The organism is Acuticoccus sp. I52.16.1 (genome assembly GCF_022865125.1).
GTDB lineage: Bacteria > Pseudomonadota > Alphaproteobacteria > Rhizobiales > Amorphaceae > Acuticoccus.
Genome location: NZ_CP094828.1, coordinates 1,426,441 through 1,652,899, shown reverse-complemented (window position 1 = coordinate 1,652,899; position 226,459 = coordinate 1,426,441). Strand labels below are relative to the sequence as shown.

The window sequence follows — 226,459 nt, the reverse complement described above, 5'->3', positions numbered from 1 at the left end:
GAATAGTCGGTGCACAAAAGCTCGCCGATCGCCTTCTGCGCGCCGTACGAGGTCTGCGGGTTGAGGCCGGTCCAATCCTCGATCGTCTCCGGGATCTCGCCGCCGTAGACCGCGCACGAGGACGAGAACACCACCACCGGCTTGGTGCCGAGCGCCCGCGCCGCCTCGAAGACGTTGATCGTCCCGTTGAGATTGACGCGCATGCCGGTGTCGAACTCCGCCTCGGCCTGACCCGAGACGATGGCGGCGAGGTGGAAGACGACGTCCGGCTGGCACTGGAAGAGCGCGTCGCACTTGGCCTTGTCCGACACGTCGACCGCGTGGTGCGACACGCCGAAAGGAGCGTCGACAGTGGGCGGGACGGTGATGTCGGCCAGCTCGAGGTGGGTGATCGCCTCGCCGCGCAGCGTGCCGGACATGGCCAGCGCCTTGGCGATCTTCTGGCCGATGAAGCCGCCGCCGCCGATGATGAGAACGCGCATGGTTCCTCCCCTTCTCGTGTCGATTGGATGCGCCGTCAAAGAAGCGCGTCGGCCAGCAACTTGACGCCGACGAGCAACAGAAGCCAGTGGATGATGACGTAGAACCGCTCCACCTCGATCCGCCGGGCGATCTTGGAGCCGACCCACGTCATGAAGAGGGCCCAGGGGGCGGCCACCAGCGCGATCATCAGATTGTGCTGTGTGAGCTGGCCGAGCGCGATGAAGCCGGGCAGCTTCATCAGGTTGATCGCCCAGAAGAAGATGACCGTGGTGCCGATGAAGACGTCACGCGGTAGCCGCTGCGGCAGCATGTAGATCTGAAACGGCGGGCCGCCCTGGTGCAGGATGGTCGACGTGAAGCCCGACACCGCGCCGAGGAAGACGCCGATCGCCGGATGCGGCACGCGCGCCGGCGCCTTGCCCGCCAGCAGCCCCCGCAGCGCGAACGCGAACGTCACCGCGCCGAGCACGAAGAGGAGCACCCGCTCCGGCATCACCGCGAACGAGACGAGGCCGATGGCGATGCCGACGATGGCGCCGGGGATCAGGATCTTGAGGTTCCACACGTCCCATTTGCCGCGATAGATCCAGATCGTCAGCGCGTCCTGGGTCATCAGGATCGGCAGCATCAGCCCGGCGGCGACGGGCGGCGGCATGACGAGGAGGAGGAGCGGCATCGCCATCATCCCCATTCCGGCAAGACCCCCTTTGGAGAGGCCCAAGAGCGCGACGGCGAAGGCGAAGACGGCGATGGAAGGGAGGTCGAGGGTCAAAGGAAATCCGAGGGGGAGGGGCCGGTCGCGGCGAGACCCCGCGGCGGGCGGACGATAGCGCGAAGCTATGCGCGCTGGAATGCCGTAGCGTCTCGTTTTTGCAGCGGCGGGCGGGGGGCGTCAGGTCTTCGGCGGGTCGCGCTTGACCACGACCGGGCTGCCGGCGAGTGCCGCGGGCAGGCCCGTGTCGGTCTCGATCTTGGCGTAGACGCGGCCGGGGGCGCGCAACTCGTTCCGCGGCAGGCCGATGAAGGCGTCCGGATCGCGCGGCTCACCCACCTCGGCGACGGTGCCGCTCACGTGTTCGCCCGAATAGGGCAGGTCGATCTCGACGCGGTCGCCGGGCCGCGGTGCCTCTTCGGAGGCGAACATCGCCTGCACGTGCCCCTCGACGCCGAGCGCGTAGAGGAGGGCGATGGTGGTGCCGTCCTCCACTCGTTCGCCTTGGCGGGCGATGATGCGGGCCAGCACGCAGTCGCAGGGGCTGACGATGACGCGCGCCTCGGCCTCGTCGGTCTCCTTGGCGAGGGTGACGAGCGCTTCGCCCGCGGCGAAGGGCTGCCCCGGCTCTCCCTCCCACGCCACGAGCAGACCGGACTGATCCGCCACCAGCGCGATCCGCTCGACGGCGACGGCGGCGATCTGTGCCTGGACCGGCGGTGGGGCGTCCTCGGAGCGCTCCAGGAAGGCCGGCTTGGGCCCGTCCATCGCCAGGATCGCGACGCCGGAGACGAGGGCGATCACCGCGGCATTAAAGGGGAGCGACATCACCGCCCCGATGGGGCTGAAGAACGGCCGGCGCGGCTCGCGCGGCGGCCGCGTCCGTGTCTTGGCGCCGGGGGGCGGGGCGCTGGCCTCCTGCGGGCGGGGGGCGGCGAACGGCCGGCCAGTGAGCACGGCGTGCGAGAGGGAACGCAACACCTGGCGCTGGGCCTCGCTGGCGTCGCGGAAGCGCCAGCCGGTGCGCTGCGAGTTGCGGTTCATCACCTCGCCCACGATGTCGAGGTTCACCGCGTAATCGCCGAGGTCGATCTCCAGCTCCAGCGGGGCGACATCGCCGACTTTGTAGAGTTGCTGGTCGGAGCGGACGGAGATGCCGAGGACGGACCAGTCGACGAGGTCGAACAGCTCGCCGGCGATGACGACGCTGCCGCCCCCTTCGATCCGCTGTGCGCGGCGATTGTGCTCGCCGCTGTCGATGGCGGGGGCGGGTGGGGCGATCATCCCGGCGCTGGCGATGCGCGAGCGCCGGCTGGGTCGCGGCGAGGGTCGTCCGCGCCGGCCGGTCCTCGCGCCGTCGTCGGCGTCCTGGGTGTCGACCGGCGGGGGAGGCGGTGGGGGCGCGTAGGACGGAGGCGGCGGCGGCAGGAGGCTCGGCGCCTCGATCGGCGGCAGCCGGTGCTCCGGCGGTGCGGCATCGGCCGGCCCGTCCGCGAGAATGGCATCCGCAGCGCGCGCTCCCCCCGCCGGCGCCTCCGCCACGCCGTCGGCCGGCTCGGAGCCCGGCTGCGGCTCCGTCGTCGGCTGCGGCTCGGTCGTCGCCGAGCCGGCGGCCGCTGGGGCGTCGAGGCCGGGGGGCTCCGCCTGCGCGTCGGATGCGAGGGCCGGCTCTTCGGAGGCCGTCTGCGGCTCCGTCGTCGCCGCGTCGGTGGTGGCTGAGGCGTCGAGGCCGGGGGGCTCAGTCTGCGCGTCGGATGCGGCGCTTGATGCTTGCTCCGCCGGCGCCGTGGTGGATTCGGGGGCCGGGTCTTCGGAGGCCGTCTGCGGCTCCGTCGCCGGCTGCGCCTCCGTCGTCGCCGCGTCGGCGGTGGCTGAGGCGTCGAGGTCGGAGGGCTGCGCCTGCGCGGCGAACTCGGCGCTCGAGGCCTCATCCGTCGTCGCGACGGGGGCGGCCGGCGCGGGGTTCTCGGGGGGCGTCGCCGAAACGGGGTGCGGCACGGCATCCGCCGCGTCGGCGGTGTCGGGGCTGTTGGTGTCGGTGGGCTGCGCCGGCGCCTCGTCTTGGGCGGTTGCGGTTTGCGTCGCCGTCGCATCTGTGGCGGGGGTCGGCACCTCGGATGCCGGCCGCGTCGCCGACGACGTCTGCGCCTCGGTATCGGTCGCCGCGCCGTGGGCGCCGGCCGCGTCGGCGGGCGCCGTGCCGGCCGGGGCCTCGGGGCTTTGCGGGCTCGGCGCGGTGTCGGCGGCGGCTTGCGCGGTGGACGGGGCGTCGTTCGCCGGGGCGGGCGCGCTGTCGGGCGCGGGCACCCACTCGGTGGGCTCGGCGGCGGGGCGCGTGGCGTACCGGGCGGTGATCGGCGCACGGGGCGCTCGCTCGGGGAAGACGTCCGTCGTCACGGGGTCGAACGTGCCGTCGGTCTCGCGCGGCGGCGCGGCGCTGGCCTGCGGCGGCGCATCCTCGTCCGCCGCGACGGTCGCCGCCTGCGGCGTATCGGCGAGGCGCGAGGTCAGCGGCGGGTCGAAGTGGGCGGTCGGCATCGCCGGCTCACCGTCCGAACCGTCGACATGGATCGTCCAGCCGGCATAGCCGAACTCCTCCTTCGCCGCCGGGGCGGGTTGTGCGTCGGGCGGCCGGCGGCGACGCCGGAGACGGCTGGCGATAGAGCGTCTGAGTGGCTCGTCCTCGTCAGCGCTCATGTTGCGCCCTCGCTCGGCCCCCGGCAAACGACCTGCACCTCAAACTTCTACTCACCGTTGCGTCTATTAGCTCAACACCGTTCACGCGTCATCTTTCGCACCTTCGGCCGCGCGGCGGTGTCCGCTCGCAGCCCCGGTCCCGCGCCGCTGTAGAACAACGCTCGAACCCTGTGTACCGGCAAGCCGGTTCTTCGCGAAATCCTGCGCGGCGTGCCCCGCGGCAAAACGGCACCCAAGGTTAACCGCACGATCGATCCGGCGACCGTCTCACGCGGTCCCGGATGTCTCCCGGCCACCGCCATCGGCGGCGACCCTCCTCCGGATATAGCGGCTCCTGCAATATTCGCCAGATTCGTCGGCGACATGCTGGTCGGCAACGATGCGAAAACCATGTTCTTCTGCAAGGCCGCGGCGGCGTCGCCCGCGCTTGTCTTTTCCGTCCGCGCGAAGCACTCATGCTATATGACGCTTCTGCGCACCGACCGGCGACCGATCCGCGAAAGGCTCACCCTTCCGTGACCGAGCAGACCCCCCGACGCCCGCGCGTGACCTACGTGACGATGGCCGCCCCCCGCCCGGCGCGCAACGGTTATTGCGTGCGCATCCAGACGATCGGCCAGGCGATGGCCCAGCACGCCGACGTGCGCTTCCTCGTCCTGTCACGCGACGCGGACCCGGCCGGCGAGGTGGCGACGCGCGAGCGGTTCGCGGCCGATTTCGTCAGCGCGCCGGACCGCTCCAAGTTGCAGAAGGGGGCGGTGCACCTGCGCGCCGCACTCGCCAATCGCAACCGCTGGATGGAGAAATACCAGCGTGGCCCGCTGCTCGACGCCGCGCGCGCCGCGCTCGACGCCCACCGGCCGGACATCGTCGTCCTCGGCAGCCTGTCGCTCTACGTCCTGCGGGCATCGTTCGGCCTCGACGATGCGCAGATCGTGCTCGACCACCACAATGTCGAGACGGTCAACTACGACCGCATGGCCCGCGTCCGCCGCTGGCCCGGCAAACTCTTCCCCCTGGTGGACGCCCGCGCCTTCGCGCGGCTGGAGCGCGAGGCCGCGGCGGTCGACGAGCACTGGGCCGTGTCCGACGACGACCGCGACATCCTGGCGCGCAATATCGGCCGGCCGGTGGTGACGGTGCCCAACGTGGCGCAGGACTGGGCCTTCGCGGTCGACCCCAAGGGGACCCGGCCGGACGCCGCACCGGTGATCGGCTTCATGGCGGACTACGGCTATTATCCCAATGTCGGCGCCGCGTTCGACCTCTTCCGTGTGGTCGCCCACCTCAAGGCGCAGGGCGTCGCCTGCGAGGCGGTGGCGATGGGCCGCCATCCGACCGAGGCGATGGCCGAGGAGGCCGCCCGCGTCGGCGTGGCGCTGCCCGGCTTCGTCGACGATCCGGTGGCGCTGCTGGAGCGCTTCACGGTGCTCGTGGCGCCGATCCGCAGTGGCGGCGGCACCAAGCTGAAGATCATCGAGGCGCTCGCCATGGGCATCCCCGTGGTGACGACGCCGATCGGCAGCGAGGGCATCCCGGTCCTGGCCGAAGACCTGGGCCTCGTGGCCGAGAGCAATGAGGATCTCGCCGCGGCTGTGCGCACCCTCCTCGCCGACCGGGAGCGGCTCGCGGCGATGAGCCGGCGCGCCAAGGCGTGGGCCGAGCGCTCGGTCTCGACGGGCGTGCTGGTGCCGCTGCTGGGCGAGCGGATCGCCGCCTGCATGCGCCGCATCGCGGCCACTTGAGGGGCGCCGCACCGGCGCTTCGGGGACGACGGACGGGCGCGGGCTTGCGTGGGCCGGCGCCGGGGCGGCTATCGTGAGGCGCGCACAGGGGGCAAGACGGGGCAGACCATGAGCTATGCGATCATCTCACCGTGCCGCAACGAGGCCGAGTACATGCGCCGTACGCTGGACACGGTGGTGGCGCAGACCGTGCGACCCGACACGTGGATCATCGTCGACGACGGGTCCACCGACGCGACGCCCGAGATCCTCGCCGAATACACCCGCGAGCACCCGTGGATCAGGGTCGTGCCGAAGCCGGACCGCGGCTTCCGCGCCGTCGGCGGCGGCGTCGTCGAGGCGTTCAATGCCGGTCTCGCCCACCTCGATCTCGACGCCTTCACCTACGTCACCAAGATGGACCTCGATCTGGAGCTGCCGCCCCGCTACTTCGAGGAGCTGATCCGGCGGATGGAGGCCGAGCCACGCCTCGGCAGCTGTAGCGGCAAGCCCTACAACCGCCGCGCGGACGGCACCCTGGTCAGCGAGCGGCGGGGCGACGAGATGTCCGTCGGGATGACGAAGTTCTACCGCACGTCCTGCTTCCGGGAGATCGGCGGCTTCGTGCCGATGGTGATGTGGGACGCGATCGACGCCCACCGCTCGCGTCAGCTCGGCTGGATCTCGCGCAGCTGGGACGACCCGGAGCTGCGCTTCGTCCACCTGCGGCCGATGGGGTCGAGCCAGACCAGCGTGCACGTCGGCCGCCGTCGGCACGGGATGGGGCAATACGTGATGGGCAGCGACCTGCTCTACTTCGCCGCCACCTGCGCCTTCCGGGCGCTGGAGCCGCCTTATGTGATCGGCGGCGTCAACATGTTCCTCGGCTATCTCGACGCGTGGCGCAAAGGCGTGCCGCAGGTGGACGATCCGGAGCTGCGCCGGTTCGTGCGCGCCTACCAGCGGCGGGCGCTCGTCGTCGGCCGGCGGCGCGCGGTGGAGGAGATCGAGGCGCGAACCGGCGAGATCTGGCGCCGCAACCACGCGGCCGCATAGGGCGGCCGCGCCGCGTTACTGGCCGGGGATCACCGTGTACTGGATGTTCTGGTTGAACGGGATCACGCCCTCGATGTACTGCGCGACGAACTGATTGACCTTGGCGATCGGGCTCTTCGGCACGAAGATGATGTCGAACGGCTGGAGCAGCGTGTTCTCGGTCGGCGTCCCGTCGTTGGCGAAGCTCTTCAGGTCGAGGAAGCGCATCATCGGCAGGTCGTTCGGACCGCGCCGGATGAGGACGACGCTCTTCATGTACGCCGTATCCTCGAACCCGCCGGCGGCGAAGACCGCCTCCAGCACCCCCGTCGGCCCGCGCAACGGCAGCGCGCCCGGGTTGCCGACCTCGCCGCCGACGAACACCTCGCGGTTGGACAGGTTGACGGGGATGACGCCGACGTCCGGGAAGCGCAGATATTTCGCGTAGCGACGCTCGAGGTCGCGCGTCAGCTCCGGCGCCGCGCGGCCCGCCGCCGGGACCCCGCCGAGGAGGCCGATGTAGACCTTGCCGTCCGGCGCGACGGTCGTCGTGACGTCCTCGTCGTCGTAGAACGGGAGGGTGATGCGCAGCTCGTCGCCGACGACGAAGCGCATGTCGCCCTCGAACCCCTCCGCCCAAGGCTGGAAACCGCGCGGTACGGGGTAGAAGTCGGCCACCGGCTGGGGCGCCGGGCCGCCGCCGCAGCGCCCGCAGGCCGGCGCCAGCGCGGCTTCCTCCGGCGTTTTGTAGACGGGGCAGGGCGCGGCCGCGGTGCCGGGCGGGCACGGCTCGCCCCGGTCGGCGGCACAGGCCGAGAGCAGCGAGAGAACGGCGAAGGCGGCGACGCGGCGCATGACTAGCCCCAAGGAGACAGGGCCTGACGGTCGCGCTTTATGGTTAGCAACGGGTAAACCGGCGGCGGCGGCGACGCCTCGTCCACCGCTTTGCCGCGCAGCGGGGCGTCCGCCCCGCGTCGTCAGTAGGCGTTCTTGGAGCGGACGATCAGCGCCAGCGGCGTGATCATGAGGATGTAGAGATCGAGCCAGAAGCTCCAGTTCTCGATATACTCGATGTCGTAACGCACGCGGCCGAGGAGTTTCTGGCTGGTGTCCGTCTCACCGCGCCAGCCGTTGATCTGCGCCCAGCCGGTGATCCCCGGCTTGACCCGGTAGCGGACCATGTAATGCTGCACCGCCTCTTCGAAGGGTTTGCCCTCGGTCGTGGTGCCGAGCGCGTGCGGGCGCGGGCCGACGAGGCTCATGTCGCCGTTCAGCACGTTGAGGAGCTGGGGCAGCTCGTCGAGCGAGGTGCGTCGCAGGATTCGCCCGACGCGGGTCACGCGCGGGTCGTTGCGGGTCGCCTGCGTGGCACCGGCGAGGTCCTCGTTGTCGACCTTCATCGTGCGGAACTTGTAGATGGTGAAGAGTGAACCGTTCCAGCCGCGCCGGGGCTGGCGGAACAGGATCGGCTTGCCCGTCTCGACCCAGATCGCCAGCGAGATGACGGCGAACACCGGCAGCAGCATGATGATCAGCACCAGCGCGATCAGCCGGTCCTCGACGAACTTGGCGATCGCGGCCCACCCCTGGATCGGCGAGGCGAGGGCGCGCAGCATCGGCGCGCCGCCGATATGGTCGAACGGCCGGTCGAAGAACTGCCACAACACCGGGTCCGGCGCGAAATGCACCGTCACGGAGGAGCCGGCCAGGCGGTTGAGGATGCCGGTCAGCCGGTCGAGCGGGGAGAGCGGCAGCGCCAGCACGACCTCGTCGATCTCGCCGGCCTCCGCGGCGGCGATCAGCTCGTCCACGCCGCCCAGCCGCGGGATGCCGTCGATCTCGTCCGGCACGCGGTTGGCGCGATCGTCGTAGAAGCCGGTGATCGTGTAGTGCTGGTCCTCGGTCGACAGGAGGTGCGTGATGATGCTCGCGCCCTTCTCCTCGCCGCCGTAGACCGCGATCCGGCGTTGCAACCGCCCGTGCACCATGGCGATGCGCAGCGAGATCGTCACCATCAGGCGGTAGACGAAGATGCACGCCTCGGACGCGGCGAACCACCACAGGATCCACTGGCGCGTATAGCCCGGCACGTCGAGCAGGAAGGCGATCGCGGTCACCACGACGAAGGTGAAGACCAGCGTCTGCAGCAGCTGCATCACCAGGCGGATGCTGAAGACGTGTGCCTGCGTCATGTATACGGCGCGGCGCGCCAAGAGTTGCGCGAAGAGCACCGACGTCGCGAAGCAGATCACCACGTTCTGGATGATCTTCTGCTCGCCCATCAGCACCCACGAGACGAGGATGCCGACCACGAGCGGAATCGCGAAATCGCCGAAGCGCAAAAATCGGTCGACCAGACGCAACGAAATGATTCGCGGCTTCTGCGGCGGGCGACGCGGGATGGAATAGGGCGCGGGAGGCGCGCCGGCCACGGCCGCATCGTCGCCGTCCGACGCGGCGGACACAGGATCAGACGCTCGAGCCGCCGCAGGATCGGCGGGGTTTTCAGCGTGTTGGTCGCTATGTCTTCCGTCAGCCATCATCAACAACTCGTTCGGCTGAGATGAGCACGCCGCCCATTCATAGGTTGTTCAAGCCAGTCGTCCACCAACAACTTCGAAAAGTGGCTTACACCTAATGTGTTAACCGGTGCTAGCCCGCGGGAGCGATTGCGACGGGGCGCGGTGGCGCCGGCGAGGGGGGCGGCGTGCGGCCAGGAGCGACCGGCGGCGGTCGATCGCGAATGATCCACAGGGATTGTCCGCCCCATGACGCGCTCTCCTGTGGGACTTTGGCCCGGCGACCCCCTCGCTCCGAGCGGGCAGCGTGCCAGAATTGGCGTTTTCGTTCTATAGTGAGTCGCCTAGCCTATTCAGCGGGTATATCGCATGCGTGAGCAGCAGACCTGAACGAGCCGTCTCAACACTTCGATCCGGTCGGGAGACACGTGGTCTTCACTCCTGTTCGCCTTGGCCCCTCGCCGCATGAGCGCGAGGCGCGCCGCCGTCGCCCGCTGCGGCACGGTGCGGCGCGCGCGGACGTGCGCGGCGAGGATGCCGCACGGCCATGACCACGATCGACAGCGCCGGCGAGACGTCCGAGCCCGCGCCCCCCAACCCGCTCGAGCCGATCCTGTGGCTGATCGACGTCGCCTGGCAGTACAAGTGGCTGTTGGTGACGATCGTCGTCGCCGGGGTGCTCGCCGCCGCGATCGTCGCCGGGCGGCTGCCCAACACCTATACCGCCGGCGGTCTCGTCGCGTTCGACGCCGGGCGGGAGGAGATCTTCCCCACCCGGCAGGCCGACCGCGGCTACGTCCCGCCCGAGACCGTGACCGAGACCGAGGTTCAGGTCATCCAGTCCTACACCGTGCTGGAGCGGGTGGTGGACGAGCTGGGGCTCGAATTCTCGGCCGTGAACCCCGCCTTGGAGCTGGAAGAGCCGGGCGGCATGGATCGCGGCATGGCGCGGGCGCAGATCGTCTCGGCGCTGCGGCAGAATCTCACCGTCGCGCCGACGGGGCGCTCGTTCGTCGTCTCCGTGCGTTACGAGGCGCGGGACCCGCGGTTCGCCGCCGCGGTGGTCAACGAGGTGATGCGCCAATACCTCGACCTCGACATTTCCGCCCAGCGCGATCTGGCGACCGACGCGATCGCGCAGATCTCCATCCGCTTGCGCGATCTGCGGCGCGACCTCGACGAGCGGGAGAGGGCGCTGCAGGATTTCCGCGCCCAGAGCCGCATCGCGGAAGGGGCGGGGACGACCATCCTCACCGAGCAGCTCGGCCGGATGAACGAGGAGCTGATCCGCGCGCAGGCGGCGCTGGCGCAGGCCGACGCGGCGAACGACCTGCGCGGGGGCGAGGACGGCGCGCTGCCGCAGGTCGTCGCCTCGCCGCTGATCCAGCAGCTGCGCACCCAGGTGGCGACGCAGGAACGCGTGGTGTCGGAGCTCGATGCGCTCTACCAGCCCTCGCACCCCCGCCTCATCCAGGCGCGCGAGGCGCTCGCCGCGCTGCGGCAGACGATCGCCACCGAGACGCAGAAGATCGTCAGCTCGCTGGGTAGCTCCGCCGACGCGGAGGCCGAGCGCGTCGCGGCGCTGCGGCGGCAGGTGGACATCCTGCGCGACCAGCTCGTCGAGCAGCGCGAGGCCGAGATCGAGCTGCGCCGGCTGGAGCGCGAGGTCGAGGCGGCGCGGCGCGTCTACGAGGCGTTGCTCAACCGCTACAACGAGGCGCAAGGCACCGCCGGCCTGGAGCGCGCGGGCGGGCGGATCGTCGCCCCCGCCGTGGCGCCGACGCAGCCCTCGGGGCCCAAGCGGATGCTGGTGGTGGCGGGCGGCGGTATCCTGTCGGGCGGCGCGGCGTTCGCGCTGATCATCGGCCTGGCGCTGTTGGACCAGCGCATCCGGACCCGCGCGGACGTGCGCCGCACGGTGGGGATCGCGCCGGTCGCGCTGGTGCCGCCGGTGCCGCCGGCCCGGCCGACGATCACCTCGCTCGGAAGCTGGCGGCGGCGCAATGCGGCCTTCGCGGAGGCGATCACCCACCTTCGCGCGGCGCTCGTGCTGGGCTCGGGGGGGCGCGACACCACGATCGTCGCCATCACCGGCGCGGACGAGCGTGTCGGCCACGGCGCGCTGGTGACGGCGCTGGCGCAGGCCTGCGCGGTGGCCGGCGAGGAGGCGGTCCTCGTTGACACCGACTTCACCCGGCCGACGATCCACCTCAGGCTCGGCGGGGTGAACGAGTTCGGCGTCTCGGATCTGGTGGCCGAAGGCGGGGAGATCGACGCGGCGTTGCAGATCGACCCGTCGACGCCGCTGAAATACCTCGCCGCCGGCCGCCGTAGCGATCCCGCCCTCTACCGGGCCGCCGGCATGGGCGCGCTGATCGATGCGCTGGTTCGCCGGTTCGACGTGGTGCTGATCAACCTGCCGACCATCGTCGATCACCCCGATGCGCAGGCGCTCGCCGCGGAGGCGGACGTGGTGGCGGTCGCCGTGAAGACGGGCCTCACCTCGAAGACGGCGTTGCTGGAGACGGTGCAGACGATGCGTTTCGTCGGCCCCGGCCTGCCGCTCGCCACGGTGCTGATCCGCGGCTGAGCGGCGCGGGTCGGCTCAGCGGCCCCAGGTGAGGGCGACGGGGTTCAGCTCGCGCGCCAGCTCCAGCAGGCCGGCGCGGGTCGCCGGGTGCAGCTGCGGCATCGGGTGGCGCACCACGTCCGAGCCGATCACCCCGCCTTCCATCATCACGGTCTTGCACGCACGCAGCCCGCACTGGCGGTTCTCGTAATTGATGAGCGGCAGGATCCTGGCGTAACCCGCAGCGGCGCCGGCACGGTCGCCGGCGGCATGCGCGGTGATGACGGGTTTGACGAGGTCCGGCAGCGTCGCCGACGTCATCGAGCCGGTGGCGCCGGCGTCGAGGTCGGCCATCAGCGTGATACCCTCCTCGCCGTCGAACGGGCCGACGATCGCCGCGCCGCCGGCCTCGATGAGCCCGCGCAGCTTGGCGGCAGCCTGCGGCGTCTCGATCTTGAAGTATTGGACCGCGTCGATCTCCTCGGCGAGGCGCACCAGGAAGGGCACCGTCAGCTCCACGCCCGACAGCGGCGCGTCCTGGATCATGATGGGAAGGCCGATCTCGCCGACACGGGCGAACTGCTCGTAGGTCTGCGCCTCGGTCCCCTTGAGAAGGGCGCCGTGATAAGGCGGCATCAGCATCACCATGGCCGCGCCCTGCGCCTTCGCGCTCCTCACGCGGTCGACGACGATGTCCGTCGAGTAGTGCGAGCAGGTGACGATGACCGGTATGCGGCCGTCCATGTGCTCCAGCGAGACGCGCATCACGTCGGCCCGTTCCGCGTCGGTCAGCAGGAACTGCTCGGAGAAGTTGGCGAGGATGCAGACCCCGTCGGCGCCCTGGTCGACGATGCAGTCGATCACGCGGCGCATGCCGTCGAGGTCGAGGGTGCCGTCGGCGTGGAAGGGGGTGGGGGCGACGGGCCAGACGCCGGTAAAGGGCTGAGCCATGGACAAGTCCTCCAGAGTGTCGTCGCGACGTTTATTGGGTCGCGAAACTGGGGCGTCCGGCGGTATGGCGCAACGAGAAAAACCGCCCGGAGGCGGCTTTTCGATCGCGTGGGTCCGAGCGGCGGCTCGAACCGAGAAGGTTCACCCGGGCGGCTTAGAGCGCGCGCAGGTTGACCGCGGAGGACTTGTTGCGGCGGCGGTCGACTTCGATTTCGTACGAAACCTTCTGTCCTTCCGCGAGATCCCGCATACCGGCCCGCTCGACGGCGCTGATGTGGACGAAGACGTCCTGGCCGCCTTCGTCAGGGGCGATGAAGCCGTAGCCTTTGGTGCTGTTGAACCATTTGACCGAACCAGTGGCCATGGTTGTCTCCTAGATCGTCTGTTGCGGCGCTGCGGATGAGCCTGACCGCGAAGTTGAAACTGCCGCCCGGCGGCCGCCGGAGCGGGACCGATCGGCCGGAGCCGATCGGCGGTGTTGCGTGTTCGACGGGGTGTCCGGCTTGCGCCGGCGCGGGCGAGAGCGCTTGGCGGCCGGGGCCGCGGCGGTCTCGGCAGTCGAAGAGGGGGCGTTCTCGGCCGCGAGGCGGCGGCCGATGAGGCGCTCGATATCACGCAGGAGCTTCAGCTCGTCCGGTGCGCAGAGCGACACGGCGATGCCGGAGCGGCCCGCGCGCGCCGTGCGGCCGATGCGGTGGACATAGGCCTCGGGCACGTTCGGCAGCTCGTAGTTCACGACGTGGCTAATGCCGGAAACGTCGATGCCGCGCGCTGCGATATCGGTCGCCACCAGCACCTTGACGCTCCCGTCACGGAAAGCGTCGAGAGCGCGCTGGCGCTGGTTCTGGCTCTTGTTGCCGTGGATCGCGACGGCGTTGCAGCCGGCGATCTCCAGGTTACGGCTCACCTTGTCCGCCCCGCGCTTGGTGCGGGTGAAGACGATGGCGCGCTCGACTTCGGTCGCGGCCATGAGGGTGTTCAGCGCCTCGCGCTTGGCGCCGGTGTCCATGTGGCGCACCGACTGGTCGATCGCCTCGATCGGCCGCGAGACGGGCGCGACCGCGATCTCCTTCGGCGCGTTGAGGAAGTCGGCCGCCAGCTTGCGGATCTCCGACGGCATGGTGGCCGACAGGAGCGCCGTCTGCCGCTCGCGCGGCATCGCCTTGAAGAGGCGGCGGATGGCGGGGATGAAGCCGAGGTCCAGCATCTGGTCGGCCTCGTCGAGCACGGCGACCTGCACGGCGTCGAGCGTGACGACGCGGTTGCGCATGTGGTCTTCGAGGCGGCCGGGGGTGGCGATCAGAATGTCGACACCGCGGGCGAGCTTGCGCTCCTGCGGGCCGGGCTTCACGCCGCCGACGACGACGAGGCTGGACAGCTTGGTGTTGGCGGCGTACGCGCGCACGTTCTCTTCGATCTGCGCGGCCAGCTCACGCGTCGGCGCGAGGATCAGGGCACGGCAGGTGCGCGGCTCGGGGCGGCCCCGACCGTTGAGCCGATGGATGATCGGCAAGGTGAATGCGGCAGTTTTGCCAGTACCGGTCTGTGCGGTACCGAGGACATCGTCACCCGCCAGCATGGCAGGGATGACCTTCGCTTGGATGGGAGTGGGGTTGGTATAGCCTTGCGCCGTCGTGGCGCGAAGGATGGGCTCGGCGAGGCCGAGGTCCGAAAATGTCGTCAAACGTTACTTCCGTGCGCCGGGGCACGTGCCGGGCGCGTTCTTGCGGTAAAACCGGTGTGTCAGGGGCGGCGACCGGCGCGCGGTCGCTGGGGCGCCGGTCCTCGGCGCGTGTCATGCAGTGCAAGTCGGCACTGCGTGGCCGCTCCTTCCCGACCACGGCCCCTTACGTAGCAGTTCTTATGCCGACTCACAAGGGCGTGCCCCAGAGTCTTTTGCATACCCCTATAGCCTCAGCGCATACCAGACGCCTAACGCCGCTCCTCGTTCGGCGCCAGCGCCGCAACCACGTCCGACGCGCTGATCGTGCCCAAAATCCTTCCCCCTTCGACCACCCGGACCGTCTCGTCGGACCCCAGCATCCCCATCACCTCCTGCATCCGCATGTCCGCGGACACGGAGGGGGCACTGTCGCCGGCCACGCCGGTCGACATGATGTCGCCTGCCGTCAGGACGCCGAGCGGGTTCATGTTGGCCACGAAATCAGCCACATAGGCATTTGCCGGGGCGCGCATGATGTCCGCGGGCGTGCCGCATTGGACGATCCGCCCGCCCTCCATGATGGCGATCCGATCGCCGATCTTGAAGGCCTCGTCGAGGTCATGACTGACGAAGATGATGGTGCGCTTGAGGTTGCGCTGCAAATCCAGCAACTCGTCCTGCAAACGGGTGCGGATCAGCGGGTCCAGCGCCGAAAACGGCTCGTCCATCAAAAGGATCGGCGCTTCGGTGGCGAACGCGCGGGCGAGCCCCACGCGCTGCTGCATCCCGCCCGACAGCTCGCCGACGCGCCTCTCCGCCCAGTCGGACAGGCCGACGAGCTCCAGCTGCGCCCGCGCCTTCGCCTCGCGCTCGGCCTTGCCGAGTCCCGACAGCTCCAGCCCGAAGGCCACGTTGTCCGCGACGTCGCGCCACGGCAGCAGTCCGAACTGCTGGAACACCATGGCGATACGCGCGCGCCGCAAATGACGTAAGGTTTTCTTATCGGCGGCCGTCACGTCGGTCATCTCGGCCCCGTCGTGGACCAGCACGCGGCCCCGCGCGATCGGGTTCAGCCGGTTCACCGCCCGCAGCAAGGTCGACTTGCCGGAGCCCGACAGGCCCATCAGGACGAGGATCTCACCCTCCGCCACCTCCAGCGAGCAGGCGTGGACGCCGAGCACCTGACCCGTCTCCGCCTGGATTTCCGCCCGGCTTTTGCCGGCGTCCATCAGCGGCAACGCGCGCTGCGGGTCGTCGCCGAAGACGATGTTCACATCCTCGAAAATGACGGCGGTGCTCATGTACGTGGCCTCGAGATGCGCAGGACCCGGTCGAGAATGATCGCAACGACGACGATGATGAAGCCCGATTCGAAGCCCAGCGACGTGTTCACCTGGTTGAGCGCGCGCACCACCGGCACGCCGAGCCCGTCCGCCCCCACGAGCGCTGCGATCACCACCATCGAAAGCGACAGCATGATCGTCTGGTTCAGTCCGGCCATGATCTGCGGCAGCGCGTAAGGCAGCTCCACCTTGACGAGCTTCTGCCAGGCCGTGGCGCCGAACGCGTCGGCCGCCTCGAGGAGCGGCTTGGGCGTCGCCGCGATGCCGAGCTGGGTCAGCCGGATCGGCGCCGGCAACACGAAGATCACCGTCGCGATCAGCCCCGGCACCATGCCGATGCCGAAGAAGACGATCGCCGGGATCAGGTAGACGAAGGTCGGTAGGGTCTGCATCAGATCGAGGATCGGTTGCAGCACATGGTAGAGCCGCGGCCGGTGCGCCGCGACGATGCCGATCGGCACCCCCACCGCCATGCACACGATGCACGCCGACATGACGAGGGTGAGGCTCTCGGTCATCTCCTCCCAGTAGCCCTGGTTGAGGATGAACAGGAAGCCGAGGACCACGAAGAGCGCGATCTTCCAGTTGCGCTGGATGGCGTAGGCGACGAGGCCGGCCAGTGCGACCAGGACGAGCGCAGGCGGCGATTGCAGGCACCACAGCAGCCAGTCGATCAGCCACTCCAGGCCTTCGGCGAGGCCGTCGAAAAACCAGCCGCCGTGCGACTGCAACCAGTCGAACACCGCCTCGGCCCCGTCGCCGACGGGGATTTTGTAGTCCTCGATGAAATCCAAGAGGCCCTCCGGTTCGAGTCTTTGGGCAACGTCGCGGCGCGCGGGACCACCCGCCGCGGGGCAAGCGCCATGCCGCATCGGCGGCGGAGAGGGGAGCGGCCGGGGCTGCCGGCCGCTCCGCCGTCGTTACTCGTCGAGTGCGGCCTTCACAGCGGCGAGGCCGGGCTCGCCGTCGAGCGTCGTCACCCCGTCGAGCCAGCCGGTCAGCACGTCCTGGTTCTTGGCGAGGTAGGAGCCGGCCGCATCGTCGGCGTCCTCGCCCTCGTCGAGGATCAGCGCCATCACCTCGTTCTCCATCGCCAGCGAGAACTCGAGGTTTTCGAGGAGCTTGGCGACGTTCGGGCACGCGTCCATGAACCCGGCGCGCACGTTGGTGTAGACCGTCGCTCCGCCGAGGTCGGGGCCGAAGAAGTCGTCGCCGCCTTCGAGGTAGGTCAGCTCGAAGTTGGCGTTCATCGGGTGCGGCTCCCACCCCAGGAAGACGATCGGCTCGTCCCGCTTGGAGGCGCGCGCCACCTGCGCCAGCATGCCCTGCTCGGAGGACTCGCGCACCTCGAAATCCTTCAGGCCGAAGGCGTCCTGGTCGATCATGTCGAGGATCAGGCGGTTGCCGTCGTTGCCGGGCTCGATGCCGTAGATCTCGCCGTCGAGTTCATCGGCATGCGCGGCGATGTCGGCGAAGGTCGCGATGCCGAGCGCGGCGCCCGCGGCGTTGGTCGCCAGCGTGTACTTGGCGCCCTCCAGATTGGCGCGCACGGTCTCGACCGTGCCCTTCTCGCGGTAGGGCGCGATGTCGCCCTCCATCGTCGGCATCCAGTTGCCGAGGAAGACGTCGACGTCGCCGTTCTCCAGCGACGCGTAGGTCACCGGGACCGACAGCACCTTCACGTCGACGTCGTAGCCGAGCGCATCCAGCACCGTCTTGGTGAGCGCCGTGGTGGCGGTGATGTCGGTCCAGCCGACGTCGGAGAAGGTGAGCTCCTCGCAGTCGGCGGCGTGGGCGGGAGCGGCCATCGCCGTGCCGGCCAGAAGCGCCAGCGCCGGAAGAAGGGCGGGGAGGGCAGTGCGTCGCATGAGGCATGTCTCCTTTCGCGGGGGATGTTGATTGACCAGTCAAATAAAAACCAGTAGCCCGGAGATGTAAACAGTGACCCTCTCGGAGGCCAAGGCAACCCATGCCGAAAGTCGGAATGGAGCCCGTGCGCCGCGATGCGCTCATCCGCGCCGCCATCGTCGAGGTCGGCGCCATGGGCTCGCTCGATGTCACCGTCAGCCGCATCGCCCGCCGCGCCGGCGTCTCGCCCGCCCTCGCGCACCACTATTTCGGCTCCAAGGAACAGATCCTGCTGGCCGCCATGCGCCGCATCCTGTCCGACTTCGGCGCTTCGGTGCGGGCGCGCACGCGCGCCGCGACGGCACCCCGCGCCCGCCTCGCCGCCATCTTCGAGGCGTGCTTCACGCCGGAGCAGTTCGAGCCGTCGGTGATCGTCGCGTGGCTGAACTTCTACGTCCACGCCCACCGCTCGCCCGACGCCTCGCGTCTGTTGGCGATCTACGCCCGCCGGCTCGATTCCAACATGGTCCACGCGCTGCGCCGGATCGTCGCCGAGGACGAGGCGCGGCGGATCGCCCAAGGCCTCGCCTCGATGATCGACGGGCTCTACATCCGCGCCGCGCTCCAGGACCGCGCCCCCGACCGTGCCGACGCCATCGCCATGGTGTCGGACTATCTCGACCTCTGCCTGAACAGGACCAACCATGAGCGATAAGCCCAACGTCCTGATCTTCATGGCCGATCAGCTGAACGGGACGCTGTTTCCCGACGGCCCGGCCGACTTCCTGAAGACGCCGAACCTCGCCCGGCTCGCCGCCCGCTCGACCCGGTTCGCCAACGCCTACACCGGCTCGCCGCTGTGCGCCCCCGGCCGCGCCGCCTTCATGGCCGGCCAGCTGCCGCACCGCACCCGCGTCTACGACAATGCCGCCGAGTTCGCCTCCGACACGCCCACCTACGCGCACCATCTGCGCCGCGCCGGCTACGCCACGACGCTGGCGGGCAAGATGCACTTCGTCGGCCCCGACCAGCTCCACGGCTTCGAGGAGCGGCTGACGACCGACATCTACCCCGCCGACTTCGGCTGGACGCCGGATTATCGCCGGCCCGGCGAGCGCATCAACTGGTGGTACCACAACCTCGGCTCGGTCACCGGGGCGGGGGTCGGCGAGATCTCCAACCAGCTCGAATACGACGACGAGGTCGCCTACGAGGCGACGCGCAAGGTCTACGATCTCGGCCGCCGTAACGACGACCGGCCCTGGATGCTGACCGTATCCTTCACGCACCCGCACGACCCCTACGTCGCGCGCACCAAGCACTGGGACCTCTACGCGGACTGCGCGCACCTCGCGCCGACGATCCCCGCCCTCGACTACGCCGAGCACGACCGCCACTCGCAGCGCATCTTCGACGCCAACGACTGGCGCAACTACGCCATCACCGCCGACGACATCCGCCGCTCGCGCCGCGCCTACTTCGCCAACGTCTCCTACATCGACGAAAAGATCGGCGAGGTGATGGCCGCGCTGGAGGCGACCGACCAGGCGGACGACACCATCGTCCTCTTCCTCTCCGACCATGGCGACATGCTTGGAGAGCGCGGGCTGTGGTTCAAGATGAGCTTCTTCGAGGGGTCGGCCCGCGTGCCGCTGATGATCGCCGCCCCCGGCATGCCCGCCGGCCGCGTCGCGACGCCCGTCTCCACCATCGACGTCACCGCCACCCTCGCCGACCTCGTCGGCATCGACCTCGCCGAAGTGGCGCCGTGGACCGACGGGGTCAGCCTCGTGCCGGTCGCGAACGGGGCGCCGCGCGGGGCCGTGCCGATGGAGTACGCGGCCGAAGCGTCCGAGGCGCCGCTCGTCGGCCTCGTCGACCGGCGGTTCAAGTACATTCACTGCGAGCTCGACCCGCCGCAGCTCTACGATCTCGCCGAGGATCCGCACGAGCAGGTGAACCTCGCCGACGACCCCGCCTACGCCGAGATCGCCGCCACGATGCGCGCCGAGATCGACGCCCGCTGGAACATGGCCGCGTTCGATGCCGATGTGCGCTTCTCGCAGGCCCGCCGCCTCGTCGTCTACGAGGCGCTGCGCGTCGGCGCCGAGTACCCGTGGGACTTCCAGCCGTTGAAGAAGGCGTCCGAGCGCTACATGCGCAACAAGCACGACCTGAACGACCTCGAAGACCGCCAGCGCTACCCGAGGGGAGAATGATGCGCGCCCAGCCCACCGCCAGCCACTTCGTCGACGGCGCCTACCTCGAGGACGACGCCGGCGCGCCGATCGACGACGTCTATGCCTTCACCGGCGAGGTGATCGCCCGCGTCCACGCCGCCACGCCCGCCGTGATCGAGAAGGCGATGGCCGCCGCGGTCCGCGCGCAGAAGGAATGGGCCGCCACCGCACCGGCCGAGCGGGGCCGCGTCCTGCGCCGCGCCGCCGAGCTGATCCGGGATCGCAACGAGGAACTGTCGGCGCTCGAAACGCTGGACACCGCCAAACCCATCCAGGAGACGCTGGTGGCCGATGCGACGTCCGGCGCCGACGCGCTGGAGTGGTTCGGCACGCTTGCGCCCGGCATCCAGGGCGAGGCGATCCCGCTCGGTGGCGACTTCGCCTACACCGTGCGCGAGCCGCTGGGGGTGTGCGTCGGCATCGGCGCCTGGAACTACCCGACGCAGATCGCCTGCTGGAAGGCCGCCCCTGCGCTCGCCTGCGGCAACGCGATGGTCTTCAAACCGTCCGAGCTGACGCCACTGTGCGCGCTGAAGATCGCCGAGATCCTGATGGAGGCGGGGGCGCCGGCCGGGCTCTTCAACGTGGTGCAGGGGATGGGCGAGGTCGGCGCTGCGCTCTCGACCCATCCGGCGACGGCCAAGGTCTCGCTGACCGGCTCGGTGCCGACCGGCGCCAAGGTCTATGCCGCGGCGGCCGAAGGCGTGCGCCACGTGACGATGGAATTGGGCGGCAAGTCGCCCCTCCTGGTGTTCGACGATGCCGATATCGAGGACGCCGTTGGCGGGGCGATGCTGGGCAACTTCTATTCGGCCGGGCAGATCTGCTCCAACTGCACCCGCGTCTTCGTGCAGGACGGCATCAAAGACCGCTTCCTCCAGCGCCTCGTGGAGCGCACCGGCGCCATCCGCCTCGGTGACCCGGCCGATCCCGAGACCCATATGGGGCCGCTCATCTCCTACGCTCAGCGCGACAAGGTGATGAACTATATCGCCATCGGCCGCCGCGAGGGGGCCCGCATCGCCATCGGCGGCCGCGCGCCCCAGGGCCAAGCGTTCGAGAAGGGCGCCTTCGTCGAGCCGACCGTCTTCGACGGCGTGACCGACGAGATGACCATCGCCCGCGAAGAGATCTTCGGTCCCGTCCTCTCGCTCCTCACGTTCGCCACCGAGGACGAGGCGGTGGCGCGGGCGAATGCGACGCCGTTCGGGCTGGCCGCCGGGGTGTTCACCCGTGATCTCGCGCGCGGGCACCGCGTCGCCGCGGCGCTGCAGGCCGGGATGACCTGGATCAACACCTATAACCTGACGCCGGTCGAGGAGCCGTTCGGCGGTGTGAAGGCGTCCGGCGTCGGGCGGGAGAACGGGCATGCGGCGATCGAATTCTATTCCCAGCGCAAGACCGTGCACGTCGGTCTGGGGCGGGTGGAGAGCCCGTATTGAGGCGCCTCGTGCCGCCGGCGGCCCGCTGCCGCGGTGAGCCTCGGTAGCGAGGGCGTTCCTCCCTCGCGCTCCCCCCATCTCGCCGATGGGCAGGCGTTCAGGTCGGACGGCCGCTGAAGAAGCGGCCCCCCGATCTGAACACCTGGACAAGCCTGCGCCGGGGTCCGGGCGCGTCAAGGGTTCGCTTCGCCGCTTCGCGCCCTTGACCCGCCCGCACCCCGGCACGCCGTGCCAGCCGGCAGCCAGAGTCTCGGAGGTCTTGCATGGAAGCCGATTTCGTCATCGTGGGGTCCGGGTCCGCCGGCGCCGCGCTCGCCTCGCGCCTGTCCGAGGACGGCCGCCACCGCGTCGTCGTCGTCGAGTACGGCGGCACCGATATCGGGCCGTTCATCCAGATGCCGGCCGCGCTGTCCTACCCCATGAACATGGCCCGCTACGACTGGGGGTTCGTCTCCGAGCCGGAGCCGCACCTCGGCGGGCGCCGCCTGGTCACGCCTCGCGGCAAGGTGATCGGCGGGTCGTCGTCGGTGAACGGCATGGTTTACGTCCGCGGCCACGCCAAGGATTACGATCACTGGCAGGATGAGGGCGCCACCGGCTGGGGCTATGCCGACGTGCTGCCGTACTTCAAGCGCATGGAGAATTGGCACGACGGCGGCCATGGCGGCGATCCGGCCTGGCGCGGCACCGACGGGCCGCTCCACGTCACCCGCGGCCCGCGCCGGAACCCGCTGTTCGCGGCGTTCGTCGAGGCCGGCAAGCAGGCCGGCTTCGAGCTCACGCCCGACTATAACGGCGAAAAGCAGGAGGGCTTCGGGCCGATGGAGCAGACGGTCTGGAACGGCCGCCGCTGGTCCACCGCCAATGCCTACCTCAAGCCTGCCCTGAAGCGTGACAACCTGACCCTGGAGCGCGGCCTCGCGCGCCGCGTGGTGTTCGAGGACGGGCGCGCCGTCGGCGTCGAGATCGCCCGCGGGGACTGGGCGGTCGAGGTGATCCGCGCGCGGCGCGAGGTGATCCTCGCCGCCTCGTCGATCAACTCGCCCAAGCTCCTCATGCTCTCCGGCATCGGGCCGGCCGCTCACCTCGCCGAGCACGGCATCGCGGTGCGCGCCGACCGGCCCGGCGTCGGCGCCAACCTTCAGGATCATCTGGAGGTCTATATTCAGCAGGCGGCCACGCAGCCGATCACGCTGTACAAGCACTGGAACCTTCTCGGAAAGGCGCTGGCCGGGGCCGAGTGGCTGTTCTTCAAGACCGGGCTCGGCGCCTCCAACCAGTTCGAGAGCGCGGCCTTCCTGCGCTCGGCGCCCGGCGTCGAGTATCCGGACATCCAGTACCATTTCCTGCCCATCGCCGTGCGCTACGACGGCAAGGCCGCGGCCGAGGGGCACGGCTTCCAGGCCCACGTCGGGCCGATGCGCTCGCCCTCGCGCGGGTCGGTCACCTTGAAGAGCGCCGATCCCGAGGAGGCCCCGCGCATCCTCTTCAACTACATGTCCACCGAGGCGGACTGGCGGGACTTCCGTCACTGCGTGCGCCTCACGCGCGAGATCTTCGCTCAGGCGGCGTTCGATCCCTACCGGGGCAAGGAGATCCAGCCCGGCGCCGCGCTGCGGAGCGACGACGAGATCGACGGGTTCATCCGCGAGCATGCCGAGAGCGCCTACCACCCCTGCGGCACCTGCCGCATGGGCCGCGCCGACGACCCGGCCGCGGTCGTCGACCCCGAGTGCCGGGTGATCGGCGTGGAGGGGCTGCGCGTGGTGGATTCCTCGATCTTCCCGCGCATCACCAACGGCAACCTCAACGGCCCGTCGATCATGGTGGGCGAGAAGGCGGCGGACCTGATTCTCGGCCGCCCGCCGCTCGCGGCCGAGAATGCCGCGCCCTGGATCAACCCGCGCTGGGAGACGTCGGATCGGTGACCGGCGGCGCGGGGCCTGCGAGGGCGTCCGGGTCGTCGTCCAGCACCGACAGGCTGTCCCACACCGCATAGACCCGCGCCCCCGCCGACGCGAAGCACACGAGCGCGAAGAGGAAGGCGATCCACACGAAGAACGAGGGGACGAGCACCATCAGGACGAAGACCGCGATCGTCTCCGCCCCCTCGGCGAGCCCGGCGAAGTAGTAGATGGTCTTCTTGCCCTGATCGTCGGTCGTGAGGTCCAATTCGGCCGCCACCGCGGCGAAGCCGAGGAATGTGGCGCCGTTGGCGTAGAAGCTCGCCAGGAGCACCGCCGCGGCGAGCGCGTTGCGCTCCGGGTCGTACAGCGCGAAGGCCAGCGGGATCGCCCCGTAGAAGAAGAAGTCGAACACGATGTCGAGGAAGCCGCCGAGCTTGGTCGCGCCCTGCTGGCGCGCCAGCGCACCGTCCAGCCCGTCGGCCAGGCGATTGGCCACGATGGCGACCAGCGCCAGGCCGAACCCCCCGAAAAAAATGGCGAGCGCCGCACAGAATCCGAACACCGCGCCGACAACGGTAACTTGGTTCGCTGTCAGCGGAAGCGGACGAAGACGACGCGCCGCCCAGTTCAACGGCGGATCAATGATCGTCCGAAGCTGGGAGTCATACATCGTATCTGTCTTTTCTGGCGTCGAGGACAGTGTCGCGACCGACGATGATGATAGGGATTGTCACGTGCCATGAGCAATACACGGAAAGGTTTCTTTCCATGTGTGGCATGACTCATATTTACCTAACCGCGAAACCGATCGACACCCCTCGTGAGCATTCCGCCGCCTGGCCCGACGCTATCCCTCGAATATGTACAAAGCCACGACGCAATCCATCGAAGTCGAAGTCGAGCCGACGTACCTGTCGGAGCACTCGGCGCCCGAGTTGCGCCGCTACGTTTGGGCCTATTCGGTGACCATCACCAATCTCGGCGGCGAGACCGTGCGGCTGCGGCGTCGCCACTGGACGATCACCGATTCCAACGGGGACGTGCAGGAGGTGGACGGGGCCGGCGTCGTCGGCGAGCAGCCGCAACTGGAGCCGGGCGAGAGCTTTTCCTACACCTCAGGTTGTCCGCTGACGACGCCGTCGGGCTTCATGGTCGGCCGATACGAGATGGAGCGCGCCGACGGGTCGAGTTTTCTGGTGGATGTCCCCGCTTTTTCGCTCGACCTTCCGAACACCCGCTCGTCGGTCAACTGAGCGGCGCGGCGAGGGCCGGCGCGTGGGGTCGGGGCCCGTGAGGCCCCGCCGGGATCAGCTGGCCTGGATGGTGCGGTGGCGGGCGCGGGCGCCCCGCTCGAGCGCGGCGACGATCAGCTTCTCGAGGCCGAGGCGGTCGCGCAGCATGGCGAGGAAACGCAGCTCCTCCTGCTGGATGCGCAGGTCCGCCGCCGCGACCTCGACCGCCAGCGCATAGGCGGTTTCGTGCAGGTACTTGGGCACGCAGGTCGCGATCAGGTCCAGCACCGTGTCCAGGCCGTCGTCCTCCTGCAGGATCTCGCCGCAGGTCTCGGCCAGGTGCACCAGGCGCTCGGAATCGAAGTCGCGGAACACCGGCACCGTCTCGACGATCTCACCGATCCGTTTCAGCTCCGAATCGGTCATCGTACGGTCGACGGCGGACATCGTGACCATGGCGAAGACCAGGGCCTCGTGATGGGAAATCGGCTGATCCATGTTCCGTCCGGTTTATTTCGAGTATTGGTTGCCCCTTAGCATCTTGATGAAGCGCACGCTACATGTGCCGTGTCGTGCCACCGGCCCGTGGCACCGGCCGCGGCCCGGCGGGCCGACACGGGCCGGCACCGTGACGTGCGAGCGGAAAAATTGCGCCGGCGCGACACGGCATTTGCACCGCCGCGGGTTGAGTATTGGCCCAAGTGACGGCAACAGAGAGGGACGCGCCGCGCCCGTCGCCGCGGTCGTCCGGCTCGTCGGCCGGGGACACCGCAGCACTTCCGATGCGCCGGTCGCGATCCTCAATTCTTATCGGACGATGCCATGATCACGCGGACCAACACCCGGAGCCCTGACGAGCCGATCCTCCACGGTTCGAAAAAAGCCGAACGCGTGTCGGTCCGTCCGCTGGCGCCGCGAGCGCCTGTGATCCTGGTTCCCTCGGCGGCGACGTCCGCCCATCACGGAGGCCCGCAATGAGCGCCGCCGCACAGAACGCCCGCGCCTGGCCCTTCGAGGAGGCGAAGAAGGTCGTCCAGCGTCTCGGCGGCGAGGACCGCCCCGCGATCTTCGAGACCGGGTACGGCCCGTCCGGCCTGCCGCACATCGGCACCTTCGGCGAGGTGGCCCGCACCACGATGGTGCGGCGCGCCTACGAAGCGCTGACCGACGGTGCGCCGACGCGCCTGATCGCCTTCTCGGACGACATGGACGGGATGCGCAAGATTCCGCCGACGCTGCCCAACCAGGAGATGCTGCAGCCGTTCCTCGGCCAGCCGCTGACCGACGTACCCGACCCGTTCGGCACGCACCAGAGCTTCGCGCACCACAACAACGCCCGTCTTCGCGCCTTCCTGGACGATTTCGGCTTCGAGTACGAGTTCGTCTCGTCCACCGAGATGTATCGCTCCGGCGCCTTCGACGCGGCGTTGCTGGCGATGCTCGCCGCCTACGACAAGGTGATGGAGATCATGCTCCCGACCCTCGGCCCGGAGCGGCGCGCCACCTACTCGCCCTTCCTGCCGATCCACCCCGAGACCCGCGTCGTCGAGCAGGTGCCGCTGATCGCGCGCGACGTCGACGCCGGGACGATCACCTGGACGGACGCGAACGGCAAGACGTTCGAGACCCCGGTCACGGGCGGCCACGCGAAGTTGCAGTGGAAGGCCGACTGGGCGATGCGGTGGTACGCGCTCGAGGTCGACTACGAGATGGCCGGCAAGGACCTGATCGACTCGGTGACGCAGTCGTCCAAGATCTGCCGCGCGATGGGGGGCACCCCGCCGGCCGGCTTCAACTACGAACTCTTCCTCGACGAGAAGGGCGAGAAGATCTCCAAGACCAAGGGCAACGGCCTCGCGGTGGAGGAGTGGCTGACGTACGCCTCGCCGGAGAGCCTCAGCCTCTTCATGTTCCAGAAGCCGAAGACCGCCAAGCGGCTCTACTTCGACATCATCCCCAAGGCGGTGGACGAGTACTTCACCTTCGCGGCGAAGTATGCGGACGAGGACGAGGCGAAGCGGCTGGAGAATCCGGTCTGGCATATCAAGGGCGCGCCGGAGACCGCGCGCGGCACGCCGATCTCGTTCGCGATGCTGCTCAACCTCGTCTCGGCTTCCAACTCGCAGAGCCGGGACGTGCTTTGGGGTTTCATCTCGCGCTACGCGCCGGGGGCGACGCCGCAGACCGAGCCGGAGCTCGACCAGCTCGTCGGCTACGCGATCCGCTACTTCGCGGACTTCGTGGCGCCGGCGAAGACCTTCCGCGCGCCGACGCCGGTGGAGCGGCAGGCGATGGAGGAGCTGTCGGCGCGTCTGGACGGGATGGAGGGCGCCTCCGCCGAGGACATCCAGAACGAGGTCTACGAGGTCGGCAAGGCCCACTTCGAGCAGCTTCGCGAGTGGTTCGGCGCGCTCTACCAGGTGCTGCTCGGCCAAGAGCAGGGCCCGCGCTTCGGCTCGTTCGTCGCCCTCTACGGCGTGCCGGAGACGCGCGCGATGATCGACACCGCGCTGCGTCGCGACGCCGCCGAGTAGACGGGCGCCGGCCCGCGTGGGCGGCGCCCGGCTCCTTCACGCGGCTACCTGGCGAGCGCGTTGCGGATGCGCTCGTCCTCGCCGGCCGGCGTGTCGGCCATGTCGACCGGGGTGCCGAGGCTGGCGAGGTATTCCGCCAGCGCGTCCTGCTCGGTGCCGACGTTGGTGAACTGCGCCGCACCGTCGGCGATCACGTCCTTCTTCATCAGGTCGACCGGGTCGGCGAACGCGGCGTCCGCCTCGACGAAGGACGGGTAGGGGTAGCCGTCGCCGCCCGCCAGCAGGAAGCTCAGCGTCACGACGCGGATGCCGTCGGCGAACGCCTCGGCGTCGTCGGTGTAGGTACCGTCGGCGTAGATCGTCATGTCGGCCCCGTCGGGACCGGCGCCGGGGAGCGTCACCTCGGTGATGCGGCTCCCCCCGGGGGCGGCCGGGTCGAACGCGAAGGAGACGCCGGCGACCTGCGGGAAGCGGCCCTCGGCGTTGGTGGGCGTGCCGTCCTCGGCGTATGTGCTCGCCGAAATGCCGTACTCCAGGATGGCGACGAGCTGCTCGGGCGTCAGCGTCACCAGCGACAGCGCGTTGTTGAAAGCCAGCACCTGCTGGATCTCCAGCTCCGAGATCTTCTCGTCGTCGAGCGGGATCGAGGCGCGGATGCCACCGCCGTTCTTCAGCGAGACGAGCACCGTTTCGTTCGTCAGCGCCTTGGCGGCGGCGAGGTTGGCGTCGGCCGTCAGATTGCCGAGGTTGGTCTCCTCGGTGCGCACGCCCGGTGCGCGGTCGCCGTTCAGCGGCACCGCGAGGTCGGCGTAGAAGGTCGCGCCCGAGGTGGTCAGCACCGCGTCCGCCAGCGCCGTCACCAACCCCTCGACCGCGCTGCCGGCGGTGGAACCGGCGATCGCGCTGTCGAGGTCGGGTGCGCCGGTCACGGCGAGCACGCCCGCCTCGTCCGTGGCGTAGGCACCGGAGACGGCGGGGTCGATCGTGCCGGGTAGAAGGCGGCCCTCCTCGTCGAAGCCGACCACCAGGCGGCCGACGTAAGAGTATTGCCCGTCGGTCGAGACGATGGCGACGTCGTTACCGGCGGCGTCCTTGGTGAGGATCGGGTAGGGGCCTTGCGCCTCGTGGCGCTCGCGCAGCGTGTCGGTCGCGTCGGCGAGGCGCGTGTCGGAGCCGCCGGCGATGAAGATGTCCACCCCGGTCACCATGCCCGCCAGCTGCTCCTCCAGCGCGATCTGCTGCAGGTGCGAGGTGACGATGATCCGGGTGACGCCCTTCTCGGCCAGCTCGTCGACCACCGGCTGCAGCACGGCGGCGAGCGCCTCCATGTTGTTCCAGGTCGGCTCGGTGGTGACGTCGTCCTCGATCGTGTTGGGGTCGCCGCCGGGGGAGGAGATGGTCGACAGGAGCGGCGTGGTGAGGCCGATGACGCCGTACTGCGCACCGCCCGCCTCCAGGATCGCGTAGGGCGCGATGGTCCCGGCGCCGCTTTCGCCGACCCCGAGGCCGAGGTCCTGGTGCACCGGCGCCAGCGCGCTGTCCCGCCCGACGACCAGGTTGGCCGAAAGGAGGGGGAACAGCGCCCCGGTCCACGTGTCGCGCTCGGCGATGATGTCGACCAGCGGCACCTGGCCGAAATCGAACTCGTGATTGCCGAGCGCCGAGGCGTCGAAGCCGATGACGTTCATGATCGCGACGTCGAACCGGCCGATCGCCGTCTCGAGGCCGGACGCGTCGATCCCGGCGGCGGCCATCGCCTCGTCGAGCGCGGAATCGAGCGCCATCTTCACGCGCGGATTGGGCGCGCCGGCCGCGTTCGAGAAGGGGCTCGGGATGAAGTTGTCGCCGGCCGAGATGACCAGGGTCGCCTCGTTCGCCGAGCGCAGCGCGTCGACGATGGTCGCGAAGTTGGGCGCATTCTCGACCGCCCCGGCGTTACCTTCGAGATCCGAGGCGTGCAGCAGCTGGAGCGTCACCTGCGGCGCGGCCCCCTGGCCGAGCGCGGGACCGAGAGAGCCGAGCGTCGCGCACAACGTCGCCCCGAGTGTCGTGCCGATCGCGGACAGTTTCGCGGACATGGGAGCCTTTCCGTTGCACCTCGACGAGTGTCGCGCTCCGTGCCGCCGCTGTCCACATGAAGACGAAAATTCGCACCCGGCGATTGGACACGAAAAAAGGGGGCCGGAGCCCCCTCTTCGGTGCTGCGCCGTGCGCCTCGCTCAGGCGGCGAGGTCGATGTCCATCGCGCCCGGCACCGCCAGGTTGACGATGCGCGTGTCGAGGTCGGCCGACGTATCGACGATGGCGACGTCGTTGGTGGGGTCGGCATCGACGCCGTGGTTGGCGATGAGGTACTCGGCGAGCGCGTCCTGCTCGGTGCCGACGTTGGTGAACTGCGCCTCGCCGTCGGCGATCACCTGGTCGTCGAAGAGGTCGACCCGGTTCGCGTTCGCGAGGTCGGCGAAGGGGTAGCCGTCGCCGCCGCCGGCGAGGAAGTTCAGCGTCACGGTGCGGATCGAGCCGAGGCTCTCGCCCGCCGCCGTCAGCACGCCGTCGTCGAGGATCTGCACGTCCTCGCCGTTCGCACCCGCTCCCTCGACGATCACGTCGACGATGCGCGCGCCCTCAGGCTGCGCCGGGTCGAACGAGAAGCGCACGCCGGCGACCTGCGGGAAGCGGCCCTGCGCGTTGGTCGGCTCGCCGTTTGCGTCGTACTCGCTGCCTGAGACGCCGTGCTCGAGCGCGGCCACCAGCTCCTCGGGCGTGAGGGAGATGAGCGACAGCGTGTTGTTGAACGCCAGCACCTGCTGCACTTCCAGCTCGGAGATGACGCCGTCGCCGAGCGGGATCGACGCGCGGATGCCGCCGCCGTTCTTGATCGACACCAGCACGTCCTCGCCGGTCATGGCGTCGGCGTAGGCGAGGTTGGCGTCGGCGGTGAGGTTGCCGAGGTTGGTCTCCTCGGTGCGAACGCCCGGCTCGCGCTCGCCGTTGAGGTCGACCGCCTGGTCGGCGAAGAAGTTCTGCCCGGAGGTGACGAGGACCGCGCCGTCGATGGTCTGCGTCAGCGCCTGCACGGCGGAACCCGCCTCGGACGCGGCGATCGCCTCCTCCAGCGTCTCGGCGCCGGTCACGTCGAGCACGCCCTGCGCATCGGTGATGTAGGCGCCGGAGACGGCCGCGTCGATCGACGAGGCGATGAGGTTGCCGCCCGCGTCGAAGTCCACCACCAGGCGGCCCACGTAGGAGTATTGTCCGTCGGTCGACAGGATGGCGACGTCGTTGCCGCCGGCGTCCTTGGCGATGACGGGATAGTCGGCGGCCGCCTCGTCGTCCTCGCCCAGGCGGTCGGTCGCATCGGCGACGATCGTGTCGGACCCGCCGGCGAGGTAGATGTCGACGCCGTCGAGGAGGGTGGCGAGTTCGTTCTCCAGCGCGAACTGCTGCAGATGCGAGGCGAGGATGATCTTGTTGACGCCCTGCGCCTCCAGCGCGTCGACGATCGGCTGGATCACCGCCGCGAGCGCGGCCATGTCGTCCGCCCCCGGCGCGGCGTTGACGTCGTCGTTCGGGTTGTTCGGATCGCCGAAGGTGGACGAGACCTGCTCCAGGAGCTGCGTCGTCGCGCCGATGACGCCGAACGTCTCGCCGTTCTGCTCCAGGATGGCGTACGGCGCGATCACGCCGTCGCCGCTCTCGTCGGCCGCGACGCCGTCCACGTCGAGCAGCGGCGACAGGACGCTCTCGCTCTCGAACTCGAGGTTGGCCGAAAGGTAGGGGAAGAGCGCGCCGGTCCACGTGTCGTCCGCGGTGGTCGCGGTGCCGTTGGTCTCGGCGCCGACGATGCGGGCGAGCTGCGCCTGGCCGAAGTCGAACTCGTGGTTGCCGAGGGCCGAGGCGTCGAAGCCGATCGCGTTCATGATGGCGACGTCGAAGCGGCCCTTGTCGGTCTCGAGCGCGGCATAGGTGTCGCCGGTGGCGCCCGACAGCACGTCGTTCAGGACCGCGTTGAGCTGGGCCTGGACCGCCGGATCCGCCGCGCCGGCCGCGTTGGAGAACGGGCTCGGGATGAAGTTGTCGCCCGAGGAGAGGACGAGCGTGGTCTCGTACTCGCCGCGCAGCGCGTCGACGATGGTGGCGAAGTTCGGCGCCGCGTCGACGGCATCCGCGTTGCCTTCGAGGTCGGAGGCGTGGAGGAGTTGCAGCGTCGTCGTCGCGCCCGCGTCCTCGCCGGAGACGGTGTTGCCGGCCGCGTCCTCGATCGTCTCGACACCTTGGACGAGGTGACGCGCGCTGCCGTCCTTGGCGACGAGGATCGTCAGGCCGTCCCGCGTCGCGAACGAGTAGTCCGAGAGGAGGCCGTCGACGACGAGCTTGTCCTCGCCTGATCCGCCGTTGACGAAGTTGCGCCCGGTGCCGACGGTGACGAGGTCGTCGCCCGCGCCGCCGCGCAGCCGGTCGGTGCCGGCCTCGCCGCTGATCGTGTCGTCACCGTCGCCGCCCAGCACGAGGTCGTTGCCGTTGCCGCCGGAGACGATATCGTCGCCGATGTGACCGCGCACGGTGTCGTTGCCGTTGCCGCCGAGGACCACGTCGTCGCCGGCGCGGCCGTTGACGAGGTCGGCACGAGGGCCGCCGGCGAGCGCGTCGTCGGCCGTGTTGCCGAGGATCGTGTCGGCGCCGTTGCTACCATAGTAGTAGCCGGCCTGGGCGATGGGCGAGTCCGCCACCGGGGCGGCGACGGTGTAGCTGTCGCGCCCGTAGGAGCCGAGCACGAGGTCCGGCAGCTCCATCTGGAGCGCCTCGACGATCTGCAATAGCCGACCAATGTCGGAGTATTGGCTTTCCTGGAACTGTTCCACCGCGCGCTCCCGCAAACAAAGGGTCCGAGGCGCTGGCCGTAGCTGCGGGATTTGACACGGGGACTACGGTTGAATGACAGGTTGATGAATTAGCGGGCACTTCAACCAAAGCTGTGCCGGGCAAAATGGCGACATCTGGTCGGCATGTGAGGATCGTATGGGCAGGTGGATCGACAAGTTAGACCCTGGTGGTCGATAAACCGAATCATGCTGGCCGAAAGGAGCACTGTCTTATGACCGTCCGCAGTCCCGCCATCGTCGTTCTGATCCTCGTTACGATCGTGAGTCTCGGTGCTGGCATCTACTATTGGAGCCAATCCCAGGAGCTTCAGGCGGCTCTGAGCGCCGCCCGCACGAACGCAGGAACCGAACAGACCCGGCTGACCTCCGAACTGGAGGCCCTGCGCTCCGAGAATGGCGCACTGAGCGATGTGAAGTCCGCCATCGAGGCCGCCAACGGCGAGCGCGACACGCTGACGGAGGCCGTCGCTGCCTTGACCGAAGAGCAGTCGACGTTGACCGAAGGCATCGCCGAGGCCGAGGGCACCCTCGAGGCGCGCCGTGCCACGCAGGACGAGCTGTCGGCCGCGATCGACAAGCTCACCGCCGCGCTGGAGCGCGCCGAGGCCGCCACCACCGAAGCCGAGGGCGACCTCGAGACGGTGACCGCCGATGTCGCCACGACGCGCGACAGCCTGACTGCGCTGACGGCCGAGACCGCCGCCGCGACCGACGAGCGCGACGGGCTGCTGGCCGACATCGCGACCGCGAAGGAGACCCTCGCCAAGCTCGAGGCCGACACCGCGACCGCGAGCGACACGCGCGACGAGCTCATGGCCGCGATCGACACCGCGGCCGGCGACCTCGCCGACATCGAGGCCGAGACCAAGGAGGCCGCCGCGACCCGCAAGGCCACCGCGAGCGAATTGGACGAGACGGCGGCCGAGCTGGAGACGGTGAAGGCCGACCTTGCCACCGCGACGCGCGCGCGGGACGAGGCGAGCGCGGCGGTGCAGGCGGCCCAGGCCGAGCTTGCCTCGGTGCAGGCCGAGGCCGACGCGGCGGCGGCCGCGCGCGACGAGGCGGCCGACGCGCTGGCCGCGGCCGAGCGTGACGCCGAGGCGGTGCGCGCCGAGATCGCCACCCTGACCGGTGAGCGCGACACGATGCAGGCCGCGGTGGCGGACGCCGAGGCGGCCCTGACGGCGGCGGAGGAGAAGGTCGCGGCGGCGCAAGAAGAGCTCGGTGTGATCGACAGCCAGGTCGCCGATGCGGAGGACGCACACGAGGCGCTCCAGGGCGAGATCGCCACGCTGACGAGCGCGCGCGAGGAGGCGACCACCGCCCGCGAGGCGGCCGTGGCGGCGCAGGAGACGGCGCAGTCCACGCTCGCCGACCTCGAGGCGTCGCAGACCGAGCTGCAGTCGCAGCTCGACGCCCTGCGCAGCGACGTCGCGACGCTGACGGCCGAGCGCGACGGCGCGTCCGCCGACGCCGAGGCGTTGCAGGCCCGCCTGTCCGACCTAACGTCCGAGGTGGCGGAGCTGTCCACCGAGCGCGCGACGATGGAGAAGGTCGTCGACGAGCTGACCGAGGCGCGCACTTCGCTGGACGACACGGTGTCCTCGCTGAAGACGGACCGCGCGTCGCAACAGGAGAGCCTCGACGCGCTCGGCTCCCAGCGCGAGGAGCTGCAAAGCGCGATCGCCCGGCTGGAAGAGAACCGCACCGCGCTGCAGGAGCAGATCGCTTCCGGCATGGCCGACCTGGAGGCGCTGCGCGCCCAGATCACCGCGCGCCAGAGCGAAGCCGCCGACGCGCCGGCCCAAGCGCCGGCCCAAGCGTCGCCCCCGGCGACGACCGAGCCGGCGACGGCGCAGTAAGACGAGGCGGGTGGGGCCGCCTCAGGCCTCGCCCGCCCGCCGGACCCGAGCCGTCAGCGCTCTGCCTGCGGGCCGACGCCGGCGGCGCTGGCGGCGAAGACGAGTCCCAGTTCGTGCGCACCGAGTGCGATGGCGGCGTCCGCGGCGTAGGCTCGCGGGTCCGCCACCGCGGCCGGCGGGGCCTTCGCGAAGGCGGATGCCAACGCCTGCGAGGGGAGTGGGGCGGCATAGGCCGCCACTTGCGCCACGACCGCCATCAGGCTGATGGCCATGGCGATGATTGCGGCGATGAGGGTCTTCATCTGATGTATCCTCCGGTCGATGACCGGAAGATGCGCCGGGCCTGCCGGGGGCGCTGTGACCGCCGTCACAGCGCCGGCGCCCTCCGCGCGAATCGTGCGCTACGACACGAACCGCCCGGTTGTCAGCACTCTGGCCCGCGCCGTGCCCGCAGCGGTCCGGCGCGCGCCCTCGCCGGAGTCAGAGGGTGAAGCCGCCCCGGTCCAGCGGGCGGATGAAGCTCTCGCGGGTGCGGTCCAGCACCTGTTGCAGATGATTGAAGATGTGATCGATCTCCTCCTCCGTATAGGCATAGGAGTTGGGGTTCGACAGGTTCCGCACGCGGCGCAGGGTCGTCTCGACGTTCCGAACGCGGCGTACGGCAGCGTCGCGAAACTTGTCGTGCCGCTCAATTTTTTCCGTCAGCATCAGACTTCCGCCTTTGTTGAACATGTCGTGCTACCGTAAATTACAAAAATACGCGCCCAACGTCAATCATAGATTGCATTTCGAGGCAGTTTGATTGACCCCCGTCAGATTTCGATGCTGCCCACCGCGCCGCCGTCTACGCGCCAGTTCGCCCCGGTCACGAAGCTCGCCAGCTCCGAACAAAGCAGCGCGATCACCGGGGCGACCTCGTCCGGCTTGCCGCGCCGTTTCAATCCCAGGTAGGGCCGCTGCTCGGCGAGGAAGGCCTCGATCGCCTCCTCCTTGCCGACACCGCGTTTCGCGGCCTCCTTCTCCATCATGCCGTCCGTCATCGGCGTCTCGATGAAGGCGGGGGCGACGCAGTTGGCAAGGAGCCCTTTGCCCGAATGTGCCATGGAGACCGACTTGGCGAAGCTCGCCAGTCCCACCTTGGCGACGTTGTAGACCGTCTCGTCCGGGTAGGGTTGCGCCGCGTTTTCCGAGGTGATGAACACCATTCGCCCCCAGCCGCGCGCGATCATCGCCGGTCCGTAGAGCCGGGCGACGCGTACGCCGGACATGAAGTCGGTCTGATGCGCCTCGTCCCAGTCGGCGTCCGTCATCGCCAGCGGGTCGCCCTTGGACCCGGTGACGCCGGCGGCATGGACCAGGATGTCGACGTCGCCGGTGGCACGGTAGAGCGCCTCGGCGCCGGGGGTGGAGGCAAGGTCCGCCGGCGCGGCGCGTGCGCCCAGCGCCTCGGCGGTCGCGGCGAGCTCGGCTTCGTCGATGTCGCTGAGCCAGACGGTGACACCGGCCTCCACCAGGCGCCGGGCGGCCGCCGCGCCCAGGCCCCCGCTGCCGCCCGTCACCAGCGCCGTCTTTCCGTCGATCCCGAGGTCCATGATCGCACTCCGTGGCCTTGTTTCGCGTTGCGGTGAAATTGCGGATCAGCGGTGATCGTTCCGTGCCGGGCGCATCCGGCGATTGCGGCGCAGGCAGCGGGACGCCAGATTGGGGCCATGAGTGAGCCTGCAGATCCGACCCGCCCGGCCGCCCCGCCCTCCGAGCCGGGCACCGCGCCCCCCAAGGCCTCGATCGACCGTGTGGCCGCCGACGCGCGCCGCCTCGGCCTCGCCATCGAGATCCGCCGCATGGACGCCTCCACCCGCACCGCTGCCGAGGCGGCGACCGCCTGCGGCTGCGACGTCGCGCAGATCGTCAAGTCGCTGGTCTTCGGCAGTGGCGAGGGATTGCTGCTGCTGCTGGTGTCGGGCGCCCACAATGCGGACCTCGCCGCGGTCGCGGCCCGCATCGGGCGGCCGCTGGAGCGCTGCGACGCACGCCGCGTGCGCGAGGTGACGGGCTTCGCCATCGGCGGCGTCGCCCCCATCGGCCACCTGACGCACCTGCCCGTCGTCATGGACGAGGCGCTGCTGGCGCACTCGGTGGTGTGGTGCGCCGCGGGCCGGCCGGACAGCGTCTTCTCCGTCGCGCCCGAGGCTTTGCGCGACGCGCTCGGCGCCGAGGTCGTCTCGGTGGTGGCGGGTTGATGGGCGACGACGCGGACCTCACCTCGGAGGCGTTCGCCGACGCGGTCGTCGCGGTCGACCTTCCGACGCGAGCGCGCGAGACGCACTCCAGCGCCGAGCGCCGCGCCGCCGGCATCGAGGAGGTGCGCTTCCGCCGCACGCGGATCGAGAAGACCGGGTTCGATCTCATCGCCGAGACGGTCAAGCGGCTCCCCAATGCGCCCGGCGTCTATCGCATGCTCGACGATGCCGGCGACGTCCTCTACGTGGGCAAGGCGCGCAGCCTGAAGAAGCGCGTCGTCAGCTATTCGCGGCCGACGGGGCTCTCCTCGCGCCTCATGTCGATGGTCAACCGTACCGTCGCGATGGAGTTCGTCACCACGCAGACCGAGACCGAGGCGCTGCTCCTCGAAGCGAACCTCATCAAGCGCTTCCGGCCGCGCTACAACGTGCTGCTGCGGGACGACAAGTCGTTCCCCTACATCCTGCTGACCGGCGACCACGAGGCGCCGCAGATCATCAAGCACCGCGGCGCCCACTCGCGAAAGGGCGACTATTACGGCCCGTTCGCCTCCGCCGGCGCGGTGGATCGGACGATCAACGCGCTGCAGAAGGCGTTCCTCATCCGCTCCTGCACCGACGCCGTCTACGAGCAGCGCACCCGGCCGTGCCTGCTCTACCAGATCAAACGCTGCTCGGGCCCCTGCACCAAGGAGATCGCCATCGACGACTATGCCGGGCTGGTCGGCGAGGCGAAGGCGTTCCTGACCGGCAAGTCGAAAGCGATCCGCAAGCGCCTCGGCGCCGAGATGGAGGAAGCCGCCGAGGCGCTGGAGTTCGAGCGTGCGGCCCGCATCCGCGACCGCCTCGCCGCGCTCTCCCACGTCGACAGTCACCAGGGGATCAACACCCAGGGGATCGAGGAGGCCGACGTCTTCGCCGTGCACCAGGAGGGCGGGGAGACGTGCGTGCAGGTGTTCTTCTTCCGCACCGGGCAGAACTGGGGCAACCGCGCCTACTACCCGCGCGACGAGGGGCTGGAGGCGGACGCCGTGCTCGAAGCCTTCCTCGCCCAGTTCTACGACGACAAGCCCGTGCCGCGGATGATCCTCCTGTCGCACGAGGTGCCGGACCGCGACCTCCTGGCGCTCGCCTTCTCCGAGAAGGCGGCGCGCAAGGTCGAGGTCGCGGTGCCGCAGCGGGGTGCCAAGAAGGAGCTGGTCGACCACGCGGCCGCCAACGCGCGCGAGGCGCTGGGGCGACGTCTCGCCGAGAAGTCGAGCCAGGGCAAGCTGCTGGCGGGCCTCGGCGAGACGTTCGGTCTGGAGCGCACGCCGCGCCGGATCGAGGTCTACGACAACTCCCACATCATGGGCACCAACGCGGTCGGCGGGATGATCGTCGCCGGGCCGGAGGGGTTCTCCAAGCCGCACTACCGCAAGTTCAACATCAAGTCCGAGGACCTGACCCCGGGCGACGACTTCGGCATGATGAAGGAGGTGCTGACGCGCCGCTTCTCACGCCTCCTCAAGGAAGCGCCGCGCGAGGCGCCGGACGGTGAGGCCGTCACCGACGACGACGGGGCCGACGAAGGGACGCTCGGCCCCTGGCCCGACCTGGTGCTGATCGACGGTGGCGCCGGCCAGCTCACCGCCGCGCACGCAGTGCTCGACGCGCTGGGCATCACCGACGTGCCGCTGGTGGGTGTCGCCAAGGGCGTCGACCGCGACGCGGGGCGCGAGGAGTTCCACCGCCGCGGCCACCAACCGTTCCGCCTGCCGCCGCGCGACCCGGTGCTCTACTTCATCCAGCGCCTGCGCGACGAGGCGCACCGCTTCGCCATCGGCGCCCACCGTGCCAAGCGCAAGAAGGCGCTGACGGCCAACCCGCTGGACGACATCGCCGGCATCGGCGCCGCCCGCAAGCGCGCGCTGCTGAAACATTTCGGCACGGCCAAGGCGGTGGCCAAGGCGGGGATCGACGATCTGGTCGCCGTCGACGGGATTTCCGAAAGCGTCGCCAAGCGGGTCTACGACCACTTCCACGCCGAGCACGCGCCCGCCTCACGTTGAGCTATCGCGGGACCTTCGTCACCGTCGTGACCGGGCCGACGATCTGATCCAGCGCGATGAAGCCGGGTCCCGTTTCCATCACGCGGCTGTCGATCCCGTTGTCGCGATTGTCGGCGAGGCCGAAGACGTGACCCGCGGGGACGGTGCGCTCGGGCATGAAGTCGAGCATGCCGTCGACCAGCACGTCGAGCACCTCGTAGCGCGCACCATTGGGCAGCGTCTCGGCGAGGCGGGGGACGCGGCAGGCGTCGCCTCGCGGCTCGGGGCAGCGCGTCGCCGGCACCGCGTCCGCCGTGTCGAGCGGGGCCAGCCTCTCGGTCGCGATCGGCGTCCCGTCGATCGAGACGCGCCCGCCGTGGAGGCTGATCGTCTGCCCGCCGGTGGCGACGATGCGGGTGAGGTAGATGGTGCCGTCCTGATCGTCCCGGCGGTAGGCGACGACGTCGCCCGGCTTCACCGCCGCGCGTGCCGCCGCGCCGCGGTCCACCACCAGACACGCGCGCGGTGCGATGTTGGGCATCATCGAGGCGCCGGACGAGCGGAACGCCTCGCTGTCGCCCAGGAAGCAGGTGAGGCACATGCAGGGCTGGGCGACGGCCGCCGGTGTGCCGAGGGCCGTCGACGTGGCGAGGGCCGCCAGCGCGGTGAGGTGGCGGGCTCGCCCGAGCCGCCTCACTGGGCGATTTCGGAGGCGAGGCGTGCGATGGTCTGCTTGTAGACGTCGGCCCGGTTCCACTTGCCGATCACGTTGTAGTTCGCGGTCCCCGGCCCCCACGGCTGTCCGCGCTGCCAGCCGTTCCTGGAGAACCAGTTGGCGGTCGAGGCCAGCACGTCAGGCACCGAGCGCATGAGGTCGCGCTTGCCGTTGCCGTCGTAGTCGACCGCGTAGTTCAGGTAGCGCTCGGCGAGGAACTGCGTCTGCCCGATCTCGCCGGCCCAGGCGCCGACCATCTCGTTCGCCCGCATGTCGCCCCGGTCGATGATCTTGAGCGCCGCCATCAGCTCGGCGGTGAAGAACTCGGACCGGCGGCAGTCGTAGGAGAGCGTCGCCAGCGAGCGGATGATGGGGAGGTTGCCGTTGTTGCTGCCGAAGCCGGTCTCCAGCGCCCACACCGCGACCACCAGCGCCGAAGGCACGCCGTAGCGCTGCTCGATGGAACTCATCATCACCCGATTGTCGCGGATGAAGGAGCGCCCCCTCTGGATCATCGCGTTGTTCACGCGGCGGGCCCAGAACTGGTCGAACGAGAGCTTGAACGATTTCTGGTTGCGGTCGTAGCCGATGACGCGCTTCGAGTAGGTGACGCCCGCCAGCGCCTGGTCCACCGTCCGCTGGCGGATCCCCGCCGCGACGGCTTCGCGCTTGAACTGCCCCACCCAGGTGTTGAAGCCGCCCGGTCCGTTGCCACACTGGGCGGCCACGGCACCGCCGGCGACGCCCAGGCCGAGCGCGAGGCCCAGGCCGATGGCCAGGGAAGGAGCGAGGATGGTCCGGATCATCGGGTCTCTCCGCGAAGGTGATGCTAAAGGGATAACGAACTGACGCAGGACATGCGCATGCGACCGTACGACATTCTCGACGTGTTCACCGCGACGCCGCTCGCCGGCAATCCGCTCGCCGTGGTCCATCAGGCGGACGGATTGTCCACCGAACGGATGCAGGCGATCGCGGCCGAATTCAACCTGTCGGAAACGATCTTCCTGAGCGAGCCGGCCGGCGGCGTCGTTCCGGCCCGCATCTTCACCCCTCGCGAGGAGTTCGCCTTCGCCGGACATCCCACGGTCGGCGGGTCGATCGCGCTGGCGCTGCGCAACGGGACGCGCGAGGTCGTGTTGCAGGTGCCCGCGGGCCGCGTCGAAGTGTCCATCACCGGCGACGCCGTACGCCGCGCCACGTTGGCCGCGCCCCTCCCGGCGGCCGAGTTCGTCGACCTCCCGGTCGAGGCTCTCGCCCGCCTCGTCGACCTCGCGCCCGACGATATCGTGACCGAGGTCTACCGCCCCGCGCTGCTGCGCGGCGGACCGGGGTTCGTCGCCGTCCCGCTGCGCAGCCCGAAGGTGTTGGCGGCGGCGCGGTACGTCGAGGCCCACGCCGGCGTGCTGGAGGGGCTGCCCAAGCAGGTCTATCTCGTCGCCAAGGGGCCGGACGGGTTCCGCACGCGCATGTTCGCACCGGCGGCCGGCGTGGCGGAGGACCCCGCGACCGGCGCGGCGGCGGTATGCCTCGCCGCTCTCATCAATCTCGCCGAGGGGCCCGGCGACGGCACCCACGCCGTCGACATCGTCCAAGGCGTCGAGATGGGGCGCCCGTCCCGGATCGGCATCGTGGCGGAGGTGGCCGGCGGCGCGTTGCAGCGCGTGACGCTTTCCGGAGAGGCGGTGTTGGTGGCGCAGGGGTCGCTGCTCGTCTGACCGCGGACCGCCGGCGATGCGCCGACAGAGAGACCACGCCAGGGCGCCGTGAGGGCCGCTACCGTGCACGCGGTGGCGCCTGGCGGCGGGGAGTGAGCGGCGGCGCGAGCGCGGGGGCCGACGCGAAAGAGCCGGGCTCGGGGCCCGGCTCTTCTGGTGGCGTCGTGGCTGGGGGGCGCTCAGTAGCGGATGATGGCGCCGCCGATCGGCCGGTGGTTGCCCTCCGCCAGGGCGATCAAGCCGGCGCGGGTGTCGCGGGTGGAGCCCGCCTTGTCGAGCGCGCGGAAGATCTTCTCGGCCGCCGCGTAGTTGCCCGCGTCGCGGTAGGCGAAGCCCTGGAGCAGCATCAGGTCCTTTTGCAGCGGGGCGATGCGGTTGCGCTGGTCGAGGAAGTAGAGCGCCTCGACGTAGCGGCCGTCCCGGTTGGCGGCCAGGGCGCGCTGCGTCAGGATCGCGGTCTGCAACTCGGTGCGGCGCGGGCGTGACAGGGGCGCCTGCGTCGCCGCGACCGCGGCCTCCTTCGTCATGTTGCTGGCGATATAGGCCAGCGTGGAGCCGTACACGGCGTCCGCCTTGGTGCTGCTGCCGACCCGCGAACTCATCTTGGCGAGTTGGAAGGCCTGGGCCGCCTCCACCGGGCGCTTCAGCTGCAACAGGCAGAAGCCGCGGGCCGAGGCGTCCTGGGCCGACAGGCGGCCGCCGCGGATACCGTCGTCGGTGATCGCGACGCAGCGCCCGTATTGCCGCGCGGTCAGCGCCCGTTGCGCCGCGGTACCGCCGCCGCCGCCACCTCCGCCGCCGGTGGTCCGGACCACCGTGCGCGGGCGATTGACGATGTCGAACACCTTGCTGTCGGTCGCGCGTGTCGCGGTGACGCCGCCGCGCACCCGGCGGGTGACGGTGTCGCCGGTCGAGGTCAGGGCGGTGGAGGGCGTCGCCCGGCGCACCACCGGCTGCGTCGTGCCGGGCGCGACGCCACGCACCACCGGCGCGGGGCGGACAGGGGCGACCGTCACCGGAGCCGTGGTGCCGAGCGGTGGGGCGACGGTCGTCGGCGCCGGCTGCAGCGGCTCGGGCCGGACCTGCTGCTGCGACGGCGTCGGCAGCGGCAACTGCAGCTGCACCTGGCGCAGGATCGACTTGGCGGGCCGGCGGCTCGGGTCGATCACCACGGAGCGCCGCGGGATGTCGGGGCGGGCGCTGCCCTGGGGGCGGGCGGCCATGGGGCGCACCTGCGCCGCGGTGAGGGAGCCGGCCTGCGTGAAGGACACCGGGTCCTGGCTCCGCGTCTGCTGCTCGACGATCAGCTCGCGCAGGCGGCGACGCTCCTCGGGATCGCAGATCAGCGAGTCGACGCCGACCTCGTCGGTGGGATCGTCGGTGGCGCCGCTGACCGGGTCGATCGGCTCGTCGCGGCCGAGGCCGGTCGCCAGATGCTGCACCGATTCGTAGAGCGGGCCCCACTCGTCGACGACTTCCTCGAAGCCGATCTGGTCGCCCAGCCGCAGCCGCGACAGCGCCAGGCCGAACATCGCCGCCTCGGTCGGCACCCAGTTGGCCGACGAGATGAACCACTCCTCGGCGATGATGAACTGGCAGGTGTTGAAGGCGTACCAGCCCAGTGCCTGCGCACCGTTGGCGTCCCGCTGCTCGATCACCACCGGGGCGAACCGGTCCACCGCGGTCTGCTCGACGTCCTCGATCGAGGTCTCGCCGTATTCGTCCGCCGTCAGGATCGTGGCGACGGCGTCGAGGTAGGCTTCCATCAGTTCGGGCGTCTGCTCGCGCCACTGGTAGGCGACCTCGCGAGCGAGGAAGGAATCCTCGCGATCCCCCGTCGCGCGGAGGGCGACGATGTACCCCTCCGCCGCGTCCGAGCCGAGGCCATTATCGAGCGCGAAGCGGAACCACTGCGCCGCGTCGGCGGGGCTCCCCTGGCGATAGAGGTAGTAGCCCACCAGCATCGCGTCATCGAGGTTGGCGCCGGTCCGGGCGAAGTCGGCCAGCGTCTCGATCCATTCGGGGGGGACGAGCAGGCCCTGCGCGTTTTCCTGCCCGGCTTGGGCGACGAGGCCGCGGATGATGTCGAGCTGCGCGTCGGCCATCGGCGACGGCTCGCCGTCCTGCCCCGTCGGCACGTATTCGAAGAGGCGCGAGACGTAAGAGGTGTCCAGTTCCTCGGAGGCCTTTTGCAGCGTGGCGGCGCGGGTGCCGGCGTCGTCGCACGTTTCGATGACGTAGACGTAGGCGTCGTAGGCGCGCTGCGGGCGGCCGGTCTCGGCGAACGCCTCGGCGACGCGCCAGATGGAATCGGGGTCTTCGCAGGTGAGGATCTGCTCGTTGTCCTCGGCGATCTGCAGCACCTGGGCGTAGTTGCTCGCCTCGGACGCGGTGCGCAGGTTCTCGCGCGCCTCGGCCAGCACCAGCAGCGCGGCGAGGCGGGCCGGGGTCTGGAAGGTCGGATCGCGGCGCTGGCGCTCGGCGAGAAGGCGGCGCGCTTCGTCGAAGTTCTGCTCGCCGACGAGGTCGTAGATGCGTTGCAGCTCGGTGTCTTCGCCCTGCGGATCGAGGAGATCGCGCGGCGGCGTCCAACCGGGATAGAGCGCGCGCAGACGGCGCAGCTCGGCCTCCAGCCGCTCGGTGGCGCCTTCGCGGGCGAAGTAGCGCAGCGCCGCCCGGTCGGCCTCGGAGGGCTCGGCGAAGGCGTTCGCCGTCGGCAGCTGCGGGGCTTCCTGCGCGCCGGCGGAGTTGTTCAGCCGCCCGGTGATCGCCTCCCAGGGGCCGACGTCGAAGATGAAGCCGAAGGCGATGGCCGCGGCGGTGCCGACCGCGATCGGCTTGAAGGCGGGGGCCGTCGCCCATGGCGCATCGGCGCTTTTGCGTCGAAACGCAGATCTCAATCTGTTCGTCGTGCCCGAAATCGGTTCGGGCTGCGGCGGACGCAAAGCAAACGGAGGCTCGATGTCCCTGTTGTTCGTCGCGTGCTTAACCATACGCCCTCGCGAAGCTTCCGCCATTCGTCCGACTGCCCGGGCAGGCCCGATTCGATTCGTGCCTGCGTCTTCATTTGCGCGCAAGCCTGAACGAATACGGTTAACGAACGGTTGTGGGACTGGTCGGCATCGGCCCGGATCCCCCGCCGCCGTCCGGCTGGGACGGGTGCAATCCTCGGCCGGATGCAGAGCCTTGAGTCTGCTGGGAGATCTATTTGCCGGGGGTGCAGCCGACGTTGCGGCACCGGCATGCTGCCGCCCCGGAGGCCGGCACGGCCCGCACCCCGGTGCGGACCGCGCAGAAAATTAATTCTTGCGGCCCATCGGGCGGACCAGGATCCAGGTGACGAATCCCAGCAGGAAGGCCGCCACCACCAGCGCGATGGCGTAGACGCCGTTGTTGATCGAGAACCAGTTGGCCGCGATCAGCCGCATGTTGCCGAACGAGGGCGGCAGCGTCGCGATGTAGCTGACCCGCGTCGCGCGCACGGTGTCGACCTCGTTGTTCTCCAGCGTGTAGGCGGCGGCGCGTCCGCTGATCCGGTCCCACACCTCGGGGGTGGAGAGCGCGGCCAGCGAGGTCGACAGGAGGCCCGGCGTCGGCGCCGTGACCAGGGTCCAGGCGGCGGTCGAGTTGTCGGGCGAGTTGTTCTGCACCATCAGCAAAGACGCGCCGGCCGGGATGGAGCCCGGCGTCAACTCGTCCTGCGCGTCGCTGAGGAAGGAGAAGTCCAGGTCGAAGTTGAGGTTGAACGCATTGCGCACCGGACGCAGCAGGTCGCCGATCGCGCCGGCGATGCCGCCGTCGCCGCTGAGATCCTCGAACCAGTTCTGATTGTCGCCGCGGCCGGCCGACGCGGCGGGGGCGGCCGGATCGCTGAGGTTGGCGGCGCGGTTGAGCTGCGCGTCCTCCTGGCGAAGCTGGCGGCGAAGGCGGCGCAGCACCTCGTCGTACTGCTCCAGACCCTGCGGTTCCTCGGCGCCCAGGCCGCCGCCGATCGGCGAATCCCACGCCGACGGGATGACGTTCTCGGCCCCGGTCGCCTCCAGCACCGTGGTCGGAATGTCCGGCAGCGCGCCGATGACGATGAGGCCCTGGTCACGATAGGGGTCGACCTGATCGACGACGTTGAGCGTCAGCGGGGCACCGCGGCCGATGGCGATGCGGCTCATCAGCGTGCCGGCGGCGCCGATGGTGTCGAGCGCGTCGCCGCCGACCAGGACGCGCACCGGCCGGTCGTCGATCTGGTAGGGGAAGCCGTTGGCGGCGAACGAGGCGAGGTTCGGCAACTGGCCGATCCGCGCGAAGTCCGGGAAGTTCAGCCGCGTGGAGGACATGATGGCGAACCGGTCCTGCGAGGGCGCGGTCGCCCCCGGCAGGCAGGCGGTATCGTCGTCGGAGCGCAGCTCGGCGACCATCTCGATCCGGTTCACGCCCGGCTTGAACGCCTGCATGCCCAGCGAGACGGGGTAGTCGCGGAAGACGCGCCGGTCGGCCGAGGCGAAGGTCACCGAGGTCGACGAGACGCCGTTCACGTAGATGACGAGCTGGCTGTTGGGGTCGATCGAGGCCGAGTAGGCCGCGTCGAGCAGCATCTCGGCCTCGCCGTAGGCCGCGGCGTAGAAGTCCGGCGGCAGCGTCACGTTGAAGCCGGCCCGGAAGCGGCGACCGGAGAAGTCGATCGTGTCGAACCCGAGGTCGGCGAGGGTGAGGGAGGTCGACCCGTTGACCAGCGGGCCGTTCAGCTCACGGTCCCAGTTGCGCCCGGAATCGGCGGCGGACACGAACTCGGCGAGCGCGGTGTCGACGTCGCGCGCGGTCGGGCCGGTGATGACGATGGTCGGGCCGATATCGTCGTTGACGAGCTCGACGGTGGGCACCGCGTTGGCCGTCGACGGGAGGTTGCCGACGATGTCGTCGACCACGGCGGCCGGGCCCATGACGATGTTCAGCGTGCCGACGACGGGCTCCAGCTCGGTCCCCGGGGGCACCACCTCCACCAGCGGCTGGCCGAAGCGGCCGCGCAGGGCGACGGCCTGCACCACCTTCAGCATCCGGTCGACCTGCGTCGGGTTCGACGGCTGGTCCATCACCACCCGCAGCCGGGTGGCGCCGTTGGTGCCCACGCCGATGGCCGGAATATCCGGCAGGCCGGAGACGGCGTTGCCGATGCCCTGGGCGGAAAACCCGGTGAGGCGGGTGTCGATCCGCGTCCACAGCTCGTAGGTGGCGTTGACCGAACAGTCGATCCGGTGGCGCATCTCCGATTCGATGCGGAAGTTGTTCTCGCCGGCGCGCAGGAGGCCCGGCGTCACCGGCAGGGTGACGACCTTGGTGCGATCGGGCGAATCGATCGCCGTCTCCATGATCTCGCGGCCGTTGAGGTAGAGGTGCAGGCGCGAGCCTTCCGGCAGCACCAGGACGGAGTTGCTGAAGGCGAGCGACAGGGTACCGCCGCGCGCCGCCTCGGCCGCCGTGAGGTAGACGTTCCAGGAGCGCGAATCGAGTTCGCCTTCCAGGCGCAGCGTGCGTTCCGGCACGATCGGGCGGTCGACCAGCGCCTCGACATAGTCGGCGTCGCTGTCCAGCACGACGCGCAGCTCGCGCACCTCGTTGGTGGATTCGTGCAGCAGCGAGACGAGGTCGTCGCGCTGCTCCTGGCTGATCGCGTCGAGCGGCAATGCGGTGGCGCGCTGGCCGGGTGCGAGCGGCGAGATGGTGGTCGACGGCTGGATCAGCGCGGCGGGCGTGTCGTCGGGCAGGTCCGCGCTGGGTGTGCGGCCGTCGTTGTTGACGTCGAACGGGGAGGGGCGGGTGCGGGTCGCGACCGGACCGCCCCGTGCCGCGCCGGTGTTGGGGTTCTCCGGCGACAGGGTCGCCGCGGCGCCGGCCGCGCGGTTCTGCTGCTGGGTCGGCGAGGTGGTGCTCGGCAGGTCCGAGGCCTGGTTGCCGCGCAGGCTGAAGGCCGGGGCCTGGGCGTCCGCGGTGGCGACGCCCGCGACGAGTGCGACGGCGGTGGCGGTGAGGAGCAGCGAGTGGCGCATCGGCATGGACCTCAACGATCGGGAGTCGGGTTGGCCGACCGGGTGATCGGCGCACCGTGGAGGGCGGCCGTGGCACCGGCGCCGGCGACCACGGCGTTGGGATCCGCGCCGGCGAAGGTGGGCGCCGCGTTCGAATCGCTGTCGCTGGCGGCCTTGCGACGACCGGCGGTCGGCGCGGAGCGCGTCAGGTAGGAGAGGCCGCGCACGGTCTGGAACACGGCGACGCGGATGAACTCGATGACGCCGCGCGTGACGCCGATGTTCTTACGCCGCGAGGCCTGGAAGCGGCTCCATTCGTCGGAGTTCGCGAAGATGAGGTCGGCCACCATCTTGTACTGGCGCACGTCGTCCACCGAGAACTCCGACCCCAGGGCCATGCCGCCCTCGTCGCGCACGACGGAGCGGACGGTGAGCGGCAGCTCGTTGGACGGCAGCGGCGCCAGTGGCTGGAAGCGCATGATGATGCGCTCGCCCGCCTGGATGGAGCGCAACGCGTTGGCCGGCACCATGATGCGCGCGCCGTTGACCGACACGTCGTCGATGCGGGCGGGGATGACGCGGTCGCCGTAGATGATCTCGGCCGGCCGGTCGATCGCGACGCGCTGGGAGGAGCGCAGCTGCCGCCGCTCGGCCACCACGCCCAGCGCGGCGCCCATCAGCAGCATGTTGAAGAGGTTCCAGCCGCCCACCACCAGCGACACGCCCGATTCGGACGGGATCGCGACGATGCGCCAGACCATCGCCACCAGGCCGGCCGCGAGGATGAAGAAAATGATGTAGAACGGGCCGCCCAGCTCGGAAATTCGGCTGAACCGGGTCGTCTCGCCCTTCGACGTCACGCGGAAGCTCGGCGCCGTCGGGTTGATGAGCACGGCGAACAGCGCGCGCCCGAGATAGACCGACTGGATCGTCTCGTAGAGCTCGGAGATGAACGGCCACCGCACCCGGCTCCAGTTGTAGTTTTGGAGGAGGATGTTCACCAGAATGTAGGTGGTGGTGTAGGCGGCGAACTCGGAGCCCGACGCGTCGAAGATCGACAGGCCGAAGAAGAGGTAGGCGAGCGGGGCGAACAGGAAGGTCAGCCGCGCCAGCGGGAACAGCCAATAGAGGATCGAGGACAGGTAGGACAGGCGCTGCGGGATCGTCAGACCCGGCTTGAACAGCGGGTTGTTGAGCAGGAGGATCTGCAGCATCCCCTGACACCAGCGCGAGCGCTGACCGATGAAGTTGGCGAACGTCTCCGGCTGCAACCCGGCGATCATCGGCCGGTCGACATAGGCCGAGTTCCACCCGCGGGCGTGCAGCGCCAGCGCCGTCTCGGCGTCCTCGGTCACGGACATGCCGGAGAAGCCGCCGACCTCTTCCAGCGCCTCGCGGCGCAGGACCGCCGCCGAGCCGCAGAAGAACGAGGCGTTCCACTTGTCGAGACCCTTCTGGATGACGCCGTAGAACATCTCGTTCTCGGACGGCATGCGGTTCCAGGTTTCGAGGTTGTGCTCGAGCGGGTCCGGATTGATGAAGAAGTGCGGCGTCTGCACCAGGAAGAGCCGCGGATCGGTCGCGAAATAGCCGATCGTCTCGTTGAGGAAGTCGCGCGCCGGGGCGTGATCGGCGTCCAGCACCGCCACGAACTCCGAGGTGGAGTGGGCGAGGCCGTTGTTGAGGTTGCCGGCCTTGGCGTTGAGGTTCTGCGCGCGCGTCAGGTAGTTGACGCCGAGGTCGCGGCAGAGCTGCTGCAACGTGCGGCGACGCTCGGCCGCCTCCTGGGCCAGCTGCGGGTCGGCCGATTCAATGCGCTGGTCGGTGCCGCCGTCGTCCAGCAGATAGACGTTGAAGCGGTCCTGCGGATAGTCGATCTGCTTGGCGGCCGAGACGGTGATCGCCAGCAGCTCCGGCGACTCGTTATAGCTGGGGATAAAGATGTCGACCGTGGGGCGGACCGAATCGCGTGCCAGCGTGCGCCGCGGGCGGTTCAGCGGATCGGCGATCGTGAACAGCGACAGGAACAGCATGAACACCGAGTACATCTCGGCGAGATAGAGCGCGAAGCCCGGGATGAAGTTGGCCAGCTCGTCGACCGGGGGGATCGTCGACGTCGTGCGCCAGTAGACGTATCGCAGCACGACCGCGGTGCCGAGGGCGAGGACCACGGCGCGCAGCGTGCCGCGGCGGTCGAACATCTTGAGGATGGCGATGAGGATGATGATCACCATCGCCGTGACGAAGTGGGTCGTCAGGCTGACCGGCTGCGTTGCCAGGAAGACGATGATGGCCACCATCGCCAGCCAGAGCAGTAGTGTGAGAAATCTCATCGTCCGATCCCCTCGTCCCCGCGGCCGACCCACCCGTGACGGCCCGCGACCCGCCGACGCTTTTGCGATGCGCCCGATCGACGCAAGATGATTGCGGCGAGCGTGTCCATCTCTTTACCCCAAGGGTAGATAACGTGCAGTTCAATGGCGGCCGCACTGGCGGTCGGAGCCGAGGTGCGCTGGTCACCCAGGCCTTTGTGCGGCGCCATGTCCCCAGAGTCGCCCACTATTTAGCCGAAATCCGGACTGCGTATACCATAGTCACCGCCCACGTCTCTATAAGTGATTGAGCGCGTTCAGCCACCATGGTTAACCCTGGTGGGCATCGAGCGTGCCCATCGCGAATTAACGTTAACCCGCATCAAGGTTAACACACGCTCAACAACTTTTCTGCAGCCTCACGGTCAGAAGCCGGTTCGACGCGAATCGGTCCCCGCTGCGCCGTGCCCGTCCTCACCGGCGCGCGGGCAACGATAATGAGGCTGGATGCAATGTTCGTGACGTCGCGAAAGATGCATCAGGCGATCGCCGTCCTCGCGGCTGCGCTCGTCGGCGGATGCTCTTACAATCCCACTGGCGGCGTGGTGCGCAGCGCCTCGCTCAATCGTCAGATCGATATCAGCGAGGCGTTTATCACCCCGCCGCCCGGCGGACCCGCCGTGATCGCTGTTTTGGAAAACAGGTATGTCAACGGCCTAGCCCAGGACATCCTCCTAGAGGATGACAGCGGGGTCGCCGGGCAGAACGTCATCATCGTGCGCGCCTACGGTCCGATGGGGGCCGAGGCGGGTCGCGAGACCTTATCCACCGATATCATCGACCTCCATGATATCCGCAAGGAGATGCAGAGCCAGTTCCCGGGCGTGCACATGGAGGTCTCCGGCCTCTATGCGCAGAACCGCTACGGGCCGTTCTCCTACGCCACCGGGCGCGCCCGCACCGGCGCCAACTGCGTCTACGCCTGGCAGCGCATCGCCGCGGAGGCGCGGGTCTTCTCCGCCCAGCGCGGCGCCATCACCTGGCGCATGCGCGTGTGCGACAGGGGAACCGATACCCGCACGCTGCTGCTGCTCGCCTACGGGTTGACCATCAACGGCTACTTCCTGTCGCAGCGGTGGAATCCCTACGGCGATCCGCCGGAGCCCGACCCGCGCATCGGCCGGCCGGGCGAGACCATTCTGCCGCAGGTCGCGGTGGACCCGACGGTCGTCGCGCCGACGTCCTTCGGCCCGCGCCGGGAGACCACCATCGCCCGTCCGCGCAGACGCGCCGTCACGGTGACGGCGGTCGAGCCCGCCATCGCGCAGCCGACGGTGCTGAACCAGCCGATCGAGGGCGCCGCGATCGTCCCCCGGCCGGAGAACACCGACTTGTCCGAGCCGCGTGTCGAGAGTTCGAACCTGCCGGCCACGGGGCTGAGCACGCGCGGCGGATCGGTCGTCGTGCCGTCGGCCGGCGGTCGGGCCGGTCTCTCCAACACGCCGACCTCTCGGGTGCGGGTGATCCGCCCGACGAACTGAGGTTCGCCGCGCCGGCTCCGGCCGGCCGGCAACACCGGCCCTTTCGGGCCGCACCACCGACGGTCGCGGGGCGCCCCGCACGGGACCCCCGCGACCGGCATCCAACTGCCTCAACTTGCCCCGGCACCCTTCGCGGGTGGCGGGGCCTTTCTACGTCGTGGGGCGGGTCAGGCGGCGACGGGCAGTCCCAGCAGCGCTCGTGCCTCGCGCCAGGAGGCGACCGGCCGCTCGTACCGCTCGGCCAGCTCGACCGCCCGCTTCACCAGCGCCGCGTTCGACGGGGCGAGGGTGGCGCGGTCGAGGCGGATGTTGTCCTCCATGCCGGTGCGCGCGTGCCCGCCCGAGGCGATCGCCCACTCGTTGAGGACGATCTGGTTCGCGCCGATGCCGGCCGCGCACCAGGGCGCGTCCTCGCCGAAGAAGCGATGCACGGTGGCGATGTAGAAGTCGAACACCTCGCGGTCGACCGGCATGGCGTTCTTCACCCCCATGACGAACTGGACGTAGGGCGTGCCGGCGAGCTGCCCTTTGTCCTTCATCTCCTTGGCCTTGAAGATGTGGCTGAGATCGAAGGCCTCGATCTCGGGCTTGATGCCGTATTCGAGCATCTCGGCGGCCAGCCAGTCGACGAGGTCGGGCGGGTTCTCGTAGACGCGGGTGGGGAAGTTGTTGGAGCCGACCGAAAGCGAGGCCATGTCCGGTTTCAGCGGCAGCATACCGCCGCGCGTCTTCCCCGCGCCGGACCGGCCCCCGGTGGAAAACTGCACGATCATGCCGGGGCAGTGGGTCTCCAGGCCTTCTTTCAACCGGGCGAAGCGCTCCGGATCGGAGGTCGGGCTCTCGTCGTCGTTGCGCACGTGGGCGTGGACGATGGTGGCGCCGGCCTCGAAGGCCTCGTGGGTCGACTCGATCTGCTCGGCGACGCTGATCGGCACGGCGGGATTGTCGACCTTCTTGGGCAGGCTTCCGGTGATCGCCACGCAGATCATCACGGGCTTGGCCATGGTCTCTCCTCTCGGATTTGTCGTTCTTGCCTCGCTCTTACTTTGCCGGGACCGGGAGCCGAAGGGGGCGGCGGCGAAAAATCCGCCACGCGACCCAAAAGCCCGCGCGGTCCCGGCGACGGCAGCCGCCTTACCTGTGTGACGGGTGCCGTGATCCTGGGCACGCCGGCCGAGGCGGCGCCGGTGCGGCTGCCGCTAAGCGTCAGAAAGTTCACAAGAAAACATGATTCAAAACATTTATATTAAAGTCATACGCTTCCAATACTGGAGTGTAAATTCGGCGCAAGGCTTCGTCTGATTAGGCGTGATATGACGACCGTCCGTCGTCTATTTCCCCTGTCCTCGTGGGCGGGGTTTATTGACAAACGGTAATATGAAGTCTGAAAAATCTTGGCCATGACGGCGAGCAGTAGTTGTCAGCGGTCCATTGCCGCATTACTCTTCAGATGATGACAGACCTTGCGACCGACCAGACAGTGACGTCGAGCGACGGGGCGAGCCTCACACTCGCAGCCCGCGCGAAGGCCGTTCGCAAGGCCAAGGGGCTGACGATTCAACGCGTTGCCGAGCGGTCCGGCCTCGCGATCTCGACGATCTCGAAGATCGAGCGGAACCGCATGACCCCCACCTACGACTGCTTCCGCAAGCTCGCCCGCGGCCTCGAGGTCGACGTGACCGACCTGATCGAGACCAACGAATCGCGCCTGCGGGACGGGGCGGTCGCTGTCAGCCGCCGCGGTGAGGCCGAAATCACGATGCTGTCCGACGCGCTGCACGAAAAACTCTTCGCCCATGTGCCGGACAAGCGGATGACCCCCACCTTCGCCACGCTGAAGCCGCCCCGCAAAGGCGAATATCGCCGGCTGGAGGGCCACGGCGGGGAAGAGTTCGTCCTCGTCCTCAAGGGGACCGTCCGCGTCGACCTCGAGGATGCCGACCCGATCACCCTCGAAACCGGCGACAGCGTCTATCTCGACAGCCGCCGCGCCCACCACTACGAGGCGGCGGCCGGCCGCTCGGCGCGCATCCTGTGCGTCACATCCGGCACCGACGACGGCGACTTCGGCACCGACGCGGAAGGCTGACCCGCCACCCGCTCACCTCCGGCGAGCGGGAACACCGGCACCGCGAACGCGCCATCGCCGGCGACCAGACGGGCGGAAGCGTCCGTCCCGGCCAATGTCGTGCGCCGAGACCGACGACGGCCGCACCGGAACACAACGGCGCAAATCGAAGCCATTCGGCACCCACCGAAGCCATGCGGCGTCCAGCGGGGCCATGCGGCGTCCAGTGAGGCCATGCGGCGTCCAGCGGGGCCATTCGGCGTCCACCGGGGCCGTGCGGCGTCCAGCGAGGCCATGCGGCGCCCGCCGGTGCCAGGCGTCCAGCGAGGCCGGTCGCCCTTCACCGGAGGTCACCGGCGCCGGGTCCCTATGGGCGCGTGGCTGCTTGCAGTGCGGCGGCCAGGGCGGGGCGGGTGCGAGCGAAGACGGCGAGCGGCGTGCCGGACATCGCCGCCTCCCACGCCTCGCGCAGGGCGGCGACGCCGGCTCCCGGCCCGTCCGGGTGCGTCATGATCCCGCCGCCGGCCGCATAGATCAGGTCCGTGTTCTGCAACGACGCCCAGGTCGCCGGCACCTGCCGTGCCGTCTGCCCCGCCGACAGGACCGGCATCACCGCCATCGGCTTCTGCGCGAACAACGGTGCCTGGCAGGCGCGGGCGGACTGCACCACGCTGGCGTCGGGCTCGCACAGCGCGTTGCCGAACCCGTTGAGGTGCATCTGGTCGCAGCCCAGCAGACGCCAGAAGACCTGCCACGCCGGAAAGGCGATGCCGAGCATGGGGTGGCGGTCGTAGAGGCCCCAGCCGGCCCGGTCGCCGTGAATCGGCAGCTGGCTGTGCCGGCGCAACGCCTCCAGTCCGGCGAGGCCGACGGCGTTCAGGCTCACCATCAGGCAAGTCCCGCCGAGCTCCAGCACCAGGTCGTGCCGGGCCCGCATCTCGTCCACCGAGCCGGTGAGGTTGAAGGCGACCATCACGCGCCGACCGGTGCGCTGCGCGTGCTCGTCGACCACGTCCAGCACCGCCCGCACCCGCTCCTCGAACGGGCAGGACGGGCCATCCGCCTGCAGCGCGTCGTCCTTGATGAAGTCGACCCCGGCGCCGCACAAGAGGTGCGTCAGCGTCGCCGTCTGCGCCGGCGTATAGCCGACGGACGGCTTCACGATCGCCCCGATCAGCGGCCGGCCCTCCACCCCCGCCAGGCGCCGCGTTCCGGTGATGCCGAACGCGGGCCCCGGATAGGCGGCGGCGAACGCGCGCGGCAGGCGCAGCGCGGTCAGCTTGAGCCCGGCCGCCTCGGGCCGCTCGAAGAGGTTGCCGGCCACCGTCGTCATCAGGTTCGGCACCGACGCGCCGAGCGTCTCCAGCGGCCACGACAGCGTGAGGGCGGCGCGGCGGTGCGGCTCGCTCCGGCGGCCGGCGTGGGGCAGCGCCGGCGCCGCGACCGGCCCCAGATCCTCCAGCGCCTCGACCCGCGCCGCGGCGCGCGCCTCCCTGGCGGCCGCGTCGCCCAGCCCGGCAGCCGCGGCGAACGCGCCGCACGACTGCTCACGGGCCAGCGCGGCGGCGGCCTCCTGCAGCGGGTAGGCGGTGTCGAGGAGATAGTCCGCTTCGATGCGCGCCGTCATCATCCGTCCCAGATCGCGCGCCGGTCCGCCGGGTCGGCCCGCGCCCAATAGAATAGAGGGTCGTTCGGCTGGCGAACGGCCGGCGGACGCGGCGAACGCTCGCCGCACGTCGAGGCGCCGTAGCGACGCCGGACCGCTCCATCGCCGAAAACCGGCCCGCCGTCGAGTGCCGCGGCGCGATCCCGCCCGCTGTGGCTCGCCGGCGGCGACCCAGGCGGGCGGCGCGGGGTCAGTCCAACTCGGCCATCAGCCCGGCCATCAGGCGGGCGCGGCGGGCGAGGCTCTCCACCTCGATATATTCGTGCAGCGTGTGCACCATCTCGCCGTCGAGCCCGAGCCCGTCCAGCGTCGCCATCCCCAGCGCCCCGGTGAAGTTGGCGTCCGAGCCGCCGCCGGCACTGTCATGCGTCAGCTCGATACCCATCGTCGCCGCGATCCGCTTCGCCCGTTCGAAGAGCGCCAGCGTTCCCGCGCCCGGCTCCCACACCGGACGCACCACGCTGAGCGCGACCTCGAAGCCGCTGCCGTCCTCGTTGCGGTGGCTCATCCCCAGCATCCGCTCGATCCCGCGATCGAGATCGGCCTGGCGCTTGGCCATCGACAGCGCCTCGCCCCGGCACACGGTCGACACGCAGTTCACCCACTGGCCGCCGTGCACCACGCCGACCGAGTAGGTGCAGTCCGCGTCCGTCATCGCCTCGATCTGCGGGATGCGCTCGGCCATCTCCCGGATCGCCGAGCGCCCCTTCGACAGGCGGATCCCCGCGTGGCTCGCCACCCCGTGCGCGGCGAGGTGGTAGCGGGCGATCGCGTAGCGGCCGGTGCAGACCGCGGACGGCCCCATCAGCCCCGGCTCCGGCACCAGGACATATTTGTGCTTCGCCGCCTCCGCCTCGATCAGCGCGCGCGTGCCGGGAGTGCCGATCTCCTCGTCCGACGTCAGCAGCACGTGGATCGGCAGCGGCGTCTCGTGGCCGACCTCGGCGAGGGCGCGCGCCGCCTCGAGCGCGGCATAGGTGCCGCCCTTCATGTCGCACAGGCCCGGTCCGGTCGCGATGTCTCCCTCGCGGCGGAAGGGGAGCCGCTCCAGCGTCCCGTGCGGATGCACCGTGTCGAGGTGGGCCATCACCAGGACGCCGGGCGTGTCCGGCCGCGGGTGGGGGAAGACGGCGCGGGCGCAGTCGCCGAGGCCGGGCGGGCCGGGGATGTGTTCCACCCGCGCGCCCAGCTCGCGCAGCCGATCGCAGGCGATGCCCACCATGCGCGTCACCGCCGCCGGGTCGTAGGTCGGGCTCTCGCACTCGATCCAGGGGCGCAGGCCCTCCAGCATCGCGTCCGAAGAGAGGGGGAGGGTGTTGACGTCCATGGGCCGGTCCGCTCGCAGATCGAGGATCGGCGAAGCTGACACCATCGCGTCCGGCGTGTCGACGACGAAGGGCAAAGATGTCGCGCCGGGTGTGCGGCGGGGTTCCGGCGCGCGGAAGACGATGGGGGTGGACTACGCCGGCCCCCGTTCGCATCGTCACCGAAATAACGTCATGCGATTGGACACAGGTGGCATCATGGTCGACAAATGGAGCAGAATGTACGCGTACCGGTCGATCGCCGACTGGGCGCTCGACGGGTCGCCGGTGCCCCCGCCGCAGACGGTCAAGGTGCTGTGGCTGGATCGGATGCGTCAGGCCGCCGGCTCGACCGCCTTCGTCGAAACCGGGACGCTCGCCGGCACCACATCGGCGATGATGAGTTTTTGCGACGGTCTCGCGGTCCACACGATCGAGATCGACGAGCGCCAGTTCGTCCGCGCCAAGGAGAAGCTGGCGGAGCGGCCCAACGTGACCCAGCATCTCGGCAACTCGGCGGTGATTCTGCCCGAGCTGGTCCCCACTCTGCCGGACCGCACGCTCTTCTGGCTCGACGCGCACTGCTCGGGCGACCACACCGGCCAGGCGGAAACCAAGTCGGTGCTGACGCAGGAGGTGGCGCTGCTGACCACGGACCTCACGCGCGAGTTCGTCCTGGTGCTGGACGATGCGCGCTCCTTCAACGGCCGCGCCGGATACCCGCATTTGGACGACCTGTTGGCGAGCCTGCGCGGCCTGAGCGACACCTACGACGCGCGCACCGGCCACGACGCGGTCACCTATGCGCCGAAATCGGTCTGGGCCGCGTTCGACGCGGCGCAATACTCGGTGAACTCCGCGCCCTTCCTGGCGTGAGCGGGCCGCAGACCTAGCGGTAGGGCTCCACGGTGACGTCCTCGAGGCGGTAGCCGACGTCGGCGAGGATGGTCGCGACGGGGGTGGCACGCAGGGTGCCGGTCACCCACACCGGGTCGCCGACCTCCGGCGCGAGCTGCTGGTAGTCGACGTAGATGACCTGGTTGGGCGGCGGCGGCGGGACGTGCACGCAGGCGCCCAGCTCGGGCACCAGCAGGAACTGCCGCTCGTCCAGCTCGAAGCCGACCGGGCTCGCGTAGCCGGCGAGCCGCACGCGCTTGCCGTCGAGTTCGTCGCGCACGCGGCCGACGCGCGGCTGCATCTCGCGCATGTCGGACATGTCGAGGAAGAAGTTGGCGATGTCTTCGTCCGTCATGCCGTCCTCGAAGGTGTCTTTCGTGGGGGTGCCGAGGCGCGCCTCGGGCGGCACGTCGAGCTTGAAGTCGCCCGGAGCCCACAGGTCCGGGAAGGTGATCGCCTCCACGCCCTCGGCCAGCGGCGGCGTCACGGTCGCCTCCGGCAGGTCGTAACGCACCAGTTCGTGCGGGGCGCTGCCGTCGAAGAAGCCGGGAACCTCGGTAAAGCCGGTGGTGTCCTCGATGACGTTGCCGTCGGCGTCGACCAGCGGGGGCGGCGCTTCGTTCTGATCGTGGACGTAGATGGTGGCGCCGACTACGACGACGGCGATCAGCGCCACGACGAGGCCTCTCACAGCGATTGCGACCATATGCACCTCCGTCCCGTTCAGATGGGGGCGCGACGGGCGCGATGCACCGGCCGGCGACACGACGCGCCGTTCCGGTGCGACGCAGGCCGCTTCAGCCACGCACCAGCCGCACCTGATACCTCATTGTGTGGGTCACGCCAGTAGGTGGCCCGCGAGACGCGAACACGGTGCGCCCGCCCGCGAGGGCATGATGGCGGTGTACCGGTTGGTGTCGGATTGTGTTCCGCGGCTGTCGGCCGCGACTGGTATAGGGCAGCGTATCATGTCCGAAGATGTCCGTCTTCGTTTGCCACTCGGCGTTCCGAGCGGCCGGCGCGACGTGGATGCCTGCCTCCCCGAATGGAGGGCGGGATGACCACGCAGGGCCTGCACTCCTACTTGCGATCGGGCGGCCAGGGATCGGCGGCCGGCGTCGCCAAGCCGAGCGAGAACCGCGAGGCGTCGACTCCGCTCGCCTACGATGCGCCGCGGCCCGCGCCCTCCCTGCGCGGCCGGCCACAACCGGGCGCGTTCGAAATCGGCGCCGAGATCCTCAACAAACTCGACATCGCGGTCATCATGCTGACCGACGACGAGCATATCGCCTATGCCAACGAATGGGCCTGCAAGGCGGTGGGGCGGGACCTCGTCGACCGGCCGTTCGCCGAGCTCTGGGCCGAGGACGCCGACGACGTGCGCCTGACGCTGGCGGCCATCGCCGCGGCCGACGATTGGCGCAGCTTCTCCTTGACCCCGCGGCAGGCCGAGGGGGAAGGCTCCAACCTCGCATTGCGCGCCCGGCCGCTGGTGGTGCATCGCCCGCCGGTGCTGCCGCAGAGACACATCCTCGTCACCAGCGACGCGTTCGCCACCGCGCCGGCGCTGGCGTTGCCCGAGCCGCACCCGGACCTCGCCGCCGGTGACGAGCCGGATGCGCAGCGCGAGCTGATCCACCGGGTGAAGAACAACCTCGCCTTGCTGATGTCCCTGGTGCGAACCGCCCGGCGCAACGTGCAGGACGAGGAGGCGGACCAGGAGATCTCGGCCTTCGAGCGGCGCCTGATGTCGATCGCCGCGATGCACGACGTGCTCGACGCCCACCGCGAGACCACCTCGCTGCGGGCCGACGACCTGCTGTCGCGCGTTTGCGAGGGTCTGGAGGACGCGCTGGCGCCGGACGGGGTCGTGATCACCGCCGAGCTGGAGCCGCTCGAGGTGCCGGTGGCGCTCGGCTCGCCGATCGCGCTGATCGTCAACGAGCTCATTACCAACGCGCTCAAGCACGGCTTCCCGGCGGGGCGGCGGGGCGCGGTGCACGTGGTGCTGCGCCTGGCGTCGGACGAACGGCACGAGATCACCGTGTCGGACGACGGCGTCGGTGCGGCGGCGGCGGCCGGGGAGGAGCGGCGCGGCAGCCACGGGTCGGGCAGCAACATCGTCCGCGCGCTGGTGATGCAGCTGGGCGGCACGCTGCTGCCGCTGGAGCAGGCTGTCGGCACCGGCTGGGCGCTCCGCTTCACCGTGTGACACGCCGGAGCGGACGGCGCGCCCGAGCGGGCGGCATACCAAGCTCGCCGTGCACGGCAGTGGTTCACCTGGGGGCGAACCTTGCTTGCGCGGCGTCTGTCGAGGATGATGGGGCCGGTCGCGCAGCGACGCATCCGCCTCCTCCTCCACCGTCCGGCCCCGGCTTGGAAGTCCCATGCGCTCTTTCTACGCGGCCGAGACCGCGCATCACAGCCCGAAGTCCTTCATCCTGCGCGGCCGCATCGCGCAGAACGAGGAGCGGCCCGAACGGGCGGAACGCCTGCTGGCCGGTCTCTCCCGGCTGAACCTCACGGCCGAGGAGCCGCCCGTCGCCTCGCCGCTGACGCGCGCCGCCGTCCACTCGCCCCGCTACCTCGACTTTCTGGAGGGCGCGCACGCCGCCTGGCAGGCGCTCCCGAACGCCGGCGAAGAGGTGCTCGCCAACGCCCAGCCGCGCCTCGCCCATGCCTCGTATCCGACCGGGATCGTCGGCCGCGCCGGCTGGCATATGGGCGACGGGGCCGTCCCCATCGGCCCCGTCACCTGGGCGGCCGCCTGCCGTGCGGCCGACGGTGCGGTCGCGGCCGCGCAGGAGGTCGCCGCCACCGGCCGGCCCGCCTATGCGCTCGCCCGCCCGCCCGGCCATCACGCCGCGCGCGAGGTCGCCGGCGGGCATTGCTTCCTCAACAACGCCGCGATCGCCGCCGAGGCGCTGATCGCCGAGGGAGGCCGCCCCGCCATCCTCGACATCGACGTCCACCACGGCAACGGCACGCAGGCGATCACCTACGCCCGCGGCGACATCCTCTTCGTGTCGATCCACGCCGACCCGGCCTTCTTCTATCCCTGGTTCTGGGGCTACGCGCACGAGGCGGGCGTCGGCGACGGGGAGGGGGCGAACGTCAACCTGCCTCTCCCCATCGGTGCCGAGGATGCCGCCTGGCTGGACGCGATCGGCGTCGCGCTCGGGCGCATCGCCCGGTTCGGCGCCGACAACCTCGTCCTGTCGCTGGGGCTGGACATTCATGCCAGCGACCCGCTAGGCGGCATGAGCGTCACCACCGAGGGGATCGGCCGCGCGGGCGAGATGCTGGGGGCGGCACGGCTGCCGACCGCCATCATCCAGGAAGGCGGCTACCTTTCGGAGCCGCTGACCGACAACATCGCCGCCTTCCTCTCGGGCTTTCTCGGAGCCTCCGCATGAGCGCCGCGTCGACCGATATCGGCCCCGAAACGCGGGTCGCCCCTGCCGGCGCGCCGGTCTTCGCCGGCGATGCCCCCGTGCGCACCATCGCCGAGGACCGCGCCGTCACGACGATGACGTTCGACGCCCCGGCCGCCTTCGCCGGCGCGCGCGCGGGGCAGTTCCTGCTGGTCAGCTCCAACCGGGAGGGGGCGCCGCTGCTGGCACGGCCGATGAGCATCATCGCCACCGACCCGCTGACGATCTCCTTCGGCTACCAGGGCGAGGGGACGCGCCTGATCGCCGCCGCCGAGCCGGGCGAGGCGCTCCACCTCTTCGGCCCGCTCGGCCACCCGTTCGAGCCGCTCGGGCCGGACGCGCTGATCGTTGTCGAGGGGGCGCACTTCGGCACCATGCTGGCGCTCTGCCACGAGCGCAGAGCCGCCGGGGAGCGCACGCGCGTCGTCTTCGTCACCCGCCCGCCCGACGCGCCCGCCGGCCCCGTCACCGCCGGCGAGCAGGACGCGGCGCTGATCGCCATGTTCGAGCCGGTCGCAGAGGTGACGCGCCTCGCCGGAAGCGAGGTTGTCGCAGCGCTCGCCGCGGCGCGCCCCGCCGCCGTCGCCGCCGGGGCGTTCGACCATGTGATGGGCGAGGTCCAGGCGTGGTGCGAGCGCGAGGGCGTCCCCGGGTTCGCCGCGCTACAGGTGGCGATGCCGTGCGGGATCGGCGCCTGCAAGTCCTGCATCCGCAAGTTCCGCGACGAGCGCTACCACCTCGTCTGCGAAGGGCCGATCTTCCCGATCGCGGAGGTGGCGTTCCGATGAGTGCCTCGATGCCCGACCTCACGGTCCCCATCGGCGCGGTCACCTTGAAGAACCCGGTGATCCCCGCATCCGGCACCTTCGCCGCCTCCTACGGGCGGGTGTTCGACCTCGGCCGTCTCGGCGCGCTCGTCCCCAAGACGCTGATGCCCGGCTACCGCCCCGGCCACCCGCCCAACCGCCTGACCGAGACCGGCGGCGGGCTCCTCAATGCGGTCGGCATCCCGTCCGACGGGGTCGAGGCGTTCCTGACGAAGACGCTGCCGGCCTACCTGGGGTGGGGGACGCCGGTCATCGTCTCGATCTCGGCCGACACGGCGGCGGGCTTCGCCGAGCTGATCGCAGCGCTCGAGGGGACCGGGATCGACGCCATCGAGCTGAACCTTTCCTGCCCCAACCTCGAGGAAGGCGGCCGCTCCTTCGCGCTCGACCCCGCCGCGTCTGCCGAGGTGGTCGCCGCCTGCCGCGCGACGGCGCTCCCCCTGTGGGCCAAGCTCTCGCCCAACGCCGAGGACATCGCCGCGGTCGCCGCCGCCAGCGTCGAGGCCGGGGCCGACGCGCTGATCGTCGCCAACACGCTGACCGGGATCGCCTTCCGGCGTGACGGGCGGCCGGCGCTCGCCAACGTCACCGGTGGGCTCTCGGGCATGCCGGTGAAGCCGGTCAACCTGCGCTGCACCTACCAGGTGGCGCAGAAGCTGCCCGGCGTTCCGATCGTCGGCTGCGGCGGCATCGCCACGTTGCAGGACGCGCTCGACTACATGGCCGCCGGCGCCTCGGCGGTCGCGGTCGGATCGGCGACGTTCTCGCGCCCGCTCGCCATGCCGAACCTCATCGACGCGCTCGCCACCCATTGCACCGCCCGGGGGATCGCCGCGCGCGACCTCCCGCGCCGCGCCTGACCCTGCCGGACCATGACAGACACCCTCACCATCCGCCGCCCCGACGACTTCCACCTGCACCTGCGCGACGGGGCAATCCTCGACGCGGTCGCCACCGGCTCGCTCGACTTCGCCCGCGCGATCATCATGCCCAACCTGGTGCCGCCGGTGGTCAACGCCGCGATGGTGAGTGCCTACCGCGACCGCATCCTGGCCGCCGTCACCGCCGGCGCGCCGGACGCGCTGTTCGAGCCGCTGATGACGCTCTACCTCACCGACGAGACGACGCCCGAGACGATCGACGAGGTCGCCGGCGTCTGCACCGCGGCCAAGCTCTACCCCGCGCACGCCACCACCAACTCCGCGTCCGGCGTCAACGACGTCGCGGCGCTGACGCCGGTGCTGGAGCGGATGGCCGAGCGCGGCCTCGTCCTGTGCATCCACGGCGAGGTGACCGACCACGAGGTGGACATCTTCGACCGCGAGGCGGTGTTCCTGGAGCGCGTCCTCGCCCCGCTGCGCGCCCGCGTGCCGGACTTGAAGATCGTGCTGGAGCACCTGTCGACCCGCGCCGCGATCGACTTCGTGCGCGGCACCGAGGGCATGGCGGGCACCATCACCGCACACCACCTCGTGATCGACCGCAACGACCTGCTGGCCGGCGGGATCCGCCCGCACAACTACTGCCTCCCCATTGTCAAGCGCCGCGAGGACCGCGAGGCGCTTGTCGCCGCGGCCACGGGGGACGATCCGTCGTTCTTCTTCGGCTCGGATTCGGCGCCGCACACGGACCCCAGGAAGCTCGGCCCCTGCGGTGCGGCAGGGTGCTTCACGGCGCCGGTCGCCCTCGCCATCCTGGCGCACCTCTTCGAGGCGGTCGGCGCGCTCGACAAGCTGGAGGCGTTCGTGTCCGACCAGGGCGCAGCCTTCTACGGGCTGGCACCCAACCCCGACACCGTGACACTCACCCGCGGCGCACCGGTTCCGCTCGACCCGATCGTGACCGCCGACGGGCCGGTGACGCTCTTCAACCCCGGATTCGACATCACCTGGCGGGTCGAGGGTTCGCCCGCACTGCCCGGCCGCTGATTCCACCCGCCCGCTGACAACGAGAGAGACCGACAATGACCGCCGCCACCATCCTGCCCCGCGAGGACGTCGCGCGAATTACCGCCCGCGCGCTGCTCGAGGTGCAGGCCGTGCATCTGCGTCCCGAAGAGCCGTTCACCTACACCTCGGGCCTGAAGTCGCCGGTCTATGTCGACTGCCGCAAGCTGATCGCCTACCCGCGTTTGCGCGCCACCTTGATGCAGCTCGCCGTCGGATCGCTGGCGCGCGACGTCGGGCTGGAGCGGTTCGACGCGGTGGCCGGCGGCGAGACGGCCGGCATCCCCTTCGCGGCCTGGATCGCCGACCTGATGGCGCTGCCGATGCAATATGTGCGCAAGGCCCCCAAGGGGTTCGGCCGCAACGCGCAGATCGAGGGAGCCTTCCGGGAGGGCCAGCGCACGCTCCTCGTGGAGGATCTCGCCACGGACGGCGGCAGCAAGGTCCGCTTCGCCGAGGCATTGCGCGGGGCGGGCGCGGAGGTGGCGCACTGCTTCGTCGTCTTCCATCACGACATCTTCCCCGGCTCCAGCGACGCCCTCGGCCGCCACGGCATGACGCTGCACGCACTCGCCCGGTGGAGCGACGTGATGCGCGTCGCCGCCGACGACCGGTCGCTCGACCGCGGCGCCCTTGCCGAGGTGGAGAAGTTCCTGCGCTCCCCGCTCGCCTGGAGCGCGGCGCACGGCGGGGTCGACCGGCTCGACGTCTGACTGCGCCGGGACCGCCGCGGCCGCTCGGGCTCCACGAGGAACCAGGCTGGCCGTGCCCTGGTCGCGGGGCGGGGGAGCCCGTGCCGTGCGGGATGGGGTGGCGTCAGGAGCCCTCTGGGCGGGAGAGGGCGGCGTTGGCGAGGTCGCGCCGGCCGGTGTCGCGGCGCTCCTCGATGATGCTGTGCGCGGCGTCGCGCGGGAAGCCGATCGCCACCAGCGTCTCCTCGCCCATCTGCAACGACGCCTCGAACGCCTCCAGCACCACCTCGTCGGCGCCCAGCGCGTAGAGCTCGGAGGCGTTGGACGTGTCGCGCGCGCGCACGATGACCGGCACCGTCAGCCCGGCCTGGCGCAGGTGGCGCACGGCGTCGGCGTTGGCGGCGGGACTGTCCATGGTGAGGATGATCGCCCGCGCGGTGGAGACGTGCGCGTTCTGCAGCACGTCGAGCCGGCGCACGTCGCCGAAATAGACCGGCAGGTCCTTAGAACGGGCCTGCGTCACCGCGCGCGAGTTCATCTCCAGCGCCAGATAGGGGATGCGGTGTGCGTCGAGCAGGGCGCCGATGGAGCGGCCGATGCGCCCGAACCCGGCGATGATGACGTGGTCGTCCGGCGCGCCGGTGCCCAGGCTCGCCGCGCTCGGCACCGCCTCCCGATTGGTGCTGACGAGTCGCTCGGTGAGGCGGTGGATGAGGCCGGAGGACGCCGTCGTCAGCGCCATCGCCACGCCCGCCGACACCACCAGCAGCTTGGCCACGTCCGACGGGACGACGCCGAGCGTGTAGGCGAGCGACAGCCCCACCAGCGAGAACTCGCCGATCTGCGCCAGCATCAGCCCGCTCTCCACCGCGACGGCCAGCGGCTGGCGGAAGGCCAGTGCCAGGACGGTGATGATGACGGCCTTGATCAGCGAGACCACGGTGATGATCGCCAGTAAGGTCAGCGGCTGCTCGAGGACGACGCCGGGGTCGATCGTCATGCCGACCGACAGGAAGAAGAGGCCCAGCAGCAAGCCCTTGAACGGCGCGATCTCGACCTCGAGCTGGTGCGAGAACTCGGTGTCGGCGAACACCAGGCCGGCGAGGAAAGCCCCCAGCGCCATCGACAGGCCGGCCATCGAGGTCAGCTCCGCCGTCGCCAGGATGACGAGGAGCGCGGCGGCGGTGAACATGTCCCGATCCTGCCGCGCCCCGGTGAAGCGCAGCACCGGGGCGAGGACGCGCCGGCCCGCCAGCAGGATCGCGGTGATCATCGCCGCCGCCAGCGCCAGGCTCTTGGCGAGGTGCATGAGGACGGAGGTGTCGCCCGCCCCGGCCATCGAGCCGATGACGAGGAGCACCGGCACCACGGCGATATCCTGCATCAGAAGGATCGAGAACATCACCTGGCCGGAGGGCGAGGCGAGCCGGCCGGCGCCGATGAGAAGCTGCACCACGATCGCGGTGGAGGACAGCGCCAGCGCCGCGCCGACCGCGACCGCCGGTTCCAGCTGCAACCCCGCGGCGAGGCCCGCTCCCGTCAGCGCCACCGCGGTGACGACGACCTGCAACCCGCCGAGCCCGAACACCAGCCGCCGCATCGCCCACAACCGCGGCGCCGACAGCTCCAGCCCGATCAGGAAGAGCAGGAAGACCACGCCCAGCTCGGCGATTTGCCGCACACCCTCGGTGTCGGTGATGGTGAACAGGGCCAACGGCACGCCGAAGATATCGTCCGTCAGGTGGATGATGCCGTAGGGGCCCACCGCGATGCCGGCGATCAGGTAGCCGAGGATGGTGTTGATGCCGAACCGCTGAAGGATCGGAACGACGATCCCCGCCGAAACCAGGAAGATCGTGGCTTCCTTGATGTACGGCACGGTGTGAGACGCTTCGCCTTCCATCCGCAATCCTGGTCTCGATCCGATGTCATTGGTATCTTTACGTCATCGATGCCGCGTTTGTCCCACTTTGTCGGGCGGATGGCGTGAAACGTTGATGTGACCTCTCGGTCACGGCGGGCGGCCGAATGGGCGCGCGGCGGCCGGCGCCGCTTTATCCGCCCGGTCCCTTGGTCTATCGCGACGAACCCGATCCACCGCGATCCGAAGAGAGGCAGAGGCCGCATGTGGCGCAGCTGAGCGGACGGAACGAACGGCACGAACGGCGATACCACCATATCCCCCGCGGGCTTCTGCACCTGCGCCCCGCTCTCTACATCGCGAGCTACTTCGGCATCGTGCTTTCGCTCGCGATGGTGGTGCCCGCGCTCGTCGACCTCGCCGACGGGGAGGCGAGCTGGAGCGTCTTCGCCGTGTCGGCATGCGGTGTGTTCTGCGTCTCGGTGCTGGGGGTCGTGTCCCTGCGCGAGAACGTGCCGAGCTTCACCCCGCGCTTCGGCTTCCTGCTGACCAGTGTGATCTGGGTGACGTCGACCGTGATCGCGGCGATCCCCTTCTGGCTGTCCTCGCTGCCGATCACCCCGGCGGCCGGCTTCTTCGAGGCGGCGAGCGGGCTGACGACGACCGGCGCGACGGTGCTCTCCGAACTCGACGCGATGCAGCGCTCCTTCCTGCTGTGGCGGGCGATGTTGCAGTGGCTGGGCGGCATCGGCATCGTCGCCATCGGGCTCTTCCTGTTCCCGTTCCTGCGGATCGGCGGCATGCAGGTCTTCCGCACCGAGAACTCCGACCGGTCGGACAAGGCGTTGCCCCGGCTGGTCTCGGTGACGCGTGCACTGTGCTTCATCTACGTGTTCATCTCGGTCGCCTGCGCGATCGTCTATGCCGCGCTCGGCATGAGCGTGTTCGACGCGATCTGCCACGCGATGACGACCATTTCGACGGGCGGCTTCTCCAACCACGACCGCTCTTTCGGCTTCTTCGAGGATTCGCGGCTCCTGTGGGCGGCGGTGTTCTTCATGATCGTCGGCGCGCTGCCCTTCGTGGTCTACGTCGAGGCGCTGGTGCGCGGGCGGCTCAACCTGTGGCACGACTGGCAGGTGCGCACCTTCATTATCGGCGTCTTCGCCGTGACGGTCTGCCTGACGATCTGGCTCGACCAGACCCGCAACATCGACGTCGCCGACGCGTTCACGCAGGCCGCCTTCAACGTCGTCTCCATCGTCACGACCACGGGCTTCGCCTCCGACGACTATGCGGTGTGGGGCCCGTTCGCGTTCGGCGTCTTCTATATTCTGACGTTCATCGGCGGCTGCTCGGGGTCGACGACCGGCGGTATCAAGGTTTACCGCTTCATCATCGTGTTTCAGGCGCTGCGGCGCGCGTTCACGCGGCTGGTCTATCCGCATGCGATGCAGCCGCTACGCTTCGGCGACCGGATCATCGAACAGGATGTGTTCGACTCCGTCGTCATCTACTTCATCGCATTCTTTTTGGTGTACGGACTGACCATCCTCGCCCTCTCCCTCGCGGGCCAGGACTTCATCACGGCGTTGACCGGCGCCCAGACAGCGCTCACAAACGTGGGACCGGGTCTCGGCGAGACGATCGGACCGGCCGGCAATTTCTCGCCGCTGGGCGAGTTCGAGCTGTGGCTCCTGTCGTTCGTCATGCTACTCGGCCGGCTCGAGATCATGACCGTGCTGATTTTGTTTACGCCGGTGTTTTGGAGGGACTGATGTCTGACGAATGGGCTCTGGCCACCCGCCTGGTGCACGAAGGCGGCATGCGCTCCCAGTTCGGCGAGACCTCCGAGGCGATGTTCCTGACCCAGGGGTTCGTCTACGACAGCGCCGAGGAGGCCGCCGCCCGCTTTGCCGGCGAGGCGGAGGGCTACGTCTATTCGCGCTACGGCAACCCGACCGTCACGATGTTCGAGCGCCGCATGGCCGCGCTGGAGGGGGCCGAGGCCTGCCGCGGCACCACGTCCGGGATGGCGGCCGTCACCGCCGCGCTGACGGCCGCGTTGAAGGCGGGCGATCACATCGTCGCCGCCGGCGCGCTGTTCGGCGGCTGTCGCTACATCGTCGAGACCTACCTGCCGCGCTTCGGCGTGGAGTCGACGCTGGTCGACGGGGAGGACCTGTCCGCCTGGGAGGCGGCGGTGAAGCCCAATACCAAGGCCTTCTTCATGGAGAGCCCCACCAACCCGACGCTCGCGCTGGTGGACATCGCCGGGGTCGCCGCGATCCGCGACGCCAAGGCGCCCGAGGCCAAGGTCGTCGTCGACAACGTGTTCGCGACGCCGCTGTGGCAGAGCCCGCTGAAGCTGGGGGCCGACATCGTCGTCTACTCGGCCACCAAGCACATCGACGGGCAGGGACGCTGCCTGGGCGGCGCGATCCTCGGCCGGGACGCGTGGATCAAGGACAACCTCGACATCATCCTGCGCCAGACCGGGCCGTCGCTGAGCCCGTTCAACGCCTGGGTGCTGCTGAAGTCGCTCGAGACGCTGCCGCTGCGGATCCGCACCCAGACCGCGACCGCGGGGGTGCTGGCCGACGCGCTGGCGACCCACAAGATGGTCAAGCGCGTGATCTATCCGGGGCGGGACGACCACCCGCAGGCCGAGCTCGCCAAGCGGCAGATGGCGGCAGGGTCGACCCTGCTCGCCTTCTCGGTCGACGGCGGCCGCGAGGAGGCGTTCCGTGTCGCCAACGCGCTCGAGCTGGTGAAGCTGTCCAACAACCTCGGTGACGCCAAGAGCCTTTTGACCCACCCGGCGACCACCACGCACAAGAACCTCGCGCCCGAAGCGCGGGCGGCGCTGGGGATCGACGACGGCCTGCTGCGCCTGTCGGTGGGGCTGGAAGATCCGGGTGACCTCGTCGCCGACCTCACCCGGGCGCTCGATCAAGCGGCGGGCCGCACGCCGATGCGCCAGGCCGGCGAGTAGAGACGGGCGCGCGGCGCCGGAAGGCGCGGCGGATGGCCTCAGGGGTGCGGCGTCGTCCCTTCGGCGGCGTGCCGCCCTCCCGCGCCGGCCGGCGGCAGGCGGCCGAACGCCGCTTTCGCCCTCGTTTCAAGCCTTTCGCGATGCCTGCGCGGGGCGGTCGGCACGCTGTCGCGGGCCTGGCTCGAAGATGGCGCCGCCTTCACAATGGCGAATCGGAACTCTATCTGAACGAGGTGCCGGCCCCACCGGGGGCGGTTCGACAACGTCCGACGGAGGGACGGAACTCGCCGCCGGCGCGTCGGGCCGGCAAGGAGAGCGCGGTCACGCGCTCGCGTAGGATACCTTGATGACCGCGACTGTGCGCTACTTCGGCTGGCCCCTCGGGCTGACTATCCTCGGGCTCATCCTCGCCTTCGCGGTCGGGTACGCCACCAAGGGGACGTTCGCCGGGGGCCTGTCGTTCCTCGCCGTCGGCATCGTGCTCGCCGCTCTCGAAATCTCCCTCTCCTTCGACAACGCCATCGTCAACGCCAACAAGCTGAAGACGATGGACCCCAAGTGGCAACACCGCTTCCTCACCTGGGGCATCGTCATCGCCGTCTTCGGCATGCGCATCATCTTCCCGCTGGCGGTCGTCGCCATCGCCGCGCACATCGGCCCGATCCAGGCCATCGTCCTCGCCGCATCGCAGCCCGAGGAATATGCCGCGATCATGAACGACGCGCATCTCGCCATCGCGGCCTTCGGCGGCACCTTCCTGATGATGGTGGCGCTCACCTACTTCATCGACGAGGAGAAAGAGGTCGACTGGGTGCATGCGGTCGAGCACCGGCTGCGCCGCTGTGCCTCCGTGCGCGGGCTGGAGATGGCTTTCGTCCTCCTCCTCGCGCTCCTGATCTCCGAAGCGCAGCCCGAAGCCGAAGAGATGACCTTCCTCTTCAGCGCCGTGTGCGGCCTCGTCACCTTCTCCGCGGTCGACATTCTGGGCCGCCTGCTGGACCAGAGCAACGAGGTCGCCGGTGTGGCGGCCAAGGGCGGCTTCGGTGCCTTCCTCTACCTCGAGGTGCTCGACGCCTCCTTCTCGTTCGACGGCGTGGTCGGTGCCTTCGCGCTGACGCAGAACCTCTTCCTCATCGCCATCGGCCTCGGTATCGGCGCGCTCTACGTCCGCTCGATGACGATCATGCTGGTGGAGCGCGGCACCCTCGCCCAGTTCCGCTATCTGGAGCACGGCGCATTCTACTCGATCCTGGTGCTGTCGGTGATCATGTACGCGCAGTCGATGGTGCATGTGCCGGAGCTGGTGACGGGGCTCCTCGGCGCCTCGCTGATCATCCTGGCGCTCTGGTCCTCCGTCCAGTACAACAAGCGCGCCCAGATCCAGGACAGCAGCCACGCTTAACAGCTTCTGCTGACCCCCGCGGCCCGCGGCCCGCGCCGGGCGTCCTCGCCCGGGCGGACGGTGTCCGTGGTCGTGCCCGCCTTCCAGCCGCGCCGGAGCCAACTTCGCACGTGCTCATGACCGACGATCCCTACGCCAAGCACCTCGCTTTCCTGGACTATCAACGCGCTCGCCCCGAGCCCGTGCGCGCGCCGGTCATCGAGATCGTGCCGGACGCGACGGTGACGGGGGTCGGCGACGTTGTGAAGAGCCCGCAGGGTGTGTCGATCCAGGACAGCGGCGTGTACCATGCCGACGATGCCCTGTGCGGCCTCTCCCTGCACCGCGCCAGCAATATCCCGGAAGACAACATCGCCCCCGATCCGCTCCCGTCGGAGCGGCGCGCCCGTGGCGATGTCGTTCCAGGCCGGCATCTGTTCGGCGGCATCATCGGCCCGCACTTCGGCCACTACCTGGTCGAGAGCCTGGGCCGGCTGTGGGCGGTCGACCATCTGAAGGGCGAGTTCGACTCGCTGGTCTTCATCCGCACCCACGGCCCCAAGCGTACCCCGTTCGCCGATTTCGGCCAGGACGTGCTCGCCGCGCTCGGGCTGGACCTGCCGGTGCACACCGTCGTCCGTCCCACCCGGTTCGCCGAGCTGGTGGTGCCGAGCCAGCTCTTCGGGTTTCATCTGCGCGCCGGGCACCCACTCTTCCATGCCTTCGTCCACCGCCGGCTGCGCGCGATCTCCGGTGCCGGGGAGGGGGCGCGCCGCCTCTACGTCTCACGCCGGCAGTATGGCGACACGCCCGGCGAGGAGGCACTCGAAACCCTGCTCGCGGGGCACGGCTACCGCATCATCCAGCCCGAGTCGCTGTCCTTCGCCGAGCAGATCGCCGCCTACAACGCGGCCGATACGGTGCTGCTGGCGGAGGGGTCGGCCGTGCATGTGCTGGCCATGGTGGCACGGGCGGACCAGCGGGTCGGCGTCGTACAGCGGCGGCCGGGTGTGTTCGCCGGCGGGATGGACCACCTGCGCGGCTTCTCCGGGCGCGCCGGCGTGCTGATCGCCAGCCAGCCGGTGGAGAGCGTGGCCGACCGCCTGGCCCAGAACGGGTTCCTCGCCAACTAGCGGCGGGCCGTGGGCCTTGCTGTCGGGCCGTGGCGCGATAGTTTGGCAAGGGCCGCACCGGCAACCGGCGGCCAGCGAGGACCGATGAGCTTTTCCGCGACTGCCTGGGCCCGCAACGAGGTGGCCTACGAGACCATCCGCACGATGCCCTTCAACGCCGAGCTGGCCGAGGGGACGCTGCCACGCTCGACGTTCGAGCATTATATCGTCCAGGACGCGCACTATCTGATCGGCTTCGGCCGCGCGCTGGCGATCGCCGCCGCCAAGGCCCCGCACCCGGACCGCATCGTCCAGTTCACCGACGCCGCCAAGGAGGCGATCGTCGTCGAGCGGGCGCTTCACGGCGCATTTCTCGAGGAGTGGGGCATCGACGCCGCCACCTTCGCCGACATGCACGTCTCCCCCGCGTGCCACCATTACGTCTCGTATCTGATCGCCACCGCTTTCGCCGAGCCGTACGAGATCCTGCTCGCCGCGCTGCTGCCCTGCTTCTGGATCTATGCCGAGGTCGGGCGGGACATCCATGCCCGCGCCGCGCCGGACAATGCCTACCGCAAGTGGATCGACACCTACGCCGACGAGGCGTTCCACCAGGCGGTGATCGGCATGCGCACCGCCGCCGACGAAGCGGCCGAGGGGGCCACCAGCGGCACGCGTGACGCGATGCTGTCGGCCTACAACGCGGCGATGCAGCTCGAGTACATCTTCTGGGACTCGGCCTACCACCGGCGGGACTGGCCGCTGTGACGGCCGGCCGGACCGCGCCATGACGCTGACGACCGGCCGTCTCATCCTCTGCGGCGTGGTGCTGATCGGCGTCGCCTGTGCGGCGGTGCCGGTCTTCACTGGGTGGTGGCCGGGCGGGTTCGCCGGCTATGTCCTCGTCCTGGCGCTGTACTGGGCGCTTTTCTGCATCCCCGTCGGCGTCCTCTCCGGGGCATACCGGCTCGGCATCTCGTGGCGGGTGCGCGGCGCGGTATGGGTGCCGGTCCTCATTCTGGTGCAGGCGCTGAGCTACGCCGTCTACGGGCTGGTCCAGGGGCTCGCCTCGCTGCCGGTCGAGGCGCTGGCGCTGGGGGCGCTGGCGGCCCTCGTCAACGCCCCGCTGGAGGAGTTCGCCTGGCGCGGCGCCTACCTGTCGGTCGCGCGGCGCAATCCGTTGGTCCAGGCCGTCGGTGTCTGGATCTTCACGCTGTGGCACGTGCCGTTGATGTTCGCGAGCGGCGTCGACTTCGGCGAGAACACGCTCGTGGTGCTCATGGGCGTGTTCGCGCTCGGCTCGGTGTGGGCGATCGGCTCGTTCTGGACCGGGGCCCTCGGCTGGGCGATCGTCGGGCACGTCATCGTCAATATGGTAGCCTTCCCCGCCCTCCTCGCCGCCAACATGTAGGCGCCTCGCAGCCCGCGCTGCGCGGGACCATCGCGCGGAGCTACCGAAGCAGCACCGTGACCGGCGGGCCGGGGCCGTGGACGCTGTCGACCGCGTGGACCTCGACGGTCGTCACGTCGGGGGGGATGCCGACGCCCGTCAGCGACCGCGTGAAGGGCTGTTCGTCGACGTGGGGGTGGTGGAGGACCCGCGTGCCGAGCGTCCGTCCGTCCGCCGTCGTCACCACGAAGGCGTCGGCATAGTGGTCCCACCCCGCGTCGGCGTGGCGCACGGTGACGTCGAAGCGCCACGTGTCGCCGGTGCGCACCGCGTTCACGGCCGTGACCGTGGGTGTATCGGCGCGGCTCGGGGCCGAGGCGGTGACGGCCAGTGCCGCGAGGGCGATCAGGAGGCGGCGGCGTCGGTCCATGGCGTCACCCGTCTGAGGGTCAGGTTGATGCGGCCGCCACCCTCGATCAGGCGGGACGAACCGCTGAGCACGCGATCGATTCCATGGTACATCAACCGCGACGGGCCGCCGAACACGACCACGTCACCGGAGGACAGGCGCACCGAGCGCGTCGGCCCGCGGCGCGTCGTCCCACCCATGCGGAAGACCGCCGTGTCGCCCAGCGAGACCGACACCACCGGCGCGTCGAAGGTGGCCTCGTCGCTGTCCTGGTGCATGCCCAGCCTGGCGCCCTCGTCGTAGATGTTGACGAGGCAGGCTTCGGGCGTGGCCGGGGCGCCGAGGCGGGTCCACAGCGCGGTGAGCTGGTCCGGAATCGGCGGCCAGGGCTTGCCCGTCTCCGGGTGGCGCGGCTGGTAGCGGTAGCCGGCCTTGTCGGCCACCCAGCCGAGGGTGCCGCAGTTCGTCATCATCACGGAGAAGGGCTTGCCGGTGCGCGGCATCGTCGGCCGGTAGAGCGGCGAGCGCTTCATGACCATCTGGATCTGCGCCAGCAGGCTGCGCTGCTCGGCCGGCGAGAGCATGCCAGGATGGATCGCGAGACCGGTGGCTTCGATCGTATCGGCCATAGGCGCCCACTTGTTGACCCGAGGGGGTGCAGCTGTCGGGCCGGACCTCTGCATCATCCTGCCGGGGAACGCAAACTTTGTCGGCGGCCGAGCGCCCCGGTGCGGGCGATCGTTACCTCGGTGCGACGCCGGTCACCTTTCAGTGCCCTCTTCATCCTCGCAAATCACCGACTAGGTGAGGCGCGGTCGGACGCGGCCTCCCGCGTCGCGACCCGCCTTGTCCCCCATGACGCATGTTGCGTCAGAGACTTATGGAGACACTTCATGCGCCTTATGCTCGCCGCCGCGACGACGCTCGCCCTCATGCTCCCGGCCTCGGCCGAGTCCCTCGACATTCCGTCGGGCACCTACAAGAACGACCCCACCCACTCCTCGATCGTGTGGAAGGTGTCGCACATCGGCTTCTCCACCTACACCGGCATGTTCGCCCGTGAGGCGATCGACGCGACCATCGAGCTCGACGCCGACGACGTGGCCAACTCCAAGCTGAGCGTGACGCTCGCCGGCCGGGAAGTGCGCACGCTTCACCCCGGCGACACCGACTTCAACGCCGAGATCGCTTCGGCGATGTTCATGAACACCGCCGAGTTTCCCGAGGTGACCTTCACCGCCACCGAGATCGACGTGACCGGCGAGAACACCGCCGACATCACCGGCGAACTGACCATCGCCGGGCAGACGCATCCGCTGACGCTGAAGACCACGCTGAACCAGGCCGCGAACCACCCGATGGCCGGCACCCCCGCGCTCGGCATCACCGCGACCGGCTCGCTGATGCGCTCGCAGTATGGCAACGAGGGGCTGCTCGGTCCGATCTCCGACGAGGTGACGATCGAGATCCAAGCCGAGTTCATGAAGCAGGATTGAGCCCGCGACGGGGGCGGGCCGCCGTGCCGGCCCCCGCAGGCGTCCGGCCGGGGGGACGGACCGTGCCGGCGTTGAGCGTCCTGCAACATTGTGTGCTGCAGGATGGCCGAATGGCGCCGCGGGGATGACCCCCTTAGGCTGGATGCTATATCGAGCCGTTCGCGGCTGATGTCGGAGAGGGAGCCCGTGCCGACCACCACCGAACCCCCGTTTCGCGCCTCGCGCTACACCACCGGCGCCATCGTCCTGCACTGGACCATCGCGATCCTGGTGATCCTGCAGATCGCCGGCGGGTTCACGATGGAGGCGCTCGCCGAGCGGGGCTCGGCGCTGCAATATACCCTCTTCCAGCTGCACAAGAGCATGGGGGCGACGGTCCTCGTTCTCACCGTGGCGCGCATCCTGTGGCGGGCGTTCAACCCGCCGCCGGCCGAGCCGGCCAGCGTCTCGCGCATGGAGCGCGTCGTCGCCGGCATCGTGCACAAGGTCTTCTACTTGCTGCTCCTGGTAATTCCGCTGGCGGGCTGGGTGGTGATCACCGTGTCGCCGATCCAGATCGAGACGGTGCTCTACTTCCAGAGCTGGCTGCCGTGGCCGCATCTGCCGGGCTTCGGCGGCCTCGGCGCCGACGCGCGCGCCAATGTCGAAGACATCGCGGGCGACGTCCACGTGATCCTGGCCTATGCGATGGGCGTGCTCGTTCTGCTGCACATCGCCGGGGCGGTGAAGCACCAGATGGAGAACGGGCGCTACCTTCGCCGGATGACCGGCTTTTCCGGCGGTGACGGCCCGCGCAACGCCTATGGTCAAGCGACAACGGTGGTCGCGACGCTGGTGTTCGGCGGGGCGATCATCGGCTCGGCCGGCATCGCCCGTCACGAGGCGGCCCTGGCGCGCGCTCCCGCCGCCGTCTCTCCCGACGAGGCCGAGGTGCTGGGCTCCGCTGCCGCGCAGCCGCCCGCCCCCGAGCCTGCCCCGGCCGGTCCCACGCCCGAGCCGGAAACCGCGACGACCGAAACCGAAGCCGCCGACACGCTCCAGTCCGCCGCCGCGCCCGAAGAGCCGGCCGGCGCGGTGAGCGGTGCGCCGGTGGACGTCGCGGCGGTGCAGGCTCCGGAGGCCGATGCTCCCGAGGCCGACACACCGGTGGCCGACGCTCCCGAGGCCGCAGCGGAGCACCCCGCCCCGGAGCCCGCGGCGGTGCCGCAGTGGACCGTGCGGCCCGGCGAGAGCGCTCTGACAATCCGCTTCGGCTACCAGTCCGGCGAGGTGGTCGCCCGGTTCGAGTCCTTCGACGCGGACATCGCCTTCGATCCCGCCGATCTCGACGCCTCGTCGATCCGCGTCGCCGTGGACCTCACCAGCGTCACCATCGACAGCGGCGGTGTGCCGATGGCGCAGCTTCGCGGACCGGACGGCCTCGCCGTCGACGCGGCGGCCACGGCGACCTTCACGTCGCGCCGGATCCGCCAATCCGGTGATGGCAGCTATGTCGCCGACGGAGAGCTCGACCTGCGGGGGACCGTGCGGCCCATCGCGCTCGCCTTCGACCTCGCCATCGACGGGGACGTGGCGCGCGCCGACGCCGGAGCCACGCTGGAGCGGCTCGACTATACGATCGGCGCCCGCAGCGATCCGACCGGCGGAACCGTCGCGCTCGAGGTCACCGTGGCTGTGGATGTGGTGGCCGATCGTCGTTGACCGGGGCGTGATCGGCGCGCTCTGCGACTTGTGCGCCACATCACTGGTCTTATATCTGGCAGTTGTAAGGGGGCACTTCGCGCCCCCCGTTGTCTGTCACGCGAACCGGGGACCGGTCTCGTGAGCTTTGGGACGCCATAACGGGTCCCACCGGTCCGCCACGAAGGAGAGAACATGAGCAAAGTCATCGGCATTGACCTCGGGACGACCAATTCGTGCGTCGCCGTCATGGACGGCAAGAACGCCAAGGTCATCGAGAACGCCGAGGGCATGCGCACCACGCCGTCGATGGTCGCCTTCACCGAAGACGGTGAGCGCCTCGTCGGCCAGCCCGCGAAACGTCAGGCCGTCACCAATCCCGAGAACACCCTTTTCGCCGTCAAGCGTCTGATCGGCCGCCGTTTTGCCGATCCGACCGTCGACAAGGACAAGGGTCTCGTCCCGTTCGACATCGTGAAGGCGGACAACGGCGACGCCTGGGTCAAGGCGCGCGACAAGGACTACAGCCCCTCGCAGATTTCCGCCTTCATCCTGCAGAAGATGAAGGAGACCGCCGAGTCCTACCTCGGCGAGACGGTCGACAAGGCGGTCATCACGGTCCCCGCATACTTCAACGACAGCCAGCGTCAGGCCACCAAGGACGCCGGCAAGATCGCCGGTCTCGAGGTGCTGCGCATCATCAACGAGCCGACGGCGGCCGCGCTCGCCTACGGTCTCGACAAGAAGGACGGCAAGACCATCGCCGTCTACGACCTCGGCGGCGGCACGTTCGACGTCTCGATCCTGGAGATCGGCGACGGCGTGTTCGAGGTGAAGTCGACGAACGGTGACACGTTCCTCGGCGGCGAGGACTTCGACATCCGGATCCTCGATTACCTCGCGGACGAGTTCAAGAAGGAGCAGGGCATCGACCTGCGCAAGGACAAGCTCGCCCTCCAGCGCCTGAAAGAGGCGGCGGAGAAGGCCAAGATCGAGCTGTCCTCCTCGACGCAGACCGAGGTGAACCTGCCGTTCATCACGGCCGACCAGTCGGGCCCGAAGCACCTGACCATGAAGCTGTCGCGCTCCAAGCTCGAGAGCCTGGTCGAGGATCTCGTCGAGCGTACGATGGGCCCGTGCCGCGCCGCGCTGAAGGACGCCGAGCTGAACGCCTCGCAGATCGACGAGGTCGTGCTCGTCGGCGGCATGACGCGTATGCCGAAGGTCCAGGAGGCCGTGAAGGGCTTCTTCGGCAAGGAGCCGCACAAGGGCGTGAACCCGGACGAGGTCGTCGCCATCGGCGCCGCGATCCAGGGCGGTGTGCTGCAGGGTGACGTGAAGGACGTCCTGCTCCTCGACGTGACCCCGCTGTCGCTCGGCATCGAGACGCTGGGCGGCGTCTTCACCCGCCTGATCGACCGGAACACCACGATCCCGACCAAGAAGTCCCAGGTCTTCTCGACCGCCGAGGACTCCCAGTCGGCCGTGACGATCCGCGTCTTCCAGGGCGAGCGCGAGATGGCGGCCGACAACAAGATGCTCGGCCAGTTCGATCTCGTCGGCATTCCGCCGGCGCCCCGCGGCGTGCCGCAGATCGAGGTCACGTTCGACATCGACGCCAACGGCATCGTCAACGTGTCGGCCAAGGACAAGGGCACCGGCAAGGAGCAGGTGATCCGCATCCAGGCCTCGGGTGGCCTGTCCGACACCGACATCGAGCAGATGGTCAAGGACGCCGAGAGCCACGCCGAGGACGACAAGAAGCGGCGCGCCCTCGTCGAGGCCAAGAACCAGGGCGAGGCCCTGATCCACTCGACCGAGAAGATGCTGTCGGAGAACGGCGACAAGATCGCCGAGTCCGACAAGTCGACCGTCGAGGCGGCCGTCGCGGACCTGAAGACCGCGCTGGAAGGCGAGGATCCGGCGGCCATCGAGCAGCGCACGCAGGCGCTAGCGCAGGCCTCCATGAAGCTGGGCGAGGCGATGTACGCCGCGCAGCAGGGCGGTGACGACGGCGACGCCGGCGCCGATCCCGACGCCGCGGCCGAGAAGGACGACGTCGTCGACGCCGACTTCGAGGAAGTGTCGGACGACGACCGCAAGCGTTCCGCCTGACGCTGCGGGCGGCGGTGACGCTCTCCAGACACCACTGTAGTGCCGCGGCCCTTCCGGGGGCCGTCGCCACACGGAGCGCGTCCACCGTCGGTGCGGCGCGCTCCGTCACGTCAGACGCCGCGCGATATCTTTCCGCAAACGGTATTAAAGCTCATCGATTGGCCGTGACGCGCCCGCCGGGCTCCGGCTCGACACGGCGCGCCGCAGCGGCGACCTCATGCTCGCTGCGCCTCCTCCGAACGGCGGTTCACCCGATCGATCGGCATCCGTTGATGAAAACGCATGAGTTAATCTAAGAAGAGCGATGGCGACGACTCAAAAGCGCGACTACTACGAGCTTCTCGAGGTTTCTCGGACTGTGGACGAGAAGGGCCTCAAGAGTGCCTATCGCAAACTCGCCATGAAGTATCACCCGGATCGCAACCCGGGCGATACCGATGCCGAGCTGATGTTCAAGGAGGTCTCCGAAGCCTACGAGGTGCTGCGCGACCCACAAAAGCGCGCCGCCTACGACCGCTTCGGCCACGCCGCGTTCGAAGGCGGCATGCGCGGTGGCGCCGGCGGCCCCGGCTTCGGCAACGACTTCGCCTCCGCCATGAGCGACATTTTCGACGAGTTCTTCGGCGGCGCGCGAGGCGGCGGTGGCGGCGGGGCGGGCCGTGGTGGCCGGCACCGTGGCTCGGACCTGCGCTACAACCTCGAGATCGACCTGGAAGACTCGTTCCGCGGCAAGCGGGTGACGATCAACGTACCGTCGAGCAGCACCTGCGACGTGTGCAGCGGCTCCGGCGCGCGCCCCGGTACCGAGCCGGTCAGCTGCCCGACCTGCCACGGCGCGGGCCGCGTGCGGGTGAGCCAGGGCTTCTTCACGCTGGAGCGCACCTGCGTCACCTGTTCGGGCCGTGGCTCGGTGGTGCGCGATCCGTGCACCAACTGCGGCGGCTCGGGGCGCGTGTCGAAGGAGCGCGAGCTGTCGGTCGATATTCCGGCCGGGATCGAGGACGGCACCCGCATTCGCCTGGCCGGCGACGGTGAGGCCGGCGTGATGGGCGGGCCTCCGGGCGATCTCTACATCTTCCTCTCGATCCGCCCGCACGACTTCTTCCAGCGCGAAGGGGCCGACCTTTATTGCCGGGTCCCGATCTCCATGGCGCGGGCCGCGCTCGGCGGCTCCATCGAGGTCCCTTCGATCGACGGCGAGAAGGCCAAGGTGAAGATTCCCGAGGCGACGCAGACCGGCCGGCAGTTCCGGCTCCGCGGCAAGGGCATGCCGGTCCTGCGGTCCAGCCAGACCGGCGATATGTATATTCAGGTGGTCGTCGAGACGCCGCAGAAGTTGACCCGCCGGCAACGAGAGCTATTGACGGAGTTCGAGGAACTGTCGTCGAACGAGAACCATCCTGAGAGTCATGGGTTCTTTTCCCGTGCCCGTGAGTTTTTCGAGAATCTCTCCCAATAACGTCAGTCGCGATTGAGCGTCCCTGCGGAGCCCCGAATGATCGATCAAGCCCGTCAACGCGCGAGAGAGATGCAACTGCGTCTGACGCAGGAAATGCAGACTCTCAAGCAGAAGCGTAGCCGCGGGGTCACCGCCCGCCGCGACATCCGGATCCTGGAAGAATTGCGCATGCTGGCCCGCCGCACCGAGGCGGACCTGCGCCCATCGCAGACCACTAGGGACCGCCTGCGGCGCATCCAGGAGCGTGTCGTCGACGAGGTGCGCTTTCTGCGCCAGTGGGCCGAGAGCCCGCTGAAGACCGGCGCGGTCGCACCCTCTGGGCAGGAGCTGTCGCGGCTGATGGCGGGTTACGTCGAACTCGACCGGCCGGGCGTCATCGTCGAGCTGGGACCGGGCACCGGCGCGGTCACGCAGGCGCTCGTCGACCGCGGCGTGCCGCAGGAACGGCTGCTCCTGATCGAGTATTCGCCCGAGTTCTGCACGCTGCTGCGCGAGCGCTTCCCCGGCGCGACCGTGATGCAGGGGAACGCCTACGCCCTCGGCGAAGTGCTGGCGGAAGTGGGCCAGCCGCCGGTCGCCTCGGTGGTGTCGGGCCTGCCGTTGTTCACGCGGCCGCTGCCGGAACGCCAGGCGCTCCTGTCGGCGGCGATGGCGGCGATGGCGCCGGGTGCGCCGTTCATTCAGTTCTCCTACGCGCTGGTGCCCGCCGTTCAGGGCCTGGTCGGCATCACCTGGTCGACCTCGCGCTGGGTCCTCGCCAACCTGCCGCCGGCGCGCGTGTGGGCCTACCGCTCAGAGGCCGAGCGCGCCGCCATCGCGGCCTAGGTCCCGAGCCGGGACCGGCCGAGGGCCGTCCCGGCTCCGGCATCAGCTGCATTTTCGTGCGGTGACGGCGGTCCCATCCGGCAGGCGGTTGCCGGTGGCGGCGCATTTTCGTGCGGCGTCGCACCGCTGCCGGGCGCCGAGCGTTGTGGGCCGCGCGCTCGCTGCCCATATGCGCAACGCAAGACAATGGTAACCAGTAGCATGACTGAGACTTCCAAGGCCCCTTGGCACGGCACGACCATCGTCACCGTGCGCAAGGGCGACAAGGTCGTCGTCGCCGGCGACGGTCAGGTGACGATGGGCCACACCGTGGTCAAAGGCACCGCACGCAAGGTCCGGCCGATCGGCAAGGGCACGGTGATCGCCGGGTTCGCAGGCGCCACGGCCGACGCCTTCACCCTTCTGGAGCGCCTTGAGGCCAAGCTCGAGCAATACCCCGACCAGCTGATGCGCGCCGCCGTCGAGCTGGCGAAGGATTGGCGCACCGACCGCTACCTGCGTCATCTCGAGGCGATGATGATCGTCGCCGACAAGACCGAGACGCTGGTGATCACGGGCAACGGCGACGTGCTGCAGCCCGAGGAGGGCATCGCCGGCATCGGTTCGGGCGGCACCTACGCGCTCGCGGCCGCCCGCGCGCTCGCCGCGGAGACGGACCTTTCGGCGGAGGAGATCGCCCGCCGCGCCATGAAGATCGCCGCGGACATCTGCGTCTACACCAACGACAGCGTCATCGTCGAAAGTCTCGACGCGGTATGATCTCAGGCTCAGACGCCCGGGTTGCGGGCGGCCTCCATGGCCCGACCGTCGGCCGTCGGCGCGTCGGGCACGACGCTGAGCGCGCCGTTGGTCTCGAGGACGATGGCGTGCACATCGGTGAGATCGGCGCGGCCGGCCGAGCGGACGGCGGCGAGCACGGCGGCTTCGGACAAGCGTGCGTCGCGCATCGCCTTGTGCAGAAGCCGGCCCTCGTGGACGACGAGCGCCGGCTCGGATTTGACCGCGCGGCGAACCGCGTCGGAGCGCGATGCGAGCAGCGCGACGACCCCTTGGCAGATGATCAGGACCGCCAGCGCGGTGAGCCCGTCCACCAGAGCGACGCTGGGCGACAGGATCGTCGTCGCCAGGATCGAGCCGAGTGCGACCGTCACGACGAAGTCGAAAGCGTTGAGATCGGTCAGCGTGCGTTTGCCGCTGACCCGGAGCAGGACCACCAGCGCGGCGTAGGCGACGAGGGCGAGAACCGCCACTTGCACAGCGCGCGGCGCGTCAGAATATAATTCTACCATGTAGTGCGAACGCAGCCGGCTCTTCGAGGTTTCGTCGCACGCATAAGACCGCGCCTTTGGGGCGGTGCCCGGCGGGATCGAGGATCCGCCGGTGGAAAGGAACACCATGACCGACTTCTCACCCCGCGAGATCGTCTCCGAGCTGGACCGCTACATCATCGGCCAGAAGGAGGCCAAACGCGCCGTCGCGATCGCGCTGCGCAACCGTTGGCGCCGCCAGCAGCTCACCGACGAGCTGCGCGAGGAGGTGATGCCCAAGAACATCCTGATGATCGGCCCGACCGGCGTCGGCAAGACGGAGATCTCGCGCCGTCTCGCCAAGCTCGCCAACGCGCCGTTCATCAAGGTCGAGGCGACGAAGTTCACCGAGGTCGGCTATGTCGGCCGCGATGTGGAGCAGATCGTGCGCGACCTGGTGGAGATCGGCCTCGGCCAGGTCCGCGAGCGGCGCCGCAAGGAGGTCCGCGCCACGGCCCATGCCGCCGCTGAAGCGCGCGTCCTGGAGGCGGTGGTCGGCAAGAACGCCTCGCCCGCGACCAAGGACAGCTTCTCCAAGCGCCTTCGCAACGGCGAGCTGGACGACCGCGAGATCGAGGTCGAGATCTCGGCCGCGCCGCAGATGCCGAACTTCGAGCTGCCCGGCATGCCCGGCGCCAACATCGGCGTGATGAACCTCTCCGACATGTTCGGCAAGGCATTCGGCCAGCAGAAGAAGTCCCACCGCACCACCGTGCGCGACTCCTACGAGCTCCTCATCGCCGAGGAGTCCGACAAGCTGCTCGACGACGAGAAGCTCACCAAGGAGGCGTTGCGACAGGTGGAGAACAACGGCATCGTCTTCCTCGACGAGATCGACAAGATCACCGTGCGGTCCGACCGTGTCGGCGGAGACGTCTCGCGCGAGGGCGTGCAGCGCGACCTGCTGCCGCTCGTCGAGGGGACGACGGTCACTACCAAGTACGGCCAGGTGAAGACCGACCACATCCTCTTCATCGCGTCGGGGGCATTCCACGTCTCCAAGCCGTCGGACCTCTTGCCGGAGTTGCAGGGGCGCCTGCCGATCCGCGTCGAGCTGCAACCGCTCACGAAGGAGGACTTCCGGTCGATCCTGACCGAGACGGAAGCCTCGCTCATCAAGCAGTCCTCCGCGCTGATGGCGACGGAGGGCGTGACGCTGGAGTTCACCGACGACGGGATCGACGCGATCGCCGAGGTGGCCGTGGACATCAACGCCACGGTCGAGAACATCGGTGCGCGACGGTTGCAGACGGTGATCGAACGCGTCCTCGACGACATCTCCTTCACCGCCACCGACCGCGCGGGCGACACGTTGACGATCGACGGCGAGTATGTGCGCTCCGGCGTGGCGGAGATCGCCAAGAACGCGGACTTGTCGCGCTTCATCCTGTGACGACGGCGGGCCGGGCGCGCTGCGAGGCGTGCGCGGCCTGTCGGCGGTGCAGTGATCTGGGGACGAGGGCGCGGCGGGGCTGGGCACGGAGTGCCGACCCTTTGCGGCGGCCCGAGTAATCCGCGACGATAGCACCGATCCGGGTGCATCCCGCCGGGGCGGCGGGTCGACCGTCGGCCGCCGGCCCGAGGGGCACGGGCCTGTCCATGGGTGCTGCGAAAGGCTGCATGTGAGCAACGAGGACGATCAGACCCCCGCACGGCGCCGCCGCGAGCGTGGCGAAGGCGGCGGCCGGGGCGGCCAGCGACGCGCCGGGCGCAAGGCCCGCGCGGCCGCGGGCGAGCGCACCGCGGCCACGCCGTCGCCGTCTGGCGAGGTGACGGCGGCCGAGCCGTCCGCCACGCCGGAGCGGGATGCCAAGCGGGCCGCGGCCCGCGCCGCCCGCCAGGAACGCCGGGCGCAGAAGGTGGCCCGCAAGGCCGCCCCGCGCGAGGTGGCCGGCGACGGCGCGCCGCGCCCCAGCGCCAACCCCTATATCCGCTACGCCGCGGCGACCGAGCCGACCTTCGCGGTCTCCGAGGCGCTGTCCGAGCGCCTGCTCGCCGCCGCGATCGACGTGGCGGACGCGCATTTCCGCCAGCACGTCGCCGCCACCGGCAGCGTGACGGACGAGTACCGCGCCGCGATCGCCAAGACCCTCGCCTTCACGCGCGAGAACGCCGCCGGCAAGACCTTCCGCGAGGACGAGTTCGTGGCGATGGCGGTGCTGGTCTCGCTGCTGGAGCCGCAGCTGATCGCCGTCGCCGGCGCCAATGCGGATGCCGTCGCCGCAGCCTACGCCACCTCGAAGGCGAAAGTCGTCGCGGTGGCGAAGAAGGCCGACAAGCTCGCCCGCGCCATCGCCCGCGACACGTTCGTCCACGCCGACTTCGGCGCGCACGACTTCGGCGACCTGCCGGAGGGGGCGCTCGCCCATCTCGGCGATGCCGTGCCCACCGCGCGGCGCCTGCTGGAGGCGGAGGCGAAGGGCTTCGACGCGGCGGTGGTGACCAATTCTCCCGGCATGTCGGGGATCGTGCGCCGGGGTGTCTCGGCGCTGCCGACGCTGCCGATGATCCTGCAGGCGGACCGCTTCCAGGTGGGCGACACGCTGACCTGGTCGAACCGCCGCCGCCGCTTCGAGGCGACGATCACCGCGGAGATGCTGGACGAGATGCGCCGCGCACGGGCCGTGATCGACCGGGTGGTGCCCTTCCCGGTGCTGGAGGACCAGATCGCCCTGCCGTTGAAGGACAAGGCGATGGCGCCGCCGGTGCTGGTCCTCTTCAGCTGACCGGCGCGAGGCCGCGCGGGGCGGCGGCGCCGGCGGCTCGCACTCAGCGCGAGACGGTGATGCCCGACCCGTCGGCCGTGGAGCCGGAGAAGCTCTGCGCCGAGGTGGCGCGCAGCGTCGCCACCGTGGACGAGCCGTCTCCGCCCTTCAGCGTAACCTGACTGCCGTTGAGGTCCCACGCCGCGATGCCGGCGAGCGAGGGGGCCGAGCAGCCGCGCGTGGAGGCGCGATAGCCGCCGGTCCACGTCGTCAACGACATGAAGAGCTGGCAGTTGTCGCCGCCGCTGGCGATGCTCCAGCCGCCGAGCAGATCCGTCCGGCCGACGTTCACGCCCGACGGGGCGGGGGAGGCGGCGGCGACGTCGGTCCCCGGCGCGCCGGGCATCGACCCGTCCGGCAGGGGCTGGCCGGCGATCGGCGCCTCGGGAACTTGGGGCTCCTGCGGCTGCTGGGTGATCGGCGGCGGGGCGAGCGGCGCCTGACTGACGGGCCGCGACGGCGCGGGCTGGACGGAGGCCACGGTCTGCGTGCGCTGCGTCATGCAACCGCCGAGCGCGACCGTCAGGATGCCGACCATGGCAAGGCCCAGGGTGCGCGGCGCGCACGCTCCTGACGTGGAGGTGCGCGACATGGAACGGTACTCGATCATCACTTCTGCCCCTTCAGGCGTTCCTGGCATTCTCTTCGCCGGCACCCCACGCACCGGCCCGGTCCGGTGGGAGGCGACCGCGTCACCGCCGATCCCCATACCCGTGTTTGCCCGGATCCGTCGATATACCGTTAACTCGCCTCCGGGTCGAAGGGGGGGCAGGGTCCCGAAGCCTCGGGCGGGGGACCCTCAGGCCGAGAGAGGGCGGTGCACCGGCGGCTGCGACAGCACCAGGTCCGGCGGGCGATGCCCATCCATGAAGACGCGGATGTTGATGACCACCTTGTCGCCCATGTCGATCCTGCCCTCGCGGGTGGAGGAGCCCATGTGCGGGAGCAGGAGCGCCTTGCCGGCCTTCGCCAACTTGATCAGCCTGGGGTTGATCGCCGGCTCGTTGGTGAACACGTCGAGGCCCGCGCCGGCGAGTTTTCCCTCCTCGATCAGCTTGATGAGGGCGTCTTCGTCGACGATGTCGCCGCGGGCGAGATTGATGACCATGGCCTCCGGCTTCATCAGCGCCAGGCGGCGGCCGGAGAGGAGATGGAAGGTCGCCGGCGTCTGCGGGCAATGGATGGAGACGAAGTCCATGCGAGCGAGCATCTGGTCGAGGCTTGCCCAATAGGTGGCACCGAGCGGCTCGGCGATGGCGGGGGCGGCCGGACGGCGGTTGTGATAGTGGACCGACATGCCGAACGCCTTGGCCCGCTTGGCGACGGCTGCGCCAATACGTCCCATGCCGACGATGCCGATCCGTTTGCCCCAGACGCGGTTGCCCATCATCCACGTCGGCGCCCACCCGCCGAAGCCGCCCTCCTCGATGATCTTGGTACCCTCGACGATGCGGCGGGGCAGGGCGAGGATCATCGCCATCGTCATGTCGGCGGTGTCCTCAGTCAGGACGCCGGGGGTGTTGGTGACGAGGATCTTGCGCGCCGCCGCGGCATCGACGTCGATATTGTCGGTGCCGTTGCCGTAGTTGGCGATGAGGCCGAGGTTGGGGCCCGCCTGCTGCAACACCGCAGCGTCGATCCGGTCGGTGATGGTGGGGACGAGGACGCGGGCGTGGCGCACGGCTTCGACCAGCTCGGCCTGCGTCATCGGCCGGTCGTCGGCGTTGAGCTTCACGTCGAACAGCTGGCGCATGCGCTCTTCGACCTGTTCGGGCAATTTGCGCGTGACGATGACGCTTGTCGACATGACGCTCCTCTTCAAGCCGGCGGGTGTTGATAACCCGAACGCAACCGGATGCATGCCACCTTAGCGTTCCCCGCCAAAGAGGGAACGATGAAGCCGATCCGATTTACGATTGCCTCCCTGGCACTGATCCTGGCCGTTGTCGCCGGTGCCGCGCCGCCGGCCCATGCCGCCGGGCCGACCGAGATGGGGCCGAGCGGCCTGCCGCTGCCACGATTCGTGAGCCTTTCCGCCAACAAGGTGAACGTGCGCGTGGGCCCGTCGCGGTCATATAAGATCAAGTGGACCTTCAACAAACGCGGACTGCCGGTGGAGATCGTGCGCGAGTACGGCAACTGGCGACGCGTGCGCGACGTCGACGGCGAGGACGGGTGGATCCACCGCTCGCTGCTCTCCGGCAAGCGCACCGCGCTCGTCGCGCCGTGGTCCGAGACCGAGACGATCCCGCTGCTGGAGACGGCGAGCGCGGCCTCTTCGCCGGTGGCCTACCTGGAACCCTTCGTGCTGGCGGACGTCGAGCGGTGCGACGGGTCGTGGTGCTCGATCTCGGGTCAGAACTGGCATGGCCTGGTGCCGCAACGCACCCTGTGGGGCGTCTATCCCACCGAGAAGGTCGACTGAGGCGAGACCGAGGCCGCCGCCGGGCGGAGCCGCGGCGTCAGCCGAACGGGCGCCGCTGGTGGATGGCGGCGGCGAGGGTGCCCTCGTCGAGATAGTCCAGCTCGCCGCCGATCGGGACGCCGGAAGCCAGCCGTGAGATCGTCACGTCGAGCGGTTCGAGGCGCTCGGTGATGTAGTGGGCGGTGGTCTGCCCCTCGACGGTGGCGTTGAGGGCGAGCAGCACCTCGCGGACCTCGCCGCCCGCGACGCGCTCTATCAGACGCGCGATGCCGATATCGTCCGGCCCGAACCCGTCGAGCGCCGAGATCGTGCCGCCGAGGACGTGGTAGCGGGCGCGCAGCGCGCTGGCGCGTTCCAGGGCCCACAGGTCGGCGACGTCTTCCACGACGATGAGCGTCGCCGCATCGCGCGAGACGTCGGCGCAGACGGTGCAGGGGTCGGACGTGTCGACGTTGCCGCACTCGCTGCACACGGTGACGCGCTCGCCCACCTCGGCCAGCGCCGCGGCGAGCGGGTGCAGCAGCGCCTCGCGCTTCTTCACCATGTGGAGGGCGGCGCGGCGGGCCGAGCGGGGGCCGAGACCGGGCAGCTTGGCCAGCAGCGCGATCAGCCGCTCGATTTCGGGACCCGCGACCGCCACAGGCGCGTCAGCCGCCGAAGGGCAGCTTCATGCCGGCGGGGAGGCCGAGGTCGCCCATCAGGCTCTGCGTGCGCTCCTGGACGAGGACCTGGACCTTGGCCTGCGCGTCGGCGACGGCGGCCATCACCAGATCCTCGACGATCTCCTTGTCCTCCGGTTTCATCAGTTCGGGGTCGATCGCGAGGGCGGTCAGCACCATGGCGCCGTTCATCGTCGCCTTGACCGAGCCGGCGCCGGACTCGCCGCTCGCCTCGATCTCCTTCAGCTCGTCCTGGAGGTCGCCCATGCGGCTCTGCAGCTCGCGGGCCTTCCCCATCATCTTGAACAAATCCATCGGTCTCTTCCTCTCAACCCTTGCGGTCGCGCGCCTGTTCGGCCGGCCCGTCCGCCTCGTGCGGTGTTTCTCTCACTTCGACGATCTGCGCATCGGCGAACCGCGCCATGATCGCTTTCACCAGCGGGTCTTCCCCGGCTTCCGCCTTCAGGCGGAGCTGCTCGGCGGTCTTCACCTCGTGGATCGTCGGCGTCGTGGCGCCCTCGCTGACGGTGACGATCCAGCGCGAGCCGGTGACCTCGGTCAGCTTCTGCCCCAGCTGGCCGGCGGCGTTCGCATTGGCGCCCTCGGTCAGCGTCACCTCGATGCGGCCGGGCGCGAAGGCCTTCAGGCGCATGTCCTGCTCCACCGCCTGCTTGAGCAGCAGCGAGTGCGAGCCCATCAGCGCGGCGATATCCTCGAAGCTCTGCGGCTGCGGGCGCTCGGCGCGGGCGCTGGCGCGAGCCTGTGCGGGGGCCACGGCGCGGGCGGCCGGGCCGTTGCCGGGGCCGCGCGGCGGGCGGGCCGGGCCACCGCCGCCCGGCGCCTGCGGCGCGTCGGTCATCGGCAGACGGTCGGGGTCGGGCAGGCTCGCCATGTAGGTGAGCCGGATGAGGACCATCTCGGCCGCCATCATCGGCTTGGGCGCGGACTGCACCTCCTGGATCCCGGCGAGCAACGCCTGCCACATGCGCGACAGCGCCGCCATGCCGAGCCCGGCGGCGAAGGCGACGGCGCTCTCGCGCACCTCCTGCGGGTCGCCGGGGTCGGGCGAGCCGTTGGTCACCTTGAGGCGCGTCACCTGATGGGTGAACGAGGCGAGGTCGGTGAGGATGACGGCCGGGTCGGCACCCACCTCGTACTGCGCGCCGAGTTCGGCCAGCGCCCCGGCGGCGTCGCCCTTCATGACGCGCTCGAACAGGTCGACGATGCGGGTGCGGTCGGCGAGGCCGAGCATGTCGCGCAGGCTCTCGGCGGAGATCACGCCGCCGCCGTGGCTGATCGCCTGGTCCATCAGCGACAGCGAGTCGCGCACCGAGCCCTCGGCGGCGCGGGCGATCAGGCGCAGTGCCTCCTCGTCGGCGGTGATGCCTTCGTTGGTGGCGACCTTGGCGAGGTGCGCGCTCAGCTCGTCCGCCTCGATCCGGCGCAGGTCGAACCGCTGGCAGCGGGACAGCACCGTCACCGGGACCTTGCGGATCTCGGTCGTGGCGAAGATGAACTTCACGTGCTCGGGCGGCTCTTCCAGCGTCTTCAGGAGACCGTTGAAGGCCGCCGTCGACAGCATGTGCACCTCGTCGATGATGTACACCTTGTAGAGCGCGGAGACGGGCTTGTAGCGCGCCGCGTCGGTGATCTCGCGGATGTCGTTGATCGAGGTGTGGGACGCGGCGTCCATCTCGATCACGTCGACGTGCCGGCCTTCCATGATGGCTTTGCAGTGGTCGCCGAACTCGGTGAACTCCACCGTGGGGTGGCGGGCGCCGTCCTTCTCGTAGTTGAGGGCGCGAGCGAGGATGCGGGCGGTGGTCGTCTTGCCGACACCGCGCACGCCGGTCAGCATCCACGCCTGCGGGATGCGGTCGTGAGCGAAGGCGTTCTTCAGCGTACGCACCATCGGCGCCTGGCCGATCAGCTCGCCGAAGTGGTGCGGGCGGTATTTGCGGGCCAGGACCGTGTACGGTGTCGCGGACGGTGCTGTGCTGTCGGACAAGGTGGTCTCCGGCCGCGAAATCGTGGTGTGTGCCGCTGGTTGCGCGCGGGCTCAACCATGCACACGATGCCCGGTAGGCGCCAGCCCTGCGGCGCCCGGATTTCGCGCTTGCCCACGTGGTGGGCGCGGCATCGTCGCCGCCGAGGTCGCCGGCTTGGAAGAAGGAGGCCGGCGAATGACCCGGACCGGATTCGTTAGGGCTGCTTCGTTCCCGACCTGACCCGGTTGGCGAGTGGCCCGTCCACCGCCGACCTCCCACCGCCCTATATCAGGATCATCACCCTGCTTGGCAAGACCGGATCTCGATGATCTGGCCCCCCGCCGCCTCCGCGTCCGCCGGGTCGTGGCTGACCATGACGACGGGCAGCCCGTCCTGCCGCGCCAGGTCGAAGACGAACGCCCGCACCTGGGCCCGGAGCGCCGGGTCCAGCGCCGAGAACGGCTCGTCCAGCAGCAGCGTTCGCGGCGCCGAGGCGAGCGTGCGCGCCAGTGCCACACGGCTCGTCTGGCCGCCCGAGAGCGTGTCCGGGTCGCGTGCGGCGGCGTGCCCCATCTCGACACGGGCGAGGTTGGCTTCGGCACGGGCGCGGCGCTCGGCCCGCGTCAGGCGCCGCCCGGCCTCCCGCCGCGGCACCGCGAAGAGGACGTTCTGCACCACCGACATGTGCGGGTAGAGGAGCGCGTCCTGGAACATCAGCCCCATGCGGCGGCGCTCGGGCGGCAGCGGAGTGAGGTCTGTGCCGTCGCGTGTCACGGTGCCGGTGACGGTGAAGGGCGCGTCCAGCAGTCCGGCGACGGCCAGGAGCAGCGAGGTCTTGCCGCCGCCCGACGGGCCGATCACCGAGAGCACGGCTCCCGGCTCGACGGTCGCCTTCAGCGTGGCCATGGTGCGCCCGCGCAGCGCGACGGCGAGGTCGATCTCCAGGCTCATGCGCGGCCCTGCATGGCGCGGCGGTGGCGGAAGGCGAGCGCCGGCCCGCCCCGCGCCAGCGCAAAGGCGACGAAGGGGAGCGCCAGCTGCATGAGGGCGAGCATGGCGACCAGCCGCCGGTCGCCGCCGGTGGCCGCCGCGACCGCTTCGGTGGTGATGGTGGCGACGCGCCCGCCGCCGACGATGCGCGTCGGCACGTAGAGCGCGACGCTGACCGCGACGCCGAGCGCCGCCGCGACCGCCAGCGGCCGCGTCAGCAGCGCCAGCCGGACCATGACGAAGCGGCGCCACCACGGCAGGCCGAAGCTGCGCGCCGCCATCTCGTAGCGCGGGTCGAGTGCGGCCCAGGGGCCGGACAGCGCGATGAGGGCATAAGGCAGCGTGAAGAGGACGTGCGTGAGGGTGACGAGGACCGGCCCGGCCGTCACCCCCATGGCGATGACGAGCGTCGCCAGACCGAACAGGAAAGCGACTTGCGGCACGATCAGCGGCAGGTAGATCAGCCCGCCCACGCGCACGCCGCTCGCCAGCAGCGCCACCGCCAGCGGCAGCGACAGCGCCGTCGCGCCGATGGCGATGCCGAGCGTGGTCGCCAGCGTGTCGAGCACGCCCGGCAGGCGCTCGACCCAGGACGCGGCGCTGACGTTGGCGGGCAGCACCTGCGGAAACGGCCAGTAGCCGGCGACCGACTGCACGCACAGGCCGACCACCGCGAGCGCCATCGTGCCGGTCAATGCCGCGGCGAAGGCCATGGCGGCGATACGGGCCAGCCGGTCGCGCCGGGCGCGCCAGCCGCCGTCGCGCAGCCGGGCCAGCGCCCACCCCGCGGCGCGCTCCAGCGCGAGCCAGGCGAGGACCAGGGCGCCCATCAGCCCCAGCAGCAGCACCGCGCCGGCACTGCCGACGAGCCAGGCGTCGATGTCGGCCGCGTGGAGCTCGGTGAGGAGGCGCACGGCGAGGGGGGGCGGGCGCGTCGGCCCCAGGATCATCGCCACGTCGACCACCGAGACGCAGAAGGCGAGCACGGCCAGCACCGGCAGCTTGATCTGCCGGTAGACCAGCGGCCACACCCCGTGCAGGAACGCCGCCATCCGCCCGTAGCCGAGCGCCCGCGCCATGGCGACGCGGGGCCGCGCTTCGATCTGTCCCAGCGCGGCGAGGGCCATCAGCACCAGAAAGGGCGTCTCCTTCATGACGAGGGCCACGGTGAGGGCGATCCCCCACGGGTCTTGCACCAGCGCGATATCGGGCGGGACCCGCAGCCCGGTGGCCCACGGCGACAGGAGCCGCAGGACCAGGCCGGAGGGCGCGAACAGCAGCACGAACCCGAGCGCCGCGGCCGCATGCGGCACCGACAAGAGCGGCGCCAGCAGCCGATCCGTGACCGCCATCGCCCGCGTGCCGAACGTCGCCGCCAGGATCGACGCCGTGGCCGCCAGCGAGACGAGGGTCGCCGCCAGTGCCGTCCCGACCGACAGCGCCGCCGAATGGGCGAGGCCGGGGCGGGCGGCGAGGGCGGCGAACGCGGCGAGCCCAGGCTGGTCGGCGCCGATGGGCGGCAGGTAGCCGAATGCCGGCAGAAGCACGCCGACGAGCCCGGCGCCCACCGGCACGGCGATGACGAGCTTGACGGCGACGCCCGCCGCGGCCGCCGGCCCCCCGCCGCCGGCCGGCCGGGGGCGCCGCGGCGCCGCGTCCCGCCCGTCATAGTCGCGGCGCCTCATTCCATCCCACCTGGCCATGATCTGCACGCGGCGCACGCCGCGTCGGCGAGCCTAGTTCGGGTGCCGCGGCGGAAAAATCAACCGATCGCGACCGCGCACCGCCGCTGGGCGAGGCTTGCCGGCCGCGCGTCGCGGCGCGACGGGGGCATCGTCGCGCCGGCCGGCGGGCGCTATAGTGGGCGCATGTCCATCGCCGAGGCAGAACCCTTCCACGCGGTCCTCTTCCCGCACCGGTCGCTCACCCGCCGCGGCTATCTCGTTCTGATGGCGGTGGTCGCGGGCGCAATGGGGTTCGCGGCGCTGCGCACCTGGGCGATCGGCGCGTGGCCGGTCTCCCTCTTCGCCGTGGCGGACATCCTCCTCGTCTGGGGCGCCTTCAAGCTCTCCTACCGCTCCGGCCGCCAGTTCGAGGAGATCACCGTCACCCCGAGCGAGGTGCTGATCCGCAAGGTCTCCCCCGCCGGCCGCGTCCGTGAGCACCGCTTCCAGACCGCATGGGCCCGCCTCGCCGTCGTCCGGCGCGACGAGGACGTCGTCAACCTCGAGATCGGCTCGCACGGTCGCGCCGTCGTCATCGGCGCCTTCCTCAATCCGGCGGACCGGGCCAGCTTCGCCAGCGCGCTGTCCGATGCGATCAGCCGCAGCCGCGGCCGAGGCTGAGGCACGCCCGGACCGGCAGGACCGCCCGGCCGGACGGTCCGCGACGCAACCGCCGAAGCGTACACCGCGTTGGGCTTGGACCGAGGCGCGGAACTGTCCTAGAAAAACCTATGAATTTACCAACGCTCCTGACCTGGTTCCGCTGCATCGCCGTCCTGGCGGTCGCGGTGACGCTGGCCTGGCCCTTCGGTCCTCACCGGGGCCTGGCGCTGACGCTCTTCGTCCTCGCCGCGGCGACCGACTGGCTCGACGGCTACCTCGCCCGCACGCTGAATCAGACCACCGCCTTCGGCCGGATGCTCGATTCCATCGCCGACAAGATGCTCGTCAGCGTGACGTTGCTGATGCTCTGCGCGGAGGGATCGATCCACGGCGTCCATGCGCTGGCCGCCGCGTTGATCCTCACGCGCGAGACCGCGATCGCCGGACTGCGCGAGCATCTGGCCAGCAAGGAGGTGGTCGTCCCGGCCTCGATGCTGGCCAAATGGAAGACCACGGTGCAGCTCGTCGCCCTCGCCGTCCTCATCGCCGCGCCGCTGGTTCCCTTTCCGGTTATTGCGAACTGGGCCGGACTCGCCATCTTGTGGGTCGCGACCGTCATGACGGTGGTCAGCGGCGCCCAGTACGTCTGGGGCACGCGCCACAACTGGGGGAGTCATGAAGCTTAAGTACTTCGCATGGGTGCGCGAGCGGATCGGCGTGCCGGAAGAGGACATCGTGGTGCCGCAGGAGGTGGCCACCGCCGGCGACCTGATCCTGTGGCTGAAGAGCCGGGGCGAGGGCTACGCGCACGCGCTCGAGCAGGATCGCTTCATCCGCGTTGCCGTCGACCAGCGGCACGTCACGCACGATACGCCCGTCGCGGGGGCGCGCGAGGTGGCGCTGTTTCCGCCGATGACCGGCGGCTGAGCCGATGCGCGCGCACGTCACCATCCTCGACGATCCGCTCGACCCGAAGGCCTGGTTCGCCGAGCTCGCGCCGTGCGACGATACCGGCGCGATGGCCGCTTTCGTCGGCAAATGCCGCGGCGAGAAGGGCCGGCTCGTGGCGTTGGAGCTGGAACATTATCCCGGCATGGCGGAGGCCGAGATCGGCCGCATCATGGACGAGGCGCACGCGCGCTGGGAGCTGTTCGACCTCCTGGTGGTGCATCGCACCGGCATGGTGAAGGTGGGCGAGCCGATCGTGCTCGTCGCCGCGGGGTCGGTCCATCGTGACGCCGCGTTCGACGCCGTCCGCTTCGTGATGGACTTCCTGAAGACCGACGCGCCGTTCTGGAAGCGCGAGCACCTCCTCGACGGGACGGTCGGCGCATGGATCGAGGCCAAGGAGGCCGACGATGCCGCGCGCGACCGGTGGGCGAGGCCGACGGTCACCGCCTGAGGCCCTGCGCGGCGAGGCGGCCGTAGGTAGACGCTAGCGGAACGCGAGCGCGCACGGAGCCCCTGCTCAGTCCGGATCCTCCAGCCCCAGGCGGGGCGGGGCCGGCGTGTGCGGATCGCTGGCGACGCGGGTCACCCTGAGCCCCGCCTCGCGCAGGAGGGCGACGAGACCGTCCTCCCCCGGCAGGTGCAGCGCGCCGACGGCGACGACCTTGCCGCCTTCACGCAGGCCCGGCAGCATCCGTTGCAGCATCGTGCGGTTGCGCCGCGCCACCATCGCCTCCCAGAAGACGTCGCCGATCCTCTCCGCCTCGTCCTCGCCGACGAGGGCGGCCATCTCCCGCAGACCCATCGTCCAGATCGCACCGATATGCCGGGTACGGTAGAGGGCGATGTTGGTGAACCACATCGCCCTGTCGTCCGCACCCAGCGACAGCGTCATGCGCAGGATCTGGTCCATGACCTCCGGCTGACCCTCCAGCGCGTCGATCTGCTCGGCCACCGTCTCCAGCCCCGAGACCTCGACGTCGGCCTCCACGGCGATGCGCTCCAGTTCCTCGTCGAGCCCGGGCGCGTCGGCCTCGGCGAGGGCGCAGGGCGGGAGGCTGAGCAGGCCGACGAGGATCAGCGGGCGCATCTGCTCGGCGACGACGAGCGGCATCCCGTACCCGGCGAGCACCTCCTCCGCGTGCTCGCGTTCGGCGGGGCTCATGGCGTCGGTGAAACTGCTGTCACCGCTGCGGAAGATGTTCTTGGGGTTGGCACTCCACCGTGCCAGCTCTTCGGTCATGGTGGAGCTTTCGAGCTCCAGGTAGAGGCCCGAGGCGCGGGTCACGAGCGCGGTGAGCGTCTCGCCCGGCTGAGCGATGCCGCCGGCTGCGAGGTGGAAGGTGCCGACCAGGTAGGATGGCGGCTCGGTCTCGACGCGCCACAGCCGGCCCTCCGCGTTGGGCATGCCGGCACGCGCCTCGGCGATGGCCGCGGCGGCGGTCGGCTCGGCGATCAGCATGGCGTCGGGGCCGGGAGACGGACCGCAGTCGGCCGTCGCCCCGGTTGCCGCCGTCCCGAGCGTCGCCACCACGGAGGCGGCGACGAACCAACGCGCTACGATCTTCAACGGCTTGCCTCGTCCGCCCAATCGGACACGGAGACGATCAGAACGTGAAGCCGGCCGTCTTGGCAAGGTCGGCCAGCGTCGTCTGCGGACGGGCGCCGAAATGAGAGATCACCTCCGCCGCGCAAATCGCACCGAGACGGGCGCAGTCCGCCGGGGCAAGGCCGCGGGCATGGCCCAGCATGAAGCCGCCGGCGAAGAGGTCGCCCGCGCCGGTGAGATCAACCACCTTCACCGGGTCGGCCGGCACGTCCGCCGCCTCGCCATCGGTGATGACGCGCGCGCCCTTCTCGCTCATCGTGACGACCGCGGTCGGCACCAGCTTGCCGAGTTCGGCGGCCGCGGCGTCGAGGTCGTCGGTCTGGAACAGGGACTTCACCTCGGCCGCGTTGGCGAAGCAGAGGCCCACGTCGCCGCTCTTCAGCAGCGTCATGAAGTCGTCGCGGTGGCGCTCGACGCAGAACGAGTCCGACAGGGTCAGCGCGGCGATGCGACCGGCGGCGGTGGCCCGGCTGGCGGCCAGGCGGAAGGCGGCCATCGCGGCCGGCGGGTCGAACAGGTAGCCCTCGAGGAAGGTGATCGCCGCGTCCTCGACGAGGCCTTCGGTGATGTCCGCCTCGGTCAGCTCCTGGCTGGCGCCGAGGAAGGTGTTCATCGTGCGCTCGCCGTCCGGCGTCACCAGGATGGTGGACGTCGCCGTCGGCGCGCCGCCGATGAGGGGCGGCGTGGTGAAGGCGACGCCGGCATGGCGCATGTCGTGGACGTACGCTTCGCCGTTGGCGTCGTCGGCCACCTTGCCGATGAACGCCGCACGGCCCCCCAGCGAGGCGACGCCGGCGACGGTGTTGCCGGCCGAGCCGCCGGACACGCGCACCGAGTCGGTCAGCACCGCGTCCACCGCGCGGGCCTCCGCCTCGTCGACGAGGCGCATGGAGCCCTTGGCGACGCCGAGTTTCTCCAGTGCGTCGTCGTGGACGTGGCCGAGGATGTCGAAGATGGCGTTCCCGATGCCGAGAACGTCAAAGCGTGCGTCAGTCATTCATGTCTCCAAAAAGCGGGCCCGGCACACCATGGCGCGCCCGGTCCGGTCAACCTCAATTCAAGTGTGTCAGCGCGGGCGGATGCCCAGGGCGGCGGCCCGTTGGTAGCGCGGCGGGGTCCGGTCCGCCACGTCCGGGGCGTTCACGGTGCCGGCCACGATGCGCGCCGCGATTCCCTCCGCCGCCGCCTGGGTGCCGGCACGCGAGTAGATCGTGCCGCGCACCTGCACGCTGGCGGCGAGCGCCCGGCGGAACGCCTCGAAGAGGTCCGGGTCGGGCGCTTGGGGCGCGGTCCAGAAGGCGTCCAGCGGCTGCTGCGCGGTGAGGCCCGGCACGTCGTAGATCGCGGGGGAGAGGGTGATGGTGGGGATGCCGGCGGCGAGCCCGTCGAGCCCGGCGGAGGAGTTGATGGTGACGAGCCCGGCGGCGTCGTGCGTCCAGGCCGACATCGCGAGCCCGTCCACGAAGTCCACCCGATCCTCGATCCCGGCGGCGGCGGCGAGCTGCGGCACCCGTGCCGCCCAGTCGACGGGGCCGAGGTCGCCGGGGTGCTTCTTCAGGACGAGGCGCATGCCGGCGGGGGCGTGCGCGGCGAACGAGGCGAACACTTCGCCCAGCGCCTCGGTCGTGTCGGAATATTGCGAGTTGGTGCGGATCTGAAAGTCGGTGTCCGTCTGCATCGCGAAGAGGAAGAAGGGCGCCGTCAGTCGGTCGCGCACGGCCTGCGCGGCGGCGGTGCGCCGGCCGACATGCCCCTCGCGCCACAGGAAGCGCGCGTAGGCGACGAACGGGTGGTACAGCCCGTGCTGGCGATAATGCGGGTAGGTGAACCAGCCGAAGACGTTGGAAAGGTTGGTCTTCAGGTCATCGACCGTTTCGAGCCCCGCCTCCCGCGGGTAACGCACCGCGGTGTCGACCGGGGGCGCCTCGGCGGCGAGGGCGCGGATGGTGGCGGGGTCGGTCGGAAACAGGCTGTCGACGGAGTTGCCGTTCTTCTCCAGCGTCATCCAGTCGGGCCGGAGGTATCCCAGCTCGGTGACGATGACGTCGATGCCCCGCTTGCGCGCCTCCGCGGCGGCCTCGTGGTGATAGGGGCGCTGCTCGGAGTGCATCAGGACGGCGGTGACGCCGTGCCGCTCCATGAAGCCGCCGACGAAGGCCGGCCAACCCGCCGGGCGCCCGCGATAGGCCGTCGCAGGGGCGAGACCCCACGCCGCCCGGTCGCCGGGGCACAGATTGATCCGCCGCACGCCCGCACCCGCGGCTTCGAGGTGGCGGGCGATCTGGCGGTAGAGCGGTGAGAGCGGGCCCTGGAGAAGGAGGACCGTGGGTCCTGTCAGGCCGCGTCTCCGGTCGCTTCGGCGCTGTCCTCACCGGCCTCCGGCTTGACCTGGCCGGGCTTGGGACCGCCCTTGGAGACGCCCACCATCGCCGGCCGCAGCACGCGTTCGCCGATCATCGAGCCGAGCTGGACCGTCTGCACCACGGTGCCCGAGGCGATGTCGGGGTTCTCGACCTCGAACATCGCCTGATGCTGGTTGGGGTCGAACTTCTGCCCCGTGGGGTCGATGGTCTTGATGCCGTGGCGCTCGAAGACGGACTTCAGCTCGCGCTCGGTCATCTGGATCCCCTCCACGACGCTCTTCACCTCGGGCGGCAGGGTCTCGAGGTCGGCGTCCTTCAGGGTGTCCATCGCGCGGGCGAAATTGTCGGCCACGTTGAGGAGATCGCGGGCGAAGCTCGTCACGGCATATTGCCGGGCGTCCGACACGTCGCGCTGGGCGCGGCGGCGCACGTTCTCGGCCTCCGCGACGGCGCGCAGCATCTGGTTGCGCAGCTCCTCGGCCTCGGCGCGAGCCTCGGCGAGGGCGGCTTCGTATTCGCCGGCGGTCGACGTCGGCTCGGCGGACTCCGCCGCTTCGCCGGCGCCCATGATCTCGGCGGCGTCGGGCACGAGGGTGTCCCCCTCGTGCTGGTTCTTGTTCGTCTCGTCAGACATTGACGGTCCTTAGATCGAGGACTTGATCCAATCGACGAGCTTACCCTTCGGGGCGGCACCCACCTGGGTGGCCGCGGGCTCGCCGTTCTTGAACATGATGAGCGTGGGGATCGAGCGGATGCCGTACTTCATGACGGTGTCCTGGTTCTCGTCCACGTTCATTTTTGCGATTTTCACCTTGCCGTCCATCTCGGCGGCAATCTCTTCGAGCGCCGGGGAGATCATTTTGCAGGGACCGCACCACTCCGCCCAAAAGTCGACGACGACGGGCTCGTCGCTCTTGATGACGTCGCTGTCGAAGGTCGCGTCCGTGACCGCTGTGGAGGACATCACTCACCTAACTGTCGCTGAAGACTGTCAGCCTACGTATGGACGGGGCGGGTGAGCGTCAAGCAGTGGGCGCCATGCCGACAGCGGGCAGCACCCCGTCCATCTCCATCATTGTGGCGCTGGCGGTCCACACTATGGCGGTCGAAACGGCGCGATCCGGCAGCATCTGCCGCACCAGCGCGGCATAAATGGCGAGCTGGCGGCGGTAGGCGAGCGGTGCGTCGGCGGGCCGGCGGGGGACGATGCGGTCGGTCTTGTAATCCACAATCAACACCGCGCCGGGGGATAATTGCAGGCGATCGATCCGCCCGCTGGCCCGCCGCACCGCCCCGTCGACGGTGACGTCGCCCATCACGTCGACCTCGTGGCGCGCCGGTCCGGACAGGGCGGGGAGGGCGTGGACGGCCTTCGCCTCGCGGGCGATGGCGGCGGCATCTTCGGGCGCCAGCCGCGGGTGCGCCTCGGCGATGCGCGCGAGCATCGCCTCGACCGGCTCGTCGCGCTCCAGCAGGCGGTGCAGGATCGTGCCGAACGAGACCGCGTCGAGCGGCCGCCGCTCGACCGCGATGTCGCCCACGGCGGCGAGGTGCTCGGCGGCCGAGGGCACCAGCGGCTCGGGCGCCGCGTGCGCGATGGTGGCCGGGGCGGTCAGCCACGCGGGCCTCGGCGGTGGCGGGGTCTCGGGGCGCGGCGCCTCCGGCTCGGGCGGGGTGCCGGGGGCGGGGTTGCGCCAGGCGAGACCCTCGCCGCTCGGCATCGTGGCGGTCGCCGCGTCGGCGCCGAGGGCGGCCTGGACCACCTCGTGCCACATCCCCTCGGCGGGCTTCTTCTTGCCGTAGGCCCCGCAGACGACGAGGTGCTGCTCGGCCCGCGTCATCGCGACGTACAGGAGGCGGTAGTGCTCGGCGAGTTCGGCGGCGGATTTTTCCGCCAGCACCGCCCGCACCGCCGCGCTCTGGTACGGCTTGGACGGGGCGTAGACGAGGACGTCCTCGTAGCCCGGTGCCGGGGAGGGGACGGCGACCACCGGGCTGCGGCTGGGGTTGGTCGCCTGCGCGCCGACATCGGCGAGGAAGACGACCTTCGCCTCCAGTCCCTTGGAGCCGTGCGCGGTCATCACCCGCACCGCGTTCTGCGTGCCGTCGGCGACGCGGCGCAGCTCCGCCTTGGTCTTCGACAGGCGCATCAGGAAGGTTTCGAGCGTGGGAACGTCCCGCCCCTCGAAGGCGAGCGCCTCGTCGAGGAAGGCGTCGAGGGCGTCTTCGGCCTCCGAGCCGAGGCGGGCGGCGAAGTCGGCCCGGCGCCCCTCGCCGACGAGCACGGCGGAGAAGAAATCGAACGGGCGCAGCGTGCGCGCCATGCCGCGCCAGCGGGCGAGCGTGGCGTGCGCGGCGCGGGTGGCCGGGTCGGCGGTCTCCGCGAGCGCTGCCATCAGCGACCCGTCCCGGCCGTGGGCGACGGTGAAAAGCGCCTCCTCGGAAAGGCCGAAGAGCGGGCTTTTCAGGACGGTCGCCAGCGAGAGGTCGTCGCGCGAGATCAGCGCGCGGGCGAGCGCGACCATGTCCTGCACTGCGATATGGTCGGTGATGGTCAGCCGGTCGGCGCCGGCGGTGGGGATGTGCCGCAGCTTCAGCTCGCGGTTCATCAGGCCGACGAAGCTGCCGCGCTTTCGCGTCAGGATCATGATGTCGCCCGGCTTCACCGGGGGCGCGCCGCCGGGGCCGGTGCCGCGCGGGTCGGTCCAGTCCTCGATCGCATCGGCGATGGCACGCACCAGCTTGACGACGCCGGCGTTCTCCGGGGCCTGGTCGAACGGGGCGTCCCAAGCCTCGGGCTTCTCGTCCTCCTCGTCGTAGAAGAGGGGCCAGAGGTCGACCCCGCCGGGCCCGTCTTTCACGGCGACGTGGCGCACCGCACCGGCGCCGGCGCCGACCGAGGCGGCGAGAGGCCCGTCCGCGAAGACGCGGTCCACCGCCGAGAGGACCTGCGGGGCGGAGCGCATCGAGTGGGCGAGGTCGACCGCGCGGAAGGTGAGCCCCGCCTCGGTCGCCGCCTCACGGTAGTGGCCGCGCTTCTCGCCGAAGAGTTGCGGTGCGGCGCCCTGGAAGGAGTAGATCGACTGCTTCTCGTCACCCACGACGAAGAGCGTGCGGTGAACGTCCTTGGCGCCCTGGCCGGCGAAGAACTCGCCCGTCAGCGCTTCGACGAGCTGCCACTGCGGCGGGGAGGTGTCCTGCGCCTCGTCGACCATCACGTGGTCGATCCCCTCGTCGAGCTTGTAGCGCACCCAGGCGGCGGCGGTGCCGGAGCGCACCAGGTTCATCGCGGTCTCGATCTGCTCGTCGTAGTCGATCACGCCGCGGCGGCGCTTGGCGGCGGTCAGCTCCTCCTCGACCATGAAGGCGAGCTGCATCAGCGGCACGGTGGCGGCGATGGAGGCGGCGGCGCGTTCGGCATCGGCGACGGCGTCGAGCCGCGCGTGCTCGGCGGCGACGAGGGTCTCCAGCTCCGGCCAGCCGTCCAGCACCTTCTTCGGCACGATGCCGCCCAGCTTGCGCGGCTCGCCGGCGGCGGTGAGGAAAATCTCGGCCCAGCGGGCGTCGCGCTCGTCCGCGGGGCAACCGAGTGCCGCCTCGATCCGCTCCAGCGACGCCTTGCCGACGCCGGCGGTCCGCAGCGCGTCGGCGAGGCGGCGGCAGACGTCGTCGCCCAGCGGCGGGCCCGGCTGGGGCGGGGCGAGGGCGCCGCCGAGGCTCTCCGTCAGCCGCTCGGTCGAGGCGCCCATGCCGAGCCAGCGGATCAGCCGGCGCCGTTCGCCGAGCGCGGCCTTGAGGCTCGCGGCGAGGCCGAAGTCGGAGATGTGCGGCAGGATCGCGTCGACGAGGTCGCCGACCGGGCCGCCGGGGTCGAGCGTCGCGCGGGCGAGGACGGTGGCGATGGCGCGGTCGGTCAGCTCCTCGCGCATCGGGTCGTCGAGCACCTGGAACGAGCCGGAGATGTTGGCCTCCAGCGGGAAGCGCCGTAGGAGTGCCGCCGCGAAGGCGTGGATCGTCTGGACTTTGAGGCCGCCGGGCGTCTCCAACGCCTCGGCGAAGAGGGTGCGCGCCCGCAGCGCCGCCGCGTCGGGATCGGCGTCCGGCGCGAGCTTGGCGACGTGCGCGGCGAGGCGGTCGTCCGGCAGCGCTGCCAGCACCGCCAGCGCATTGTAGACGCGCTGCGCCATCTCGGCCGCCGCGGCGTTGGTGTAGGTGAGGCACAAGATGGTGCGCGGCGCGACGCCCGAGAGGAGCAGGCGTACCACGCGTTGGGACAAGACGTAGGTCTTGCCCGCCCCGGCGTTGGCCGAGACCCAGACGGAGGCGGCAGGGTCGGACGAGCGGCGCTGCGCGTCGTCGGCTTCGGGGGGGACGCGCAGGCTCATTCGTTCTGCCACTCGGCGGCGCGGGCGAGGTGGTCGTAGTCGCCGGAGTCGCTGTCGCGCATCGGGCGGGCGCGCGACAGGTAGCCCTGATCCTCGCTCTGGTAGAGCATGTGGAGCGCGGTGAGGCGGGCGCGCGCCTCGTCGGCAAGGGCGGCGCTCTCCTCGCCCGCCACCTCGGCCCAGCGCACCGGGGCGCGGCCGGCGCCGAGCGCCACATAGGTGAGGCCCGTCAGCGCGATGTCGGTCGGCACGCGCTCGACGGCACCGGCGCGCACGAGTACCGCCTCCAGCGGAAGCTGCGGCTCCAGGAAGCTCTTGACCTGCTTTCCGGTGGGGGGATTTCCGGTTTTGTAGTCGACGATCTCGGCCCCCGCGGCGCCGAGGTCGATGCGGTCGATGCGCCCGTTCAGCGTCGGCCCGCCGGGAAGGTCGGTGACGGCCGCGACCTCGACCAGCGAGGTGTCCGCCCGGTCCATGCGCTTGCGCTCCTCCTCCAGGATGAAGGGGGCGATGTAGCGCAGCCGCGCGCCCCAGAGGGCCTGCGCTTCGGGCGCGAAGTCGAGCTCGCGCAGCGCCGCGTCGAGGATGCGGCGGAAGGCGTCCTCGGCGTCCGCGGCGGTGGCCGCGCGATGGTGCCCGCCGCCGACGAAGCGGGCGAGCACGTCGTGAAAGAGCTCGCCGCGGTTGCCGGCGTCGGGCTCCTGCTCCAGCGGATCGAGCGGCTTCAGGCCCAGGATGCGCCGCGCGTAGATGGCGTACGGATCGCGCACCAGCCGAGCGATCTCGGTGACGGAGAAGGATGCCGGACGGGCGGCGACCGGCGGCTTGGGCTCGGGCCGCGGGGCCGGGCGCACGGCGGGGCGCTCGTCCAGCATGCGGGCCCACGCGGCCAGCGCCGCGCCGCGCTCATAGGCGGGCTTTTTGGCATCCCCGGCGAAGGCGGCGAGGCGCTGCCACCAGCGCGAGGCGACCGTCGGCTCGCCGGCGGCCTTGCGGGCGCGCGTCAGCGTCACGCGCGGCTGATGCGCTGCGGTGAAGAAGTCGTGCGCGGAGAGGCCGATGCGGCGCTCCGGCAGGTCGATCCCGAAGGCGCCCATCATGCCGCGGCTCATCCAGGGGCCGGCGTCGGGCGCGGCGGGCCAGGTGCCCTCGTTGAGCCCGCCCAGCACCGCGTGGTCGAACGACTGGAGCCGCGCTTCCAGCGGCCCCAGGATGCGCACCGCGTCGTCGATCGGTCGCGCGCGGACGACGATGCCGGCGATCAGCGCCTCGAACGTCGCCGGCCAGTCGCCGGCGGGCAGCGTCAGCTCGTGCCGCTCGGCCAGCTCGGTCAGCATGGCGAGGACCGGCTCGCGCGAGCCGAGGGCAGGGTCCGAGAGCGCCTCGAACACGGTCTTCAGCGCGGCGGCGAAGGTGCCGACACTGGCGGTCCGGGACAGCGCGAGGAGCGGTGCGTAGGCGGTGCGCAGGGTCTCGGCGAGCGCGGCGGCCGGCTCCTTGCTGGCCATCGCGTCGAACATGCGGCCGGGGCCGATGCGAGGGCCGCGCAGCAGCCGCTCCACCGCGGCGACGGCGCCCGGCTCGGCCTCGATCGCGAGGCCCGCGTGCTTCAGGAGCGCCAGCCACTCCGCCGCGCCGCCACCGAACGCGGTCGCGGCGACGAGGCGGGCGAGCACCCCGGCCGGCGTCGTCGCCAGCGGCTCGCCGCCCGAGTCGTCGACCCGGATGTCCCACAGGCGGAGCTGATGCGTCACGCGCCGGGCCAGCGCACGGTGCGGGGTGATGAGCGCGACCGTCTCGCCCAGCGCCACGGACTGGCGCATGGCGATCGCGATGGCGGCGGCCTCCTCGCGCTCGTCCGCCGCCTCGACCATCGTCAGCCCGTCGAACGCTTCGGCGACGCCGGCGTTCATGCGGTCCTCGCGCCAGGCGCCGGTGGCGGCGGCCGGGCGCAGCGAGGCGGCGAGGGTCGCGGTGCGGGCGGCGGGCGTCGCGGAGGGCGCCGGCGGTGCGAGCCGGGCGACGCCCTCCGGGGCGATCCCCAGCGTGTCGACGAGCTGCTTCATGCCGTATTGCACATGGCCGGGCGCGTCGTGCGCCTCGGCGAGGGCGCCCCAGTCGGCCGGGTCCGCGGCGCGGTCGAACCCCGGCAGCACGACGACGCCCCAGGGGCTCTCGGCGATCGCAGAGATCAGCCGGCGCGTCGCCGGGATCGACCCGGTGGAGCCGGCGACGACGATGGGGCCGCGCGCTTCCGCGATATGGCGGGCTGCGGCCTCGGCGTCGGCACGGCGGGCGGCGGCCTCGGTGATCTTCTCGGCGGCGGCGAGATGGGCGGGCCACGCCTCGGTGGCGATGGTCAGGAAGTCGGTGGTGATCTTCCAGTGGGCGGCGAGGTCGGTCCGCTCCACCAGCCCCGGCAGATCCCGCCAGTCGGCCTCCTGGGTCTCCACCTGGTCGAGCAGGGCGAGGAGGTCGTCGGCGAGGCGCACCGAGTCCGGGCCGGAGGTCGAGACGAGCGGGCGCATCCCCGGATCGCGCGGCTCGATCGCCCCGGCCCAGGTGCGGATCAGCCGCGCCAGGACGACCCGCGCCTCGAGCTGACCCATGACGCCGGCGCGACCCTCGGGCACCTCCTCGGGGTCGCCGAGCGCTTCGATGCGCGGCAACACGGTGGCCGCGCCCGGGGCGACGTCGAGGAAGGCGGTGGCGAGGGCGCGGGCGGCGCGGCGGGTGGGCAGGTAGACGGTGGCGTCGCCGAGGGCCAGCGGGTCGTCCGGCATGCCGCCCGGCCAGAGCGTCCCATCGGCGAGGCGCGCGGCCAGCGTCGGCAGGAAGGGGTCGCAGGGGTCGACCGAGAGGACCCTCACGCCGCGCTGGCGCGGATGGCTCGCTCCGCGTCGACTATGGCTCGCGGCGTGCCGACATGCAGCCACAACCCGTCGAGCCGCACGCCGAACAGGCGGCCGTTGGCGATCGACCGGTCGAAGATGGCGTTGAGGGAGAACACCTCGCCCGGCGGATCGGCCAGCGCGGCGGGCGAGATCATCGCGCAGCCGGCGTAGACGAACGGCGCCACGGTGTACTGGCGGCGCCGCGTCAGGCGCCCGTCGGTGCCCAGCTCGAAGTCGCCCCGCCCGTCGTAGCCGACGGCGGTCACGGTGGGTGCGAGCACCAGCATCGCGTCCATCCGCTCCGGGTCGAACGCTTCGATCACGCGCTTCAGCGTCGGTGACGCGCCCTCCAGCCAGAAGGTGTCCGAATTGGCGACGATGAAGGGATCCGAGCCGAGCTGCGGCAGTGCCTTGACGAGCCCGCCGCCGGTGTCGAGCAGGCGCTTGCGTTCGTCAGAGATCGTCACCGCGCCCGGCGCGTGGCGTCGCACGTGCACCTCGATCATGTCGGCGAGGTAGTGGACGTTGACGACGTAGCGTTTCACCCCGGCATCGTCGAGCCGGGTGAACACATGGTCGATCATCGCCTTGCCGAACACCTCGATGAGGGGTTTGGGGGTGATCGCCGTCAAGGGCCGCATGCGCGTGCCGCGGCCGGCGGCGAAGATCATCGCAGAGAGACCGCTCATGCGCTCATCACGTCCGAATGGGTGGCGAACCAGGCGGCCAGCGGGGCGAGCGACGGTTCGGCGGTGAGGTTCTTGGCGAGCGCCCGGCGCACGCGCGGGAGATGGGCGAGGTATTGCGGCTTGCCGTCCCGATCGTTGAGGCGGCGGAAGACGCCGAGCACCCGTGTCGCCCGCTGTGCGCCGAGCACGTGGTAGGCGCGGCGGAATTGCGCGGGGTCGACCGACGGGCGCGCGGCGAGGTAGCACGCGACGAGGTCGGCCTCGACGTCGTCGGGCACGTCGACGCGCGCGTCCTGGGCGAGCGAGACCATGTCGTAGGCGCTGGGTGCGATCATAGCGTCCTGATAGTCCAGAAAGCCGATCCGCGAAATTCCTTCTTCGCCCGACAGCCACATCAGGTTGGGGGAGTGGAAATCCCGTAAGGCCAGACGGTCGTCGTCGCGCGGCAGGGCCTCGATGACGGCGCGCCACATGGCGGCGTACTCGGGGTCGAGCGGGGCGCGCTGATACCACTCGGGGAAGAGCGCGACCTCGATCGCCGAGAGGTCCGCGTCGAACATCGGCGGCCGGTAGGGCGGCGGGCCGGCGAGGGGCAGCTCCGGCGGCGCCTCGTGGAAGGCGGCGAGCGCCGCGGCGGCGACGGCGTAGCGCTCGGGGTAGATGCCGTCCGGCCCGGCGATCTTGTCGTCACCGAAATCCTCCATGAGGAGGAAGCCGTCGGTCATGTCGACGGCAATCGCCGTCGGCGCGACGAGGCCGGCGCCGCGCAGGGCCGCACCCATCGCGAGGAAGGCGCCGAGATTGCCGTCGGCCAGCCGGGCGCGGACCGGATAGCTGCCGGGGCCGGGCGTGAAGACGGGCGAATCCATCAGCACGGCGCGCGTGGCGCTGCCGGTGACGCGTGCGTAGCCGCGGGTGGATGCGTCGGTCTTGAGCGGCTGGCGGCGGGCCTCGCCCCACCCGGCGCGGGCGAGGAAGGCGGTTGCCGCGCGCTGGCGGGCGAGGCGGGCGGCCCAGGCGGACGGCGCCGTGATCGTCACGTCGCGGGCGTTCGGATCGGCGGCGAAGGCGATGGCGACGGTGACCGGCAGGGGCTCGCGCGGCCACTCGATCAGCTCCGCGGCGTCGCCCTCGCCGAGGCCCAGCTCGGCGAGGTCCCCTTCGCCGACGCGGTAGAGGTCGACGTGGCGCACGGGAGGCGTCAGCTCGGGGTAGTCCTGGACGATGGTGAAGGTCGGGCTCGGCACCTCGAACGCCGGGTCGCCGGCGAGGCTGCGCAGCGTCGCACGCGCCAACGTCGACTTGCCGGCCCCGAGATCGCCGACGAGGGCGACGCGGTCGCCCCGCCGGAGCGTCGCGGCGATCTCCACGCCGAGGGTCAGCATCGCGTCCTCGGAGGCGATGGGGATCGCGACGGTGACGGGGGTGTCGGGGTCGGGCGGCTCCGCGAGGCGGGTCATGAGGCGAGGCGTTTCACAGGGCGGAGCTTACCGTGGGATGAGTGGCGCGCGCCGCGACCGCGCGGGCCCGGCAGTATAAAGCGAGGCCTCACGCGGCGTCGAGGAGGTGCGTCTCGACGCCCGCCTGCTGCCGTGGGAAGCGCACCACCAACTCGGCCCCCGGTCCGTCGGTCGGCGCGACGGAGACCGTGCCGCCGTGCAACTCGACGAAGCTCTTGACCAGCGACAGGCCGAGCCCGACACCGCGGCGCCGTCCGTGCGCGCCGGAGGTGTTGAACCGCTCGAACACCGCCTCGGCATTGTCCTCGCTGATCCCCGGCCCGCGGTCGCGCACCGAAAGCGCCACGTAGTCCCCGTCCCGGCGCGACGCGACGGTGATCGAAGCGCCGGGCGGGGAGTGGGTGACGGCGTTGGAGACGAGGTTGAAGAGCACCTGGCGCACGCGCATCTCGTCGCCGGGGAAGACACGCGCGTCGTCGGCGACGGCGACTTCCACGTCGAGTCCGGCCTCGACGATGCGGTCCTTCAACCCGTCGCAGACCTGGCGCATGGTGGCGGTGACGTCGACCGGGGCGATGGTCAGCTCCATCACCCCCGCGTCGATCGAGGCGAGGTCGAGGACACCGTCGATGATGACGAGGAGCGCCTCGGACGAGGTGAGCACGAAGTTGGCGTAGTCGCGCTGCTTGGCGGAGAGGTCGCCCGTCTCCGGTCGGGTCAGGAGCTGGGTGAAGCCGATGATGGAGTTGAGCGGCGAGCGCAGCTCGTAGGAGACATGCTCGATGAAGGCGTTCTTCAGCCGGTCGGCCTCCACCAGCGCGTTGTTGCGGTCGACCAGCGCCTTGGCGATGTTCACCGAGTCGGTCACGTCGGAGAAAGTGGCGAGGGTCGACCCGTCGGGCAGCGGCGAGAAGGCGTAGTCGAGCGTGCGGCCGGTAGCGCGCTCCATGCGGCCGCCGGTGGGAGTGCGGTGGTCGGTCAGGCCGGTGACGCGCTCGGTCAGCGCGGCCCAGATGCCGGCCTCCGCGTCGGGCGCCTTGGCCGCGATGGTGTTGACGTGCTCGCCGATGTCGACCGGAGGGACGTCCGTCAGCGTCCAGAAGGCGGGATTGGCGAGGCGCAGCAGGCCGTCCGGACCGAAGCTCGCGATCCCCTCGCCGAGATTGTCGATCGTTTCGGCCTGGACGCGCGACAGGGCATTGTACTGCCGCTCCAGTGCCAGCTGCTGGGTGACGTTTTCGTAGACGTAGGTGACGCCCCCGTCGGCTCCCGGATTGGCGACCACGCGCAGCGTCTGCCCGTCCGGCAGGTGCCACCAGCGCTCGAAGCTCTCGCGCGTCTCGTAACCCTTCAGCTGGTCGCGCTTCCAGGCCTTGAAGTCGGCGGTTTCGGGCAGGCGCCGCTCGGCGCGCAGTCGGTCGAGCACCTGGTCCTCGAACGGGGCGTGTTCGAGGAAGGTGCCGGGAAGCTCGAACAGGCGCTGGAATGCCGCGTTGTGGAACACGAGGCGCCGGTCCGGGCCGTAGATGGCGACGGCGGTGGCGAGCAGGTCGAACGTCGCCGCGTGGCTCTCCAGCGCGCGGGCCTGCACGCTCATCGCGTGGACGGTGTCGGTGACGTCGACGGCGAGGGCGGCGAGGGTGCCCCCTTGCATCTCGGCGCTGACGTCGAGGTGGCGGCGCTCGCCGGCGACGACGGTCTGCACGCGCTGGTGCACCGGCCCTCCCGCCTCGCCGGCGCCGAGCTGGGTGCGGGCGTTGGCGTCGAGCAGCGAGTCGCCGCCGTGCGCCGCGCCGCCGATGGCACGCGAATAGGAGGGATTGGACCATACCGTCGCGCCGCCCTCGCCCTCGACCCACGCGGGGTAGGGCGCGGCGGTGATGAGGGCGCCGAGGCGGCCGGCGGCGTCGTTCGGGGCGCTGGCGCAGACCTCCGGCGCCGGCTCGACGAAGAGCGTGGGGTGCCCGCCTTCCAGCGAGCCGGTGACGAGACGCGGCGGGCCGGCCTCCGCCGCGATGTCGAGCCGGAAGGGCTGGCCGGTGCGGCCCGTCTGCCGTGCGGCGGCGGCGAGCGGACCCTCGGCCCGCGGTGCCTCCAGCGCGGCGACGACGGCGGCGGGAACCTCGCCGCAGGCGATCACGTCGCCGGACGGCATCAGGCGGGCGGCGCCCAGCGCACCGCGGGCGAGTGCCAGCTCGGCGAGGGCGATGCGGGCGTCGTCGATGGAGCGGTCGTGGGCGGTGCCCGCGGCCGCTCGTGTGGCATGACGGGCCCGCGCCACGACGAGGCCGGCCAGCGCGCTCGCCGCCGCCGTCACGGCCCAGGCCGTCAGCATGTCAGCCCCTCGCGCGGCGCGTCGCTCATCCCACCTCCGTGTCGCGAATCGGATCCGAGGGTACCGCCATATGGAGTGGAGTGAAATGCAAACGGGGGGTGACAGGCTGGCGCGCCCACAACCCTCGCCCCGGCCCGGCCGCCCGGCGCCGCTCCCGGCGCGCACCGCGAGGGCGAGCGGCGGGATCAGGCGGGGCCGGCGTGCGGCCGGGGCGGCGGCGGGCCACGCGATCCGCCGAGGCGATTCTGCCGAGCGGAGACGTGCAACCAGGGGCGCGAGGGCCTACATTCGGCCCGTTCGCGCGCGCCCGCAGGAGCCTCCCATGCCGTCTCCCCACGTCTTCCAGCGGGCTTCGGCCGCCGACCTTCCCGTCGCGGTATCGGGCGAGGGCATCACCATCCTCACCGCCGACGGCCGGCGTATCATCGATGCGTGCGGCGGCGCCGCGGTCTCCTGTCTCGGCCACTCCGACCGCACCGTGGCCGACGCCATCAAGACCCAGGTCGACGCGTTGCCCTATGCCCACACCGGCTTCTTCACCTCCGAGCCGGCCGAGCGGCTCGCCGCGATGCTGGTGGAGCGCGCACCGGAGGGGATCGGCCGGGTCTACTTCGTGTCCGGCGGGTCGGAGGCGGCGGAGGCCTCGCTCAAGCTCGCCCGGCAATATTTCCTGGAGAAGGGCGAGGACCGCTTCCGCATCGTCGCCCGCCGGCAGAGCTACCATGGCAACACGTTGGGCGCGCTCGCGGCGGGCGGCAACGCCTGGCGCCGGCGCCAGTTCGCCCCGCTCTTGACCGACGCGACCAGCCACATCGCGCCCTGCCACTACTGGCGGTTCGGCGAACCCGGCGAAAGCGCGGAGGCCTACGGCCTGCGCGCCGCCGACGAGCTCGAGGCCGAGATCCTGCGCCTCGGCCCGGAGACGGTCGCCGCCTTCATTGCCGAGCCTGTGGTCGGCGCGACCATGGGCGCGGTCCCCGCCGTCGCCGGCTACTTCGCCCGCATCCGCCAGATTTGCGACACCTACGGCGTGCTCCTGATCCTCGACGAGGTGATGTGCGGGATGGGCCGCACCGGGCACCTCTTCGCCTGCGAGGCGGACGCGGTCCGGCCCGACATCGTCCTCGTCGCCAAGGGCCTCGGCGCCGGCTACCAGCCGATCGGCGCGATGCTGGTGAACGAGGAGATCCACCGCACCATCGCGTCGGGTTCCGGCGCCTTCCAGCACGGCCACACCTACATGGGCCACCCGGTGGCCTGCGCCGCCGGCATCGCCGTCCTCACCGCGTTCGAGGAGCGGGACCTGATCGCCAACGTGCGCGCGATGGGCGAGCGGCTGCGCTCGCAGCTGGAGGCGAGGCTGGGCCAGCACCCCAATGTGGGCGACATCCGCGGCCGCGGCCTCTTCCTCGGCATCGAGCTGGTGGCCGACCGGGACACCAAGGCGCCGCTTCCGGCCGAGGCGAAGACCCACGCCCGCATCAAGGCCGCCGCCTTCGCGCGGGACATCATGTGCTACCCGATGGGCGGCGTGATCGACGGCGTGAGGGGCGACCACGTCATGCTCGCCCCGCCCTACATCGTCACCGCCGGCGACGTCGACGAGATCGCCGCCCGGATCACCGCCGCCATCGACGACGTGCTCCCCGCGGCGGCTTGAGCCGTCCACGCGGCGGTGGGCGCATGCCAGTCCGAACCGCGCGGCGTCTTCCCGCATGGCGCCGATCCTGCTTCATTGTGCGTGGACGGAGGACGGCATGACGACGATCGACCTGAACGCCGATTGCGGCGAGAGCTATGGCCCCTGGACGATGGGGGACGACGCGGCGATCCTCGAGATCGTGACCACGGCGAACATCGCCTGCGGTTTCCACGCCGGCGACCCGGACACGATGGCCGCCACCCTGGAGATCGCCAAGGCGAACGGCGTCGCCGTCGGCGCCCACCCCGGCTTCGACGACAAGCCCGGCTTCGGCCGCCGCGTCCTTCCGATGGCGCCCGCGGCGCTGACGCGGATGGTCGCCTACCAGGTCGGGGCGTTCGCGGCGATGGCGGCGCTCGTCGGCGTTCCGGTGCGGCATGTGAAGGCACACGGCGCGCTCTCCAACTTCGCCTGCGCCGACCGCGCGGCGGCCGAGGCGATCGTCGCCGCGGTCAAGGCGGTCGACCCGTCGCTCACGCTGCTGGCCGTCGCCGCGACGGAGCTGGAGCGCGCCGGGCTGGAGGCCGGCCTCACCGTGGCGTCCGAGATCTTCGCCGACCGCGCCTACGAGGCGGACGGGCAGCTGATGTCCCGCGCCAAGCCGGGCTCCATCATTCACGAGGCCGATGTCGCCGCCGCGCGCACGGTGGAGATGATGCGGGCGCGGGCCATCATCGCCCACGACGGCACCAAGGTCGCCACCCCGGTGCACTCGATCTGCGTCCATGGCGACAACCCGCACGCGGTGGGTGTCGCCGCGGCGGTGCGCGGGGCGCTGGAAGCGGCCGGCATCCGCGTCGCCGCCTTCGCATGACGCGCTGATGTCCTGGCTAGAGGGTGCCACGATCCGCCCCAGCGGCGAGGCGGCGTTCGTGATCGAATATGGCGAGGCGATCGACCAGGCCGTCGGGCGGCGCGTCGCGGCGCTCTTCGCGGCGCTGGAGGCCGCGGCGCCGGAGGGCTTCGTCGAGGCGGTGCCGACCTTCCGCTCGCTGCTCGTCCTGTTCGATCCGGACGTCACCACGCGGGACGCCATCCTGGAGGCGCTGCCCGAGGAGGGCGCCGGAGCCGGCACCACGAGCGCGGAATGGATCGTCCCGGCCTGCTTCGAGGCCACCTGCGCCGAAGACCTCGACGAGGCGGCGCGCGGGCTCGACATGCCGCCCGACACCGTGCGCGAGCGGCTGGCGGCGAGCCGCTACCAAGTGGGCATGTACGGCTTCGCGCCCGGCTATGCCTACCTCTCCGGCATCGACCAGACGCTGACGCTGCCGCGCCGGCAGAAGCCGCGACCGCCGATCCCGGCCGGCAGCATCATCATCGCCGCCGGGATGGCGGTGCTCGCCTCGGTGTCGATGCCGACGGGGTGGTACGTCGTCGGCCGTACCGCGCTCACCCTGTTCGACAAGGACGCCGATCCGATGGTCCCCTTCGCCGTGGGCGACCGGCTGACGTTCGAGCCCGTCTGCGCCGCCGAGCTGGAGCGGCTGACGCGCGACGGCGGCGGCCTGAAAAGGGCGGACGCGTGAGCGGCGCGCGGATCCGGGTCGTCGACCCCAACCCCTTCATCACCGTGCAGGACGCCGGGCGGCGCGGCGCGATGCGTTACGGCGTCTCCGAATCGGGGCCGATGGACTGGGTGCGCTACCGGCTGGCGCGGCGCCTGGTGGACGCGCCGGCGGCCTTCGAGGTCGGCCTCGGCGGGGCGCGGTTCGTGGCCGAGGGGGGGACGGTGCGCGTCGCGGTGACGGGGCCGGGCTTCGTCGTGCGGATCGGCGAGACGACGCTGACGCCGCCGGCCCGCATCACCCTGGAGGCGGGCGAGACGCTGTCGCTCACCCCCGGCCGCCACGGCATGTGGGCCTACGTGACGGTCGAGGGGATCGACTACGGCGCGCCGGTCCTGGGCTCGTTCGCCACCAATGCCCGCACCGGCTTCGGCAAGCGCGATCTCGCGTCCGGCTTCGCCTGCGCCGCCGTCGACCCTGCCGCGCCGGAGCTGTTCGACGACCCGTACGACGACGCCGGCCCCGTCGCGGTGCTGCCGGGGCCGCAGCAGCACATGTTTTCCGAGGCGATCCGCGCGACCTTCGCGGCCGAGCCCTTCCACCTCTCCGACGCGATCGACCGGATGGGCTACACGCTGGTCGGTCCCAAGGTCGAGGCGGTCAGCCACGACATCGTCTCGGACGGGATCGTCGAGGGGGCGATGCAGGTGCCGGGCAACGGACAGCCGATCGTGCAGCTCGCCGACCGTGCGCCGACGGGGGGGTACCCCAAGATCTGCGTCATCGCGGCAGCCGACCGGCCGCGGCTGGCCCAGCGCCGGCCCCGCGATGAGGTTCGCTTCCGCTGGGTCGACGTGGGCGAGGCGGCCGCGCGCCGCCGCGCCCTGCTCGATGCGATCGCCACGCCGGTGCCGCGCATCCGCCGCGAGTTCGACGCCGAGCTGCTGGCGCGGGTGAACCTCGTCGGCGGGGTGTGGGGGCAGGACGCGGCACCCTGAGGTCGCGCCGGCGTCGCGCAGGCACCCGAGATCACCGAGGGACGGGGGCGGACGGCGCGCCCGTGCGGCGAGGTGAGGGGGCGCGCGGACGCGGGGGGCGCGCAAGGGGATCAATGGGCGGTGATGCGGCGCGGCCGGGCGGCGACGCCGTGTGTGGTCTTGCGCCAGTGGTGGGGCTTGCGCACGATGTCGTGCACTGCGATCAGCACCGCGACGCCCATCAGGACCCAGTAGACCGGGAACCATGCGACGGCCCATGGGCTGATCGCCCCGCTGCGGCGGCGTTGGATGCTGCGCACGCCCAGGATGAAGCTGGTGCCGTAGCCGACGGCGACGGCGAGCGTCTGCAGGCCGCCCAGCCAGATGGACTGGCCGAAGAGCACCGGCTCGCCCAGCAGCACCAGGGCGAGTTGCACCAGGAAGGCGCAATGGGCGAGCGCTGCCGTCAGCGCGCCGAGGATGAAGACGTGGAAGACCAGCGTGTCGGCCGGGCCGGCCTCGCGCAGGAAAGCCAGCGGCTGGCGGTTGTGGACGAGCCAGGTCTGAATGAAGCCCTTGAACCAGCGGGAGCGCTGCTTCAGCCACGCCTCGATCGAGACGGGTGCCTCCTCCCAGGTGTGGGAGTCGATCATCGCGATGCGGTAGCCGCTGCGGCACAGTCGCACGGCGAGGTCGGCATCCTCGGTGACGTTGTAGGGGTCCCACCCGCCCGCCTCGACCAGCGCGTCGGTGCGGAAGTGGTTGGAGGTGCCGCCGAGCAGCAGCAGCCGGCCCTCGGCGGCCACCATCGGCAGGATATGGTCGAAGAGGCACGCATACTCGATCGCGAACATCTTCGTCAGCCAATTGTCGCTCATGTGGTCGATCGTGAGGTGCGCCTGCACGGCGGCGAGCCGGGGCGGGGCGGCGGCGAAGGTCTCGGCCGCGATGCGCAGCTGCTTGGGGTCGGGCCGGTCCTCCGCGTCGAAGATCGTGACGAGGCTGCCGCGCGCCTGGCGCAGCCCGATATTGAGCGCCCGCGGCTTGGTCCGTGGCAGGCCCGCCGGCACGATCGTCATGCGGCAGCGCAGGTCGTGCGCCTCGCGCAGCACCGCGCGCTGGGTGACCGTGTCGTCGACCTCGACCAGGAACTGGATGTCCAGCTTGTCGGGCGGATAGTCGAGCCGGGTGAGCGCGGCGACGAGGTGCTTCAACCCCTCGTCCTCCTTGTAGAGCGGGACGAGGATCGAATATTCGGGAAGCTCCCGCGACTTGAGGCGGCGGCGCGGCGGAGCGCCGCTGGCATGCCCCGCGAGCGCCATCGCACGGCTCGCCGCGTAGCCGATCAGCACCGTCGTCATGGCCGCGATCAGCACCATCAGGCTGGCGATCGGGTGCACCAACAGCGCGAACAGGAGCACCGCTCCGAAGCTGGCGAGGGTGACGGCCTGACCGGGCGTCAGCACGCGGTCGGCCAGGTCGCGGTCGGGCACGCCATGCAGGGGATCGAGCCGTCCGTGCGCGACGACCGGGCCACGGTCGCCCAGCGCCTCGACCACGGCTTGTGGCGGGACGATGGTAATCTCGTCCGCATAGGCCGGCGTCTCGGCGACGAGGGCGCCGAGGTGCGGCAGCCAGCCGAGCGCCGGGACGATGGCGATGTAGGGCTTGCCGTCACGATCGCCGCGCAGGACGACGCCGTCGTCGGAGGTCGTGACGTCGAGCCGCTGGTGCCGGGCGAGGGCGGCGAGGCCGGGCCCACGGTCGAACGCGCAGCCGAGCCAGCGGGCGAGCGCGGCGAAATAGTCCACGTCGCGGAAGGGGGGCGGGTTGGCGCACGGGCGCCGCGCGGCGCGGTTGACCGCCGAGGGCCGCCAACGCTCGGACGCGAACGCGGCATCGAGGCAATCCTGCGGCTCTGCCAGCGCGATGGATCGGGCGACATCGGGCAGGGGGCCGCGACGGCGTGCCGCGCTGGGGCCGCGGTTGGCGGCGCCGAGCGCGAAGCAGGCGTCCCGCGCGGTCAGCCGCGGCCGGCGTGGGGCGACGTGGGCGAAGGTCGCGGAGAAGGGCTCCGGCTCCGGCGCGGGGGGGAAGCGTGCGGCGGGGGCGGCGGGGAAGGGTGCGACCGGGGATGGGGCGGCCGGGCCGGCGCGCTGCGACGGTGCCGCGAAGACGGACCGGCGGCGGAGCCTCGGCGCGTCAGAGGCGGCCGGGGGGCGTGCGGGCCGGGCGCCCGGTCGCCGGGCGAGAAACAGCCGGACAAGAAACAGCCGGGCGGGGGCGAGCCGAACGAGGAAGGCCCGAACCGGGAAGAGCCGCGAGCGAAACACCGGGTGCGATCCCTCGTTGTGGGTCGCGCCAGATAATCACGCTAAGATTGTGTTGGCAACTCGTTGCTCGGTCCGGTTGTCATCGCTCGTCGCGAGAGCGGATAAAGGCCAGTTGCAACGCATTGGTGACGCCGGGGGTATCCAGCGGCACTCCGGCCACCGCGAGCAACCGGTCGCCGGTGCGGCCCTGGCCGGCCTCGACGATGCGTGCCCCCGCGTCGGCGATGAAGTCCTCGAGGTCTTCGCTGGGGGTGGTGGCGATGCTGGTCACGCCCCAGACGATCCCGAGCCGCCGCGCCGTCTCGATGCGGGGGCAGAAGGCGAAGATCTGCGCCGTCGGCCGCTCGCGCGCGACGCGGATCACCGTCGATCCGGAGGAGGTGTAGCAGGCGATGACACCGACGCTCAGCGTCTCTGCGATCTGGCGCGCGGCGGCGGCGAGAGCGTCGGCCCCGGTCGCGTCCGGCTCCATGCGCTGGGCGTTGAGGATGGTGCGGTAGGTCTCGTCGGCTTCGACCGAGCGGGCGACGCGGTCCATCGTGCCGACCGCCTCGACCGGGTATTGGCCCGCGGCGGATTCGGCCGACAGCATGACGGCGTCGACCCCTTCGTAGACGGCGGTGGCGACGTCCGACACCTCGGCGCGGGTGGGGACGGGGGCGGTGATCATGCTCTCGAGCATCTGCGTCGCGACGACGACGGGCTTGCCGGCGCGCCGGGCGGCGCGGGTGATGCGCTTCTGCAGGCTCGGAACGTCCTGCAGCGGCATCTCGACGCCGAGGTCGCCACGGGCGACCATCAGTGCGTCGGACAGCTCGATGATGTCGTCCAGCCGTTCGATCGCCTGGGGCTTCTCGATTTTGGCGAGGATGCCGGCGCGGCCACGGGCGACCTTGCGGGCCTCGGCCAGGTCGTCCGGCCGCTGGATGAAGGAGAGCGCGATCCAGTCGACCTCGGCCTCGAGCGCGGCGTCGAGGTCGGAGCGGTCCTTCGGGGTCAGGGCGCCGACCGCGATCAGCGTGTCGGGACAGCTGACGCCCTTGCGGTCGGACAGCTTACCGCCGACCGTCACCACGCTTACTGCCTTTTGCGGCGAGGCCTCGGTGACCCGGAGGGCGACCTTGCCGTCGTCCAGCAGGAGGCGATGGCCGGGCTCCAGCGCGCGCAGGATCTCCGGGTGCGGCAGGTGCACGCGGGTCTGGTCGCCGGGCGCAGGGTCGGCGTCGAGCGTGAAGGTGTCACCTTCGGCGAGCATTACCGGGCCGTCGGCGAACGTGCCGACGCGCAGCTTCGGTCCCTGGAGGTCGGCGAGGATGGTGATCGGTGAGCCGGCGGCGGCCTCGACCGCGCGAATGCGGGAGACCAGGGTGCGCATCAGGCCGTGATCGGCGTGGCTCATGTTGATCCGGAAGACGTCCGCTCCGGCACGGTGCAGTTCGGCGATCTGATCCTGCTCGGAGGAGGCCGGACCCAGCGTGGCGACGACGCGGACTCGCCGCGCGCGTATCATTGTCCGCCGATACCGGCTTTCGGCCGCTCGGTCAGCTGGACCGTCCACGTGAGGCGGTCGCCGGTGTCGACTTCGACGAAGCCGCGACGCTCGTAACCGCGGGCGACGCAGTTGTTGGTGCCTTGGATGGTGAACTCTTTATCTGACGTGCACATAAAGGCTGTGCCTCCCCAAGCGCCGCCTTCCTCATAGTCGAGGGCGTAGAGGTAGTAATACCTGGACGGGAGAGGTCCGTCGACCACAACCTGACATGACTCGGCGTCGAGGTTCCACCACCCCTCGCTCACCCACTCTTCGTTGTTTCGGTAGCCGATCGCGATGCCGACCTGCACAGGGGTCTTATTGCACAGGCGGAGTTCGGCGGAAGCATCAGTCGTACCGGAGAATACGGCCGCGAAAGTCACAAGAAGGAGGACGAGCGGGCCCGTCAGTACGCGGCGGGGGAGTCGGAACATCTGCAGCGAGCCGTCCTATTTTTCGTTCATCATAAACTGGTTCGCGGCGCGTGACCGCGGTGTTCATGCGAGCTTGCTCGCGCCTTGTCAATCGCGGGGGTCGAGCGCCAACGCTGACAAGGCAAGCGTTTACGCACGCGGGTTAACCACCCCGAATCTCCCTCGCAACTGAATGTTACTCGTAGATAGGGCATGAGGCTTTCGCGGAGCTGTTATTTCCACAGGGTTCTCGCATTATCCTTGACACTTGATTATCGGCCACATCGCAACTCTATGCTCCGACATGACGCGGAAGAATGCGTTCGGCAACCTTCTGTCCTCGAAAATGCCCGAAAAGCGGCGGGAAACATTTGCGAACTACCTCGATTCGATTCGAAGGTGGCCGTGTCGCAAGGACGAAACAGCGCGAGATATTTTTGTCTGTCACACATTTTGTCGCCCGCTGTACCATCTTTGCACCGGTCTGAAACCCTCCCCGAGGGCGATTGTCCGTCTCGACGGCCGACCCAGCCTCAAGGCAGGAATGCAACGCGGCCCTAGCTGAAGGCCTCGGGCCCCGGCACGCGACGCAGCGAGGCCACAGCGGTTAAGGCTTCCGAAACTCTGTGGCGTGGAATTGAGCGGACAACGGGGACGAACGTCTCTGGCCGATTGATCCGGACGGCCAGACGTCGAAACTCGTACGCGTAAATCAGTGGAGATGGACCGATGGTCAACGAAGGTGTGGCTGGCGACCAGCTGCGGGCGATTGTCGAGCGGATCGAGCGTCTCGAAGAGGAGAAGCAGGGCATCGCGGACGACATCAAGGACGTCTACGCGGAGGCGAAGGCGAACGGGTTCGACGCGAAGGTGCTCCGCCAGATCGTGCGGCTGCGCAAGCAGGAGCCGAACGAGCGCACGGAGTTCGAGGCGATCCTCGACCTCTACATGCAGGCCCTCGGCATGCGCTTCACCGAAGAGGGGATCGAGCGGGCCGAGGCGCGCGTCGGACAGCAGGCCGAGGCAGCCTGACCCGCGCGCCGGTGAACCGGGAGGGCCGGTCGCCCCGCGGCGCCCGGCGGTCGGCCGCCATGGCGTCGTAAGCCCGGCGTCCCGTGAGGTGGACATGAAAAACCCCGCGCAGCTTGCACTGCGCGGGGTTTTTTTGTGCCTGGTGAGCGCCTCGGTCAGGAGCGCGGGCTGGCGAACACCGTCACCCGTGTGCCGGTGAAGCGGTCGGTGTCGAGCCACTCGGCGCCGCCTTCGGCGATGGTCGTGGCCGAGCCGAGGAAACCGGGTGCGAGGAGGACGCCGTCGCTCGCGGCTGCGGTGCGGTCGGGCGCCAGCAGCGTCGCGAAGTCGCGGCCGGAGACGCCGGAGACGTTGGCGACCAGCTCGGGCGCGACGTCGTGGACCGGGGTCATCAGCGCGTCGACCGCGTCGACGGTGAGGGCGCTCGGCACCGGGCCGCGCTCGGGCAGGCCGAGCGTGACGGCCTGGCGCGGCATGGCGGCCGGCGTAGCGGCGGCGACGTCGGACGGGCGCGGGATGATCGCGGCGACGGCGGTCTGCGGCGAGTCGGCGTCGAGCCCGGCATCGTCACGCGCATAGGCGAGGGTGGCGGCCGGGGTCGCCGTCGTGGCGGCGACGGCCGGTTGCGCGATGGCGGGCTCGGCGGCCGTGGCGCGCGGGCGCGGCCGCTGCGGCGGCAGCGCGGCGACGACGATCGGCGCGTCGGCGGCGTCTTCGCTCGGCGCGTCGGCCGCAGCGGGCGCGGCGGCGGGGGGCGGCGCGGGCGTCGGGGTCGGCGCCGGGGCCGACTGGCCGCCGTCGGACGCGACCGCGGTCAGCGGCGTGGAGGGGAGGGCGACGGGCTCGACGGCGGGGGCCTCCTGCTCGTCGCTCCGGCGCGAGCGGCCGATCAGCCCGCCGAGCGACACGCTGGGGAGCTGGCGGAAGAAGCCACCACCGGAATCGGAGTCGGAGGTGTCGGCCGCGGCGGTCTGCGTCGGTTCCTCGCGGGGGGGCGGAGCCGGGCGCTGCGCCGGGGCGACCCGCGCCGACTCGACCCGCGTCTCGCGCGACCGCGCCGCGGCGACCTCGGTGGCCTGGGGCCGGCTGCGGCGCGTGGTGACGCGATCGGTCACGACCTCGTCGTCACCCTCCTCATCGTCGTTGCCGCCGCCGAAGAGCGCGGCGAACACGTTGCCGCCACCGCCGCCACCACCGTCACGCAGGCTGGTGAGCTTGCCTTCCTTCTCCAGGCGCTGGGCCTCGGCATAACCGGCAAGCGGCTTGCCGTCGGACGGAAGGTGCAGCGTCTTGCCGTTGGGGAAGACCCGTGCCAGCTCGGAGCGCGACATGCGCGGCCAGGCGCGAACGCTGCCGGTGTCCATGTGGACGAAGGGGCTGCCGGAGGTCGGATAGTAGCCGACGCCGCCGACCTGACGCTTCATGCCCGCGGCGCGCAGTTTCGAGAGGTTGGCGCCCTTGATGTAGAAGTCGATCGCGCGGCCGGCCATGTGCTGCGAGTTCTTCGCCACACCGCGCGAGCGGCTGCGCAGCATCGAGTTGGTCGCCGGCGAGCGGTAGGCGGACACGACGTTGATGGTGCCGCCGAATTCCTGCTGCAACTCCCAGAGCAGATCGAACAGCTCCGGATCCATCTTGGTCGCCTCGTTGCGGCGCCAGTCGCGCAGGAAGCGGTTGAGGTCGCGCAGCGCGGAACCGACATAGCTGCCGTTGCGCTTGTAGACGATCTCGATGCTCTCGCGGGTGTGGGTGAAATAGAGCTTGAGGGTCCGGGACGAGGCTTCCGCCTCACTCACGCCGGAGGCGAAGAGCAGGGACCCGAGGATCGCGGCGAAGCCCAGCGAACGGATGCGGGCCGCACGGCGCAGTGATTTGCCGCAACGTAACATGGCGGAACTCTGGACTCGCAATCGTGTCAAGCGGCCGCCCCCTGTCGGACACATCAGGGTACGCCGGATCATCGACGTAGCAACTTGGAATTAAGACCCAACGCTTGCCGGAGCCTTAACGAATTGCCGTCGAGTCCGGAAGACCCGTTATGTCATGGCCGCTCACTGTGGCGAGAAGAGCACAGTTTTCTGCATTCGGCCGCCATAGCTGCATGGCGGCTCCCTGTTTTCAGAGGCCGAGCTTGCGCTGCGTGCGCGAATCGAAGCCGTACACGTCGTCCAGCCGCACCACGTTGCCCGCAGCCGTCACCTCTCGGGTGAAATAGGCGAGGTGGACGGGGATGTGCTCCTGCGTGTTCAGCCACTTCTCGCCGCCGCCGACCATGCGCTCGATCCCCGGCCCGGAAAGGTTCGGCTCGCGCGACAGCAGCGCGGCGGCGAACTCGAACGGGTTCTCCACCCGCACGCAGCCGTGGCTGTAGGCGCGGCGGTCGCGGCTGAAGAGGTGCTTGGAGGGCGTGTCGTGCAGGTAGACGGCATGCTGGTTGGGGAACAGGAACTTCACCGCCCCCAGCGCATTGCCCCGCCCCGGCCGCTCGCGGATGCGCACGCGCCGCAAGGTCGCCTCGTTCCAGTTCACCGTCGCCGGGTTCACCACGCGGCCGTTGAAGACGACCTCGTAGTTGCGCTTGGCCATGTAGCCGGCCGGATTGGACCGGATCCCGCCCAGCATCTCGTTCTTGGCGATCGAGTAGGGCACGTTCCAGTACGGATTGACGACGATGTGCTCGATCTCGTCGGAGAAGATCGGCGTCGGGTTGGAGGGGGTACCGACGACGACGCGGCCGGTATAGGTCGCCTCGCCCCCGTCGACGACCTCGACCCGGTAGGCGGGCACGTTGACGAAGACGTGATGGTTGCCGAGCCAGCGCGGCATCCACCGCCAGCGCTCCATGTTGGAGATCAGCGCCTCGGCCTGCTCGGCCTCCGACGCACCGTCGAGGACGCGCAGCGTGTTGGGGCCGACGATCCCATCCGCGCCGAGCCCGTTGGCGCGTTGCCAGGTGGCGACGGCGACGGCGAGATCCTGGTCGAACACCTCCGGGTCCGCGCCGCGGCGCACGGTCGCGCCGACGCGGGCGCGTAAAATGGCGACGCGCGGCCCGCTGGAGCCAACCTTCAGCGCCGGCCCGTCGCCGACCGCGGGCGGCTGGGGGACGCTGCTGTCCAGCGTCTTGCGCAGCGCCGCGCGCAGACGCTGGTACTGGGCGTGCTGCGGGTGGACGCTCTCCAGCGTCTTGACCACGTCCTCGGCGCGGCCGAGCCGCACCAGGAAGCGCAGCTCCCTCAGCTTCGGCGGGTCCATCGTCATGATCCGCGACACGTCCGTCGGCGCGATGCGCCCGGAGTGGGCGTGGCGGGCGTAGCGCAGCGCCGCCTCGGTCAGGGCCACGTCCTCGCGGGCGCGCTCGGCGATGCCGTCGCCATAGTCGGCCACGGCGTAGGCCTCGGGGTCGAGCCCGTCGTAGGCGGCCTCGGCGAGGCGGGCCCGCAACGTGGCGGCGCGCGCCTCGGTCCACACCGGGGCGTAGTCGCGCATCGCGTAATATCGGGCGACCGCGAGCCAGACGTCGGTCGACACCTCGGCCTCGATCGCCGCTTCGATGGTCGCCGGGACCGCCATCGCCTCGAAAGTCTCGCCACGGGGGGCGATGCTGGCGGCGGGCACCGCGTCGGCCTTGGGCGAGAGGCGCGGCAACGGCACCTCGGCGGCCGCTGCGACCGGAAGCGCGAGCGCAACGGCTGCGACCGTCGCCAGTCGCCAGGAACGAGCCATGGGAGTCATTGCGGGTGTCGCCCTTTCACACTCATACCGAGGGGCCATCTGATCAGAAATGAGATACCATCCCGCTCCGTCCTTAAGAGCGTCCTCACGATCCCTTGAAGGCTCCCACCGATGCGTTTCCCTGCCAATCACGCTTTTTTGCCACACGAGACCGCCGACCGGACCAGCGGCACCGGCCCCGTCGAGGGTCTGCCCGAATGGAACCTCGGCGACTTCTACGCCGGTCCCGACGACCCGGCGCTGGCAGCGGACATCACCGACCTCACCAAGGACGCCGCGGCGTTCGAGGCCGCCTACAAGGGGACGCTTGCGGCGAGCTTGGCCGAGCCCGACGGTGGCGCGACGCTCGCCGCCGCGCTGAAGGCCTACGAGGCGCTGGAGGACCGTGCCGGCCGCATCGGCTCCTACGCCGGCCTCCTCTACGCGACCGACACGACCAACCCGATCTACGCCAAGACCTACGGCGACGTGTCGGACAAGCTCACCAGCCTGGCCAGTCATCTCCTGTTCTTCGGCCTGGAGCTGAACCGGATCGACGACACGGTGATGGCCGAGGCGCTCGAGGACCCGGCCGCGGCGCACTACGCCCCGTTCATCGAGGACTTGCGCAAGGAACGCCCGCATCAGCTCTCCGACGAAGTCGAGCGCCTCTTCCTCGACAAGTCGACCTCGTCGCGCACCGCCTGGACGCGCCTCTTCGACGACACCATCGCCGCGCTGCGGGTCGACATCGCCGGCTCGGACGCGAAGGCGACTCTGGAGGAGGCGCTCAACAAGCTGCTCGACCCCAAGGAGATCGTGCGCAAGAGCGCGTCGGAGGGGATCGCCAAGGCGCTGAAAAGCGAGGAGCGGACCTTCACGCTCATCACCAACACCCTCGCCAAGGACAAGGAAGTCTCCGACCGCTGGCGCGGATTCGAGGACGTCGCCTCCTCGCGCCACCTCGCCAACCGGGTCGAGCGGGAGGTGGTCGACGCGCTGGTCTCGGCCGTCACCGAGGCCTATCCGCGCCTGTCGCACCGCTACTATGCGATGAAGGCGAAGTGGTTCCGCAAGGACGCGCTGGACACCTGGGACCGCAATGCTCCGCTCCCCGAGGCGGACGACCGCACCATCTCCTGGGCCGACGCGCAGAAGACGGTGATGACCTCGTTCGGCGGCTTCTCGCCCAAGCTCGCCGACCTCGCCGGCCGCTTCTTCGACAATCCGTGGATCGACGCGCCGGTGCGCCCCGGCAAGGCGCCGGGCGCCTTCGCGCACCCGACCGTCCCCTCGGCGCACCCATACGTGCTCGTCAACTACCAGGGCCGCTCGCGCGATGTGATGACGCTCGCCCACGAGCTCGGCCACGGCGTGCACCAGATCCTCGCCGGCCCCAACGGCGCGCTGATGGCGCCGACGCCGCTGACGCTGGCCGAGACCGCCTCGGTGTTCGGCGAGATGCTGACCTTCCGCCAGCTCCTCGCCGAGGCGCCGGACGCCAAGACGCGCCGTGTGATGCTCGCCTCCAAGGTGGAGGACATGATCAACACCGTGGTGCGGCAGATCGCGTTCTACACCTTCGAGCGGCACGTCCACACCGAGCGGCGCGAGGGGGAGCTGACGGCGGAGCGCCTCGGCGAGATCTGGACCGAGGTGTCGGCCCAGTCGCTCGGCCCGGCGGTGCGCCTGCAGGACGGCTACGAGGTGTTCTGGGCCTACATTCCGCACTTCATCAATTCGCCGTTCTACGTCTACGCCTATGCTTTCGGCGACTGCATGGTGAACTCGCTCTATGGCGTCTACGAGCGGGAGCCGGACGGCTTCCAGGACAAGTACTTCGCCCTTCTCGCCGCCGGTGGCACCAAGCACCACTCGGAGCTTCTGGCGCCCTTCGGCCTCGACGCGCGCGACCCGGCCTTCTGGCAGACCGGCCTCTCGGTAATCGAGGGCCTGATCGACGAGTTGGCCTCGGCGGACATCGCAGCCGGCTGATGGCCGACGTCGCGGTCCGCCCGCGTCACACGCCGTGGGCGAGCGGCACCAAGCCGTTCTCGATCGCGATGTCCCCCATCGCGCTCGAGGACTGGATCGAGGTCGACGAGCGGCGTCTCGCCGACCTCGGCGAAAAGGCCGCCATCCTCGCCGCCGACCCGGACGCGGTGCGCATCCGGCCGGACTGCGCGCGTTCCGAGGCCGAGGTTCGCGACCTCGTGGCCGCCGATCTGGCGCGCCGGGGCCTCGACCCGCTGCCCGTCGGCATGCCGTCGCGGCTGGCCGGCGGGCGGCCCGTCTCGCCGCTCGTCGAGGCGGCGATGATGGTGCCGGACGACCTCGTCGTCATGCGCCGCGGCGAGGCGGCGTGGTCGCTGGCGGCGGGCGTCGTCGCCTTCCCCTCCGCCTGGGAGCTGAGGGAAAAGTTCGACCGGCCGATGGACGAGATCCACCGAAGCGTTCCCGGCTGGGCCGGGCCGATGGCGACCCGCGTCGCCCGCATCTTCGACCACCTCGCCGTCGACGCCCCGGTGTGGCGGCTCAACTGGTCGATCCAGTTCGGCGGCGGCCTCGTCCTCGCCGGCTCCAAGCACGAGCGGCCGGCGGCGCGCACCGTCGAGGCCCCGCTGGTGCGCGTCGAACGGCAGACCCTGCGCCGCCTCGCGACGGGGGATCTGCTGTTTACGATCAAGGTGATGGTCGACCCGGTCGACGCCTTGGCGCGGCATCCCGACGGCGCGCACCTCGCCGCGTCGCTGGCCACGCAACTCGCCGGGCTCGACCCCGCGCAGCTCGAATACAAGGGGCTCGTCCATGTGCGCGACGCGCTGGTGGCGCGGCTCGGCGCACTCGCGGCCTGACTACGGGCGGCAGCGCCGGGCGATCGTGGCGCGGACGGTCATCGGCGTGGCGGCGAGGTTGCGCAGCGGCGCGGTCGTCGTGACCTCGGCATCGGGGCACAGGCCGTCAGGCGGCGCCGGTGCCGCGCCGGGGCCCGGCGCCAGCACCACCGCCACGTCGGTCAGCGGGGCGTGCCGGTCGTGCGCCACCCAGGCGTCCCGCCCGGCACGGCGAAAGGCCAGCATCATATTGGCCGCCAGCACCTGGCGCGAGGCCGTCACCGCGATCCGCCCCTGCGGTGCCGCCGCCAGGATCTCCCGCGCCCACACGTCGTAGGGGCGGACGAAGCGATGGTCGCCGAAGGCGGTGACGCCGGCGATGGCGACGGGCACCAGCAGGAACACCGTCGCCCCCGCCTTGAGGAGGGCCCACGGCCGCCGACCGGCGAGATGCAGCGCGGCCACCACGGGCAGCGGCATCAGGATCGGCATCAGCGCGCGCGGTGCCACGACGCTGACGTCGGCCGCCAGCACGCCCGCCGCACTCAGCGTGAGCGCGAGCGCCAGCGTGCGCCACAGGAGCCGCCGCACGGCGTGCCCCTCGGCCGCCAGTGCCGGGCGGGTGCGGGCGAAGGCCAGCACCAGCAACGCCACCAGCCCGCCCGACAGCCCCGCCGCGACCGCCAGCGACAGCACGCCGTCGACGCCCACGCCGGAGACGTCGACCGCCTCGAACCGGCCCTCGGCGTAGAGCCGGCCGATGCGCCCGCCGGACGCCTTCAACGCGTCCGCCAGCGCCCACAAGGCCGGGCCGGCGATGATGCCGACGAGCAGCGGCACGAGGAATGTCCACGCCGAGGCGAGGCGGTCGTACCAGAAGCGATCGGCGATCATCGCGACGCCGAGGGGGACGGCCAGCAGCCAGATCTCCGGCTGCGCCAGCGCACCGGCCGCGAGCGCCACGCCGAGGACGAGGCACGCGCTCCATCGCGGCCCGGTGGCGAGCCGCGCGACGCCGTTGACGAGGCCGGCCGCCGCCACGCTCGCCAGCACCGGGTGGGTGAGCGTGTGCGCCGCCATGAAGGAGAGCTGCGGCATCAATGCGGTGAGCGCCACGGCGACCAGCCCGGCCGTCGCGCCCGCGACGCGCCGCGCCGCATCGAACACGAGGAGATGAAGCGCGGCCAGGAGCCCGGCCTTGACCGCCGCGACGGCGAGGATCCAGCGCCCGTCGGTCAGCTCCAGCGCGCCGCGGACGAGCCATGCGTAGAGCGGCGGGTGCGCGTCGGCGTAGACGAGGCGCAGGTCCACCGCGCCGACGAAGGCCGCCTCGTCGATCTCCAGGAACGGCGAGAGGGCGAGCCTCAGGGCCGTGAGGAGCAGGATGTAGAGGATGATCGCGGCTGCTGCGCCCCAAGCACCGAACGGCGAGGCCGAGCGAGCCGCGGCAGGCTGTTGCATGTCGCGCTCCGGTCGGCTGCTGTCAAAGAGCGCCGGGGCGGCGGCGTCAACCCGCGCCGGATCAGAGCGGGTATGTGGCCGCCGTCCAAGGCCGGGGTGGCGCACCGGGAGAGGGCGGCGTCGCGCGGGTCGGCGGCAGATCTCGCGCCCGCGGTGGACGAAGCGGCGCCGGCGCGGGCTGCACCGGCGCACCGTCTCGACGTAGCAGCGGCGCTGGGGCGATCAGCCGATCGCCTCGATCAGCGCCGCGGTGAGCGGGTTGTCGCCGTAGACGTCGGCGACCTGCATGATGACCACCGACGATGCGCCGATGAGGCGCAGGAAGGCGGCGCACTCCGAACCGCGGCGGCGCGGGACATGCAGCGTCAACGGCACCGGCTCGTGCCCGAAGGGGGCGACCGCGTCGAACCGCTCGGCCGTCTCCGTCGCGGCGCGGGCCGGGTCGGGCAGCACGGCGCGCAGCTCCAGGACGGACCGGGCCCGCATCTCCGCGGCGATCCGGTCGACGATGGTCGCCGCGATGCTGCGCGTCGCGTCCGTCCACGGCGCCACCCGCGAGGCGACGAAGTGCGCCTCGCTGGCGAGGATCACCCCGTCGCTCAGGATCTTGAGCTGGTTGGCGGCCAGGGTGGACCCGGTCGTGGTGATGTCGACCACGAGGTCGGCCGCGCCGGCGGCGGGGGCGCCCTCGGTGGCGCCGAGGCTCTCGACGATGCGGTAGTCCGCCAGGCCGTGCGCGGCGAAGAACCGGCGCGTCATGTGCACGAACTTCGTCGCCACCCGCAGCGTGCGGCCGTGGCGGGCGCGATGCATCTCGGCGGCGTCGGCGAGGTCGGCCATGTTGTCGACGTCGATCCAACGCTCCGGGACCGCGACCACCACGTCCGCCGGACCGAACCCCAGCGGGGTGACGAGGTGCAGCTTCGCGGCCCGGTCGGCCGGGTCGTCGACCGTCTCGTGGACGAGGTCGAGCCCGGTGAGGCCGAGGTGGGCATTGCCGGCCGCCAGCTCGCGGGCGATCTCCGAGGCGGAAAGGAAGGCGACCTCGAGTTCGGGCAGGCCGGCGATGTGGCCGCGATAATCCCGCCCGCCGCGCGCCCGGTCGATCTTCAGGCCGGAGCGGGTCAGAAAGTCGAGCGCCTGCTCCTGGAGGCGGCCCTTGGAGGGGACGGCGAGGATGAGTTCACTCACGGGGCGACCTCCGGCGGCAGGCGGTCGAGCCAGACCGAGAAGCCGATGCCGGGGAGCGACGTGCGCGGATCGAGCAGGGCGATCAGCTTGTCGTACCGCCCGCCAGCGATCGCCTCGTTGACGCCGTCGACGCCGATCACCTCGAACACGAAGCCGGTGTAGTAGCCGATGCGCCGCCCGAACGACGCGTCGAAGTCGAGGGCGCTGGTATCGACGCCGATGGCGGTCAGCGCGTCGGTCCGGCGCTGGAAATCGTCGATGACGGCGCCGAGGTCGAGCCCCTCCGCGGTGGCGAAGGCGGCGAGGTGGTCGGCCGCGCGGTCGAGCGGGGCGTTGAGCGGCAGGAAGCGCTCGATGACCTCGGCGGCGCGGGTCGAGTTGCCGTTGCTCGCCTGTTCGAGAAGGCGCAGGGCGATGTCCTCGTCGGTGCGGCCGCCGGGGGGCGGCGCGCCGGGCAGGCCGATCACCGCCTCGACGATAGCGCGCGCCTGCACGGCGTCGACCTTGGCGAGCGCCGGGGCGAGGCGGGCGGCGAACCCGTCCGACCGGGCGCGGTGGCCGAGGCGGGACAGCGCGCCGGTCATGCGCGCCGCATCACCGAAGGCGGCGCCCAGGCGGGAGCGCCAGCTCGCCGACAGGCCGAGCGCCGCGGTCAGCGCGTCGAACACATGGGCATCGCCGACGCGCACCGTGGGCGCACGCATGCCGGCGGCGGCGGCGCACTCCATCGCGAGGGCGAACACCTCGGCGTCGACCGCCATCTCGTCGCCGTGGCCGATCCACTCGGTGCCCATCTGCGTGAACTCGGGGTCGCCCGACAGGCGGCGCTTGCGGAAGATCTTGCCGGTGTAGGCGTAGGTCTTGGGCGAATCGTGATGCGCGGCGAGGTGCTCGTAGCAGACCGGGATGGTGAAGTCCGGTCGCAGGCACAGCGTGGTGCCGCCGTCGTCGGTGGTGAAGAGGCGCTTGCGGAACTCCTCGCCCGCGAGGTCGACGAAAATGTCGGCCGGTTGCAGCAGCGGCACGGAAACGACCATGTCGCTGGCCGCTTCCAAGACGGCCCAGACGTTCTGGCTCATGCTCGGCTCACGTCAGGATCGCGCGCACCGCGGCGGCGATCGTCTCGATATCGGCGTCGACCTCGACCTGGGCGGGACGGGCGGCGACCCACTCGGCCCGGTCCTCGATTTCCCGCGCGGCCTCCTTGCCGGCGGCGAGGTCCTTGATCTGCACCTTGCCGGCCGCCCGCTCGTCGGCGCCCTGGATGATGACGCACGGGGCGCCGCGCCGGTCGGCGTACTTCATCTGCGCTTTGAAGCCGCTGTCGCCGATGTACATCTCCACCGGCACCACCGCGCCGTCCCGGTTCAGCGCCGCGCGCAACTTGGCGGTCATCTCGTGGTACCGGGCGACGTTGTCGCGGTCCATCACGGTGACGATCACCGGGCCGCGGACGGCCGCGCCGGCGGTCTCGCGGGCCGCGAGCGCCGCGGCCAGACGCGAGACGCCGACCGAGAAGCCCGTCGCCGGCACGTCCTGGCTGATGAAGCGGCCGACGAGCCCGTCGTAGCGCCCGCCGCCGCCGACCGAGCCGAACCGCACCGGCCGGCCCTTCTCGTCCTGCACCTCGAACTTCAGCTCCGCCTCGAAGACGGCGCCGGTGTAGTATTCGAGCCCGCGCACCACCGACGGGTCGATGACGATGCTGTCGTATCCGGCGGCCTTGACGGTCTCGCCGATGGTGATGAGGTCCTCCGAGAGCCGCGGCTCCTGGGTGGGATCGAGCAGCGCCAGCACCGTGGCCGCCTGCCCCTCGTCGAGACCGGCGCCCTTGGTGAAGTCGCCCGACTCGTCCTCGCGGCCGGGGCCGAGGAGCTTGGCGATCTCGGGGAGGGGGAACTTGTCCGCCTTGTCGATCGCGCGCAGCACCGTGAGGCGGCGCGGGTCGGCCTCGGGCAGACCGATTTCCGTCAGCACCCCGTCGAGCACGCGGCGCGAGTTGACGCGGATGGCGTACTCGTTCGGGCCGAACCCCAGCGCCTCCATCGTGTCGGCGGCCATCATGCAGATCTCGGCGTCGGCCAGCGGGGAGGCGGCGCCGACGATGTCGGCATCGAACTGCATGAACTGGCGGAAGCGGCCCGGGCCCGGCTTCTCGTTGCGGAACACCCAGCCGGCCCGGTAGCTCTTGTACGGGCGCGGCACGTTCTGGAAGTTCTCCGCCACCATGCGGGCGAGCGGCGCCGTCAGGTCGTACCGCAGCGACAGCCACTGCTCGTCGTCGTCCTGGAACGCGAAGACGCCCTCGTTCGGCCGGTCCGCGTCGGGCAGGAACTTGCCCAATGCGTCCGCGAACTCGATCAGCGGGGTCTCCACCGGCTCGAAGCCCCAGCGCTCGTAGACCCGGCGGATCGTCTCCATCATGTCCGCCACGCGCCGGATCTCTCCGGGATGGCGATCAGCGAACCCGCGCGGGAGACGCGCCTTGGGTCGGTTCGCCTTGTCCTTCGCCATCTTCAGCCTCCATTTGAGGCCGTCCGTCTACCGCGAGTTCACCGCCGCGACAACCGAAGCCGGCGCGTCGCGAGTCGGGGCGGTCCCCATCGGGCCGATGTTCGGATAGGGTCGCCGGACAATCGACGACGGGAGACATGATGGCCGACAGGCTCGAACTTCTTCGCGGGGTGGTCCACCCCTGGCACCATGACATCTTCGGCCACATGAACGTGCGCCACTATGCGCCGTTCTTCGACGATGCGGTCTTCCATATGTGGACCCGGCTCGGCCTGGCCTATTCGGAGATCATCCCGCAGCACGGCGTCCACACCGTCACCGCGCAGGCCACGACGCAGTTCGTCAAGGAGCTGACTGCCGGCGATCTCATCGTGATCGACGGCGTGGTCTCGCGCGTCGGCTCCAAGAGCGTGACCTTCCACCTGCGCATGCTCCACGCCGACACCGGCGCGCTGCACGCCACCTACGACCAGGTGGACGTCTTCTTCGATCCGCAGACGCGGGCCTCCGCCGCGATGCCCGACGGCGTGCGCGAAAAGCTCAACGCCCACCTCGTCGAACAGGTCTGAGGGCGGCGCCCCTGCGGACCTCCCCGGGCGCCGCAGGGGCACAGAACAAAATCGGCTTTGTCTCGAGTATCTTAGCCGATGCGGCGCGCGATATCTTCACTTTACGTGAATTGCCTTTGTGTTGCCTGGGTCGGGCGCTATGAATACCTCGCCATTTCAGCGTCACGCGAGGCAGTCATGATCCTTTTTCGACAGGCGGACCTCTCCGAATTCGCGCCGTTCTCGGGCCGGCGCGACACCGCGATCGCGATCGACCGCGTCGACGGCCAGATATCGACCGCCGCGGCGGTCGCCATGACCAACGGCAGCCCCCAGGACCTCGGCTCCGGGGCGGACACGGTGCTCGGCGTCTTCCGCGGCCGGGCGCTGGACCTCACGGTCGACGGACCGCTCGCCGTCACCGGGCTGGCGGCGTCCGCAAACCTTGCCACCGGCGCCGGTCGCGACCGCGTCTCGGGGCTGGTCGACGTCACGCAGGCGAGCGCCGAGGCGGCCACCATCGTCGGCCTCGAGGTTGCGGACGGTGCGATGCTGACCACCGGCCTCGGCGACGATATGGTCCGCGGCTCGGCGATCTGGCAGCGCGCGACACCTGCCGTCGGCGAGGGCCAGACCAGCGTCACCGGCGTCTCGGCGGATTATGTGGACCTCGGTGCGGGCCGCAACCAGCTCTCCGGCCACGCACAGGCGGTGCCCAGCGGCATGGACGGGGCGAGCGTCGACGCGGTGGGCCTCTCCGTCGCCACGGTGCTCGGCGGGGCGCAGAGCGAGAATATCGTCGGCACCGCCGCCACCTGGACCGACGCCGCGGTCGAGGCGACGGCGACGGGCGTCAGCGCCAACATCAGCGCCGGGCGCGGCAGCTTGCTCGTTCTCGCCGAGGCGACCGCGGAGTCGGGCGCCAGCGCATCGGCCGTCGGCCTCGGGGCCAGCGAGATCGGCACCGACGCCGGCGCCGGCCGCGCCGTGGTCGAGGCCCACGCGGACGCGCTCGGCCCGGAGGCGCGCGCCGAGGCGATCGCCTCCAGCGCCATCGAGACTGGCGACAGCGACGACACCATCACCGGTCTCGCCTCCGCGGTGGGCGAGGCGGCGAGCGCCGTCGGCATCGTCGCCACGACGATCGTCACCAACGGCGGGCGCGACTTCGTCGACGCGTCCGGCGAGGCGAACCCGGATGCGCTCGGCGGCGCGGAGCCCAGCCATGCGTCCGGCATCGTCGACAGCACGATCGACACCGGCTCGGAGCGGGACGTGGTGCTGGCGGGGGGGATCGTGGACCCGGGCAATCCGGGCTCGACCGGCGTCGCCGTCATTCGATCCGACATCGACCTCGGCTCCGGCAACGACCTCATCGTCGCGCGTGGCACGACCGGCGGCCTGTTCGACGAGCGCACCGGCGAGGGCGGCACCTTCGAGCATGCGCTGGAAGGCGGCTCGGGCAACGACGTGTTCGATATCCAGAACGGGTCCGGCTTCATCGACGGCGGCAGCGAGGCGGGGCTCTTCGGCGGCGACACGCTGATCCTCTACGGCTCGGCCGAGGACTACGGCTACGCGTATGACGCCGAGAGCGGCATCCTCAACATCGTCAACGGCGCCGAGACGGACCTCGACGTGACCGACGTGGAGTGGTTCGAGTTCTCGGACGAGCCGCTGGCGCGCTACAGCCTGGACGACCTGACCGCGATGCTGCCGGGCTGACGGACGGCGTGGCCGGCGGGGTTACTTCGCCGGCTCGCCGGGGGTGCGGCGCTCGAACAGATCGGGCCGGCGGGCGGCGGTGAGACGCAGCCGTGCCGCGCGCCGCCAGGCGGCGATCTTGCCGTGGTCGCCGGACATGAGCACCTCGGGAATCGGCGCGTCCTCCCACTGGGCGGGGCGGGTGTACTGCGGATGCTCGAGGAGCCCGTCGGCGAAGCTCTCCTCGTCGGCCGAGGCGGCGTTGCCCATCACGCCCGGCAGGAGCCGCACGATCGCGTCGAGCACCGCCATCGCACCGATTTCCCCGCCCGACAGGATGTAGTCGCCGATGGACACTTCCGTCAGGCCGCGCCGCTCGATGACGCGCTCGTCCACCCCCTCGAAGCGGCCGCAGACGATGGTGACGCCGGGCCCCGACGCGAGCGTGCGCGCCAGACCTTGGTCGAACGGGCGGCCGCGCGGGCTCATCAGGAGGCGCGGGCCGGTGCCGCCGCAGGTGTCGATCGCGCGGGCGAGGACGTCGGCCCGCATCACCATGCCGGGGCCACCGCCGGCGGGCGTGTCGTCGACGGAGCGGTGCCGGTCGGTGGCGCTGTCGCGGATGTCGACGGGGTCGAGCGTCCACTGTGTCCCCAGCGCGCGGCCGGCCAGTGCCGTGCCGAGCGGGCCGGGAAACATCGCCGGATAGAGCGTCAGGACGGTGGCGGCGAAGGTCACGCCTTCGCCTCGCCCTTCGCCTCTCCCGCCGTCTCTTCGGGCGTGGCGTCCGCGTCGGCCCCGTCCTCTGGCGCCGGATCGTCGAGCAGGCCGGGCACGGCGGCCACGGTCACGACGCCGCCGGCGAGGTCGACGTGGGGCACGACCTCGCGGGTGAACGGGACGAGGAGGGGCTTGTCGCCCAGGATATCGAGGAGGTCGCCGGCGCCGAAGTCGAACACGCCGCGGACGGTGCCGAGGGGCGTGCCGTCCTCCAGCCGCGCCTCGAGGCCGATCAGGTCGACGTGGTAGAACTCGTCCTCGTCCGGCCGCGGCAGGCGGGCGCGGGCGACGTGGAGCGCGGTGCCGCGCAGGGTCTCCGCGGCGTTGCGGTCGTCGATCCCGTCGATGGTGGCGACGATCGCCTTGCCGATGGGTTTCACCGACGTCAGCTTCATGGAGCGGCCGTCGGCGGTGGTGAAGGGGTTGTAGCGGCGCAGGCTCAGCGGGTCCTCGGCGAAGACCGTGAGCTTGACCGCCCCGCGCACCCCGTGGGGCGCGCCGATGGTCGCCATGAGGATGCCCTCCGCCGGATCGCCGGCGGCAGGACCGTCCGCCTTTGGAACGTCGGTCATGACGACCTCCCGGCTGGCTTACGCCTCGGTGGACTCGGCGGTGGCTTCGGCCTTGTCGGCCTCGGCCTGGCGGCGCGCCTCGGCACGCTCCTGCGCCTTCTTGCCCGGCTCGGCCTTCTTCGGGTTCGACCGCTCGGGACGCTTGGCGATGCCGGCCTGGTCGAGGAAGCGCAGCACGCGGTCGGTCGGCTGGGCGCCCTGCTTCAGCCAATGCTCGATGCGTTCCTGGACGAGCGTCACGCGCTCGGGATTGTCCTTGGCGAGCATCGGGTTGTAGCTGCCGACCTTCTCGATGAAGCGGCCGTCGCGCGGGGCGCGGACGTCGGCGACGACGATGCGGTAGTAAGGACGCTTCTTGGAGCCGCCGCGGGCGAGCCGGATCTTGGTGGGCATGGTGTCTCCTGGTTCTCTCTGGTTCCTGTGCGCTCGTGGCGCGGGGTTGGATGCGCTCAAAGCGCGGGTTCGAGCTCGTGAATCCGGGGCCGGCCGGTGGCGGCCTCGGGTTGGTGTCGCCACGCCCCGAAGGTGCGGCCGGCGATCTGGGTCGTGCCGTCGGGGACGGCGCCGACCCGGCGTGCCACCGCCTGCGAGGCGGCGTTGTCCGGGTCGATGAAGCTGACGAGGTCGGCGAGGCCCTGCTCGGCGGCCACCTCGCGAACGGCGGCGACGGCCTCGGCGGCGAAGCCCTGGCCGCGCGCCTCGGGCATCAGCGTGTAGCCGATCTCGGCGCACGGCCAGTTGAGTGGGTGCCACAGGCCGACGCTGCCGACGAAGCGGCCTTCATGCTCGAGCGCATACATGCCGTAGCCGCGCAGGTGCCACATGCCGGCGCGCTGGATGAAACCGCGCGTGGCGTGGAAGAGCGAGTTCGGGCCGCCGAGGTAACGCATGGAATCGGCGTCCGAGACCAGCGCCGCGAACGGGGCGAAGTGATCCGGCCGCCACTGGACGAGGGTGAGCCGCTCGCTGCGGATGCGCAGCGGCATCACGTTGGAGTCGAGCATCACCACCGCGTCGCGATCCGCCGCGGCCGGCGACATGGCGTGGTGCCAGATGTCGGCCGCGTCGCCGTTCAGCGTCACGCGCTCCCCGCGGGTGGCGCCGACGGCGGTCGCGACGCGCTGCGAGCCGACGTTGTCCGGCGCGATGGTGCTGATGAGGGCGCCGATGCCGACCGCCTCGGCGATCGACTTCACGGCGCGCACCGCCTCCAGCGCCCGGCCTTCGCCGCGCGAGCCCGGCAGCAGGCCGTAGGCGATCTCCGGCGCCGGCCAGTCGTGCGGGAACCAGAGGCCGGCGTAGCCGTGCAGGCGGCCACGCTCGTCGGTCAGCGCGTAGCAGCCGATGCCGTAGAGCCGCCACAGGCCGCTGAAGCGGGCCATCCGGTCGAGCGTGCCGGACCGGTCGGCCGGGCCGCCGATGAAGCGGGTCGACGCCGCGTCGCCGAAGAACTCGGCGAAGCCGGAGAGGTGGTGCATCGCGAACGGCTCCAGGATCATCCGCTCGGTGCGGATGGTCTGGGGCATGACGATGCCGTCGAGGGCCGCCTCGGCTTCGGCGCGGCCGGCCGGGATGCCGGAGAGGATCCCGGCGCCGCCGCTCGTCATTTGCGTTTGCCCTTTTGCCGCTTGCCCTTGCCGTGCCCGCCGCCGAGGCCCGGAAGGCCGGGCATGCCGGGGCCGCCGAGACCGGGCAGGCCCCCCGGACCGCCGAGGCCCGGCAGACCGCCGGGCGGCATGCCGCCGCCCATCCCGCCGGGCATACCGCCTTGGGGCATCTGCTTGGCGAGCTTCTCGAGGTCGGCCGGGTTCATGCCTTCCAGGCCCTTCGGCATGTCGGGAACGCCGCCGCCGCCCATGCCGAGCATCTGCCCGAGGCCGCCCATCATGCCGCCCTTCTTCTTGCCCATCATCTTCATCATGTCCGCCATCTGGCGGTGCATCTTCAGGAGCTTGTTGACCTCGGCGACCTCGGTGCCCGAGCCCGCGGCGATGCGCTTCTTGCGGCTCGCCTTCAGGATGTCGGGCTTCTTGCGCTCGATCTTGGTCATCGAGTTGATGATGGCGACCTGCTTCTTGATGATCCCGTCGTCGAGTCCGGCGGCGGCCATCTCCTTCTTCATCTTGCCGATGCCGGGCATCATGCCCATCAGCCCGCCGAGCCCGCCCATCTTCTCCATCTGACCGAGCTGGTCCTTCAGGTCGTTGAGGTCGAACCCGCCCTTGGCCATCTTCTGGGCCATGGCGGCGGCTTTTTCGGCGTCGACGTGCTCGGCCGCCTTCTCCACCAGGGAGACGATGTCGCCCATGCCGAGGATGCGGTCGGCGATGCGGCGCGGGTGGAACTCGTCCAGCGCGTCGGCCTTCTCGCCGACGCCGATGAGCTTGATCGGCTTGCCGGTGGTGGCGCGCATGGAGAGCGCCGCACCGCCGCGCCCGTCACCGTCGACGCGGGTCAGGACGATGCCGGTGACGTTCATCCGCTCGTCGAACGCCTTGGCGGTGGCGACGGCGTCCTGGCCGGTCAGGCTGTCGGCCACCAGCAGGATCTCGTGCGGGTTGGTGGCACGCTTGATGTCCGCGATCTCGGTCATCAAGGCTTCGTCGATCGACAGGCGGCCGGCGGTGTCGAGAATGACGACGTCGTAACCGCCGAGGCGGCCCGCGGTCATCGCCCGCTCGGCGATCTGGCGCGGGTTCTGGCCCGGCACGATCTTCAGGGTCTCGATGCCGTTCTCTTCGCCGAGGACGCGAAGCTGTTCCTGCGCGGCCGGGCGCTGGGTGTCGAGCGAGGCCATCAGCACGCGCTTCTTCTCGCGCTTCTGCAACCGCAGGCCGATCTTGGCCGACGTCGTCGTCTTGCCCGAGCCCTGCAGGCCGACCATCATGATCGGCACCGGGGCCGCGGCGGCGAGCGAGATCGGCTCGGCGGTCTCGCCCAGCATCTTCACCAGCTCGTCGTGGACGATCTTGACGACCATCTGGCCCGGCGTGACCGACTTCACGACCGTGGCGCCGACGGCCTCCTTGCGCACCTCCTCGACGAACTGCCGCACCACCGGGAGGGCGACGTCCGCCTCCAGCAGAGCGCGGCGGATCTCGCGCATCGCGGCGTCGACGTCGGCCTCGGACAGGGCGCCGCGGCCGGTCAGCTTGTCGAAGATGCCGGAGAGGCGATCCGAAAGGCTCTCGAACATGGGCAACCCCCGAGGTGGCGACGCCATGACGGCGACGGGCGACCGGCGAGCCGCAGGCGGCCAGCCAGACAGATGAGCAACGCAAAACGCGCCCGAGGGCGCAACGCGCTGTCGGGCGGTGGTGCGGCGAGGGCCGCGTCGCTGGGAGTTACGTGCTGGGAGGGCTCACGTCAAGTCGCGCGGGGCGCCGGGCGCTGCCGCGGGTGCCTTGCGTGCATTGTGGCCGGCGGGCAACACCGCGGACCATTCGTCTCGCAACGGTCGGATTCGGCTGCTGCGAGGGCCGTGGACGCTCCCGCGAGGGTCGTGCGGGAAGGGGCGCCGCCTTCGTGCACGATGCTCGGGTGGGTTCGCCGGAACCGTCTCTTCACGGCTGGGGACGGGGAACGGCGGCGGTGCCGGCATGCCCGGACCCCAGGGGGCGAAGGGTGGTGGATCGGCCGCGGCGGCCGGTCCGCTTAGAGGCGGCCGTGGAGGTCGAGCTCGCCCAGGGTCGCAGATTCCGCCACGATCGGCATCGGTCGGTCGTGAGAGAAAGGCCCACCGAAGGCCCAAGGCGAACGCGCCGGCTGGTTCGAGCTCGTCTCGGCCGGTTGGGTTTGCGCGGGGGTGGTCGTCTCGGTGGTGGGCGCGGTCACGCTGGCCATCGTCCTGAACTCCTTACTGACTGAAGCGGCCTGTGGAAGGTGAGTTCCATTAGGCCTTCGCAATCTGAACGCCAACCGAACAGCTTCTTTCCAATTGCAGAGGTGCCATGCATTCCAATTCTGATACGCGAAACCTTTGTCCCGTCCCCGCCATTGTTCGCTTTGAAGCGATTGGAGAGATCAATGGAAAAGCCGAACACCAACGGTCCGGACCGCACTCGGGACGCCGAGCGGATCGGCGAGACCGACATCGCCGGCGACGTGATGGGCAACAACCGGCTGCAGGGCGATGATCAGCTCAACGTCCACAACCAGCGCCAGGCCGTGCCGGACGCGAAACTCACCGCGGACGCCGACCCGGTCGAAAGCGCGCGCCTCCAGGACAAGGACGCGCGCGCCGAGGCCGAGCTGAACAAAGGCGGCGGCGTCCACCCGCATGCCGGCGAGGACAGATCATGAGCCTCCGGGAGCGCAGCGGCGCACGCGAACTCAACATCGACGACGACCTCGTGCGTCTGATCGTCGCCAAGTCCCGCGCGGCCCTCTTCGAGGTGCCGGACTCGGAGGCGGACGACGTGGAGATGGAGATCGAGATCGACTCGGCGACCTCGCTGTCGCGCGGAGACGAGAACTCCCTGTCCGACGAACGCATGCCGGACGAGACGCGGGAGGAGGCGTCCGCGATGATCGACTCGCTCAACGTCGACGAGCAGGCCGAACTGCTGGCGCTCACCTACATCGGCCGCGGCGACTACGAGCCGGCCGAGTTGGAGACCGCCGTGCGTGAGGCGAAGGCCGCGGCATCCGGCCCCGCCAGCGCGACCCTCTTCGAGATCGAGGTGTTTCCCACCCATCTGGAGAGCGGGCTCGACTCCTACCTCGCCTGGGTCGACCGTCAGGCGGCCTGACCCGCCTGCGATCGTCCGCCGCGCCGTCGGCGCGGCGGACCGTTCCGCCTCTCGGGCGGCGCCGGCTCATAGCCCGTTCAGCGGCACCTTGAGGTAGCGCTTGCCGTTCTGCTCCTCCTGCGGGAGCTGGCCGGCCTTCATGTTCACTTGCAGCGAGGGGAGGATGAGGCGCGGCATCGCAAGCGTCGCGTCACGTTCGGTGCGGAACCGGACAAACTCCGCCTTCGTGCGCCCACCGCCGACGTGGATGTTGTGCGCCCTTTCGTCGGCCACCGTCGTCTCCCAGCGGATCTCGCGTCCGCCGGGGCCGTAATCGTGGCACATGAAGAGTCGCGTCGCGCCCGGCAGCGCCAGCACCTTTTGGATGGAATCGTAGAGCTTTTCCGCATCGCCGCCCGGGAAGTCGGCCCGCGCCGAGCCGCCGTCTGGCATGAACAGCGTATCGCCCACGAACGCCGCATCGCCCATGACGTGCGTCATGCAGGCCGGGGTGTGGCCGGGAGTGTGCAGCGCCGTGCCCTTCATCGTGCCGACGGTGTAGGTGTCGCCATCGTCGAACAGGCGGTCGAACTGGGAGCCGTCGCGCTGGAACTCCGTCCCCTCGTTGAAGATCTTGCCGAACGTCTCCTGCACCACGGTGATGTTGCGGCCGATGCCGAGCCGGCCGCCCAGCTCCCGCTGGATGTAGGGCGCGGCCGACAGGTGGTCGGCGTGGACGTGCGTCTCGATCAGCCACTCCACAGCCAGGCCGCGCGATCTGACGAAGGCGATGATCCGGTCGGCGTGGTCGGTGGAGATGCGGCCGGCGGCGTAGTCGATGTCCATCACGCTGTCGACGATCGCGCAGGCGTTCGACGCGGGGTCCTTTACAACGTACGAGATCGTATGGGTGTCGGGGTCGAAGAAGCCTTCGACTTCGGGCTTTACCGTTAGATCGACCGGATCCTGCATCACGTCCTCCGTTTGCTGGCCGCGGTGGCGGCCGGGTGGCTCTCGTCGGATGCCGCGCGGGCCGGGACGAGGCGCGTCGCGACGATCCCGGCGGCGAGGGCGGCGACGAAGACGAAGACGTCCGCCACGCCGGTGCCGAGCATCGGCAATGCGCCGCCGGGGCAGAAGCCGGCGATCCCCCAGCCGACGCCGAACAGCGCCGAACCGCCGACGAGCCGCCGGTCGATCGCGGTGTCGGCCGGGAGGGCGAAGCGGGAGGCGAGGAGGGGCCGCGGACGGACGAGCACGAGGCGATATCCGGCGAAGGTGACCGCCAACGCCCCGCCCATGACGAAAGCGAGAGACGGATCCCAGGTGCCGGCGAGGTCGAAGAAATTCAGCACCTTGGCCGGGTTGCCCATGCCCGAGATGGTGATGCCGAGCCCGAAGACGGCACCGGTGAGGATGGCGGCGAGGACGCGCATGGCTCAGGCTCCCAGGATGTGGCGCAGCACGAAGACCGTGGCGAAGGTGGCGAGCATGAAGGTCGACGTGGCGACCATCGAGCGGGGCGACAGGCGGGCGAGGCCGCACACCCCGTGCCCCGAGGTGCAGCCACCGCCGAGAGTGACGCCGACACCGACGAGGAGACCGCCGAGGACCAGCCCCCACGGCCCGGCCGGCACCTCGACCGGCGGCCAGGCGCCGGTCAGCAGCAGCGCGAGCGCCGGCCCCAGTGCCATTCCGGCGATCAGGGCGACGCGCATCGGCCATTCGGCCCGCTCGCCGAAGCCGAGCGCGCCGGCGAGGATGCCGGTGGCGCCGAGGATGCGCCCCAGCAGCGCCATAAGCATGACCGCCGAGAGGCCGATGAGGGCACCGCCGGCGAGCGAGGCGATCGGGGTGAAGTCTGTCGGCAACGCGGCCTCCTGTGACGCTTCGATCTCGCCGCGGCTGTGCCCGGCGGCGCCCTCGGCGGGTTTCTGGGCGTGGACCGGACCCCGCGGGGGCGGCTGTTGGGCTATAGATGATGGAGCGGCGGTGATCCGGGAAATTGATTTATTCGCGCCGTGTGATTGAAATATGCGATGACCACCCTGCGTCAGCTCCGCTTTCTCGTCGCCTTGTCCGACACGCTCAACTTCTCGCGGGCGGCGGAGGCCTGCCACGTCACGCAGCCGACCCTGTCGACCGGGCTCAAGGAGCTCGAGCTGGCGCTGGGCGCGCAGCTGGCCGAGCGCAGCCGCCACTCGGTGGTGCTGACGCCGGTGGGCGCCGAGGTGGCGCGGCGGGCGCGCACGGTGCTGGCGGAAATCGGCGAGCTGGAGCACGTCGCCCGCGCCTCGGCGGTGTTCGGCACCGGGTCGATCCGCTTCGGCGCGATCCCGACGGTCGGTCCCTTCCTGATGCCGCGCGCGCTGCCGCTCATCCGCGCGACCTTTCCGCAGCTGCGGCTCTATCTCCGCGAGGAGCTGACCGCCTCGCTGGTCGACGGGCTCGTCGCCGGGCGGCTGGACCTGGCGCTCATCGCCCTGCCGCACGACCTCCCGGCCGAGATCGACACGCAGGCCCTGTTCGACGACGGCTACCAGCTCACCGTGCCGCGCGGGCATCCTCTGGCGAACCGCGAGGCGGTTGAGGGGCGCGACCTCGAGGGGCGGGAGCTGCTGCTGCTGGAGCGCGGCCACTGCCTCCAGCGCCACGCCTTGTCGAGTTTCCCGGACCTCGCTCTCGCCAAGGACGACACCTTCGCGGCGACGAGCCTGCCGACGCTGGTGGCGATGGTCGAGCAGGGGATCGGGCTGACGCTGCTGCCCAACGTCGCCGTCGCCGCCGGCGTGGCGCGCGGTCACGACGTGGCGCTCACCGACCTCGCCGGGGCGCGGCCGCGCCGTGTGGTGCTGGCCTACCGCGCGTCCTCGGCGCAGAAGGACCTCTTCGCAGCGCTCGGCGCCGAGCTGGTCGAGGCGCGCGGGCTGCTCTTCGCCGAGGCGGACCGGCCGGCGGCGTAGCCGGCGTCAACGCTGGCGCAATTCGCCCACCAGCTGCACCACCAGGTTGCGCAGCCACGCGTGCCCCGCGTCGTTGCCGTGCGACGCGTGCCACAGGAGCGAGACGGCCACGTCGTCGATCTCGACCGGCGGCGGGCTGAGGTCGAGGCCGTATTCGTCGGCGAACAGGCGGGCGACGCGGGCGTGCATCGTCACCAGCACCGGCGCGCGGGCGACCAGCGCGGCAACGCCGAGGAACCGCGGCGTCGTCAGCACGACTGTGCGCGCCAGCCCCAGCGCCTCCAACGCGTCGTCCACCACCCCGCGCACCCCTTCGCCGTGGCGCAGGCTGGTGAGGATGTGCGGCACGCTGGTGTAGTCCTCCAGTGACAGCGGCGCGCGCTTGCCCGTCTGCGCCGCGGAGAACATGCAGACATAGCTCTCCGAGAAGAGCAGGCGCCATTTGTGATGCGCGCGCCCGTGCGGATAATCGCCATAGCCGATCGCCAGCTCGATATGGTCGGCGTCCAGGTCGTCCAGCACCTCGACCGAGTCGATGTTGTGCAGCCGCAGCCGGATGCCGGGCGCGTGCGCGCGCAGGTGCGCCAGCAGAGGTGGCCCGATCAGCATCTCCATGCTGTCGGGCAGGCCGAGGCGGAAGGTGCGCTCGGCGGTGGCGGGGTCGAACGCGTCGTCGCGGGCGAGCAGAGTGCGCACGTCGGCGAGCGTGGCGTCGACCGGGCCCGTCAGCGCCATCGCGCGCGGGGTGAGGCGCAGGCCCTCGGGGCCACGCGTCAGCAGCTCGTCGTCGAACAGCGCGCGCAGGCGGGCGAGGTTGTGACTCATCGCCGACTGACTGAGCCCGACACGCGCCGCCGCCCGTGTCACGTTGCGCTCCGCCAGCAGCGCCTCGAGGTGGACCAGAAGGTTCAGATCGACCCGCGAGAGATCGATGCCATCGATAGTCACAATGCAGCCCATCCGTTTGATCGATGCGGGTGGAGGTCCAATCTGTCTCCCGTCACGACCGGACGGCGTGCCCGCCCGGTCCTCGAACGTCAGGAGACTATCATGACCATCCGTCACACCGCTCTCGCGGCCGTTCTCGCTCTCGCCCCGCTCGCCGGACCGGCGCTCGCCGGCGAGGTCGGCCCCAGCCGCGCCCATCCGATCGACCTCGGCGCCGTCTCCGGCGTCGCCTATTATACCGTGGAGCCGCAGGGCTTCCGCGTCGTCGCGACGCTCGCCGACGGTGCCGAGGGCACGCCGCTTCGCGTCACCAGCATCCTGGCGCCGGGCCAGAGCGTGGTGCTGTCGACGCCGCGGATCGCGGGCGCGGTCCCGGTCGAGCTGGTGATCAGCCGCGAGGCCGACACCCTCCTCGTCCACGACACGTCCATCGTCACCAACTGAGGCGCCGGCCGCCCCGGCGTGGGCGGTCCGGAGGTCGCGCGGCGACGGGGCGTGCCGCGCGCCGGCCTCCGCATGGCTGATGCCCGATCGTGGCCCGAACCGCCCCGTTCTGCGGTCACGGGGTGGCAGCCATACGATGAGATCGCGGCTCTCTCCTGTCCGCCGCCCGCGAGCGGCTCCGCCCCTCCACCGGCGCGAGGCGCCTCAGTCGAGCAGGCGGCGCACGCTGGACAGGAGCCGCTTGGGCGGGAACGGTTTGAGGATGTAGTCGCGCGTGTCGTCGCGGATCTCCTCCAGCCACTCGACGCGATCCGTGTAGCCCGTCATCAGCAGGAGCTTCACGTGCGGCCGGTCGCGGATCAGCCACTCGGCGAGGTCGCGCCCGCCGAGTTTGGGCATCACCACGTCGCTGACCACCAGCCGGATCGACTGGTCGGCTTCGATCAGGCCCTTGCCCTCCAGGCCGTTGTCGCGCCACGTCACCTTGAAGCCGCCGCGCTCCAGCACCTTGCTCACCACGGTGGCGACGTCGCTGTCGTCCTCGATGAGGAGGATGTGCGGGGCCGCATCGTCTTTCCGGACGATCGCCCCGGCGACCTCCGGGACGCCGCCCTCGCCCGGCAGGTAGATGGTGACGACGGTGCCCTTGCCGGGGGTCGAGCGCACGTCGATCGTGCCGCCCGCGCGTCGCACGTACGCCCGGCTCACCGAGAGGCCGAGGCCGCGCCCCGCCCCGACCGGCTTGGTGGTGAAGAACGGGTCGAAGATGCGCGGCATGTCCTCCGGGGCGATCCCGCTGCCCGTGTCGCTCACCGTCAGGGTCGACCAGTCGCCCTCCGGCAGGCCGTTGGGCGCGCCGTGCACCATGCCGGTGGCGATGCGGATCGTCCCGCCGGCGCTGGTCGCGCTCATGGCGTTGACGACGAGGTTCATCACCACCTGGCGCATCTCGTTGGGGTCGACGACGACGAGGTATCGCTCGGTCGGCTCGTCGACCTCCAACTCGATGTCGGCCGGGATGGCGGACCGCAGGATCGGGGTATGCTCGGCGACCAGCGCGCCGAGGTCGGTCCGCCGCGCCTCGGAGGTATGGCTCTGCGACAGGATGCGGATCTGCTCGGAGAGGACGCGCAACCGGTCGACCACCTCGTCGATCTTGTCGAGCAGGTCCGATCCTTCGCCGCCGACATGGGTGCGCAGGAAGTAGAGGTTCGTCATCGCGACGACGAGCATGTTGTTGAACTCGTGCGAGATGCCGCCCGCCATCAGCCGGATCGCATCGGCCTTCTGCGATTGCGCGAGCTGGTCCTGCAGGTCCACCTTGTCGGTCACGTCGCGAACCAGGGCGAGGGTGGCCGGCGCGCCGTTCCAGTCCACCGAGGCCAGGCGGATCTCGCCGATGCGCCGTTGCCCCTCCGCCAGGAATTCGAGCTGGCCGGTGCCGTTGTCGCCGACGGAGAAGGCGAGCGACTGGCCGACCAGCTCTTCTCCCGGCGCCACGAACATGGCCACCGCAGCCGCGTTCGCCCGCAGCACGATGCCGCCGTCGTCGGTCACCACCACCGCGTCGGGGTTGGCGTCGACCAGCTCGCCGAGGTCGCGTGCCTCGCGCTGGGCGGCGTCGAGCTGCGCGCCCCAGCGGGCCAGCAGCGGGGCCGAGCTGACGAGGTGTGCCGCCGACTCCAGGACGATCACCGCCGCGGGCAAGGCATGCGGCCAGTGTGCATCGGCAATGGCGACGACGAGATGCTTGCGCCCACGTTCGACCACCCATGCGGGCAGCGCGCCGTCCACGAGGTCCGCCGGGTTGACCAGCAGGATGTCCCGCTCGCGCAGGGCCGAGCGGGCGGCGGCCAGGTCGTCCACCAGCACGGCGGATATGCGGGTCGGGCCGTCGAGGTCGAAGCCGGCGAGGGGATCGAGTTCGTCCTCGCCGCGCGTGCGAACGATCCGAACCATGCTGACCCCCTCTGGTGACACGTCAGTCCTCGTCGTCGGGTATCAGGGAGCCGAGCCGATGCGACTCGGAGCTGATGGTATACGTGGGCACACCCGACAGGATGCCATGGATCCCGGTGAACGGGCCGAGGATGCGCATGCCGTTGGCGTCGATGACGTATTCGCGGATGGCCTTTTCGTGCCACGTGCCGCGCATCTTCAGCACCATCACGCCCCGCCGCATCTCGCCGTTGATCTCGACGTAGCGCAGCAGGATGATCGAGTCGGTGATCGTCGAGATGTGCGTCTCGGTGACCGACTCGGTGCCCATCAGCAGCGACGTCGTGTTGGTGAAGACGGCGGTGATCTGCATCACCTTGATGTGCGAGGTGAGGCCGATCACGAACTCGCGGAACGACTTGGGCGTCGACACGCGCTCGAAGGCCGAAAGGCTGTCGACGGCGATGCGCTTGGGCTTGAAGTCGGCGATCTGCCGCTTCATGCGCAGGAGGTGATCCTCCAGGCCGACCTCTTCGGGCGAATGGCTGGCGATACGCAGGAGGCCGGACGATTCCGCGCCGTCGAAGTCGACCCCCCAGGCGGCCGCGTTGCGGGTGAGCTGCTCGCGCGCCTCCTCCGCGGCGAAGAGCAGCATGCGTTCGCCGTTGTTGATCGCGGCGCGCACGGTTTCGGCGACCATCAGCGTCTTGCCGGTCCCGGTCGCGCCCGAGACCAGGAGGATCGAGCTCTCGTAGAGGCCCCCGCCGGTCATGCGGTCCAGCACCTCGATACCGGAGGTGATGCGGGTATTGGGCGCGCGCTGGTACAGCGTGGTGGACGACAGCGGCACCACCGTCACCCCGTCCTCGCGGTCGATGGTGAAGGGGAACTCGCCGCGCTGGTGGTCGGTGCCGCGGCACTTCAGGATCTCGATCGTGCGCCGTCGCGTCTCGTTTTCGAGGCGGTTGCGCAGCACGATGACGTTGTCGGCGATGTATTCCTCGACCCCGAAACGGCCGATCTGCCCCTCGTTCTCGGAGCGTTCCACCGTGACGAGCACGGTGGTCCCGAGGTCCATGCAATGGGAGATGATGCGCAACAGCTCGCGGCGGACCATGCCGGGATCGGCGAACTGGGGGAACAGCGAGCCGATCGAATCCAGCACCACGCGCCTGGCCGAGACGGTCTTCACCGCCGCCTCGATGCGCGCCAGCAACGCCGACAGGTTCAGCGTGCCGAGGTCGACCTGCTCCTCCTGCGGCTCGGGCGTGACGTCGACGATCGCGAGCTTCTTGCGGTCGATCAGCGACTGAAGGTCCCAGCCGAAGCCCAGGACGTTGCGCAGCAGGCGTGCCGGCCGTTCCTCGAAGGTGACGAAGACGGCGTTCTCGTCGTGGTCGTTGACGCCGGCGTACAGCACCTGGAGCGAGAAGACGGTCTTGCCGCTGCCGGAGGCGCCGGCGATCAGCGTCGAGCCCCCTTCCGGCAGGCCGCCGTAGGAGATTGCGTCGAAACCGTTGATACCGGAGGCGATCTTGGGAAGCGTGTAGTGCGGATCGATCGACATGTCGGTTAGTTCTGTGCCCCGGGTCCGTAGACTTCGATCTCCAGAGCCTCGATGACGGCCAGGTGATTGGCGAATTCGCCCATGATTTTCTTGCGCGGTCCAGGCTGTTCGCGCACCAGGGTCGGCGTGGCGAGGATCTTGTCACGCTCGGCCCGTGCGGGGTCTTTCAGGACATCCACGAATTCGAGTTCGTAGGCGTTGGGGAGATGGGTCTTGGCGATCGACTCGATGTGCCGGATCGCCGCGTAGGAGCGAGCGCTCTCGCCACTGACGTACAGGCTAAGACGATAGATCATGTGCCGCACGCCCCTCCATCGTCGCTTGTGACGACCTGTAGAATTCGAGCAGGACGCCCATCATTTCCAATGCGAAGAGGCGCCCTTCGACGACGAGCTCGCACTGCCGCTCGATCGGCAGTTCGCCGGAAGCCAGCTCCAGCGCCGCGGCGTGGACCGCGATGAGGTCGCGCGGCGCGCAGTTCAGCCGGCCGAGCCGGTCGGCGATGTCCGACATCCCCTCGCGCGGCTTGCGCATGCGGTTGTTGATGGCGGTCGTGTAGCTGATCAGCGTTTCGTAATAGCGCGTGGCGCAGGCGCGGAACTCGTCGGGCGCGCGGGCCCGCAGCGGGCTCAGCGCCGGCTTGGGCTGGTCGCCGTTGGACATGGTCTGGTACTGCGCGCGGGCGTCGGAAATCGTGCGCAGCTCCGCCTCGCGCCGCCGGATGATGGCGTAGCCGAGGGCGCGCAGCAGGGCGCGGGCGTCGACCTCGTTCTTGCGAAGATAATCCTCGGCGCCGGCCTCCAGGCACCGCATCGCCAGCTCGTCCTCGCCCATCCCGGTCAGCACGATGACCGGCACATGCGACACGTCGCGCACCGCGCCGACGCTCGACGTGCCGCGGGAGTCCGGCAATGTGAGGTCGAGCAGAACCGCGTCGTAATGGGTGCGGCGCAGGTGCTCGAGGGCATCGGTGAGGTTGCTGGCGCGGGTCAGAGTGTACCGGTCGGTCGTGCTTTCTTCCAAATAGGCCTGGAACAACGCCGCGTCTCCGTCCTCGTCTTCGATGAGAAGAACGGGGAAGACCTGTGATCGAGAAAGCTTTCCCCGAGGTGCAGCCATGACCTTTTCCTGGTGGAGGCAGCGCTCTCGCGGCGAGCATCGCTGCAACGACGATTATGATGCGGAGCCGATCGCCCGATGCGGCGGCGTTCTTCCGGCACACTGTTTCACAACCCAGGAATATGCTCAACCCGAACGCGCGCTCCTCGCTCTGCTCGCCGCACGCCGGGGGGCGCCGCCGGCACGCGTCGGCCCTGCGCGCCAAGTCCAGCGCACGCCGGCGGTTTTCCACCTCCGGGCGAGGGCCGCCGCTCCGCGCCGGCCACCCCGGCCGCCGCCGCGACAGCGGGCGAACCCGGCAACATTCCGCAGCTGTGCCGATGCGCGCAAGGAGCCGGATATGACAAGATACCGATCCCGCAAAAGCCCCGTTCGTGCCGAGGTCGGGGCGCAGACTCGCGTGGCGGACCCGCATGGCCGAGAACGGCACGCGGCAGGTCCACGCGCTCGGTCGTCGGAAACCGAGCGTCTACGAGCGTCTATGGGAAATGGCTGGGGCGGCTGGATTCGAACCAGCGCATGGCGGTACCAAAAACCGCTGCCTTACCACTTGGCTACGCCCCAATCGGGGTCACCGTTTAGCGCCTTCCTCCCGCATCGGCAACCGGATCGGGCGGGGTGGCGAGGTCGGCGCGGCGGGGGAGGTCGGCGCCGCGGCGCGTGCAGGTGACGCCGGCCGCCCGCACCGCGAATTGCAGCACGGCGCGGCACGCCGCCTCGTCGAGCGCGGCGATCTGCGGCGCCGTCGTCACCCCGGCGTCCGACAGCGCGGCGAGGACGGCGGCGAGGAAACTGTCGCCCGCGCCCACGGTGTCGACCACGGCGACCGGGGCGGCGGGCACCGTCACCGTTCGGGCGCGGGTGTGGAGCGTCGCGCCGCGCGGCCCGTCGGTGACGATCACGGCGGTGATCCCCTCGGCCAGCCAGCGCGCGACCACCGTTTCGGCCGCCTCCGCGTAGGTCTCGTCGAGGTCCTCGCGGGAGGTCTTCACGAGATCGGCATGGGCGGCGAAATCGGCGATGCGGCGGCGCCAGACGGCAGCGTCGGGCTCGACGGTGCGGCGCACGTTGGGGTCGAGAACCACCAGCGGGGCGGGGCGGGCCGCCTTGGCCCGGCGCGCCAGTTCCAGGAACGAGCAGCTGGTCGGCCGGGTGATGAGCGAGAAACAGCCGAACACCAGCGCGTCGAACCCGGAAGGGTCGGGCAGATGGGCGACCTCGACCTGCCGGTCCGCCGCCCCCTCGCCGTAGAAGGCGTAGGCGGGCGAGCCGTCCGGCCCCGGCGTGACGGTCGCCAGCGTCGTCGGGGCGGGGGTGCGCACGAGGTGCGAGGTGTCGACCCCTTCGCCGGCGAGGAAGGCGGCGAGGCGCTGGCCGAACATATCGTGGGAGACGCCCGTCAGCTGGCTCACCGGGCGGCCGAGCCGCGCCAGCCCCACGGCGACGTTGAGCGCCGAGCCGCCGATCCGCGCATCCAGCGCGAAGCCCTTCTCGGTCGGTCCCTCGACGAAGACGTCGTAGAGCATCTCACCGCACACGAGTACGCTCATTCTTCCTCCTCCGGTGGCATCCCGCAACGCCGGCTTGCCTGTTGCACTCTTTTCTTCAACGGTACCGCATTCCGAGCCCGTATTAACCCCAGGGACGACCATGACGCGCCGACCTCTCGTTTACTCCGCCGTGGCGGTGCTGGCGCTCGCGATCGGCGCGACACTCGCCCTGTGGCAGCTGGAGGGGCGCAGTTCCGATGTCCTGAAGCTCAGCTCGGGCACCAGCGGCGGGACCTACGCCGCCTTCGGCGAGGTGCTGGCCACCACGCTGGAGCGCAAGGGCGTCGCCCGGATCGAGGCGATGCCCTCCGCCGGGTCGAGCCAGAACGCCAAGCGCATCCAGGACGGCGAGGCCGCGTTCGGCCTCATCCAGGGCGACACGCCGGTCGCCAGCAACGTCACGGTGATGGCTCGTCTCTTCCCCGAGGCCTTTCACCTCGTCGCACGCGTCGGCTCGGGGATCGAGTCGGTCAACGATCTGCGCGGCAAGACCATCGGCCTGATGCCGCCGGGTGCGGGTTCCAACGCGCTGTTCGATCGCCTGCTGGCGCACTACGAGGTGCCGGAGTCGTCGCTGACGATCATCCGCGGCAATCTGGCCGACCATGCCGAGGCGATCCGCAAGGGCGAGATCGACGCCTTCTTCATGGTGGTGGCGCTGGGCAACCAGACGATCCAGGAGATCATCAAGTCGACGCCGACGCAGCTGGTGCCGATCGACCAGGCCGAAGCGATGGCGCTGTTCGACCCGGCGCTGGAGGCCAAGGAGGTGCCGGTCGGCGCCTACTCCGGCGAGCGGCCGGTGCCGGATCGGCCGATCCCCGTCGTCTCGGTGCGCAGCCTGCTGGCCGTGGGCCGCAACGTCCCCGATTCCACGGTGGAGGCGGTCACCCGCGCCCTCTTCGAGCAGCGCCAGGCGATGGTGCGCCAGCTTCCGCAAGCCGCCTTCATCACCGCCCCCACCGACGAGGAGCGGCTGGCCTTCGGCGTCCATCCGGGGGCGGACCGCTACTACGAGCAGGACGACCCCATCTTCATCGTCGAGTACGCCGAGCCTCTGGCGCTGGGGGTGACGGCGCTGGCGCTGCTGGCCTCCGGCCTGTGGCAGGCGCGGATCTGGCTCTCCAACGCGCGCAAGAACCGAGCAGACCATTATAATCTCGAAATCGTCGAGATCGTGTCACGCATCGAGGCAGCGGACAGCGACGCGGAGTTCGACCGCATCCGGCTCGATTTGTTCGCCTTATTCGAACGGGTGATCGTCGACCTCGATCTCGACCGCATCGAAGAGAAGTCGCTGCTCTCATTCTCCTTTGCGTGGCAAGCTGCGGCCTCTACGTTGAACCATCGGCAACTTCTGGTGCGATCGGACCGGGCGGCGGGGCTGGCAATTCGGCCGGATGTGGTGCCGACAACGTGACGAAATTGAGATGAAATCATGTCATTCAGCCTATAAATTAGGCATATCAGATGTATGAAGGGCGTTTTTTCTCAAAAATCCGAACAATAGTGCATTCATCGGATTTTTCATGCATTGCTGCTATGCAAATGAGATTTCAGATGAAAATGCAATTGGCCTGCACATGACTCGGTTCGGGACAGCTAGTCGCATCGCGACGCCTGCGCCCCCGGGGGCAACATTGCTCGTCGTCACGGTGGAGGCGATCGCGCGTCGCATCGTCAGCGGCCAGGTCCCCATCGGCGGCATCCTGCCGAACGAGACCGATATCGTCGAGGAGCTGGGCGTCTCGCGCACCGTGGTGCGGGAAGCGGTGCGGACCCTCGTCGCCAAGGGCATGCTGCGGACTCGCCGCCGCCTCGGCACCGAGGTCACGCCGGTCGAAAGCTGGAGCCTGTTCGATCGCAACGTGATCGACTGGCGGATTCGCTACGACCCCGACGACAAGGTGCTCGACGACCTGGTCGACTTCGTCCTGGCGGTGGAGATGATCGCCTGCGGTCGCGCCGCCGAGGACGACAGCTTCGACCGAGCGGCCCTCAAACTCGCCTTCGAGCGGATGGAAGCGGCCAACACGGCCGACCGCGAAGAGCTCGCCAACGTCGAATACCGGTTCCATCACACCTTGATCGATGGAGCCAACAACCAGTTCTGCGGTCACGTCTACGGCGTGATCGAGACGGCGCTGTCCACCTTCATGTCGCCCCTTTTCCTGGACGCGGACAGCCACACCGAGGCGCTGGGCGACCATCGCACTCTCACGGAGGCGATCCTCCGCGGCGACGCGGCGAGCGCGCGCGGGGCGATCGAGCGGCTCGGCCACCTGCGCCGCCGCAACCTGCGCCAGGCCCTGCGCGCCCGCCGGAACGACGCCAAGCCTCGCAACCGTTGAGGCCGACCGGGGGCGAGCCTTCCACCTGCGGGTGAGCGTCGAGCGTTCCGGCGACGCCGGCATTCGGGCCGGACGCGTCTTCTGTGATCGCCGTGTCATATTCGCGGTCTATGCGGCAGCCACATCGCTCGACCCCAAGAGGACGCCATGAAGACACTCGCGTTGGCCACGACGGCGATCGCGCTCGCGATCGGTTCCGCTCAGGCCCAGGACCTGCCGCAGGCTTCCAGCCAATGGTTCACCGATGCCCAGGCAACGCTGAACGAGAAGATCGCCCGCCAGCCGATCACCACCCCGGCCAAGAACGTGATCCTCTTCGTCGCGGACGGCATGGGTGTGGGCACCAACTACGCCATCCGCCTGTTCGCCGGGCAGCAGGAAGGCAAGCTCGGCGAGGAGCACGTCCTCCCGCACGAGGCGTTCCCGTACCTGGCTCTGGTCAAGACCTACAACGTCAACGCCCAGACGCCCGACTCCGCGCCGACCGCCGGCTCGATGAACACCGGCGTCAAGCAGATCTTCAACACCATCAACCTCGCCCCCGAGGGCGGCGTCCATGACGATTGCGCCTCCGAGGAGGGCAACCGCCTGACGACCTTCGCCGAGATGATGAGCGGAGAGGGCAAGTCGGTCGGCGTCATCTCCACCGCGCGCCTCACCCACGCCACCCCCGCCGCGGTCTACGCCAAGACGGCCAACCGCAATTGGGAGGGCGACGTGCCGGAGAGCTGCACCGGCTCCAAGGACATCGCCACCCAGCTCTTCGACCAGATGCAGGCCGGCGTCGTCGACCTAGCCATGGGCGGGGGTCGCCGCTACTTCGTGCCCGCCGGCACGCCGACCGACGAAGGCGGCGACGGTCGCCGCAAGGACGAGGTCAACCTCGTCCAGCAGGCGAAGGACGCGGGCGTGCAGTACGCCTGGAACACCGAGACCTTCGAGGGCCTGACGCTGGACGGCTCGACCCCGGTGCTGGGCCTCTTCGAGGACTCGCACATGGCCTACGAGGCCGACCGCGACCCCGCCGAGGAGCCCTCGCTCGAGGAGATGACCCGCGCCGCCATCCAGTACCTCGCCAACAACGAGGACGGCTACTACCTCGAGATCGAGGCCGGCCGCGTCGACCATGCCAACCACGACGGCAACGCCTACCGCACGCTGACCGACGGCGTGGAGTTCGCCGAGGCGATCGCCGCCGCCGACGCGCTGACGAACGACGAGGACACCCTCATCATCGTCACCGCCGACCATGAGCATGCCATCGCGTTCAACGGCTACTGCGGCCGCGGCTCGCCGATCCTGGGCCTGTGCATGGAGATCGTCGCCGGTCAGGTCGAGCACGGCGAGAAGCCCGAGCTCGCCGACGACGGCAAGCCCTACACCGTGATCGGTTACCTCAACGGTCCGGGCGCGGTCATCAAGAAGCAGGCAGACGACAGCTACGCCGCCCCCGAGGGCCGCGCCGAGCTGACCCAGGAGGAGGCCACCGACATCGACTTCGTCCAGGAGGCGATGATCCCGATGTCCTCCGAGTCGCACTCCGGCGAGGACGTCGCCATCTACGCCAAGGGGCCGTTCGCCCACCTGTTCGACGGCACCGTCGAGCAGAACTACATCTTCCACGTGATGGACTATGCGGTGAAGGGCGGCGCGCAATAATCCTGCCGCCGCGACCCACGGGAGGCCGCTCCGGCGGCCTCTCATCTCTATTTGTCATCGAGTAACGGAATGCGGACGATGGATCGTCGGACCTTCCTCACCGGGGCGTCAGCCCTCTCGCTCGTCACGCTGGCGCGGCCGGCCCCGGCTGCGGACGACGCGGTGAAGCTGCGCGAGCTCTACCTCAAGGGCGGCGACTTTTCCGACTATGCCAAGGCCCGGACCGGCCGGCGGGTCGATGTCGCCGGCTACATGGCCCCGCCGCTGAAGGCGGATGCGCGCTTCTTCGTGCTGACCAAGCGGCCGATGGCGGTCTGCCCCTTCTGCGAGACTTCGGCCGACTGGCCGGAGGACATCCTCGCCGTCTACCTCAAGCGCAACCTCGACGTGGTGGCCTACAATGTCCCCATCGTCGCCCGCGGCACGCTGGAGATCGGCGACTATCGCGACCCCGACACGGGCTTCCTGTCGCGCGTGCGCCTGACCGACGCGAGCTTCGAGCGCGACTGAGCGCGGTTGAACGCGGCCGCTCCCTCCCACGCCGCGGCGCGCCCGCCGGCGCCAACCATCGAGGCATCATGGGCCTTTCTCTCGCCGTCTCGTCGCTGGTGGTGAGCGCTTCCGACCGCCGCCTCGTCGCGGTGGCCGACTTCGCCGCGGCACCGGGCGAGTGCGTCGGTATCCGCGGACCGTCGGGCGCCGGCAAGTCGACCTTCCTTTACGCGATCGCCGGCCTGATCCCCGACGCGCGCGGCCGTGTCGCCTGGGGCGAGCGGGACATTCTCGCCATCCGCTCCGGCGCCCGCGCCCGCTTCCGGCGTGACAATGTCGGCCTCGTCTTCCAGGACTTCCTGCTGTTCGAGGAGCTTGGGGCGGAGGCCAACGCCGCGATCTGCGCCGCCTTCTCCCCCCGCCGCCGGCGGGCCCCGTTGCGCCGCCGGGCGAGCGAGCGTCTCGCCGAACTCGGCGTCCCAGCCGGCCGCCGGGCCGCGCGCACCTTCTCGGGCGGCGAACGCCAGCGCATCGCGCTCGCCCGCGCGCTCACCGCCGACCCCGAAGTCATCCTCGCCGACGAGCCGACCGCCAGCCTCGACGCCGTCGCCCGCGCCCACATCGTCGACGATCTCGTCGGCGCCGCGCGCGGGGGTGGCAAGACGCTGATCGCGGTCAGCCACGACGACGCGTTGCTCGCCGCGATGGACCGCGTCGTCACGATCGAGAACGGCGCCCTCGTCATGGGCGACGCGGAGCCGGCCCATGCTTGACCGCCTGCCGCCCGCGCTGACCGAGACGCTCGCCATGCTCTGCGCGCAGTATGACCGCCTGCGTCTCGGCTGGGAGAGCCTCGCCCCCGGCATGCAGGACGCCCTCTTCACCGTGGGTCTGCTGCTGCCGGCGCTGCTCCTCGGCCTCGCGCTCACCGCCGGCTTCCGTCCCGCCTCCCTGGTGGGGGCGATGCTGTGGCGCTTCCGGCTGACGAACCTGATGTTCGTGGCGCTGATCGCGATCTCGGTCGGCATCGGCGTCGGCCTGATCGCCCAGGAGCGGGGTCTGCGCGCCGGCACGGCCCGCGCGGCCGACAAGTTCGACCTCGTCCTCGCCGCGCCGGGCAGCGAAATGACGATGCTGCTCGCAGCCGTCTATCTGCAACCGGCCGACGTGCCGCTCCTCTCGGGCGAGGTCTACGCGCAAGTCGCGGCCGATCCCCGCGTCGCCGTCGCCGCGCCGATCGCTTTCGGCGACAGCGTCCATGGAGCCCCCGTCGTCGGCACCACGCCGCGCTTCGTCGACCACCTGGGCGGGGCCCTCGCCGAGGGCCGGGTCTTCGCCGACGAGACGGAGGCGGTGGTGGGCGCCCACGTGCCGCTGGCGGTGGGCGACGCGTTCGAGCCCGCGCACGGCCATGGCCCGGCCGCCGACGAGCACGCCCACGAGGGCGCCGACTTCCACGTCGTCGGCCGCATGGCGCCCACCGGGAGCCCCTGGGACCGCGCCGTGCTGGTCCCGGTGGAGGCCGTGTGGCACGTCCACGGGCTCGCCAGCGGCCACGGGGCGGGCTGGGACGGGGCCGTCGGCGAGCCGTTCGACGCGGCGTCCTTCCCCGGCACGCCGGCGATCATCGTGCGGGCGGACGAGATGTGGGCCAACTACGCCCTGCGCTCGGACTTCACGCGCGCGGACGTGATGGCCTTCTTCCCCGGTGCGGTGCTCGCCCAGCTTCACGCCCTGCTGGGCGACGTGCGGCAGGTGATGTCGCTGCTGGCGATTGTCACGCAGGTCCTGGTGGCGGCGGGGGTGCTGACGGGGCTCGTCATCCTCACCCGGCTCTATGCGCAGCGGCTGGCGCTGCTGCGGGCGCTGGGCGCGCCGGTGCGGTTCGTCCTGGCGGTGGTATGGTCCTACGCGGCGGTGCTGATCTCGGTCGGCGCGGTGGCGGGGCTCGGCGTCGGCTACGGGGCGACGCTCATCCTGTCGCGCGTCCTCACCGCGCGGACGGACATCCTCGTCACCGCCGCGCTGGGGTGGCGCGAGGTGCATCTCGTCGCCGCATTCGTCACCGTGGCGGTGGTGTTGGCGCTGCTGCCGGGGCTCGCCGCCTCGCCGCGCAGCGTCGTGCGCGCGCTGCGCGGCTGACCCGCTCAGTCGAGGAGACGGCGCGCGAGATCCGCGATCACCGCCGGGTCCGTCCAGTCGAGCGAGCCGGCGGCCACCTCGGCCGTCCCGTCGGCGGCGACGAACACCGTCGCGGGATAGCCGGTGAGGCCGAAGGCGTCGCCCGCCGTCCCTCGGGCGACGCGCAGGGTGTCGAGCGCCACCCCGACCCGGTCGGCGAGAAAGGCCCGCACCTCGCCGATCGGCCGGGTGTCCACCGACACCAGGAGGACGCGCGCCGCGAGGTCCGGCCGGTCCGCCAGCAGCGCGTCGAGGCGCGGCAGTTCCGCGAGGCACGGCGCGCACCACGTCGCCCAGAAGTGGACCGCCGCCGGTGCCCCGCCGAGGTGCGCCGCCAGAGGGCGCACGATCCCTTGCGCGTCCTCGACGGCGAGCGCGGCCGCCCGCTCCCCCGGCCCCGCGGCGTTCACCGGACCGGCGGCGCAAAGCGCGGCGGCGAGGCGGCCGGCGAGGTGGAGCACGCGGCGGCGCGTGGGGCAGGCGGGGAGGGCGGGTCGGGGCATCGCATCGTCTCGCGGCCGGTCGCGGTCGGGCCGTCCTACCGCCTCGCCGTGACGGGAGGAAGGCGGTCTCCGTCCGCCGTCGACGCGCCGCTTGCGGCTCTCCCGCGGCAGGTGTAGTTCGCTTGCGTGTCACACACGTTCTGGTCATCCGTCCGTCGGGGAGCGGCCTACGGCCTCCCGGTGCAAACCGCCTTGGCGCCGTTGGCGATCCTGTTCGGAGCGCTCGCGATCGGTCAGGGGATGACACCGCTCGAAGCCACGGTGATGAGCGCCACCGTGTTCGCCGGCGCCGCCCAATTCGTCGCCATCGACCTGATGGGCCACGCCGTCCCGATCTGGTCGATCGTGGTGTCGGTGCTGGCGGTGAACTTCCGCCACCTGCTCTATTCGGCGGCCATCACGCCGGTCATCCACGTGCTGCCGTGGCGTGTGAAGGTGCCGATGTTCTTCCTGCTGGTGGACCCCGCCTTCGCCTTCATCCAGGAGAACAAGCACCGGCTCGACCTCGTGGCCTACTTCTCGCTCGGCGTGACGGTCTACGTCGTCTGGGTCGCGGCGACGGTGTTCGGCGCCTGCTTCGGCAAGCTGATCTCCTCGCCCGAGGCCTACGCGCTCGACATGCTGATGCCGATCTATTTCCTGGCGTTGGTGATGAGCTTCCGCCGCCGCCCCAACTGGGGGCTGACGGTGGTGACGACGTTCGCCGTCTCCGCGCTCGTCTACAAGGCGCCGGATTTGGGCGTCACCTTCCTCGGCTCGCCCTGGCACATCTCGCTGGGCGGGATCGCCGGAATGTTGGCCGCCGCGCTCGCCGCCCGCCCCGATCCGCCGGAGGTCTCCCTCGCCGACGAGGCGCAGGCCGCGATGCCGGCCTCGGTGATGGACCCGGCCGAATGACCGACCCCGTCGCCGTCATCATCGCCTGCGCGGCCGTCTCCATCGGCGCGCGCATGGGCGGGTACCTGATCCTGTCGCGCTTCGAGCGGATCCACTTCCGTGTCGCCGCCGCGCTCGACGCGGTGCCGGCCGCGGTCATGACCACGCTGGTCGTGCCGGCGGTGGTCAACGGCGGCTGGCGCGAGCTGGCCGTCCTCGGCGCCACGGTGCTGGTGTCGCTGCGCTTCGGGACGACGGCGACGGTCGTCTCGGCGATGGCCGGCATCGTCGCACTCCGCGCCTTCTGAGGGGGCCTCAGGGCGCGTCGGCGGCCGGCACGGTGCGAAGATAGGCGACCATCGCGGCGAGGTCGTCCGGCGCGATCCCGGCATAGTAGCGGTAGCCCATCGGCGGCGACAACGGCCGCTCGTCGCGCGATACGCCGGTGGTGATGGCGCGGATGATCTCCTCGTCGCTCCATTCGCCGATGCCGGCTTCGGGATGCGAGGTGATGTTGGCCGAAACGGCGACGCCCCACGGCCCCGGCAGCTCCATGCCGCCCGCGCCCATCGTCCCGCGCCCGCCCCCTTCGTTGATCTTGGTGTGGCACTCCATGCAGTGCGCGATGGTGACGAGGTAGAAGCCCTTGCGCAGCGGGTCGGCATCCTGCTCGTCCTCCAGGATCGGCGACTCGGCGCCGGGGAAAGCCGGCGGCGGCGGCCCCTCGTAGCGCGGCACGGGCACGGCATTGTCGACCGGCGGCACGGTGCGCAGGTAGGCGACCACGGCGTCGAGGTCGCGGGGCGTGAGCACGTGGTAGAAGCTGGTCGGCATGATCGGCGCCAATGCGCTGCCGTCGGGCCGGTGGCCGGTGGCGATCGCACGCTTGATCTCGTCGTCGGACCAGGTGCCGAGGCCGGTCTCGTGCGAGGTCAGGTTCGATGCGGTCACGGTGAAGTACGGCGTGTCGAAATGGAGGCCGCCGGAGAGATGCCGGCCGAGGTCCGGCCCGTTCGGCCCCATCGGCGTATGGCAGTTGCCGCATGCCATCACGGTGTCGACGAGGTAAGCCCCGCGCGCGACGAGATCGTCGTCGGCCGTCGCGGGGAAAGATGCGGCCAAGACGAGAGCGATCGCCGCACCGGTTCGCGAAAGAATATTGCGCATAGACGCGTCCAAGAGAGTCGATTCCTCAACTTATCACGGCAGACACACTTGCAATGAAAACAGTTCGTGATGCGCCGAGGCCGGCGGGGTTTGCCGCGGGGACGGATCAGCGCTCGCCGCGGCGGTAGGGCTGCATCAGCGCCTGGGGCACGCGGGCCCGGCGCGCCATCACCACCAGCGCGGCGATCGAGAGGATGTACGGCATCATCAGGAAGAGCTGGTAGGGCACCTCCTTGCCGAGCTGGGCCTGCAGGCGGAGCTGGTAGGCGTCGAACAGTGCGAACAGGAGCGCACCCAAGAGCGCCCGCCACGGCCGCCACATGGCAAAGACGACCAGCGCGATCGACACCCAGCCTCGCCCCTGCACCATCGTCGGGAAGAAGCTGTTGAACGCCGAGAGGGTGAGGAACGCGCCGCCGAGCGCCATCAACGCGCTGCCGGCGACCACGGTGCCGATGCGAGTCGCGATCGGGTCGATCCCCTGCGCCTCGGCGGCGTGCGGGTTCTCGCCAGTCATCCGGATGGCGAGGCCCAGCGGCGTCGCGGCGAGGACGAATGCGAGGAGCGGCACCAGCGCCAGCGCCAGGAAGGTCGGCGGGGTCTGCGCGGCCAGCAGCGGGCCGACGACCGGGATCGCCTCCAGCCATGCCCAGCCCACCGGCTGGAACGCCTCGATGGTGGGCGGCGTCCCCTGTACCGGGACGGCGAGGCGGAAGAGGTAGTAGGCGAGCGAGGACGCCAGCAGCGTGATGCCGAGCCCCGTCACGTGTTGCGACAGGCCGAGCGGCACCGTCATCCCCGCGTGGAGCAGGCCGAAGAGGGCGCCGCACGCCGCCGCCGCCAGCAGCCCGACCCACAGGTTGGCCCCGCCGAAGACGGTCAGCCACGCGATCATCGCACCGAAGGTCATGATGCCCTCGATGCCCAGGTTGAGGACGCCCGCCCGCTCGCACAGGAGCGCGCCCAGCGTGCCGAAGATCAGCGGCGTCGCGATGCGCAGCACCGCCTCCCACAGGCCCGCCGAGGCGAAAACGTCGAGCATCACGCTCATCGGCGGATCCTGTAGGTGGTGAGGAGGAGGGCGACGAGCATCGTCAGCAGCGCCAGCGCGACGGTGACGTCGGCGATGAAGCTCGGCACGCTCATCGCCCGGCCCATGGAGTCGGCGCCGACGAAGATCGCCGCGGAGAAGACCGCCGCGGCCACGACCCCGACGGGGGAGAGGTTGGCGAGCATCGCGACGATGATCCCCGCGTAGCCGAAGCCGGGCGACAGGTCGGTGGTGACGTAGCCTTTGACGCCCATCACCTCGACCGCCCCGGCGAGCCCCGCGAGCCCGCCCGACAGCGCCGCCACCTTGAGGAGCGTGGCACCCACCGAGACCCCGGCGAACCGCGCCGCCGCCGGGTTGTGCCCGGTCGCCCGCGCCTCCAGCCCGAAGACCGTGCGCGACATGACGAACTGGACGACGCACGCCACGACCACGGCGAGGATGAGGCCGGCATGGAGGCGCGAGCGCTCGACGAGGCCGGGCAGCGTCGCCGCGTCGACCACCGGGACGGAAGCGGGCCAGCCGAACGCCAGCGGGTCCTTCATCGGCCCTTCGATCATCATCGAGACGAAGAGCAGCACCACGAAGTTGAGAAGGAGGGTCGTCACCACCTCGTCGACGGCGAAGCGGATCCGCAGCGCGACCGGCACCAGAAGCAGCGCCGCGCCCGCCGCCGCGCCGGCCAGTGCCACCACCGGCACCAGGAGCAGCGGCGGCAGGCCGAGCGGGTTGGTCGCCCCGACCGCCACGGCGGCGACGGCGCCGAGATAGAGCTGCCCCTCCGCGCCGATGTTCCAGACCCGCGCGCGGAACGCGACCGCGACCGCGAGGCCGGTGAAGATCAGCGGCGTGGCGCGCGTCAGCGTCTCGGTGATGGCGAGGCGCGAGCCGAACGCGCCGACGGCGATACGCCGGAACGCCTCCGGGACCGAGGCGCCGGACAGGGCGATCAGCCCGCCCGCCAGCATCAGCGCCACCAGGATCGCCACCAGCGGGGCGGTCAGCATCATCAGGCGCGATTGGGTCTCGCGCCGCTCAAGCCGCATCGGGGAAACCCTCTCGTCGCATCAGGCGGCGTCGCGCCATTCGCCGGCCATCATCAGGCCGAGGCGGCGCGAGTCCAGCGCGTCGGCCCCCTCGGGCGGGGAGAGGCGGCCGCCGACGATCGCCTGCACGCGGTCTGCGAGCCCCAGCACCTCGTCCAGATCCTCCGAGATGAGGAGCACCCCGGCGCCGGCGTCGCGCGCCTCCAGGATGGCGCGGTGCACCTCGGCGATGGCGCCCTCGTCGAGCCCGCGGGTGGGCTGCGCGGCGATGAGCAGCCGCGGCCCGGCGACGAGGTTGCGGCCGAGGATCAGCTTTTGCAGGTTGCCGCCCGACAACAGCGCCGCACGCCGGCCCGCGCCGCCGCCCCGGACGTCGAATTTCGCGACCACCTCCTCCGCGTGCGCCTTGGCGGTGCCGCGGCGGATGATGCCGCGCGCCGCATAGTCGGGGTCGCGCACCCGCTCCAGGATGACGTTCTCCCACACGGTGAGTTCGCCCACCGCTCCCTCGGCGTGCCGGTCCTCCGGGATGCGGCCGACCCCGCGCCCCACCAGCGTGCGCGGGTCGGCGACGGGTTCGCCCAGTACGGCGAGCGTGCCGCGCGCGGGCCGCAGGAGGCCCGAGACCAGCGCCCCCAGCGCCGACTGCCCGTTGCCCGAGACGCCGACGATGGCGAGCGTCTCGCCCGAGCGGACCTCGAACGATAGTTCGCCGAGGCGCTTGCGGCCGCCGTCCACCACGTCGACGCCCGCCGCATGCAGCACCACCTCGCCGACGTGCGCCTCTGTGCGGCGGGGGCGGGCGACGCGGCGGCCGACCATCAGCTCGGCCAGCTCCTCGCGCGTGGTCGCGGCGGGGGTGCGCTCGGCGACGATCTGCCCGCGGCGCAGCACCACGATGCGGTCCGCCGCGCTCATCACCTCGCCCAGCTTGTGGGAGATGAAGATGAGCGACAGGCCCTCCCGCGCCATCGTCCTGAGCGTGGCGAACAGCGTCTCGGCCTCCGGCGCGGTCAGCACCGCGGTCGGCTCGTCGAGGATGAGGATGCGCGCGTCGTTGTAGAGCGCCTTCAGGATCTCGACGCGCTGGCGCTCGCCCACCGAAAGGTCGCCCACCCGCGCATCGGGGTCGACCGCGAGGCCGAAGCGCGCGGCGAGGCTCGCGAGCTTCGCGCGGGCGGCCTTGCGGCGGCGCCAGAGTGAGGTCAGCCGCTCGGTCCCGGCGGTGACATTCTCCAGCACCGTCAGGTTGGCGGCGAGCGCGAAGTGCTGGTGCACCATGCCGACGCCGGCGGCGATCGCCGCGCCCGGCCGGCCCGGCGGCAGCGGCTCGCCGTCGACCAGCACGCGCCCCTCGTCGGCCACGTAGTGACCGAAGAGGATGTTCATCAGCGTCGTCTTGCCGGCCCCGTTCTCGCCCAGGAGCGCGACGATCTCGCCGCGCTTCAGCTCGATGGTGATGCCGTCGTTGGCGAGGAAGGACCCGAAGCGCTTGGTGATCGCTTCGAGCCGCAGCACGGTCGGCACCGGTGTCAGGTCGGCTCGGAGAAGTCGATCGGGACCTCGAAGTCGCCGGCCCGGATGGCCGCACGCCGCTCCTCCATCGGCCCGATGGATTCCGGCTTCACCATCGATTCCACGAACGTCACGTCGTTGCCGCCGTGGATCATCAGCGCGTAGGGCGTGTAGTTGCGGGCGGTCGGGTTGCCGGCCTTCACGTCCTCCATCGCCGCGTCGAGCAGCGGGCGGAAGTACCACATCGCGTTGGCGAAGACGGTGTCGGGATAGCGGTCGGAATAGTCGATCAGCGAGCCGACGGCCTTGATGCCGCGCTCCTTGGCGGCGTCCGCGGTGCCGATGCGCTCGCCGAAGAGGATGTCGGCCCCGGCGTCGATCTGCGCCAGCCCCGCCTCGCGCGCCTTCGGCGGGTCGAAGAAGGTGCCGATGAAGCCGACGAGGTGCTTGGCGTCCGGCCGCACGGCGTTGACGCCCTCGCGGAAGCCGTTGATCAGCATGTTGACCTCCGGGATCGGGATCGCTCCGACCGCGCCGAAGACGCCGGTCTCGCTGAGCGGAGCGGCCAGCATGCCGGCGAGATAGGCCCCCTCGTGGTTCCAGGTGCCGAAGACGCCGAAGTTGTCGCCGGCCTCCTCGCCGGAGGAGCCCATCAGGAAGGCGGTGTCCGGGTAATCCTGCGCGACCTGGCGCGCCTCACGCTCGACCGCGTAGGCCTCGCCGACGATGAGGTCGGCCCCCTGGTCGGCATATTCGCGCATGGCGCGCGGGTAGTCGGTCGCCGAGACGCCTTCGGAGAAGACATATTCGATGACGCCCTCTTCCGCAGCGTCCACCATCGCCTTGTGGAGGCGGGAGTTCCAGGCGTTCTCCACCGGCGAGGCGTGGATGCCGGCGACCTTCAGCACCTCCTGCGCCCGCAGCCGGGCGGGCAGGATCAAACCGGCGCCGACGGCCGCGCTCCCCATCAAGAATTGACGACGCCCGACGGTAAGCTTTGTCATGCCGATCCTCTGTCCGCTCTCGTTGCCTTGCTTTGCGGCAGGATTGCGGCCTGCCTACTTCGCTGTCAACGGCCGAGCCCGACGCACCTGTTCGAAATGCCGATCCGAGGTGATAGAGGCTGCGGACCATGCGCAATTCATTCCTCAGGCTCGCACTTTACGTGCTGGCCGTCCTCCTCAGTGTCGTCAAACCGATCTACGATCTCACGCGCATGACGCTGCCGGCGGCGTGCCAGCCGTTCGACGGCGCGGTCTGGTTGGGGTTCGCGCCGTTGATCGTCGCGGTGCTGCTGATCCCGATCGCCATCATCACCGAGCGATCGAACAACCATCAGTCCGGCCTGATCGTGTCTCTGCTCTCGATCGTGACGATCATTCTCGGCTTCGCCAACGTCTACGCCGGGTCCGGCATCCAACATGACGACACGGTCGCGACGCACTGGATGGAGTACGTCTACTTTTCCGCCACCACCTTCACGACGCTCGGCTATGGCGACTTCGTGCCGTGTCCGGGCGTCCGGCTGTTCACGTCGCTGGAGGCGCTGTTCGGGCTCCTCTACGGGCCGCTTCTGGTGGGCCTGTCGGTCAACAAGTTCCTCAGCTTGCGCGCCCGCCGCTGAGATCAGCTGTCGAGCGGAGGGGCGTAGGCGGCGGGGTCGACCGTCGCGGGGCGGTCCTTCAGCGCGAGGGTCGCCACCCGTGGGGCGGTGCGGGCGATCACCTCGCCGCGGCGCACCACCGCGAGGCGTGTCGCCTTGAGGCGGATCGCCTCCACCGGGTCGCGGGCCTGCAACACGACGAAGTCGGCCTTGGCGCCCGGCGCCAGACCATAGCCGTCGAGGCCCATGGCGCGCGCGGGGTTCACCGTCACAGCGTCGAAGGCCTGACGCATCGCCGCCGGCGAGGTCATCTGCGCGACGTGCACGGCCATGTGCGCGACCTCCAGCATGTCGGCGTTTCCGAGCGAGTACCACGGGTCCATCACGCAGTCTCCGCCGAAGGCGACGTTGAGGCCCGCCGCCATCAGCTCCGGAACCCGCGTCATGCCCCGCCGCTTGGGGTAGCCGTCGTGCCGGCCCTGCAGGGTGATGTTGATGAGCGGATTGGGGATCGCGTGCAGCTCCGCCTCCGCCATCAGCGGAATCAGCTTGGAGACGTAGTAGTCGTCCATTGAATGCATGGAGGCGAGGTGCGAGCCGGCGACGCGCCCGTGCAGGCCGAAGCGCACCGTCTCCGCCGCGAGCGTCTCGACATGGCGCGAGTGCGGGTCGTCGGTCTCGTCGCAGTGCATGTCGACCGGGAGGCCCTTGTCGGCGGCGATCCGGCACAGCGCTTCCACCGAGCGTGCCCCGTCCGCCATCGTCCGCTCGAAGTGCGGGATGCCGCCGACGACGTCGACGCCCATGTCGATCGCGCGGGCCATCGCCGCCTCGCCGCCCGGCGCGCGGAAGTAGCCGTCCTGCGGGAAGGCGACGATCTGGAGGTCGATATAGTCGGCGATCCGCGCCTTCACCTCGAGCAGCGCCTCCACGGTGACTAGGCGCGGCTCGGAGATGTCGGCATGGGTGCGGATGGCGCCGATCCCTTGCGCGACGGCGAGGTCGCAGTAGCGCAGCGCCCGCTCGACGATCGCCTCCACCGTCAGCGTCGGCTTCAGCTCGCCCCACAGCGCGATGCCCTCCAAGAGGGTGCCGGAGCGATTGAGGCGCGGGATGCCGAGCGACAGCGTGGCGTCCATGTGGAAGTGCGGGTCGACGAAGGGCGGGCTGACGAGGCAGCCGGTGGCATCGATCGTCTCCCCGGCCGCGGCGGTGATGCCGGGCTCGACGGCGGCGATCGTCCCGTCCTTCACGGCGATGTCGGCGGTGCGGCCGTCGGGGAGGGTGGCGTTGGTGGCGAGGAGATCGAACATCAGTAGAAGAGGCCCGGCAGGAAGGTGGCGAGCTGCGGCAGGAACCAGACGAGCGCGACGCCCGCCCCCTGCAGCAGGATGAACGGCGCGACGCCGCGATAGATGGCGGCGGTCGAGACTTCCGGCGGCGCGGCGCCGCGGAGGTAGAAGAGCGAGAAGCCGAACGGCGGCGTCAGGAACGAGGTCTGGAGGTTGATCGCGATCAGCACCGCGAGCCACGTCGGATCGTGGCCCATGGTGATGAGCGCGGGGACGACCAGCGGCAGCAGGATGACGCTGATCTCCACGAAATCGAGGAAGAAGCCGAGCACGAAGATCAGCCCCATGGCGAAGAGCAGCGCCCCGGTGGCGCCGCCCGGCATCGATTCCAGAATGTGCTCGACCCGCGTCTCCCCGCCGAGGCCGACGAAGACGAGGCTGAACATCGACGCGGTGATGATGGTGGCGAAGATCATCGCCGTCACCGTCATGGTCGAGCCCGCGACCTCCCGCAGCGTGCCGCGGCGCAGGAGCCGCCACAGGGCGAGGCCGAGCGCGGCGAGGCCGATCGCCAGCAGCACGGTGGCGACGGCGGCGACCGTGAGGTCCATGGCGTCCGTGTCGGAGCGTTGGAGGCGGATCGGGCGCGCGGCGGCGAGCACCGCGAGTGCGCCGAGCGCCACCGCGCCCACGGTGATCACCCGCCCGCCGCCGAGCCGCGCGCCCGCCATCAGCACCGCGCCGACGGCCCCCACCGCCGCCGCTTCCGACGGGGTCGCGACGCCGCCCAGGATCGAGCCCAGCACCGCCAGGATCAGCGCGATCGGCGGGGCGACCACGCGCGCCAGCTCGCCGCGCGAGACGCGACCGCCGTCGGTCAGCGGCGGCACGTCGGCCGGGCGGATCAGCGCGCGCACGAGAAGATAGGCGATGTAGATCGCGACCAGCGCCAGGCCCGGCAGTAGCGCCGCCGCGAACGTCTCGCCGACGGAGATGGTGTCGATGGTGAACTTGCCGGCGTCGAACTGGGCCTGCTGGTAGGCGTTGCTCATCACGTCCGACAGGATGATGAGCAGCGTCGACGGCGGGATGATCTGCCCCAGCGTGCCGGACGTTGCGACGATACCGGCACCCAGCGAGGCGGAGTAGCCGGCCTTCATCATCGCCGGCAGCGCGATGAGCCCCATCGCCACCACGGTCGCGCCGACGATCCCGGTGGAGGCCGCCAACAGCGCGCCGACCAGCACCACCGAGATGCCGAGCCCGCCCGGCATGCGGCCGAACGCGCGGCCCATCGCGGTCAGCAGCTCCTCGGCGATGCGCGACTTCTCCAGCACCACGCCCATGAAGACGAAGAGCGGGATCGCGATCAGCACCGGGTTGACGAGGATGCCGTAGATCCGTTGCCCCAGCGCCCCGAGGAACGACAGGTCGAACTCGCCCGTCGCGGCGCCGACGAGCGCGAACAGCATCGCCGTGCCGGCGATGGCGAAGGCGGCGGGGAAACCGGACAGGATGCCGACCACCAGGCCGGCGAACATCAGGATATCGAGCATCAGGGACCCGCGAGCGGGGGCGGGGCCGGCGCCGGTGCCTCGGCGGGGGCGGAAAGGGCGGCGATGTCCCGCAGGAGGCGGGCCACGCCCTGGATCGCGAGGAGGACGCAGAACGCCGGGATCAGCGACTTGAGCAGGAACGAGGCCGGGATGCCGCCGACCGAGATCGGTCCCTCCAAGATCGCCCACGAGCGGCGCACCGTCGGCCACGTCCAGTAGAGGAGCAGCCCGAGAGCGGGGAAGAGGAAGACCAGCGAGCCGGCGATGTCGACCGCCGCGCGGCCGCGGCGGGGGAGTTTGGCGTAGAAAATGTCGACCCGCACGTGGGCGTCGACGAGGTAGGCGTAGCCCGCGCCCAGCATGAAGAGCGCGGCGTGCAGATAAAGGACGCTCTCGTTGGCGGCGATGTCCGACACGCCGAAGACGTGGCGCGCCACGACGACGGCGAACTGAACCAGCACCATCGCCACCGCCGCCCAGGCGACGACGGCGCCGACGATGCGGTTCACCCGGTCGAGCCGGGCGGCGATGGTGAGGAGGGGGCGCGGTGCGGCGCCCCCGCCGGCCGGGATCATCGGGGCGCCCGCCTCATGTCGCGGCTTCAGCCGGGGAACGTGTAGTCGAGCTCGCGGGCCTGGAACTGGCCGGCGTCGGCGTAGGGCTGGTAGCTCGTCATCAGTGCGCGATAGTCGAGGAAGCTCTGGGTGATCTTGCGCACCAGCTCGTCGTCGTTCTCCAGGAACTCGGCGATCACCTCGCCGGCGGCGTCGCCCATGGCGACGAGCACGTCGTCGGGCAGTTTCTTCACCTGCACGCCCTGCTCGGCGACGAGCTGCTGCAACGCCTTGGAGTGGTTGGTGAGATACTCGGTCCAGACCGGGTTGTAGAGGCTCTCGGCGGCGTAGGCGACGGCCTGCTTCAGGTCGTCGGGGAGCGCTTCGTAGGCCGCGAGGTTGACCGCGCACTCCTCGGCCGAGGAGGGCTCGCCGGCGCCGGGATAGTAGTAGAACTTGGCCACCTGGTAGAAACCGAGCGCCGAGTCGGTCCACGGGCCGATGAATTCGCCCGCGTCCAGCGCACCCGATTGCAGCGCCTGGAACATGTCGCGCCCGCCCATCGCCTGCGCGGCCATGCCGAGCTTGGCCGCCATCTCCGAGGCGACGCCGGTGGTGCGGAAGCGCAGACCCTTCAGGTCGTCCACCGAAGTGATCTCGTTGCGGAACCAGCCGGCCCATTGCGGACCCGAGTTGCCGCACAGGAAGGGCTTGAGACCGAAGCGGGCGTACATCTCGTCGTAGAGGGCCTGGCCGCCGCCGTGGGCGAGCCAGCCGAACTGCTCGTGCGCCTGGAGGCCGAACGGCTGCGAGCCGAAGAGGAGGATGCCCTTGGACTTCGAGCCCCAGTAGGCCGGCACCGCGTGGTAGATCTCGGCCGTCCCCTCCGACACCGCGTCGAACACGCCGTTGCCCGGGACGATCTCGCCCGCGGCGTAGAGGTCGACCTTCAGGCGGCCGCCGGAGAGGGCGGTGATACGGTCGGCCAGCATCTGCGCGGCGACGCCGGGGCCGGGGAGGTTCTTCGGCCACGCCGTAACCATGCGCCAGGTGATGGTGTCCTGCGCGATGGCGGGAGCGGCGAGGGTGGAGGCGGCAGCCGCGCCGGCGACACCTGCGACCAGGGCTGAGCGGCGTGTGAGCATCGTCATCGCGTCCTCAATCTTATCGGCCGGTCGTGGCGCCGGCGGGGGCCATTGTGGCACGACCGCCAGCAAGATCCATACCGCTCCCGTGCGGATTTCGTCGCCGTCGGCTCAGGTCGACGGCTCGTGCCGGCGCGTCTTCTGATTGCGGAAAATGTGCCGGTGCGCCGGGTCGTAGAGCGCCGAATCGGTGAAGTCGCCGGGGTCCAGCACGCGGCCCACCAGGATCAGCGCGGTGCGGGTGATCTTGGCCGCGCGCGTCTTGGCGGCGATCGTCTCCAGCGTGCCGGTGATCACCTCCTCGTCGGGCCAGGTGGCACGCACGACGACGGCGACGGGGCAGTCCGCGCCGTAATGCGGCGTCAGCGTTTCCACGACGTGGCGCATGTTGCGCACGGAGAGGTGGATCGCCAGCGTCGCGCCGGAAGCGCCGAGGGTGGCGAGGTCTTCCGCGTTGGGCATCGCGGAGGACTTCATCGCGGTGCGGGTGAGGATGACGGTCTGCGACACGTCGGGCAGCGTCAGCTCGGTCTTCAGGATCGCGGCGGCGGCGGCGAAGGCGGGGACGCCGGGGACGATGGCGAACGGGATGCCGGCCGCCTCCAGACGGCGGATCTGCTCGCCGATGGCGCCGTAGAGCGACGGGTCGCCCGAGTGGACGCGCGCCACGTCCTCGCCGCGGGCGTGGGCGGCCTCCATCTCGGCCATGATCTCGTCGAGGTTCATGGGCGCGGTGTCGATCACGCGGGCGCCCTCGGGCGCCTCGGCGACCACCGCCTCGGGGACCAGCGAGCCGGCGAAGAGGCAGACCGGGCAGGCGCGGATCAGGTTCAGGCCGCGGACCGTGATGAGGTCCGGGGCGCCGGGGCCGGCGCCGATGAAGTGGATCATGACACCTCGTAGCCGCGGGGGGTGTAGACGAGCGTCTTGCCGTCGCCGCGGGTGAACTGGCGGGTGGTGGACGCGCCGATGATGACGGTCGACAGCATGTCGACGTCCTCCGGGTCAATCTCGGCGAGGGTGGTGACGCGGATCGCCTCGGCGTCGCGCCCCACGCTGGAGGCGAGGATCACCGGCGTCTCCGCCGGGCGCGAGCCGCGGAAGATCTCGAGCGCGCGTTCCAGCTGCATCGTGCGCCGGCGCGAGCGCGGGTTGTAGAGGGCGACGGCGAAGTCCGACGCGGCGGCGGCCATCAGCCGGCGGGCGATGGCCGGCCACGGCGTCAGGAGGTCCGACAGCGAGATGAACGCGAAGTCGTGCCCCAGCGGGGCGCCGGCGCGGGCGGCGGCGGCCTGCGCGACCGACACGCCCGGTACCACCGCGACGTCGACCCGCCTGGCGGCGTCGGAGATCTCGCCGGTGTCGAGGAGCTCCATCGCCAGCGTCGCCATCGCGTAGATGCCGGGATCGCCCGAGGAGATCAGCGCCACGTCGCGCCCCTCGGCGGCGAGTTCCAGCGCGAAACGGGTGCGCTCGGTCTCGTCGCCGAGGGGGAAGTCGTGCCGGGTCTGATGGGCGCGCAGGTCCTCCACCATGTCGAGGTAGAGGCTGTAGCCGACGAAGGCGTCCGCGCGGGCGAGGGCGGCCACGCAGTCGCCGGTGCGCCACAGCCGCGTGCCCGGGCCGATGCCGACGACGGTGAGCCGCCCGCGGGCACGGCCGATGGCGGCGATGGGGCCGATCGGCTGCGGTGCCTCGGCGAGCGCCATGGTGAGCCCGCCGCGCACCACCTTGGGCATGATGAGACGAGAGGCGGGGCCCGCCGCCGCCAGCGCCGCCGCCTCGGCGACGCCGCCGATGCCGACGGCCGCGCGGACCGCGTCGGACGGGTTGGCGAGGCGGGCGTCCTCGGCGGCGAGCACCTCGCGGGTGAAGACCCGGAAGGGCACGCCCAGCGCGTCGGCGACCGAGTGCATCGCCGCCTCGTCGGCCTTGAGGTCCAGGCTTGTGACGCAGGCGACGGCACGCGGGTCGAGCCCCGCCTCGGCCAGCACCTCGATCGCGGTGGCGACGGCGATCTCCGCGTCCGCCCCGCGCTCCGAGCCCATGCCCAGCGCCACGGCACGCGGCACGTAGGTCGGCACCGTGTCGGCATCCTCGGTGAGCAGCGTGGCGGCGCGCACGACGTGGCGGCCGCGCGGCAGGCCGGCGAGGAAGGGGATCTCGGTCGCGACGCCCTCGCCGGCGGCGAGCGCCATGGCGAGGTTCTTGAACGGGGCGGGGTCGGCGATGTCCCAGCCCTCGGGCGGGTCGTCGAGCGCGATGCCGAAGCGCGTGTCGGAGAGGGAGGTGGTGGCGGGGGCGACACCGAACGCGGTGCCGAGGGTCGCGGCGATCCGGGCGCCGCCGTGATGGGCGCCCAGCAGCGGCACCACGGCGCTGCCGTCGTCGGCGAGGGCGAGGACGGCCGGCTCGGCCGCCTTGTCGCCGACGAGGCCGGCCACGCTGCGGATGAGGATCCCGGCCGCGCACACGCCCACCACGGCGATGCCGCTTGCGAAGAGGTGGGCGATATGGTGCTGCACGCCGGCGAAGGCCTCGTCCACCTCGCCGGCGTCGACGCGACTGGCGAGGCCGTGCAGGCGCACGTCGCGCCCATCGGCCTGAAGCGCGTCCTTGGCCTTGCGCGCGGTGTCGAGGCCGGAGCGGCCGAGGACGACGACGGCGACCTCGTCCGACGCGGGACAGGCGCGTTCCGGCACGCCGGCGGGCAGCAGGATGGTCGAGAAGTAGGGCTTGGGACCGGCCTCGACCTCGGCGAGCGGGACGACGCGCTGGTCGGCCGCGGTGGCGCGGATCACTAGCGTCCCGGTGCGGCCGGCGGCGCGGATGAGGGCGGCGACGGAATCGAAGTGCCGGCCGACCTTGTAGAGAACGACGGCGCCCGGCGAGGCGAGGGCGCGGCGCAGCACCTCCGGCGCGGCGGTGGAGGGGAGGATCGTCAGCGGCGCATCGCCCCGCACGAGGCTGACGCCGGCGGCCGCCGCGCAGGCCGTCGCCGCCGCGACGCCGGGGACGATTTCGATCGCCGCGCGGCCGGCGAGACGGGCCGTGATCGACGCGGCGCTGCCGTAGAGCATCGGGTCGCCTTCGCACAGCAGCACGACGTCGCGGCCGGACACGAGGCGGGCCTCGATCGCGTCGGCGGCGGCGTCGTAGGCGGCCTCGGCCGCACCGTCGTTGCTCATCGGGACGACGAACGGCAGGTGCGTGGCGCGCGCGGTATGCGCGGCGGCGATGCGCGCGGCCAGGCTGCCGGTGGTCGTTTCCGGGTAGGCGACGATGTCGGCCGCCTCGATGATGCGGGCCGCCTTGAGGGTGATCAGCTCCGGGTCTCCGGGGCCGACGCCGACGACGTGAAGTGTCCCGCTCATCGTTTGACTGCTCGCCATTGCAGGACCGGCATGGCCGGCTTGAGGGCCATGAGACCTCCGATCGGGGCCGAAAAGGATAATGCGATGCGCGTCAGCGCACCGCCGTGCGCGGCCTGGCGCAGCAGGGTCGCCGCCTCCCCCGCCAGGGTGACCGCGTTGGAGACGAACACCCCGCCCGGCGGCAGTGCTGCCCACAGCGCCGCGAACAGCGCGTCGTCGGCGAGGCCGCCGCCCATGAAGACGTGGCTCGGCCGAGCCGCGCCGGCGAGGGCCGCGTGCGCGTCACCGGGGGCGACGTGCGCGCGAGCGGTCCCGGTGGCGGCGAGGTTGGCACGAATCGCGGCGAGGCGGCCCTCGTGCCGCTCGAAGAGCGTGGCCGTGCCGCCGGTGCGACACCAGTCGATGCCGACCGCGCCGCTACCGGCGCCGACGTCCCAGAGGTGGCCGGTGACGCCGGGGGGCAGGCGGAGCGCGGCCAGCGTCAGCAGGCGCACCTCGTCGCGGGTGACGCAGCCGTCGTGGGCGAGATTGTCGACCTGCACCGCGGAGGCGCCGCCGCGGCACTCGACGGCGACGACGTTGAGCGCGTGGGCCGGCTCGGTCAGCGCGGCGGCGGTGGTGCGGTGGATGGCCGCGTCCGGACCGCCGAGCGCCTCCAGCACGGCGAAGGCGCTGGCGCCGTAGCCCGCGGCGGTGAGGGCGGCGGCGATCATGCGCGGCGCGTCGCCGTCGCGGGTGAGGGCGAGGATGCGGCGGCCGGGGGAGGCGGTGCGAAGGATGTCCTCCGGCGGTGCGGTGTGCAGCGAGATCTGCGCCACGTCCTCCAGCGGCCAGCGCAGCGCCGCGGCGGCGAGCGAGAAGGCGGACGGGGCGGGGTGCACCGTCATCTCCTCGGGCGTGAGGTCGCGCAGGAGGGTGGCGGCGACGCCATGGTGCAGCGGGTCGCCGCTCGCCAGCACGGTGGTCGTGCGGCCGCGGTGGGTGAGGAGCGCCGCGATCCCGGCGGCGAAGGGGCGCGGCCACGGGCGGCGGCGCTCCGGCGCGACGCCGGCCGCATCCAGCAGCCGCGCCGGGCCGAAGACGGCCTCGGCCTCCAGCACCTGCGGCGGCGCGCCCGGCGCGAGGGCGCCGGAGGGCAGGCAGCCGACCACGGTGAGCCACGGCGCCGCCCCGCCCGGCCCCCCGTGAGGCGGGGCCTCGGCGGGTGCCGTCATGCGCCGACGAGCGCCGGCCCGGCGTCGATCCCGGCGTGGGCGGCGGCGTTGACGGCGGCCCCGGCCATCGCAGATCCGCCCCGCCGGCCCTTCACGGTGGCGAAGGGGACGGGCGCCATCGCCGCCAGTGCCGCCTTGGACTCCGCCGCGCCGACGAACCCGACGGGGAAGCCGTAGATCGCGGCCGGCCGCGCGCCGCGGCGGATGAGTTCAAGGAGCTCGAACAGCGCGGTCGGCGCATTGCCGATCACGACGACGGCACCGTCGAGGTCGCCGGCGGCGCGGCGGATCGCGATCGCCGAGCGGGTGGTGCCGGCGGCACGCGCCTCGTCCGGCGTCGCCGCGTCGTTGATGTGGCAGTGGACCTGCGCGGCGGGCACGAACCGCGGCGAGATGGCGTAGCGCGTCATCTCGGTGTCGACGATCACCGGGCGGCCGGCGGCCAGCGCGCGCTGCGTCGCCGCGATCAACGGTCCGGAGACGACGACGTCGCCGAGGACGCCGACGTCGCCCGCCGCGTGGGCGATCCGTTCGGCCACCGGCGCCGCTTCGCCGAAGCGCGAGGTATCGGCCTCGGCGCGGATGATGGCGAAGGATTGGGCGGTGATCGCCTCGGGGTCGCGCTCGTACTGATATTGCCCGCCCGTCACCACGCTGACGGGACCCATCGGGTGGGCCTCATGCGGGTAGGGGTGATGATGGTGCCCGTGACCATGACCGTCGTCGTCGTGAGGGTGGTCGTGGTGGTGATCGCGGGCATGGTGATCGTGGACGTGGTGATCATCGTGATGGTGGTGACGGCCATGACGGAGGTCGCGGGGCGCGTGGGTGTGCGTGTCGCCGTGGTGATGGTCGACGGGGGTCAGCACGCGGCAGGCGCCGGTGCAGAACGTCCCGCACAGCCCGCACGTCTCCACCGACGCCCCCGGCGCCGACGCGCCCATCCCCTCGACGTGGTGGTGGTGGCTCTCTTGCGGCAGGCCGACCTCGGCCTCGAAGCCGAGCACCTGCGTGCGGTACTTGCACATGCCGCAGTTCATCGCCGCCGGACCGTCGAGAAGCTCGGTCACCCGCTCGGCGAACGTGTCGATCACGGCGGGGTGGTTGCCGAGGTAGCCGGCCTTGGCGAAGGCGATGTCCGGATGGCGGGCGGCGACGGCGTCGGTGAAGCCGTAGATCCGGTCGATCAGGACGCCCGAAAACAGGAAGTAGGGGAACACGACGACGCGCTTGAAGCCGAGCCGCGTGACATGCTCGAGCGCCGGCTCGACCAGCGGGAAGGTGACGCCGGAGTAGGCCGTCTCGCACCAGCCGAAGCCGAAGCCTTCCCACAGGAGCCGCGCCACCTTGGCGACGTTGGCGTTGGCGTCCGGATCGGAGGCGCCGCGGCCGACGACCACGAGCAGCGTCTCCGACGCCGGGGCGGGGCCATGCGCGGCGTCCAGCGCCTCGAGCGCGGCGCGCACGCGGTCGCCCGCCGCCCGCAGCATTCGTGCGTCGACGCCGAGCTCGCGCCCATAGTCGACCCGGATGCCGTGCGTGGCGGCGTAGGTGTTGAGGACGCTCGGGATGTCGTTCTTGGCATGCATCGCCGCGAACAGCATGCCGGGGACGGCGAGGATGCGCTCGGCGCCGGCGCGCCGCAACGCGTCGAGCCCATCCCGGATCACCGGATTGGCGAACTCCAGATACCCGTATTCGACCGGCCAGTCGGTGAAACGGTCCCTGAGAGCTTCGGCGACGGTCGCAAATTCGGCCACCGCGCTCTTGGACCGGGAGCCATGGCCGCAGACCATGACCCCGATACGCTCGCTCACCGAAACTTGACCGCCACGGTGACGGCGATGGCGACGATGGCGAGAACGGCGACGACGGCGCCCAGCGGGTCGACGGCGTGGGCGTGACCGTCGACGACGGCGGTGTGGCCCGGGTGCGCGGACGCGGCGGTGGCGAGCATGATGGGTGTCGCGAGCGTGGCGAGGAGGGTCTTCAAGGTGCGCATGTCGTCTCCATATGCGAGTCGCGCACCGGGATTGCGGGCGAGGGCCCACCCTACGGCAGCCGCGGCTCCAGCCCCCGGTTTGGGTCGGCCTCCCCCGCGATCGCTTTCAGTTCCTCCGCGGAACGCTGCGGTCGAGGAGCTATCAGTCCGCCGGCGCCATGACAAGATCTCGCGGTTGCGTGACTCGCCATCCGCCCGAGATTGGCTAAAGTGCGTGCCTGCTTCGTGCCCGGGCCGGCCGGAGCGGCGCACGCTCGAACCCGACAGGAAAGGATACATGATGCTGAAGGCCACTCTGCTCGTCGCCGCATTCGCCGCCGTCGGCGTTTCCGCTGCCGGTGCGCCCCCTGCGGCCGCCGAGGAGGTTCCCTCGCTCGACATCACGGGCAAGTGGCGCGGCAAGGGCTTCGTCCAGAAGGACGAGAAGTCCCGCAAGATGAACGTCACCTGCCAGATCGAAGGCGAGCAGAAGGGCGACGAGATCGGCTTCGACGGCGAGTGCCGGGCGATGATGGTCCTCAAGCGCGCCATCGGGGCGGACATCCTGCGCGAGGGCGAGCGTTACAAGGGCACCTATGTCGGCTCCAACGCCGGCCCGGCCGAGCTCGACGGCGGTCCCGAGAACGACGGCCGCATCGTCCTGACGATGACCTTCCCGCGCAAGGTCAACGGCGACGACATCGCGACGATGACGATCGAGCCGGCGAACGATCGCGAGTTCAAGATCACCACGGTCGACACCATGGACGACGGCGAGACGATGGTGACGACCGCGCAGATCACCTTCGAGCGCGACTGATCCGCGACTGATGCGCGACGGACCGGTCGGAGCGGGCCGGGCGCCCGCCCCGAACCAACGCATGGGGCCGGGCTGATTTGACGCTCCCGCGGCGCCGTGACGGGACGCGGTTCTTCTTGCAGTGGCGTTGTCCAATTGCCATATCTTACGCAACTCGGAGGGTCTGTGGTTCGCACAGCCCGCCGGCTCCGCTGGATAACCATAGGAACCTCAATGGCGACCTGGAATCGGAACACGACTGTACGGCCGACCACTGGAGCCGCGCAGTATGATGCCTCCATTGATCAGGGCCTGCGCAGCTACATGCTGCAGGTCTACAATTATATGGCCATCGGCCTCGCGCTCACGGGCGTGGCGGCGCTGGCCGTGTTCGCGTTGGCGACCGCGCAGGGCCCCGACGGGGCTGCGGCGCAGATCGGCAACGGCATCTATCTGACCCAGTTCGGCGTGACGCTCTACACCACCCCGCTGAAGTGGGTGCTGGCCCTCGCTCCGCTGGGCATCGTCTTCTGGCTCTCGTTCGGCGTCCACAAGATGGAGCCGGGCAAGGCGCGCGCGCTCTTCTTCCTCTACGCCGCACTCGTCGGTGCCTCGCTGTCGACCATCTTCCTGGTCTACACGTCCGAGAGCATCGTGCGCGTCTTCTTTATCACCGCGGTGGCCTTCGGTGGTCTCAGCCTCTTCGGCTACACCACCAAGAAGGACCTGAGCGCGATGGGCTCCTTCCTCATCATGGGCGCCATCGGCATCTTCGTGGCGATGCTGGTGAACCTCTTCCTGCAGTCCTCGGCGCTGCAGTTCGCGATCTCGGTGCTCGGCGTGCTGATCTTCGCGGGCCTGACCGCCTACGACACGCAGAAGATCAAAGAGAGCTACTACGTCGGCGACGACTCGACCGTCGCGGGCCGCAAGGCCGTGATCGGCGCGCTGCAGCTCTACCTGGACTTCGTGCTGATGTTCCAGTTCCTGCTGTCGCTGCTCGGCAACCGCAACTGATCGATGGGCCGACGCCCGAAACCGACCGGAGGGGCGCGGGAAACCGCGCCCCTTTTTTTATGGCGCGCCGGCTGGGCGAGGGGGTGGACCTGCGTTTGAGCGCGCAGTCATAAGGGTGTCACGAACGCTCCCTAGCGAGGCGCCATGACCGACACCTCTTCAAGGCGATCGCTGCTGCGGACACTGGCGCTCGCGCAGCCCGCCGAGCTTGCCGCCGCGCTGGACCGCATCGCGCCCGACCCGCCGCACACCGTGGTGCGCGGGCCCGACACCGGGCTCGTGATGGTGCGCGGGCGCGTCGGCGGCGGCGGCGCACCGTTCAACGCCGGCGAGGCGACCGTGTCGCGCTGCGTGGTGCGGCTGGCCACCGGCGAGGTCGGCTTCGGCCACGTGATGGGGCGCGACGCGGCCCGCGCGCGCCATGTGGCGCTGATCGACGCACTGAGCCAGACCGCCACGCACCGCGGCGCCGTGACAGCCGTCGCCGCCGAACTGGACGCCCTGCGCGCCGCCCGCGAGACCGCGCGGGCGCGCGACGTCGCCGGGACGCGGGTCGACTTCTTCACGATGACGCGCGGGGAGGACTGATGCCGAACCCCGCCCTCGAGCCTGCCGTCCGGGACAATGCCGCAATGGACCATGCCGTAATGGAGGGGGCCTTCGCTGCCCCGGTGTTCGACGCGCAGGCCGCCTTCCGCGCGATCCTGGGCGCTCTCGCCGAGCCCGGCACGGTGCACCGGCTCCCCGCCGCAGCCCCGCCGGCGCCGCTCCCGGCAGCCGCAGGGGCCATCGCCCTCACCTTGTGCGACCCGGAGACGCCGGTGGCGCTCGACCCGGCCTTCGCCGCTGCCGCCCCCTGGCTCACCTTCCACACCGGCGCGCCGGTCACCGCCGACCGCGCCGCCGCCCGTTTCGCCTTCCTCGCCGCGCTGGACGGCCTCCCGGACGGGTTCGGCGCGGGCGACGACCTCTACCCGGACCGCTCCGCCACGCTGGTCGCCCCGGTCCGCCTCGCCGGGCGGGCGCTGACCCTGCGCGGCCCCGGCATCGACGGCACGCGCACCATCGAGGCGGATCTGTCGGACACCTTCCTCGCCGACTGGGCCGCCAACGGCGCGCTCTACCCGCGCGGGCTCGACCTCGTTCTGATCGACGCGGCGAGCGGGTCCATCATGGCGCTTCCCCGCACGACGGAGGTCACGTGTACGTCGCGGTAAAGGGCGGCGCCGCCGCCATCGCCAACGCGCATCGGCTGCTCGCCAAGGACCGGCGCGGCGACCGGTCGGTTCCCGAGCTGACCGCCCGGCAGATCGCCGAGCAGCTGACCCTCGCCGTCGACCGCGTGATGGCCGAGGGTTCGCTGTACGACCCGGAGCTTGCCGCCGTCGCCATTCGCCAGGCGCGCGGCGATCTCATCGAGGCGATCTTCCTGGTGCGTGCCTTCCGCACGACGCTGCCGCGCTTGGGCGCCTCGCGCCCGGTGGACACGGCGACGATGGCGCTGGCGCGGCGCATCTCGGCCACCTTCAAGGACCTTCCGGGCGGCCAGGTGCTGGGGCCGACATTCGACTATACCCACCGCCTCATCGAGGACGACCTCTCCGGCGACGCGCCCACGGCCGCCGCGCCCCTCGGCCCCGCCCCCCGCGTGACGGACGTCCTCGGCGGCGAAGGCCTCGTCGAGCCGGACGGCGCCGGCGATGACGAGCCCGGCGATCTGACGCGCGAGGCGACCGTGCCGCCGCTCGACCGGGCGGTGCGGCTGCAGGCGCTCGCGCGGGGCGACGAAGGATGGCTCCTGGGCCTCGCCTACTCCACCCAGCGCGGCTACGGCCGCAACCACCCGTTCGTCGGCGAGATCCGCACCGGCACGGTGGAGCTGGAGTTCGACGTGCCGGAGCTGGGCTTCGCCGTCACACTCGGCACCATGACGCTGACCGAATGTCAGATGGTGAACCAGTTCCACGGCTCGGCGAGCGAGCCGGCGCAGTTCACCCGCGGTTACGGCTTGGTGTTCGGCCGGGTCGAGCGCAAGGCGATGTCGATGGCGCTGGTCGACCGGGCGCTGCGGGCGGGCGAACTGGGCGAGGACCGGGTCGCCCCGGCGCAGGACGAGGAATTCGTCATCGCCCATTCCGACAACGTGCAGGCGACCGGCTTCGTGGAGCACCTGAAGCTGCCGCATTATGTCGACTTCCAGGCAGAGCTGGAGCTGGTGCGCAAGCTGCGCGCCGAGGCCGAGCGCAAGGCCGACGCGGCCGACGACCGCCAGGAGGCGGCCGAATGAGCCGGGGCCGACCGAGGAGAATGGACATGTCGACGAGCCGAGCCATCATCGTCGCCGGCGCGCTGATCGCGCTGGGGATCGCCGCGCAGCCGGTGGTCCGCTGGGCCGCGGTAACCCCCGCCGAAGCCCAGAGCCAGGCGGACCTCACCGCGTTCGCCGACTATCTCTCAGCCCAGCACGAGCGCACGATGACCGGCCTGGAGCAGATCTACCAGCGCCTCGGCGAGACCAACGACATCCTCGGCGTGATCGCGGAAAACACCGAGAAGGGCGCCGCCGAGCCGGAGGCCAAGCGGCAGGAGCAGCGGCGATGAATGCCGCCGGCAGCGGCGAGCCGGGCCTGACCTACAACTTCGCCTACCTCGACGAGGGGACCAAGCGGATGATCCGCCGCGCCATCCTGAAGGCGGTGGCGATCCCCGGCTACCAGGTGCCGTTCGCCAGCCGCGAGATGCCGATGCCCTACGGCTGGGGCACCGGCGGCGTGCAGGTCACCGCCGCCCTCATCGGCCCCGACGATACGCTGAAGGTGATCGACCAGGGCTCGGACGACACCACCAACGCCGTCTCGATCCGCGCCTTCTTCGCGCGCGTCGCCAACGTCGCCGTCACCACCCACACCGCCGAGGCGACCATCATCCAGACGCGCCACCGAATCCCGGAAGCACCGCTGGGGCCGGGGCAGATCCTCGTCTACCAGGTGCCGATCCCCGAGCCGCTGCGCTTCCTGGAGCCGCGTGAGACGGAGACCCGCGTCATGCACGCGCTCGAGGAATACGGCCTCATGCACGTGAAGCTCTACGAGGACATCGCCCGCCACGGCCATATCGCCACCACCTACGCCTATCCGGTCAAAGTGGAGGGGCGGTACGTCATGGACCCGTCGCCGACGCCGAAGTTCGACAATCCGAAGATGAACAACTCGCCCGCGCTGCAGCTTTTCGGCGCCGGCCGCGAGAAACGCATCTACGCGCTGCCGCCTTATACCGAGGTCATCAGCCTCGACTTCGAGGATCATCCGTTCGCCGTGCAAGCCTTTACGGAACCCTGCGCGCTGTGCGGGGCGACGGGCGTCTACCTCGACGAGATCGTCACCGACGATCGAGGCGGGCGGATGTACGCATGCTCGGACACCGACTACTGCGAGCAGCGCCGCGGCGAGGCACTCGCGGCCGAGTAGGACGGACGAAGTCCTATTTCCGGCAACATCGTGCAGAATCCGCCGGATGAAGTTGCGACGGACGTCAAGTGCCGTCGCGGCGAATTGGTAAACGTACGGTTGACAAATCCCCAGATTTTTATTGAATTTCTACAGTCGCGCGTCGGGTCCGAACGCGATCAGTCATTGGAGCATTTATGAAGCTGATCAGTATTGCCGCACTTTCCATCGCTATTGGCGCGCTCGCTTCCCCGGTGCTGGCCGGGGAGTACACGGACAGCTACGTCGTCGAGCAGGACGATCGTGGCGCGCAGAAGTGCTATGTCGGCACCTACTATCCGGCCCAGTACCGCGTCTATCCGAAGGGGGTGAAGCTGCGCGGCTCGCGCAAGACCATCTCCGTCAGCGGCGACCGCTACGTCGTCGGCCGCGACGCGCCGCTTTATATCGAGACCCGCAAGCGCGTGAAGGAAGACTACGTCAGCCTGCGGCCGACCGGCTGCTGAGCCGGCGCACCGGCCCGGCGGTGCCCTCCGGGCCGGCTCGACTCACTCCAAACTGACCACCATCGTCAGCCGGCAGGTCAGCAGCGCCGTGTTGCCGTCGACGATCTGGGTCCCGACCGAGCAGGCGCTGAGGTCCGTCGCGCCCAGCGAGAAGCCGGGCGTCGCACGGCCCACGGGCAGCGCCGCGGTATCGATGAGGTCGTAGGTCCGCTCGGCGATCTCCGCCTCGCTGAGCGTGCGCGCGCCGGGACTGTTGTCGGTCACGCGAATGTCGCCGCCGTCCTGGCAGACGTCGATCACCCCGTCCGAGCGGCAGGTCTCGTCGTCGAACGCGGCGGTCAGCCCCAGGCCGGACCAATCCCCCGAAATGCAGCCCGACAGCAGAAGTGCCGCGCCGATCAGCAGCGCCACGCCCAGCTTCGACATCTCGGGTCCCCTCTTGCGGTGCGTCTGACCAAGAGGTGAACGGACATGGTTAACGTCGCCTTGCCGGCTCCCCCGCCGCTGTGGGCCGGCCGCGGCCATCCACAGCCCGCGTGACCGGCGGCGGGCGGAGCGTCACAGTGCTGTCACCTCCAGTTGGCATTGGCACCGGGGCCACCCCCGGCCGCTCTCCCCAACCGCGCCGCGGCCGGCTATCGTCCCGCGGCGCCGCTTCGGGAACCGGTGAGGCGGTGGCACACGACGACGGGCGCACCCGCGACGGCCTCGCCGGGCCGCGCGCACGTCGCCATCGATCGGCGCGGCCCCACCGCCGCCACGCAAGGACAACGCGATGCGCTCCCACCCGGCGGCCGACGAGACCGCGCCCCCGACCGCCCCCGCCGGCGACCCGCCGCTCCTCACCGTGCAGCGTCTGACCAAGACCTACGGTGCGCGCATCGGCTGCGCCGACGTCTCGTTTTCGCTGTGGCCGGGAGAGGTTCTGGCGATCGTGGGCGAATCGGGGTCCGGCAAGACCACGCTGTTGAACACCGTCTCCCACCGCGTCCCGCGCACCAGCGGGGCCGTGACCTACCGGATGCGCGACGGCCGCGTGTGCGACCTCGACACGTTGAGCGAGGCCGAGCGGCGCTTCCTGGCCCGCACCGACTGGGGCTTCGTCCACCAGAACCCGGCGGACGGGCTGCGCATGGCGGTCTCGGCCGGCGGCAACGTGGGCGAGCGGCTGATGGCCGTCGGCGGCCGGCACTACGGCGACATCCGCCAGACCGCCGCCGACTGGCTGGAACGAGTCGAGATCCCGGCCGACCGGATCGACGATGCCCCGCGGACCTTTTCCGGCGGCATGCGCCAGCGGTTGCAGATCGCGCGCAACCTCGTCACCCACCCCCGCCTCGTCTTCCTCGACGAGCCGACCGGCGGGCTCGACGTCTCGGTCCAGGCGCGCGTTCTCGACGTGATGCGCCGTCTGGTCGCCGACCTCGGCCTCTCGGCCATCCTGGTGACGCACGACCTCGCCGTCGCCCGGCTGCTGGCCGACCGGATGATGGTGATGAAGGGGGGGCACGTGGTGGAGGAGGGGCTCACCGAGCGGGTGCTGGAAGACCCGCACCACCCCTATACGCAGCTCCTCGTCTCCTCGATCCTGGCCGTCTGACGGCAGCCGTCCGACCCGTGCCTGCGCGCAAGGAACCGCCCCGATGACGACCATCCTCGAGGTCGAAGACCTCGCCAAGACATTCACCATGCACCTGCGCGACGGGGTACGGCTGCCGGTCGTCGAGGGGGTCTCCTTCCAGGTGGCGGCCGGGGAGTGTGTGGTGCTGGGCGGACCGTCGGGCGCGGGAAAGAGCTCGGTTTTGAAGATCGTCGCCGGCACCTACGCGGCCAATGCCGGTGCAGTCCGGGTGCGCCACCGCGGCGTGTTGGTGGATACCACGCGGCTCTCCGCGCGCGACATGGGCGCGGTGCGGCGGGAGACCATCGCCGACGTGACGCAGTTTCTGCGCGCCATTCCGCGGGTGGCGGCGATCGACCTCGTGGCCGCGGCCGGCGGCGGCGGCGAGACGGCGCGCGAGGAAGCCGCCGTGCTGCTGGCGCGCCTCAACCTGCCGGAGCGCCTGTGGGACCTGCCGCCGGCGACGTTCTCCGGCGGCGAGAAGCAGCGGGTCAACATCGCCGCCGGCTTCATCCGCAAGACGCCCCTGCTGCTGGTCGACGAGCCGACCGCCAGCCTCGATCACGCCAACCGCGACGTCGTCGTCCGGCTGATCGGCGATAAGAAGGCCGCGGGCACCGCGGTCCTGGGCATCTTCCACGACCCCGAGGTGCGCGACGCGGTGTGCGAGCGCGTCGTCGATGTGACGCGGTTCGCGCCGCGGGAAGCGGCATGAAGCTCTCACCGGCGCCGACCGTCCACCCCACCGCCAGCGTCATCGACACGCCGCTCGGCCGGTGGACCGAAGTCGGCGCGCACACCTCGCTGAGTGCCTCGTCGCTCGGCGACTACAGCTACATCACCGAGTACGGGCAGGTGCTGTTCACCACCGTGGCGAAGTTCGCCTCCATCGCCGCGCACGTGCCTCTCAACCCGTCGAACCACCCGATCGAGCGGGCGGCCGCGCACCACTTCACCTACCGCGCGGGCGACTACTTCGAGGACGCGGCGCACGACGCGGGGATCTTCGCCTGGCGCCGTGCCGACGCGGTCACCGTCGGCAACGACGCGTGGATCGGCCATGGCGCGACGGTGATGCCGGGCGTGACCATCGGCGACGGCGCGGTGGTCGGCGCCGGGGCGGTGGTGACGCGGGACGTCGCGCCCTACTGGGTGGTGACCGGGGTGCCGGCGCGCCCGCTGCGGCCGCGGTTCGCGCAGCGCGTCGGCGAGCGGCTGATGGCGCTCGCGTGGTGGGACTGGAGCCACGAGCGCCTGCGCGCCGCCCTGCCGGATTTCCAGACGCTCCCCGTCGAGGCCTTCCTCGAGAAGTACGAGACGTGAGGCGGAGCTAGCGCCGCTTGCCGGCGATCTTCGAGGCGTTGGCGATGACGAAGAGGGTGCCGGCGACGAGCGCCACCGGGACCGCGTCGTCGCGCGTCAACTGGCCGAAGGGCGTGGTGGTGACGCCGACGCGCAGGCTGGTCACCAGGCCCGGCTTGCGGCGGCGCAGGGGCAGCTCCGTCGGCGGCGCCGGCTCGCGGGCGCCCATGGCGCGGCTCACCATCGGGCCCGCCGCCTCGAGTGCGCGCTTGGAGCCGGTGCGCCCCCGCACGGCGGCCAGCCGGGCTGCCTCGCCGCCGCGGTAGAAATTCTCGAGCAGCCGCTCCCGCGCCAGGGCGCGCCCCGTGGCGGGCGTCGTGTGGAGCACCGGCGCCGGCCGGGCGGGCCGCAGGAGCGTGGGGTGCAGCGTCGCCTCGTCCTCTTCGTCTTCGACCGGGATCAGCCGCTCGTCCTCCAGCACCACCAGCAGGCCGAAGCCCGCGAACGCGGCGACGTCGACAACGCCGTAGAGTGCCTGCTGCCACGGGTGCCCGATGACGCCCTGGAAGTCGGGGCCGAGGAAGAAGATCACCGGCCACAGGCCCCACAGCGCCATCAGCACCGTGGCGTGGCGCTCGTAGAGGTCGGCCCGGACGGGGTGGCCGGCATGCGCCGCCTCGCGGATCGGCCGCCACAGCAGCGCGTAGAGGAGCCCCATCGCGGCCAGCGAGACCAGGAACCAGATCCACACCGCACCGCCATATTGCACCGCGGCAACGGCGCGTGCGAGCACCATCACGGCGTCGACGAAGAGGACCGTCAGCGCCATCGGCAGCAGCGTATGGCCGACGGGCGCGGCAGTGACCATCAGCGCCGCCAACAGGAGCGGCGTGGCGAGGAGCCAGACGAGGTGATGCGTCTCGATCTCCAGCGGCCCCAGCGCCAGGAAGCGGCCGCCGGTGGCGAGCACGACGTAGAGGATCGCCGCGATGGCGCAGACGAGGGCGTGCAGGCCGGTGCGGGTCGCCTGGCGCCGCGTCTGAAAGCCGCCCAGAGCGAGGATCGCGGCCGCCCCCAGGCCGAGGCATGCGGCGGCGATCCAGTCTATGGTGGTGCTCATCGTGGACCTCGCGTCACAGCTGCAGGGCGGGGTTGCAATGCTGGCACACGAAGTGGTGTCGACGAAGTGTCACATTCTTGTGTGAGATGACCATATGGGTGGTCCATTCCTAGCATCGGTCGCTCCGGCTCATGCCACGCACATCTGACGATAAACGACCGACCCCTGGGTATAGTTCGTCCCCGGAAGCTGAAGGACCGATGCGTTACGCCGTGTACCTGACCCCACCGCGAGGGTCGCCGTTGGCCGAAGCCGCCGCCGCGTGGCTCGGTCGTTCCCCGTTTCGCCCCGGTGAGACCGTCGCCGCCGCGCCCGCCGTGGCCCTGCCCGAGGTGCCGGCGCGCTATGGGTTCCATGCGACCTTGCGCGCCCCCTTCCGCCTGGCGCACGGGACCACCGAGCGGGATCTGCTGAGGCATTTTGCGCAGTTCGCGGCGGCGCGCCCGCCTCTGCGACCGGTGCTCTCCATCGCGCCGCTGTCGCGCTTCCTGGCCTTCCGCTCCGCCGACCGTGCGATCGACAAGGCGGCGCGGGCGACGATGGAGGCGTTCGACCGGATGCGCGCTCCACTGTCGGACGCGGAACGCGCGCGGCGGCAGGTGGACCGGCTCGACGGGCGCGAATTGGAGCTTCTCAACCGCTGGGGCTACCCCTACGTGATGGACCGCTACGTCTTCCACATGACCCTGTCGGGCCCGCTCGACGCGGGCGGCCTGACCGAGGTCACCGCCGCGGCGCGCGCGCATTTCGGCCCGCTCGACGGAGCGCCGCATCCGCTGATCCACGCCGTCTACCGCGAGGACGAGCCTGGGCGACCCTTTACCGTGATCGCGACGCAGGATGCCGTCGACGACGACAAGCCGGACCCAGCCCATTGACGACATTGACGAACGCGACCCTGGTGCTGCCGGACGAGGTGATCCGCGGCCACATCGTGATGGAGGACGGACGCATCGCCGCGATCGGCGAGGGCCATGCGCGCGGCGAGGACTGCGAGGGCGATGTCATCGTCCCCGGCCTGATCGAGCTGCACACCGACCACCTGGAGACCCACATCGCCCCGCGCCCGAAGGTGCGCTGGAACATGACGGCGGCGATCCAGGCGCACGACGCGCAGATCGCCGCGTCCGGCATCACCACCGTACTCGACGCGCTGCGCGTGGGGCTCGACGCGGACGCCAACATCACGTCGCAGGACTCGCGTGAGTTCGCCGACGCGATCGTCGCGGCGGAGGAGGAGGGGCGGTTGCGCGCCGAGCACCATTTCCACCTGCGCTGCGAGGTGTCGGACGAGATGGCGGTCGACGGGTTCGAGTTGTTCGACGACGTCGCCAAGGTGCGGCTGATCTCGTTGATGGACCACACGCCGGGGCAGCGCCAGTTCCGCTCGCTGGAGGCCTACAAGGTCTATTTCCAGGGCAAGAGCGGGATGAACGACGCCGAGTTCGAGGTCTTCCAGGCCGAGCGGCGTGCGCGGGCGGCCATATGGTCGGACCGCAACCGACGGGCGTTGGCGGACCGGGCGAAGTCGCGCGGGGTGATTATCGCCAGCCACGACGACGCGACGCTGGCACACGTCGAGGAGGCGATCCGCGACGGGGTCACGCTGGCGGAGTTCCCGACCACGGTGGAGGCCGCCGCCGCCTCGCGCGAGGCGGACATGCAGATCCTGATGGGTGGTCCGAACATGGTCCGCGGCGGCTCGCATTCGGGCAACGTGTCGGCCGGCGAACTGGCGGACATGGGCATGCTGGACATCCTGTCGTCCGACTATGTGCCGTTCTCGATGCTGCAGGCGGTGTTCGTGCTGTCCGACCGGGAAGGGTGGACGCTGCCGGCGGCGATGGCGACTGTGACCGCCAATCCCGCCCTCGCGCTGGAGATGGCCGACCGCGGCCGCCTCCGGGAGGGTTTGCGGGCCGACATGGTCCGCGTGCGGCGCCGCGCGCCCGGCGAAGTGCCGGTGGTACGCGGGGTGTGGCGCGAGGGGCGACGGGTCGTGTGAACGGGCCGGGGGCGCGCGTCAGGCGGCGCGCACCTCGGTGAGGAACTGCGAGAATACGGTCCGCAGCTGGCTCGTCACGTCGCTCATGCGGGTGGCGGTATGTTGCACGTCGTGCGCGTCGGCGGAAGTCTTCTCCGCGGCGCAGACCACCCCGCGCACCGAGTCCGAGGCGGTGGACGATCCCGTCGACGCCGCCTTCACGCCGGCGCCGATGTCGCGCGTCGCGGCGCTCTGCTGCGCCATCACCGACGAGATCCCCAGCGCGGCCGAGCGCAGCGAGTCGAAGCGCGACAGAATGTCGTCGATGCCCTGGATGGCGGTCTTGGTCTCCTTCTGAATGTCGTCGATCTGCTTGGCGATCTCGTTGGTGGCGGCGGCGGTCTGGTTGGCGAGTGCCTTCACCTCGTGGGCGACGACGGCGAAGCCGCGGCCCGCCGGCCCCGCCCGTTCCGCCTCGATGGTCGCGTTCAGCGCCAAGAGGTTGGTCTGCTCGGCGATGTCGGCGATCATCGTGGCGACGTTGTTGATCGCCTCCGCGGCGCTGGCGAGCCCGGTCACGCGCGAGGACGTGTCGTGGACGACGCTGGCGGCCTCGTCGGTCGCCTTCTGCGAGGCGCCGACCTTGGATGAGATCTCGTCGAACGAGCTGTAGAGCTGTTCGATCGCCGCGGCGACGCCCTGCACGGCGCGGGCGGCCGAGTCGGAGGAGGTCTTCGCCTCGGTGGAATCGCGGGCCGTATGGTCGGCGGTGTTGGCGAGGTTCTCGGCCACCGAGGCCAGCGCGTGGCTCATGTCGTCGAGGTCGGCGAGGGTGCGCTGGGCGCGGCTCTGGAACTCGTTGATGGTCTCCTCCACCCGATGCGCGCGGGCTTCGTCCTCGAGGTGGCGGGCGTGCTCCTTGGCGACCAGGTCTTTACGCTCCACCTCGCTCTGACGCATCAGTTCCAGCGCCCGGCCGATGTCGCCGATCTCGTCGGTCCGGTCGGCCTCCTCGATCGTCAGGTCGGTGATGCCCTCGCTGACCTGACCGATGTGCGACACGATCCGGGCGATCGGCCGCTTCAGGCGGCGCACGTTGATGATCGAGATCAGGATGCAGATGATCGCCATCACCGCGTTGCCGGCGGCGACCAGAATGAACTCGGTGCGCACCGCGGCGGTGTGGGCCATGGCGTGCTGGATCAACGATTCGGCGGCGCGGTTCTCGACCGTCTTCAAGAGGTCGATCCGCTCGGTGGAGGCGGCGAACCATTGGGGGCCGGTGACGCCGTCCAGACTGCCGGTGGTGATGCTGTCGTTGGCGATCTCGCGCAGCGCCTCCACCCGCGCGGAGACCGGGCTGTCGAGTGCTTCGGACAGGATCTGCCCCTGCGCAGCGGTGCCCTGGGTGAGGGCGAAGTTGAAGATGGCGGCCTGCTCGGCGCCGAGCTGGACGAAGCGCCGGTAGATCGGGGCGGGGAAGTATCCCTTGCCGAAGCCCGCGGCGCCCGCCGCACGCTCCAGCCCGGCCTGCTCCTTGGCGCGCATGATCGCGACGTAGAAGTACGCGCTGCGGCTGGTCTCGAGGTCGTCCACCCCGTAGGCGACCATGCTGGCCGTGGTGAGCAACTCGTTGATCGTCGCGGTGTAGGCGGCGGACATGTCGGCGATGGTCGTCGAGAGGGTGGTCACCTGGTCGCGCATGCGGGGGAGGGCGGCGAGGGCGGCGACGGCGGTGTTCGCCTGCTCGGCCATCGCGCCGATGAGAGCGCTGTCGTCGAGAGCGGCGACGAGGGCCGCCTGCGCCGCGTCGGTCTGGCGCCACTGCTCCTTGACGAGTGGGCTGAACTCACCGCCGCCGGCACCGATGAAACCGGCGGAGAGACCGCGTTCCTTCTGCAACTCGTGGGCGAGGACGCTGAAGATCGGCGCACTTTCGAGGCGGATCTCGGCGTCGATCGCACTGCTCCACTTGCGGCTCTGTTCGCTGAGGATCCAGCCGCAGAGCGTTGTCAGCCCGATCAGGGGGACCATCGCAACGAGTGTGATTCGCGTGCCGAGCCGCATAGGATGCACTCACCATTGACTGGATGCCTCCGCCTGGAAGTAGCAACCGTTCCTGGGCCGAAGCCGTGCCGCATGCCGGCACCTCCCGGCGCGGCCGCGTTATTCGCGCGATGCGCGGCGCGGGGAATGAAACCAAACGCGAAGATTACCGTTCTCGCCCTGTACGGCGTGGCGCGGTGCGCCGGCGTCCGGCCGCGCATCCGCCTTGGTTTAGAGCTTTTCTAATCTATGGGCGGCCATTCGACGAATGCCCGGATGCTGGCCGGTGACGCGACGCCGCCGGGGCGTGCCGCGCCGGCCCGCCGTCCGCAGAGGAGACGATGATGAAGAAGATTCCGACCACGATCGACCTCAACGACCAGACCCGCAAGGCGATGGTCGGCCTTCTGCAGGCGAACCTCGCCGATGGGATCGACCTCGTGTACCACCTGAAGCAGGCGCACTGGACCTTGCGTGGCCCCAACTTCATCGGCCTGCACGAGCTGCTCGACACGCTGCACGAGCAGGTCGAGGACAAGGTCGACCTCACCGCCGAGCGCATCGCCGTGCTGGGCGGCCAGGCCGAAGGCACGGTCGACGTTTCGGCGCAGACCTCGCGGCTGCCGAAGTACCCGCTCGATGCCGTGACGATCGAGGACCACGTCGCCGCCGTGACGAAATCGCTGGCCGCCTACGCCGCCAACGTGCGCAAAGCCATCGAGGAAGCCAGCGAGGCGGGGGACGAGGGGACGGCCGATCTGTTCACCGAGATCAGCCGTGCCGCCGACCGCGCGCGCTGGTTCATCGAGGCGCACAAGCCCGTGGGCTGACCGCCCCGCCGCGAGCGAGGGGAACCGCTGCGGCCGGCTCGGCCGCCGGCGAGGATGAACGGGCTCGGCGCAATGCGTCGGGCCCGCTTTACGTTACGGCAACCTCAATGCCCGCACAAAGAAGTCGGATGCATTGTAAGCATCGGCTTGGTTGGAGTGTCCGCGGTTGCGTCTCACCGATCTCCCGCAAGGCAGTGCCCGGGTCGTACCCGGGTCGCGCCCCATCTTCATCCCCGGCCCCGCGCCCCGGCGTCGGCCGGGACGGTTCCTTCTGCGCACCGGCGGCTGGATCGCGCGCACGGCTGCGCTCTCGGCGACGGTGCTGGTGGCGATGGGGGCGACGGTCGGCGATCAGGGTCTGACCGCGCTGCTGACCGAGGGGCGCCCGTCCTGGGCGCCGGCGCTGCAGGCGGCCGACCCGGGCGTCGCGCTCTCGCCGCACGTGGCGTTCGCCGACGGCACGGTGGCCGCGCTTCCCTCCACGCTCGCCGCGGCCGAGGCGCGCAAGGGCGACAGCCTCAACGCGCCCGCGCCCGGCGGTGGGACGCGCGCCGTCGCCCCGGTCGACAGCCTGCTCGCCGCGGCCAGTCCCGAGACCTTCCCGCGCGTCGCATTCGTGCGGCCGCGCAAGGCGGACCCGGTGCCGGCCGCCAAGCAGCGCCCGGCGCGCACCTCCTCGCGCCTCGCCGAGGCGGCCCTCACCTCCATGTACTCGGCCTACATGCCCGAGCGGGTAACGATCGAAACGCCGTTCGCGCTGCTCTTCCAGGACCCCAAGGCGGGGGCGGCGACGGCGGCGGGGCTGACGCCGGGCCTCTCCGGCAACGGCCTCGACCACTGGTGGTCGGACCGGCCGCTGCCCTCGACCATCACCAGCGACAAGTCGCTGAAGTGCCTGGCCGAGGCGGTCTACTTCGAGGCGCGGGGCGAGGGAATGGCGGGGCAGGAGGCGGTGGCCCAGGTGGTGGTCAACCGCGTCAAGAACCCGACCTACCCCGACGACGTGTGCGGTGTCGTCTACCAGAATCGGCGCTGGTACAACCGCTGTCAGTTCACCTTCGCCTGCGACCGCATCAAAGACGTCGTGCGCGACCCGGAAGCGTGGGCGATTGCCGAGGATATCGCCGGCCGCTACGCCCGCGGCGAGACGTGGCACCCCGAGATCGGCGCCGCCACGCACTACCACGCCGACAGTGTCAGCCCCAGCTGGGCCAACCTGATGCGCGCGGTGAAGACGATCGACCACCACACGTTCTACATGACGCGCAACGGCGGCTGGACCTGAGCCGGCCCCGCCCGCGCGCGGGCGATCGTTCTGCGCACCATGGTCGGTGCGGATAATTGCTTGCACTAGCACCTAACGGGGAGTATGCGGTCCGTCGACCACCGGAGGTTCGACGGATGTCTCGTTTTTCGCTCCCCCTTGTCCTGGCCTGCGGGTCGGGGATCGCCATGATCTCGCTGGGCGAGCGGTCCGCCTTCGGTCTCTTCCAGACCGACATTTCCGCCGCACGCGAGTGGGGCCGGGAGACGTTCGCGTTCGCCTTCGCGCTGCAGAACCTCCTGTGGGGCATCGGCCAGCCGATCGCCGGCGCCCTGGCGGATCGCTACGGCACCACCCGCGTCCTCGCGGCGGGGGGCGTGATGTACGCCGCAGCGCTGGCCGGCACCGTCTACATGGAATCGGCGCTCGCCGTGACGATCATGTTCGGCCTGGTGCTGGGGCTGGCGATGTCGGCCTGCTCGTTCACGCTGGTGATCTCGGCGTTCGGGCGGATCGTGTCGCCCGCGCAACGTTCGCTGGCGTTCGGCGTCGGCACCGCGGCCGGCTCGTTCGGCATGTTCCTGTTCGGCCCGCTGGCGGCGGTGTTCCTCAACTTCTTCGGTTGGGAAATCGCCATGCTGGCCTTCGCGGCGATCGCGCTGCTGGTCCTGGTGTTCGCCATCCCGCTCCAGGGCAAGGCTGCGCCCGACCTGACCGGGCCGCAGCAGTCGCTCCGCGCCGCGCTGTCGGAGGCGTTCGCCTATCGCAGCTATATTCTCCTGGTGTTCGGCTTCTTTGTCTGCGGCTTCCATGTGGCGTTCATCATCGCCCACATGCCGTCCTACCTGATCGACCTCGGCCTCGGGTCCAGCATCGGCGGCACCGCGATCGCGCTCATCGGCCTCTTCAACGTAATCGGCTCGCTGGCGGCGGGCGCCATCGGCCAGCGCTACTCGAAGTCCTACTCGCTGGCGATCCTCTATTTCCTGCGCTCGGTGGCGATCTTCGCCTTCGTGATGGTGCCGGTGTCGGGGCTCAGCGTCATCGTCTTCTCCTCGGCGATGGGGCTCCTGTGGCTCTCGACCGTGCCGCTGACGTCCGGCCTCGTGGCGGTGATGTTCGGCCCGCGCTACATGGCGACGCTGTTCGGGGTGGTGTTCCTGTCGCACCAGGTGGGCTCGTTCCTGGGCGTATGGTTGGGCGGGCTGATCTACGCCCAGACCGGCTCGTACGACATGCTGTGGTACATCGGCATCGCGCTCGGCCTGTTCGCGACGGTGGTGCACCTGCCGATCCGCGACGCCCCGTCGCCGCGCCTCGCCGGCGCGGCTGCGTAAGGTCGGCCGCCGGGGGTCAGAGCGTGCTGCCCGGCGGCATGATCATGCAGGTCGACGTGCCGTGCGCGTAGACCTTGCCGGCCTCGTCGGTCAGCGTCGCCTCGGTGACGGCGACGCGCCGGCCGCGGGTGATGCAGCGGCCCGTGGCACTGAGGGCCGGCCCGTCCGGGCGGATCGCCCGCGTGAGGTTGACCTTGAGCTCCAGCGTGGTGAAGAGCTCGCCCGGCGCCAGCGTGACGTGCGTCGCCACCCCGAGCGCCGAATCGAGGATGGCCGCCGCCCAACCGCCGTGGACCACGCCGAGGGGGTTCAGAAAGTCGGCCGTGGGCGTGCCGCGGAAGACGACGCGGTCCGGCTCCACCTCGACTAACGCAAAGTTAAGGGTGCGCGCCATCGAGGGTGCGAGCGCCGGATCGGCCAGAATGGCGCGAATTTGCTCCAACCCGCTCGGTCCGCTGTTCATTTTGCCTTGATCTTGCATCGTGTCTCCTCTTGTCGAGAGCGGCCCGGCGCACGAGTATAGGATTGTGATGACCGAAAAGCCGATCCATATCGCCGTGGAGGCCTCATCCGAGCGGGGAACCAAGTCGCTTCCCTGCACGTGCCTGCGCTTGCGCCGCATCGCCCGCCAGATCACCACGATGTACGATGGCGCGCTGGCGGAGAACGGCGTCTCGATCGTCACCTACGCGGTCCTGTCAGCCCTCAGCCGCGAGGAACCGCTGACGCTGTCCGCCCTCGCCGAGCGCGTCGGCACCGACCGGACGACCCTCTCGCGCACGGTCGAGCGCATGCGCCAGGCCGAGCTGGTCGCCGCCTCGCCCGGAGACGACCGCCGCGAGCGCCGCCTCAGCCTCACCGAGCACGGGCGCGAGACCGCCGCCGCCGCACGCCGCTCCTGGCGTGAAACGGAAGAGATGCTCGTCGCCCGCTATGGGGCGGAGCGTCTCGCGACGCTGCACCAGCTCCTGGCCGACCTCGAGCATGCCGCCGAGTCGGACAGTCCTTGCCGCACCGCCATACCGGAGTGCTGAACGACCCCGGCCGGCGCACGAATGCCGGTCGATCGGGTTGCGTTTGGATCTTTCCTATGGGACGGTCCGCCCGCTGATCGATGGAGCTACCCTTCCCTAATGTTTAAGAAGCTGCTGCTGCTGGCGGTTCTGGCCGCCATCTCGTCCCCCGTGCATGCGCAAAACGATACGCGTATTCGCGCCGCGGTGGCGAGCATTCGTAGCGATCTCGCCAATTTTGATTCCCAGCCGGACCCGAGTCCGTACGCACTGATCGCCGGCATCGGCCGGCGCATGACGCGTCTCGGCGAGAAATCGTTCGACGCTTATCTCAAGGTGATCACCCGGTCCTTCAACACCCCGCGGGACGTCGTGATCCAGCCGGACCTGAACATCTTCTCGTATCTTCGCACGCTGCCGGCGGGTGAGAGCGGATACATCTCCAGCAACCTCTTCGGCCTCGGCGCAGGTGTCGACACGCCGCAGGAAGCGCTGCAGGTGCGCAACCGACTGTCGACCATCCTCGGCCGGATGGGCGCCAACCAGACCCGCCGCCGGGCGATCCTCCGCCGGGTCCGCGCGACGCAGCTGGTGGCCTTCAGGCCGCCGTTGGACGTCTCCCGCAACTGAGGCGAGGTCAGACTTCGGTGCCCGGCCGGTCTCGTGCCGCCGGGCGCCGTTCCTTCGATCGGAGACGCTGGGGCGCCTCGGCTACGCGGCCGCGCCGCAGCGGCTTTCCAACTCGGTGAAGCGACTGAGGTAGGCGTCCTCCGCCGTGCGGGTGGACCAGGCGACGAGGTAGTCGTCCAACGCGTCGGCGGAGATCGCCGGGGCGCCGAAGAAGCGGCGCGCCTCCGCCGGGGCGAAGCCGGCCAGCGCCACCGCCTCGTGGTAGGCGGCGATCAGGTCGGCCGCCTTGATGAGGCGCTTGCAGCGACCGCTGGCGTCGTACGGGATCGCGAAGCGCAGGTGCACCGCGTGCTCGATCCGCGCCTCCACCGACTTGTACGCCTCACCGATGACCGACTTGAACGGCGAGATCATGTCGCCGATGACGTACTCCGGCGCGTCGTGCAGCAACGCGGCGAGCTGGTCGGTCGCACTCGCCTCGCCCGTCAGTTCCACGATGCGGTCCACCAGCAGCGAATGTTGCGCCACGGAGTAGGGATGCTCGCCCAGCGTCTGGCCGTTCCAGCGCGCGACGCGGGCGAGCCCGTGGGCGATGTCGCGGATCTCGATATCGAGCGGGGAGGGATCGAGGAGGTTCAGGCGCCGGCCGGACAGCATGCGCTGCCACACCCGCGGCTGCGGCTTGGCGCGCGCCCGCGCTCCTGCGCTCAAGCGCCGGCCCCTTCGCTCGCCTCCTCGCCGGCCAGCGCGAACGTCGCCCCGGGGGGCGGCGCCAGACGCACCGTGACGTCTCCCGCCTTCACCTCGCCCTTGACCCGGTCGATCCGCACCACGGCGAGGCCCGCCGCGCCCACGGTCGTCCCCAGGCGGCCGATGACGCGGCCGTTCGCGGTCACCGGGGCGCCGGTCTCGGGCAGTGGCGCGTCGGCCGAAACCCGCACCGTACGACGCCGCGCGGTGCCGCGATGGCGCATGCGCGAGACCACCTCCTGGCCGACGAAACAGCCCTTCTGGAAGTCCACCGCGCCGGTGATGTCCATGTTGGCGTCATGCGGGAAGGCGTCGCCCAGCTCGAAGTCGAGCACCGCGTCGGGGATGCCGGCGGCGATCCGCGCGGCATGGTAGGGCGCGGCGTCGCCCGGCGTGCCGACGCCGATGGAGCGGCCGCCGACGTCGAACCCGTCCACGGCACCATCCAAGGCCACGGACACGGTCACGGCGCGCGGGTCCGGCGGCCCTTCGCCGAGGATCACGGCCGCGTCGGTCGTCTCCAGGGTGACGGCGGCGCGCAGCTTGTACATCGTCAGGCGGCGCACGATGTCGGCCGCGGCGCTCGCCGGCAGGTCGAGGAAGAGGTGGTCGTCGCGGGTGTGGACGAAGAGGTCGGTCAGGATCTTGCCCTGAGGGGTCAGCAGCGCGCCGTAGGCGAGCGCGCCGGGGGCCAGCGTCTTGGTGCTGCAGGTCACCAACCCGTCGAGGAAAGTCAGCCGATCCTCACCGCCCACCATCACGACGGTGCGTTCGTTCAATGCGATGGCCACGATTGTCCCTCAGTCCACATCGCCCGCCGTGAAGTAGCGCAGGCGTCCGTCGTTGCCGATCCCGACGCGGAAGAAGGTGTAGCGGCCCATCCGCTCCATCTCCTCCACGTCGAGCGAAGTCAGAATGCGATAGAGGTCGACGTAGTGCGGCGCATCCATCTCTGCGAGGGGCACCTCGGCGAAGTAGGGCCACACATATGTCCCGTCGCCCTCGATGTAGACGTAGCCGGCCTCCAGGATTTCGGTCAGGATGGCGAGAATCTCGCGGCCTTCCGGATCGCCGGACTGGTTGCGCAGGAAATCGACGGGGTCCTTGACCGGTACCATGGACGACACGATCGGCGGCAGGGTCTGCCCCTCGAAGAGCGGCCGCAGGGCCTCCACGTCGCCGGTGCGGGCGGCTTCGATCAACGCCGCGCGCGTCCGGGCGACGGCGGCGGGCAGCGCGGCCGCGTCCCACACCACGTCACCGATGCCTGCACGGGCGGGCGGTGGCATGAGGATTGCTTCGTCGGGGGCCGAATGCGGGTCTTCCTCTACGCCGTCCTCCACCGTGTCTGGCTTGCTCACCGCCGGTTTGAGGCGACTGGGCAGGCTGCCTTTTTCGCCGCTCGTCGGGCGCATCGGGCCGATGTTGGCGTGAAGCTCCATCTGCACCGGCGGATCGGGATCGACGGCTTGGGGCGCATAGCCGTATGCGACCGCCGAACCGAGCACGGAACCGGCGAGAACCGCGACCGCCGTCGCCATCACTCGGCCGAACCCGCCGAATGCGCACTGGGCCATATGCCCTCCGCTCCTTCCATCGCCGGGTCGACCTCGCGCGGTGGCGACCCATTTCAACTCGTCATGAGACAAGGACACACGCTGTGACGGGCCGTTCGGTTTGACCCCACTCGCCTTTATTGCGCTCGGCATCCTCGGGGGCGTGTTCGTGACGGCTCCGGTGGGTCCCGTCAACGTCATGATCATGCAGCGTGCCTTTCGCTACGGCTTCCCGATCGGGCTCGCGGCGGGGGTCGGTGCGTCCCTGGCCGACCTCATCTTCGCCACCGCGGCCGTGTTCGGGGTATCGACTGTGTCGGCGTTCGTCGAGGGGCATTCGCGGATCATCCAGCTGGTCGGCGGCGTCCTCGTGGTGCTGTTCGGTGCGCGTATTCTATGGCGTCAGCCGGGCTTTGGGCAGCCTCTGCCGATGGAGGCGAAGCAAAAGGGCGCCTTCGGGACCGCTGTCACCACCTTTTTTCTCACCCTGTGGAATCCGGCGACGATCTTCGGCTTTCTCGCCTATTTCGGCGCGCTGGGCGAGTGGGGGCCGGACAAGGGCGACATCGTCGGCACCGCGCAGCTCCTGATCGGCGTCGCCATGGGGACGATCGGCTGGTGGTGCGGCCTCGCCGCCGTCGTCACCCGGTTGCGCTTCCATCTCAACGAATCCACCCTCGCCAAGGTCAACGTGGTCGCGGGGGCACTGCTGGTGGGCTTCGGCGCGCTCATCCTGGGCCGCTTGTCGGTGACCTACTTCAACGTCATCTGAGGCCGAGGCGGGTCCCGCGCAGGCCGGCCGCAGGCACGGAGGACCCCGCGCAATGTGTGGGCGCTACAATCTGACGCTCCCGGTGGAGGCGGTGCGACAACTCTTCGCGGTCGTCAACGAGGTCGAGGCCTTCCCGCCCCGCTACAACATCGCGCCGACGCAGCCGGTGCACGTCGTGCGCGCCGGCCCGCACGGCCGCGAGCTGACGCTCATGAAGTGGGGCTTCATGCCGTCCTGGGTGAAGGACCCGGCGAAGTTTCCGCTCCTCATCAACGCCCGCGCCGAGACCGCGCCCGAGAAGCCCGCCTTCCGCAATGCGCTGCGGCGCCGCCGCGTGCTGTTGCCGGCCACCGGCTACTACGAGTGGAAGCGCGAGGACGGGCGCAAGGTGCCCTACCTCTTCGAGGCGGGGCAGCCGATCGCGCTCGCCGGCATCTACGAGACCTGGATGGGACCGAACGGCGAGGAAGTCGACACGGCGGCGATCCTCACCACCGAGGCGACGGGGATCGCGGCCGACTACCACGCGCGCATGCCCCTGACGGTGGCGGCCGAGCACACCGCCGAATGGCTGGACCCGGCCAACGACGACGCCGCGCGAGCCCTGGTCTGGACCGACCGGGGCACTTACACGGCCCGCCCCGTCTCCACCCGCCTCGGCAACGCGCGCAACGAGGGCATCGGGCTTCTGGAGCCCGATCCCGAGCGCCCGCCCGAGCCGGTGCGCGAGACGGAGGGGCCGACCCTCGGCGCCGCCGAGCCGGGTGCCGAGCCGCGCCGCAAGGCCGCCGCCGCGAGCGAGGACGACCAGCCGCGCCTGCTGTGATGCGCCCCGCGCCTAGCTCAGATGCTCCTTGAAGAAGGCGATGGTGCGATCTTCGGCGAGCTTGGCCGCCTCGGCGTCGTACCGGGGCGTGGTGTCGTTGTGGAAGCCGTGGTTGACGCCTTCGTACATTTCCATCGTGTAGTCGGCCCCGGCGGCGTCCAGCGCCTCCTGGTAGGCGGGCCAGCCGGCGTTGATGCGCTCGTCCAGCGCGGCGTACTGGATGAGGAGCGGCGCTTCGATCTCGCTCACCTGCTCGGGCGCGGGTTGGCGGCCGTAGAAGGGGACGCCCGCCGCCAGCTCGGGGTAGGCGACCGCGATGGCGTTCACGACTCCGCCGCCGTAGCAGAAGCCGACCGCGCCGACCTTCGTCGTGTCGTCCCGCCCGTTCAGGTACTCGAACGCGGCGAAGAAGTCGTTCATCAGCTTCTCGGTGTCCATCTCGGCCTGCAACGTGCGGCCGGCGTCGTCGCTGCCGGGATAGCCGCCTTTCGGCGTCAGCCCGTCGGGCGCGAGCGTCAGGAAGCCGGCCTTGGCCATCCGCCGGGCGACGTCCTGGATATAGGGGTTGAGGCCGCGGTTCTCGTGGATCACCAGGACCGCCGGGCCGGGGGCCGCAAAGTCCGCCGGCGTGACGAGGTAGGCCTTGATCTCGCCGTGGCCGTTGGGTGACGGGTAGGTGACCCACTCGGCGGTGATCGACGGGTCGTCCTCGGCGACCCGCTGGGCGAGGGCGTAGTCGGGCGAGAGTTGCCGCAGCAGCATCGCCGCCGTCACGCCGCCGACGGCGTACTTGGCGGCGCGGTCGAGGAACTCGCGCTTCGTCAGCTTGCCGTGGGCATAGTAGTCGTAGAGGTCGAGCAGCTCTTGGGGGAAGTCCTTGGCCGTCTTGCGTGCGGCCGTTTCGGGCGGTGCCTTGGCTTGCATCTGGCGTCCTCCTGCATGTTGCGAGGAGGGTGTCGGAGTGGTCGGCGCGTGACTATCGGGCTGATTGCCGCTTCACGCGGATGTGAACAGCTGCGGCGGCCGCCCGGACCGGACGCGCCGGATCAGACCGCGATGCCGCTGGCGGCGAAGTCGGCCCGCATGCGCTCCGGCGTGGTGAAGAGGTGGGCCCGCCAGCCGGCCGCGGCGGCCGCCGCGATATTGTCGGGCGAATCGTCGAAGAAGATCGTCGCCGCCGGGTCGAGCCCGAAGCGCGCGGCGTGGAGGGCGTAGATCGCCGGGTCCGGCTTGATGAGCCCCACCTCGCCCGAGACCGTGACCCCGCGCGGGCGCCGCAGCACCGGAAACCGTGCCAGCGCCTCCTGGAAGGTGTCGGGCGCGAAGTTGGTCAGCATGGTCACGTCGTGCCCGGCCTCGACGAGGCCCTCCATGATCTGCGGCGTCTGCGCAAGGAGGTGCGGGGTCATCGCGGCCCAGTGCGTGCGGAAGGCGCGGATGAGGGCCTCTTCCTCGGGGTAGTCGGCGATGAGGAGCGCTTCGGCCTCGGCCCACGGGCGGCCGCGGTCCTGCTCCGCGTTCCAGGCCGAGGTGGTGACGGTGTCGAGGAACCAGCGCCGGCGGGCCGCGTCGGGGATCAGCGTGCGATAGGGGCGCTCGGGGTCCCAGGCCAGGAGCACGCGGCCGATGTCGAAGACGATGTGTCGGATCTCGCTCATGGCCCCACCCAGGCTGACGCAAATCAAAGGACGTGCGTCGGTGCCATGCCATGCTCGGCGGCAAATGGGGAGGGGGCCATGGTCACACGATCGCTTCGGGCGGCAATCTGTGCCGCCGCGCTACTGGGTCCCACGGCGGGCGGCGTCGCGCAGGAGCGCGCGGCGATGCCGGCCGAGGCGCCGCGCGTCGCCCACGGCCGGACGCTGGCCGAGACGTGGTGCGCGCGCTGCCACGCCATCGGTGCGGCCGGTCAAGCCGCCGCGCTCGCCGACGCGCCGTCCTTCGCCACACTCGCCGCCTCGCCCGGCCTCGACGCGGCGCATCTGGCACGCGTCCTCGTCGCGCCGCATCCGGTCATGCCGCAGTTCCCGCTGGCCGCCGCGGATCTCGCCGCGCTGGAGGCCTACATGCGCTCTCTCCCGCCTCCTCGGTGAGGGGGGGCGCGCGAGGGGGCGGAGCGGCGGTTTCGTCGATGCGCGTTTGACACGCGGTTCAAGTTCGGCCCAGCCTGCGCCGACCAAGGGCCAACAAACAAGAATCGACATGACCGCCCCCATCCTCGCCATCGACCAGGGCACCACCTCCACGCGCGCGATCGTCTTCTCCGCCGACCGCGAGATCATCGGCGTCGGCCAGCAGGAGTTTAAGCAATATTTCCCCCGGTCCGGCTGGGTCGAGCACGACCTGGAGGAGATCTGGGCGACGACGCTCGCCACCATCGGGGCCGCACTCGCCGAGGCCAAGCTCGAAGCCTCGCAGATCGCCGCCATCGGCATCACCAACCAGCGCGAGACGGTCGCCGTGTGGGAGCGGGCGACCGGCAAGCCGGTGCACCGCGCCATCGTGTGGCAGGACCGCCGCACCGCCGCCCGGTGCGCCGAACTGCGCGAGGAGGGGCTGGAGCCGACAATCGCCGAGAAGACCGGCCTGCTCCTCGACCCCTATTTCTCCGGCACCAAGCTGGCCTGGATCCTGGACAACGTGGACGGCCTGCGCGCACGGGCGGAGGCGGGCGAGGTGGTGTTCGGCACGATCGACACCTTCCTCGTCGCCCGCCTCACCGGTGTCTTCGCGACCGACGTGACCAACGCGTCCCGCACGCTGCTCTACGACATCGGCAAGGGGGAGTGGGACGACGATCTGTGCCGGATCCTGGGCGTGCCGCGCGCGATGCTGGCACAGGTGAAGGACAACGCGGCCGACTACGGCACCACGCACCCGGCCCTCTTCGGCGCGGCCGTCCCGGTCTACGGCGTCGCGGGGGACCAGCAGGCGGCGGTTCTGGGCAACGCCTGCTTCGAGCCGGGCATGGTGAAGAGTACCTACGGCACCGGCTGCTTCGCCCTCATCAACACCGGGACCGACCGCGTCGTCTCCAAGAACCGCCTGCTGACGACGGTGGCCTACCGCCTGGACGGGGTCACCACCTACGCGCTGGAGGGGGCGATCTTCGTCGCGGGGGCGGCGGTGCAGTGGCTGCGTGACGGGCTCGGCATCATCGAGCATGCGGCGCAGTCCGGCGAGCTGGCGCCCAACGCCGATCCGAACCAGGACGTGGTGATGGTGCCGGCCTTCGTCGGCCTCGGCGCGCCGCATTGGGACGCCGACGCGCGCGGGGCGATCTTCGGCATCACCCGCTCCACCGGCCCGGCCGAGCTCGCCAAGGCGGCGCTGGAGAGCGTCGCGTTGCAGACGCACGACCTCATCCACGCCATGCATCGCGACTGGGCCGGCGCACGTGACACGGTGCTGCGGGTCGACGGTGGGATGGTCGCGTCGGATTGGGCGATGCAGCGGCTGGCGGATGTGCTCGGCGCGCCGGTCGACCGGCCGTCGATCAACGAGACGACGGCGCTGGGGGCGGCGTGGCTGGCGGGGATGCACGCCGGCGTGTGGCCCGGCGCCGAGGGCTTCGCCGCCGGCTGGCACCGCGACCGGCGGTTCGAGCCGCAGATGGCCGAGGCGGAGCGCTCGCGCCTCATCGGCCTGTGGAACGACGCGGTGGCGCGCACGCTGACCACGTTGCGCTGAGGCGGCGCCACCGCCCGCCGGCCCGGCGGGCACAGCGTGCCGAAAGGCTGTGATGGTGGGATAGGCCGGTGTCGACACCGACGAGGTCCCACCCGTGCACGCTCCGACCCTCGCTCTCGCCCTCGCGCTCCTCGCGTTTCCGCTCGCCGCGCTGGCCGGGGCGCCGGCACGCCTCGCGGCGCCGTCGGCGGGCGCGGGCATCAGCGCGGTGCAGTTCGGGGCGGAGGAGAAGGCGACCGGGCGTGCCGCTGTCGAGGCGCGCAAGCGGGAGCTCGACCGGCTGCGTCATGCGCGCGGCCGCGAGCAGGAGGAACGGCGCCGCGCACGCCTCGAGGCGCTGCGCAAGGACGGCGGCGGCACCGAGCCATGGCGGGCCGAGGGCGCAATCGACGGGGCGACCGGACCGGCGCCCGGCGGGCTGAGCGCCGGGCCGTTCGGCGGCGCCGGCACGCCACGCGCGGGGCGGGGCTTCGGCGGGCGCCGTCTCGTCGGAGAGGCGACGGTGGACGGGGGCGAGCAGCGCCGGGCGCAACGCCTCGCCGCCAAGCAGCGCCCGGCCAGGACCGCGCTCGCCCAATATCTCGACCGTCTCCCGCCCGCTCCCGGTGCGCAGGCCGCCCGGTTGGCGCGCGAAGAGAACCAGCGGCTGTGGGAGAGCCGCGCCGCCGCCCGCATCACCACGAACGCCCCGGGCCGCGAGGGCGCACTCGGCCCGCTCGGCATGCTGCGCTGGGGCGATCTGGTGGACCAGGACGAGCGTTTCTCGATCTTCGCCGGAACGGACGGGCGCAACACCTTGGTCGCCAACCGGCGCGAGAGCCGGCGCTTCCACTGGAAGGCCGCCGCCGTTCGCGAATTCGCGTACGACAACGGCTGGAGCGAGAGCGTCGTCGCGCGGCGCGACGGCAGCACGGTGCGCACCCTGCGCGACGCCAACGGCGTCCCCATCCGCCGCTCGCGGGTGGACGCGGACGGCGCGGAGACGATGTTCTTCAACAACCTGCCGATCTGGCTGGCGCAGGACGCCTCGGCCGACACCGCCATCGCCGCCGACGCGTTCGACGCGGTCCCCGCCGGGGAGGTCGACGCCGCGGTCTCCTCCCTCGACGCGCTCTACCGCGCCGCGACCGCCGAGCCCAGCGGCAACCTGCGCCGCGCCTTCACGCTGAACCAGATCCTCACCGACCCTGCGCTGCGCGGCATGATGCCGGCGATCGATGTCGATACGATCACCTTCGAGACGAACTCGGCGACCCTGTCGACCGACGAACTGGCGGTGCTGGAGCTGGTGGGCGCGTCGATCGCCGCGGCGGTGGCGGCCGATCCGCGCGAGGTCTTCCTGATCGAGGGGCACACGGACGCGCAGGGCCACCCGATCGAAAACATGAAGCTGAGCGATGAGCGCGCCGAGGCCGTGGCCCGCCTGCTGACCGAGGCGTTCGACATTCCGCCGGAGAACTTCGTCACCCACGGGTACGGCGAGGAGGCGCTGAAGGTGGAGACCGACGAGCCGGACCGCCGCAACCGCCGCGTCACCGTCCGCCGGATCACGCCGCTGCTGACCGAGGGAGCCGCCGTGGCCGCCATCGCCCCGACCGCGTTGCGCTGATCGGGGCGGGGAGGGTGGCGCGGGCGGAGGTCGTCCGCGCCGGTCGTGGCCCGGCTCAGGCCGCCTTGGCCGACGCCTGGCTGATGATGCGCCACAGGACGTCCGGCGTCGCCGGCATGTCCACGTGCGAGACGCCGCAGTTCGTCCACAGCGCGTTGCAGATGGCGTTCATCACCGCCGGGGCGGCGCCGATGGTGCCGGCCTCGCCCGCGCCCTTGATGCCCATCGCATTGTGCTTGGACGGCACGTTGCGCGTCTCGAAGTGGAAGAACGGTACGTCGTCGGCGCGCGGCACGCAATAATCGAGCAGCGAGGCCGACAGGAGCTGGCCGTCCTCGTCGTAGACGGTGCGCTCGTAGAGGGCCTGGCCGATGCCCTGGACGATACCGCCGTGGACCTGACCCTGCAGCAGCATCGGGTTCACCGTGGCACCGAAGTCGTCGACGATGACGTAGCGCAGGATGGCCACCTTGCCGGTCGCCTTGTCGATCTCGAGCTCGCAGATGTGCGAGCCGTTGGGGAAGGTCGGCTCGTCCTGCTGCACGCGGCCCTCGGAGGTGAGGCCGCCGGCCGACTCGGCCAGCTCCGCGAACGTCACCGAGCGGTCGGTACCGACGATGCGGACCGACCCGCCCGAGAACTCGAGGTCGTCGGCGGAGGCCTCCAGCTTGTCGGACGCGAGTTCCTTCAGCTTGGTCGACATCTCCACCGACGCGACGTCCACCGACGGAAGACCCAGCGGGATCGAGCGCGAGCCGCCTGTGCCGCCGCCGGTCTTCACCCGGTCCGTGTCGCCCTGGATGACGGTGATGTTCTCCGGGGCGACGCCCAGGCGGTCGGCGATGATCTGCGTGTAGGAGGTGGCGTGGCCCTGACCGTTGGTCTGGGTGCCGATCATCAGCGTCATCTTGCCGTCGGGCGCCAGCTCGATCTCGGCGCGCTCGGAGCCGGGGAAGGCGCACGCCTCGATGTAGGTCGCCATGCCGATGCCGCGGATCGCGCCGCGCGCCGTGCTCTCGGCCTTGCGCTCGTCGAAGCCGTCCCAGTCGATGACCTCCATCGCGCGGGACATGTGTCCGTCGAACTCGCCGGTGTCGTAGGTGCGGCCGGCGGCGGTCTTGAAGGGCATCTCTTCGGGCTTGATGAAGTTGCGCCGGCGGATCTCCTCCGGCGAAAGGCTCATCACATGCGCCGCCTCTTCGACGAGGCGCTCGATGGTGTAGGCGGCCTCGGGGCGCCCGGCGCCGCGGTAGGCGTCGGTCGGCACGGTGTTGGTGTAGACGCCCTTCACGGCAACGTACATCACCGGGAAGGCGTAGACGCCCGGCGCCATCGACGAGCCGACGAACGGAATGTGCGGCGCGAACTGGGCGAGGTAGCCGCCCATGTTGGCCTTGAGGTCGACCCGCAGCGCCAGGAAGCGGCCGGTGTCGTCCATCGCCACTTCCGCGGTGGTGACGTTGTCGCGGCCCTGGCTGTCGGACATGAAGGCCTCGGAGCGGCCGCAGATCCACTTCACCGGACGGCCGAGCATCTTGGCGGCGTGCATGACGGCCGGGTACTCGGGATAGACGAAGATCTTGGTGCCGAAGCCGCCGCCGACGTCGGGCGTGACGACGCGGATATTGGCCTCGTCGGTCTTCAGGATTTCGGCGAGGACGCCGCGCATGCCGTGGCCACCCTGGGTGCCGGCGGTCAGCGTGTAGCGGCCGGTGGTGGCGTCGTACTGCCCCAGCGCGCCGCGCGTCTCCATGTAGTTGGTGACGAGGCGGTTGTTGTGGAGGTCGAGCTTGGCGAACCTGGTCGCCTTGGCGAACGCCTCCTCGGTGCCTTCCCGGTTGCCGACGCCGTAGCGGAAGGCGAGGTTGGAGCCGTGCGCGGGCCACACCAGCGGGGCGCCGTCTTCCAGCGCGGCCGCCGCGTCGGTCACGCTGTCGGTCTGGTTCCAGTCGATGTCGATCAGCTCGGCGGCGTCGTTGGCGGCGGCGACACTGTCGGCCACGATCATCGCCACGGGGTCGCCGATGTGGCGCACCTCGTCCTTCGCCAGCGAGTAGCGGGGGTAGACCTGCGTCGGCGTGCCGTCTTCCTGCTTGTAGGCGGCCCGGCAGGGAAGCGGGGCAAGCGGTTCGCCGATATCGGCATAGGTCATCACGAGGTGGACGCCGGGCGCGGCCTTGGCGGCTTCGATATCGTTGATCTTGAACGACCCCGCGGCGATCGGCGAGCGCAGCACCACTGCATAGAGCGTGCCCTCGGGCGTCACGTCCGCCGTGTACTGACCATGGCCGGTGATGAGCGCCTGGTCTTCAACGCGTTGAGCCGACGCGCCCATTCCGAACTTAGCCATCGTCATATCGTTCATCGGGGTCCTCCGATTGTTGTGGTGGCACGTTAGTCGAAGCACCGACGCTGCGCCACCGGCTCGGTCATCAAAGTGCGCCGCCCCCGGCGATTTGCCATGACCTTGAAGCGCGTGGCCGAGTCGGACACAAGGCGGTCGATGCATGGATGTTTGTGGGAGGAGGGGCCGTGGCAATCACGCTCGACGAGGTGCTCGCGCTGGGCGAGCGGTGGTGCGATACGCTGCGCCGCGAGGATGGCGGCGGCATCGCCGAACGCAAGGCGATGTTCCTTCACCCGGAGCCGCGCATCTACGTGCAGCACCAGGGCCTGTCGATGACGCTGGATGAGCATGGCGCCTACCACACCCAGTTTCGCCGTCAGGTGCTGCGGCTGGGCGATTTCGTGGTGACGCCGCTCGGCGAGGCGCCGGACCGGGCCCGCGCGATCGGCACCTTCTACTGGGAGGGGCACTTCAAGGACGAAAAGCAGCCGCCGCTGCGCTGCGTCGTCGGCGAGGACTGGCTGGTGCAGCGCGACGCCGACGGGGTCGTGAAGTACGTCCTGTGGCTCAACACGATCCACCACTTCCTCGCCGATTCCTCGGTGCAAAAGATCGAACTCTGAGGCCGCTCACGCGCCCCGCAGGTGGGCGAGGAGCTGCGCGGTCGAGCCGTCGAGGTCGGGGCTGGTCTCGCCCTTGATGGCCGGCAGCAGCACCCCGGCGAGCTCCTTGCCGAGCTCCACGCCCCATTGGTCGAACGAGTTGATGTCCCACAGCGCGCCCTGCACGAACACCTTGTGCTCGTAGAAGGCGAGGAGCCGGCCGAGGGTGAACGGGTCGAGCGCCTGGTAGGCCAGCGTGTTGGACGGGCGGTTGCCGGGGAAGACGCGGTGCGGCGCCAGGCGGTCCGCCTCGGCCGCGTCCATCCCCTTGGCGAGGAGCTGCTCGCGCGCCTCCTCGAGGGTGCGGCCGCGCATCAGCGCCTGCGTTTGCGCCAGCGCGTTGGCGACGAGCTTGGCGTGATGGTCCGACAGCGCCTCGTGCGGTTTGGCGGCGACGAGGATGTCCACCGGGACCGGGTCGGTGCCCTGGTGGAGGAGCTGGTAGAAGGCGTGCTGCCCGTTGGTGCCGGGCTCGCCGAAGATCACCGGCCCGGTCGGCTCGGCGACCGGCGAACCGTCGCGGTGGACCCGCTTGCCGTTCGATTCCATGTCCACCTGCTGGAGGTGGGCCGCGAACTCGACGAGGCGCTGGTCGTAGGGAAGGATGGCGTAGGCGCCGTAGCCGAAGAAGGTGCGGTACCAGTCGCCCAGCAGCCCCATGACGACGGGGATGTTCTCGGCGAGCGGCCGGGTGCGGAAATGCTCGTCCGCCGCCGCGCCGCCGGCGAGGAAGGCGCGAAAGCCGGCGCCGCCGATGGCGATCGCGACCGACAGGCCGATCGCCGACCAGACCGAGTAGCGCCCGCCGACCCAGTCCCAGAACCCGAAGACGCGGTCCTCGGAGATGCCGAACTTGGCCACCTTGTCGAGCGCGGTGGAGATCGCGGCGAAGTGGTCGCCGACCGCCGCCTCGCCCACGCCGTCGACGATCCATTGACGCGCGGTCGCGGCGTTGGTCATCGTCTCCTGTGTGGTGAATGTCTTCGAGGCGATGAGGAAGAGGGTGCGCGCCGGGTCGAGCCGGGCGAGCGTGTCGGCGATGTCGGCTCCGTCGACGTTGGCGACGAAGTGCACGTCGGGCCCGCCGTCGCGGTAGGGCGACAGCGCGCGCACCACCATCCGCGGGCCGAGGTCCGAGCCGCCGATGCCGATGTTGACGACGTCGGTGAACGGCTGGCCGTCGGCGGCGACGATCGCGTTGGAGCGGACCCCGTCGGCGAACGCGGTGACGCGGTCCAGCACCTCCGCGACGTCGGCCGACACGTCGCGCCCGTCGATGGCGAACGGCCCCTCGCCGCGCAGCGCCACGTGGAGGACGGCGCGGCCCTCGGTCAGGTTGATCGGCTCGCCGGCGAACATCGCGTCGCGCTTGGCCTCGAGGCCGGCCGCGCGGGCGCGCTCGACGAGGAGTGCCATCGTCTCGTCGGTGACGATGTTCTTGGAATAGTCGAGGAGGAGGTCGCCCTCGGTCAGCGCGAAGCGGGCGGCGCGGCCGGGATCGGCGGAGAAGGCGTCGCGCAGATGGAACCCGTCGAGGCTCTTCTTGTGGGTGCAAAGAGCGTCGAACGTGGGGCCGGGCATGAGGTTCGCTCCGTTAGTTGGCGGCGATTTCGATGCCGTTCGCCCGTTGCAGGTTCTCCCAGAACTGCTTGACGCTGGATTCCCAGGAGAACTGTTCGGCATACGATCGGCAGCGGTCGCGCGGGATCGACAACGCGTCGAGGCACGCCTGTCTCAAGTCCCAGTCCAGCGCCCCGGTTCCCGAATCGGCGATGACGTCGAGCGGGCCCATCGTCGGGAACGCGGCGACGGGGACGCCGCAGGCGAGCGCCTCCATCTGCACGAGGCCCCACGTGTCGGTCATGCTGGGGAAGACGAAGACGTCGGCGGAGGTGTAGTGCGCCGTCAGCTCCTCGCCAACGCGGTTGCCGGTGAAGACTGCGTCCGGATACTTCGCCTTCAACGTCGGCAGCGCCGGGCCGTCGCCCACCACGAGCTTGGTGCCGGGAAGGTCGAGGTCGAGGAAGGCGCCGATGTTCTTCTCCACCGCGACCCGGCCGACGTAGAGGAAGACGGGCTTCGGAAGGTCCGGCAGCGCGGGCGGCACGTCGGGATTGAACGTCACGGTGTCGACCCCGCGCACCCAGCGCACCAGGCGCTGGAAGCCCCAGGCCGCCAGCTCGCGCTCCAGCGTCGTGTTGGAGACCATGCAGCCGACGCCCGCGTTGTGGAACGAGCGCACGAAGGCGTAGGACCACGACATCGGGATCGGCGCGCGGGCTCGCACATATTCGGGAAAGCGCGTGTGGTAGCTCGTGGTGTAGCCGATGTTGTTCTTGCGGCACCACCGCCGCGCGATCATCCCGAGCGGCCCCTCGGTGGCGATATGCACGTAGTCCGGCCGCACCTCGTCGATCGCGCGCGACACGCGCCACGGCGTCGTCACCGCGAGGCGGATCTCCGGATAGGTCGGCATCGGCACCGTGCGATAGTCCGACGGCGTGATCATGTAGACGTCGATGCCGAGCTTGATCAGCTCCTGGCGCGTCGTATCGAGGGTTCGGACCACACCGTTCACCTGCGGGTGCCAAGCGTCGGTCACGAGGGCGAGGCGCGTCATCGCGGAATCTTCCGTTGCGTCATGCCGCCTGTGAGCGCGACGTCGGCGCCACGGCGCGGGTCGGATGGCGGTCGGCCAGCCGCGTCCAGCGGATCAGCTCGAAGGTTCCGTCCTCGCGCTCGCCCACGGCGGTGCAGCTCTCCACCCAGTCCCCGGTGTTGATGTAATGCGTGCCGTGCATGTCGTGCATGGTCGCATGGTGGATGTGGCCGCACACGACGCCGTCCGCGCCGCGGCGCTTCGCCTCGGACGAGAGCGCCTCTTCGAACTTGCCGATGAAGGACACCGCGTTCTTCACCTTCAACTTCGCCCAGGCCGACAGCGACCAGTAGGTCAGCCCCAGCTTGCGGCGGACGATGTTGATCCAGGTGTTGATCGCCAGCGTCGTGACGTAGGCCCAGTCGCCCAGGAAGGCGAGCCACTTCGCATGACGCACGACGACGTCGAACTGGTCGCCGTGAATGATGAGAAGTTTGCGCCCGTCGGCGGTGTGGTGGATCGCCGAGTCGACCACCTCGACCCCACCGAAATGGGTGCCGACATAGTCGCGCAGGAACTCGTCGTGATTGCCGGGAAGGTAGACGATCTCGGCGCCCTTGCGGCCCTTGCGCAGGATCTTCTGTACCACGTCGTTGTGGGACTGGGGCCAGTACCAGGTCTTCTTCAGGCGCCATCCGTCGATGATGTCGCCCACCAGGTAGATCTTCTCGGCATCATGGTGACGCAGGAAGTCGAGCAGCAGCTCCGCCTGGCATCCTCGGGTGCCGAGGTGGATGTCGGAGAGGAAGAGCGTGCGGTACTTGCGCACGTCAGGTTCGTCCTCGGATCCCATTCCCGACCTCGTGCCGTCACGCTTCATCGATCTGTCGCGCCTGCTACCATACCTATTTGGTGCATGAACAGAGCGCTACCGCCTCGCAACAAGCCTAACAGATCGAATGTGACAAGCGGTGGACAGCGGGCATCAGGCATGTGGACGAGCTTGCCGGCGCCGGGGGGCCGGGCCTAACCCAGTGGAATGACGGTGCATCTTCTCAAGCTATGTGTCGGCGTTTCCAGCATCGACGCGCTGCGGCAATCGGCCGAGCGTCGTGCGGGAAGTGATTCGCGCCAGGCGATGCGAATCACCACGCGCACCGCCCCCAAGCGGGTCGACGAAGTGCTGGCGGACGGCAGCCTCTACTGGGTGATCAAGGGAAGCGTGCAGGCGCGCCAGCGCGTGGTGGGCATCGAGCCGTTCAACGACGCGTCGGGCGTAGCGCGGGTGCACATCCTCCTGGCGCCGGACGTGGTGGCGGTGCGGCCGCGGCCCTGCCGCCCCTTCCAGGGATGGCGCTACCTCAGGGCCGACGAGGCGCCGGTGGACGTCTCGGCCGCCGCGATGGACGAGGCGATGCCCGCCGCGATGCGCCGCGACCTCCTGGAACTCTGCCTGCTCTGACAGCCGAGCGAACCGCCAGGCAAAGGCGGGAGGCCCCCTTCATGAACGCCGAAAGCCGGAACTCCGGGCGTGAGGCCCGCGATCCGGCTCCGGTGCGGTGGGGCGCGCGGGCCGGGGCCCGCGCTGCGGCGTCAGTTGCTCTCGCCGGTCTCGGCCGCGGGCTGCGGCGCGGCGTCGGCGGACGCCTCGGTGCGCCGGGTGCGCGGGGCACGCGTGCGCGGCGTGGTGGTCCGGCGGCGCGGGGTCTTCGGCTTGGCGGCCTTCTTGGCCTTGGCGTCGCCTTCGTCGCCGTCAGCGTCGGACGCGTCGTCCTCGGCCTTGACGTCGGCGGATGCATCCAACTCGGCCGGCGTGGGGGTCACGTCGGGCTGAGGGGCCTGGGCGGGATCGGCCGCGTCGTCGTCATCGTCACGGGCCGCCGCGTGGGAGCCGTTGGCCCCGTTGGAGCCGCCGTTGCGGTGATTGGCGCGAACGGGCGCCTCGTCTTGCTCGTCGTCGCGGCCGTGGGAGCGTGAACCGTTGACGCGGATGGACCCGTCGTCATCGTCGTCGTCCATGCCGTCGAAGCCGTTGATGTTCGGCTGCTCGTTGCCGCGGTGACGGTTGTCGCCGTGGCGGTCGTCGCCGTGACGCTCGCCGCGGGGTTGTTGTTGGCCGCTCTGCTCGTAAGCGGCGGCGACGATCCGATAATAATGTTCGGCGTGTTGGAAATAGTTCTCCGCCATCACACGGTCGCCCGCAGATTGCGCATCACGCGCGAGCTGGGCGTACTTGTCAGCCACCTGCAAAGCCGAACCCCGGATCTTAACGTCGGGGCCGTTCGACTCGTAGGAGCGCGACAGCGGATTGCCGCCGCCTTTGCTCCGGCTGCGACCACGAAGACGCTTGCTCGGGTTGTTAGGTCTCATCAGCTCGCTTCTCGATCCGGAACATACGGTTGAACGCGGATTCGTGCGCTTAAGCAGGGGTATAGTCCGCCTAAGCGTCGCCACGGATCCTGAATATTGGTGGATCCACAGCCTCGTCCGGTTCGGTTCGGAACGCCGCCTCAGCAGCGAACCACACATTGGCCGTCCAAACGACGACGCGGCCCGGCGCCCGCTTGCGGGCCTGGGCTTGTTCGTCGCCAGGATGGCGTCAGTGATAACGACGCCCCACTGAAGGGGCAGGCACACGATGCGGGTCGTTCGCAGTCTAAGGCTGGTGCCCGAGGATGCGGTTACCGCTCGGCCGACGGCGGCACGTTAGCGGCTCACCGTTGCCTTTCCAATACTTAATTATGGGATCGGCCGATGTTTTCTCAACTGTGGCGCTCAAACCATACCGCGCCGCAGGGACACCGCCCTTGCATCACCATTAAGATCGTCCGCAACCGTCTCGACTTCAAGCCCCCTGCGCTCGGCTTCTGCAATCACCGCGTCGCGCGCCGCCGGATCGATCTCGACCACCAGCGTCCCGCCCGGCCGCAGCATGTGCTGCGCGTGGGTGAAGACGACACGGTAGGCGTTGAGCCCGTCCTCGCCTCCGTCGAGCGCCAGCAGCGGGTCGAAGTCGCGCACCGCACGGTCCAGACCGGCGATGTCGTCGGTGGTGATATAGGGCGGGTTGGAGACCACGAGGTCGAACTGCTGCGCCAGCGCCGATCCGAAATTGGCCTGCACGAACATCGCCCTATGGTCGAGGTTGTGGCGCTCGGCGTTGCGCCGCGCCTCGATCAGCGCCTTGAACGAGATGTCGACGCCGACCCCGTGCGCGCCCAGCCGCTCCGACAGGATCGACAACAGGATCGCCCCGGTCCCGACACCGAGGTCGGCCACCAGCGCCGGCGCGTCCGGTGTCGCCAGGGCCGCGAGCGCCAGCTCCACCACCGTCTCGGTCTCGGGGCGCGGCTCCAGCGTATCGTCGGTCACGCGCAGGTCGAGCGACCAGAAGGCGCGACGGCCGAGGATGCGGCCGATGGAGCGACCCGCCAGCCGCTCCTGCGCCCGCCGCTCCAGCTCGGCGACCTGATCGGCGTCGACCGCCATGCGCGGGTTGGCGATGAGCTGCGTCGTCGTGACGTCGAGCGTCTCGGTCACCAGGAGGCGGGCGTCGAGGTCGGGGGTGGAGATCTGCGCCTCGCGGAAGCGGCGCCGCAGCGTGGTGTAGAGGTGGCCGAGGTCCGGCTCGCCGGTGAAGATGACGCCGCGGCTTTCAGGCATCGGCTTCGGCGAGGAGTTTGGCGTTGTGGTCGGTCGCCAGCGCGTCGATCACCTCGCCCAGCGCCGCGCCCGAGAGGATCTCGTCGAGCTTGTAGAGGGTCAAGTTGATGCGGTGGTCGGTCATCCGCCCTTGCGGGAAGTTGTAGGTGCGGATGCGCTCGGAGCGGTCGCCGGAGCCGACCTGCGTCTTGCGGTCGGCGGCGCGCGCGTCGGCGGCTTGCTGGCGCTGCATGTCGTAGAGGCGCGCGCGCAGCACTTCCATCGCCCGCGCCCGGTTCTGGTGCTGCGACTTCTCCGAGGAGGTGACCACGATACCGGTCGGCAGGTGGGTGATTCGCACCGCCGAATCGGTGGTGTTCACATGCTGCCCGCCCGCGCCGGACGCGCGCATCGTATCGATCCGGATGTCGTTGGCGGGGATGTCGATGTCGACGTCCTCGGCTTCGGGGAGGACGGCGACGGTGGCGGCGGAGGTGTGGATGCGCCCGCCCGACTCGGTCGCCGGCACGCGCTGGACGCGGTGCACGCCCGACTCCCACTTCAGCTTGGCGAAGACGCTGTCGCCGCGCACCGCGGCGATGATCTCCTTGTAGCCCCCCGCCTCACCCTCCGACAGGCTCATCACCTCGACCCGCCAGCCCTTCTCCGCGGAAAAGCGCTCGTACATGCGAAAGAGGTCGCCCGCGAAGAGGGCCGCCTCCTGGCCGCCGGTTCCGGCACGCACCTCGAGGATGGCGCTCTTGGTGTCCGCCTCGTCCTTGGGAAGGAGGGCGACGCGGATATCGTCCGACAGGGTCTCGATACGGTCGAGCACGGCGGGGCGCTCGGCCTCGGCGAGCTCGGCGAGCTCGTCGTCGCCGTGCAGCATCTCGTCGATGCCGGCGAGCTCCTTCTCGGCCTCGCGCAGCGCGGCGACGCGTTTCACCAGCGGTTCCAGCTCGGCATACTCGCGCGACAGGCGGACGAATTCCTCCGCCGCCGGGCCGGATGCCATACGTTGTTCCAAGATGTTGAAGCGGTCGACGACCTCGTCGAGCCGCTGTCGAAGCGCCATGTGTTCGTTTGGGTCCTAGACCGGGATGTCGTGTGCGTCCGCAAAGCGTGACAGCAGATGACGAATGTCGTCGCTTCCGCGTCCCGGTTCAAGTCTCGGCCATAGACGTGCGCGCAACCGTCCCAAGTCTGTTGCACGGATGGCCGCTTTGACCGGCCCAATGGCGGCCGGCGGCATGGAGAGTTCGGAGTATCCAATGCCGAGCAGGCACAGCGCCTCGAGCGGGCGGCTGGCGAAGTCGCCGCACACGGTGACCGGCACGTTGGCGATGTGGCAGGCGTCGGCGATCCGCTTCAGCATGCGCACGAACGACTGGGACAGCGTGTCGAACCGGCCGGCGACGCGCACGTTGGAGCGGTCCGCCGCCATCGCGAACTGATAGAGGTCGTTGGTGCCGACGGAGACGAAGTCGACCACCGCGAGCAGCTCCTCCAGCTCGAAGAGGAGCGACGGGGTCTCCAGCATGACGCCGAGCTTCAAGGTGTCGGGCAGCTGGTAGCCGTGCTGATGCAGGAAGCGGCGCTCGCGGTCGACCAGGGCGCGGCTGGCGTTGAACTCGGCCACCGTGGTGATCATCGGGAACATGAGCTTCAGCTCGCGCCCGGCCGAAGCGCGCAGCAGGGCGCGGATCTGCGTGCGCAGCAGGCCCGGCCGGTCGAGGCCGAGGCGGATCGCGCGCCAGCCCATCGCCGGGTTCTCCTCGTCCATCGTCCTGAGGTACGGGAGGACTTTGTCGCCGCCGATGTCGAGCGAGCGGAACGAGACGGGGCGGCCTTCGGCCTCCTCGTAGATCTTGCGGTAGAGCTGTTCCTGTTCGCGCGGTCGCGGCAGCGTCGGCGACAGCATGAAGAGGACTTCGGTGCGGAAGAGGCCGACGCCCGCCGCACCCGATTCGCGAAGATGCGGCATGTCCGCCAGCATCCCGGCGTTCATCGACAGCGTGACCTCCATCCCGTCGCGGGTGACGGCGGGGAGGTGGCGCAGCCGGCGATATTGCGCCTGCCGCCGTGCCCGGAAGCGCACCTTCTCGGCGAACACGTTCTCGACGTCGGCCGAGGGGCGGATGTGGACGTCGCCGCCGTCCGCGTCGACGATGATCGCCTCGCCCGATTCCACCATCGACGTCACGCCCGAGGCCTGGCCGATGGTGGGGATGCCGAGCGCGCGGGCGATCAGCGTCACGTGGCTGGCGGGGGTGCCTTCCTCCATGACGAGGCCGCGGATGCGGGCGCGATCATAGTCGAGGAGTTCTGCCGCCCCCATCGTGCGGGCGACGATGATGGCGTCCCCCGTCACCTGGGCGAGGGAGGTGGGCGAGCGGCCCATCAGCTCGCGCAGGAGACGGTTGGCGATATCGTCGAGGTCGTGCAGCCGCTCGCGCACGAGGCGGTCGGTCGAGCGCATGAGGCGGGCGCGATTGTCGGACTGGACGCGCTCGACCGCGGCTTCGGCGGTGAGGCCGGAGCGTACGACGTCGGCCATCTTGCGGGCCCAGCCGCGATCCTGCGCGATCATCAGGAACGCCTCGAGGACGTCGCGCGGGGCGCTTTCGGCCTGCACCTCGTCGCGCGAGAGGTGGGCGACGAGGTTGCCGCGGATCTTGTCGAGCGCCGTCTCCAGCCGCGACAGCTCGTGCTCGACGTCGTCCGTCAGCAGGCGCGTGACCACGACGCGCGGCTCGTGCAGGACGGCGCGGCCGAGGCCGACCCCCTCGCACATCGCCACGCCCGAGACGAGGAGCTGGCGCTTGATGTCTAGCGCGGCGGTGGGCTGCGGGATCTTCTCGAGGTCGCCGGTGCCGGCGATCTCGGCGATCACCATGGCGGTGGTCTGCAGCGCCTCGACTTCCTCGTTGTCGTAGCGCTTCGGTGCGCGGTTCTGCACCGTCAGGACGCCGATCATCCGCCCGGCCCGCAGGACGGGGACGCCGAGGAAGGTGTTGAAGTCCTCCTCTCCGGTCTCCGGCAGGTAGGCGAACGAGGGATGGGCGCGGGGGTTGGTGATATTGAGCGGCTGCGCGGTCTTGGCGACGCGGCCGACCAGACCCTCGCCCACGCGCAGGCCCGCGCGGTGCACCGCCGCGGCGTTGAGGCCGTGGGTGGCGTAGAGTTCCAGCACGGCGTCGGCACGCAGGACGTAGAGGGACGAGACCTCGGCGACCATGTTGTCGGCGATGATGCGCACGATCCGGTCGAGACGGTCCTGCGCGTCCATCGGCGCAGCCATCACGGCATGCAATTGCTTGATCAGCTGTCTGGGACCGGCGAGCGTGTCGCGCATCGGACCTCCCCTCCCGTGACCCGCGCAACTAAGGCATCGGGCATGGCCGGCTCGTGGTCCGGCTCTGATGTTCCCTCGAATATGGCGCCCTGCGGAGGACCGTCCATCGGCCGCCGCAACGCCTTCTTATCCGGCGTGTGGTCCGCCAGCAATGGTTGCGTTGCCCCCTCTGCCATGTGCCACGCTCAAGCCTCGCCACCTGAGATGGTCGCGTGCGCAACGCTTGCGCGCATTCGAGCGGTAGGCGCGTGCATCGTAGCGCCGAAAGCGGCACGATGCTGGTATACCACCCGGCAGCGTCGTGCCGATCCTAGAAATGGAATTCCATACGGCAGTGAAATGCCCGTTCGAAACGCAATTTGAACCTGGAAACTCTATGAGTTGGGCGCGGCCGATCGGATATTGACGAATTCAATATCACGGCCCGTGCTGTCTCCACTTGGCGACACACGCGGTGGTTCCGGGTCGGAGGCACGGAATTTTCGAACTATATCAGCGTTCGGGAGGGCGAAACGGGGCGCGTCGCAGGGGAATGTGACCCCGTAGACGCCCGAAAAAACAATTTATGAGTGTGCGGGCGCCGGGGCGATCACATTGTGAAACGGACCGGCGTCCGCGTCTTGACCGGCGTCAGGCGACGGCCTTGTCGAGCCCGTAGACCGAGTGCAGCGTGCGCACTGCCAGCTCGGTATAGGCCGAATCGATCAGCACCGAGATCTTGATCTCCGAGGTGGTGATCGCACGGATGTTGATCTGCCGCTCGGACAGCGCCTTGAACGCCGTCGCCGCGACGCCCGCGTGGCTGCGCATGCCGATGCCGATGACCGACACCTTCACCACGTCCCGGTCGCCGATGATCTTGCCGAAGCCGAGCTTGCCGCGCTGGGCCTCCAGCGTGGCGAGGGCGCGATCGTAGTCGGCCTCGGGGATGGTGAAGGTGATGTCGGTCGTCGACCCGTCGTCGGAAATGTTCTGGACGATCATGTCGACGTTGATGCCCGCCTCGGCGAGCGGTCCGAACACCGCGTAGGCGACGCCCGGCGAATCCGGCACGTCGCGCAAAGTGACCTGCGCCTCGTCCTTGGCGTAGGCGATGGATGTGACCGTTTCCTGTTCCATATCCTCGATCTCGGCAGTGATCAGCGTGCCCTCGGGCGGCAAAGCGGGGTCGGCGAAGCTGGAGCATACGAGGACGGGCACCTCGTGCACCATCGCGAGCTCCACCGAGCGGACGTGGAGGACCTTCGCGCCGAGCGAGGCCATCTCCAGCATTTCCTCGTGCGAGACGCGCGGCAGCCGGCGCGCCGCCTTCACGATCCGCGGGTCGGTGGTGTAGACGCCGTCGACGTCGGTGTAGATGTCGCAGCGGTCGGCCCCGAGCGCGGCGGCCATGGCGACGGCGGTGGTGTCCGACCCGCCGCGACCCAGCGTGGTGATCCGGTTCATCGACGAGATGCCCTGGAATCCGGCGATCACCGCCACCTGCCCCTGCGACAGGCGGGCGCCCAGCACGTCGGTGTCGATCGAATCGACCCGGGCCGCGCCGTGCGCGTCGTCGGTGCGGGTCTTGATCTGCCAACCCTGCCAGGAGCGCGCGTCGACCCCCATCGACTGCAGCACGATGGCCAGCAGTCCGGAGGTGACGTTCTCGCCCGAGGAGACGATCGCGTCGTACTCGCGGGCGTCGTGCAGCGGTGAGGCGTCACGGCAGAGGGCGACGAGGCGGTTGGTTTCCCCCGCCATCGCCGAGACGACCACGGCCACCTCGTTGCCCGCTTTGATCTCACGTTCGACGTGACGGGCGACATTGCGGATGCGGTCGAGGTCGGCGACGGAGGTGCCGCCGAATTTCATAACGATGCGGGCCATCGGGATCGATTTTGGATGTTGCGTATCTGGTGGAGGCCGCTAGCTAGCAGGGTCAGCCACGAACAACAACGGTTTCGCCCATGTCCACCATCGACGCCGCCGAAGTCGACAAGTTCGACCGCCTCGCCGCCGAGTGGTGGAATCCCGACGGCAAGATGAAACCGCTGCATAAGTTCAACCCGGTTCGCCTGACCTTCCTGCGCCAGTCGCTGTGCCGCCACTTCGAGCGCGACCCCAAGCTGGAGCTGCCGCTCGAGGGCCTGCGCATCGCCGACATCGGCTGCGGCGGCGGTCTCCTGTCCGAGCCGTTGGCGCGTATGGGGGCGGAGGTCGTCGGCGTCGACGCGGCGGCCACCAACGTCGAGGTCGCCGGGCGTCACGCGGCGCAGTCGGGCGTCTCGGTCGACTATCGCAACACCACCGCCGAGGCGATGGCCGCCGAGGGTGAGACCTTCGACGCCGTGCTGGCGATGGAGATCGTCGAGCACGTCGCCGACGTCGACGCGTTCGTGGCGGCCTGCGGGGCGATGGTGCGGCCGGGCGGGCTGACGGTGTTTGCGACCATCAACCGGACCATGAAGGCCTTCGCCCTCGCCATCGTCGGCGCCGAGTACGTGCTGCGCTGGCTGCCGCGCGGCACCCACCAGTTCCACAAGCTGGTGCGTCCGGTGGAACTGGAGCGCGCATTCGAGGCGAACGGCCTGTCGCCGCGCCCCCCGATCGGCGTCGTCTTCAATCCGGTGCGCGACGAATGGAGCCTCGGCCAGGACACGGACGTGAACTACATGGTGCTCGCCGTGCGGCCGGGCGGCGCGAGCGCCAACCCGGCGGAGGGCGGCGCCGCAGCGCTCTGACGGCGGCGCCGGGTCGCCGCTCAGGCCGCGGCGCGCTTCTCCAGGAAGTCGCCCATGCGTTCCATCGCCTCCAGGATGCGCGGCTTGGCCGCCGCGTAGGAGACGCGCACGTAACCCTCGCCGAGGGTGCCGAAGTCCGGACCGCCGATCAGCGCGACGCCCGTCTCGTTCAGCAGCGCGTCGGCGAGCGGCTTGGCCTTCCAGCCGGTCTCCTTGATGTTGGGGAAGGCGTAGAAGGCGCCCTTCGGCGTCGCGCAGGTGACGCCCGGCAGCGCGTTCAGCGCCGCGACGACGGCCTTGCGGCGATCGTCGAACGCCTGCACCATCGCCGTCACCTCGTCCTGCGGGCCGGTCAGCGCGGCGATGCCGGCGAATTGCGCCGGCGCGTTGACGCACGACCACGCGTTCACCGCCAGCTTGCGGCACTTGTCGTACAGCGCCTTGGGCCACAGCGACCAGCCGAGCCGCCAGCCCGTCATCGCGTAGGTCTTGGAGAAGCCGTCGAGCAGGATCAGCCGGTCGCGCAGCTCCGGGAACGAGCCGAGCGACACGTGCGGCAGCCCGTCATAGGTCATCCGCGAATAGATCTCGTCCGACATGACGGCGACGTTCGGGTGCCGGCCGAGGATCTCGACCAGGCGCTTCACGTCCTCGGGGGGCGTGACGCCGCCGGTCGGATTCGCGGGAGAGTTGACGATGACGAGGCGCGTCCTGTCGGTGATCAGCGCTTCCACGTCGTCCGGCGAGAAGGCGAAGCCGTTCTCCTCCTTGATGGGCAGCGGCACCGGCTTGGCGCCGGTATACTCGATCATCGAGCGATAGATCGGAAAACCGGGATCGGGGTAGATGATCTCCGCTCCCGGCTCACCGAAGAGCAGGATGGCGAGGTACATCGTCACCTTGCCGCCCGGCACCACGAGGATGTCCTCCGGGCTCGTCTCGACGCCGGTGCGCGTCGTCATGTCGGCGGCGATCGCCTCGCGCAACGGCGGGATGCCGTTCGCCGGCGTGTAGCCGTGGTGACCGTCGCGCAGCGCCTTCACGGCGGCCTCGACGATGTGCTCGGGCGTCGGAAAGTCGGGCTGGCCGATGCCGAGGTTGATGATGTCGCGTCCCTGCGCGGCGAGGGCGTTGGCGCGCGCGAGGACCGCGAACGCGTTCTCCTCGCCGATCCGGTCGAAGCCGGGAGTGGTGGTCAGCATGGGTTCTCTCCTCCGGGCGCCTTCTTATTCGGATGTGGCGGCGACGTCATCCGCCGCGCCGGGCGCTCGGGCCTTCAGTGCACCGCCGGGTCGCGCTGGGCAATCACCTGGCCGCGGATCCGCTCGCGGTGCAGGATGTAGATGCCGGCCGCGGCAATGATCCCGGTGCCGACGAAGGTCCAGGTGTCCGGCACCTGGTGGAAGATCGCCCAGCCGAACAGGATCATCCAGACCATCTGCGTATAGATGAACGGGGCCAGCGTGGACGCGCTGGCGTAGCGGTGCGCCACCGTGAGCGCGAAGTGTCCGGAGGCGCCGAAGAGGCCCATCATCAGCGCCAGGACCCACTGCCAGCCGTCGAGTTCGAGGAGCGCCCCCGGTGCCACGGGCGCCAGCACGACGACGCCGACGAGCGCGGACAGCATCAGCAGGCTGATCGAGTTCTCGGTGCGGTGCATGCGCCGCGTGAGCACGACGTAGATCGAGTAGTTGAGCATGCCGCAGATGGACAGCATCGCCGCCCAGTGCATCGCCCCCGTCCCCGGCCGCAGCACGACCAGGACGCCGACGAAGCCGACGCACACCGCCGCCCAGCGCCGCACGCCCACCTTCTCGCCCAGGAACGGCCCGGCGAGCGCCGTCACCACCAGCGGCGCGGAGAACATGATCGCGCTCGTCTCGCCCAGCTGGAGGTACTGCAAGGCCCAGAAGTTGAAGAAGGTGGAGCCCAGCAGCGTCAGTCCGCGCAGCGCCTGCATGAAGGGGTGCTTGGTCTTGAACGGCGTGATGTCGCGCCATACGCGCAGGAAGAGGCACAACAGGAGCACGTGCGCGGCATAGCGCAACCACACAACATGCACCGCGTCCATCGACGCGCCGAGCCACTTGGCGGTGGAATCGAGGCACGCGAACATGGAGACCGCGTAGACCATCAGGATGATGCCGCGCAGGCTCGCGCCGGCTTCCGTCGAGGCAGGAGGGAGGGGCACCTACTCGGCCGCCTCCTCGATGTCGAGGGTGTCGTCGTCGATCTCGTCCGGCGTCTCGACGCCGTGGGCGGAGAGGAGGTTCTTCTCGATCTTCTTGAGAAGCTTGCGGATTCGCTTGCGGTCCTTCTCGTCGAACCCGGCGAGCGCTTCCTTCTCGACCCGCTTCCACATCTTGTCGATGTCGCCGATCAGCGCACGGCCGGTCTCCGTCAGCGACACGCGTGCCAGCCGGCCGTCGACCTCCGACGTCTGCCGCAGGACGAAGCCGTTGGCGGCGAGGCGGGTGACCATCTTGGTGACCGTCGGCGGCTGCACGCCCAGCTCGGCGGCGAGGGCCGACATCGTCTTGCCGTCCCCGTCGGCCAGCGCCTTCAGGACGCTTTCCTGACCCGGATAGAGCTTGATCGCCGACAGGTGCGCGCCGGCCCGCGCCCGATGCGCCTTGGCGGCACGCGCCAGACGATGCGTCGCGGATTTGGAATGATCGAACGGCATGCTCGCCCTCTCGACGCGCGGTCCCTACCAAGGGGCGGCAGCTCGTGCATCTCGTGACGCATACGATCCCTGGTCGGCGACTTCAAGGGACAGTGTCACGACACGTATCCATCCCCTGGCGCGAGGAAGGCGTTTGCCATGGGCTGCGACCGATCGGCCACGGCGGGCCGCGCTGCACGGCCGAAAGCCGTGGCGCGCCAGGGCTCAGTACCGGGCGATCAGTGCTTCGACGCGGGTGACGAAGCGGGCGCACGTGGCGGCGTCGGCGCTGTCGATGCGGTGGAGGGCGACATAGTCGGTGCGGCAGCGCCGGTGGCAGAGCGCCCGCATGCCGCGCAGGATCGTGCGCCGCCCCGGCTCGCCGACGAGCTTGGAGTAGAGCGTCGGCGCCCCCGCGGTCGTCACGATCGACAGGCGGCGGATGTTCTCCAGCGTGCCGCGCATCGGCTCCGTGGCGGTGGGGAGGGCGAAGGTCGCATAGGGGACGAGCACCCGGTCGAGCCAGCCCTTCAGCATGGCCGGAAGGCCGAACCACCAGGTCGGATAATGGAAGAGCACCGCCTCGCACCACCTGAGGTCGGCGAGGTGGCCGGCGATGGGGATCTCGTTGTCGCCGGGCGTGTGATAGCCGAGGCGCTCCTGGCGGCTCATCACCGGGTCGAACCCCTCGGCGTAGAGGTCGGTGTGGCGCACGTCGTGGCCCGCCCGCGCCAGCGCGGCGAGGCTGGTCGCCGCCAGATGCTGCGTGAAGCTCTCCGGGTCGGGATGGCAGACGACGACGAGAACCCGCATCAGGCCGAGAGACTCGGGAACAGGTAGGGGCGGCCGTAGTCGAAGTCCGGCTGATCCCAGGCGATCATCTTGCCGGGGTTGAGGAGGCCCTTGGGGTCGGAGCGCTTCTTGAAGGCGAGCTGGAGCGCGTCCGTCTGCTTCATCCCGCCTTCCTCCAGCGTGTAGCGGTGCGGATTGAAGATCGGGCAGCCGTGGTCCTCGTGCAGCTTGACGATCGCGTCGAGCCGCTCCTCGCTGGTGTAGCGCACCAGAGGGAGGCCGAAGCAGCCGACCGCCCCGTCGAACCGCACGAACTCGAGATGCGTCGGCGCCTCGTCGCCGAGGAGCTGCGCCATCGTCAGGACTTTGCCGGCGATGTCCGGCTGCGGGTAGAGCACCTGGAGGTAGGTGATCGACGGGTCGACCCGCAGCGCACGCAAGGTGGTATGGTTCCACGCCAGCTCGAACGCCGGCGGGAGGCGATGACGCTCGGCCTCGTCGAGACGGTCGGAGCGCATCATGATGCGCCCCCCCGCCCGCGTCGCCAGCGCGACGACGTCGGTCATGGCGAAGGCGGCGGCGATCAGCACCACGAAGGCCTCCCCCTCGGCGAGGTAGCTCTCGTGGCGCTTGAGGAAGGGGGCGATGGCGGCGTCCATCACCGCGACGTTCTTCAGCAGCAGCCCGTCGGCCCCGGCGAGCGTCTCGCCGTGGCGCACCGCCGCCTCGAGGGTGGGGAAGGAGACGATCGCGTCCACCCAGTCCACCGCCGGCGCCAACGGCATCTCCACTTCGGTGATGACCCCGGTGGTGCCGTAGGCGTGGCTGACACGGTGGATGTCGGGGCCGGTCAGGTCGAGCACGGTGGGGATGGAGCCGTCCATCGCCGCCATCCTCACCCGCACCACGTTGCCGGCGTCGCGCAGTCCGCCCCAGCGGATCGAGCCGACGCCGCCGGAGCCGCCGCCGATGAACCCGCCGATCGACGCGGTGTGGTAGGTGGAGGGGAACATGCGCAGCTCCTGCCCCGACGGGCGGACGGCGGCATCGATCTCGGCGAGGATCGCGCCGGGCTCGGCGACCACCGTCCCGGCCTTCACCGCCTTGACGCGGTTCATGCCGGAGAGGTCGAGCACGAGGCCGCCGGCGAGCGGCATGGCCTGACCGTAGTTGCCGGTCCCGGAGCCACGCACGGTGAGCGGCACGTCGTTGCGGAAGCAGGCGCCGATGACGAGGAGCAGCTCCTCCTCGTCTTTCGGGCGCGCGACGATGGCGGCCGTCACGCCCTCCAGCCGGCGCTTGAGCACCGGGGAGTACCAGTAGAAGTCGCGGCTCTTCTGCTGGACGAGCTGCGGGTTCTCCTCGATCGCCACGCCGTCGATGTCGATTTTCAGCGCGGCGAGGTCCATCAGACGTCCAGTTCGCGGTAGTCGGGCCTGGGCGGCTTCACGAGAACACCCCCGCGGATCAAGGTACGATCGATCTGCGGCCGTGCAAGAAGCTCGGTCCACGAACGCGCCTCGAAGACGACGAGGTCGGCCACCGCGCCGGGGGCGATCCGGTCCCTATCCGGCAGGCCCATGACGGCGGCGGGCGTGGCGCTGAAGGCCAGCGGCCAGTCTCCGACCGGATGGTCGAGGTGCAGGATCCGCGTCGCCTCGCGCCACACCTCCACCATGTCGAGGTCGCCGTAGGCGTAGAACGGGTCGCGCGTGTTGTCGGAAGCGATGGCGACGGGGATGCCGCGGGAGGCCATCTCGTGCACCAGCGTGCCGCCGCGGATGCGTGGCGTGCGCCCCGCCTGGCGGTCCTGGAGATAGAGATTGCACATCGGCAGCGAAACGATGGCGAGGCCCGCCTCGGCGACCGCGTCGAGCGTGCGGTCGGCCTCGCTCCGGGGCATCGTCATCAACGTGCAGCAGTGGCCGCAGGTGATGGTGCCGGAGAAGCCGATGCGCCTGGCCTCCGCCGCCACCAGCGCCAGATCGTTGCGCGCAGGGTCCAGCGCCTCGTCGACGTGGAGGTCGACGTCGAGGCCACGCGCCTCGGCCTCCTCCAGGAGGGCGCGCAGCTTCGCCTCGCGGCCGGCGACCGGGTACATCACCGCGCCGACGATGCCGCCGTGCGCCGTGACGTGGTCGAAATGGGCGGAAAGATCGTCGGGAAGCTGGTCGATCGCCGAGAGGCTGGCGCCCTGCAGGGCGATCCGCCCCGCCCAGGCCTCGCGCAGCTCGGCGAAGACGGGCCAGGAGATCCGGTCCTGCGGCGGCGCGCTGTCGATATGGGTGCGGATCGCGGCGGTGCCGTGGGCGTAGGCGGCGCGCAGCGCGAAGTCCATGCGGCGGCGCACGTCCTCGGCGCACCAGTGGGCGGTGCGGTCGCGGCCGGTCGCCTCCAGCGCGGCGGAGAACGTGCCGTCCGGATTGGGCGTGCGCGGCCAGATTTGGCCCTTGTCGAGGTGGGTGTGCATGTCGACGAAGGCGGGCACGACGATGCCGCCGCCGCAGTCGCGCGCACCGATGACGCTGCCCGACGCCGGCTCCACCAGCGCGATGCGCCCCCCGTCGAGCGTGATGTCGACGAGCGCGAGGTCCTCGCCGCCCACCTCCTGAAACGCGGCCGGCAATGCCGCGTTCGCCAGTCTCACCGCCGTCCCTCCATCGCGCTTTCGTGCCACCGCCCCAGGATGAGGTTGGAGACGATGCTCAGGATGACGTAAATCGCGACACCCGTCATCGAGATCAATCCGAGCGCCGCGAACAGGCGCGGGATCTTGAGCTGGTAGCCGGCCTCGATGATCCGCGTCGCGAGGCCGGAGCCGAATCCGGACGTGCCGGCGACGAACTCGGCCACCACCGCCCCCACCAGCGCCAGGCCGCCGGAGATGCGCAGTCCGCCGAGGAAGTAGGGGAGGGCGGCCGGCAGCAGCAGGTGGCGCAGCGTCTGCCAGCGCGAGGCGCCGTAGAGGCGATAGAGGTCCTTCAGATTGCGGTCCGCAGACATCAGTCCGAGCGTGGTATTGGACAGGATCGGGAAGAAGGCGATGATCCAGGCGCAGAGCAGGATCTTGGCGAGGTGATTGTCGATATAGATGTTGATCAGCGGGAACACCGCCACGATCGGTGTCACCTGCACCACCACCGCGATCGGGAAGATCGAATACTCGATGATGCGCGACTGCGTCAGGACGATCGCCAGCAGCACGCCGCCGACGACCGCCAGCGCCAGCGCCGCCACGGTCACGGCGAGCGTGGTGGCGAGGGACGGGGCGAGCAGCGCCCACTCGTCCACCAGCGTGCGCAGGACGAGGCCCGGCGCGGGGAGGATGTAGGGCGGGATCTCGTTCACCCGCACCGTCCAGTCCCAGAGGTAGATCACGCCGCACAGCACCAGGATCGGCAGGATCGTGCGCAGGGCCCGGTCGAGGTGGCGCCGGCGCGGGGCCGCCACGCCGCCGTCGCCGCTCACGTCTCGCCCATCGCGCGGGACAGGGCCTCGGACGTGGCGCGCGCATAGTCGGCATAATGCGCGCTCATGCGGAAGTCCGGCGTTCGCGGCGCAGGTTCGTCGACGGCGATCTCCTCGGCGACGCGGCCGGGGCGGGAGGTCATCACCGCGATCCGGGTGGAGAGGTAGACGGACTCGAAGACCGAATGGGTGACGAAGACGATCGTCCACCCCCGATCCTTCCACAGGCGGAGCAGATCGTCGTTGAGCTTGAAGCGGGTGATCTCGTCGAGCGCGGCGAACGGCTCGTCCATCAGCAGGACCGACGGGTCGGTGGCGAGCGCGCGGGCGATGGAGACGCGCATCTTCATCCCGCCCGACAGCTCGCGCGGGTAGGCGCGGCGGAAGTCGGCGAGGCCGACGCTCTCGAGCGCTTCGACGATCCGCGGCTCGGCGTCCCTGGCGGAGACGCCCTTCAGGCGCAGCGGCAGCCATACGTTCTCGTAGACCCGCGCCCACGGCATCAACGTCGGCTCCTGGAAGACGAAGCCGACGTCGCGCGGGCGGCGCCGGTCGGCCCAGGTGATCGACCCGCCGGAGGGCTTGTCGAGCCCCGCGACGAGGCGCAGCACGGTGGACTTGCCACAGCCGGAGGGGCCGAGCAGGCTCAGAAATTCGCCGCGCCCGACGTCGAGGTCGACGCCGGCCAGGGCACGCGTGCCGCTCTCGAACGTCTTGGTCACGCCCGAGAGGGAGACGATCGGAGCCCCCGCCGTGGCGGTAGGGGCGGCTGGGTCGGCCAGGGCGCTTACTGGGTCAGCTCCTTCTTCAGGTCGACGCCGACCCCCTTGTTGACGAAATCGAGCGTGTAGATGTCCGTCAGCTCGATCCCCTCCGGGGCGACTCCGGCGGCGACCATCTTCTCGTAGAAGCCCTCGATCCGCTCGGCCGTCATGGCGCCGATGCCGACCGTCTCGGACTCACCCGAATCGACGATGCCGTATTCTTTCATCTTCGCGATCGAGAAATCGATCTGATCCTGCGTCATGTCGGCGTTCGCCTCCAGGATCAGGGCGTTGCCGGCCGACGCGTCGCCATAGAGGTAGGTCGTCCAGCCCAGCGCCGACGCGTCCACGAAGCACTGCACCGCCTCCGGGTCCTCCTCGATCAACGACGACATGACCTCGACGGTGGTGGCGTAGGTGTCGAACCCGTAGTCGGCGATGAGGAAGATGTTGGGCACGAACCCGCCGGCCTGCTCGATGGCGTAGGGCTCGGAGGTGACGTAGCCCTGCTGGCCGCTCTTCTTGTCGGCGAGGAAGGGGGCGGGGTTGAACGTGTAGGGTTTGCGCTGCTCGGCCTTGAACCCGTAGGCGTCCATCATCCACTGGTAGTAGGACTGGTAGCCGTTCTCGCCGAGGAACAGCGTCGGAACCTCGGTCAGGCTCTCCCAGGTGTCGAACCCTTCGCCGGGGTGGGTCATGATCACCTGCGGCTCCTTCTGGAAGTGCGCCGCGACGACCTTCAGCGGGATGCCCTCGTTGGCGGCGCTGAACGC

Annotated in this window: 203 protein-coding genes, 1 tRNA gene, 1 other RNA gene and 1 pseudogene (2 of these 206 running past the window's edge); 90 read left to right on the top strand and 116 right to left on the bottom strand. The window is 70.4% G+C overall.

The features are described 5' to 3' along the window. From denD to MRB58_RS07450, 3 genes are all read right to left on the bottom strand, one after another. On the bottom strand, positions 1–482 hold the 5' portion of the coding sequence (gene denD, locus MRB58_RS07460; protein WP_244781098.1) for a D-erythronate dehydrogenase. It extends 490 nt beyond the left edge of the window; 482 of the gene's 972 nt are visible here — the first part of the coding sequence; it begins with the start codon at positions 480–482; its stop codon lies beyond the left edge, outside the window. Positions 483–517: 35 nt separating this feature from the next. Beyond that, positions 518–1,255, bottom strand: coding sequence for a sulfite exporter TauE/SafE family protein (locus MRB58_RS07455; RefSeq protein ID WP_244781097.1), 738 nt, complete (start codon positions 1,253–1,255; stop codon positions 518–520). Positions 1,256–1,375: 120 nt separating this feature from the next. Continuing rightward, a complete protein-coding gene (locus MRB58_RS07450) occupies positions 1,376–3,892 on the bottom strand; it encodes a hypothetical protein (protein WP_244781096.1) in 2,517 nt (838 codons plus the stop codon). A gap of 363 nt (positions 3,893–4,255) precedes the next feature. Here MRB58_RS07450 and MRB58_RS07445 point away from each other — a divergent pair, with 363 nt between their 5' ends. The 3 genes from MRB58_RS07445 to MRB58_RS07435 all read left to right on the top strand — a co-directional run bounded on the left by MRB58_RS07445 (position 4,256) and on the right by MRB58_RS07435 (position 6,672). Further along, the gene (locus MRB58_RS07445) at positions 4,256–4,411 is read left to right on the top strand and encodes a hypothetical protein (RefSeq protein ID WP_244781095.1); all 156 of its coding nucleotides are present in this window, start codon (positions 4,256–4,258) and stop codon (positions 4,409–4,411) included. Then, on the top strand, positions 4,408–5,637 hold the full coding sequence (locus MRB58_RS07440) for a glycosyltransferase (protein WP_244781094.1): 1,230 nt from the start codon (positions 4,408–4,410) through the stop codon (positions 5,635–5,637). Before MRB58_RS07445 ends, MRB58_RS07440 begins: the two co-directional genes overlap by 4 nt. Before the next feature lie 108 nt (positions 5,638–5,745). Next, positions 5,746–6,672, top strand: coding sequence for a glycosyltransferase family A protein (locus tag MRB58_RS07435; RefSeq protein ID WP_244781093.1), 927 nt, complete (start codon positions 5,746–5,748; stop codon positions 6,670–6,672). 15 nt (positions 6,673–6,687) lie between these two features. On the opposite strand, the gene MRB58_RS07430 is transcribed toward MRB58_RS07435, so the two are convergent. Then, on the bottom strand, positions 6,688–7,506 hold the full coding sequence (locus MRB58_RS07430) for a polysaccharide biosynthesis/export family protein (RefSeq protein ID WP_244781092.1): 819 nt from the start codon (positions 7,504–7,506) through the stop codon (positions 6,688–6,690). A 122-nt stretch (positions 7,507–7,628) separates the two neighbouring features. Next, complete coding sequence (locus MRB58_RS07425; protein WP_244781091.1) at positions 7,629–9,083, bottom strand: undecaprenyl-phosphate glucose phosphotransferase; 1,455 nt, start codon at positions 9,081–9,083, stop codon at positions 7,629–7,631. A gap of 634 nt (positions 9,084–9,717) precedes the next feature. On the opposite strand from MRB58_RS07425, the gene MRB58_RS07420 reads away from it, so the two are divergent. Then, positions 9,718–11,760, top strand: a complete 2,043-nt coding sequence (locus tag MRB58_RS07420) for an exopolysaccharide transport family protein (protein WP_244781090.1) — start codon at positions 9,718–9,720, stop codon at positions 11,758–11,760. Positions 11,761–11,775: 15 nt separating this feature from the next. Here MRB58_RS07420 and MRB58_RS07415 read toward each other — a convergent pair whose 3' ends face one another. The 6 genes from MRB58_RS07415 to MRB58_RS07390 all read right to left on the bottom strand — a co-directional run bounded on the left by MRB58_RS07415 (position 11,776) and on the right by MRB58_RS07390 (position 17,564). Then, positions 11,776–12,690 (bottom strand): dihydrodipicolinate synthase family protein, encoded by a 915-nt coding sequence (locus MRB58_RS07415; protein ID WP_244781088.1) that lies wholly within the window; start codon positions 12,688–12,690, stop codon positions 11,776–11,778. 154 nt (positions 12,691–12,844) lie between these two features. Further along, the gene (locus MRB58_RS07410; protein WP_075222227.1) at positions 12,845–13,054 is read right to left on the bottom strand and encodes a cold-shock protein; all 210 of its coding nucleotides are present in this window, start codon (positions 13,052–13,054) and stop codon (positions 12,845–12,847) included. Between the two features lie 9 nt (positions 13,055–13,063). Next, positions 13,064–14,374, bottom strand: a complete 1,311-nt coding sequence (locus MRB58_RS07405; protein ID WP_244781087.1) for a DEAD/DEAH box helicase — start codon at positions 14,372–14,374, stop codon at positions 13,064–13,066. Between the two features lie 248 nt (positions 14,375–14,622). Next, on the bottom strand, positions 14,623–15,654 hold the full coding sequence (gene choV, locus MRB58_RS07400; RefSeq protein ID WP_244781086.1) for a choline ABC transporter ATP-binding protein: 1,032 nt from the start codon (positions 15,652–15,654) through the stop codon (positions 14,623–14,625). Continuing rightward, positions 15,651–16,490, bottom strand: coding sequence for a choline ABC transporter permease subunit (gene choW / locus MRB58_RS07395; protein WP_244781084.1), 840 nt, complete (start codon positions 16,488–16,490; stop codon positions 15,651–15,653). Before choW ends, choV begins: the two co-directional genes overlap by 4 nt. 126 nt (positions 16,491–16,616) lie before the next feature. Next, positions 16,617–17,564: a choline ABC transporter substrate-binding protein gene (locus MRB58_RS07390; RefSeq protein WP_371747246.1), complete on the bottom strand. Its 948-nt coding sequence runs from the start codon at positions 17,562–17,564 to the stop codon at positions 16,617–16,619. Between the two features lie 101 nt (positions 17,565–17,665). On the opposite strand from MRB58_RS07390, the gene betI reads away from it, so the two are divergent. The 4 genes from betI (at position 17,666) to betA (ending at position 23,154) form a co-directional block, all read left to right on the top strand. Continuing rightward, positions 17,666–18,259 carry a transcriptional regulator BetI gene (betI, locus tag MRB58_RS07385; protein WP_244781083.1) on the top strand — a complete coding sequence of 198 codons (594 nt, stop codon included), beginning with the start codon at positions 17,666–17,668 and terminating at the stop codon, positions 18,257–18,259. Then, the gene (gene betC, locus MRB58_RS07380; protein ID WP_244781082.1) at positions 18,249–19,763 is read left to right on the top strand and encodes a choline-sulfatase; all 1,515 of its coding nucleotides are present in this window, start codon (positions 18,249–18,251) and stop codon (positions 19,761–19,763) included. The genes betI and betC overlap by 11 nt, the downstream gene beginning before the upstream one ends. Beyond that, entirely contained in the window at positions 19,763–21,226 is a 1,464-nt protein-coding gene (gene betB, locus MRB58_RS07375) for a betaine-aldehyde dehydrogenase (RefSeq protein ID WP_244781922.1), read from the top strand. Before betC ends, betB begins: the two co-directional genes overlap by 1 nt. Positions 21,227–21,489: 263 nt before the next feature. Next, positions 21,490–23,154, top strand: coding sequence for a choline dehydrogenase (betA, locus tag MRB58_RS07370; RefSeq protein WP_244781081.1), 1,665 nt, complete (start codon positions 21,490–21,492; stop codon positions 23,152–23,154). Here the strand turns inward: betA and MRB58_RS07365 are convergent. After that, entirely contained in the window at positions 23,123–23,803 is a 681-nt protein-coding gene (locus tag MRB58_RS07365; protein ID WP_256461708.1) for a CDP-alcohol phosphatidyltransferase family protein, read from the bottom strand. The two genes, betA and MRB58_RS07365, sit on opposite strands and share 32 nt — an antisense overlap. A 190-nt stretch (positions 23,804–23,993) precedes the next feature. On the opposite strand from MRB58_RS07365, the gene apaG reads away from it, so the two are divergent. Continuing rightward, a complete protein-coding gene (apaG, locus tag MRB58_RS07360; protein ID WP_244781079.1) occupies positions 23,994–24,386 on the top strand; it encodes a Co2+/Mg2+ efflux protein ApaG in 393 nt (130 codons plus the stop codon). 54 nt (positions 24,387–24,440) lie between these two features. On the opposite strand, the gene MRB58_RS07355 is transcribed toward apaG, so the two are convergent. Further along, positions 24,441–24,863: a tellurite resistance TerB family protein gene (locus MRB58_RS07355; protein ID WP_244781078.1), complete on the bottom strand. Its 423-nt coding sequence runs from the start codon at positions 24,861–24,863 to the stop codon at positions 24,441–24,443. A 476-nt stretch (positions 24,864–25,339) separates the two neighbouring features. On the opposite strand from MRB58_RS07355, the gene MRB58_RS07350 reads away from it, so the two are divergent. Continuing rightward, positions 25,340–26,899, top strand: a complete 1,560-nt coding sequence (locus tag MRB58_RS07350) for a lysine--tRNA ligase (protein WP_244781077.1) — start codon at positions 25,340–25,342, stop codon at positions 26,897–26,899. A gap of 44 nt (positions 26,900–26,943) precedes the next feature. On the opposite strand, the gene MRB58_RS07345 is transcribed toward MRB58_RS07350, so the two are convergent. After that, entirely contained in the window at positions 26,944–28,977 is a 2,034-nt protein-coding gene (locus tag MRB58_RS07345) for a bifunctional UDP-sugar hydrolase/5'-nucleotidase (protein ID WP_244781076.1), read from the bottom strand. A gap of 141 nt (positions 28,978–29,118) precedes the next feature. Beyond that, a complete protein-coding gene (locus MRB58_RS07340; protein ID WP_244781075.1) occupies positions 29,119–31,761 on the bottom strand; it encodes a 5'-nucleotidase C-terminal domain-containing protein in 2,643 nt (880 codons plus the stop codon). 233 nt (positions 31,762–31,994) lie between these two features. On the opposite strand from MRB58_RS07340, the gene MRB58_RS07335 reads away from it, so the two are divergent. After that, positions 31,995–33,644 carry a hypothetical protein gene (locus MRB58_RS07335; protein WP_244781073.1) on the top strand — a complete coding sequence of 550 codons (1,650 nt, stop codon included), beginning with the start codon at positions 31,995–31,997 and terminating at the stop codon, positions 33,642–33,644. Between the two features lie 53 nt (positions 33,645–33,697). Here MRB58_RS07335 and MRB58_RS07330 read toward each other — a convergent pair whose 3' ends face one another. From MRB58_RS07330 to MRB58_RS07320, 3 genes are all read right to left on the bottom strand, one after another. Then, positions 33,698–33,946, bottom strand: a complete 249-nt coding sequence (locus MRB58_RS07330; RefSeq protein WP_244781072.1) for a hypothetical protein — start codon at positions 33,944–33,946, stop codon at positions 33,698–33,700. Positions 33,947–34,124: 178 nt separating this feature from the next. Beyond that, a complete protein-coding gene (locus MRB58_RS07325; RefSeq protein ID WP_244781071.1) occupies positions 34,125–34,352 on the bottom strand; it encodes a hypothetical protein in 228 nt (75 codons plus the stop codon). A gap of 104 nt (positions 34,353–34,456) precedes the next feature. After that, positions 34,457–35,236 (bottom strand): SDR family NAD(P)-dependent oxidoreductase, encoded by a 780-nt coding sequence (locus MRB58_RS07320; RefSeq protein WP_244781070.1) that lies wholly within the window; start codon positions 35,234–35,236, stop codon positions 34,457–34,459. A 117-nt stretch (positions 35,237–35,353) separates the two neighbouring features. On the opposite strand from MRB58_RS07320, the gene MRB58_RS07315 reads away from it, so the two are divergent. Next, positions 35,354–35,884, top strand: coding sequence for a YbaK/EbsC family protein (locus tag MRB58_RS07315; protein ID WP_244781069.1), 531 nt, complete (start codon positions 35,354–35,356; stop codon positions 35,882–35,884). Beyond that, entirely contained in the window at positions 35,884–37,935 is a 2,052-nt protein-coding gene (gene uvrC, locus MRB58_RS07310; RefSeq protein ID WP_244781068.1) for an excinuclease ABC subunit UvrC, read from the top strand. The genes MRB58_RS07315 and uvrC overlap by 1 nt, the downstream gene beginning before the upstream one ends. A 1-nt stretch (position 37,936) precedes the next feature. On the opposite strand, the gene lepB is transcribed toward uvrC, so the two are convergent. Beyond that, positions 37,937–38,611, bottom strand: a complete 675-nt coding sequence (gene lepB / locus MRB58_RS07305) for a signal peptidase I (protein WP_244781067.1) — start codon at positions 38,609–38,611, stop codon at positions 37,937–37,939. Beyond that, positions 38,608–39,435 carry a lytic transglycosylase domain-containing protein gene (locus tag MRB58_RS07300; RefSeq protein ID WP_244781066.1) on the bottom strand — a complete coding sequence of 276 codons (828 nt, stop codon included), beginning with the start codon at positions 39,433–39,435 and terminating at the stop codon, positions 38,608–38,610. The genes lepB and MRB58_RS07300 overlap by 4 nt, the downstream gene beginning before the upstream one ends. A 57-nt stretch (positions 39,436–39,492) precedes the next feature. On the opposite strand from MRB58_RS07300, the gene MRB58_RS07295 reads away from it, so the two are divergent. After that, positions 39,493–40,347, top strand: a complete 855-nt coding sequence (locus tag MRB58_RS07295; RefSeq protein ID WP_244781065.1) for a PhzF family phenazine biosynthesis protein — start codon at positions 39,493–39,495, stop codon at positions 40,345–40,347. 179 nt (positions 40,348–40,526) lie between these two features. Here the strand turns inward: MRB58_RS07295 and MRB58_RS07290 are convergent, their stop codons facing one another. The 3 genes from MRB58_RS07290 to bcsA form a co-directional block, all read right to left on the bottom strand. After that, positions 40,527–43,247, bottom strand: a complete 2,721-nt coding sequence (locus MRB58_RS07290) for a hypothetical protein (RefSeq protein WP_244781064.1) — start codon at positions 43,245–43,247, stop codon at positions 40,527–40,529. 399 nt (positions 43,248–43,646) lie between these two features. Then, positions 43,647–46,385: a cellulose biosynthesis cyclic di-GMP-binding regulatory protein BcsB gene (locus MRB58_RS07285; RefSeq protein WP_244781063.1), complete on the bottom strand. Its 2,739-nt coding sequence runs from the start codon at positions 46,383–46,385 to the stop codon at positions 43,647–43,649. Between the two features lie 11 nt (positions 46,386–46,396). Continuing rightward, positions 46,397–48,697 (bottom strand): UDP-forming cellulose synthase catalytic subunit, encoded by a 2,301-nt coding sequence (bcsA, locus tag MRB58_RS07280; RefSeq protein ID WP_244781062.1) that lies wholly within the window; start codon positions 48,695–48,697, stop codon positions 46,397–46,399. Positions 48,698–49,194: 497 nt separating this feature from the next. Here bcsA and bcsN point away from each other — a divergent pair, with 497 nt between their 5' ends. Next, the gene (gene bcsN, locus MRB58_RS07275) at positions 49,195–50,217 is read left to right on the top strand and encodes a cellulose biosynthesis protein BcsN (RefSeq protein WP_244781061.1); all 1,023 of its coding nucleotides are present in this window, start codon (positions 49,195–49,197) and stop codon (positions 50,215–50,217) included. Between the two features lie 167 nt (positions 50,218–50,384). Here bcsN and MRB58_RS07270 read toward each other — a convergent pair whose 3' ends face one another. Then, positions 50,385–51,221, bottom strand: coding sequence for a 3-keto-5-aminohexanoate cleavage protein (locus tag MRB58_RS07270; RefSeq protein WP_244781060.1), 837 nt, complete (start codon positions 51,219–51,221; stop codon positions 50,385–50,387). 446 nt (positions 51,222–51,667) lie between these two features. On the opposite strand from MRB58_RS07270, the gene MRB58_RS07265 reads away from it, so the two are divergent. Then, positions 51,668–52,306 (top strand): helix-turn-helix domain-containing protein, encoded by a 639-nt coding sequence (locus MRB58_RS07265; protein WP_244781059.1) that lies wholly within the window; start codon positions 51,668–51,670, stop codon positions 52,304–52,306. Between the two features lie 346 nt (positions 52,307–52,652). Here the strand turns inward: MRB58_RS07265 and MRB58_RS07260 are convergent, their stop codons facing one another. Continuing rightward, complete coding sequence (locus tag MRB58_RS07260; RefSeq protein ID WP_371747245.1) at positions 52,653–53,915, bottom strand: RuBisCO large subunit C-terminal-like domain-containing protein; 1,263 nt, start codon at positions 53,913–53,915, stop codon at positions 52,653–52,655. Positions 53,916–54,141: 226 nt separating this feature from the next. Continuing rightward, entirely contained in the window at positions 54,142–55,278 is a 1,137-nt protein-coding gene (locus tag MRB58_RS07255) for a M20/M25/M40 family metallo-hydrolase (RefSeq protein WP_244781920.1), read from the bottom strand. Between the two features lie 196 nt (positions 55,279–55,474). On the opposite strand from MRB58_RS07255, the gene MRB58_RS07250 reads away from it, so the two are divergent. Then, entirely contained in the window at positions 55,475–56,131 is a 657-nt protein-coding gene (locus tag MRB58_RS07250; protein WP_244781058.1) for a hypothetical protein, read from the top strand. A gap of 13 nt (positions 56,132–56,144) precedes the next feature. Here the strand turns inward: MRB58_RS07250 and MRB58_RS07245 are convergent, their stop codons facing one another. Continuing rightward, a complete protein-coding gene (locus MRB58_RS07245) occupies positions 56,145–56,858 on the bottom strand; it encodes a DUF3299 domain-containing protein (protein WP_244781057.1) in 714 nt (237 codons plus the stop codon). Positions 56,859–57,209: 351 nt separating this feature from the next. Here MRB58_RS07245 and MRB58_RS07240 point away from each other — a divergent pair, with 351 nt between their 5' ends. The 6 genes from MRB58_RS07240 (at position 57,210) to MRB58_RS07215 (ending at position 63,072) form a co-directional block, all read left to right on the top strand. Further along, positions 57,210–58,364, top strand: coding sequence for a sensor histidine kinase (locus MRB58_RS07240; protein WP_244781056.1), 1,155 nt, complete (start codon positions 57,210–57,212; stop codon positions 58,362–58,364). A 175-nt stretch (positions 58,365–58,539) separates the two neighbouring features. After that, complete coding sequence (locus MRB58_RS07235) at positions 58,540–59,568, top strand: histone deacetylase family protein (protein WP_244781055.1); 1,029 nt, start codon at positions 58,540–58,542, stop codon at positions 59,566–59,568. Beyond that, on the top strand, positions 59,565–60,374 hold the full coding sequence (locus MRB58_RS07230; RefSeq protein ID WP_244781054.1) for a hypothetical protein: 810 nt from the start codon (positions 59,565–59,567) through the stop codon (positions 60,372–60,374). Before MRB58_RS07235 ends, MRB58_RS07230 begins: the two co-directional genes overlap by 4 nt. 8 nt (positions 60,375–60,382) lie before the next feature. Beyond that, positions 60,383–61,273: a dihydroorotate dehydrogenase gene (locus MRB58_RS07225; RefSeq protein WP_244781052.1), complete on the top strand. Its 891-nt coding sequence runs from the start codon at positions 60,383–60,385 to the stop codon at positions 61,271–61,273. 12 nt (positions 61,274–61,285) lie between these two features. Continuing rightward, positions 61,286–62,341: a dihydroorotase gene (gene pyrC / locus MRB58_RS07220; RefSeq protein ID WP_244781051.1), complete on the top strand. Its 1,056-nt coding sequence runs from the start codon at positions 61,286–61,288 to the stop codon at positions 62,339–62,341. Between the two features lie 35 nt (positions 62,342–62,376). Next, positions 62,377–63,072, top strand: coding sequence for an orotate phosphoribosyltransferase (locus MRB58_RS07215; protein ID WP_244781050.1), 696 nt, complete (start codon positions 62,377–62,379; stop codon positions 63,070–63,072). Positions 63,073–63,175: 103 nt separating this feature from the next. On the opposite strand, the gene MRB58_RS07210 is transcribed toward MRB58_RS07215, so the two are convergent. Continuing rightward, on the bottom strand, positions 63,176–64,954 hold the full coding sequence (locus MRB58_RS07210) for a cation:proton antiporter (RefSeq protein WP_244781049.1): 1,779 nt from the start codon (positions 64,952–64,954) through the stop codon (positions 63,176–63,178). 224 nt (positions 64,955–65,178) lie between these two features. Between MRB58_RS07210 and MRB58_RS07205 the strand changes: the two genes are divergently transcribed. The 6 genes from MRB58_RS07205 (at position 65,179) to MRB58_RS07180 (ending at position 71,811) form a co-directional block, all read left to right on the top strand. Next, positions 65,179–66,690, top strand: a complete 1,512-nt coding sequence (locus MRB58_RS07205; protein WP_244781047.1) for a TrkH family potassium uptake protein — start codon at positions 65,179–65,181, stop codon at positions 66,688–66,690. Further along, positions 66,690–67,907: an O-succinylhomoserine sulfhydrylase gene (gene metZ / locus MRB58_RS07200; protein WP_244781046.1), complete on the top strand. Its 1,218-nt coding sequence runs from the start codon at positions 66,690–66,692 to the stop codon at positions 67,905–67,907. Before MRB58_RS07205 ends, metZ begins: the two co-directional genes overlap by 1 nt. Positions 67,908–68,253: 346 nt before the next feature. Continuing rightward, positions 68,254–69,309, top strand: a complete 1,056-nt coding sequence (locus MRB58_RS07195; protein WP_244781045.1) for a DUF475 domain-containing protein — start codon at positions 68,254–68,256, stop codon at positions 69,307–69,309. Between the two features lie 116 nt (positions 69,310–69,425). After that, positions 69,426–70,421, top strand: coding sequence for a DUF563 domain-containing protein (locus tag MRB58_RS07190; RefSeq protein ID WP_244781919.1), 996 nt, complete (start codon positions 69,426–69,428; stop codon positions 70,419–70,421). An 84-nt stretch (positions 70,422–70,505) separates the two neighbouring features. After that, positions 70,506–71,168 (top strand): TenA family protein, encoded by a 663-nt coding sequence (locus MRB58_RS07185; RefSeq protein ID WP_244781043.1) that lies wholly within the window; start codon positions 70,506–70,508, stop codon positions 71,166–71,168. A gap of 19 nt (positions 71,169–71,187) precedes the next feature. Continuing rightward, positions 71,188–71,811: a type II CAAX prenyl endopeptidase Rce1 family protein gene (locus tag MRB58_RS07180; protein ID WP_244781042.1), complete on the top strand. Its 624-nt coding sequence runs from the start codon at positions 71,188–71,190 to the stop codon at positions 71,809–71,811. Positions 71,812–71,851: 40 nt separating this feature from the next. Here MRB58_RS07180 and MRB58_RS07175 read toward each other — a convergent pair whose 3' ends face one another. Then, positions 71,852–72,220: a hypothetical protein gene (locus MRB58_RS07175; protein WP_244781041.1), complete on the bottom strand. Its 369-nt coding sequence runs from the start codon at positions 72,218–72,220 to the stop codon at positions 71,852–71,854. Next, positions 72,196–72,828 carry an alpha-ketoglutarate-dependent dioxygenase AlkB gene (locus tag MRB58_RS07170; RefSeq protein WP_244781040.1) on the bottom strand — a complete coding sequence of 211 codons (633 nt, stop codon included), beginning with the start codon at positions 72,826–72,828 and terminating at the stop codon, positions 72,196–72,198. The genes MRB58_RS07175 and MRB58_RS07170 overlap by 25 nt, the downstream gene beginning before the upstream one ends. A gap of 264 nt (positions 72,829–73,092) precedes the next feature. Here MRB58_RS07170 and MRB58_RS07165 point away from each other — a divergent pair, with 264 nt between their 5' ends. From MRB58_RS07165 to hslV, 6 genes are all read left to right on the top strand, one after another. Continuing rightward, positions 73,093–73,695 (top strand): YceI family protein, encoded by a 603-nt coding sequence (locus MRB58_RS07165; RefSeq protein ID WP_244781039.1) that lies wholly within the window; start codon positions 73,093–73,095, stop codon positions 73,693–73,695. A 186-nt stretch (positions 73,696–73,881) separates the two neighbouring features. Then, positions 73,882–75,396: a cytochrome b/b6 domain-containing protein gene (locus MRB58_RS07160; protein ID WP_244781037.1), complete on the top strand. Its 1,515-nt coding sequence runs from the start codon at positions 73,882–73,884 to the stop codon at positions 75,394–75,396. A gap of 174 nt (positions 75,397–75,570) precedes the next feature. Beyond that, the gene (gene dnaK, locus MRB58_RS07155) at positions 75,571–77,490 is read left to right on the top strand and encodes a molecular chaperone DnaK (protein ID WP_244781035.1); all 1,920 of its coding nucleotides are present in this window, start codon (positions 75,571–75,573) and stop codon (positions 77,488–77,490) included. A 304-nt stretch (positions 77,491–77,794) separates the two neighbouring features. Next, positions 77,795–78,949 (top strand): molecular chaperone DnaJ, encoded by a 1,155-nt coding sequence (dnaJ, locus tag MRB58_RS07150; protein WP_244781034.1) that lies wholly within the window; start codon positions 77,795–77,797, stop codon positions 78,947–78,949. A 69-nt stretch (positions 78,950–79,018) separates the two neighbouring features. Then, on the top strand, positions 79,019–79,774 hold the full coding sequence (locus MRB58_RS07145) for a class I SAM-dependent methyltransferase (protein ID WP_371747244.1): 756 nt from the start codon (positions 79,019–79,021) through the stop codon (positions 79,772–79,774). A 201-nt stretch (positions 79,775–79,975) separates the two neighbouring features. Then, positions 79,976–80,533, top strand: a complete 558-nt coding sequence (gene hslV, locus MRB58_RS07140; protein ID WP_244781033.1) for an ATP-dependent protease subunit HslV — start codon at positions 79,976–79,978, stop codon at positions 80,531–80,533. A gap of 8 nt (positions 80,534–80,541) precedes the next feature. On the opposite strand, the gene MRB58_RS07135 is transcribed toward hslV, so the two are convergent. Further along, positions 80,542–81,171: a DUF421 domain-containing protein gene (locus MRB58_RS07135; RefSeq protein ID WP_244781032.1), complete on the bottom strand. Its 630-nt coding sequence runs from the start codon at positions 81,169–81,171 to the stop codon at positions 80,542–80,544. Here MRB58_RS07135 and hslU point away from each other — a divergent pair. After that, a complete protein-coding gene (gene hslU, locus MRB58_RS07130; protein WP_244781031.1) occupies positions 81,170–82,474 on the top strand; it encodes an ATP-dependent protease ATPase subunit HslU in 1,305 nt (434 codons plus the stop codon). The genes MRB58_RS07135 and hslU overlap by 2 nt on opposite strands. Before the next feature lie 229 nt (positions 82,475–82,703). Continuing rightward, a complete protein-coding gene (locus MRB58_RS07125) occupies positions 82,704–83,807 on the top strand; it encodes a hypothetical protein (protein ID WP_244781030.1) in 1,104 nt (367 codons plus the stop codon). A 43-nt stretch (positions 83,808–83,850) separates the two neighbouring features. Here the strand turns inward: MRB58_RS07125 and MRB58_RS07120 are convergent, their stop codons facing one another. Together MRB58_RS07120 and MRB58_RS07115 are read right to left on the bottom strand one after the other, a co-directional pair. Next, positions 83,851–84,456 carry an AprI/Inh family metalloprotease inhibitor gene (locus tag MRB58_RS07120; RefSeq protein ID WP_244781028.1) on the bottom strand — a complete coding sequence of 202 codons (606 nt, stop codon included), beginning with the start codon at positions 84,454–84,456 and terminating at the stop codon, positions 83,851–83,853. 189 nt (positions 84,457–84,645) lie between these two features. Then, entirely contained in the window at positions 84,646–85,653 is a 1,008-nt protein-coding gene (locus MRB58_RS07115) for a D-glycerate dehydrogenase (RefSeq protein ID WP_244781027.1), read from the bottom strand. Between the two features lie 87 nt (positions 85,654–85,740). Here MRB58_RS07115 and MRB58_RS07110 point away from each other — a divergent pair, with 87 nt between their 5' ends. Next, the gene (locus tag MRB58_RS07110) at positions 85,741–86,271 is read left to right on the top strand and encodes an SH3 domain-containing protein (protein WP_244781026.1); all 531 of its coding nucleotides are present in this window, start codon (positions 85,741–85,743) and stop codon (positions 86,269–86,271) included. 37 nt (positions 86,272–86,308) lie between these two features. Here the strand turns inward: MRB58_RS07110 and recR are convergent, their stop codons facing one another. The 6 genes from recR to MRB58_RS07080 form a co-directional block, all read right to left on the bottom strand. After that, positions 86,309–86,911 (bottom strand): recombination mediator RecR, encoded by a 603-nt coding sequence (recR, locus tag MRB58_RS07105; protein WP_244781025.1) that lies wholly within the window; start codon positions 86,909–86,911, stop codon positions 86,309–86,311. Between the two features lie 7 nt (positions 86,912–86,918). After that, a complete protein-coding gene (locus tag MRB58_RS07100) occupies positions 86,919–87,245 on the bottom strand; it encodes a YbaB/EbfC family nucleoid-associated protein (RefSeq protein ID WP_244781024.1) in 327 nt (108 codons plus the stop codon). Positions 87,246–87,258: 13 nt separating this feature from the next. After that, positions 87,259–88,959 carry a DNA polymerase III subunit gamma/tau gene (locus MRB58_RS07095; protein ID WP_256461731.1) on the bottom strand — a complete coding sequence of 567 codons (1,701 nt, stop codon included), beginning with the start codon at positions 88,957–88,959 and terminating at the stop codon, positions 87,259–87,261. Between the two features lie 139 nt (positions 88,960–89,098). Then, an RNA gene (ffs, locus tag MRB58_RS07090) (signal recognition particle sRNA small type) lies at positions 89,099–89,194 on the bottom strand. A 21-nt stretch (positions 89,195–89,215) separates the two neighbouring features. Further along, positions 89,216–89,869: an ATP-binding cassette domain-containing protein gene (locus MRB58_RS07085; protein WP_244781022.1), complete on the bottom strand. Its 654-nt coding sequence runs from the start codon at positions 89,867–89,869 to the stop codon at positions 89,216–89,218. After that, positions 89,866–91,593, bottom strand: coding sequence for an ABC transporter permease (locus MRB58_RS07080; protein ID WP_244781021.1), 1,728 nt, complete (start codon positions 91,591–91,593; stop codon positions 89,866–89,868). The genes MRB58_RS07085 and MRB58_RS07080 overlap by 4 nt, the downstream gene beginning before the upstream one ends. A 183-nt stretch (positions 91,594–91,776) precedes the next feature. Here MRB58_RS07080 and MRB58_RS07075 point away from each other — a divergent pair, with 183 nt between their 5' ends. From MRB58_RS07075 to MRB58_RS07060, 4 genes are all read left to right on the top strand, one after another. Then, positions 91,777–92,253 (top strand): DUF2244 domain-containing protein, encoded by a 477-nt coding sequence (locus MRB58_RS07075; protein ID WP_244781020.1) that lies wholly within the window; start codon positions 91,777–91,779, stop codon positions 92,251–92,253. 110 nt (positions 92,254–92,363) lie between these two features. Then, the gene (pgsA, locus tag MRB58_RS07070) at positions 92,364–92,921 is read left to right on the top strand and encodes a CDP-diacylglycerol--glycerol-3-phosphate 3-phosphatidyltransferase (protein ID WP_244781019.1); all 558 of its coding nucleotides are present in this window, start codon (positions 92,364–92,366) and stop codon (positions 92,919–92,921) included. Then, entirely contained in the window at positions 92,911–93,162 is a 252-nt protein-coding gene (gene moaD, locus MRB58_RS07065; protein WP_244781018.1) for a molybdopterin converting factor subunit 1, read from the top strand. The genes pgsA and moaD overlap by 11 nt, the downstream gene beginning before the upstream one ends. Before the next feature lie 4 nt (positions 93,163–93,166). Continuing rightward, complete coding sequence (locus MRB58_RS07060) at positions 93,167–93,637, top strand: molybdenum cofactor biosynthesis protein MoaE (RefSeq protein ID WP_244781017.1); 471 nt, start codon at positions 93,167–93,169, stop codon at positions 93,635–93,637. Positions 93,638–93,703: 66 nt separating this feature from the next. Here MRB58_RS07060 and MRB58_RS07055 read toward each other — a convergent pair whose 3' ends face one another. From MRB58_RS07055 to MRB58_RS07010, 10 genes are all read right to left on the bottom strand, one after another. Next, a complete protein-coding gene (locus MRB58_RS07055) occupies positions 93,704–94,753 on the bottom strand; it encodes a TraB/GumN family protein (RefSeq protein WP_244781016.1) in 1,050 nt (349 codons plus the stop codon). 37 nt (positions 94,754–94,790) lie between these two features. Continuing rightward, the gene (locus MRB58_RS07050) at positions 94,791–95,789 is read right to left on the bottom strand and encodes an adenosine kinase (RefSeq protein WP_244781015.1); all 999 of its coding nucleotides are present in this window, start codon (positions 95,787–95,789) and stop codon (positions 94,791–94,793) included. A 69-nt stretch (positions 95,790–95,858) separates the two neighbouring features. Further along, positions 95,859–97,040 carry a capsular biosynthesis protein gene (locus MRB58_RS07045; protein WP_244781014.1) on the bottom strand — a complete coding sequence of 394 codons (1,182 nt, stop codon included), beginning with the start codon at positions 97,038–97,040 and terminating at the stop codon, positions 95,859–95,861. 86 nt (positions 97,041–97,126) lie between these two features. Beyond that, entirely contained in the window at positions 97,127–97,789 is a 663-nt protein-coding gene (grpE, locus tag MRB58_RS07040; protein WP_244781013.1) for a nucleotide exchange factor GrpE, read from the bottom strand. Between the two features lie 9 nt (positions 97,790–97,798). Continuing rightward, a complete protein-coding gene (gene trxA, locus MRB58_RS07035; RefSeq protein WP_244781012.1) occupies positions 97,799–98,119 on the bottom strand; it encodes a thioredoxin TrxA in 321 nt (106 codons plus the stop codon). Between the two features lie 58 nt (positions 98,120–98,177). Beyond that, positions 98,178–101,540, bottom strand: a complete 3,363-nt coding sequence (addA, locus tag MRB58_RS07030; RefSeq protein ID WP_244781011.1) for a double-strand break repair helicase AddA — start codon at positions 101,538–101,540, stop codon at positions 98,178–98,180. Further along, positions 101,537–104,410 carry a PD-(D/E)XK nuclease family protein gene (locus tag MRB58_RS07025; RefSeq protein WP_244781010.1) on the bottom strand — a complete coding sequence of 958 codons (2,874 nt, stop codon included), beginning with the start codon at positions 104,408–104,410 and terminating at the stop codon, positions 101,537–101,539. The genes addA and MRB58_RS07025 overlap by 4 nt, the downstream gene beginning before the upstream one ends. Continuing rightward, on the bottom strand, positions 104,407–105,123 hold the full coding sequence (locus MRB58_RS07020) for a nucleotidyltransferase family protein (RefSeq protein ID WP_244781009.1): 717 nt from the start codon (positions 105,121–105,123) through the stop codon (positions 104,407–104,409). Before MRB58_RS07020 ends, MRB58_RS07025 begins: the two co-directional genes overlap by 4 nt. After that, the gene (tsaE, locus tag MRB58_RS07015) at positions 105,120–106,583 is read right to left on the bottom strand and encodes a tRNA (adenosine(37)-N6)-threonylcarbamoyltransferase complex ATPase subunit type 1 TsaE (RefSeq protein WP_244781008.1); all 1,464 of its coding nucleotides are present in this window, start codon (positions 106,581–106,583) and stop codon (positions 105,120–105,122) included. Before tsaE ends, MRB58_RS07020 begins: the two co-directional genes overlap by 4 nt. Positions 106,584–106,671: 88 nt before the next feature. Continuing rightward, the gene (locus tag MRB58_RS07010) at positions 106,672–108,918 is read right to left on the bottom strand and encodes a PAS domain-containing sensor histidine kinase (protein WP_244781006.1); all 2,247 of its coding nucleotides are present in this window, start codon (positions 108,916–108,918) and stop codon (positions 106,672–106,674) included. A 322-nt stretch (positions 108,919–109,240) separates the two neighbouring features. On the opposite strand from MRB58_RS07010, the gene MRB58_RS07005 reads away from it, so the two are divergent. The 4 genes from MRB58_RS07005 to MRB58_RS06990 all read left to right on the top strand — a co-directional run bounded on the left by MRB58_RS07005 (position 109,241) and on the right by MRB58_RS06990 (position 113,126). Next, positions 109,241–110,578 (top strand): aspartate aminotransferase family protein, encoded by a 1,338-nt coding sequence (locus tag MRB58_RS07005; RefSeq protein ID WP_244781005.1) that lies wholly within the window; start codon positions 109,241–109,243, stop codon positions 110,576–110,578. Positions 110,579–110,675: 97 nt separating this feature from the next. Further along, positions 110,676–111,434 carry a LamB/YcsF family protein gene (locus tag MRB58_RS07000; protein ID WP_244781004.1) on the top strand — a complete coding sequence of 253 codons (759 nt, stop codon included), beginning with the start codon at positions 110,676–110,678 and terminating at the stop codon, positions 111,432–111,434. A 7-nt stretch (positions 111,435–111,441) separates the two neighbouring features. After that, complete coding sequence (locus tag MRB58_RS06995; RefSeq protein ID WP_244781003.1) at positions 111,442–112,149, top strand: allophanate hydrolase subunit 1; 708 nt, start codon at positions 111,442–111,444, stop codon at positions 112,147–112,149. After that, positions 112,146–113,126 (top strand): biotin-dependent carboxyltransferase family protein, encoded by a 981-nt coding sequence (locus MRB58_RS06990; RefSeq protein ID WP_244781002.1) that lies wholly within the window; start codon positions 112,146–112,148, stop codon positions 113,124–113,126. The genes MRB58_RS06995 and MRB58_RS06990 overlap by 4 nt, the downstream gene beginning before the upstream one ends. Before the next feature lie 110 nt (positions 113,127–113,236). Here the strand turns inward: MRB58_RS06990 and MRB58_RS06985 are convergent, their stop codons facing one another. From MRB58_RS06985 to MRB58_RS06975, 3 genes are all read right to left on the bottom strand, one after another. After that, positions 113,237–115,438 (bottom strand): glycosyltransferase family 2 protein, encoded by a 2,202-nt coding sequence (locus tag MRB58_RS06985; RefSeq protein WP_244781001.1) that lies wholly within the window; start codon positions 115,436–115,438, stop codon positions 113,237–113,239. Positions 115,439–115,517: 79 nt separating this feature from the next. Then, positions 115,518–116,948: a pyruvate kinase gene (gene pyk, locus MRB58_RS06980; protein WP_244781000.1), complete on the bottom strand. Its 1,431-nt coding sequence runs from the start codon at positions 116,946–116,948 to the stop codon at positions 115,518–115,520. Beyond that, on the bottom strand, positions 116,945–117,352 hold the full coding sequence (locus MRB58_RS06975) for a DUF1036 domain-containing protein (protein ID WP_256461730.1): 408 nt from the start codon (positions 117,350–117,352) through the stop codon (positions 116,945–116,947). The genes pyk and MRB58_RS06975 overlap by 4 nt, the downstream gene beginning before the upstream one ends. Before the next feature lie 759 nt (positions 117,353–118,111). On the opposite strand from MRB58_RS06975, the gene MRB58_RS06970 reads away from it, so the two are divergent. Then, entirely contained in the window at positions 118,112–118,414 is a 303-nt protein-coding gene (locus MRB58_RS06970; RefSeq protein ID WP_244780998.1) for a DUF2312 domain-containing protein, read from the top strand. Between the two features lie 155 nt (positions 118,415–118,569). On the opposite strand, the gene MRB58_RS06965 is transcribed toward MRB58_RS06970, so the two are convergent. Beyond that, the gene (locus MRB58_RS06965; protein ID WP_244780996.1) at positions 118,570–120,303 is read right to left on the bottom strand and encodes a DUF882 domain-containing protein; all 1,734 of its coding nucleotides are present in this window, start codon (positions 120,301–120,303) and stop codon (positions 118,570–118,572) included. Positions 120,304–120,532: 229 nt separating this feature from the next. Then, positions 120,533–122,140, bottom strand: a complete 1,608-nt coding sequence (locus tag MRB58_RS06960; protein WP_244780995.1) for a murein L,D-transpeptidase — start codon at positions 122,138–122,140, stop codon at positions 120,533–120,535. A 120-nt stretch (positions 122,141–122,260) separates the two neighbouring features. Between MRB58_RS06960 and MRB58_RS06955 the strand changes: the two genes are divergently transcribed. Continuing rightward, positions 122,261–124,123 (top strand): M3 family oligoendopeptidase, encoded by a 1,863-nt coding sequence (locus MRB58_RS06955; RefSeq protein WP_371747243.1) that lies wholly within the window; start codon positions 122,261–122,263, stop codon positions 124,121–124,123. Beyond that, complete coding sequence (locus MRB58_RS06950) at positions 124,123–124,983, top strand: DUF3445 domain-containing protein (protein ID WP_244780992.1); 861 nt, start codon at positions 124,123–124,125, stop codon at positions 124,981–124,983. Before MRB58_RS06955 ends, MRB58_RS06950 begins: the two co-directional genes overlap by 1 nt. Here the strand turns inward: MRB58_RS06950 and MRB58_RS06945 are convergent, their stop codons facing one another. The 4 genes from MRB58_RS06945 to hisS all read right to left on the bottom strand — a co-directional run bounded on the left by MRB58_RS06945 (position 124,984) and on the right by hisS (position 130,128). Next, positions 124,984–126,423 (bottom strand): glycosyltransferase family 39 protein, encoded by a 1,440-nt coding sequence (locus tag MRB58_RS06945; RefSeq protein WP_244780991.1) that lies wholly within the window; start codon positions 126,421–126,423, stop codon positions 124,984–124,986. Positions 126,424–126,645: 222 nt separating this feature from the next. Continuing rightward, on the bottom strand, positions 126,646–127,614 hold the full coding sequence (hisG, locus tag MRB58_RS06940) for an ATP phosphoribosyltransferase (RefSeq protein WP_244780990.1): 969 nt from the start codon (positions 127,612–127,614) through the stop codon (positions 126,646–126,648). After that, positions 127,611–128,693, bottom strand: a complete 1,083-nt coding sequence (locus MRB58_RS06935) for an ATP phosphoribosyltransferase regulatory subunit (RefSeq protein WP_244780989.1) — start codon at positions 128,691–128,693, stop codon at positions 127,611–127,613. Before MRB58_RS06935 ends, hisG begins: the two co-directional genes overlap by 4 nt. Positions 128,694–128,700: 7 nt before the next feature. Next, positions 128,701–130,128 carry a histidine--tRNA ligase gene (gene hisS / locus MRB58_RS06930; protein ID WP_244780988.1) on the bottom strand — a complete coding sequence of 476 codons (1,428 nt, stop codon included), beginning with the start codon at positions 130,126–130,128 and terminating at the stop codon, positions 128,701–128,703. Positions 130,129–130,265: 137 nt separating this feature from the next. Here hisS and MRB58_RS06925 point away from each other — a divergent pair, with 137 nt between their 5' ends. Next, positions 130,266–130,697 carry a thioesterase family protein gene (locus MRB58_RS06925; protein ID WP_244780987.1) on the top strand — a complete coding sequence of 144 codons (432 nt, stop codon included), beginning with the start codon at positions 130,266–130,268 and terminating at the stop codon, positions 130,695–130,697. Positions 130,698–130,874: 177 nt separating this feature from the next. Next, complete coding sequence (locus MRB58_RS06920; protein ID WP_244780986.1) at positions 130,875–132,401, top strand: hypothetical protein; 1,527 nt, start codon at positions 130,875–130,877, stop codon at positions 132,399–132,401. Between the two features lie 21 nt (positions 132,402–132,422). Here MRB58_RS06920 and trmD read toward each other — a convergent pair whose 3' ends face one another. The 5 genes from trmD to ffh are packed head-to-tail and all read right to left on the bottom strand — an operon-like array spanning position 132,423 to position 136,928. After that, entirely contained in the window at positions 132,423–133,118 is a 696-nt protein-coding gene (gene trmD / locus MRB58_RS06915; RefSeq protein WP_244780985.1) for a tRNA (guanosine(37)-N1)-methyltransferase TrmD, read from the bottom strand. Beyond that, positions 133,115–133,732: a ribosome maturation factor RimM gene (gene rimM, locus MRB58_RS06910; RefSeq protein ID WP_244780984.1), complete on the bottom strand. Its 618-nt coding sequence runs from the start codon at positions 133,730–133,732 to the stop codon at positions 133,115–133,117. Before rimM ends, trmD begins: the two co-directional genes overlap by 4 nt. Before the next feature lie 18 nt (positions 133,733–133,750). After that, complete coding sequence (gene rpsP / locus MRB58_RS06905; protein WP_244780983.1) at positions 133,751–134,125, bottom strand: 30S ribosomal protein S16; 375 nt, start codon at positions 134,123–134,125, stop codon at positions 133,751–133,753. Between the two features lie 56 nt (positions 134,126–134,181). Continuing rightward, positions 134,182–135,339 (bottom strand): GNAT family N-acetyltransferase, encoded by a 1,158-nt coding sequence (locus MRB58_RS06900; protein WP_244780982.1) that lies wholly within the window; start codon positions 135,337–135,339, stop codon positions 134,182–134,184. Beyond that, a complete protein-coding gene (gene ffh, locus MRB58_RS06895) occupies positions 135,336–136,928 on the bottom strand; it encodes a signal recognition particle protein (RefSeq protein WP_244780981.1) in 1,593 nt (530 codons plus the stop codon). Before ffh ends, MRB58_RS06900 begins: the two co-directional genes overlap by 4 nt. 830 nt (positions 136,929–137,758) lie before the next feature. On the opposite strand from ffh, the gene MRB58_RS06890 reads away from it, so the two are divergent. Together MRB58_RS06890 and MRB58_RS06885 are read left to right on the top strand one after the other, a co-directional pair. Next, positions 137,759–138,034 carry a hypothetical protein gene (locus MRB58_RS06890; RefSeq protein WP_244780980.1) on the top strand — a complete coding sequence of 92 codons (276 nt, stop codon included), beginning with the start codon at positions 137,759–137,761 and terminating at the stop codon, positions 138,032–138,034. Next, the gene (locus tag MRB58_RS06885; protein ID WP_244780979.1) at positions 138,031–138,483 is read left to right on the top strand and encodes a DUF3775 domain-containing protein; all 453 of its coding nucleotides are present in this window, start codon (positions 138,031–138,033) and stop codon (positions 138,481–138,483) included. The genes MRB58_RS06890 and MRB58_RS06885 overlap by 4 nt, the downstream gene beginning before the upstream one ends. A 66-nt stretch (positions 138,484–138,549) precedes the next feature. Here MRB58_RS06885 and MRB58_RS06880 read toward each other — a convergent pair whose 3' ends face one another. The 3 genes from MRB58_RS06880 to MRB58_RS06870 are packed head-to-tail and all read right to left on the bottom strand — an operon-like array spanning position 138,550 to position 140,333. Then, positions 138,550–139,434, bottom strand: coding sequence for an MBL fold metallo-hydrolase (locus MRB58_RS06880; RefSeq protein ID WP_244780978.1), 885 nt, complete (start codon positions 139,432–139,434; stop codon positions 138,550–138,552). Further along, entirely contained in the window at positions 139,434–139,898 is a 465-nt protein-coding gene (locus tag MRB58_RS06875) for a DUF6691 family protein (RefSeq protein ID WP_244780977.1), read from the bottom strand. Before MRB58_RS06875 ends, MRB58_RS06880 begins: the two co-directional genes overlap by 1 nt. Positions 139,899–139,901: 3 nt before the next feature. Continuing rightward, on the bottom strand, positions 139,902–140,333 hold the full coding sequence (locus tag MRB58_RS06870) for a YeeE/YedE family protein (RefSeq protein ID WP_244780976.1): 432 nt from the start codon (positions 140,331–140,333) through the stop codon (positions 139,902–139,904). A gap of 168 nt (positions 140,334–140,501) precedes the next feature. On the opposite strand from MRB58_RS06870, the gene MRB58_RS06865 reads away from it, so the two are divergent. Beyond that, positions 140,502–141,425, top strand: coding sequence for a hydrogen peroxide-inducible genes activator (locus MRB58_RS06865; protein ID WP_244780975.1), 924 nt, complete (start codon positions 140,502–140,504; stop codon positions 141,423–141,425). 6 nt (positions 141,426–141,431) lie between these two features. Here the strand turns inward: MRB58_RS06865 and MRB58_RS06860 are convergent, their stop codons facing one another. Continuing rightward, on the bottom strand, positions 141,432–142,373 hold the full coding sequence (locus tag MRB58_RS06860; protein ID WP_244780974.1) for a LysR family transcriptional regulator: 942 nt from the start codon (positions 142,371–142,373) through the stop codon (positions 141,432–141,434). 102 nt (positions 142,374–142,475) lie between these two features. Between MRB58_RS06860 and MRB58_RS06855 the strand changes: the two genes are divergently transcribed. After that, a complete protein-coding gene (locus tag MRB58_RS06855) occupies positions 142,476–142,817 on the top strand; it encodes a hypothetical protein (RefSeq protein WP_244780973.1) in 342 nt (113 codons plus the stop codon). A 204-nt stretch (positions 142,818–143,021) separates the two neighbouring features. On the opposite strand, the gene MRB58_RS06850 is transcribed toward MRB58_RS06855, so the two are convergent. From MRB58_RS06850 to MRB58_RS06825, 6 genes are all read right to left on the bottom strand, one after another. Then, positions 143,022–144,776 (bottom strand): ATP-binding protein, encoded by a 1,755-nt coding sequence (locus tag MRB58_RS06850; protein WP_244780972.1) that lies wholly within the window; start codon positions 144,774–144,776, stop codon positions 143,022–143,024. 22 nt (positions 144,777–144,798) lie between these two features. Continuing rightward, on the bottom strand, positions 144,799–146,322 hold the full coding sequence (kaiC, locus tag MRB58_RS06845; RefSeq protein WP_244780971.1) for a circadian clock protein KaiC: 1,524 nt from the start codon (positions 146,320–146,322) through the stop codon (positions 144,799–144,801). A 5-nt stretch (positions 146,323–146,327) separates the two neighbouring features. Beyond that, positions 146,328–146,618: a circadian clock KaiB family protein gene (locus MRB58_RS06840; protein ID WP_244780970.1), complete on the bottom strand. Its 291-nt coding sequence runs from the start codon at positions 146,616–146,618 to the stop codon at positions 146,328–146,330. Then, complete coding sequence (locus MRB58_RS06835) at positions 146,602–147,441, bottom strand: response regulator transcription factor (RefSeq protein WP_244780969.1); 840 nt, start codon at positions 147,439–147,441, stop codon at positions 146,602–146,604. The genes MRB58_RS06840 and MRB58_RS06835 overlap by 17 nt, the downstream gene beginning before the upstream one ends. A gap of 489 nt (positions 147,442–147,930) precedes the next feature. Next, positions 147,931–148,005 (bottom strand) — tRNA-Gln (locus MRB58_RS06830). A gap of 14 nt (positions 148,006–148,019) precedes the next feature. Next, on the bottom strand, positions 148,020–148,991 hold the full coding sequence (locus MRB58_RS06825; RefSeq protein ID WP_244780968.1) for a carbohydrate kinase: 972 nt from the start codon (positions 148,989–148,991) through the stop codon (positions 148,020–148,022). 100 nt (positions 148,992–149,091) lie between these two features. On the opposite strand from MRB58_RS06825, the gene MRB58_RS06820 reads away from it, so the two are divergent. The 6 genes from MRB58_RS06820 (at position 149,092) to MRB58_RS06795 (ending at position 155,635) form a co-directional block, all read left to right on the top strand. After that, complete coding sequence (locus MRB58_RS06820) at positions 149,092–150,411, top strand: TAXI family TRAP transporter solute-binding subunit (RefSeq protein WP_244780967.1); 1,320 nt, start codon at positions 149,092–149,094, stop codon at positions 150,409–150,411. A gap of 220 nt (positions 150,412–150,631) precedes the next feature. Beyond that, positions 150,632–151,342: a FadR/GntR family transcriptional regulator gene (locus tag MRB58_RS06815; protein WP_244780966.1), complete on the top strand. Its 711-nt coding sequence runs from the start codon at positions 150,632–150,634 to the stop codon at positions 151,340–151,342. Between the two features lie 147 nt (positions 151,343–151,489). Further along, complete coding sequence (locus MRB58_RS06810; RefSeq protein ID WP_244780965.1) at positions 151,490–153,001, top strand: alkaline phosphatase; 1,512 nt, start codon at positions 151,490–151,492, stop codon at positions 152,999–153,001. A 78-nt stretch (positions 153,002–153,079) separates the two neighbouring features. Beyond that, on the top strand, positions 153,080–153,511 hold the full coding sequence (locus MRB58_RS06805) for a hypothetical protein (RefSeq protein WP_244780964.1): 432 nt from the start codon (positions 153,080–153,082) through the stop codon (positions 153,509–153,511). Between the two features lie 68 nt (positions 153,512–153,579). Then, complete coding sequence (locus MRB58_RS06800; RefSeq protein ID WP_244780963.1) at positions 153,580–154,266, top strand: ABC transporter ATP-binding protein; 687 nt, start codon at positions 153,580–153,582, stop codon at positions 154,264–154,266. Beyond that, positions 154,259–155,635, top strand: coding sequence for an FtsX-like permease family protein (locus MRB58_RS06795; protein WP_244780962.1), 1,377 nt, complete (start codon positions 154,259–154,261; stop codon positions 155,633–155,635). Before MRB58_RS06800 ends, MRB58_RS06795 begins: the two co-directional genes overlap by 8 nt. Before the next feature lie 5 nt (positions 155,636–155,640). On the opposite strand, the gene MRB58_RS06790 is transcribed toward MRB58_RS06795, so the two are convergent. After that, a complete protein-coding gene (locus MRB58_RS06790; RefSeq protein ID WP_244780961.1) occupies positions 155,641–156,177 on the bottom strand; it encodes a TlpA disulfide reductase family protein in 537 nt (178 codons plus the stop codon). 180 nt (positions 156,178–156,357) lie between these two features. Between MRB58_RS06790 and MRB58_RS06785 the strand changes: the two genes are divergently transcribed. Beyond that, complete coding sequence (locus MRB58_RS06785) at positions 156,358–157,074, top strand: AzlC family ABC transporter permease (protein ID WP_244780960.1); 717 nt, start codon at positions 156,358–156,360, stop codon at positions 157,072–157,074. Continuing rightward, entirely contained in the window at positions 157,071–157,361 is a 291-nt protein-coding gene (locus MRB58_RS06780; RefSeq protein ID WP_244780959.1) for an AzlD domain-containing protein, read from the top strand. Before MRB58_RS06785 ends, MRB58_RS06780 begins: the two co-directional genes overlap by 4 nt. A 7-nt stretch (positions 157,362–157,368) precedes the next feature. On the opposite strand, the gene MRB58_RS06775 is transcribed toward MRB58_RS06780, so the two are convergent. The 5 genes from MRB58_RS06775 to MRB58_RS06755 form a co-directional block, all read right to left on the bottom strand. Further along, positions 157,369–158,220, bottom strand: a complete 852-nt coding sequence (locus MRB58_RS06775; RefSeq protein WP_244780958.1) for a c-type cytochrome — start codon at positions 158,218–158,220, stop codon at positions 157,369–157,371. Between the two features lie 106 nt (positions 158,221–158,326). After that, complete coding sequence (locus MRB58_RS06770; RefSeq protein WP_244780957.1) at positions 158,327–159,271, bottom strand: ABC transporter permease; 945 nt, start codon at positions 159,269–159,271, stop codon at positions 158,327–158,329. Further along, positions 159,268–160,317: an ABC transporter permease gene (locus MRB58_RS06765; protein WP_244780956.1), complete on the bottom strand. Its 1,050-nt coding sequence runs from the start codon at positions 160,315–160,317 to the stop codon at positions 159,268–159,270. Before MRB58_RS06765 ends, MRB58_RS06770 begins: the two co-directional genes overlap by 4 nt. Before the next feature lie 21 nt (positions 160,318–160,338). Beyond that, on the bottom strand, positions 160,339–161,844 hold the full coding sequence (locus tag MRB58_RS06760; RefSeq protein WP_371747242.1) for an ABC transporter ATP-binding protein: 1,506 nt from the start codon (positions 161,842–161,844) through the stop codon (positions 160,339–160,341). A 5-nt stretch (positions 161,845–161,849) separates the two neighbouring features. Then, positions 161,850–162,800, bottom strand: a complete 951-nt coding sequence (locus MRB58_RS06755) for a BMP family protein (protein WP_371747282.1) — start codon at positions 162,798–162,800, stop codon at positions 161,850–161,852. Positions 162,801–162,964: 164 nt separating this feature from the next. On the opposite strand from MRB58_RS06755, the gene MRB58_RS06750 reads away from it, so the two are divergent. Then, positions 162,965–163,456: a potassium channel family protein gene (locus MRB58_RS06750; protein WP_244780954.1), complete on the top strand. Its 492-nt coding sequence runs from the start codon at positions 162,965–162,967 to the stop codon at positions 163,454–163,456. Positions 163,457–163,458: 2 nt separating this feature from the next. Here MRB58_RS06750 and MRB58_RS06745 read toward each other — a convergent pair whose 3' ends face one another. The 10 genes and pseudogenes from MRB58_RS06745 to MRB58_RS06700 form a co-directional block, all read right to left on the bottom strand. Further along, on the bottom strand, positions 163,459–164,748 hold the full coding sequence (locus tag MRB58_RS06745; RefSeq protein ID WP_244780953.1) for an amidohydrolase family protein: 1,290 nt from the start codon (positions 164,746–164,748) through the stop codon (positions 163,459–163,461). After that, positions 164,748–166,283 (bottom strand): TRAP transporter large permease subunit, encoded by a 1,536-nt coding sequence (locus MRB58_RS06740; RefSeq protein WP_244780952.1) that lies wholly within the window; start codon positions 166,281–166,283, stop codon positions 164,748–164,750. The genes MRB58_RS06745 and MRB58_RS06740 overlap by 1 nt, the downstream gene beginning before the upstream one ends. Next, positions 166,283–166,858 carry a TRAP transporter small permease subunit gene (locus MRB58_RS06735; RefSeq protein WP_244780951.1) on the bottom strand — a complete coding sequence of 192 codons (576 nt, stop codon included), beginning with the start codon at positions 166,856–166,858 and terminating at the stop codon, positions 166,283–166,285. Before MRB58_RS06735 ends, MRB58_RS06740 begins: the two co-directional genes overlap by 1 nt. 26 nt (positions 166,859–166,884) lie before the next feature. Continuing rightward, entirely contained in the window at positions 166,885–167,982 is a 1,098-nt protein-coding gene (locus MRB58_RS06730) for a TRAP transporter substrate-binding protein (protein WP_244781916.1), read from the bottom strand. A 111-nt stretch (positions 167,983–168,093) separates the two neighbouring features. Continuing rightward, the gene (gene cobM / locus MRB58_RS06725) at positions 168,094–168,873 is read right to left on the bottom strand and encodes a precorrin-4 C(11)-methyltransferase (protein WP_244780950.1); all 780 of its coding nucleotides are present in this window, start codon (positions 168,871–168,873) and stop codon (positions 168,094–168,096) included. Next, entirely contained in the window at positions 168,870–171,356 is a 2,487-nt protein-coding gene (gene cobJ, locus MRB58_RS06720; protein WP_244780949.1) for a precorrin-3B C(17)-methyltransferase, read from the bottom strand. The genes cobM and cobJ overlap by 4 nt, the downstream gene beginning before the upstream one ends. Then, on the bottom strand, positions 171,353–172,570 hold the full coding sequence (gene cbiE / locus MRB58_RS06715; RefSeq protein ID WP_244780948.1) for a precorrin-6y C5,15-methyltransferase (decarboxylating) subunit CbiE: 1,218 nt from the start codon (positions 172,568–172,570) through the stop codon (positions 171,353–171,355). The genes cobJ and cbiE overlap by 4 nt, the downstream gene beginning before the upstream one ends. Beyond that, positions 172,567–173,238 carry a precorrin-8X methylmutase gene (locus tag MRB58_RS06710; RefSeq protein ID WP_244781915.1) on the bottom strand — a complete coding sequence of 224 codons (672 nt, stop codon included), beginning with the start codon at positions 173,236–173,238 and terminating at the stop codon, positions 172,567–172,569. The genes cbiE and MRB58_RS06710 overlap by 4 nt, the downstream gene beginning before the upstream one ends. Positions 173,239–173,658: 420 nt before the next feature. Then, positions 173,659–174,366: pseudogene (locus MRB58_RS24920) on the bottom strand (sirohydrochlorin chelatase); the annotation flags it as partial. A gap of 17 nt (positions 174,367–174,383) precedes the next feature. Beyond that, the gene (locus tag MRB58_RS06700; protein ID WP_244780947.1) at positions 174,384–174,572 is read right to left on the bottom strand and encodes a DUF6732 family protein; all 189 of its coding nucleotides are present in this window, start codon (positions 174,570–174,572) and stop codon (positions 174,384–174,386) included. A gap of 277 nt (positions 174,573–174,849) precedes the next feature. Between MRB58_RS06700 and MRB58_RS06695 the strand changes: the two genes are divergently transcribed. The 8 genes from MRB58_RS06695 to MRB58_RS06660 all read left to right on the top strand — a co-directional run bounded on the left by MRB58_RS06695 (position 174,850) and on the right by MRB58_RS06660 (position 180,319). Beyond that, a complete protein-coding gene (locus tag MRB58_RS06695; RefSeq protein ID WP_244780946.1) occupies positions 174,850–175,371 on the top strand; it encodes a hypothetical protein in 522 nt (173 codons plus the stop codon). A 213-nt stretch (positions 175,372–175,584) separates the two neighbouring features. Continuing rightward, the gene (locus MRB58_RS06690) at positions 175,585–176,367 is read left to right on the top strand and encodes a Bax inhibitor-1/YccA family protein (protein WP_244780945.1); all 783 of its coding nucleotides are present in this window, start codon (positions 175,585–175,587) and stop codon (positions 176,365–176,367) included. Between the two features lie 144 nt (positions 176,368–176,511). Then, positions 176,512–176,955 carry a phosphonate C-P lyase system protein PhnG gene (gene phnG, locus MRB58_RS06685; protein WP_244780944.1) on the top strand — a complete coding sequence of 148 codons (444 nt, stop codon included), beginning with the start codon at positions 176,512–176,514 and terminating at the stop codon, positions 176,953–176,955. After that, positions 176,955–177,584 (top strand): phosphonate C-P lyase system protein PhnH, encoded by a 630-nt coding sequence (phnH, locus tag MRB58_RS06680; RefSeq protein ID WP_371747241.1) that lies wholly within the window; start codon positions 176,955–176,957, stop codon positions 177,582–177,584. Before phnG ends, phnH begins: the two co-directional genes overlap by 1 nt. Next, a complete protein-coding gene (locus MRB58_RS06675) occupies positions 177,569–178,654 on the top strand; it encodes a carbon-phosphorus lyase complex subunit PhnI (protein ID WP_244780943.1) in 1,086 nt (361 codons plus the stop codon). The genes phnH and MRB58_RS06675 overlap by 16 nt, the downstream gene beginning before the upstream one ends. A 26-nt stretch (positions 178,655–178,680) precedes the next feature. Continuing rightward, positions 178,681–178,968, top strand: coding sequence for a hypothetical protein (locus tag MRB58_RS06670; RefSeq protein ID WP_244780942.1), 288 nt, complete (start codon positions 178,681–178,683; stop codon positions 178,966–178,968). Further along, positions 178,965–179,834, top strand: a complete 870-nt coding sequence (locus tag MRB58_RS06665; protein ID WP_244780941.1) for an alpha-D-ribose 1-methylphosphonate 5-phosphate C-P-lyase PhnJ — start codon at positions 178,965–178,967, stop codon at positions 179,832–179,834. Before MRB58_RS06670 ends, MRB58_RS06665 begins: the two co-directional genes overlap by 4 nt. A 176-nt stretch (positions 179,835–180,010) precedes the next feature. Then, on the top strand, positions 180,011–180,319 hold the full coding sequence (locus MRB58_RS06660; protein WP_244780940.1) for a hypothetical protein: 309 nt from the start codon (positions 180,011–180,013) through the stop codon (positions 180,317–180,319). Positions 180,320–180,361: 42 nt separating this feature from the next. Here MRB58_RS06660 and MRB58_RS06655 read toward each other — a convergent pair whose 3' ends face one another. Next, on the bottom strand, positions 180,362–180,745 hold the full coding sequence (locus MRB58_RS06655) for a hypothetical protein (protein ID WP_244780939.1): 384 nt from the start codon (positions 180,743–180,745) through the stop codon (positions 180,362–180,364). 349 nt (positions 180,746–181,094) lie between these two features. On the opposite strand from MRB58_RS06655, the gene phnK reads away from it, so the two are divergent. From phnK to MRB58_RS06640, 3 genes are read left to right on the top strand one after another with little or no spacing between them, the layout of a single operon-like run. Further along, positions 181,095–181,919, top strand: coding sequence for a phosphonate C-P lyase system protein PhnK (gene phnK, locus MRB58_RS06650; protein ID WP_244780938.1), 825 nt, complete (start codon positions 181,095–181,097; stop codon positions 181,917–181,919). 43 nt (positions 181,920–181,962) lie between these two features. Further along, positions 181,963–182,655 carry a phosphonate C-P lyase system protein PhnL gene (gene phnL / locus MRB58_RS06645; RefSeq protein WP_244780937.1) on the top strand — a complete coding sequence of 231 codons (693 nt, stop codon included), beginning with the start codon at positions 181,963–181,965 and terminating at the stop codon, positions 182,653–182,655. After that, positions 182,652–183,263, top strand: coding sequence for a DapH/DapD/GlmU-related protein (locus MRB58_RS06640; protein ID WP_244780936.1), 612 nt, complete (start codon positions 182,652–182,654; stop codon positions 183,261–183,263). Before phnL ends, MRB58_RS06640 begins: the two co-directional genes overlap by 4 nt. Positions 183,264–183,270: 7 nt before the next feature. Here MRB58_RS06640 and MRB58_RS06635 read toward each other — a convergent pair whose 3' ends face one another. Further along, positions 183,271–184,362 (bottom strand): bacteriorhodopsin, encoded by a 1,092-nt coding sequence (locus MRB58_RS06635; RefSeq protein ID WP_244780935.1) that lies wholly within the window; start codon positions 184,360–184,362, stop codon positions 183,271–183,273. Positions 184,363–184,604: 242 nt separating this feature from the next. On the opposite strand from MRB58_RS06635, the gene MRB58_RS06630 reads away from it, so the two are divergent. Together MRB58_RS06630 and MRB58_RS06625 are read left to right on the top strand one after the other, a co-directional pair. Then, positions 184,605–185,240, top strand: coding sequence for a DUF1045 domain-containing protein (locus MRB58_RS06630; protein WP_244780934.1), 636 nt, complete (start codon positions 184,605–184,607; stop codon positions 185,238–185,240). Beyond that, positions 185,237–186,367, top strand: a complete 1,131-nt coding sequence (locus MRB58_RS06625) for an alpha-D-ribose 1-methylphosphonate 5-triphosphate diphosphatase (protein WP_244780933.1) — start codon at positions 185,237–185,239, stop codon at positions 186,365–186,367. Before MRB58_RS06630 ends, MRB58_RS06625 begins: the two co-directional genes overlap by 4 nt. An 18-nt stretch (positions 186,368–186,385) precedes the next feature. On the opposite strand, the gene MRB58_RS06620 is transcribed toward MRB58_RS06625, so the two are convergent. Further along, entirely contained in the window at positions 186,386–188,380 is a 1,995-nt protein-coding gene (locus tag MRB58_RS06620; protein WP_244780932.1) for a methyl-accepting chemotaxis protein, read from the bottom strand. Positions 188,381–188,736: 356 nt separating this feature from the next. Between MRB58_RS06620 and dps the strand changes: the two genes are divergently transcribed. From dps to MRB58_RS06605, 3 genes are all read left to right on the top strand, one after another. Beyond that, entirely contained in the window at positions 188,737–189,222 is a 486-nt protein-coding gene (dps, locus tag MRB58_RS06615) for a DNA starvation/stationary phase protection protein Dps (RefSeq protein WP_244780931.1), read from the top strand. 166 nt (positions 189,223–189,388) lie between these two features. Then, on the top strand, positions 189,389–190,507 hold the full coding sequence (locus MRB58_RS06610; protein ID WP_244780930.1) for a cell wall hydrolase: 1,119 nt from the start codon (positions 189,389–189,391) through the stop codon (positions 190,505–190,507). Between the two features lie 116 nt (positions 190,508–190,623). Further along, positions 190,624–191,823 (top strand): MFS transporter, encoded by a 1,200-nt coding sequence (locus MRB58_RS06605; RefSeq protein WP_244780929.1) that lies wholly within the window; start codon positions 190,624–190,626, stop codon positions 191,821–191,823. 16 nt (positions 191,824–191,839) lie between these two features. Here the strand turns inward: MRB58_RS06605 and MRB58_RS06600 are convergent, their stop codons facing one another. Beyond that, positions 191,840–192,304, bottom strand: a complete 465-nt coding sequence (locus MRB58_RS06600; RefSeq protein ID WP_244780928.1) for a PaaI family thioesterase — start codon at positions 192,302–192,304, stop codon at positions 191,840–191,842. Positions 192,305–192,353: 49 nt separating this feature from the next. On the opposite strand from MRB58_RS06600, the gene MRB58_RS06595 reads away from it, so the two are divergent. Beyond that, positions 192,354–192,857, top strand: coding sequence for a MarR family winged helix-turn-helix transcriptional regulator (locus tag MRB58_RS06595; protein ID WP_244781912.1), 504 nt, complete (start codon positions 192,354–192,356; stop codon positions 192,855–192,857). A gap of 99 nt (positions 192,858–192,956) precedes the next feature. Continuing rightward, the gene (locus tag MRB58_RS06590) at positions 192,957–193,466 is read left to right on the top strand and encodes a hypothetical protein (protein WP_244780927.1); all 510 of its coding nucleotides are present in this window, start codon (positions 192,957–192,959) and stop codon (positions 193,464–193,466) included. A gap of 81 nt (positions 193,467–193,547) precedes the next feature. Here MRB58_RS06590 and MRB58_RS06585 read toward each other — a convergent pair whose 3' ends face one another. The 3 genes from MRB58_RS06585 to MRB58_RS06575 are packed head-to-tail and all read right to left on the bottom strand — an operon-like array spanning position 193,548 to position 195,757. Continuing rightward, complete coding sequence (locus MRB58_RS06585; protein ID WP_244781911.1) at positions 193,548–194,123, bottom strand: HD family hydrolase; 576 nt, start codon at positions 194,121–194,123, stop codon at positions 193,548–193,550. Positions 194,124–194,173: 50 nt separating this feature from the next. Further along, a complete protein-coding gene (locus MRB58_RS06580; RefSeq protein ID WP_244780926.1) occupies positions 194,174–195,007 on the bottom strand; it encodes a folate-binding protein YgfZ in 834 nt (277 codons plus the stop codon). Positions 195,008–195,016: 9 nt separating this feature from the next. Continuing rightward, positions 195,017–195,757: a hypothetical protein gene (locus MRB58_RS06575; RefSeq protein WP_244780925.1), complete on the bottom strand. Its 741-nt coding sequence runs from the start codon at positions 195,755–195,757 to the stop codon at positions 195,017–195,019. A gap of 136 nt (positions 195,758–195,893) precedes the next feature. Between MRB58_RS06575 and MRB58_RS06570 the strand changes: the two genes are divergently transcribed. Continuing rightward, positions 195,894–196,544 carry a LysE family translocator gene (locus MRB58_RS06570; RefSeq protein ID WP_244780924.1) on the top strand — a complete coding sequence of 217 codons (651 nt, stop codon included), beginning with the start codon at positions 195,894–195,896 and terminating at the stop codon, positions 196,542–196,544. A 52-nt stretch (positions 196,545–196,596) separates the two neighbouring features. Beyond that, positions 196,597–197,370: an SOS response-associated peptidase gene (locus MRB58_RS06565; RefSeq protein WP_244780923.1), complete on the top strand. Its 774-nt coding sequence runs from the start codon at positions 196,597–196,599 to the stop codon at positions 197,368–197,370. A gap of 12 nt (positions 197,371–197,382) precedes the next feature. Here MRB58_RS06565 and yghX read toward each other — a convergent pair whose 3' ends face one another. Next, positions 197,383–198,294: a YghX family hydrolase gene (gene yghX, locus MRB58_RS06560; protein ID WP_244780922.1), complete on the bottom strand. Its 912-nt coding sequence runs from the start codon at positions 198,292–198,294 to the stop codon at positions 197,383–197,385. Positions 198,295–198,416: 122 nt separating this feature from the next. Continuing rightward, positions 198,417–199,028 (bottom strand): HAD family phosphatase, encoded by a 612-nt coding sequence (locus MRB58_RS06555; protein ID WP_244780921.1) that lies wholly within the window; start codon positions 199,026–199,028, stop codon positions 198,417–198,419. Positions 199,029–199,106: 78 nt separating this feature from the next. Here MRB58_RS06555 and MRB58_RS06550 point away from each other — a divergent pair, with 78 nt between their 5' ends. The 3 genes from MRB58_RS06550 (at position 199,107) to MRB58_RS06540 (ending at position 202,669) form a co-directional block, all read left to right on the top strand. Then, on the top strand, positions 199,107–199,463 hold the full coding sequence (locus tag MRB58_RS06550) for a c-type cytochrome (protein ID WP_244780920.1): 357 nt from the start codon (positions 199,107–199,109) through the stop codon (positions 199,461–199,463). 109 nt (positions 199,464–199,572) lie between these two features. Then, positions 199,573–201,060 carry a glycerol kinase GlpK gene (gene glpK, locus MRB58_RS06545; RefSeq protein WP_244780919.1) on the top strand — a complete coding sequence of 496 codons (1,488 nt, stop codon included), beginning with the start codon at positions 199,573–199,575 and terminating at the stop codon, positions 201,058–201,060. A 94-nt stretch (positions 201,061–201,154) separates the two neighbouring features. Beyond that, positions 201,155–202,669, top strand: a complete 1,515-nt coding sequence (locus MRB58_RS06540) for an OmpA family protein (RefSeq protein ID WP_244780918.1) — start codon at positions 201,155–201,157, stop codon at positions 202,667–202,669. A gap of 55 nt (positions 202,670–202,724) precedes the next feature. Here MRB58_RS06540 and MRB58_RS06535 read toward each other — a convergent pair whose 3' ends face one another. Next, positions 202,725–205,019 carry a xanthine dehydrogenase family protein molybdopterin-binding subunit gene (locus MRB58_RS06535; RefSeq protein ID WP_371747240.1) on the bottom strand — a complete coding sequence of 765 codons (2,295 nt, stop codon included), beginning with the start codon at positions 205,017–205,019 and terminating at the stop codon, positions 202,725–202,727. A gap of 182 nt (positions 205,020–205,201) precedes the next feature. Between MRB58_RS06535 and MRB58_RS06530 the strand changes: the two genes are divergently transcribed. Beyond that, positions 205,202–205,639 carry a hypothetical protein gene (locus MRB58_RS06530; RefSeq protein WP_244780917.1) on the top strand — a complete coding sequence of 146 codons (438 nt, stop codon included), beginning with the start codon at positions 205,202–205,204 and terminating at the stop codon, positions 205,637–205,639. A 6-nt stretch (positions 205,640–205,645) separates the two neighbouring features. Here the strand turns inward: MRB58_RS06530 and pgi are convergent, their stop codons facing one another. From pgi to MRB58_RS06515, 3 genes are read right to left on the bottom strand one after another with little or no spacing between them, the layout of a single operon-like run. After that, on the bottom strand, positions 205,646–207,259 hold the full coding sequence (gene pgi, locus MRB58_RS06525; RefSeq protein WP_256461707.1) for a glucose-6-phosphate isomerase: 1,614 nt from the start codon (positions 207,257–207,259) through the stop codon (positions 205,646–205,648). Positions 207,260–207,272: 13 nt separating this feature from the next. Next, positions 207,273–208,298: a glycosyltransferase family 1 protein gene (locus MRB58_RS06520; protein WP_244780916.1), complete on the bottom strand. Its 1,026-nt coding sequence runs from the start codon at positions 208,296–208,298 to the stop codon at positions 207,273–207,275. A gap of 19 nt (positions 208,299–208,317) precedes the next feature. After that, positions 208,318–209,130 (bottom strand): UDP-2,3-diacylglucosamine diphosphatase, encoded by an 813-nt coding sequence (locus MRB58_RS06515; RefSeq protein ID WP_244780915.1) that lies wholly within the window; start codon positions 209,128–209,130, stop codon positions 208,318–208,320. Positions 209,131–209,316: 186 nt separating this feature from the next. On the opposite strand from MRB58_RS06515, the gene MRB58_RS06510 reads away from it, so the two are divergent. Continuing rightward, on the top strand, positions 209,317–209,739 hold the full coding sequence (locus tag MRB58_RS06510; protein ID WP_244780914.1) for a DUF1489 family protein: 423 nt from the start codon (positions 209,317–209,319) through the stop codon (positions 209,737–209,739). A gap of 131 nt (positions 209,740–209,870) precedes the next feature. On the opposite strand, the gene MRB58_RS06505 is transcribed toward MRB58_RS06510, so the two are convergent. The 5 genes from MRB58_RS06505 to MRB58_RS06485 form a co-directional block, all read right to left on the bottom strand. Continuing rightward, positions 209,871–210,647, bottom strand: a complete 777-nt coding sequence (locus tag MRB58_RS06505; RefSeq protein ID WP_244780913.1) for a DUF4167 domain-containing protein — start codon at positions 210,645–210,647, stop codon at positions 209,871–209,873. 405 nt (positions 210,648–211,052) lie between these two features. Then, on the bottom strand, positions 211,053–211,940 hold the full coding sequence (gene prmC / locus MRB58_RS06500) for a peptide chain release factor N(5)-glutamine methyltransferase (protein WP_244780912.1): 888 nt from the start codon (positions 211,938–211,940) through the stop codon (positions 211,053–211,055). Next, a complete protein-coding gene (gene prfA, locus MRB58_RS06495; protein ID WP_244780911.1) occupies positions 211,933–212,994 on the bottom strand; it encodes a peptide chain release factor 1 in 1,062 nt (353 codons plus the stop codon). Before prfA ends, prmC begins: the two co-directional genes overlap by 8 nt. 15 nt (positions 212,995–213,009) lie before the next feature. Beyond that, positions 213,010–215,274: a phosphoenolpyruvate--protein phosphotransferase gene (ptsP, locus tag MRB58_RS06490; RefSeq protein ID WP_244780910.1), complete on the bottom strand. Its 2,265-nt coding sequence runs from the start codon at positions 215,272–215,274 to the stop codon at positions 213,010–213,012. A 630-nt stretch (positions 215,275–215,904) separates the two neighbouring features. Continuing rightward, on the bottom strand, positions 215,905–217,143 hold the full coding sequence (locus tag MRB58_RS06485; RefSeq protein ID WP_244780909.1) for an aspartate kinase: 1,239 nt from the start codon (positions 217,141–217,143) through the stop codon (positions 215,905–215,907). An 80-nt stretch (positions 217,144–217,223) separates the two neighbouring features. Here MRB58_RS06485 and ubiG point away from each other — a divergent pair, with 80 nt between their 5' ends. Further along, positions 217,224–217,997: a bifunctional 2-polyprenyl-6-hydroxyphenol methylase/3-demethylubiquinol 3-O-methyltransferase UbiG gene (gene ubiG / locus MRB58_RS06480; protein WP_244780908.1), complete on the top strand. Its 774-nt coding sequence runs from the start codon at positions 217,224–217,226 to the stop codon at positions 217,995–217,997. A 20-nt stretch (positions 217,998–218,017) separates the two neighbouring features. Here ubiG and MRB58_RS06475 read toward each other — a convergent pair whose 3' ends face one another. The 9 genes from MRB58_RS06475 to MRB58_RS06435 form a co-directional block, all read right to left on the bottom strand. Beyond that, entirely contained in the window at positions 218,018–219,199 is a 1,182-nt protein-coding gene (locus tag MRB58_RS06475) for a pyridoxal phosphate-dependent aminotransferase (RefSeq protein WP_244780907.1), read from the bottom strand. 74 nt (positions 219,200–219,273) lie between these two features. Beyond that, on the bottom strand, positions 219,274–220,188 hold the full coding sequence (locus tag MRB58_RS06470; RefSeq protein WP_244780906.1) for a DMT family transporter: 915 nt from the start codon (positions 220,186–220,188) through the stop codon (positions 219,274–219,276). Further along, positions 220,189–220,683 (bottom strand): MarR family winged helix-turn-helix transcriptional regulator, encoded by a 495-nt coding sequence (locus MRB58_RS06465; protein WP_244780905.1) that lies wholly within the window; start codon positions 220,681–220,683, stop codon positions 220,189–220,191. It abuts the gene before it with no gap. 204 nt (positions 220,684–220,887) lie between these two features. Beyond that, positions 220,888–221,475, bottom strand: a complete 588-nt coding sequence (locus tag MRB58_RS06460; protein ID WP_244780904.1) for an NAD(P)H-dependent oxidoreductase — start codon at positions 221,473–221,475, stop codon at positions 220,888–220,890. Next, the gene (locus MRB58_RS06455) at positions 221,475–222,866 is read right to left on the bottom strand and encodes an FAD-binding oxidoreductase (protein ID WP_371747281.1); all 1,392 of its coding nucleotides are present in this window, start codon (positions 222,864–222,866) and stop codon (positions 221,475–221,477) included. Before MRB58_RS06455 ends, MRB58_RS06460 begins: the two co-directional genes overlap by 1 nt. Continuing rightward, a complete protein-coding gene (locus MRB58_RS06450; protein WP_244780902.1) occupies positions 222,863–224,101 on the bottom strand; it encodes a cytosine deaminase in 1,239 nt (412 codons plus the stop codon). The genes MRB58_RS06455 and MRB58_RS06450 overlap by 4 nt, the downstream gene beginning before the upstream one ends. Then, positions 224,098–224,922 (bottom strand): ABC transporter permease, encoded by an 825-nt coding sequence (locus MRB58_RS06445; protein WP_244780901.1) that lies wholly within the window; start codon positions 224,920–224,922, stop codon positions 224,098–224,100. Before MRB58_RS06445 ends, MRB58_RS06450 begins: the two co-directional genes overlap by 4 nt. Continuing rightward, on the bottom strand, positions 224,919–225,644 hold the full coding sequence (locus MRB58_RS06440) for an ABC transporter ATP-binding protein (protein WP_244780900.1): 726 nt from the start codon (positions 225,642–225,644) through the stop codon (positions 224,919–224,921). The genes MRB58_RS06445 and MRB58_RS06440 overlap by 4 nt, the downstream gene beginning before the upstream one ends. A gap of 65 nt (positions 225,645–225,709) precedes the next feature. Beyond that, positions 225,710–226,459 carry the 3' portion of an ABC transporter substrate-binding protein gene (locus MRB58_RS06435; RefSeq protein WP_244780899.1) on the bottom strand. The gene runs 258 nt beyond the window's last position, so 750 of the gene's 1,008 nt are visible here — the last part of the coding sequence; the start codon falls outside the window, past its right edge; its stop codon occupies positions 225,710–225,712.

Excerpts from the sequence above, each read along its gene's own strand:
- MRB58_RS07450 (WP_244781096.1), bottom strand. The coding sequence starts at position 3,892 with ATGAGCGCTGACGAGGACGAGCCACTCAGACGCTCTATCGCCAGCCGT.
- MRB58_RS07445 (WP_244781095.1), top strand. The coding sequence starts at position 4,256 with ATGCTGGTCGGCAACGATGCGAAAACCATGTTCTTCTGCAAGGCCGCG.
- MRB58_RS07435 (WP_244781093.1), top strand. The coding sequence starts at position 5,746 with ATGAGCTATGCGATCATCTCACCGTGCCGCAACGAGGCCGAGTACATG.
- MRB58_RS07430 (WP_244781092.1), bottom strand. The coding sequence starts at position 7,506 with ATGCGCCGCGTCGCCGCCTTCGCCGTTCTCTCGCTGCTCTCGGCCTGT.
- MRB58_RS07420 (WP_244781090.1), top strand. The coding sequence starts at position 9,718 with ATGACCACGATCGACAGCGCCGGCGAGACGTCCGAGCCCGCGCCCCCC.
- MRB58_RS07415 (WP_244781088.1), bottom strand. The coding sequence starts at position 12,690 with ATGGCTCAGCCCTTTACCGGCGTCTGGCCCGTCGCCCCCACCCCCTTC.
- MRB58_RS07410 (WP_075222227.1), bottom strand. The coding sequence starts at position 13,054 with ATGGCCACTGGTTCGGTCAAATGGTTCAACAGCACCAAAGGCTACGGC.
- choV (WP_244781086.1), bottom strand. The coding sequence starts at position 15,654 with ATGAGCACCGCCGTCATTTTCGAGGATGTGAACATCGTCTTCGGCGAC.
- MRB58_RS07390 (WP_371747246.1), bottom strand. The coding sequence starts at position 17,564 with ATGCGACGCACTGCCCTCCCCGCCCTTCTTCCGGCGCTGGCGCTTCTG.
- betI (WP_244781083.1), top strand. The coding sequence starts at position 17,666 with ATGCCGAAAGTCGGAATGGAGCCCGTGCGCCGCGATGCGCTCATCCGC.
- betC (WP_244781082.1), top strand. The coding sequence starts at position 18,249 with ATGAGCGATAAGCCCAACGTCCTGATCTTCATGGCCGATCAGCTGAAC.
- betB (WP_244781922.1), top strand. The coding sequence starts at position 19,763 with ATGCGCGCCCAGCCCACCGCCAGCCACTTCGTCGACGGCGCCTACCTC.
- betA (WP_244781081.1), top strand. The coding sequence starts at position 21,490 with ATGGAAGCCGATTTCGTCATCGTGGGGTCCGGGTCCGCCGGCGCCGCG.
- MRB58_RS07365 (WP_256461708.1), bottom strand. The coding sequence starts at position 23,803 with ATGTATGACTCCCAGCTTCGGACGATCATTGATCCGCCGTTGAACTGG.
- apaG (WP_244781079.1), top strand. The coding sequence starts at position 23,994 with ATGTACAAAGCCACGACGCAATCCATCGAAGTCGAAGTCGAGCCGACG.
- MRB58_RS07355 (WP_244781078.1), bottom strand. The coding sequence starts at position 24,863 with ATGGATCAGCCGATTTCCCATCACGAGGCCCTGGTCTTCGCCATGGTC.
- MRB58_RS07350 (WP_244781077.1), top strand. The coding sequence starts at position 25,340 with ATGAGCGCCGCCGCACAGAACGCCCGCGCCTGGCCCTTCGAGGAGGCG.
- MRB58_RS07345 (WP_244781076.1), bottom strand. The coding sequence starts at position 28,977 with ATGTCCGCGAAACTGTCCGCGATCGGCACGACACTCGGGGCGACGTTG.
- MRB58_RS07335 (WP_244781073.1), top strand. The coding sequence starts at position 31,995 with ATGACCGTCCGCAGTCCCGCCATCGTCGTTCTGATCCTCGTTACGATC.
- MRB58_RS07330 (WP_244781072.1), bottom strand. The coding sequence starts at position 33,946 with ATGAAGACCCTCATCGCCGCAATCATCGCCATGGCCATCAGCCTGATG.
- MRB58_RS07325 (WP_244781071.1), bottom strand. The coding sequence starts at position 34,352 with ATGCTGACGGAAAAAATTGAGCGGCACGACAAGTTTCGCGACGCTGCC.
- MRB58_RS07320 (WP_244781070.1), bottom strand. The coding sequence starts at position 35,236 with ATGGACCTCGGGATCGACGGAAAGACGGCGCTGGTGACGGGCGGCAGC.
- MRB58_RS07315 (WP_244781069.1), top strand. The coding sequence starts at position 35,354 with ATGAGTGAGCCTGCAGATCCGACCCGCCCGGCCGCCCCGCCCTCCGAG.
- uvrC (WP_244781068.1), top strand. The coding sequence starts at position 35,884 with ATGGGCGACGACGCGGACCTCACCTCGGAGGCGTTCGCCGACGCGGTC.
- MRB58_RS07300 (WP_244781066.1), bottom strand. The coding sequence starts at position 39,435 with ATGATCCGGACCATCCTCGCTCCTTCCCTGGCCATCGGCCTGGGCCTC.
- MRB58_RS07295 (WP_244781065.1), top strand. The coding sequence starts at position 39,493 with ATGCGACCGTACGACATTCTCGACGTGTTCACCGCGACGCCGCTCGCC.
- MRB58_RS07285 (WP_244781063.1), bottom strand. The coding sequence starts at position 46,385 with ATGCGCCACTCGCTGCTCCTCACCGCCACCGCCGTCGCACTCGTCGCG.
- bcsA (WP_244781062.1), bottom strand. The coding sequence starts at position 48,697 with ATGAGATTTCTCACACTACTGCTCTGGCTGGCGATGGTGGCCATCATC.
- MRB58_RS07270 (WP_244781060.1), bottom strand. The coding sequence starts at position 51,221 with ATGGCCAAGCCCGTGATGATCTGCGTGGCGATCACCGGAAGCCTGCCC.
- MRB58_RS07265 (WP_244781059.1), top strand. The coding sequence starts at position 51,668 with ATGATGACAGACCTTGCGACCGACCAGACAGTGACGTCGAGCGACGGG.
- MRB58_RS07260 (WP_371747245.1), bottom strand. The coding sequence starts at position 53,915 with ATGATGACGGCGCGCATCGAAGCGGACTATCTCCTCGACACCGCCTAC.
- MRB58_RS07255 (WP_244781920.1), bottom strand. The coding sequence starts at position 55,278 with ATGGACGTCAACACCCTCCCCCTCTCTTCGGACGCGATGCTGGAGGGC.
- MRB58_RS07250 (WP_244781058.1), top strand. The coding sequence starts at position 55,475 with ATGGTCGACAAATGGAGCAGAATGTACGCGTACCGGTCGATCGCCGAC.
- MRB58_RS07245 (WP_244781057.1), bottom strand. The coding sequence starts at position 56,858 with ATGGTCGCAATCGCTGTGAGAGGCCTCGTCGTGGCGCTGATCGCCGTC.
- MRB58_RS07240 (WP_244781056.1), top strand. The coding sequence starts at position 57,210 with ATGACCACGCAGGGCCTGCACTCCTACTTGCGATCGGGCGGCCAGGGA.
- MRB58_RS07235 (WP_244781055.1), top strand. The coding sequence starts at position 58,540 with ATGCGCTCTTTCTACGCGGCCGAGACCGCGCATCACAGCCCGAAGTCC.
- MRB58_RS07230 (WP_244781054.1), top strand. The coding sequence starts at position 59,565 with ATGAGCGCCGCGTCGACCGATATCGGCCCCGAAACGCGGGTCGCCCCT.
- MRB58_RS07225 (WP_244781052.1), top strand. The coding sequence starts at position 60,383 with ATGCCCGACCTCACGGTCCCCATCGGCGCGGTCACCTTGAAGAACCCG.
- pyrC (WP_244781051.1), top strand. The coding sequence starts at position 61,286 with ATGACAGACACCCTCACCATCCGCCGCCCCGACGACTTCCACCTGCAC.
- MRB58_RS07215 (WP_244781050.1), top strand. The coding sequence starts at position 62,377 with ATGACCGCCGCCACCATCCTGCCCCGCGAGGACGTCGCGCGAATTACC.
- MRB58_RS07210 (WP_244781049.1), bottom strand. The coding sequence starts at position 64,954 with ATGGAAGGCGAAGCGTCTCACACCGTGCCGTACATCAAGGAAGCCACG.
- metZ (WP_244781046.1), top strand. The coding sequence starts at position 66,690 with ATGTCTGACGAATGGGCTCTGGCCACCCGCCTGGTGCACGAAGGCGGC.
- MRB58_RS07195 (WP_244781045.1), top strand. The coding sequence starts at position 68,254 with ATGACCGCGACTGTGCGCTACTTCGGCTGGCCCCTCGGGCTGACTATC.
- MRB58_RS07190 (WP_244781919.1), top strand. The coding sequence starts at position 69,426 with ATGACCGACGATCCCTACGCCAAGCACCTCGCTTTCCTGGACTATCAA.
- MRB58_RS07185 (WP_244781043.1), top strand. The coding sequence starts at position 70,506 with ATGAGCTTTTCCGCGACTGCCTGGGCCCGCAACGAGGTGGCCTACGAG.
- MRB58_RS07180 (WP_244781042.1), top strand. The coding sequence starts at position 71,188 with ATGACGCTGACGACCGGCCGTCTCATCCTCTGCGGCGTGGTGCTGATC.
- MRB58_RS07175 (WP_244781041.1), bottom strand. The coding sequence starts at position 72,220 with ATGGACCGACGCCGCCGCCTCCTGATCGCCCTCGCGGCACTGGCCGTC.
- MRB58_RS07170 (WP_244781040.1), bottom strand. The coding sequence starts at position 72,828 with ATGGCCGATACGATCGAAGCCACCGGTCTCGCGATCCATCCTGGCATG.
- MRB58_RS07165 (WP_244781039.1), top strand. The coding sequence starts at position 73,093 with ATGCGCCTTATGCTCGCCGCCGCGACGACGCTCGCCCTCATGCTCCCG.
- dnaK (WP_244781035.1), top strand. The coding sequence starts at position 75,571 with ATGAGCAAAGTCATCGGCATTGACCTCGGGACGACCAATTCGTGCGTC.
- dnaJ (WP_244781034.1), top strand. The coding sequence starts at position 77,795 with ATGGCGACGACTCAAAAGCGCGACTACTACGAGCTTCTCGAGGTTTCT.
- MRB58_RS07145 (WP_371747244.1), top strand. The coding sequence starts at position 79,019 with ATGCAACTGCGTCTGACGCAGGAAATGCAGACTCTCAAGCAGAAGCGT.
- hslV (WP_244781033.1), top strand. The coding sequence starts at position 79,976 with ATGACTGAGACTTCCAAGGCCCCTTGGCACGGCACGACCATCGTCACC.
- hslU (WP_244781031.1), top strand. The coding sequence starts at position 81,170 with ATGACCGACTTCTCACCCCGCGAGATCGTCTCCGAGCTGGACCGCTAC.
- MRB58_RS07135 (WP_244781032.1), bottom strand. The coding sequence starts at position 81,171 with ATGGTGTTCCTTTCCACCGGCGGATCCTCGATCCCGCCGGGCACCGCC.
- MRB58_RS07120 (WP_244781028.1), bottom strand. The coding sequence starts at position 84,456 with ATGATCGAGTACCGTTCCATGTCGCGCACCTCCACGTCAGGAGCGTGC.
- MRB58_RS07115 (WP_244781027.1), bottom strand. The coding sequence starts at position 85,653 with ATGTCGACAAGCGTCATCGTCACGCGCAAATTGCCCGAACAGGTCGAA.
- MRB58_RS07110 (WP_244781026.1), top strand. The coding sequence starts at position 85,741 with ATGAAGCCGATCCGATTTACGATTGCCTCCCTGGCACTGATCCTGGCC.
- MRB58_RS07100 (WP_244781024.1), bottom strand. The coding sequence starts at position 87,245 with ATGGATTTGTTCAAGATGATGGGGAAGGCCCGCGAGCTGCAGAGCCGC.
- MRB58_RS07085 (WP_244781022.1), bottom strand. The coding sequence starts at position 89,869 with ATGAGCCTGGAGATCGACCTCGCCGTCGCGCTGCGCGGGCGCACCATG.
- MRB58_RS07080 (WP_244781021.1), bottom strand. The coding sequence starts at position 91,593 with ATGAGGCGCCGCGACTATGACGGGCGGGACGCGGCGCCGCGGCGCCCC.
- MRB58_RS07075 (WP_244781020.1), top strand. The coding sequence starts at position 91,777 with ATGTCCATCGCCGAGGCAGAACCCTTCCACGCGGTCCTCTTCCCGCAC.
- pgsA (WP_244781019.1), top strand. The coding sequence starts at position 92,364 with ATGAATTTACCAACGCTCCTGACCTGGTTCCGCTGCATCGCCGTCCTG.
- moaD (WP_244781018.1), top strand. The coding sequence starts at position 92,911 with ATGAAGCTTAAGTACTTCGCATGGGTGCGCGAGCGGATCGGCGTGCCG.
- MRB58_RS07060 (WP_244781017.1), top strand. The coding sequence starts at position 93,167 with ATGCGCGCGCACGTCACCATCCTCGACGATCCGCTCGACCCGAAGGCC.
- MRB58_RS07050 (WP_244781015.1), bottom strand. The coding sequence starts at position 95,789 with ATGACTGACGCACGCTTTGACGTTCTCGGCATCGGGAACGCCATCTTC.
- grpE (WP_244781013.1), bottom strand. The coding sequence starts at position 97,789 with ATGTCTGACGAGACGAACAAGAACCAGCACGAGGGGGACACCCTCGTG.
- trxA (WP_244781012.1), bottom strand. The coding sequence starts at position 98,119 with ATGTCCTCCACAGCGGTCACGGACGCGACCTTCGACAGCGACGTCATC.
- addA (WP_244781011.1), bottom strand. The coding sequence starts at position 101,540 with ATGAGCCTGCGCGTCCCCCCCGAAGCCGACGACGCGCAGCGCCGCTCG.
- MRB58_RS07020 (WP_244781009.1), bottom strand. The coding sequence starts at position 105,123 with ATGAGCGGTCTCTCTGCGATGATCTTCGCCGCCGGCCGCGGCACGCGC.
- tsaE (WP_244781008.1), bottom strand. The coding sequence starts at position 106,583 with ATGACCCGCCTCGCGGAGCCGCCCGACCCCGACACCCCCGTCACCGTC.
- MRB58_RS07010 (WP_244781006.1), bottom strand. The coding sequence starts at position 108,918 with ATGCTGACGGCCTGGGCCGTGACGGCGGCGGCGAGCGCGCTGGCCGGC.
- MRB58_RS07005 (WP_244781005.1), top strand. The coding sequence starts at position 109,241 with ATGCCGTCTCCCCACGTCTTCCAGCGGGCTTCGGCCGCCGACCTTCCC.
- MRB58_RS07000 (WP_244781004.1), top strand. The coding sequence starts at position 110,676 with ATGACGACGATCGACCTGAACGCCGATTGCGGCGAGAGCTATGGCCCC.
- MRB58_RS06995 (WP_244781003.1), top strand. The coding sequence starts at position 111,442 with ATGTCCTGGCTAGAGGGTGCCACGATCCGCCCCAGCGGCGAGGCGGCG.
- pyk (WP_244781000.1), bottom strand. The coding sequence starts at position 116,948 with ATGATACGCGCGCGGCGAGTCCGCGTCGTCGCCACGCTGGGTCCGGCC.
- MRB58_RS06970 (WP_244780998.1), top strand. The coding sequence starts at position 118,112 with ATGGTCAACGAAGGTGTGGCTGGCGACCAGCTGCGGGCGATTGTCGAG.
- MRB58_RS06965 (WP_244780996.1), bottom strand. The coding sequence starts at position 120,303 with ATGTTACGTTGCGGCAAATCACTGCGCCGTGCGGCCCGCATCCGTTCG.
- MRB58_RS06960 (WP_244780995.1), bottom strand. The coding sequence starts at position 122,140 with ATGGCTCGTTCCTGGCGACTGGCGACGGTCGCAGCCGTTGCGCTCGCG.
- MRB58_RS06955 (WP_371747243.1), top strand. The coding sequence starts at position 122,261 with ATGCGTTTCCCTGCCAATCACGCTTTTTTGCCACACGAGACCGCCGAC.
- MRB58_RS06950 (WP_244780992.1), top strand. The coding sequence starts at position 124,123 with ATGGCCGACGTCGCGGTCCGCCCGCGTCACACGCCGTGGGCGAGCGGC.
- MRB58_RS06945 (WP_244780991.1), bottom strand. The coding sequence starts at position 126,423 with ATGCAACAGCCTGCCGCGGCTCGCTCGGCCTCGCCGTTCGGTGCTTGG.
- MRB58_RS06935 (WP_244780989.1), bottom strand. The coding sequence starts at position 128,693 with ATGAGCCAGAACGTCTGGGCCGTCTTGGAAGCGGCCAGCGACATGGTC.
- hisS (WP_244780988.1), bottom strand. The coding sequence starts at position 130,128 with ATGGCGAAGGACAAGGCGAACCGACCCAAGGCGCGTCTCCCGCGCGGG.
- MRB58_RS06925 (WP_244780987.1), top strand. The coding sequence starts at position 130,266 with ATGATGGCCGACAGGCTCGAACTTCTTCGCGGGGTGGTCCACCCCTGG.
- MRB58_RS06920 (WP_244780986.1), top strand. The coding sequence starts at position 130,875 with ATGATCCTTTTTCGACAGGCGGACCTCTCCGAATTCGCGCCGTTCTCG.
- rimM (WP_244780984.1), bottom strand. The coding sequence starts at position 133,732 with ATGACCGACGTTCCAAAGGCGGACGGTCCTGCCGCCGGCGATCCGGCG.
- rpsP (WP_244780983.1), bottom strand. The coding sequence starts at position 134,125 with ATGCCCACCAAGATCCGGCTCGCCCGCGGCGGCTCCAAGAAGCGTCCT.
- MRB58_RS06900 (WP_244780982.1), bottom strand. The coding sequence starts at position 135,339 with ATGACGAGCGGCGGCGCCGGGATCCTCTCCGGCATCCCGGCCGGCCGC.
- ffh (WP_244780981.1), bottom strand. The coding sequence starts at position 136,928 with ATGTTCGAGAGCCTTTCGGATCGCCTCTCCGGCATCTTCGACAAGCTG.
- MRB58_RS06890 (WP_244780980.1), top strand. The coding sequence starts at position 137,759 with ATGGAAAAGCCGAACACCAACGGTCCGGACCGCACTCGGGACGCCGAG.
- MRB58_RS06885 (WP_244780979.1), top strand. The coding sequence starts at position 138,031 with ATGAGCCTCCGGGAGCGCAGCGGCGCACGCGAACTCAACATCGACGAC.
- MRB58_RS06880 (WP_244780978.1), bottom strand. The coding sequence starts at position 139,434 with ATGCAGGATCCGGTCGATCTAACGGTAAAGCCCGAAGTCGAAGGCTTC.
- MRB58_RS06875 (WP_244780977.1), bottom strand. The coding sequence starts at position 139,898 with ATGCGCGTCCTCGCCGCCATCCTCACCGGTGCCGTCTTCGGGCTCGGC.
- MRB58_RS06865 (WP_244780975.1), top strand. The coding sequence starts at position 140,502 with ATGACCACCCTGCGTCAGCTCCGCTTTCTCGTCGCCTTGTCCGACACG.
- MRB58_RS06855 (WP_244780973.1), top strand. The coding sequence starts at position 142,476 with ATGACCATCCGTCACACCGCTCTCGCGGCCGTTCTCGCTCTCGCCCCG.
- MRB58_RS06850 (WP_244780972.1), bottom strand. The coding sequence starts at position 144,776 with ATGGTTCGGATCGTTCGCACGCGCGGCGAGGACGAACTCGATCCCCTC.
- kaiC (WP_244780971.1), bottom strand. The coding sequence starts at position 146,322 with ATGTCGATCGATCCGCACTACACGCTTCCCAAGATCGCCTCCGGTATC.
- MRB58_RS06840 (WP_244780970.1), bottom strand. The coding sequence starts at position 146,618 with ATGATCTATCGTCTTAGCCTGTACGTCAGTGGCGAGAGCGCTCGCTCC.
- MRB58_RS06835 (WP_244780969.1), bottom strand. The coding sequence starts at position 147,441 with ATGGCTGCACCTCGGGGAAAGCTTTCTCGATCACAGGTCTTCCCCGTT.
- MRB58_RS06825 (WP_244780968.1), bottom strand. The coding sequence starts at position 148,991 with ATGAGCGTACTCGTGTGCGGTGAGATGCTCTACGACGTCTTCGTCGAG.
- MRB58_RS06820 (WP_244780967.1), top strand. The coding sequence starts at position 149,092 with ATGACGCGCCGACCTCTCGTTTACTCCGCCGTGGCGGTGCTGGCGCTC.
- MRB58_RS06810 (WP_244780965.1), top strand. The coding sequence starts at position 151,490 with ATGAAGACACTCGCGTTGGCCACGACGGCGATCGCGCTCGCGATCGGT.
- MRB58_RS06805 (WP_244780964.1), top strand. The coding sequence starts at position 153,080 with ATGGATCGTCGGACCTTCCTCACCGGGGCGTCAGCCCTCTCGCTCGTC.
- MRB58_RS06800 (WP_244780963.1), top strand. The coding sequence starts at position 153,580 with ATGGGCCTTTCTCTCGCCGTCTCGTCGCTGGTGGTGAGCGCTTCCGAC.
- MRB58_RS06795 (WP_244780962.1), top strand. The coding sequence starts at position 154,259 with ATGCTTGACCGCCTGCCGCCCGCGCTGACCGAGACGCTCGCCATGCTC.
- MRB58_RS06790 (WP_244780961.1), bottom strand. The coding sequence starts at position 156,177 with ATGCCCCGACCCGCCCTCCCCGCCTGCCCCACGCGCCGCCGCGTGCTC.
- MRB58_RS06780 (WP_244780959.1), top strand. The coding sequence starts at position 157,071 with ATGACCGACCCCGTCGCCGTCATCATCGCCTGCGCGGCCGTCTCCATC.
- MRB58_RS06775 (WP_244780958.1), bottom strand. The coding sequence starts at position 158,220 with ATGCGCAATATTCTTTCGCGAACCGGTGCGGCGATCGCTCTCGTCTTG.
- MRB58_RS06770 (WP_244780957.1), bottom strand. The coding sequence starts at position 159,271 with ATGAGCGTGATGCTCGACGTTTTCGCCTCGGCGGGCCTGTGGGAGGCG.
- MRB58_RS06765 (WP_244780956.1), bottom strand. The coding sequence starts at position 160,317 with ATGCGGCTTGAGCGGCGCGAGACCCAATCGCGCCTGATGATGCTGACC.
- MRB58_RS06755 (WP_371747282.1), bottom strand. The coding sequence starts at position 162,800 with ATGGGGAGCGCGGCCGTCGGCGCCGGTTTGATCCTGCCCGCCCGGCTG.
- MRB58_RS06750 (WP_244780954.1), top strand. The coding sequence starts at position 162,965 with ATGCGCAATTCATTCCTCAGGCTCGCACTTTACGTGCTGGCCGTCCTC.
- MRB58_RS06745 (WP_244780953.1), bottom strand. The coding sequence starts at position 164,748 with ATGTTCGATCTCCTCGCCACCAACGCCACCCTCCCCGACGGCCGCACC.
- MRB58_RS06740 (WP_244780952.1), bottom strand. The coding sequence starts at position 166,283 with ATGCTCGATATCCTGATGTTCGCCGGCCTGGTGGTCGGCATCCTGTCC.
- MRB58_RS06735 (WP_244780951.1), bottom strand. The coding sequence starts at position 166,858 with ATGATCCCGGCCGGCGGGGGCGCCGCACCGCGCCCCCTCCTCACCATC.
- MRB58_RS06730 (WP_244781916.1), bottom strand. The coding sequence starts at position 167,982 with ATGCTCACACGCCGCTCAGCCCTGGTCGCAGGTGTCGCCGGCGCGGCT.
- cobM (WP_244780950.1), bottom strand. The coding sequence starts at position 168,873 with ATGATCCACTTCATCGGCGCCGGCCCCGGCGCCCCGGACCTCATCACG.
- cobJ (WP_244780949.1), bottom strand. The coding sequence starts at position 171,356 with ATGAGCGGGACACTTCACGTCGTCGGCGTCGGCCCCGGAGACCCGGAG.
- cbiE (WP_244780948.1), bottom strand. The coding sequence starts at position 172,570 with ATGACGGCACCCGCCGAGGCCCCGCCTCACGGGGGGCCGGGCGGGGCG.
- MRB58_RS06710 (WP_244781915.1), bottom strand. The coding sequence starts at position 173,238 with ATGGGTCCCGTCAGCGTGGTGACGGGCGGGCAATATCAGTACGAGCGC.
- MRB58_RS06700 (WP_244780947.1), bottom strand. The coding sequence starts at position 174,572 with ATGCGCACCTTGAAGACCCTCCTCGCCACGCTCGCGACACCCATCATG.
- MRB58_RS06695 (WP_244780946.1), top strand. The coding sequence starts at position 174,850 with ATGATGCTGAAGGCCACTCTGCTCGTCGCCGCATTCGCCGCCGTCGGC.
- MRB58_RS06690 (WP_244780945.1), top strand. The coding sequence starts at position 175,585 with ATGGCGACCTGGAATCGGAACACGACTGTACGGCCGACCACTGGAGCC.
- phnG (WP_244780944.1), top strand. The coding sequence starts at position 176,512 with ATGACCGACACCTCTTCAAGGCGATCGCTGCTGCGGACACTGGCGCTC.
- phnH (WP_371747241.1), top strand. The coding sequence starts at position 176,955 with ATGCCGAACCCCGCCCTCGAGCCTGCCGTCCGGGACAATGCCGCAATG.
- MRB58_RS06670 (WP_244780942.1), top strand. The coding sequence starts at position 178,681 with ATGTCGACGAGCCGAGCCATCATCGTCGCCGGCGCGCTGATCGCGCTG.
- MRB58_RS06665 (WP_244780941.1), top strand. The coding sequence starts at position 178,965 with ATGAATGCCGCCGGCAGCGGCGAGCCGGGCCTGACCTACAACTTCGCC.
- MRB58_RS06660 (WP_244780940.1), top strand. The coding sequence starts at position 180,011 with ATGAAGCTGATCAGTATTGCCGCACTTTCCATCGCTATTGGCGCGCTC.
- MRB58_RS06655 (WP_244780939.1), bottom strand. The coding sequence starts at position 180,745 with ATGTCGAAGCTGGGCGTGGCGCTGCTGATCGGCGCGGCACTTCTGCTG.
- phnK (WP_244780938.1), top strand. The coding sequence starts at position 181,095 with ATGCGCTCCCACCCGGCGGCCGACGAGACCGCGCCCCCGACCGCCCCC.
- phnL (WP_244780937.1), top strand. The coding sequence starts at position 181,963 with ATGACGACCATCCTCGAGGTCGAAGACCTCGCCAAGACATTCACCATG.
- MRB58_RS06640 (WP_244780936.1), top strand. The coding sequence starts at position 182,652 with ATGAAGCTCTCACCGGCGCCGACCGTCCACCCCACCGCCAGCGTCATC.
- MRB58_RS06635 (WP_244780935.1), bottom strand. The coding sequence starts at position 184,362 with ATGAGCACCACCATAGACTGGATCGCCGCCGCATGCCTCGGCCTGGGG.
- MRB58_RS06620 (WP_244780932.1), bottom strand. The coding sequence starts at position 188,380 with ATGGTCCCCCTGATCGGGCTGACAACGCTCTGCGGCTGGATCCTCAGC.
- dps (WP_244780931.1), top strand. The coding sequence starts at position 188,737 with ATGAAGAAGATTCCGACCACGATCGACCTCAACGACCAGACCCGCAAG.
- MRB58_RS06605 (WP_244780929.1), top strand. The coding sequence starts at position 190,624 with ATGTCTCGTTTTTCGCTCCCCCTTGTCCTGGCCTGCGGGTCGGGGATC.
- MRB58_RS06600 (WP_244780928.1), bottom strand. The coding sequence starts at position 192,304 with ATGCAAGATCAAGGCAAAATGAACAGCGGACCGAGCGGGTTGGAGCAA.
- MRB58_RS06595 (WP_244781912.1), top strand. The coding sequence starts at position 192,354 with ATGACCGAAAAGCCGATCCATATCGCCGTGGAGGCCTCATCCGAGCGG.
- MRB58_RS06590 (WP_244780927.1), top strand. The coding sequence starts at position 192,957 with ATGTTTAAGAAGCTGCTGCTGCTGGCGGTTCTGGCCGCCATCTCGTCC.
- MRB58_RS06585 (WP_244781911.1), bottom strand. The coding sequence starts at position 194,123 with ATGCTGTCCGGCCGGCGCCTGAACCTCCTCGATCCCTCCCCGCTCGAT.
- MRB58_RS06575 (WP_244780925.1), bottom strand. The coding sequence starts at position 195,757 with ATGGCGACGGCGGTCGCGGTTCTCGCCGGTTCCGTGCTCGGTTCGGCG.
- MRB58_RS06565 (WP_244780923.1), top strand. The coding sequence starts at position 196,597 with ATGTGTGGGCGCTACAATCTGACGCTCCCGGTGGAGGCGGTGCGACAA.
- yghX (WP_244780922.1), bottom strand. The coding sequence starts at position 198,294 with ATGCAAGCCAAGGCACCGCCCGAAACGGCCGCACGCAAGACGGCCAAG.
- MRB58_RS06555 (WP_244780921.1), bottom strand. The coding sequence starts at position 199,028 with ATGAGCGAGATCCGACACATCGTCTTCGACATCGGCCGCGTGCTCCTG.
- MRB58_RS06550 (WP_244780920.1), top strand. The coding sequence starts at position 199,107 with ATGGTCACACGATCGCTTCGGGCGGCAATCTGTGCCGCCGCGCTACTG.
- glpK (WP_244780919.1), top strand. The coding sequence starts at position 199,573 with ATGACCGCCCCCATCCTCGCCATCGACCAGGGCACCACCTCCACGCGC.
- MRB58_RS06535 (WP_371747240.1), bottom strand. The coding sequence starts at position 205,019 with ATGGCTAAGTTCGGAATGGGCGCGTCGGCTCAACGCGTTGAAGACCAG.
- pgi (WP_256461707.1), bottom strand. The coding sequence starts at position 207,259 with ATGCCCGGCCCCACGTTCGACGCTCTTTGCACCCACAAGAAGAGCCTC.
- MRB58_RS06520 (WP_244780916.1), bottom strand. The coding sequence starts at position 208,298 with ATGACGCGCCTCGCCCTCGTGACCGACGCTTGGCACCCGCAGGTGAAC.
- MRB58_RS06515 (WP_244780915.1), bottom strand. The coding sequence starts at position 209,130 with ATGGGATCCGAGGACGAACCTGACGTGCGCAAGTACCGCACGCTCTTC.
- MRB58_RS06510 (WP_244780914.1), top strand. The coding sequence starts at position 209,317 with ATGACGGTGCATCTTCTCAAGCTATGTGTCGGCGTTTCCAGCATCGAC.
- MRB58_RS06505 (WP_244780913.1), bottom strand. The coding sequence starts at position 210,647 with ATGAGACCTAACAACCCGAGCAAGCGTCTTCGTGGTCGCAGCCGGAGC.
- prmC (WP_244780912.1), bottom strand. The coding sequence starts at position 211,940 with ATGCCTGAAAGCCGCGGCGTCATCTTCACCGGCGAGCCGGACCTCGGC.
- prfA (WP_244780911.1), bottom strand. The coding sequence starts at position 212,994 with ATGGCGCTTCGACAGCGGCTCGACGAGGTCGTCGACCGCTTCAACATC.
- ptsP (WP_244780910.1), bottom strand. The coding sequence starts at position 215,274 with ATGCGCGACACGCTCGCCGGTCCCAGACAGCTGATCAAGCAATTGCAT.
- MRB58_RS06485 (WP_244780909.1), bottom strand. The coding sequence starts at position 217,143 with ATGGCCCGCATCGTTATGAAATTCGGCGGCACCTCCGTCGCCGACCTC.
- ubiG (WP_244780908.1), top strand. The coding sequence starts at position 217,224 with ATGTCCACCATCGACGCCGCCGAAGTCGACAAGTTCGACCGCCTCGCC.
- MRB58_RS06475 (WP_244780907.1), bottom strand. The coding sequence starts at position 219,199 with ATGCTGACCACCACTCCCGGCTTCGACCGGATCGGCGAGGAGAACGCG.
- MRB58_RS06465 (WP_244780905.1), bottom strand. The coding sequence starts at position 220,683 with ATGCCGTTCGATCATTCCAAATCCGCGACGCATCGTCTGGCGCGTGCC.
- MRB58_RS06460 (WP_244780904.1), bottom strand. The coding sequence starts at position 221,475 with ATGCGGGTTCTCGTCGTCGTCTGCCATCCCGACCCGGAGAGCTTCACG.